This is a genomic window from Bacteroides faecium (genome assembly GCF_012113595.1).
Lineage (GTDB): Bacteria > Bacteroidota > Bacteroidia > Bacteroidales > Bacteroidaceae > Bacteroides > Bacteroides faecium.
In genome coordinates this window covers 6,574,545-6,782,182 of sequence record NZ_CP050831.1, presented here as the reverse complement: position 1 = coordinate 6,782,182, position 207,638 = coordinate 6,574,545, and the positions used below count along the sequence as shown (strand labels likewise).

At 44.7% G+C, this 207,638-nt stretch carries 160 protein-coding genes, 2 tRNA genes, 5 pseudogenes and 3 riboswitches (1 of these 170 only partly in view); of the genes and pseudogenes, 82 read left to right on the top strand and 85 right to left on the bottom strand.

Annotation, left to right across the window (positions count from 1 at the left end; genetic code table 11):
- Nucleotides 1-350: 350 nt before the first annotated feature.
- Both BacF7301_RS25795 and BacF7301_RS25790 read right to left on the bottom strand, forming a co-directional pair.
- The gene (locus BacF7301_RS25795) at nt 351-1,244 is read right to left on the bottom strand and encodes an MlaD family protein (RefSeq protein ID WP_167967054.1); all 894 of its coding nucleotides are present in this window, start codon (nt 1,242-1,244) and stop codon (nt 351-353) included.
- A 9-nt stretch (nt 1,245-1,253) separates the two neighbouring features.
- Nucleotides 1,254-2,510 (bottom strand): N-acetylmuramoyl-L-alanine amidase family protein, encoded by a 1,257-nt coding sequence (locus tag BacF7301_RS25790; RefSeq protein WP_167967053.1) that lies wholly within the window; start codon nt 2,508-2,510, stop codon nt 1,254-1,256.
- A gap of 82 nt (nt 2,511-2,592) precedes the next feature.
- Here BacF7301_RS25790 and BacF7301_RS25785 point away from each other — a divergent pair, with 82 nt between their 5' ends.
- The 8 genes from BacF7301_RS25785 to BacF7301_RS25750 all read left to right on the top strand — a co-directional run bounded on the left by BacF7301_RS25785 (nt 2,593) and on the right by BacF7301_RS25750 (nt 8,593).
- A complete protein-coding gene (locus tag BacF7301_RS25785; protein ID WP_167967052.1) occupies nt 2,593-3,555 on the top strand; it encodes a bile acid:sodium symporter family protein in 963 nt (320 codons plus the stop codon).
- 45 nt (nt 3,556-3,600) lie between these two features.
- Complete coding sequence (locus tag BacF7301_RS25780; RefSeq protein WP_167967051.1) at nt 3,601-4,296, top strand: tetratricopeptide repeat protein; 696 nt, start codon at nt 3,601-3,603, stop codon at nt 4,294-4,296.
- A 46-nt stretch (nt 4,297-4,342) separates the two neighbouring features.
- A complete protein-coding gene (locus BacF7301_RS25775) occupies nt 4,343-4,882 on the top strand; it encodes a tetratricopeptide repeat protein (protein ID WP_167967050.1) in 540 nt (179 codons plus the stop codon).
- Between the two features lie 94 nt (nt 4,883-4,976).
- Nucleotides 4,977-5,444, top strand: coding sequence for a hypothetical protein (locus BacF7301_RS25770; RefSeq protein WP_167967049.1), 468 nt, complete (start codon nt 4,977-4,979; stop codon nt 5,442-5,444).
- Between the two features lie 166 nt (nt 5,445-5,610).
- Nucleotides 5,611-6,594: a hypothetical protein gene (locus BacF7301_RS25765; RefSeq protein WP_167967048.1), complete on the top strand. Its 984-nt coding sequence runs from the start codon at nt 5,611-5,613 to the stop codon at nt 6,592-6,594.
- A complete protein-coding gene (locus BacF7301_RS25760; protein ID WP_167967047.1) occupies nt 6,591-6,908 on the top strand; it encodes a hypothetical protein in 318 nt (105 codons plus the stop codon). The genes BacF7301_RS25765 and BacF7301_RS25760 overlap by 4 nt, the downstream gene beginning before the upstream one ends.
- Before the next feature lie 78 nt (nt 6,909-6,986).
- On the top strand, nt 6,987-8,039 hold the full coding sequence (locus BacF7301_RS25755) for a hypothetical protein (protein WP_167967046.1): 1,053 nt from the start codon (nt 6,987-6,989) through the stop codon (nt 8,037-8,039).
- 68 nt (nt 8,040-8,107) lie between these two features.
- Nucleotides 8,108-8,593, top strand: coding sequence for a hypothetical protein (locus tag BacF7301_RS25750; protein ID WP_167967045.1), 486 nt, complete (start codon nt 8,108-8,110; stop codon nt 8,591-8,593).
- A 13-nt stretch (nt 8,594-8,606) separates the two neighbouring features.
- Here the strand turns inward: BacF7301_RS25750 and BacF7301_RS25745 are convergent, their stop codons facing one another.
- The 7 genes and pseudogenes from BacF7301_RS25745 to BacF7301_RS25715 form a co-directional block, all read right to left on the bottom strand.
- Nucleotides 8,607-8,972, bottom strand: coding sequence for an MmcQ/YjbR family DNA-binding protein (locus BacF7301_RS25745; RefSeq protein WP_167967044.1), 366 nt, complete (start codon nt 8,970-8,972; stop codon nt 8,607-8,609).
- Nucleotides 8,973-9,007: 35 nt separating this feature from the next.
- Entirely contained in the window at nt 9,008-10,312 is a 1,305-nt protein-coding gene (locus BacF7301_RS25740) for a hypothetical protein (protein ID WP_167967043.1), read from the bottom strand.
- Between the two features lie 11 nt (nt 10,313-10,323).
- Complete coding sequence (locus tag BacF7301_RS25735) at nt 10,324-10,833, bottom strand: hypothetical protein (protein ID WP_167967042.1); 510 nt, start codon at nt 10,831-10,833, stop codon at nt 10,324-10,326.
- A 276-nt stretch (nt 10,834-11,109) separates the two neighbouring features.
- Nucleotides 11,110-11,341, bottom strand: a pseudogene (locus BacF7301_RS25730) (transposase domain-containing protein); the annotation flags it as partial.
- 303 nt (nt 11,342-11,644) lie between these two features.
- Nucleotides 11,645-11,743: pseudogene (locus BacF7301_RS25860) on the bottom strand (MmcQ/YjbR family DNA-binding protein); the annotation flags it as partial.
- Nucleotides 11,744-11,885: 142 nt separating this feature from the next.
- The gene (locus tag BacF7301_RS25720; protein WP_167967041.1) at nt 11,886-13,220 is read right to left on the bottom strand and encodes a TPM domain-containing protein; all 1,335 of its coding nucleotides are present in this window, start codon (nt 13,218-13,220) and stop codon (nt 11,886-11,888) included.
- 181 nt (nt 13,221-13,401) lie between these two features.
- Nucleotides 13,402-14,010 (bottom strand): HU family DNA-binding protein, encoded by a 609-nt coding sequence (locus BacF7301_RS25715; RefSeq protein WP_167967040.1) that lies wholly within the window; start codon nt 14,008-14,010, stop codon nt 13,402-13,404.
- Between the two features lie 398 nt (nt 14,011-14,408).
- On the opposite strand from BacF7301_RS25715, the gene BacF7301_RS25710 reads away from it, so the two are divergent.
- Nucleotides 14,409-16,493, top strand: a complete 2,085-nt coding sequence (locus BacF7301_RS25710; RefSeq protein WP_167967039.1) for a BT4734/BF3469 family protein — start codon at nt 14,409-14,411, stop codon at nt 16,491-16,493.
- 42 nt (nt 16,494-16,535) lie between these two features.
- Nucleotides 16,536-17,399: a BRO-N domain-containing protein gene (locus BacF7301_RS25705; protein WP_167967038.1), complete on the top strand. Its 864-nt coding sequence runs from the start codon at nt 16,536-16,538 to the stop codon at nt 17,397-17,399.
- 131 nt (nt 17,400-17,530) lie between these two features.
- Here the strand turns inward: BacF7301_RS25705 and BacF7301_RS25700 are convergent, their stop codons facing one another.
- Nucleotides 17,531-18,697, bottom strand: coding sequence for an exo-beta-N-acetylmuramidase NamZ family protein (locus tag BacF7301_RS25700; protein WP_167967037.1), 1,167 nt, complete (start codon nt 18,695-18,697; stop codon nt 17,531-17,533).
- A gap of 68 nt (nt 18,698-18,765) precedes the next feature.
- Between BacF7301_RS25700 and BacF7301_RS25695 the strand changes: the two genes are divergently transcribed.
- Nucleotides 18,766-19,302, top strand: a complete 537-nt coding sequence (locus BacF7301_RS25695; protein ID WP_167967036.1) for an HDIG domain-containing metalloprotein — start codon at nt 18,766-18,768, stop codon at nt 19,300-19,302.
- 89 nt (nt 19,303-19,391) lie between these two features.
- The gene (locus BacF7301_RS25690) at nt 19,392-22,109 is read left to right on the top strand and encodes a putative LPS assembly protein LptD (RefSeq protein WP_167967035.1); all 2,718 of its coding nucleotides are present in this window, start codon (nt 19,392-19,394) and stop codon (nt 22,107-22,109) included.
- 195 nt (nt 22,110-22,304) lie between these two features.
- Here BacF7301_RS25690 and ung read toward each other — a convergent pair whose 3' ends face one another.
- Nucleotides 22,305-22,967 carry a uracil-DNA glycosylase gene (gene ung / locus BacF7301_RS25685; RefSeq protein ID WP_167967034.1) on the bottom strand — a complete coding sequence of 221 codons (663 nt, stop codon included), beginning with the start codon at nt 22,965-22,967 and terminating at the stop codon, nt 22,305-22,307.
- 5 nt (nt 22,968-22,972) lie between these two features.
- Entirely contained in the window at nt 22,973-24,010 is a 1,038-nt protein-coding gene (asnA, locus tag BacF7301_RS25680; RefSeq protein ID WP_167967033.1) for an aspartate--ammonia ligase, read from the bottom strand.
- 221 nt (nt 24,011-24,231) lie between these two features.
- On the opposite strand from asnA, the gene BacF7301_RS25675 reads away from it, so the two are divergent.
- A tRNA-Arg gene (locus BacF7301_RS25675) sits at nt 24,232-24,304 on the top strand.
- 84 nt (nt 24,305-24,388) lie between these two features.
- Here the strand turns inward: BacF7301_RS25675 and BacF7301_RS25670 are convergent.
- From BacF7301_RS25670 to BacF7301_RS25635, 8 genes are all read right to left on the bottom strand, one after another.
- Complete coding sequence (locus tag BacF7301_RS25670; RefSeq protein WP_167967032.1) at nt 24,389-24,811, bottom strand: hypothetical protein; 423 nt, start codon at nt 24,809-24,811, stop codon at nt 24,389-24,391.
- Nucleotides 24,812-25,411: 600 nt separating this feature from the next.
- Nucleotides 25,412-28,282, bottom strand: a complete 2,871-nt coding sequence (locus BacF7301_RS25665; RefSeq protein WP_256380267.1) for a bifunctional fucokinase/fucose-1-phosphate guanylyltransferase — start codon at nt 28,280-28,282, stop codon at nt 25,412-25,414.
- A gap of 1,133 nt (nt 28,283-29,415) precedes the next feature.
- A complete protein-coding gene (locus BacF7301_RS25660) occupies nt 29,416-29,859 on the bottom strand; it encodes a hypothetical protein (protein WP_167967030.1) in 444 nt (147 codons plus the stop codon).
- A gap of 2 nt (nt 29,860-29,861) precedes the next feature.
- A complete protein-coding gene (locus BacF7301_RS25655) occupies nt 29,862-31,358 on the bottom strand; it encodes a hypothetical protein (protein ID WP_167967029.1) in 1,497 nt (498 codons plus the stop codon).
- A 23-nt stretch (nt 31,359-31,381) separates the two neighbouring features.
- Nucleotides 31,382-33,145, bottom strand: coding sequence for an O-antigen ligase family protein (locus tag BacF7301_RS25650; protein WP_167967028.1), 1,764 nt, complete (start codon nt 33,143-33,145; stop codon nt 31,382-31,384).
- Nucleotides 33,146-33,150: 5 nt separating this feature from the next.
- Nucleotides 33,151-35,193 carry a hypothetical protein gene (locus BacF7301_RS25645; RefSeq protein ID WP_167967027.1) on the bottom strand — a complete coding sequence of 681 codons (2,043 nt, stop codon included), beginning with the start codon at nt 35,191-35,193 and terminating at the stop codon, nt 33,151-33,153.
- A gap of 106 nt (nt 35,194-35,299) precedes the next feature.
- Nucleotides 35,300-35,983, bottom strand: coding sequence for an inorganic diphosphatase (locus tag BacF7301_RS25640; RefSeq protein WP_167967026.1), 684 nt, complete (start codon nt 35,981-35,983; stop codon nt 35,300-35,302).
- 34 nt (nt 35,984-36,017) lie between these two features.
- Nucleotides 36,018-36,827, bottom strand: a complete 810-nt coding sequence (locus BacF7301_RS25635) for a hypothetical protein (protein ID WP_167967025.1) — start codon at nt 36,825-36,827, stop codon at nt 36,018-36,020.
- A 190-nt stretch (nt 36,828-37,017) separates the two neighbouring features.
- On the opposite strand from BacF7301_RS25635, the gene BacF7301_RS25630 reads away from it, so the two are divergent.
- Nucleotides 37,018-37,530: a DUF5035 domain-containing protein gene (locus tag BacF7301_RS25630; protein ID WP_167967024.1), complete on the top strand. Its 513-nt coding sequence runs from the start codon at nt 37,018-37,020 to the stop codon at nt 37,528-37,530.
- A 98-nt stretch (nt 37,531-37,628) separates the two neighbouring features.
- Here the strand turns inward: BacF7301_RS25630 and BacF7301_RS25625 are convergent, their stop codons facing one another.
- Genes BacF7301_RS25625 through lysS form a run of 3 tightly spaced genes read right to left on the bottom strand, consistent with a single transcriptional unit; the run spans nt 37,629 to nt 41,734 of the window.
- A complete protein-coding gene (locus BacF7301_RS25625) occupies nt 37,629-38,966 on the bottom strand; it encodes a glucose-6-phosphate isomerase (RefSeq protein ID WP_167967023.1) in 1,338 nt (445 codons plus the stop codon).
- Nucleotides 38,967-38,984: 18 nt separating this feature from the next.
- A complete protein-coding gene (locus BacF7301_RS25620) occupies nt 38,985-39,980 on the bottom strand; it encodes an NAD(P)H-dependent glycerol-3-phosphate dehydrogenase (protein ID WP_167967022.1) in 996 nt (331 codons plus the stop codon).
- A 23-nt stretch (nt 39,981-40,003) separates the two neighbouring features.
- Nucleotides 40,004-41,734: a lysine--tRNA ligase gene (gene lysS / locus BacF7301_RS25615; RefSeq protein ID WP_167967021.1), complete on the bottom strand. Its 1,731-nt coding sequence runs from the start codon at nt 41,732-41,734 to the stop codon at nt 40,004-40,006.
- Nucleotides 41,735-41,839: 105 nt separating this feature from the next.
- On the opposite strand from lysS, the gene BacF7301_RS25610 reads away from it, so the two are divergent.
- Nucleotides 41,840-43,192, top strand: a complete 1,353-nt coding sequence (locus BacF7301_RS25610) for an MATE family efflux transporter (RefSeq protein ID WP_501986046.1) — start codon at nt 41,840-41,842, stop codon at nt 43,190-43,192.
- 210 nt (nt 43,193-43,402) lie between these two features.
- Here BacF7301_RS25610 and BacF7301_RS25605 read toward each other — a convergent pair whose 3' ends face one another.
- Nucleotides 43,403-43,837 (bottom strand): DUF6078 family protein, encoded by a 435-nt coding sequence (locus BacF7301_RS25605; RefSeq protein ID WP_167967019.1) that lies wholly within the window; start codon nt 43,835-43,837, stop codon nt 43,403-43,405.
- 164 nt (nt 43,838-44,001) lie between these two features.
- Nucleotides 44,002-45,264 carry an ATP-binding protein gene (locus BacF7301_RS25600; RefSeq protein ID WP_167967018.1) on the bottom strand — a complete coding sequence of 421 codons (1,263 nt, stop codon included), beginning with the start codon at nt 45,262-45,264 and terminating at the stop codon, nt 44,002-44,004.
- A 499-nt stretch (nt 45,265-45,763) separates the two neighbouring features.
- Here BacF7301_RS25600 and BacF7301_RS25595 point away from each other — a divergent pair, with 499 nt between their 5' ends.
- Together BacF7301_RS25595 and BacF7301_RS25590 are read left to right on the top strand one after the other, a co-directional pair.
- Nucleotides 45,764-46,537 carry a hypothetical protein gene (locus BacF7301_RS25595; protein ID WP_167967017.1) on the top strand — a complete coding sequence of 258 codons (774 nt, stop codon included), beginning with the start codon at nt 45,764-45,766 and terminating at the stop codon, nt 46,535-46,537.
- A 182-nt stretch (nt 46,538-46,719) separates the two neighbouring features.
- Nucleotides 46,720-49,533, top strand: a complete 2,814-nt coding sequence (locus BacF7301_RS25590; protein ID WP_167967016.1) for an ATP-binding protein — start codon at nt 46,720-46,722, stop codon at nt 49,531-49,533.
- A gap of 12 nt (nt 49,534-49,545) precedes the next feature.
- On the opposite strand, the gene BacF7301_RS25585 is transcribed toward BacF7301_RS25590, so the two are convergent.
- From BacF7301_RS25585 to BacF7301_RS25575, 3 genes are all read right to left on the bottom strand, one after another.
- Entirely contained in the window at nt 49,546-50,076 is a 531-nt protein-coding gene (locus tag BacF7301_RS25585) for a Crp/Fnr family transcriptional regulator (RefSeq protein ID WP_245208504.1), read from the bottom strand.
- Between the two features lie 64 nt (nt 50,077-50,140).
- Complete coding sequence (locus tag BacF7301_RS25580) at nt 50,141-51,493, bottom strand: MATE family efflux transporter (protein WP_167967014.1); 1,353 nt, start codon at nt 51,491-51,493, stop codon at nt 50,141-50,143.
- Nucleotides 51,494-51,579: 86 nt separating this feature from the next.
- On the bottom strand, nt 51,580-51,897 hold the full coding sequence (locus tag BacF7301_RS25575; RefSeq protein ID WP_209319483.1) for a DUF2284 domain-containing protein: 318 nt from the start codon (nt 51,895-51,897) through the stop codon (nt 51,580-51,582).
- Nucleotides 51,898-52,461: 564 nt separating this feature from the next.
- Nucleotides 52,462-52,671: riboswitch (cobalamin riboswitch) on the top strand.
- Between the two features lie 220 nt (nt 52,672-52,891).
- Between BacF7301_RS25575 and BacF7301_RS25570 the strand changes: the two genes are divergently transcribed.
- Complete coding sequence (locus BacF7301_RS25570; RefSeq protein ID WP_245208502.1) at nt 52,892-53,812, top strand: PKD domain-containing protein; 921 nt, start codon at nt 52,892-52,894, stop codon at nt 53,810-53,812.
- Nucleotides 53,813-53,845: 33 nt separating this feature from the next.
- On the top strand, nt 53,846-55,261 hold the full coding sequence (locus BacF7301_RS25565; protein WP_167967012.1) for a DUF5074 domain-containing protein: 1,416 nt from the start codon (nt 53,846-53,848) through the stop codon (nt 55,259-55,261).
- 67 nt (nt 55,262-55,328) lie between these two features.
- Here the strand turns inward: BacF7301_RS25565 and BacF7301_RS25560 are convergent, their stop codons facing one another.
- The 8 genes from BacF7301_RS25560 to BacF7301_RS25525 all read right to left on the bottom strand — a co-directional run bounded on the left by BacF7301_RS25560 (nt 55,329) and on the right by BacF7301_RS25525 (nt 66,346).
- A complete protein-coding gene (locus tag BacF7301_RS25560) occupies nt 55,329-56,084 on the bottom strand; it encodes an ABC transporter ATP-binding protein (protein ID WP_167967011.1) in 756 nt (251 codons plus the stop codon).
- On the bottom strand, nt 56,081-57,097 hold the full coding sequence (locus BacF7301_RS25555) for a FecCD family ABC transporter permease (protein ID WP_167967010.1): 1,017 nt from the start codon (nt 57,095-57,097) through the stop codon (nt 56,081-56,083). The genes BacF7301_RS25560 and BacF7301_RS25555 overlap by 4 nt, the downstream gene beginning before the upstream one ends.
- Complete coding sequence (locus BacF7301_RS25550; RefSeq protein ID WP_167967009.1) at nt 57,094-58,233, bottom strand: ABC transporter substrate-binding protein; 1,140 nt, start codon at nt 58,231-58,233, stop codon at nt 57,094-57,096. The genes BacF7301_RS25555 and BacF7301_RS25550 overlap by 4 nt, the downstream gene beginning before the upstream one ends.
- Before the next feature lie 44 nt (nt 58,234-58,277).
- Nucleotides 58,278-60,302: a TonB-dependent receptor plug domain-containing protein gene (locus tag BacF7301_RS25545; RefSeq protein ID WP_167967008.1), complete on the bottom strand. Its 2,025-nt coding sequence runs from the start codon at nt 60,300-60,302 to the stop codon at nt 58,278-58,280.
- 3 nt (nt 60,303-60,305) lie between these two features.
- The gene (locus BacF7301_RS25540; protein ID WP_167967007.1) at nt 60,306-61,379 is read right to left on the bottom strand and encodes a YncE family protein; all 1,074 of its coding nucleotides are present in this window, start codon (nt 61,377-61,379) and stop codon (nt 60,306-60,308) included.
- Between the two features lie 142 nt (nt 61,380-61,521).
- Nucleotides 61,522-62,649 (bottom strand): YncE family protein, encoded by a 1,128-nt coding sequence (locus BacF7301_RS25535; RefSeq protein WP_167967006.1) that lies wholly within the window; start codon nt 62,647-62,649, stop codon nt 61,522-61,524.
- Nucleotides 62,650-62,668: 19 nt separating this feature from the next.
- Complete coding sequence (locus tag BacF7301_RS25530) at nt 62,669-64,546, bottom strand: DUF5018 domain-containing protein (protein ID WP_167967005.1); 1,878 nt, start codon at nt 64,544-64,546, stop codon at nt 62,669-62,671.
- A 45-nt stretch (nt 64,547-64,591) separates the two neighbouring features.
- A complete protein-coding gene (locus BacF7301_RS25525; RefSeq protein WP_167967004.1) occupies nt 64,592-66,346 on the bottom strand; it encodes a PKD-like domain-containing protein in 1,755 nt (584 codons plus the stop codon).
- A gap of 162 nt (nt 66,347-66,508) precedes the next feature.
- Nucleotides 66,509-66,744: riboswitch (cobalamin riboswitch) on the bottom strand.
- Nucleotides 66,745-67,483: 739 nt separating this feature from the next.
- On the opposite strand from BacF7301_RS25525, the gene BacF7301_RS25520 reads away from it, so the two are divergent.
- A complete protein-coding gene (locus tag BacF7301_RS25520) occupies nt 67,484-70,243 on the top strand; it encodes an outer membrane beta-barrel protein (protein ID WP_167967003.1) in 2,760 nt (919 codons plus the stop codon).
- Nucleotides 70,244-70,295: 52 nt separating this feature from the next.
- Entirely contained in the window at nt 70,296-70,931 is a 636-nt protein-coding gene (locus BacF7301_RS25515; protein WP_167967002.1) for a cytidylate kinase-like family protein, read from the top strand.
- A gap of 104 nt (nt 70,932-71,035) precedes the next feature.
- Here BacF7301_RS25515 and BacF7301_RS25510 read toward each other — a convergent pair whose 3' ends face one another.
- Nucleotides 71,036-72,700, bottom strand: coding sequence for a putative transporter (locus tag BacF7301_RS25510; RefSeq protein WP_167967001.1), 1,665 nt, complete (start codon nt 72,698-72,700; stop codon nt 71,036-71,038).
- Between the two features lie 257 nt (nt 72,701-72,957).
- On the opposite strand from BacF7301_RS25510, the gene mutA reads away from it, so the two are divergent.
- The 9 genes and pseudogenes from mutA to BacF7301_RS25465 all read left to right on the top strand — a co-directional run bounded on the left by mutA (nt 72,958) and on the right by BacF7301_RS25465 (nt 87,843).
- Entirely contained in the window at nt 72,958-74,859 is a 1,902-nt protein-coding gene (mutA, locus tag BacF7301_RS25505) for a methylmalonyl-CoA mutase small subunit (RefSeq protein WP_167967000.1), read from the top strand.
- A gap of 1 nt (nt 74,860) precedes the next feature.
- Nucleotides 74,861-77,008 (top strand): methylmalonyl-CoA mutase, encoded by a 2,148-nt coding sequence (gene scpA / locus BacF7301_RS25500; protein ID WP_167966999.1) that lies wholly within the window; start codon nt 74,861-74,863, stop codon nt 77,006-77,008.
- Nucleotides 77,009-77,153: 145 nt separating this feature from the next.
- Complete coding sequence (locus tag BacF7301_RS25495; protein WP_167966998.1) at nt 77,154-77,705, top strand: RNA polymerase sigma-70 factor; 552 nt, start codon at nt 77,154-77,156, stop codon at nt 77,703-77,705.
- Nucleotides 77,706-77,766: 61 nt separating this feature from the next.
- Nucleotides 77,767-78,750 (top strand): FecR family protein, encoded by a 984-nt coding sequence (locus BacF7301_RS25490; RefSeq protein WP_167966997.1) that lies wholly within the window; start codon nt 77,767-77,769, stop codon nt 78,748-78,750.
- Nucleotides 78,751-78,970: 220 nt separating this feature from the next.
- Nucleotides 78,971-82,333, top strand: coding sequence for a TonB-dependent receptor (locus tag BacF7301_RS25485; protein ID WP_167966996.1), 3,363 nt, complete (start codon nt 78,971-78,973; stop codon nt 82,331-82,333).
- Between the two features lie 5 nt (nt 82,334-82,338).
- Complete coding sequence (locus BacF7301_RS25480; protein WP_167966995.1) at nt 82,339-83,943, top strand: SusD/RagB family nutrient-binding outer membrane lipoprotein; 1,605 nt, start codon at nt 82,339-82,341, stop codon at nt 83,941-83,943.
- A 46-nt stretch (nt 83,944-83,989) separates the two neighbouring features.
- Nucleotides 83,990-84,883: a glycoside hydrolase family 18 gene (locus BacF7301_RS25475; protein WP_167966994.1), complete on the top strand. Its 894-nt coding sequence runs from the start codon at nt 83,990-83,992 to the stop codon at nt 84,881-84,883.
- 12 nt (nt 84,884-84,895) lie between these two features.
- Nucleotides 84,896-86,188: pseudogene (locus tag BacF7301_RS25470) on the top strand (DUF1735 and LamG domain-containing protein).
- A gap of 35 nt (nt 86,189-86,223) precedes the next feature.
- On the top strand, nt 86,224-87,843 hold the full coding sequence (locus BacF7301_RS25465) for a glycoside hydrolase family 18 protein (protein ID WP_245208301.1): 1,620 nt from the start codon (nt 86,224-86,226) through the stop codon (nt 87,841-87,843).
- A gap of 102 nt (nt 87,844-87,945) precedes the next feature.
- On the opposite strand, the gene BacF7301_RS25460 is transcribed toward BacF7301_RS25465, so the two are convergent.
- Nucleotides 87,946-89,508, bottom strand: coding sequence for an ATP-binding protein (locus BacF7301_RS25460; RefSeq protein ID WP_167966993.1), 1,563 nt, complete (start codon nt 89,506-89,508; stop codon nt 87,946-87,948).
- A gap of 123 nt (nt 89,509-89,631) precedes the next feature.
- Here BacF7301_RS25460 and BacF7301_RS25455 point away from each other — a divergent pair, with 123 nt between their 5' ends.
- The gene (locus tag BacF7301_RS25455; RefSeq protein ID WP_167966992.1) at nt 89,632-91,725 is read left to right on the top strand and encodes a DNA topoisomerase 3; all 2,094 of its coding nucleotides are present in this window, start codon (nt 89,632-89,634) and stop codon (nt 91,723-91,725) included.
- 96 nt (nt 91,726-91,821) lie between these two features.
- On the opposite strand, the gene BacF7301_RS25450 is transcribed toward BacF7301_RS25455, so the two are convergent.
- Together BacF7301_RS25450 and BacF7301_RS25445 are read right to left on the bottom strand one after the other, a co-directional pair.
- Complete coding sequence (locus tag BacF7301_RS25450; RefSeq protein ID WP_167966991.1) at nt 91,822-92,022, bottom strand: hypothetical protein; 201 nt, start codon at nt 92,020-92,022, stop codon at nt 91,822-91,824.
- A gap of 338 nt (nt 92,023-92,360) precedes the next feature.
- Nucleotides 92,361-93,281, bottom strand: a complete 921-nt coding sequence (locus BacF7301_RS25445) for a hypothetical protein (RefSeq protein WP_209319482.1) — start codon at nt 93,279-93,281, stop codon at nt 92,361-92,363.
- A 248-nt stretch (nt 93,282-93,529) separates the two neighbouring features.
- Here BacF7301_RS25445 and BacF7301_RS25440 point away from each other — a divergent pair, with 248 nt between their 5' ends.
- Complete coding sequence (locus BacF7301_RS25440; protein WP_167966989.1) at nt 93,530-94,585, top strand: linear amide C-N hydrolase; 1,056 nt, start codon at nt 93,530-93,532, stop codon at nt 94,583-94,585.
- Between the two features lie 106 nt (nt 94,586-94,691).
- Here the strand turns inward: BacF7301_RS25440 and BacF7301_RS25435 are convergent, their stop codons facing one another.
- On the bottom strand, nt 94,692-96,056 hold the full coding sequence (locus BacF7301_RS25435; protein WP_167966988.1) for a dipeptidase: 1,365 nt from the start codon (nt 96,054-96,056) through the stop codon (nt 94,692-94,694).
- A gap of 28 nt (nt 96,057-96,084) precedes the next feature.
- Nucleotides 96,085-97,161: a chorismate synthase gene (aroC, locus tag BacF7301_RS25430; protein ID WP_167966987.1), complete on the bottom strand. Its 1,077-nt coding sequence runs from the start codon at nt 97,159-97,161 to the stop codon at nt 96,085-96,087.
- A gap of 160 nt (nt 97,162-97,321) precedes the next feature.
- Here aroC and BacF7301_RS25425 point away from each other — a divergent pair, with 160 nt between their 5' ends.
- Nucleotides 97,322-97,888, top strand: coding sequence for a calycin-like domain-containing protein (locus tag BacF7301_RS25425; protein ID WP_167966986.1), 567 nt, complete (start codon nt 97,322-97,324; stop codon nt 97,886-97,888).
- An 86-nt stretch (nt 97,889-97,974) separates the two neighbouring features.
- On the opposite strand, the gene BacF7301_RS25420 is transcribed toward BacF7301_RS25425, so the two are convergent.
- On the bottom strand, nt 97,975-98,760 hold the full coding sequence (locus BacF7301_RS25420; protein WP_167966985.1) for a porin family protein: 786 nt from the start codon (nt 98,758-98,760) through the stop codon (nt 97,975-97,977).
- A gap of 19 nt (nt 98,761-98,779) precedes the next feature.
- Nucleotides 98,780-99,865, bottom strand: coding sequence for a PCMD domain-containing protein (locus BacF7301_RS25415; RefSeq protein ID WP_167966984.1), 1,086 nt, complete (start codon nt 99,863-99,865; stop codon nt 98,780-98,782).
- A gap of 143 nt (nt 99,866-100,008) precedes the next feature.
- On the opposite strand from BacF7301_RS25415, the gene BacF7301_RS25410 reads away from it, so the two are divergent.
- Nucleotides 100,009-101,295, top strand: coding sequence for an L-cysteine desulfidase family protein (locus tag BacF7301_RS25410; protein WP_167966983.1), 1,287 nt, complete (start codon nt 100,009-100,011; stop codon nt 101,293-101,295).
- A 95-nt stretch (nt 101,296-101,390) separates the two neighbouring features.
- On the opposite strand, the gene BacF7301_RS25405 is transcribed toward BacF7301_RS25410, so the two are convergent.
- Nucleotides 101,391-101,972, bottom strand: a complete 582-nt coding sequence (locus BacF7301_RS25405; protein WP_167966982.1) for an FKBP-type peptidyl-prolyl cis-trans isomerase — start codon at nt 101,970-101,972, stop codon at nt 101,391-101,393.
- Nucleotides 101,973-102,451: 479 nt separating this feature from the next.
- Here BacF7301_RS25405 and ilvD point away from each other — a divergent pair, with 479 nt between their 5' ends.
- The 5 genes from ilvD (at nt 102,452) to ilvC (ending at nt 108,472) form a co-directional block, all read left to right on the top strand.
- Nucleotides 102,452-104,254: a dihydroxy-acid dehydratase gene (gene ilvD / locus BacF7301_RS25400; protein ID WP_167966981.1), complete on the top strand. Its 1,803-nt coding sequence runs from the start codon at nt 102,452-102,454 to the stop codon at nt 104,252-104,254.
- Between the two features lie 26 nt (nt 104,255-104,280).
- The gene (gene ilvB, locus BacF7301_RS25395) at nt 104,281-105,978 is read left to right on the top strand and encodes a biosynthetic-type acetolactate synthase large subunit (protein WP_167966980.1); all 1,698 of its coding nucleotides are present in this window, start codon (nt 104,281-104,283) and stop codon (nt 105,976-105,978) included.
- Between the two features lie 56 nt (nt 105,979-106,034).
- Nucleotides 106,035-106,598, top strand: coding sequence for an acetolactate synthase small subunit (ilvN, locus tag BacF7301_RS25390; protein ID WP_167966979.1), 564 nt, complete (start codon nt 106,035-106,037; stop codon nt 106,596-106,598).
- Complete coding sequence (locus tag BacF7301_RS25385) at nt 106,598-107,341, top strand: acyl-[acyl-carrier-protein] thioesterase (protein WP_167966978.1); 744 nt, start codon at nt 106,598-106,600, stop codon at nt 107,339-107,341. Before ilvN ends, BacF7301_RS25385 begins: the two co-directional genes overlap by 1 nt.
- Before the next feature lie 87 nt (nt 107,342-107,428).
- Nucleotides 107,429-108,472 carry a ketol-acid reductoisomerase gene (ilvC, locus tag BacF7301_RS25380; protein ID WP_167966977.1) on the top strand — a complete coding sequence of 348 codons (1,044 nt, stop codon included), beginning with the start codon at nt 107,429-107,431 and terminating at the stop codon, nt 108,470-108,472.
- 553 nt (nt 108,473-109,025) lie between these two features.
- Here the strand turns inward: ilvC and BacF7301_RS25375 are convergent.
- A complete protein-coding gene (locus BacF7301_RS25375; protein WP_167966976.1) occupies nt 109,026-110,966 on the bottom strand; it encodes an AAA domain-containing protein in 1,941 nt (646 codons plus the stop codon).
- Between the two features lie 66 nt (nt 110,967-111,032).
- Between BacF7301_RS25375 and BacF7301_RS25370 the strand changes: the two genes are divergently transcribed.
- The 6 genes from BacF7301_RS25370 (at nt 111,033) to BacF7301_RS25345 (ending at nt 119,508) form a co-directional block, all read left to right on the top strand.
- A complete protein-coding gene (locus tag BacF7301_RS25370; protein WP_167966975.1) occupies nt 111,033-113,276 on the top strand; it encodes an aconitate hydratase in 2,244 nt (747 codons plus the stop codon).
- A gap of 2 nt (nt 113,277-113,278) precedes the next feature.
- Nucleotides 113,279-114,469 carry an NADP-dependent isocitrate dehydrogenase gene (gene icd / locus BacF7301_RS25365; RefSeq protein WP_167966974.1) on the top strand — a complete coding sequence of 397 codons (1,191 nt, stop codon included), beginning with the start codon at nt 113,279-113,281 and terminating at the stop codon, nt 114,467-114,469.
- 25 nt (nt 114,470-114,494) lie between these two features.
- Nucleotides 114,495-115,838, top strand: coding sequence for a citrate/2-methylcitrate synthase (locus tag BacF7301_RS25360; protein ID WP_167966973.1), 1,344 nt, complete (start codon nt 114,495-114,497; stop codon nt 115,836-115,838).
- Nucleotides 115,839-116,624: 786 nt separating this feature from the next.
- The gene (locus BacF7301_RS25355; protein ID WP_167966972.1) at nt 116,625-117,386 is read left to right on the top strand and encodes a DUF1295 domain-containing protein; all 762 of its coding nucleotides are present in this window, start codon (nt 116,625-116,627) and stop codon (nt 117,384-117,386) included.
- A gap of 50 nt (nt 117,387-117,436) precedes the next feature.
- Nucleotides 117,437-118,660 carry an NADH:flavin oxidoreductase gene (locus tag BacF7301_RS25350; RefSeq protein WP_167966971.1) on the top strand — a complete coding sequence of 408 codons (1,224 nt, stop codon included), beginning with the start codon at nt 117,437-117,439 and terminating at the stop codon, nt 118,658-118,660.
- Complete coding sequence (locus BacF7301_RS25345; protein WP_167966970.1) at nt 118,657-119,508, top strand: SDR family oxidoreductase; 852 nt, start codon at nt 118,657-118,659, stop codon at nt 119,506-119,508. Before BacF7301_RS25350 ends, BacF7301_RS25345 begins: the two co-directional genes overlap by 4 nt.
- Nucleotides 119,509-119,657: 149 nt before the next feature.
- On the opposite strand, the gene pfkA is transcribed toward BacF7301_RS25345, so the two are convergent.
- From pfkA to cmk, 3 genes are all read right to left on the bottom strand, one after another.
- The gene (gene pfkA, locus BacF7301_RS25340; RefSeq protein ID WP_167966969.1) at nt 119,658-120,638 is read right to left on the bottom strand and encodes a 6-phosphofructokinase; all 981 of its coding nucleotides are present in this window, start codon (nt 120,636-120,638) and stop codon (nt 119,658-119,660) included.
- Nucleotides 120,639-120,794: 156 nt separating this feature from the next.
- Nucleotides 120,795-121,664 carry a 4-hydroxy-3-methylbut-2-enyl diphosphate reductase gene (locus BacF7301_RS25335; RefSeq protein WP_167966968.1) on the bottom strand — a complete coding sequence of 290 codons (870 nt, stop codon included), beginning with the start codon at nt 121,662-121,664 and terminating at the stop codon, nt 120,795-120,797.
- A gap of 52 nt (nt 121,665-121,716) precedes the next feature.
- The gene (cmk, locus tag BacF7301_RS25330) at nt 121,717-122,403 is read right to left on the bottom strand and encodes a (d)CMP kinase (protein WP_167966967.1); all 687 of its coding nucleotides are present in this window, start codon (nt 122,401-122,403) and stop codon (nt 121,717-121,719) included.
- 221 nt (nt 122,404-122,624) lie between these two features.
- On the opposite strand from cmk, the gene BacF7301_RS25325 reads away from it, so the two are divergent.
- From BacF7301_RS25325 to BacF7301_RS25285, 9 genes are all read left to right on the top strand, one after another.
- Nucleotides 122,625-123,308 (top strand): energy transducer TonB, encoded by a 684-nt coding sequence (locus BacF7301_RS25325; RefSeq protein WP_167966966.1) that lies wholly within the window; start codon nt 122,625-122,627, stop codon nt 123,306-123,308.
- Nucleotides 123,309-123,381: 73 nt separating this feature from the next.
- Nucleotides 123,382-124,356 carry a polyprenyl synthetase family protein gene (locus BacF7301_RS25320; RefSeq protein ID WP_167966965.1) on the top strand — a complete coding sequence of 325 codons (975 nt, stop codon included), beginning with the start codon at nt 123,382-123,384 and terminating at the stop codon, nt 124,354-124,356.
- 16 nt (nt 124,357-124,372) lie between these two features.
- Nucleotides 124,373-125,089, top strand: coding sequence for a hypothetical protein (locus BacF7301_RS25315; RefSeq protein WP_167966964.1), 717 nt, complete (start codon nt 124,373-124,375; stop codon nt 125,087-125,089).
- The gene (locus BacF7301_RS25310; RefSeq protein WP_167966963.1) at nt 125,083-125,859 is read left to right on the top strand and encodes a TatD family hydrolase; all 777 of its coding nucleotides are present in this window, start codon (nt 125,083-125,085) and stop codon (nt 125,857-125,859) included. Before BacF7301_RS25315 ends, BacF7301_RS25310 begins: the two co-directional genes overlap by 7 nt.
- Before the next feature lie 120 nt (nt 125,860-125,979).
- Nucleotides 125,980-126,067: transfer RNA gene (locus tag BacF7301_RS25305), tRNA-Ser, on the top strand.
- Nucleotides 126,068-126,141: 74 nt separating this feature from the next.
- Nucleotides 126,142-126,942: a MotA/TolQ/ExbB proton channel family protein gene (locus tag BacF7301_RS25300; RefSeq protein ID WP_167966962.1), complete on the top strand. Its 801-nt coding sequence runs from the start codon at nt 126,142-126,144 to the stop codon at nt 126,940-126,942.
- Nucleotides 126,943-126,947: 5 nt separating this feature from the next.
- Nucleotides 126,948-127,433, top strand: a complete 486-nt coding sequence (locus tag BacF7301_RS25295) for a hypothetical protein (RefSeq protein ID WP_167966961.1) — start codon at nt 126,948-126,950, stop codon at nt 127,431-127,433.
- A 35-nt stretch (nt 127,434-127,468) separates the two neighbouring features.
- Nucleotides 127,469-128,062 carry an ExbD/TolR family protein gene (locus BacF7301_RS25290; RefSeq protein ID WP_167966960.1) on the top strand — a complete coding sequence of 198 codons (594 nt, stop codon included), beginning with the start codon at nt 127,469-127,471 and terminating at the stop codon, nt 128,060-128,062.
- A 3-nt stretch (nt 128,063-128,065) separates the two neighbouring features.
- A complete protein-coding gene (locus BacF7301_RS25285) occupies nt 128,066-128,536 on the top strand; it encodes an ExbD/TolR family protein (protein WP_167966959.1) in 471 nt (156 codons plus the stop codon).
- Between the two features lie 148 nt (nt 128,537-128,684).
- Here the strand turns inward: BacF7301_RS25285 and BacF7301_RS25280 are convergent, their stop codons facing one another.
- Together BacF7301_RS25280 and BacF7301_RS25275 are read right to left on the bottom strand one after the other, a co-directional pair.
- Nucleotides 128,685-129,221 carry a GNAT family N-acetyltransferase gene (locus tag BacF7301_RS25280; RefSeq protein ID WP_167966958.1) on the bottom strand — a complete coding sequence of 179 codons (537 nt, stop codon included), beginning with the start codon at nt 129,219-129,221 and terminating at the stop codon, nt 128,685-128,687.
- A 63-nt stretch (nt 129,222-129,284) separates the two neighbouring features.
- Nucleotides 129,285-130,562, bottom strand: coding sequence for an IgA Peptidase M64 (locus BacF7301_RS25275; protein ID WP_167966957.1), 1,278 nt, complete (start codon nt 130,560-130,562; stop codon nt 129,285-129,287).
- 152 nt (nt 130,563-130,714) lie between these two features.
- Here BacF7301_RS25275 and BacF7301_RS25270 point away from each other — a divergent pair, with 152 nt between their 5' ends.
- The gene (locus tag BacF7301_RS25270) at nt 130,715-131,194 is read left to right on the top strand and encodes an Lrp/AsnC family transcriptional regulator (protein ID WP_167966956.1); all 480 of its coding nucleotides are present in this window, start codon (nt 130,715-130,717) and stop codon (nt 131,192-131,194) included.
- A 6-nt stretch (nt 131,195-131,200) separates the two neighbouring features.
- On the opposite strand, the gene BacF7301_RS25265 is transcribed toward BacF7301_RS25270, so the two are convergent.
- The 6 genes from BacF7301_RS25265 to BacF7301_RS25240 form a co-directional block, all read right to left on the bottom strand.
- Nucleotides 131,201-131,695: a dihydrofolate reductase gene (locus BacF7301_RS25265; protein ID WP_167966955.1), complete on the bottom strand. Its 495-nt coding sequence runs from the start codon at nt 131,693-131,695 to the stop codon at nt 131,201-131,203.
- 40 nt (nt 131,696-131,735) lie between these two features.
- Nucleotides 131,736-132,530, bottom strand: coding sequence for a thymidylate synthase (locus tag BacF7301_RS25260; RefSeq protein ID WP_167966954.1), 795 nt, complete (start codon nt 132,528-132,530; stop codon nt 131,736-131,738).
- Between the two features lie 54 nt (nt 132,531-132,584).
- Nucleotides 132,585-133,856 carry a cardiolipin synthase gene (gene cls, locus BacF7301_RS25255; RefSeq protein ID WP_167966953.1) on the bottom strand — a complete coding sequence of 424 codons (1,272 nt, stop codon included), beginning with the start codon at nt 133,854-133,856 and terminating at the stop codon, nt 132,585-132,587.
- Between the two features lie 432 nt (nt 133,857-134,288).
- Nucleotides 134,289-134,618 carry a DUF5056 domain-containing protein gene (locus BacF7301_RS25250; protein WP_167966952.1) on the bottom strand — a complete coding sequence of 110 codons (330 nt, stop codon included), beginning with the start codon at nt 134,616-134,618 and terminating at the stop codon, nt 134,289-134,291.
- Entirely contained in the window at nt 134,599-135,150 is a 552-nt protein-coding gene (locus BacF7301_RS25245) for an RNA polymerase sigma factor (RefSeq protein ID WP_167966951.1), read from the bottom strand. The genes BacF7301_RS25250 and BacF7301_RS25245 overlap by 20 nt, the downstream gene beginning before the upstream one ends.
- Entirely contained in the window at nt 135,147-135,887 is a 741-nt protein-coding gene (locus BacF7301_RS25240) for a DUF6249 domain-containing protein (RefSeq protein WP_167966950.1), read from the bottom strand. Before BacF7301_RS25240 ends, BacF7301_RS25245 begins: the two co-directional genes overlap by 4 nt.
- 108 nt (nt 135,888-135,995) lie before the next feature.
- On the opposite strand from BacF7301_RS25240, the gene BacF7301_RS25235 reads away from it, so the two are divergent.
- Nucleotides 135,996-137,519 carry a methyltransferase RsmF C-terminal domain-like protein gene (locus tag BacF7301_RS25235; protein WP_167966949.1) on the top strand — a complete coding sequence of 508 codons (1,524 nt, stop codon included), beginning with the start codon at nt 135,996-135,998 and terminating at the stop codon, nt 137,517-137,519.
- On the opposite strand, the gene BacF7301_RS25230 is transcribed toward BacF7301_RS25235, so the two are convergent.
- The 5 genes from BacF7301_RS25230 to BacF7301_RS25210 all read right to left on the bottom strand — a co-directional run bounded on the left by BacF7301_RS25230 (nt 137,514) and on the right by BacF7301_RS25210 (nt 145,815).
- A complete protein-coding gene (locus BacF7301_RS25230; protein WP_167966948.1) occupies nt 137,514-138,707 on the bottom strand; it encodes a TolC family protein in 1,194 nt (397 codons plus the stop codon). The genes BacF7301_RS25235 and BacF7301_RS25230 overlap by 6 nt on opposite strands.
- 161 nt (nt 138,708-138,868) lie before the next feature.
- Nucleotides 138,869-142,000, bottom strand: a complete 3,132-nt coding sequence (locus tag BacF7301_RS25225; protein ID WP_167966947.1) for an efflux RND transporter permease subunit — start codon at nt 141,998-142,000, stop codon at nt 138,869-138,871.
- Between the two features lie 74 nt (nt 142,001-142,074).
- A complete protein-coding gene (locus BacF7301_RS25220; RefSeq protein WP_167966946.1) occupies nt 142,075-143,352 on the bottom strand; it encodes an efflux RND transporter periplasmic adaptor subunit in 1,278 nt (425 codons plus the stop codon).
- 89 nt (nt 143,353-143,441) lie between these two features.
- Nucleotides 143,442-143,867, bottom strand: a complete 426-nt coding sequence (locus BacF7301_RS25215) for a DUF6769 family protein (RefSeq protein ID WP_167966945.1) — start codon at nt 143,865-143,867, stop codon at nt 143,442-143,444.
- 298 nt (nt 143,868-144,165) lie between these two features.
- Entirely contained in the window at nt 144,166-145,815 is a 1,650-nt protein-coding gene (locus BacF7301_RS25210) for an ABC-F family ATP-binding cassette domain-containing protein (RefSeq protein WP_167966944.1), read from the bottom strand.
- A 129-nt stretch (nt 145,816-145,944) separates the two neighbouring features.
- On the opposite strand from BacF7301_RS25210, the gene BacF7301_RS25205 reads away from it, so the two are divergent.
- Complete coding sequence (locus BacF7301_RS25205) at nt 145,945-146,343, top strand: response regulator (protein ID WP_167966943.1); 399 nt, start codon at nt 145,945-145,947, stop codon at nt 146,341-146,343.
- Nucleotides 146,344-146,699: 356 nt separating this feature from the next.
- Here BacF7301_RS25205 and BacF7301_RS25200 read toward each other — a convergent pair whose 3' ends face one another.
- Both BacF7301_RS25200 and BacF7301_RS25195 read right to left on the bottom strand, forming a co-directional pair.
- Nucleotides 146,700-148,265 (bottom strand): SusD/RagB family nutrient-binding outer membrane lipoprotein, encoded by a 1,566-nt coding sequence (locus BacF7301_RS25200; protein WP_167966942.1) that lies wholly within the window; start codon nt 148,263-148,265, stop codon nt 146,700-146,702.
- 20 nt (nt 148,266-148,285) lie between these two features.
- Nucleotides 148,286-151,291, bottom strand: a pseudogene (locus tag BacF7301_RS25195) (SusC/RagA family TonB-linked outer membrane protein); the annotation flags it as partial.
- Nucleotides 151,292-151,624: 333 nt separating this feature from the next.
- Between BacF7301_RS25195 and BacF7301_RS25190 the strand changes: the two are divergent.
- A pseudogene (locus BacF7301_RS25190) lies at nt 151,625-151,840 on the top strand (carboxypeptidase-like regulatory domain-containing protein); the annotation flags it as partial.
- A gap of 730 nt (nt 151,841-152,570) precedes the next feature.
- Here BacF7301_RS25190 and BacF7301_RS25185 read toward each other — a convergent pair.
- Nucleotides 152,571-154,820, bottom strand: a complete 2,250-nt coding sequence (locus tag BacF7301_RS25185) for an inorganic phosphate transporter (RefSeq protein ID WP_167966939.1) — start codon at nt 154,818-154,820, stop codon at nt 152,571-152,573.
- A gap of 414 nt (nt 154,821-155,234) precedes the next feature.
- Here BacF7301_RS25185 and BacF7301_RS25180 point away from each other — a divergent pair, with 414 nt between their 5' ends.
- Nucleotides 155,235-155,474 (top strand): hypothetical protein, encoded by a 240-nt coding sequence (locus BacF7301_RS25180; protein ID WP_073344453.1) that lies wholly within the window; start codon nt 155,235-155,237, stop codon nt 155,472-155,474.
- Nucleotides 155,440-155,865: a putative toxin-antitoxin system toxin component, PIN family gene (locus BacF7301_RS25175; protein WP_044654114.1), complete on the top strand. Its 426-nt coding sequence runs from the start codon at nt 155,440-155,442 to the stop codon at nt 155,863-155,865. Before BacF7301_RS25180 ends, BacF7301_RS25175 begins: the two co-directional genes overlap by 35 nt.
- Before the next feature lie 126 nt (nt 155,866-155,991).
- On the opposite strand, the gene BacF7301_RS25170 is transcribed toward BacF7301_RS25175, so the two are convergent.
- Nucleotides 155,992-158,076 carry an RNA degradosome polyphosphate kinase gene (locus tag BacF7301_RS25170; protein WP_167966938.1) on the bottom strand — a complete coding sequence of 695 codons (2,085 nt, stop codon included), beginning with the start codon at nt 158,074-158,076 and terminating at the stop codon, nt 155,992-155,994.
- 55 nt (nt 158,077-158,131) lie between these two features.
- On the opposite strand from BacF7301_RS25170, the gene BacF7301_RS25165 reads away from it, so the two are divergent.
- The 3 genes from BacF7301_RS25165 to rfbB all read left to right on the top strand — a co-directional run bounded on the left by BacF7301_RS25165 (nt 158,132) and on the right by rfbB (nt 160,803).
- The gene (locus tag BacF7301_RS25165) at nt 158,132-158,626 is read left to right on the top strand and encodes a metallophosphoesterase family protein (RefSeq protein ID WP_167966937.1); all 495 of its coding nucleotides are present in this window, start codon (nt 158,132-158,134) and stop codon (nt 158,624-158,626) included.
- A 149-nt stretch (nt 158,627-158,775) separates the two neighbouring features.
- Nucleotides 158,776-159,645 (top strand): glucose-1-phosphate thymidylyltransferase RfbA, encoded by an 870-nt coding sequence (gene rfbA, locus BacF7301_RS25160; RefSeq protein WP_167966936.1) that lies wholly within the window; start codon nt 158,776-158,778, stop codon nt 159,643-159,645.
- Between the two features lie 21 nt (nt 159,646-159,666).
- Nucleotides 159,667-160,803: a dTDP-glucose 4,6-dehydratase gene (gene rfbB, locus BacF7301_RS25155; RefSeq protein ID WP_167966935.1), complete on the top strand. Its 1,137-nt coding sequence runs from the start codon at nt 159,667-159,669 to the stop codon at nt 160,801-160,803.
- A gap of 2 nt (nt 160,804-160,805) precedes the next feature.
- Here the strand turns inward: rfbB and BacF7301_RS25150 are convergent, their stop codons facing one another.
- A complete protein-coding gene (locus BacF7301_RS25150; RefSeq protein ID WP_167966934.1) occupies nt 160,806-161,696 on the bottom strand; it encodes a 1,4-dihydroxy-2-naphthoate polyprenyltransferase in 891 nt (296 codons plus the stop codon).
- A 211-nt stretch (nt 161,697-161,907) separates the two neighbouring features.
- Here BacF7301_RS25150 and BacF7301_RS25145 point away from each other — a divergent pair, with 211 nt between their 5' ends.
- On the top strand, nt 161,908-162,972 hold the full coding sequence (locus BacF7301_RS25145; RefSeq protein ID WP_167966933.1) for a metallophosphoesterase: 1,065 nt from the start codon (nt 161,908-161,910) through the stop codon (nt 162,970-162,972).
- Nucleotides 162,973-163,130: 158 nt separating this feature from the next.
- On the opposite strand, the gene nadD is transcribed toward BacF7301_RS25145, so the two are convergent.
- The 3 genes from nadD to BacF7301_RS25130 all read right to left on the bottom strand — a co-directional run bounded on the left by nadD (nt 163,131) and on the right by BacF7301_RS25130 (nt 165,253).
- Nucleotides 163,131-163,721, bottom strand: coding sequence for a nicotinate (nicotinamide) nucleotide adenylyltransferase (gene nadD, locus BacF7301_RS25140; protein ID WP_167966932.1), 591 nt, complete (start codon nt 163,719-163,721; stop codon nt 163,131-163,133).
- A 12-nt stretch (nt 163,722-163,733) separates the two neighbouring features.
- Complete coding sequence (gene gmk, locus BacF7301_RS25135) at nt 163,734-164,300, bottom strand: guanylate kinase (RefSeq protein ID WP_167966931.1); 567 nt, start codon at nt 164,298-164,300, stop codon at nt 163,734-163,736.
- A 71-nt stretch (nt 164,301-164,371) separates the two neighbouring features.
- Entirely contained in the window at nt 164,372-165,253 is an 882-nt protein-coding gene (locus tag BacF7301_RS25130; RefSeq protein ID WP_167966930.1) for a YicC/YloC family endoribonuclease, read from the bottom strand.
- Nucleotides 165,254-165,342: 89 nt separating this feature from the next.
- Between BacF7301_RS25130 and tsaB the strand changes: the two genes are divergently transcribed.
- The 7 genes from tsaB (at nt 165,343) to rseP (ending at nt 172,206) form a co-directional block, all read left to right on the top strand.
- A complete protein-coding gene (tsaB, locus tag BacF7301_RS25125) occupies nt 165,343-166,032 on the top strand; it encodes a tRNA (adenosine(37)-N6)-threonylcarbamoyltransferase complex dimerization subunit type 1 TsaB (RefSeq protein ID WP_167966929.1) in 690 nt (229 codons plus the stop codon).
- A gap of 54 nt (nt 166,033-166,086) precedes the next feature.
- Nucleotides 166,087-166,698, top strand: a complete 612-nt coding sequence (locus BacF7301_RS25120; RefSeq protein ID WP_044654931.1) for a DUF4290 domain-containing protein — start codon at nt 166,087-166,089, stop codon at nt 166,696-166,698.
- A gap of 93 nt (nt 166,699-166,791) precedes the next feature.
- Nucleotides 166,792-168,096, top strand: coding sequence for a UDP-N-acetylglucosamine 1-carboxyvinyltransferase (murA, locus tag BacF7301_RS25115; protein ID WP_167966928.1), 1,305 nt, complete (start codon nt 166,792-166,794; stop codon nt 168,094-168,096).
- Nucleotides 168,093-168,641 carry a ribosome maturation factor RimM gene (gene rimM, locus BacF7301_RS25110; protein ID WP_167966927.1) on the top strand — a complete coding sequence of 183 codons (549 nt, stop codon included), beginning with the start codon at nt 168,093-168,095 and terminating at the stop codon, nt 168,639-168,641. Before murA ends, rimM begins: the two co-directional genes overlap by 4 nt.
- A gap of 63 nt (nt 168,642-168,704) precedes the next feature.
- Nucleotides 168,705-169,565 carry a M23 family metallopeptidase gene (locus BacF7301_RS25105; protein WP_167966926.1) on the top strand — a complete coding sequence of 287 codons (861 nt, stop codon included), beginning with the start codon at nt 168,705-168,707 and terminating at the stop codon, nt 169,563-169,565.
- A gap of 55 nt (nt 169,566-169,620) precedes the next feature.
- On the top strand, nt 169,621-170,805 hold the full coding sequence (locus BacF7301_RS25100) for a 1-deoxy-D-xylulose-5-phosphate reductoisomerase (RefSeq protein WP_167966925.1): 1,185 nt from the start codon (nt 169,621-169,623) through the stop codon (nt 170,803-170,805).
- 45 nt (nt 170,806-170,850) lie between these two features.
- The gene (gene rseP, locus BacF7301_RS25095; protein ID WP_167966924.1) at nt 170,851-172,206 is read left to right on the top strand and encodes an RIP metalloprotease RseP; all 1,356 of its coding nucleotides are present in this window, start codon (nt 170,851-170,853) and stop codon (nt 172,204-172,206) included.
- Between the two features lie 148 nt (nt 172,207-172,354).
- Here rseP and BacF7301_RS25090 read toward each other — a convergent pair whose 3' ends face one another.
- Nucleotides 172,355-173,236: a hypothetical protein gene (locus BacF7301_RS25090; RefSeq protein WP_167967306.1), complete on the bottom strand. Its 882-nt coding sequence runs from the start codon at nt 173,234-173,236 to the stop codon at nt 172,355-172,357.
- A gap of 187 nt (nt 173,237-173,423) precedes the next feature.
- On the opposite strand from BacF7301_RS25090, the gene BacF7301_RS25085 reads away from it, so the two are divergent.
- The 3 genes from BacF7301_RS25085 (at nt 173,424) to BacF7301_RS25075 (ending at nt 176,776) form a co-directional block, all read left to right on the top strand.
- Entirely contained in the window at nt 173,424-174,761 is a 1,338-nt protein-coding gene (locus BacF7301_RS25085; RefSeq protein ID WP_167966923.1) for a DUF5690 family protein, read from the top strand.
- Between the two features lie 35 nt (nt 174,762-174,796).
- Nucleotides 174,797-175,582 carry a phosphonoacetaldehyde hydrolase gene (gene phnX, locus BacF7301_RS25080; protein WP_167966922.1) on the top strand — a complete coding sequence of 262 codons (786 nt, stop codon included), beginning with the start codon at nt 174,797-174,799 and terminating at the stop codon, nt 175,580-175,582.
- Between the two features lie 105 nt (nt 175,583-175,687).
- Complete coding sequence (locus BacF7301_RS25075) at nt 175,688-176,776, top strand: 2-aminoethylphosphonate--pyruvate transaminase (RefSeq protein WP_167966921.1); 1,089 nt, start codon at nt 175,688-175,690, stop codon at nt 176,774-176,776.
- A gap of 282 nt (nt 176,777-177,058) precedes the next feature.
- Here the strand turns inward: BacF7301_RS25075 and BacF7301_RS25070 are convergent, their stop codons facing one another.
- From BacF7301_RS25070 to rpiA, 4 genes are all read right to left on the bottom strand, one after another.
- Nucleotides 177,059-178,462: an MFS transporter gene (locus BacF7301_RS25070; protein WP_167966920.1), complete on the bottom strand. Its 1,404-nt coding sequence runs from the start codon at nt 178,460-178,462 to the stop codon at nt 177,059-177,061.
- 197 nt (nt 178,463-178,659) lie between these two features.
- Nucleotides 178,660-179,148, bottom strand: a complete 489-nt coding sequence (gene nrdG / locus BacF7301_RS25065; RefSeq protein ID WP_167966919.1) for an anaerobic ribonucleoside-triphosphate reductase activating protein — start codon at nt 179,146-179,148, stop codon at nt 178,660-178,662.
- A 121-nt stretch (nt 179,149-179,269) separates the two neighbouring features.
- Nucleotides 179,270-181,663 carry an anaerobic ribonucleoside triphosphate reductase gene (locus BacF7301_RS25060; RefSeq protein WP_167966918.1) on the bottom strand — a complete coding sequence of 798 codons (2,394 nt, stop codon included), beginning with the start codon at nt 181,661-181,663 and terminating at the stop codon, nt 179,270-179,272.
- Between the two features lie 130 nt (nt 181,664-181,793).
- Nucleotides 181,794-181,980: riboswitch (cobalamin riboswitch) on the bottom strand.
- Between the two features lie 191 nt (nt 181,981-182,171).
- Nucleotides 182,172-182,873, bottom strand: a complete 702-nt coding sequence (gene rpiA / locus BacF7301_RS25055; protein ID WP_167966917.1) for a ribose 5-phosphate isomerase A — start codon at nt 182,871-182,873, stop codon at nt 182,172-182,174.
- Between the two features lie 210 nt (nt 182,874-183,083).
- On the opposite strand from rpiA, the gene BacF7301_RS25050 reads away from it, so the two are divergent.
- Together BacF7301_RS25050 and BacF7301_RS25045 are read left to right on the top strand one after the other, a co-directional pair.
- Nucleotides 183,084-183,272, top strand: a complete 189-nt coding sequence (locus tag BacF7301_RS25050; protein WP_167959400.1) for a hypothetical protein — start codon at nt 183,084-183,086, stop codon at nt 183,270-183,272.
- On the top strand, nt 183,256-183,843 hold the full coding sequence (locus BacF7301_RS25045; RefSeq protein WP_167966916.1) for a GNAT family N-acetyltransferase: 588 nt from the start codon (nt 183,256-183,258) through the stop codon (nt 183,841-183,843). The genes BacF7301_RS25050 and BacF7301_RS25045 overlap by 17 nt, the downstream gene beginning before the upstream one ends.
- 247 nt (nt 183,844-184,090) lie before the next feature.
- Here the strand turns inward: BacF7301_RS25045 and trhA are convergent, their stop codons facing one another.
- The 4 genes from trhA to BacF7301_RS25025 form a co-directional block, all read right to left on the bottom strand.
- Nucleotides 184,091-184,741: a PAQR family membrane homeostasis protein TrhA gene (trhA, locus tag BacF7301_RS25040; protein ID WP_167966915.1), complete on the bottom strand. Its 651-nt coding sequence runs from the start codon at nt 184,739-184,741 to the stop codon at nt 184,091-184,093.
- Between the two features lie 64 nt (nt 184,742-184,805).
- Complete coding sequence (locus BacF7301_RS25035; protein WP_167966914.1) at nt 184,806-186,728, bottom strand: transglutaminase-like domain-containing protein; 1,923 nt, start codon at nt 186,726-186,728, stop codon at nt 184,806-184,808.
- 193 nt (nt 186,729-186,921) lie between these two features.
- Nucleotides 186,922-188,940, bottom strand: coding sequence for a DUF3858 domain-containing protein (locus BacF7301_RS25030; RefSeq protein ID WP_245208300.1), 2,019 nt, complete (start codon nt 188,938-188,940; stop codon nt 186,922-186,924).
- A gap of 99 nt (nt 188,941-189,039) precedes the next feature.
- A complete protein-coding gene (locus BacF7301_RS25025) occupies nt 189,040-189,939 on the bottom strand; it encodes a diaminopimelate dehydrogenase (protein WP_167966913.1) in 900 nt (299 codons plus the stop codon).
- 233 nt (nt 189,940-190,172) lie between these two features.
- Between BacF7301_RS25025 and ruvA the strand changes: the two genes are divergently transcribed.
- The 4 genes from ruvA to BacF7301_RS26075 are packed head-to-tail and all read left to right on the top strand — an operon-like array spanning nt 190,173 to nt 193,376.
- Nucleotides 190,173-190,781 (top strand): Holliday junction branch migration protein RuvA, encoded by a 609-nt coding sequence (gene ruvA, locus BacF7301_RS25020; protein ID WP_167966912.1) that lies wholly within the window; start codon nt 190,173-190,175, stop codon nt 190,779-190,781.
- Nucleotides 190,782-190,810: 29 nt separating this feature from the next.
- Nucleotides 190,811-191,803 (top strand): DUF3843 family protein, encoded by a 993-nt coding sequence (locus BacF7301_RS25015; protein WP_167966911.1) that lies wholly within the window; start codon nt 190,811-190,813, stop codon nt 191,801-191,803.
- A 2-nt stretch (nt 191,804-191,805) separates the two neighbouring features.
- A complete protein-coding gene (locus tag BacF7301_RS25010) occupies nt 191,806-193,206 on the top strand; it encodes a virulence RhuM family protein (protein WP_245208299.1) in 1,401 nt (466 codons plus the stop codon).
- Nucleotides 193,207-193,241: 35 nt separating this feature from the next.
- Complete coding sequence (locus BacF7301_RS26075; protein ID WP_256380251.1) at nt 193,242-193,376, top strand: hypothetical protein; 135 nt, start codon at nt 193,242-193,244, stop codon at nt 193,374-193,376.
- A gap of 204 nt (nt 193,377-193,580) precedes the next feature.
- Here the strand turns inward: BacF7301_RS26075 and BacF7301_RS25005 are convergent, their stop codons facing one another.
- A complete protein-coding gene (locus tag BacF7301_RS25005; protein ID WP_167966910.1) occupies nt 193,581-194,420 on the bottom strand; it encodes an outer membrane protein assembly factor BamD in 840 nt (279 codons plus the stop codon).
- 151 nt (nt 194,421-194,571) lie between these two features.
- On the opposite strand from BacF7301_RS25005, the gene BacF7301_RS25000 reads away from it, so the two are divergent.
- Nucleotides 194,572-196,008, top strand: coding sequence for a CCA tRNA nucleotidyltransferase (locus tag BacF7301_RS25000; protein ID WP_167966909.1), 1,437 nt, complete (start codon nt 194,572-194,574; stop codon nt 196,006-196,008).
- A gap of 241 nt (nt 196,009-196,249) precedes the next feature.
- Here the strand turns inward: BacF7301_RS25000 and BacF7301_RS24995 are convergent, their stop codons facing one another.
- The 4 genes from BacF7301_RS24995 to BacF7301_RS24980 form a co-directional block, all read right to left on the bottom strand.
- Nucleotides 196,250-197,773, bottom strand: a complete 1,524-nt coding sequence (locus BacF7301_RS24995) for an arylsulfatase (protein ID WP_167966908.1) — start codon at nt 197,771-197,773, stop codon at nt 196,250-196,252.
- A gap of 65 nt (nt 197,774-197,838) precedes the next feature.
- Nucleotides 197,839-199,407, bottom strand: a complete 1,569-nt coding sequence (locus BacF7301_RS24990; RefSeq protein ID WP_167966907.1) for a sulfatase family protein — start codon at nt 199,405-199,407, stop codon at nt 197,839-197,841.
- Nucleotides 199,408-199,560: 153 nt separating this feature from the next.
- Nucleotides 199,561-201,540: a RagB/SusD family nutrient uptake outer membrane protein gene (locus BacF7301_RS24985; RefSeq protein WP_167966906.1), complete on the bottom strand. Its 1,980-nt coding sequence runs from the start codon at nt 201,538-201,540 to the stop codon at nt 199,561-199,563.
- 9 nt (nt 201,541-201,549) lie between these two features.
- Nucleotides 201,550-204,894 (bottom strand): TonB-dependent receptor, encoded by a 3,345-nt coding sequence (locus BacF7301_RS24980; protein ID WP_167966905.1) that lies wholly within the window; start codon nt 204,892-204,894, stop codon nt 201,550-201,552.
- 268 nt (nt 204,895-205,162) lie between these two features.
- On the opposite strand from BacF7301_RS24980, the gene BacF7301_RS24975 reads away from it, so the two are divergent.
- Entirely contained in the window at nt 205,163-205,729 is a 567-nt protein-coding gene (locus tag BacF7301_RS24975) for an RNA polymerase sigma-70 factor (RefSeq protein WP_167967303.1), read from the top strand.
- Between the two features lie 101 nt (nt 205,730-205,830).
- Here BacF7301_RS24975 and BacF7301_RS24970 read toward each other — a convergent pair whose 3' ends face one another.
- Nucleotides 205,831-207,638, bottom strand: partial view of a M60 family metallopeptidase gene (locus BacF7301_RS24970; protein ID WP_167966904.1) — the 3' portion only. Its footprint extends 1,027 nt past the window's final position; only the last 1,808 of its 2,835 coding nucleotides appear in the window; the start codon falls outside the window, past its right edge; it ends in the stop codon at nt 205,831-205,833.

The window sequence follows — 207,638 nt, the reverse complement described above, 5'->3', positions numbered from 1 at the left end:
AGTGACTTTTAATACATTTATTAATTAAGCAAAACTTCTACGTTTGCAAAATTGGGAATCTTATTCCGAAAAAACAAATCTGCTTTTTCTTGTTTTTTTCGTGAGAACAATAATGTGTTTACTTTCAATGACTTATATACATCTGACAGAACACTATATGTTAATCCACTCTTGCAAAATTATAAGTATCTGTATTCTAAACTGTTATGCATGAAATACTGTTCATTTTTCTTCCATTTGTACGTTTGTACGGGAATATTATTTCGGTTTGTAGATAGACATTTGAGAAGCAATGACACGCTTTTCGAAATGCTTCGTTATTTAGATGAAATCTATATAACGGTAAAATGCTACTTATCTTTCTTACCGAATAATGAGAAGTGAACATAGCGTTTCGGATGCTCTTTCAGGTCTTCCAATAAGCTCGCTGCGTTTTCAGTTGTAGCGTTCAAATTATTGTATAAAGTCGGGTCGTTAAAGAGCAGTCCGAGGGTATTATCTTTGCTGTTCAATTTCTCTGTAAGTATTTTTACGTTAGCCAGCGTTTCGTCTATTTTTTTGAAAGTGGCTGCATAGTCCACTTCTTTCAGGTTACCGCTGATAGCTATGAAGTTGTCCCCGATTGTATTCAGCTTGCTGGTGAGCTGCGGAATATCGTTGCTCATAAGTCCTTTCACTTGCGAACTGACTACTGCCAGGTTGGCTGTGGTTGTTTCTATTGAGTGTAAAGTAGCAGGGATGCTCTTGTCTCCTAAGATGTTGTTCAGTGAGATAAGGATGGAGTCCAGTTTCGGAAGCATTTCCTCAACCTTCGGGATGAGTTTCGCCGCACTTTCCATCATTCCGTTATTCAGTTTGCCGGGGATTGTATCGCCTACGGCATATCTTTCGCGCGGGTTATTGGCAAGCAGTATGTTCATGCGCACACCGCCCATCAGTTCGGATACCAGTTCGGCAGTACTTCCTTTCGGGATACGTAGTTCTGTATCCAGTTCGACTTCCACCACTACATTTCCGGGATTGGCATAATCATAATAGATGTCACGTACAATACCTACACGAACACCATCCGCAAACACCGGGCTCGACTTGGTCAGTCCGTTCACGTTCTGAAATTTGGCATAGAAATAGCTGGAAGGTTGAAACATATGTATCCCTTTCAGCCAGTTAATCCCATAAACAAGCACGCATAGTGCAATGATACCTGCAATACCTATTCTGACTTCTTTTGTAATGTACTTCATTTTATCTTTTTATTTATTTCTTCTCTTTTTAAATTCGGCAATCGCTTCGTTGACGTTCATTTTTTCCCCGTTTCGGAAAGCGATGATGAAAGCATCCTTAAATTGTGGCGTAATGGTGCGCTTTGTACGCAGCACTTTGTTATAATCGCCGGAAGCGCCATACGTATATTTGTATATGCCCTTTTCCTTATAGTAATCCACATCTTTCAGGCCTTTCAACCGCTTGTCGTTTTTGGCGAGAGGTTTGGAAGAGGTGAGTATCTGTATCTTAAACGTAATTTCACTGTCATTGGTTGTGCTTTGAGACGCAATCGGACGGTTTGTTGTCGTTTTTGTTACTGAAGCAGGTTTTGTCTTGGCTTCTGCCAACAATTCCTTCTGCTGAGGGGCTGTCACGCTTTCTGTGTCTTTTTGTGCAATTGCCGGAGCATCGTTTTCTTCCCGTTCAGTCGGAATAATCGTCTTGCTGACTCCCGTTAGGCGTATCTCGTGTTCTCTTTTATAATTCAGGAAAGCATGATAAATACCTTTTGCCATAGTTGAGGCTCCTGCTTCGGAACTCAGATAACGCTCTTCCTCAGGGGTAGAGATGAATCCTAGTTCTATCAGTATGCTCGGCATCGCACTTGCTTTCAGGACAAGGAATCCCGCTTGATGCACTCCGCGGTCTGCCCGTTTACAGGTGTGACGGAATTGTTTTTGCATCAGTGACGCAAGATGTACGCTCTGTTCCATATACTTATCCTGCATAAATTCAAATATGATATAAGATTCTGCGGAGTTCGGATTGAAGCCGGCATATCGTGTCTGATAATCGCTTTCATAGAGAATTACGGAGTTCTCCCGTTTCGCAACTTCCAGGTTGGCGTCTGATTTGGCAAGACCCAGTGTCCAGGTAGATGCACCTTTTGCTGTGCGGTTGTTTGCCAATGCGTTGGTGTGGATAGAAATAAAGAGGTCAGCCTTCGCGTTGTTCGCGATTTCTGCCCGTCGTGCCAGTGGGATGAAGACATCTTTGCTGCGGGTGTAAATCACTTTGACGTCGTCGCAGTTTCTTTTTATCAGGTTCCCCACTTTCAGGGCAACGTTCAGATTTATGTTCTTCTCTTTGGCTGTTTTGCCTATGGCTCCGGGGTCATGTCCGCCGTGTCCGGCGTCAATAACTACTACAAAGTCTTTCCCCCATAAATGGCTGGTACATGAGGGTAGAAAAAGTAGCCAGAGGCAAATGCATATATATACTATGTATGGTCTATTCAGTTTCATATTTGTAACACGGTGCAAATGTAGTAGAAATTTGTAGAAAACTCATTATTTGCCATTAAGTTTTGTGTTTTTTTTCGGTATAATGATAGCTTTTTTCCTGAAATCTCCGTTACTTTGCGCTTCGAAGTTAAAATGTACGACGATGCTTAAGTTTTTGAAGAATTGGACATTACCTATTGCCATGTTGGTAGGTGCCGTGGGGTATCCACTGTTCATCAGCCTTTCTTTCCTGACTCCCTATCTTATTTTTACGATGTTGCTATTGACTTTCTGTAAGGTATCTCCACATGACTTGAAGCCGAAACCTCTACATGCGTGGCTGTTGCTGATTCAGATTGGCGGTGCGTTGGCGGCTTATCTGCTGCTTTACCGTTTTGATAAGATTGTAGCGGAAGGTGTGATGGTTTGTATTATTTGCCCGACGGCTACGGCTGCTGCGGTGATAACTTCCAAGTTGGGTGGTAGTGCAGCAAGTCTGACTACTTATACACTACTTGCTAATATCGGGGCAGCCATTGCCGTACCTATTCTTTTTCCTTTGGTGGAAGTGCATCCCGATGTCAGTTTTTGGCAAGCGTTTTTTGTTATTTTGAGCAAAGTATTTCCATTGCTGATTTGTCCGTTCCTGCTTGCGTGGTTGTTGAACAAATGCCTGCCTAAAGTACATCAGAAACTATTAAACTACCATGAACTAGCTTTCTACTTGTGGGCTGTTTCATTAGCCATCGTGACGGCTCAGACATTATATTCATTACTTAATGACCCTGCTGACGGCTTTACTGAAATCATGATTGCCATTGGAGCTTTGGTAGCTTGTTGTTTGCAGTTCTTCTTGGGGAAAACTATCGGCTCTGTCTATAATGACCGTATCAGTGGCGGTCAAGCATTGGGACAGAAGAATACGATTCTGGCTATTTGGATGGCTCATACCTATCTCAATCCGTTATCTGCTGTTGCTCCGGGTTCGTATGTGTTGTGGCAGAATATTATTAATTCGTGGCAGTTGTGGAAAAAGAGAAAGAATGAATTGAAAAATCAAGCGTAAGACGTTAGACAAAGAATCCTTAGGATATAAATCAGGCATCGGATTATGAAAAGATATAAGTGCATAATTATTGTAATAGTATTGATATTTCTATCTTGCTCCAGAACAAATAAATTATTTGATGAAGCAGTAGGTCTTGATAATCAGAAGAAGTATCATGAAGCTATTATAGTCTGGAATAAATTAATCCAAAATAATCCGACGTATCTACCTGCCTATATAAATAGAGGAGCCGATAAATTTGAGTTAAAGCAATATTCTGAGGCTATAAAAGACTATTGTCATGTTATAAGCCAAGATTCTACATATATAACGGCTTGGCTTAATAGAGGAAATGCAAACTTAGAATTGAACAATTACCAAAGTGCAATTGACGACTTTAATGCAGCAGAAAGAATAAAGCAGGAAGTGTATGGATGCGCCCAAGTGATATTTTATGATAAAATGGATTCTAAAGATGTTGCGTTGGAAGAAATTTGCCTACAAAGAGGTATTGCTTATTGGTATGTGGATAGCATTAATAAAGCATATAGTGATTTGAATTATTGCATTGATCAGGAATATGAAATAGTATCTAGTTACTTTTGGCGTGCTTATGTCTATTGGAAAGCCGGCAAAGAGAAAGAGGCATATAAAGACTTTATGACTGTGATTTTACAAGGACGAGCCGATGATGATTATGTAATTCAAGCACAACAAAATCTAAAGTTGTTGGATAAACATAGCATTCTTTTAAAATAGATGATAAAAGGGAGAATAGGCTGATACTTTTACTCAATATTGAATTATGAAATTACTTAATATTACTCTTTTATTTGCTGTAGTCTTACTCTCTTGCAATGGAGGTAAGAATGGATATGCAAAAAAACTTTCAAATAGCTTGATAGAGGATTCTGTATTATTTGAGACGGATCATACATCTAATTCGATTGATAATGAGAACTGGGTTAGTAATAATAGTTTATTGGATGATTATTCTTTGAATAATTTGGAAAGTGAACAATCCCTAAGGCAAATACAGTGGTTTGATATTCCTGAAATTTTTAAAGAATCTCCGTTGGATATGAATAATATATCTATATATAATGATGCCGCTATCTTTTTCTGCAAAAATGAAATGTACAATGAAGCCAGAATTATATTATTAGAGATTACTAAAAAGTATCCAGAGAAAGAAGATGAGTGGCTTACTTTAGGAGATGCCCAATGGGGCAATGGTGATGAAGAAGATGCAAGAGAATCCTATAATATTTATTTGAAATTGATGAAAAGAGGCAATAAGGATTTAGTGCAAATACCTAAAAGAGTATATGAAAGAGTTGATTAAGAGAGATAAATATGTTTCTCGCAAAAGTCACCCCCAAAAATGCGAACCATAATTTCTAAGAATAGCCAGTAATATTGAATGATTTAAAAGGAGTATGAAAAATATAGTAAAGTTATTATTAGTTGCCGTGTGCATAATATCTTGCTCTATACAATCTAAGCAGGAAACGCCTAAAAAAGTTTATGAAACAACCTGGATGGAATTGACTGAAACGGATAGCGGATATGTCGTTTATAATTATCCTGATTTAGAAGATGATAATTTTAAAACTCCTCAAAAAATAGTCCTCAAAGGAGATTCTATAATCTGGATTACTTATAGTGAAATGCCGATTATTGATACATTTAATAGTGTTCAAGAACTGGCTGATGAAGAATATTTCTTTCCAGTCGGAAATCATTATAAATTTGAATGGTCGGATAAGGAAAAACATATTGCCAAATGGACAATATATTATGGAGATGAAAGAATTTTATCGAGTCGTCTCTATATAGATAGTGTTTATAATACATATCCGGTTATAGACTACAAATGGTTTGATGATGAGGTAAACAACAATTGATAACAGTTTACTATAAATACGTATTATGAAAAAGCGAGTTGTTTGACGGTATGCAAATCACAGAACATCAATGCAGCTTGTGTCGCCAAATCGTTACATTTCATTCTGAGGTGTGGGTGTTCAACGATGATTTTAATCATTTAGTCGGAACTAAAAAGAAAAAGCGATGGAGGAAATATTTGAAATAGAAGCCTTAAAAGAGCTGGAAGAATTTTTGCAGACTCAATCGGAGATAGAACAGTTACGCGAACGCTTGTTTGCCGGATTTCTGAAATGTGCGGATTATAAAAATGCGGAAGAGTGGAATAAAGCCGTTCGTCTTTGCGAGAGCCTGGCTATTATCGGTTGGGGAAATCACGAACCTGTCGAAGCATTGCGAGGGCAATTTTTTAATGGAAACCCTGCGACTTGTTTTCAAAATAAATTTGGAGAAACTCGTTTTGTCGATGCCATTTGGTCGAAAAGAGTCAACGGTTTTACTATGGAGCAGGGAAGGACAAGTTATTATTTCAGTCCTGACGACCCGAATCAAAAGCAATCCGTATTTTGGGAATATGAGATAAAGGAAGATATGCAGGATATAAGGCTTGAAAGCCAGAGAAACTGGATTCCTAAAAATCCGGTTTGGATAAAGCGGACAATTGGTAACTGTTATGAAAACTCCAAGGCAGTAATCGAAAGCATTGACAAAGAACTGAAACCGGAGTTGGATAGAAGGATGCGCCCCGAAATGTACGGACGCGCTATTAATCGAATTATAATTAATTGTTCGTATAGTTATTATGACCACGACCATTGTAAAACAAACTATATCATTGCCGATGAAAAGTTGAAATTGAAACAAAAAGATTTCTATCGGACACTGCTCACTATGTTTACCAAGCAAGAAATAGAGAAGAATGGATATTTCCTTCGCAATCGCTTTGAATTTGGACCATTCAGGGCAGATACCGGGAAAATTAGGATCGGACTAAACCTTGAGAAAGAATTCAGTGAATTAAGTCATGCCGAACAGAAATTAAAGTTAAGCGAATATATTCTGCTCGCTCTAAGCTACGCAACCGACAGGCTAAAAAAGAAGAAATTGGATTATGACTTTGACTTGATGCTTGAAGATTTTAATTCAATACTAAACAAGTGGAAAGCATGAAAGATATAATAGAATTATTACAAAACGAAAGGACAAAGACTATTGACGCTTTAAAACAAGGCGAGCGGGATAAATTATCTCATCTTCAACAGATAGACAAGGCTTTAGGTTGGCTGAAAGTCGTTGAAGATAATGAGTTGGCAACTGTAGGGAGCTATAAGATTCATAGATTGCCTGATCCACACTTTGGCTTTTCTTATTATCATTTAATGGTAGACAACGAAAGTGGCGATCCGAAAGATTGGACAGAGTATAAACCCGATAATCAGTCATTGGAACTATGCTTTGATGATATTATAATAACACGAAAGTAATCTTTTACGTCAGTTATATTTTAGAACTGGTTCTGTTTTGTTATCTTTGCGTCGAAACATTGTAACACACAAGAAAACATGAAAAATAAAGCCGTTGTAGTCGTTGTTATTTTAGGAAGTTTGATTATATCGATATTTGCAGGTTGCCGACAATCTCCTTTGAAATACATTCCCCCGACAATAGATTCTGTCAATAGCGACAAAAGCAGGATGGGGTTGAACGGAAAAGTCAAAACGTTGGATATCTATTATTATCGTCCGGAAAATGCATCGTCTTTCTTCTCGGTGAAATTCAAAAAAGGCGAGAAATGGGAAGAGGACGGAATACATCACTACCATTTTCATTTCAATATCGACGGCAATCTTGCTCAATGTAACGAGTACGACAAACAAGAAAATATTATCCGCAAGACCGATTATACCTATGAGACTTGGGGACATACATCTACACTCTGCTTTCCGAAAACTAACAGTACGATTGTCAGTAAGTATAATACTGACGGGAAACTGCTGGAAATTGTGTATAGTGATTCCCATGGGGAGATAAACACTTATGACGACAGAGGAAATCTTATCCGAACCAAACAGATTGACGGCACGATTTACAAACCGGCTATGACCGAATATGATTATAACGAACATGATTTGTTGGTAGAGAAGAGGGAATATTATAATATAGGGGAATTATCGGGAAAAACAGTCTATGAGTATGATACAAACGGCTTGTTGGCGCAGACCCAAGTGTATGATTTGCTGAGTCGTGATAGGCCGGAAACGCATTTCATCTATGAATACAGTGACAGTAACCGCGTTGTGGAAAAATATAGAATTGACGATGAAGGTAATAAAGAGTTAGAGTCCTGGTGTAAACGTAAATATTATCCGAACGGTAAACTGAAAACCGTTGTTCGTAATAGTATCGTGCAAGAGAAATACGATGAACAAGGACGACCGATTGACGAGCGGCTAGGATTTGAAATACTCTACAAAGACTTCCAAGACTACGGCTGTGATGCGAATGGTAACTGGATTGAAACAAAGAATTTCAAAGATTATGTTGATTTTGGCACGGGGCTCGGTCGTATATTAAAACCTTATGTCGAGCGTATCTTTACTTATTACGAAGAATAACATGGCATGCGGTAAGATTCTTAAAATCATAGTGATATTGTTAGTGTATAGCAAAAAAAATGAAAACGATGGGAAAAGTAATGAAAGTATTCAAGACACTGATAAACGAGTTGTTTGGAACTAAGAGAGAGTATAAAGTGGAAGGTTTGGGCATCTTTACCTGTAAGGTTTGTGATTGGTGGCGAGATAAATGCTACCTTTGGAGCGGTGCAGTGCAATTGCCCTTTTACTCGGTAGAAACTCTTGTTCTGATAGAAGGGGATGCTTCTGCTCCGTTCTCCAGGCAATTATTGGAATTACAGGTGTTATTGCAGAACTGGGTACCTATGACAGAACAATTAGATAGCATGCTGTCCAGCAAAAGCCAGCAGAAATATAAAGAAAAAATATACGGATCCTGGCAGGATGAATTTTATCCCTATACGATCGTGCCGGCTGTATTATATAGTGATAGTTGGGAGATTGTGTTTTACAGGAATAGTGGTGTAAATTATAATTTCACTGTTTTTTGGAAAGACAACAGAGTACAGGATTTACGTTTGGGAGGTTTTTGAATCCTTCCTTTATTTATAGTATTTCCCGTTCTTTCTTTGTCAGACTTTTGACTACGATATCGTAGGAGTTGCTTACAAGCTCTTTGATTTTCTCATCAGGTACATCTTGATTGAAATAGACGCTGATCCAATATTTCTTATTCATGTGCCATCCCGGTCTTATACCGGCATATTCGGTTTGCAACTCCCTTGATTCATCAGGGTTGCATTTGATGCAGCAAAAATCGAAAATCTCAATATTAACGAAACAGAACCATTTGTCTGCTACATAAAAGCATAGAATGTCACGGCTATATTTATCGGGTACATTGGGAAACGGCATCTTTTCATGGACTCCCTTAAAAGACAGGCAGTATTCTCTAAATTCTTCTATATTCATTTCTCTTTTATTAGGCTTACATATCATTTACTTGGTTAGTCGGCTTCTTCAGATGAATAGCCGATATTTCTGTAATCGTTTACTAAACCATGTACCATTTCTTTGAAATTCGGCAGATTATAGTAATCATTCTTTATTATCTCTTTCAGAAACTTGGAGTCCCCACCTTCATCATCTCTTTGGTTCCCTTCTTCATCTTCTAGTGCTCCGATTATTCGAAACAACATATCATTTATTATAAGATACTCGTCGCTACCTGAACGCTTGTGGTTTTCTAAATCTATCAGTTTCAGATAATAAGTAATATATGCGGCAATCTTAAAACTTTCATCCCTTGTAAATTTGCGATCCGTTCTTTCTCCTAAACAATAATTCCCATATATATCAAGCATTTTGACATAATCATTAGTTGGATTTTCTTGTATAAACTTTAGTAGATTCTCATGAATCTGTAATTTGCCGTTTAAATCTCTCCCTGCAAAGGCCTGCTCCAGACTTTCAACGGAATACCCGTCATTTGCATTATTAGAGATGCTGTCCAATATTAGTTTATTCAACTTGGCGTCCTTATCATAGCCAAAGCAAAATAGCAAATCTTTCACTTCCATTTCTTTTCCATTGCTTAATAACCAGGTTAGACTAGCCTTATTGTCATTTAGTACATAATTATTCCAATGATAATCAAAAGGGTTTTTATAAACATTAATATGATCCTTGTCCGTGTTTTTATCTATTTCCAGTAATAGGGCAGAAGGCATTTGCACAACACAGATATTGAATTTTTTGAAAAAATACAGATGATTCCTGTATGGATAGAACTCTTTGTCTTGTATGTTGCTTTCACTGTCCATATCAGGATTTGGATTTAGAGCTACAATGTAGTCTTCATGATTTTTTAATTTATTCTTGTCTAAAGCATCAGGAGCATTCAAGTCAATCCCGAAAACATATTTAATACGTTCCGCATATTCCTTGTCCGGTAGAAACCGATAGTCTTGCTCTTTCAATTTATAATATACGATCATTCCTCCCAAAGAAACATCATCAGGCGTTGCTATTCCGGATAAGTTTATATACAGACTACCTTCGTAGTACTCTCCATCCATGATTTCATTCTGAGCCTTCATTAATTTGTCATAACCGGATTTTATCTCCAGCCACTTTTTATCCGTCAATTCCATTGTAGTAAGTCTCAACATTTCATTGTTTGTTTCTCCAGCTTTTTGTATTTCTTCGTTTGAAGGAGCAACATTTGTTGTCGTGTTTTTTGTTGTTGTATTACGGCAACTCACAATAGTGATTGCTATGAACAACAAGCTTAAGAAATTTAGTTTTTTCATCGTCATGTTTTTTATTTTTGTTTTTCTCTGACTAATTTGGATAGGCTGTATATTGATGTTGTTGCAGTATCTGTAAGATGAACTTTATAATTTTCACTAAAGGAATTCGCGCAGACCGTATCTCCTGTAATTCTCCATTCAACTGCCAAAATCAGTTTGTCCATATGATCGAATATGATATCCGAACCATTCGGTTCTTCCCGGTAGTCTTTATTAAGAACGATGCTCCTTCTGAAAAAGCTGCGGTGATAGCCATCAGGATATTTTTTAATCGAATCCAATCGGATTGTCCGGTCATGGAAAGCAATGATACTGTCGATAAGTGTCTGCTTGCTTTTGCACAAATGATTATAGACTACAAAGTTTTCCTCTTTTTGTGTGGAAGTAGGCCCCGACCAAATCTGACGTTCCCATGCATTTATCGGCATTAAGTAAATCTTGATAGGCGCAAAGTAGAATCCTAAATAAATGATTGTACCTATAGCCAACACATAAATCAATATACGTTTTACTTTCTTCATAATTCAGTATGATTGATTGTTTACATAATCCAATTGTGTGTTCTCCGATTCATCACATGATAAGTCTTTTATTTGTATTGCTACAAAAGTAGTGATTAATTTGAAACAACGAATAGCTATCTCGGTAAATAAATTCCTAAGCTACACTAAAGTTTGATATATATTAATCTCTTTTATCGTAAGCATTCGGCCTCGCCCTTATTTCTCTCCAAGCTATAATAAAGTCAAAAGCCAGACGAAGCATGTCTGACTTTTGACTTTATCCATCTTTCTTGTTTATCCTTTCCAATTAAATGGCAGTAAATCAGCGTAGTCGTTTTTTCTCTTCTCTTTCTTTCTCCTGTACCCTAATCAACACGTCCTGCATCCATAGTTTTGGGTTCACCTTATTTTCCCTGCAACATCCCATCAGTGAAAAGAATATTGCCGCTGCATGTGCCGCCTCATGTGAACCGGAGAAAAGAGTGTTTTTTCTGTTCAAAGTCAATGGTCTTATAGAGCGCTCCACCTTTCTCTGAAGTTCTGCATGTTCCTTTTCAAAGGCGTTCACGTTCCTTGCGCAGCTCTTCGTACTCTTCCAAAGTAAGGGTAGATACCAAGGCTGGAAGCCGAAACTTTATAACGACGACCACCATCAAATATGAAAAGAACCGAATCAAAATGGTTAGACTCGGACAAAAGACTACGTAGTTTATCACTTTCGCTAGAAAATACTAATACTGAACACATATATGGATTAAGATTGTAATGAAGACACAAAGGTAGGAAGGAAAAGAAGGGAAACAAACACGCACGAGGCCGAATGCTTACGAACGTCACGGCTATATTTGTCGGGCACATTGGGAAACGGCATCTTCTCATGGACTCCCTTAAAAGACAGGCGGTATTCTCTAAATTCTTCGATATTCATTTCACTTTTTTATGTTCGGTTATCTATGCAAAAATAGTTAGAATAAAGGAGTGGATAACCATCTTTCTATGAAAATATTCAGGTGAGATGTGTTTCCACGTCTTTGTTTGGTTAATCGACTTCTTCAAATGAATAGCCAATCTTAAAAACTACTTGACGCTCCACCGCCACCGCTACGTCCACCCCCAAAACTACCGCTACTACTACTGCTGCTTCTACTACTGCTACTACTGTGACTATTACTAGGACTGTCACTATTTGGGGGTGTCTTGCGGGGAATCTTCTGTGTTGTCTGCTTTTTATCTCCGCACATTAGGCAAAGATAGTCGGCAACCTCCAATCCGGCATCGGAATATGTGGCTTCTTTAACTGTTTTCCACGGACTGATACGCTTGGAAGCAATGGTATGGCATTGATTACACATCTTATATTCGCTTCCGACGACAGATTTATACCGTAATATCCAGCCGCAGGAAGTACATCGATAAATACGGTGGATGGCAGAACCTAGTTTGTGTTCCATTTGCTCGGAAGCAGATAATAAAGGGGTTGCAAGCTCATTGGATAAAAGTTGTAAAGCCACAGCTTTGCAAGAGTCGCAGGTCTTACTCTGCAAAATAACACGTTGTTTTTGGTAGAACTTATACCATAAGGATGCCGCAATAAGTGCAGGCCATACCGGAAAAAACAACACAAGACATCCAAGTGGGCTGTAAAGTGTCAGGACTTTGATTGCTGCTAATGCTGAACCGTCTTTGGGGCGAGCTTTATTTACCTTCATGCGATAAGTGAGAACATTTACCAGTATCAAGAATATCCAAAGCATAGGCGACTGATTTGCTAGAAAATTCCACAATGTATTGCCGGCACTTTTCCAGTGATTATCAGAAGTGCCTTGAGAAACTGGTTCATAGTCGCTTCCATAAAGCACCAATGTTACAGCCCGGACTCCCTCTGTCATTCCTCTGTCAAAGTCGTTTTTTCTAAACCACGGAACCATTTCATTCTGTTGAATGCGAAAGCATAAAGCGTCGGGAAGTACTCCTTCCAAACCGTATCCGGTTGCGAAAGTGACTTTACGTTGATCGAGCACTAAAAGAATCAGTAATCCGTTGTCGTCCGCTTTCTTTCCGATGCCCCAGTGTTCAAAAAGCTTGTGGGCAAACTCTGCCGGAATATCTTCTCCGATAGAAGAGAGCGCAACAACCGCCACTTCAATACTCAATGAATCTTCTAACTGTAATAACATATTATTTATCTCCCACACATAACTTTCATCCAAAATCTGATTCGGATTACTAACCCAATTGGAAGAGCTTTCATTACGCGGATTGGGGACATCTGTTACTTTATAAATTTCTACTGTTTGTTCGTGCTCTAAAGCCAATGCAAAAGCATGGCTACCAAAGGTATAACAGAAAACAAGAAGTAATGTCCGGGCTATTCCCCTGAAGCTTTTTGGTGTTTTATCTTTCATTGTTTTGTTATTAACTGATTGCTCTTAGAGTAGAAAATAACTATCATAACTCTCATTCTTTTTGCTAATATAGTTATTATCTGATGAATAAGTATGATAGATGTTTCTGAAATTTTGTATCTATCATATTTTCTTCATGAAATATGGGTATCTATCATTCTTATTCCACTGTTTTTGCTGTTTAATCTTTCATGGCATTAACCCGCACATAAATTTTATGACTGCCGCTTCCAATGGTGTCTAGTACCCCTTCTTTCACCCAACCGTTCAATTCATTCAGCGCTTTATTCTTCAGCAGTCCTGTCAGTTGCGTATACTCTTTGCGTCGTATCATCGGTCGTTCATCCAGAAACTTCTCCAATCTGCGGCGACGTTCTTCCACCGGAATTTCAGCGGAATGTGCAAATCCCGACCTTGCTTTTTCTACAAATCCGCGAACCTTTTTTCGGAAAGAAGACGATGGACGAAAATTTACATTATCGAAATAGATAGACTGCGCATGTATCTCTTTGGCATCCATTACCGGACGTGCTTTCAACTTGGCGGAAAAATAGCCAAGGTCACCCAACTGAACATGATACCCATTGACTAAATATTCGGATATTTTATTTTCAATAGCCAGTTGGACTCCCTCGATATCTGCCGGTGTAAAACTGGAAGCTTGGGCGATCTCTTTTACAATGTGTTGAAAGTCGATGGTCCCGTTCGATACGATGCGGGGGTACAGTGGCTGTTCGTCTTCGTCTTCTTTCGAAGACGGTTTTTTACGAAAATCATACTTTGCGTACATGTCTTTTTATTTATTGGTTAATATGGCTGTAATGCCTTTCAAAAGGCATTCTAATTATTGTTTTGCAGCAAGATAACCTACATTTGATGCCTGGATAACCTGCTCGAATCAGCTGCTTTTCTTGGGCACGCATTTGTGGGCTGTACAGCCCGCGGATGTAAACTGTACAGCCCGCATTCGTGGGCTGTACGGCACACGTATGCGGGCTGGAGTCTTACTGCCTGCAAAGATACATTATCCTGCCTTTATTTGCAAATTTAGTAAGTATTATTTCTGTAAAATAAAGCCGCATGGCGTGGCAAATAAAGACGGGAAAATTTGTTTGGACGAGGTGCTTGTCGTATCTTTGTATGGCTGTAGTGCAGCTTTCCTCTTATTGGAAATAATAATAAAAAAAGATGAAAATAACATTGCTCAGAGACGATGGCAAGGTAAATACCTTACGGACGTTGAAAATGGAGCTCCTTTTGGAGCTGATGAAAACGGAAGTCAAGGCGCAGCCCGTCTCAAAAATGAGGGAAGCGTTGAGATATACTCTTCCGGGAAATTCGATTGAAGAGGTGCGTAAAGTTCCTAAAGTGCTGCCTGCGGCAGCTTTTGTCCGTAAAGAAGGGGTGATGACCTTGAACGAATATAATGGCGTAGTGATGATGGAAGTCAATAATCTTTCGGGAAGGACGGAAGCCGACGAGATAAAGGAAATGGTCAGAGAACTTCCGCAAACATTCCTTGCCTTCACCGGCTCTTCCGGCAAATCAGTAAAGATATGGGTGCGGTTCACCTATCCGGACGACCACTTGCCGGCTTCGCGCGAGCAGGCGGAGTTTTTCCATGCGCATGCCTATCAAACGGCTGTGAAATATTATCAGCCGCAACTGCCTTTTGATATTGAACTTAAAGAGCCGTCACTCGAACAATATTGCCGGCTGACATACGATCCCGAACTTTATTTCAATCCGGAAGCGATGCCCATTTACATGAAGCAGCCCGTCAGCCTTCCGTCCGAAACGGCTTTTATCAAACGAACGCGGGAAGCCGATTCGCCTTTGCAGCGAATGGCGCCCGGATATGAGAATTATGAAGCGTTGTCGGTGCTTTTCTCCGCTGCATTCAACCGGGCACTCGAAGAATTGGACGGATATCGGGGAGAAGAAGATATGCAACCGTTGCTGGTGTGTCTGGCAGGACATTGTTTTCGGGCGGGTATCCCCGAAGAAGATACCGTGCGGTGGACGAAGGCGCACTACAGGCTCCCTTCGGACGACTTGTTGATTCGCGAAACTGTGAAAAGCGTGTATCGTACCGCCAAAGGGTTCGGCAAGAAGAGCAGTCTGACGACCGAGCAACTTTTCGCCATGCAGATGGACGAATTTATGAAGCGTCGCTATGAATTCCGATATAATACGTTGACTACGGAAGTGGAATATCGCGAACGGAATAGTTTCAATTTCTATTTTCGTCCGGTAGACAAGCGGGTGTTGGCAAGTATCACGATGAATGCCATGTATGAAGGGGTGAAAATGTGGGACAGGGATGTTATCCGTTATCTGGATTCCGATCATGTGCCTGTCTATCAGCCTGTAGAGGAGTTTTTGTATCACTTGCCCCGCTGGGACGGTAAGGACCGGATTTTGGAACTGGCTAACCGGGTTCCCTGTGATAATCCGCATTGGGCGCCGTTGTTCCGGCGATGGTTTCTAAGCATGATTGCCCATTGGAGGGGGATGGACAAGAAGCATGCGAACAGTACTTCGCCTTTGCTGATTGGCCCGCAGGCATACCGGAAATCAACTTTTTGCAGAATGCTTCTTCCGCCTGCTTTGCAGGCTTATTATACGGACAGTATTGATTTCAGCCGGAAGCGGGATGCGGAGTTGTATCTGAATCGCTTTCTGCTTATTAATATGGATGAATTCGATCAGATTAGTCCTACTCAGCAGGCTTTTCTGAAACATATTCTGCAAAAGCCGGTAGTGAACACGCGTCGTCCGAATGCTTCGGCGGTGGAAGAGCTTCGCCGGTATGCTTCGTTCATTGCCACGAGCAATCATCGGGATTTGTTGACGGATACTTCCGGTAGCCGACGTTTCATCGGTATCTATATGACGGGAGTTATAGATGTGTCGCGTCCTATTGATTATGAACAACTGTATGCACAGGCGCTGGAGTTGCTTTATCATAACGAACGTTATTGGTTTGACTCCGAAGAAGAGGCTATCATGACGGAAAACAATCGTGAGTTTGAACAATCACCTGCCATCGAACAACTGTTTATGGTTTATTATCGTGGGGCGGAAGAAGAGGAGGAAGGCGAATGGTTGCTGGCTATCGACATTCTGCGACGGATTCAGAAAGCGAGTAAAATGACATTCTCCGCCAGACAGGCTTCTTATTTCGGACGTATCTTGCAACGGCTTGGGGTGAAATCCAAACGGAAGACGTACGGTACGTATTATCACGTTGTTCCTTTGGAAGTGGAATAGAAATTGTTATTTAGTAATTATTTACATCATATATATAGTGCTATGACTAAAAAAGATGCTATAAAAGTATTTGAAGATAAAAAGATTCGTGCTGTTTGGGATGACCAAAAGGAAGAGTGGTATTTTTCTATTGTTGATGTGATCGAAGTATTAACAGACAGTGACCGCCCGCGCAAGTATTGGGGGGATTTAAAAAAGAAATTGAAAACAGAGGGAAGTCAGTTGTCCGAAGAAATCGGACAACTGAAATTACCCTCTTCCGACGGTAAACTGTATAAGACAGATGTGGCTACCACCCAACAACTTTTTCGTCTTATCCAGTCAATTCCTTCGCCAAAAGCCGAACCGTTTAAAATGTGGATGGCACAAGTTGCCAAAGAACGTTTGGATGAAATGCAGAATCCCGAACTGACCATTAATCGGGCAATGATGGAATATAAATCTTTGGGTTACTCGGACAATTGGATTAATCAACGATTGAAATCAATTGAAGTCCGAAAGGAACTCACTGATGAATGGAAAAGGAATGGAATGCAAGAGGGTGTTCAGTTTGCTGCATTAACGGATATTATTTATCAGACATGGGCTGAAAAGTCTGCGAAAGAATATAAGCAATTTAAAGGATTGAAGAAAGAAAGTCTTCGTGACAATATGACGAACACTGAACTAATCCTTAATATGCTTGCCGAAACGGCTACTACGGATTTATCCAAAGAGAGAAACCCATCCGGTTTCGCCGAGAATGCCGAAGTGGCAAAAGATGGAGGGAATGTAGCAAAAGTTGCTCGCAAGCAACTGGAAAGTCAGTTAAAACGGCCTGTAATATCTCCGCTTAATGCAAAAAGTGTATTGCTAGTTGATGGTGAACGGAAAAAAGATGAGAGTTCGGAAGAGGAGATGAAGTAGTCAAGTATGAGAGATACCCCATTTTTGATGGTCTAAGTATGAGAGATACCGAAAATAACAGGTATCTCTCATACTTATTGTTTTAGTAATAAGTGATTTATGATAATGGATGAGAGTATGATAGTTGTTTTTTACTCATAAAGAAGATATTTCTTTCTATTCTCCTTATAAGCCTGTAATTCCTTTTGCCAGCTATTTCGGATAGCTTCTTCCGAATCCCCTCTGAGGATAGCTTTACGTACACTATCCGTACCCAAAAGCAAATCAAACCACCGGGCACGGGAGAAGAAGGCTGCGCCTTCACCGGACAAACGGTAGAAATGCAGGAAGTAGCAAAGCGTAAATCCGTTCACGTCGTCCGCGTTCCGAAGGTCTTCTCCATAGCAAGCTACATTCTTGTGCATCGGATTTTTGTCAAAGCCGGGGAGAGAGAGGGGAGTAAAAGTAAAATCTCCATATTTCTTGTTGGGTGCTCCCAATACTTGAAAAGGAAATGTAGTTCCCCGGCCTACGCTGACGCGGGTTGCTTCGAAAGGGCAAAGCGAGGCGTACAGACGGATGGACTGGTCATTCGGTAGATTAGGAGAGGGCTTTATGGGAAGTGAATAAGGTTCTCCATGTTTCCATCCGGTCATTGGGATTACCCTTAGTGGACAAGGATTTTTCTTGTTGACAATCCATCCTTCCCCGTTTATCATTTGTGCCAGTTCGCCGATGGTGCATCCGTGAAGCACCGGGATAGGGAGCATACCGACAAAACTTCGATAAGCCGGTTTGAGTATCGGTCCTTCTACGTAATCACATGGATTGGGACGGTCTAGTACAATCATCTCTTTATTATTTTCTGCGCAGGCTTCCATCACATAATACATAGTACTGATATAAGTATAGAAGCGTGCTCCCACATCCTGAATATCAAATAAGATAATGTCGATATCTTTTAGTTGGGCGGCAGTCGGCTTTTTGTTGTTGCCGTAAAGGGAAACGATGGAGACTCCGGTGCGCGAATCTTTTCCGTCTTTCACAGTCTCTCCTGCATCCGCATTTCCCCGGAATCCATGTTCGGGGGCAAATACTTTGACTATGTTGACGTTTTGTTTCAGCAGAGTATCGAGCAAGTGAGTCTGCCCCGCCCCGACGACAGAGGTGTGGTTTACAACCATTCCGACACGTTTTCCCTGGATAAACGGCAGGTATTGTTCGAAGCGTTCGGCACCTGTGGCAACTTTGCCGCTGACGCACTCGGGAAAGAGCGCGACAAATAGAAAACAAAGAATGATGGAAGTTCTATTTCTCATGTCGGTAATTTTTAGTAATATTGCACAAAAATATTAATTTCTCATCAAGAGAGCAAAAAAACAAGCACATGAATCCATACGAAATCATTGACAAGTATTATCCGGAAAATACAGAGCAGCGGCAGATTTTAGTAATACACAGTCTTTCGGTGGCTGGAAAAGCTATGAAAATACTGGATGCACATCACGAACTACGTTTAAACCGGAGCTTTGTGAAAGAAGCTGCCCTCTTGCATGATATTGGTATTTTTCAGACGGATGCCCCGGCTATTCAGTGCTTTGGAGAGAATCCTTATATTGCTCACGGATATTTGGGCGCTGAAATCTTGCGGGCGGAAGGCTTTCCGCAACACGCGCTGGTCTGCGAACGCCATACGGGAGCAGGACTTTCCTTACAAGATATTATCGACCAGCAACTTCCCGTTCCTCATCGTGAGATGTTGCCTGTCACTATGGAAGAGCAACTGATTTGTTTTGCCGATAAATTCTTTTCTAAAACCCGTCTGGACGAAGAGAAGACAGTGGAAAAAGCACGGAAAAGTATTGCAAAATATGGTGAAGAAGGTCTAAGCCGCTTTGACAGATGGTGCTCTCTCTTTTTATAGCACTAAAAAATAATTAAATAACGAAGATTCTAACTCATAATTGGTGAAGTTTGTGTACTTTTGCCACTTCAAGCGTAAACTATTAGTTAATGGCGCCATTGAAAGCAAAAATACTTATATCATTTATACTGCTGATTGTCTTACTGATGCTTCCCGATGAGGCTGTGTCTCAACGTCGAAGACGAGGAATGATAACGTCCAATACTGCACAGAAGGACTCCCTGCAAGGGAATGACTCATTGAAAGCAGATACGGTTACGGTACGCATCGATTCCATCGCACCCGTTCAGAAGAAACAACCGCTCGATGCACCGGTTGTATATGAATCTAACGACTCCACCGTATTTACTTTGGGCGGAGCTGCTACGCTTTATGGTAGCGGAAAGGTCAATTATCAGAATATCGAACTGGCTGCCGAGGTTATTTCGATGAATCTGGACAGCAGTACTGTTCATGCTTACGGTATCAAAGACTCCACCGGAGTGGAAAAAGGTAAACCGGTATTTAAGGAAGGGGATACCTCTTATGATACGGAAACTATCCGTTATAACTTCAAAACCAAGAAAGCGGGAATCACGGATATCGTCACCCAGCAAGGAGAAGGATATGTGACCGGTAGTAAAGCAAAGAAAGGCGCGAATGATGAAATCTTTATGGAGCATGGACGTTATACTACCTGCGACCATCACGATCATCCTCACTTCTATATGCAATTGACACGTGCGAAAGTGCGTCCCAAAAAGAATGTGGTAACAGGACCCGCTTATCTGGTGGTGGAAGATGTTCCCTTGCCGTTGGCTGTTCCGTTCTTCTTCTTCCCTTTCTCCAGCAGCTATTCTTCCGGTTTTATCATGCCTACCTATATGGACGACTCCAGCCGTGGTTTCGGTCTGGCCAACGGAGGATATTATTTCGCTATCAGTGATATTATGGACTTGAAGTTGACGGCGGATATTTTTACGAAAGGCTCATGGAGACTTTCCGGCTTGACAAACTATAATAAACGCTATAAATACTCCGGTACGCTGCAAGCGGACTATCAGGTCACCAAGACGGGTGATAAAGGTATGCCGGACTATACGGTTGCCAAGGACTTCAAGATAGTGTGGAATCACCGCCAGGATGCCAAAGCCAGTCCGAACACGACTTTCTCTGCCAGTGTGAACTTCTCAACCAGTAGTTACGAGCGTTCTAATATCAACAACCTTTATAATTCCCAGTTGTTGACTCAGAATACCAAAACATCAAGTATCAGTTATTCACGCAGTTTCCCCGATATCGGTCTGACACTGTCCGGAACGACCAATATCGCCCAGACAATGCGTGACTCTTCGATTGCGGTGACACTGCCCGACCTTAATATCACATTGAGTCGTCTGTTTCCGTTCAAGCGTAAGAAAGCGGCAGGAGCCGAACGCTGGTATGAAAAGATTTCCGTTGGCTATACCGGACGTCTGACGAACAGTATCCGTACGAAAGATGACCGATTGTTCAAAGCCGGACTGAGCGAATGGGAGAATGCGATGAATCATAATATTCCTATCAGCGCTACTTTTACGCTGTTCAAATATTTGCAGGTTAATCCTTCTGTCAATTATACGGAACGTTGGTATACCCGTAAAATCAATCAACATTACAACGAAGATACTCACAGGCTGGAATCATTGCCGGGCGATTCTCTCAACGGCTTTTATCGTGTATCTAATTACTCGGCTAGTTTGGCTCTGAGTACGAAATTGTATGGTATGTATAAACCGATTTTTGCGAAGAAGAAGGAAATACAGATTCGTCACGTATTCACACCGCAGGTAAGTTTGAGTGGTGCTCCGGGATTCGGCAAGTACTGGGAAGAATATACCGATTATAACGGCAATACGCAATATTATTCTCCTTTCACCGGGCAGCCTTATGGTGTACCTTCTCGTGAAGGCTCGGGAACAGTCAGCTTCTCGATAGCCAATAACTTGGAAATGAAATATTACGATGCAAAAAAAGATACAGTCAAGAAGGTCAGCCTTATTGATGATTTGAGTGCAAATATGTCCTATAATATGGCTGCCAAGGAGCGTCCGTGGAGTGACTTGAGTATGAATCTACGCTTGAAGCTGACTAAGAATTATACTTTCAATATGAATGCATCGTTCGCTACGTATGCTTATACGTTCGATAAGAATGGTAATGTAGTGACCGGTAACCGTACTGAATGGTCGTACGGACGTTTCGGACGTTTCCAGGGCTATGGCTCTTCTTTCAATTATACCTTTAATAATGATACATGGAAGAAATGGTTCGGTCCGAAAGAGGATGCCGAGCAGGGAAAGGATAAGAAGAAAGGAGACAGCGAAGATGACGATTCGGAAGGAACTGACGGAGAAGATGGTACTGTAACCAAAAAAGTCGAAAAGGCTGCTGCTGACGCAGACGGTTATCAAGTGTTCAAGATGCCATGGTCATTGAGTCTTAGTTATTCGTTCAATATTCGCGAAGACAGGACGAAACCTATCAACCGCTACTCTATGAGATATCCTTATACGTATACGCATAATATCAACGCGAACGGAAATGTGAAGATTTCCAATAACTGGTCGTTGTCTTTCAACTCGGGTTATGACTTCCAGGCAAAGGAGATTACGCAGACTTCCTGCACTATCTCTCGTGACTTGCACTGTTTCAATCTGTCTGCCAGTCTTTCGCCTTTCGGACGCTGGAAATATTACAATGTTACGATTCGTGCGAATGCAAGTATTCTGCAAGACTTGAAGTATGAGCAGAGGAGTCAGACACAAAGTAATATTCAGTGGTACTAGGAGAAGTGGAGAGTTGAGAGTTGAGAGTGGAGAGTGGAAATTCGGATGTGTAATTTTGCTACAATATAGAAAAAGAAAAATGGCTGCGCTATCATTCGACGAATAGTGCAGCCATTTTTTTTACTCTTTATTCTTTACTCTTTATTCTTTACTCTTTATTCTCAACTCTCAACTCTCCATTCTCAACTTCTCCAATTACCAAGCGATTTCCGTTTCTCCGTGTGCTTTCAGATAATCGTTTGCCCGGCTGAAATGTTTGTTTCCAAAGAAGCCGTTATAGGCGGAAAGGGGGGATGGATGGGCAGAGGTAAGTACCAGGTGCTTGTTGCGGTCGATAAAGGCTCCTTTCTTTTGAGCGTATGATCCCCACAGGATAAATACCAGGTTTTCTTTTTCTTCTGCTAAAGCGCGGATGGTGGCGTCGGTGAATGTTTCCCAACCACGGTTTTGGTGTGAGCCTGCTTGATGGGCGCGTACGGTCAAGGTGGCGTTGAGTAATAATACTCCTTGTTCCGCCCAGCGTGTCAGGTTTCCCGTTGTAGGGGCATCAGTGCCTATATCTGCTTTGATTTCTTTGAAGATGTTCACCAATGAAGGGGGGAAGGGGACTCCGTCGTTCACAGAAAAACAGAGACCGTGTGCTTGTCCCGGTCCATGGTAAGGATCTTGTCCGATGATTACAACTTTCACTTTGTCGAAAGGGCAAAGATTGAAAGCATTGAATATCAGTTTTCCCGGTGGGAATATCTGATACTGGCTATATTCGCTTTTGACGAAATCGGTCAGTGTGCGAAAGTAGTCTTTGTCAAATTCGGGTTCTAAATGTGCTTTCCAGCTTTCTTCAATCTGTACGTTCATGGTAATTATATAAGGTGTATTTCAAGTTCCTCACATTCTTTGCGCATATCTTCGGGCCAGATGCTGGCTTGTATTTCTCCGATATGGGCTTTGCGAAGGTAGAACATACACAGGCGGGATTGTCCGATACCACCACCAATGGATAAGGGGAGGGTGTCGTTCATCAGTCGCTTGTGGAAATAAAGTTCCAGTCTCTTTTCTTCATTCTCTTCTTTCAACTGGCGTTGCAGGGCTTCTTTGTCTACACGGATACCCATAGACGATAGTTCGATGGAGCGTTGCAATACATCGTCCCATAGTAAAAGGTCACCGTTCAGTCCGGGCAGGTCGTTCAGACCTTTGGTTGTATAGTCATCGTAGTCCGGTGCGCGTCCGTCATGCTTCTTGCCATCACTCAATTTGCAACCTATACCAATGATAAATACAGCTCCGTATTTTTTACAGATAGCATGTTCGCGACATTTAGGTTCCAGGTCGGGATAAAGCTGGCGTAGCTCTTCCGAGTGAATAAAATGTAGCTTTTGTGGCAAGCATGGCTTGATTTGAGGGTACATTTCATATACCATATATTCCGTGCGGATCATGGCCGCATAGATGCGGTTTACGATTTCCTTCAGGAAGTTCACGTTTCTGTCTTCATTGGTGATGACACGTTCCCAGTCCCATTGGTCTACGTAGAGGGAGTGGAGATTACCCAGTTCTTCGTCCGAGCGGATGGCGTTCATATCCGTATAAATGCCATATCCGGGTTCGATACAATAATCAGCTAATGTCAGTCTTTTCCATTTAGCCAATGAATGAACCACTTCTGCTTGTGCGTCGCCCAGGTCTTTGATAGGGAAAGAAACAGGGCGTTCTATTCCATTCAAGTCATCATTGATACCCATTCCTTTCAACACAAACAGGGGGGCAGTCACACGTCGGAGACGCAATTCGGATGATAAGTTTAACTGGAAGAACTCTTTTATTTGCTTGATTCCCAGCTCGGTCTGTTTGAGGTCGAGTAGTGGGTTATAGTTCTTAGGTTTTATCAAGTAACTCATAGGTTTGTTGAATGTTAATTGTCGGCAAAGATAGGAATAAAATTGATATATGTAACGGATATTCTCTAAAAGATTGTCAAATTGATAAAGTAAATGCTCTAAAGCATTTCAAAATAACAGAGTTCGGATGAGGGGAAGTGACATAAGAAGTATAAAAAAAGAAGAAACATTAGGAAAATGAGAAGTTTTTTTATACTTTTGCCATCGCATTTGAAAAGAATGGCTCCGTAGCTTAGTGAATAGAGCGTCAGATTCCGGTTCTGAAGGTCGTGCGTTTGAATCGCACCGGGGTCACATTAGAAAACCGCAATTACTTCATCAGTAAGTAGTTGCGGTTTCTCTTTTATGATAGTTTGATATCTGTGTGATATTATACCTTTATTCTTCTTTAATATTAGAAGTGCAGACAGGGTTTTGTATGTCAACTTTTTCTGGGTCGTATGTCCTGTAATACTTCCATTCTTTTTCAAGTCTTTTGGCTACATCTATTCCTGTTGTATAATAGAGATATTTTTGATTTGCTACATCAAAGATACTATAGGTTAGAATCTCCTGTTTCTTTTTATCTTTATCCTCATATTCACTTTTGGTTAATAGAATCTTGTATTTGCCATCTTCCCGAACACAGTATTCTTTGTTTTTTTCGAGGTTATAAGTACCGGTAACATTTGTGATATCCGTAGCATTAGGATTCATCATTGTTACGACAATTTGTTTTGGTTCTCCCGTTTCCAGACTCTCTGATGAATCGTCATTGCAAGAAAATAACAGAACAACGAATAATAATTTGAGTAATTTCATATTTGTATTTTATAGGTTTTATCTTTTTTCTTTGTCTAGTATATTAAGCTTTACCTTTATTTATAAAGTCTACAAATGTACAACTTTTACATTATATATCAACAGCAATACATAAAATAAAACAGTTTTAGATTGTTGATATATAGCTTAATAATAAAATAGACGATTGGTGGCGTTTTTTTGTATTACATTGTTTGAGTTTCAAGATGCGAGTTCTTATTTTACTTGCATAATTTAGCCTAAATTGAATAAAAAGTTGTTTTGAATGGCTGATTTTCCGTAGAAAATGATAACTTTGTGGGTGAGGGCAGGTGAATGGATGCTGATTGAAAATCTATGTTTATGACCTTGTGGAAGTAGACATTTGATGATAATTATATTAATCCCCTAACTAGAGTCAGTATCATGGAAGAAGCAGGAAAGAAGAAATGGGCTAGTGTCGTGCTAGTTGTTGGCGCTATCGGCTTTATCATTGCTTTGATTTACTTTACAGTAATTTCAAGTATTAACATGTAAAAGAAATCATTATGAAGCTTGAGAATTAGAGCTTGGACATAGACGGAAATCGGATTCTATGCCCAAGCTTGTTTTATGAGGTTCTTAGCTTCTTGAAACTTGGAGCCCTTTTTCAGAAAGCGTCATGTCTACGAAGCGGGCACGAGGATTGGGAGCATGCTCCGTCAGTATCCGGCGGATTTGTCCTGCCGCTTGCGGGTCTTTGGCCACCATGTATAAGTAACCGCCACCACCTGCTCCGGGAAGTTTGTATCCTAATGTATAATCCTTAATCATCTCAATAATAGCCGCTACTGCCGGTGGGTTCGTTCCGCAGTCCAAAGCCTGATTCTGTATCCAGGTCTTACCTACCAAATTGGCGAAACTGCTGAAATTGCTGCGTAGAATAGCTTCACTCATATCCATGGCGTGTGCTTTCATTTCAGCCAACAAGCTCAGATGCATACCTGAATTGAGGAACATGGAGCTGACAATTTCAGCTAATATACCTTTGGCTGTACGGGTGATTCCCGTATAATATAGCAAGTGGCAGTCGCGATAATCAGGATGAACAAAGAGTTGGTCGGGTAACCATCGTACTAACGGGTTTTGTTCAAAGCCAGCTTCGGATTGAAGTAACTTAACGCCCGAGAATACACCACCGTATTGGTCTTGCCAACCGCCGCCGGTAGTCAGAAGCTGTTCCAGTACTAATGTGTAACTGCAAATATCATTCTTGTCCCAAGCTAGTCCGCAGAAGTCATTGATAGCTCCGAGAACGGTAGATGCTAAAATAGAACTGGTACCCAAGCCGGAACCTGCCGGAATAGCAGCCAATAATGTAAGCTCCAGTCCCGAACCGAAAGCTTTTAAGTGATCTTCCAGTGAAGCGTAAGATTCAGCGGAGAATGACGGCGCAAAGCCGGCAAGGGAGAGCGCTGCTTTCGGGATAGAGAACGGAGAACCGACTTTTTTATAGTCTTGCAGTTCCTCGTAGTTTCTGATAATTTCCATAGCGCCCATGTCGATAGAGCGGAGCACGATGTGATATTCTTTGCAGGGCTTCACATATACTTGTAATGGCGGCTGACCATTCAATTCGATAGCGAGATTAACGACACTTCCGCCTGAATAAAGAGAGTAGGGCGGAGTATCCGTCCATCCCCCGGCCACATCAATCCGTACAGGGCTGCGACCCCATACGATTTGGTCGGAAAAGACGCTGAGTACAGGACGATTTTTATGTTCTGCCATAGCTCCCAGCAAACCGTCGCGAAGCAAATGGAAAGCTGCCTGTTCTTCCTTTTGGCAAGCATCCTCTCCGCGTAACTTCATAATCCGTGCACGAAGCATACGGTTATGTATCCGAACCATTGGAGCGGCATCCTCTTTCAGGGCATCGGGAGTCTCTAAGCCCAAACGTGAGAATTCATTAGCCGCATCCTGCAAATCTAATTGATAGAATACACTCTTTTCGTAGTTGGCAGCCAATCCTTTCCAGTTCTCCTTGCGGAAACTGCTGCGCTGTGCATAAAGACGTTTCAGATTAGCACCCGCCGAAATTTCATCAGCAGAAACTTTCTCCGCTTTCAGCCAAAGTTCTTTTCCTTCTTTCAATTGCGGTTCCGATGTCATCCAACGTACTAATATCCCTAATTCCTCTACGGAAGATACTTTTGGGAAAATAGAAGCAGCCTGCAAATCGTCCGTGCGACCTTTTATATCCCCCCACGTAATCCCTCTTTCTTCCATCCATAGTGAGAACGGGAGATTGAGATAAGTAGTCGTAGCTTTTTCTAATGCTCCTTTGAATACATCATCCAAACCATACGGACGAGCTATAAAATCATCTTCGCCGACAGGAATAATATCAACACAGATACCATCCGGCACACAGATGTTCCAATGATTTTCAGGAACTCCTGTTATGATTTGGCGGGAACCCAATTTCCAACCTTTTCCTATATCACTGTTTTCTATCCAAAGATTTGCATTATCGGCAGAAAGAGCCACCTGAGTGATGGAGTTTTGAATAAAAATAGCCGGATTCGGTTTTACTTTCCGGTGCATGATTTTTCTTTGGTCGCGTACCTTGTCTTGTATAGACAGCGTCGAAGAAATCAGTTCATGGCTTGTACCATAATGATAAAATTCTCCACCGGGCAAAGGCAATATAGCTACGAACAATTGGTTGATTTCTTCATCTTTAGTTTTAGGATGCTCTCCCAAAGCCAACCCATAGTCCGAATATAAATCATAATAATTAATATCGTCTGTTCCTTCTTTTAAAGAACGTTTCATCAATACTTCTACGGCACGGTCACTTAAAATCCAAATACCGATGTCCATTAGGAAAAGATGCGTCTTGGATAAACTTTCCAATTCTTCAAGCGAAGGTTTCTGCAACATGAAGTCGAGAACTTCCGGTCTTTTCCGGTCGGACACAAACACACCGTGGTGTGTTGCTAATGAAGGATTCACCCACAAACCGTAGCACACGACGTCTACATTAGGAATATCCTGTAATGGCTTTTCCGAACGGATATACACATCCCCGCTGGCTATCAATGTGTTCAGCCCGGCGGGTGCCTGCTTCATAATTCTTTCGTATAGCGGAAGCTGTAATGACAGCAGATTCTGTCCCAGCTTTTGTCCCCGTTCCCAACTAAAAATAGGAATAGGAGTTAATATCTTACCGGAAGGCCCGTAACTTGGCAGACGGCGGCTTTGTCCGCCCGCATGAAGCAATATTCTCTTCTCGTGCCCTATCCAATTGCTAAAAGTTTCTTGAGGTGCGAATTCCTGATGGCAGGCTTGCAGCAGCCAGGTAGTTCCACCGCCGGAACCCAGCTTGCTTCCAATGGGGTCTGACGTACAAAACCAGTCGGTATGATTCACTTCTTCCAGTTCGTGGAAACACTGGATTAAGTTAGGGGGTAAGGATAATAACTTTTGCATAGTAGAATAAAAAGTAATTAAATGAATCAGATAATTATAGAGCAATCTATTTTATGTTTGATATATTCCCCAAATATTTTATAGAGTATTGCTCTAATGTTGACAAAGGTACAACAAGCGTTTTAGGACGACAAACTTTTTTCAGGATATTTCTGATGTACTTTGTTTGGGATGAGATAATGACCATTCTTAAAAAAAGAATATTTAAACGGTTAAGAAGGGGAGAACTAGCTCCTTCTTAAAGGTGGAAGAGAAAAAACTCAATATCCGGATTTTTTTAAATTTGTTTATTCTGTTTTCGGGGAGAATCTGGTGCTTAAATTATATAGACTTGTCTCTTTCTCTTATTCTATGTAAAGGTAATTGTTGGAAAAGGAATCATTTTGATATATTTGTTATCTCAATGAATTAAGAAGAACTAGAGAAAAAAGAAGCTCAAATAGCCTTTCAATTTGTTCCTCACCGAGGAAGAATAGGTTTCTCGGTGAGGAACGAATCGACGCACACCGAGGAACAACACGTTCGTTTTAAACTTTTGGAGTTTTATTAGGGTAAAGATGTTGTATATTCTATGATACTTTATGCAATATAAGTATGTTTTGCGCATATTATTGCATTTATTTATGCGTTTTTTACTCTGATTCATTATTTCTAGAGAGATTGAATTTTAAGAAAATCTTAAAAATAGCACATTAAGATAGAATTAACATGCGATTATTAATATAAGATATTCAAGTTTCGCAATTAGCCTGAAAAACTTACAATATACAACGTAGGGCATCGCCCTACGTAAAAGTGAACTCTCTATAAGCTCTGAAAGAGCGGAACTGTGTGCCTTTTATGCTCTTTTAGGGCGGAAATTCGGAGGTACCGGATATGTAGGGCGATGCCCTTGCTATATAGTAAGAGGCTTCTAGCCTAATAGCTACTTGCGTAACTTCAGTAAAATATTTTTTGATGTGAAGTCGACTATTTAGGGATAGTAATCAGATTTATTTGGCTTGTTGCTTTATTGGAGCTTTTTAAGTTTGGATTCCTTGATATTCTTAATGAGATATTAGACTTTTATTCTGTAAGCATGATTAAAATAACCTGCCAAAAGAACTTCAAATCAATGGCAGGTTATTTGAGATAACAAGTAAATTCCAGTTTTATTTCCAGTTGTATTCTATTTCTTTCACGTAATGCTCACTCTTATCCGAAGTTTGTCCTATACTATAGCTTTGAACAATAAATCGGATTTTAATTTTTTCTATTTTCTCATTTTTAGGTATCTCAGTTTTTAGAGACTCCAAACTTTTATTGCACGATTTTACTGCTTTTGAATGGATTATAGCAGGAAAGTTATCAATATAGTTTGTTCTTAAGCGTGCCATAATGGAATCCTTTTGGTTGTATGCAAATATTTCAATAACACTACTTCCATCGTATGGTTGTCTTTCTTGGCGAAGAATTATATCATTACTATTCCGATTCTTTAAATTGACAGTTAGTACTTTGTTTTCTTTATTAAATGTATATGATAGAGCTAAACTGTGCTGTCCCATTATTGAAATAGATGAGAAGGCAAATGCTAAAAATATTAAGATCTTCATAATTAGTTGTTTTTATAATTTTGTTCTGATAATTTTAGTAACTCTTTGTTCTTCCAATAGTTATATTCTCTTTCTGCTCTATAATGCTCGCTAACATTTGGACAATTATTTATTTCAGCTTCGTAAGTCGCTATTTCATGTCTATAATGTTCTGGGGGCAATAAAGTGTAAATTGTTAAATAATATTTAATATCTTCGTTGATTAGATTTTCTTTATCATTATTCACTACATCTTTCCATAACCATTCTACATATATGCGAACATCTTGTAATATAGTAGGCGGCGTTGAAGACATTAAATCATAATCAAAATTATATGGTTTTCGTACTAAATTGGGATCATCATTATTAAGATGATATACCTCGTGCCATAAAATTGCAGTTTGATCTTGAGATAAATAATTGAAAAAATTTGAACAAACTTCAATGATACCTCCATTCCCATAAGAAAGAAGTTGTGCATTGGCTGAACATCCTTCTTTGGTAAATCTAATTTGGGTATTACTAATGTCTACGTCCATTTTTTTTAATTCATCAGACAAGTTAGGCAATATTTTTTCTAACTCCTTTTTATAATATTCAGGAGTTCCTTTTTGAGGTTCGTCATTAGATTTAGGCGGCTCATATCCTCCTGGCTGTTCATTTGGTGTCCAAGGTTCAACAGGCTGTTCTGATACCCCATCATCAACAGTTTCACAAACTTCATCATATACAGGGTATGATATGGTTTCACAATTGGAAGAAACTCCCCATCCAAATTCGTCATCGAAATAAGAATCTCCCCAACAGTTAGTATCGTAAACCCAGTAGCTTTCTGTATGACACCGCTGATAAGTACCACGAGTGGTAGACATGCGAAATCCTTCTTCCGTACCTCGGGATATTCTGGCTGTTATTTTTCCGTTTCTATATCTCCAGCCATTAACAAGTCCTTCTCCCGGTTTGAAGAAATATACATCACCATTAAAATCAGGTTGCCGATGGAGATAGCTATTCTTTCCCAATGTTCTAGTCGTTTTTAGATAATCATATGTTCCTACAAATATCATAATAAAATTGCAGACTTTTCCGGTTTTTAAATTTTTTATAACGACCATTCGTGCAATATTGTGCACTCTTTTGGCATCTGTTTTAGGGTTGAATCTGATTTTAGTCTCAGAGTCCATAAACATAGTACTGCCATTTGTCATTAAAGTTGTTTCTACAACTTCGAAATTACTTTGGCGACTCTCCTTTGCTTCTTCCCATTTAGGTTTGGTGAGGATTTCGTTTTCGTCATTATCGACTGAGCGTACTGTGACTACAGGCTTATTATGTTCTTCGTACCATTGCTGTGCTGCGGTCACTGTTAATTCTTTGTTGTTTCCAACGATAACTTTCTCATCTCCTTTGTTGTTGTCCGTTTCCCATTCGTCTTGCAGGCAGGAATAGATAACTGTGCAGAAGATAAAGGACATTCCAACGAACCATAACCGGTTCTTTTTCATGTTTCTTTTCATACATAATGTTTTAAGTGAATGATTTATTTAATTCGATTTTCGAAAATCCGTTCTAATGTCGTGTGTATCCGATAAGTCTCAAAACTGTAGTTTTTTACTTTTTCGGTTAGTATTTCATTAGCTAGCTCTAATGCTTCTTTCATTTTTCCTTGTTTTTTATATAATATGGCCAGTTTGCTACGGGCTTTTTGTCTGGAAGGTACCATGAAATGTGCAAGCCAGTAAAGTTTCTCCGCTTCTTTTTCCTGACCTATACGTTCCAGTGATTCCGCTTTTATTATATAAGTTTCGGGGCTGGGATATAACCTTTCCCAATTTTGGATTTTACTTTGTAATGTCTGGTCATATTTCATTTCATTCAAGGCATCGCAATAGTACATCCAGAAAAATACTTCATTTTTAAAATTGTTTTCCAGTATTGAACAGTTGTAAATAAATGACTCTAAATTAGAGGACTTGGTGCTTTGGTGAATTTTATAGAATGTATGTTGTGCTTTATATTGATTAAATAAAATGATGCTTAGGTAGCAGAAGATAACTGTTAATATGACCTTAAATCCTTTATGAATGTATGCTGTCGAGATGGTGTATAAAAAAGTTTTGTTATGAATTGATAGGCATAAAATGGCAATCAACAGAATAACAAGAATGGAGAAAGCTTCGTTCGGGTAAGAAAAAAGTCCCCATACAGTACCGGTTATCAGTACGGCACGGGCGGATGCGGATGCAATTGTAGTGTGTAGGGGAGCTTTGAATATGATATAAATGAACCAAATGTAGATAATAACACCTAAGAATCCATATTCTACTGTCATTCTGAGAGGCTCGTTGTACGCCAGATGATTATTTCCGGCTATATACCTTTCTTGTTCAGTACCTTTGGTTTTCAGATAAGCAGCTTGATAATGCATATAGTGTTGTTTGAAACCTTCTGCTCCATATCCGATAAGAGGTTTATCTCTTATCATTTGTGCAGTTACTTTCCATATTAATAGTCTGCCGTTGGCTGACATTGGTTTCAGTTGATATAATCCATAAATAAGAAATAAGAGAAGCATTATTCCCGCCAACCAATATTTGAAATTCTTTCGGAAACGGTGTTTCATAGTCTTTTTTTGTTTTCGATAACGGTAGCTCGAAATAGAATATACAATCATTACTATGAATCCTAGCCAAGCGGAGCGGCAATTTGTCATGATGAGTATTGGTATACTAGTAATGAATAATACAAATACAATAATTCTTATTGTTCGGTGATGGCAGGTATGATAATGGGAATAAATAAGCCAAACAGTAAGAATACTCATTAGCAGACTGAGTACTCCTGCACAAATGGCGGGATTTTGGTAAGGGCCTGTAATACGAAAATATGGACTGTTGGAAGGCGTTAGGCCGATATATTGTGAATAACAGGTTATAAGTAACAAAGTTATAGAAACAAGTATAAAATAGAAAATCAGTGAATAATTAAGTTTGCCTGTATATCGGATACACCAGTAAATAAAGAAAAGACTCCCAGTTCCTAGCTCCCGATTGCCTGAAAGTGGTAGATGATAAACAAGATAGCTTATTGTGAGCACAACCATAAATAAGTCTGTACATGTGAATTTGAATACTGTTTTTTGCCGTATAAAAAATGTACAGAGAACTCCTATTCCTATAGCAATGGTTGTAATTGAAAATAAAATGGAGGATGAAGGTATATTATGAATGCCGCCAATCACATTAATGGTGGTGCACATAAAAATAATACCAATCAATGTTGTTGTGGCATAGATAGTTTTCATGCTTTTTACATGTATTCGTTGATGAATATTTGTTTGCCGTCTTTATAAAAGAAAGGAAGTTCTTCTTTTCCTTTGTCTAGGTTTCTTAACCAGTATATGGTGTTTGAAGGGATCGAATCAATAACCAGGAAATGATATTCCGGGCAGATATTCTTAAATTCCATCCATTGGTGGTTATTGTAGTATAATAATTGATAATGATTATCTGGCTCGATAGTGTTCATTGAATTTCTGGGCAGCAATCTAATACTTGATAGCTGTACAGAAGGCTTGAATTCCATTCCAAAAAATCCCCATCTTGCGTAAGTGTCGGGCTTTCCATCAAACAGATTCATATATTGTGAACCGTTTTCTTTGGGAGTACCTTCTATTTTTTTGAATTTATGGTTATTCTTCTTGTTTTTTTCTTCGATGGTAAATATTGGTAATGATGTGGGTAAACTTGATGTATGCATGTTTGCGTCTTCATTTAGGAATTCAAGCTCTGCTATGTCCAAGGGGCGTCCATTGCCTTGTAGCCTGTAAAATCGGTATTTTTTATGATTCTCGAAACGATACTCTTGTAGATATGGTTCAGGCACACTTTTAATTATTAGTAAAGTGTCATAAGGACCATTCCAGTTGTCGCTCCCTAATAAGCAGGTGTTAATGAAGTTTTCTCTATAACTGCGTAGATGTCTTTTACAAGGGTATTTACGAAGCAGATGCATAGATAGTTTTTGAGAAGTATCGCATTTCGTTTCGTTACAGACTATTACTTTAGATATGGAGTCTTGTTGAAGTATAACAGGATTATGGAATGGGGTGATGTTTCCGTCATCTTCTATATAACAAGGGAAAAATAGAATATTAATAGGTACTTTCTGGAATACAGCTACCCCTTTTCTTTTATTTATTTTCCCCCAGCCCACTGGAATAAACTCACCTGACGTATTGAAAAATGCCAAATATGCTATGTTATTATTGGTAGGTGTATTTATAGATAAAGCTAGTTCTGTACATGAATGATATCTGTCAGTAACATCCTTTATAGTGGGGACATCAAACGGAACGGGAATAATTTCATCTTTATTTCTCAAGAAATAAGGAGTGTCTTTCATTGCGGCAAATGTTTTTTGATATACTTTCCCGGCGTATTTCAGGTCCATTGGCCAATCTTCTCTTAAGTTATTGTAGGGCGGTGTATAAGGTTGTAGTATGCCATTTGAATCAGGAGAAACACACCAGTAATGTTTGCTGTCTTTATCCGGCCATTGTGGAGTAAATTCGCAAGCAACAGGAATCCCGCATGCACGGAAAAAATGACAGGTTCTGATGCTTAGATTTTTGCAATCCATTTTAAATGATGGCATAAATAAGTCGAAAGGCCCTATATGATGTTTGGTAGTGATGTACTTATTGAGATCTTTTTGTAAACGGACATATTTTTTAAAATTATCAATGACAGTTCGAATATCATCCATTCCTTTTGATGACAGTTGTGAATAAATAATCGACTTTAATATTCTTTTATTGTCTACTATCGCTTCGTCTGCTACCCGGTAAGGTAATATGTATTCTTTAAATTCTTCGAAAGAAATAGATTTGAGTAAAGGAGAATGTCTCCATTCATAAAATGCCTGTTCAATGTTTTCTATTAAAAAATTAGCGGCAATAATTTGGTTGTCGGGTATTGAATTTGCCTTTTCTGTCAATGGTACAATCAGATGGAATTGTTTACTTAGAACTTGCTTTATAGAATCGTTTGGTATAACAGATGGATTGGCAATGCAGATGGAATCTGTTTTTTTGAAATAACTGAAATATCTGTCTGAAAGAGTATAATTGACTCTACTCTTATGGTAAGGCATATTACCTATTAAAAAACAGGCGGCTTCGAATTTGATGTTGTCGCTATCTTTATAATGCTCCAGAACTTTGATTAGTTCTTGTTTATTGTTACCGGAAAGTGCAAGTGCCTTTTCTACTTCTTTAGGATAAGGTGAACAAGAGAAAAGTAGTAAAAGGCACACTGTAATGAATAAAGTAGCTTTTCTAAGCGATTTCATAATTGCTAAACGTTTTAATTGCTTGCAAATATGTTCGCTTTTATTGGAATATAATGTTCGAAAATTACTACTTTATTTCCAATTTTGACTATAAATGATTATCGGGTCAAAATCTTTCTTGAAAAGTTCTATCCCAGGCTTCGCAAAGCGCTTGCATGGAAGGGAACAATAAATCAGCTCCCGCATCCAGCAATACCTGTCCGTTCAGTGGCCCCGTGTTGACGGCAATAGTGAAGATACCCGCCTTATGTCCGGCTTCCACTCCTAACGGAGCGTTTTCTATGACAACGGCTTCATCCGCTTTCAATCCGCCTTTTTTTAGCGCCATCAGATAAGGTTCAGGATGTGGCTTTCCGTATTTCACATCGAAAGCCGTAACCATCAACTCCTTTTTGAACATTCCCGGAAAGTTGTGCTCCAATCGCTCGAGCAGCGATAACTGTCCCGAACCGGTCACTACCATAGGAACCAGTCCTTCACTCTTTATTTTTTGTAATAACTCCCATGCACCGGGCATACGTTCCGCTTCCGCATACGAATTGAACAGGACACTTTTCTCCTGATAGATACTTTCTATTTCTTTCTGGGTAGCTTCCCTGCCCAGTTCACGTTGGAACACGATGTTGATAGTAGCAGCTCCCGTCCGTCCTTCGTGCATATACGCTTCTTCGCGGCTGAGAGTGAGCCCGTGAGATTTCATTACTTTATGCCAGGCTTCGGAATGGTAGGGCATAGAGTTGAAAAGTACGCCATCCATGTCGAACAGGACGGCTTTCAGTTTCTTTTTCATACTTAGTACGTCGTAGAATCTTTTTTCGTAATACTTATTTTTTTATTATCATTTTCTTCAGTTCGGGCAGGGTGATGACTACATCATAGTGATTGCCCGATTTCGTTCCGATATATCTGTAAGCTACGCTTTTATCATTATTGATGCAGGTTTTCAAGAATACCTGAGTTGCCGGGTCGGACTGTGCTGCCAAGTTGGCAACAATTCCCTTTTTCACCTCTCCCGCATTTGCTTCAATCTGGCTGATGGGGCATGCGTCTTCATCTACTTTGCAGATATAAACAACTGATTCGTCACTGAGTTCAATTTTTTCTATAACGATTTCTTCGCTGGCTTGCATCGGGAATTGCAGATTTGCCATTTTCAGTTGCGCCTCAAGTTTGGCACGTTCGCTTTGTGACGGGTCGGATTCTGCCTTGAGAACTTCTTTCACTTCCTCGGAAGTGAGTTCGCAAACTGCCTCTGCGCCGGAGTCTTTCCCTACAAACTTCATTTGGAGTCCTGCGTTACATTCGGCTACCAGTTTAAGCATCTCTTTGACATCCTTCGCCGGATTCCGGAACATAATCTTTATGGACTCTTTCATGCTTTCGGGATTGTCCTTCAAGATGGCTATATCGGTAATGCTCTCGTTCATGTTGAGCGTGTACACCACATTGCTCCCGTCATAGATGATGCTGGTAATGGTGCCGACTTCTCCCATATCCATTGGGCATTGTTTGTTTGCAATAGCAACTACTGCTTTGAGTTTGCTTTCCTGGCAACTACTGATTGACAACGTCAATAATAACAAGCTACATAGCAACACGAATCCGTAGGATTTCTTTAATAAATTCCGTTCCATTCTATTATTTTTTTAAGTTGAGTCGTTTTAAATCATCCCCATATACGAGGCAAAGATAACGATAAAAAATGAGAGATGAAGTAGAATGGCAAGATAGTTGTAAACAAGGCTGTTATGTGATTAACTACACAAATATTTGCTGTTTAGAAGATTATGTGTATTTTTGTAGCGTTATAAACTCGACGATAGCATGAAAAAGAGAGTATTATTGTTGCTACCATTGTTTTTAGGCGCTTGTTCCAATAGTGGGGAAAGTCCTGTGATTAAAATCGAGAAGCTATACGTGAAGGCTGAATCGAATAGTGATAGTGCAAAAGAAGAAGACTATGCCAATAAGATGGATGAGCTGCCGGCTCTGAAAGTGGGAGACGAGGTAAAGGCTCTTTTACTTTTGGATGGAAACGGCTCTGAATTGAAAACTTTCAAACTTCAGAAAGATAATGATGAGACATTGTCTACCAAACTCGTCTATCAGAAGACCGAAGTGTCTACCGAAGGAAATCTGACGGATGAAGAGAATGGTCAACTTCGTTTTAAAGATGGTGTGACGCAGACCAGAATCATGGTGCGGGCTAGCATTGCACATGTGGATAAGAACGGTGATGTAAGACTGGAATTCTATCTTTCCTCTAAAGCTGAATGTGAAGGTGCGCAAGAGGAAATCGGCTTAAAAACAAAAGTCGATGATGAAAAAGAAGAATAAAGGTAACGAAAAAGTATAAAACGACTTGAGTATAGAATATAAAAAAAGAAGCGATTTACAGAAAATCGCTTCTTTTTTTATATATAGACTTTATTTTATTACAGTTTAGCACGAATCGCTTTAGACTCTTCTTCGTAACCCGGTTTGTCAAGCAAAGCAAACATATTCTTCTTGTATGCTTCTACGCCCGGTTGGTTGAACGGATTCACGCCCAGCAGATAACCGCTGATACCGCAAGCCTTTTCGAAGAAATACAGCAAACCACCGATATTGTACTCGCTCAATGAAGGAAGAACGATACGCATATTAGGTACGCCACCGTCTACGTGAGCTAGCTGAGTACCGAGTTCAGCCATCTTGTTCACTTCGTCCACACGCTTGCCGGCAAGGAAATTCAGACCGTCGAGGTTGGCTTCGTCAGAAGGAACTTCCAGTTTATGGTCTACCTTATCCAGTGAGATGACAGTTTCGAAGATAGAACGTTCGCCTTCCTGAATCCATTGGCCCATAGAGTGAAGGTCGGTAGAGAAGTCTACTGATGCAGGGAAAATACCCTTATTGTCCTTACCTTCAGATTCACCGTAAAGCTGTTTCCACCATTCGCTTACATAATGCAGTTTCGGGCAGAAGTTGACGAGGATTTCGATTTTCTTTCCGTTTCTGTACAGTTCGTTACGGGTAGCAGCGTAGATAGCAGCAGGGTTTTCGGCAAACGGAACGTCTGCGCCACATGCTTTCTCCATGTCGGCAGCACCGGCCACCAATTTATCAATGTCGAATCCGGCAACAGCAATCGGCAGCAAACCAACCGGAGTCAGTACAGAGAAACGTCCGCCTACATTATCAGGGATGATGAATGTTTTGTAACCTTCCTTGTCGGCAGTAACACGTGCAGCACCTTTCTTGGCGTCTGTTACGGCAACGATTACTTGTTTTGCAGTTTCTTTGCCGCGTTGGTCTTCACATTGCTTCTTCAGCAAACGGAAAGCAAGCGCAGTTTCGGTAGTAGTTCCCGATTTAGAGATATTGATAACACCGAATTTCTTATCTTTCAGATATTCAGTGAGCTCATACAGATAATCTTCGCTGATATTGTGTCCGGCATAAATCATGACAGGAGCCGTTTTCTTTTCCTGCAACCAAGTGAAGCTGTTGGACAAAGCCTCGATAACAGCACGTGCACCCAAGTAGCTGCCACCGATACCGGCAACGATTACCACTTCGCAATTATCTCTCAATACTTTTGCGGTAGCGTTCAAATCAGCCAGATGTTCTTTGGTGATGGAAGAAGGCAGGTGTAACCATCCTAAGAAGTCATTTCCTTTGCCCGTTCCTTTTTCAAGCATTTCCTGTGCGGCTTTTACTTCAGCTTCGTAGGCAAAAACCTTTTCTTTGGAGATGAATCCAAATGTTTTTTCAATGTTCAAGCTAATCATATCTTTCTTGTTTAAAGGTTATCTAAAAGAATCAGTTAGTAATTTAATCTCAATCATAGGTGAGATACGTTCATACAGGATGTTGTACACAGCGTCCAGTATCGGCATATTGACATGATGATGCTTGTTGATTTCCTTGATACACTTCGTACCATAGTAACCTTCGGCAATCATCTCCATTTCAATCTGCGCACTCTTTACGGAATATCCTTTCCCTATCATCGTGCCGAATGTCCGGTTACGGCTGAAGTTGGAGTATCCCGTCACCAGCAAGTCACCGAGATAAACAGATTCATCTACGTTTCTGTTCAGCGGGTGCACCGTATTCAGGAAACGGTTCATCTCCTGGATAGCATTGGAAATCAGTACAGCCTGGAAGTTATCGCCATATTTCAGTCCGCTGCAAATGCCGGCGGCGATGGCATACACGTTTTTGAGTACCGAACTATATTCGATACCCGATACGTCGTCACTAACAGAGGTCTTGATAAAACTGCTTCCCAGACGGCGCGCGAAGATACGTGCTTTGTCTTTGTCCGGGCAGGCAATGGTCAGATAAGAAAGGCGTTCCAAGGCAACTTCTTCCGCGTGGCAGGGCCCTGCCAGTACAGCTATGTTTTCGGGTGGTACGCCATATTCCCTGGTGAAGTATTCTGATACAATAATATTATCGTCGGGTACGATTCCTTTGATAGCGGTGATGATGAACTTATCCTTTATCTTCGTTTTCAGCTTTTTCAAGTGAGCCTTCAGATAAGGGGAAGGAGTGACGAAAATCAGCGTATCCGATTCTTTCACAACATCATTGATGTTGGAACTGAAAGAGATACGCTTGGTATCGAATTTCACTCCTGTCAGATAAGCCGGATTGTGCCCCAATCTCTTGAAATCGGCGATGCGGTCGTCGCGTCGCATATACCAATTGATAGAGTCTTCTTGAGCCAGACACATCTTCGCAATAGCTGTGGCCCAACTTCCACCGCCCATTATCGCTATCTTACCGGGTAATTTCATTTGTATGGTTTTGGATGAAGAACTTATTTAATTTTCTGTATCCATTCAGTTACATCGTTTACCGACGGACTGGTCAGCTCTAATTTGTATTTCTTGTTGATGCCGCAGATGTCCTGGTGTAGCTTCTGCGCATTGACATCTTTCATGTCTTCTACGGTGTTGTAGCCGGCTTTCTGAATAACAGGCACCCAGTCTTCAGCTATACCCAGTTCCATGTATTTGGCGGCTGCGTCTTTCTTCACTACCTTTTCCGGGCGCATTTGCGGGAAGAATAACACTTCCTGAATAGTAGTCTGACCTGTCATTAACATAACCAGACGGTCGATACCGATACCGATACCCGATGTAGGAGGCATGCCATATTGTAAAGAACGCAGGAAGTCCTGGTCGATAATCATTGCTTCGTCGTCTCCCTTGTCAGCCAGACGCATCTGTTCCTTGAAACGTTCTTCCTGGTCGAGCGGGTCGTTCAATTCCGAGTAGGCGTTCGCCAACTCCTTACCGTTCACCATCAATTCAAAACGTTCAGTCAGTCCCGGCTTGGAACGGTGCATCTTGGTCAGCGGAGACATTTCCACCGGATAATCGGTGATGAAAGTCGGCTGTATATAAGTACCTTCGCAGAACTCTCCGAAGATTTCATCAATCAGCTTGCCTTTACCCATCGTGTCGTCGATTTCTTCCATCTTCAGTTCCTTGCACACCTGGCGGATTTCTTCTTCGCTCTTGCCGTTCAGGTCGTATCCTGTCTTTTCCTTGATAGCATCGAGGATAGGCAGACGGCGGTAAGGAGCCTTGAAACTGATAGTCTTTCCGTCAACAACGCTTTCCGTACAGCCGTTCACAGCCATACAGATGCGTTCCAACAACTGTTCGGTGAAGTTCATCATCCAGTTGTAATCCTTGTACTGAACATAAAGTTCCATACAGGTAAATTCCGGATTATGGGTTTTGTCCATACCTTCGTTACGGAAGTTCTTACCTATTTCATATACACCTTCAAAACCACCTACAATCAGTCTCTTCAGATAAAGCTCTGTTGCGATACGCAGATAAAGGTCAATATCCAGTGAGTTATGGTGCGTGATGAACGGGCGTGCGCTTGCTCCGCCGGCAATAGATTGAAGGATAGGAGTTTCCACTTCTGTGTATCCGGCTTCATCGAGAACGCTGCGCATTGTTTTCACTACGGTGGCGCGCTTCAGGAATGTTTCTTTTACGCCGTCGTTTACCACCAGGTCAACATAACGTTGGCGATAACGGAGTTCGGGGTCTTCAAAAGAGTCGTAAGCTACGCCGTCCTTATATTTTACGATAGGCAGCGGTTTGAGAGACTTGGCGAGTACAGTCAGCTTCTTTGCATGGATGCTGATTTCACCCATCTGCGTGCGGAACACGAAGCCTTCGATACCTACAAAATCACCTAAGTCGAGCAGGCGTTTGAATACAGCGTTGTACAGTTCCTTGTCTTCTCCCGGACAGATGTCGTCACGGGTGATGTACACCTGGATGCGACCTTTGGAGTCCTGTAATTCGATAAAAGAAGCTTTACCCATTACGCGGCGGCTCATGATACGTCCGGCTACGGAAACCTGGCGCGGCTCGTCCTCGTCTTTGAATTCAGCTTTAATGTCTGTAGAGAAAGCATTGGTTACATACTCTGCTGCAGGGTATGGGTCGATACCCATTGCACGAAGCTCATTCAGGCTGTTGCGTCGAATGATTTCCTGTTCACTTAGTTCTAGTATATTCATTTCGTTACGTATTAACTCAATTTTGTGGGCAAAAATACGAAACTTTTCTCATATATCCCGTAATCTGTCTCTTTTTTGTATCTTTGCGCCCTCAAACTAATAGGTATGACAGGACAAAAGACACCCACTGCGTTGGGAACGGAAAAGATTGGAAAGCTTTTAATGCAGTATGCCATTCCGGCAATTATCGCCATGACGGCGTCTTCTCTTTATAATATGGTAGATAGTATTTTCATCGGTCACGGGGTAGGGGCAATGGCTATCTCCGGATTGGCGCTGACCTTTCCGCTGATGAATCTCGCCGCCGCTTTCGGCTCGCTGGTCGGTGTGGGAGCGGCTACACTGGTTTCGGTGAAGTTGGGACAAAAAGATTATGATACGGCACAGCGGGTACTCGGCAATGTGCTGGTACTGAATATTATCATCGGACTTGCCTTTACGGTCGTCACATTGATATTTCTCGACCCTATTCTTTATTTCTTCGGCGGTAGTGATGCCACGGTAGGGTATGCCCGCGATTATATGGTCGTTATCTTATTGGGTAACGTCGTCACCCACCTTTATTTAGGTCTGAATGCCGTACTTCGTTCGGCGGGGCATCCGCAGAAGGCGATGTATGCCACGATTGCTACGGTGGTGATTAACACGATACTCGACCCTGTTTTTATCTATGGCTTCGGCTGGGGAATACAGGGGGCGGCTATCGCTACCATTACGGCACAGGTCATCGCACTGGCATGGCAGTTCAAGCTATTCTCTAACAAAGAAGAACTGTTGCACTTCCATAAGGGAATTTTCCGGTTGAAGAAGAAAATCGTAGTCGATTCATTGGCTATCGGTATGGCGCCTTTCCTCATGAATCTGGCAGCCTGCTTTATCGTCATTCTGATAAATCAAGGTTTGCAGCATCACGGCGGAGACTTGGCTATCGGAGCGTTCGGTATCGTCAACCGGCTGGTATTTCTCTTTGTCATGATTGTAATGGGACTGAACCAAGGCATGCAGCCGATTGCCGGTTACAACTATGGAGCCAAGCAATATCCGCGTGTGACAAAAGTTTTGAAAATAACGATTTATGCCGCTACTATCGTAACCACAGTCGGGTTTCTGATGGGAATGTTGATTCCCAAACTGGCGGTTTCTATCTTTACGACCCACGAAGAACTGGTGGAAATCTCCGCTAAAGGACTGCGTATCGTCGTAATGTTCTTCCCCATTGTCGGTTTTCAGATGGTGACTTCCAATTTCTTCCAGAGCATCGGTATGGCAAGCAAGGCAATCTTCCTTTCGATATCCCGTCAGGTTCTTATCCTGATTCCCTGCCTGCTGATTCTTCCTCGTTATTATGGACAATTAGGAGTGTGGATAAGCATGCCGATTTCCGATCTGACAGCCAGTCTGGTAGCGGGAACAATGCTTTGGTGGCAGTTCCGGCAATTCCGGAAGAAGCCTGTCTGACGACTGGTTTGCTGCAATACTTTTCGAGAGTACAACAATTTTGTTTATAGAGCAAGTTTTTCTCAACGATACTCATGCTTATGAGAAAAAATACTCATACCTATGAGAATATATTCTCATGCCTATGAGTATTTTTTCTCATAGGCATGAGTATTTCCCCCTGCTAGAATGCCCTGAAACGGCATTTTCTTAGCGTTTATGATAAGGGCTTTACCAGTCGAATAAATTTATGTATTTGTCGAATTCAGGTTTGGTTTCGATGCCATGTTTTAGAAAGACGGCGGCAATCTGTTCTTGTTCGTCAGGATGCAGCATCCGTTCTTTGTTACGGATACGGTAAAACATGCTGCGTCCCATTAAGGAATATAATTCTTTGCGGATGGTCACGGCTGTAGTATATGGAATGTTGTCCAATATATGGTCCATTCCGCAAGCAAAGCGTGAAGTGCAGTAGGGCTTGAAAAAGTTGCAGTTGTTCTCATTTCCTGCTATGTGGTTTGGGTTGACTGTTCGGAAATCAGTAACGTTTTGCGGTATGCAGAGCGTAGCTTGATGGCGTAGGCATTTATTGCGGCGCGGACATTTGCTGTGGGTGCAGTATAAATAATTCTTAGGGATGTCGTTAAAGTCAATTTTTGGGTCCATGATTCTCGATGCTTTTATAGTTTGCTGTTGTTTTCATATTCTGTTTACGGGTGGCAAACTTACACAAAAACGCCGGAATAATCGAATGAACTCGGAAGAATAATGCAACTTAGATTGAACATAAGGTAGTTTATGTAGGGGAGAGGTGCTTTAATAACGGAGTGTCACAATTGTATCTCTGTCAGCCACTTCCATATAGGCACTACTTCTATTGTCAGTTCATTCCTTTGGATAACCCGCTCATCATTGCGGGTGACAACTTGTAGTTTCTGTGCTTTTAAAAAATTAGCAGCTTTAACTAAGGCATTCACTTCACGTTCCATTGTTTGGCTATCTGTGATATTGTAGGATGCTTGAATGAGCCAATCCTTTTCGGGCAAATAAAAATCAACTTCTATATTCTGATGATAGAAATAGACTCCTTCTCCAAATGACCGATGTAGGGTAACAGCTATAAGGTTTTCTAATAACAGGGTTTCCGGCTTGAAAATGAATAGGTTCAGAATTCCATTATCAATAAAATAGTACTTTTGGTTTGTTTCGCGCTCTGCAAATCTGGCGGCATAGTTTTCGATACTGAATATCAGCCACGTCTGTTTCAGGTAACCTACATAATCAATAATCGTTTTCACTCCTATGCTTTCTCCGGCAGAAGAAACGATGTTCTTTAATCGGTTGTAGGATGAAGGCTGCATCACACTTTCTGCCAGTTTCTTTATCAATAAACGCATAGAATCTGTATTGCGCAATGCATACCGGGCTACTAAATCGCCGAAAAATATCTTTTGATATAACCCGCTTAACCACGAACGCTTGTCTTCGAACATCCTTAATTCCGGAAATCCGCCATTATAAAAGTAAGTATCGAAAGTACGTATGACTTCGTTTCGGGCTGACGGGGAATAAAGCCAGTTTGGTTTTAAATATATTTCATGCATTGACAGGAACTCCTCGAAGGAGAATGGATAGACTTGCTGAATTAGAAAGCGTCCGCCAAGTGTTGTCGCTATTTCGTTGCTCAACATTTGTGCATTGCTTCCCGTTACATAGACATGGTATCCTTTGTCGGCAAGCCGGCGAACAAACTTTTCCCAACCCGGCACAATCTGTATTTCGTCAAGAAAGAAAATAGGTTGGTAAGGGAACGTTTCTTCATAGGCTCTCTTTATGTCATCCAGTTCTCCGGACTTTAAGCCTGTAAAACGTTCATCCTCAAAATTGATGTAAAGGAATTCTTCTATTTGATGTCCTGCTGCCAGGAGCTCGTGTATGCGTTGATACATTAAGTATGATTTCCCCGCACGCCGAATACCCAGAAATACATAATTTCCTTTATCTTCGAACTTGAAAGGACGTTGCATATATTTTATATTCTGTACAAACTCCTGATTTTCACCGATAATAAGTTTGATAAGTTCCTTATCCATAACTGTCTTTTATTTTATATGTAGAACACAAATATACTCATTTTGTTTTGTATACGAAACAAAATAAGGCGTATTTTATTTTGTATGCGAAACAAAATCCTTATTGGAACCTATCTTCTTAGATAAATACGTTTTAATTATGCAATCATCATTCGTTTTCTTTCCTAAACATTTATAACTCTCTCTTGTTATTTTCCAAAAAGTATTTGTATCTTTGTCATTGGAACGTAGCATGCCGTTTTATGGTATGCGATTGCGCGTTTCCTCGGCTAGTAGGAAATTGTAGCGAATTTTTTAGTGCATGCCGGGAAGACGCCTGTGCTTCTATGACTTCTCATAGGGTACGGGCTGTCTGCCCGTATGTGCTGGGTGTTCGCTACAACCTCCTACTAGCGGGATTAGATAGCTCCGTACTCTTTTTATAATAAAAAGGTACGGAACAAGTTAATTACTAACTTAGTTCCGTTTTTTTATGTCACACTGGCTCACAACAAAACAAATGTCCGAGAGACATGGCATTCAGGAATCGACCCTTAAAAGCTGGGCGAATCTTGGATATATCACAAGTTCCCGAATCGGAGAACAACTTTTCCTGGATGATGAAAGTCTGGCTGCTTATCTGGAAGCTCACAAAAGGGTAGGATTAGAAATGGATTATCTCTCTAAGATGATAGAAGAAAAGAAGTTGGAGCGCGATTTTATCCTGTCTAAATATGATGATTTGCTTTATGTCCTAAGGACTCAGAAAGCGTGCAAACCTTTGTATGCAATCATTATCCGCGAACTGGCTCAATTAATAATTCATCCCGAAGGTCGTGATATTTTCTATTCCATTTCTATAGGAGAACCCATAGAGAAAGTCGCCTGCCGACATCGAATCACCTACGACCGCGCATTGCAGATTTATAATTCTCACCTTAAAGGCTTGAAACTGAGGAAGAACATGTTGGCTACCTATCGGAAACGTGCCATAGATGCCCGTTTCCTGTCATTGGTCGAAGACAGGAAGAAAGTAAACTTGGAACAGGATGAAGAGATACTTAATTTATCAATTCGGAAAGTAGCTGATACCCGATTGGCTAATGTTTTGCATAATAAAGAGATACGGACAGTAAAGGAGTTGTTTGAAGTAGTATCGCTAGGGGGATGGAAAAGTATATTAGGGATAGAAGGCGTCGGAAAAACTTCATACTACCGGTTGTTGTCCAAACTCCAAATGCTGGGAGTAGTCGATGAAAGTTTGGATAAAATCCTTTCTAACTATTCCGAGTAATGACCTTTTGAATGAAAATAGTGGCTATTCTCATAATTTGAATGTTAATTCAGTTAAAATGAGAGATTTTGTATGAGAAAATAAGTATTTTTAATGGCTACAATTCACTTTGTGAGAATTGTGGACATCAAACAGATACAAACAAGTATAATATATAAGAAGTATATAAATCTACATTTTACATGAAAACACGAATATACATCACACTACTGATTCTTCTGCATGTCACCATGCAAGCCTTGGCAGAAGAACCCCGAAAGATAATAATCCGTGGCGATGAAGCTTTTCCGCCCTATGAATTTATCAATGACAAAGGCGAACCTGACGGCTTTAATATCGATTTGACGAGAGCTGTGATGAAAGAACTGGGATTACCTTATGATTTGCAGTTGGAAGACTGGACGGAAGCTCTTCGGCAATTTGAAAACGGGGAAGTCGACTTGATTACAGGGGTAGCGAAATTGGAAACTCCGGACAAACGTTTTTATCTAAGTAAAGCCCATAGCTATGTGGATTATATTATAGTATGCCGGAAAAATGCTCCTGTCCGGAGTGCAAGGGAGCTGTCGAAGAAAAGCATTATTGTCCAGAGATATTCTTTACCGCACAGAAAGTTGGTAGAAATGGGTTATGAAACCGGACTTATTGTTGTGGATAATATGATGGAAGGCTTGAACCGATTGTCGCAGGGCGAAGGAGACGCAGCGGTTTGTCCCGGCAATATGGCACAAGGCCTTATATATAAAGATGGATTGACCAATTTGATTATTGTCGATTCCGGTTGGCCTCTTCGGGAATATTGTTTTGCCAGTACTGATTACCGGTTACTCGAACAGATTGACGCAGCGGTTCTCAAGTTAAAGAAGGCTGGTGTGTATGACCGGATATATATGAAATGGCTGGGTGAGAAACCGGTATTCACTATCCCGTTGTGGCTCTACTCTCTTTTGGGCGCGCTTCTGCTGACGGCTGTGTTGCTTTTTATTTTTGTCAGTGTCTATAAGAAAAGGGTGAAGAGAGGTGAGAAACTGCTCAAAGAAGAAAATGAGAAACTTAATGCCCTCTTGCTTGAAAACAGAAAGCATGAGAAGATGATGAGGGAACAGGAGACAAGACTGGATTTGGCTATGGAGGCAGGTGATATTGCCGCCTGGATATATCAGCCGGAAACACAGGAAATCAAGACTCTGCGTGGAAATGCGCTTGCCGGAAAAGGGCTTAGTATGGAAGAAAACCTGCAAATACTTCATCCGGCCGACCATGCTATACAAAAGGGACTGTTTGAAACTCTCTTGGGGGGAGAGAAAGATACAGCGGAAGCGATATTCCGTTATATGCACGAAGACGGCACTTACCATTATTATGAAAGTCGTATGATAGTGCGGAGGGAAGAGGGGGAGGACGTCGCCATACTGGGGACTCAGAAAGATATTACCAAAGAGGTGCATAACAACAAAATGTTGAATGACACCGTCGAAAAACTTCGTTTTGCCATTCAGACAGCCCGTATGGCGATGTGGGAATTTGATTGCAAGACGCTGGTATTTACTTCTTATAACGACCCGGTAGCCGACTATAAAGACGGTGCCCCTATTTCGATAAACACTTATGACAGCTATTTCCAAAAGGACGGAACCGAATGGGACTTGCTGGAAGAGGCCACACGGATTATGGCTGAAGGAGAGGAAAAGACATACCGCTTCATTGTGAAGATGAAGACCAAATATGATTCGGACTGGCAATATTGTGTAGTGCGCGGCGTGCCGATGGATAAGGATGCAACCGGCAGGGTGATAAAATATCTGGGCGTCAGGCTGAATATCACCGAACAGATGAACTATCAGAAGCTCCTGGAGCAGGAAAGGGAAGATGCACGGCAGGCTGACAAATTGAAATCTGCTTTCCTGGCGAATATGAGCCACGAAATCCGTACTCCGTTGAACGCCATTGTGGGCTTCTCGGGATTGCTTCAAACGACGGAAGAACCGGAACTTCGGCAAGAGTTTATTAATATTATCAATAATAATAATGACCTGTTGTTAAGGCTGATAGGTGATATTCTGGATTTGTCGAAGATAGAATCCGGGCTTATGGAATTGAAACCGGAACTTTTCGATTTGTCGGAAACATTCAAGGAGACATATGTAACGTTGAAGCAACGATGCACGAACTCCGAAGTCGAGTTTCTCGGATATAATCCGTATAAGAGTTGCAGGGTGAATCTGGACAAGAACCGTTTGGTACAAGTGGGAACGAACTTTATTACCAATGCTATCAAGCATACCCAAAAGGGATATATACGTATGGGATACGAATATGTCGACGAAGGAGTCAGGATATTTGTGGAAGATACAGGGTGCGGCATTCCGAAAGAAAAGCAATGCAAATTGTTCCAGCGTTTCGCCAAACTGGATGATTTTACGCAAGGAACGGGATTGGGACTGGCTATCTGTAAGGCAATTGTCGATGTGCAGGGTGGTAAGGTCGGTGTGGATAGCGACGAAGGAAAAGGCAGCACCTTTTGGGCTTGGTTTCCGTGCGAAGCGGAGATTGAAGAAGCGGATACTGAAGAAGAGACGAAGGCAAAGCCCGCAGACGAAATTTCAGGGTTGTTGATGAATAAGCCGGATGTACCACAGGCAGACGGGGTTCGACGGAAGTCCATATTAGTTGCCGAAGACATCGACAGCAACTTTATGTTGGTAAAAGCCATTCTGAAAAATGTAGAGCTAACCCGTGCCATTACTGGGAAAGAGGCTGTGGAATTAGCCGCTGCTCATCATTATGATGCCATTTTAATGGATATGAAAATGCCTGTTATGAATGGCATTGAAGCCACACGGAAAATACGGGCGTTTGATAAGACTACTCCCATTATCGCGGTGACTGCTAATGCCTTCGATTCTGACAGGGTTGAGGCCATGAAGGCTGGATGCGATGCGTTCGTGACAAAGCCGGTCAAGAAAAAAGAGTTGGAGGATATGTTGAGGGTATAGGAAAACATAAGGTTATTGGACGGAAGAAGCTATTTCCGCCCGAATCCTGCTTAACGATTGTGGCGTTATCCACAAGTAAGATGCGATATGTTTCAGTGGGACATATTGCAGTAATTCCGGAGTCTCTTTGATAAGAGTGAGGTAGCGCTCTTTGGCTCGCGGGCTTCCGGAATTGATAAGCCAATTCTCCTGTAAGAGTAATTGATGATCCATGAGGCGAAGTCCCAGATTGGCGAGTCCGATAGAGGAAGAAAATAACTGGTTCAAAGCGGTACGGGAAATGCGATAAGCTACGCTGTCGCACATCGCTTCAATATTTATCAGGGAATAGGCATTATCGACATATCCCCAGACGGAGAAAGCGGCTTCTCCGTCTGAAGCAAACCAGATAGTAGTATCTACTCCTTCTTTATGGTAATATGCCCGCCAGATTCCTGTTCTTATGAAATAAAGGTTGTTGTTCTTTGTTCCTTCGCGGACTATTAATTCCCTTTTTTTGAAATGTACTTCTTCCATACAGTCCAGTAAAGTCTGTATATCGATTTCTTATACTTTATACTTGCCGCAAAGTTTCTCAATGAATGCATCCATGCAGCAAAGATACTCATCATTGGCGGACAATGAAATGATCTTTTAGATAAATTCCGATAATATAAAGTGTTGTCAGTAACTCGGCTAGCGGAACGGCGAGCCAAATGCCCTTCACGCCAAGAAGCGGTGGTAGAGCAAAGAACCCGATTAGCATAAAGACGATTCCTCGGAGAAGGGTAATGATAGTAGCCCTCTGTCCCCGTTCGATGCTTTGATAATAACCGATTCCTATCATATTCGCTGCAAAGAAAATAAATCCGATGCTGAAATAAGGAATACCGTTCACTGCGATATCAAATGCCGGATAGCTACGGTCGATGAATAATGCGACAATTTCCTGGCGGCATAGAGCGGTGATAACGAGGAAGCTGATTCCGCAGATTAGAGCTGTTCGGAGGGCAAGATGAAAAGCTTTCCTGACACGTCCGGGTTGTCCGGCTCCGAAATTATAGCTGATAATCGGTTGGGCGGATTGCGCAATGGCATTGTAGACCATGAAGATGATAGGGAAGAAGTAGCAGGCAATGCTGAATGCGGCTACTCCGTCTTCTCCGAGATGACGGATGAAAACGTAGTTTCCCAGAAACATCATACAGGCGATAGATGCCTCGCTGATGAAAGCGGAAGTTCCTAACTTTATCATATAGCTGACGTTACGCAATGTCAGCATCAGACTTTTTAGACTTAACTTGATGCGGTACAGACTGATAGTACGGGAGAACCGGGCAAGGTAAACCACTGTCATAAGTCCCCCTACTACTGTTCCCAAGCTGGTGGCAAAGGCGGCTCCCATCATTCCCCAGCCAAACTCGAAAATGAAAATATAGTCTAATATGATATTGAGCATTGCTGCTACGGCATTGCACATCATGGCATAATTGGGCGAACCGTCCAGGCGGATAAAGAACATACCTGTGCTCAATAACTCGTAAAACACAAGGAAAGGCAGATACCATAACATATATTTTATCACAAGCGGCAGCAGTTTTTCCGAACTGCCGAGAAATCGTCCCAAGGGTTCCACAAAGTAGAAGCACAAAGCCGACATAATCAGTATAATGAGTGCGGAGAAAACAAGTGCCTGAGTGATATTAATACTTGCTGCCTTCCGTTTGCCTTGCGATAAATGAATGGAAGCAACTACCGAGCCGCCGATTCCGAACATCAACCCGACACCGGCGGCAATCATAAAAAGTGGTGCTGTGATATTGACGGCTGCCAGTGCGTCACTACCAATCCCTTTTCCCACAAATATCCCGTCCGTAATGACGAATATAGCGGAGAAAACCATTCCGAGGACTGTAGGTATCAGTAATTTACGGAATAACGTGGAGATGTCCATACTGCCGAAATCTATACTATCTTTCATAACTTTCTATCTTTTTTTATTAAAGCGGGTACAAAGGTAGAGGTATGGAAGGAGATAAAAATTACCATTTGGTAAATTCTGCCTGGTCAGTTGGATTCCAATAAAAAATCATCCGTCCGCTTACGTTCCGTTTTCATCCGCCTGTTGCCGTAAGAAATGCTATCCGTGATTTTATCCGGATATAAAGGAGTGATTTTGGTTCCGATAATTAGAGCCAGTTCATGTTGCGAAAGATATTGGTCTACGTCAAAGGCGAAAGGTGGGCATGCCCAACAAGTATTATAACACCCGCACTGCCGGCAAAAGCTAATAAACTTCTCGGCATCCCGAGGGGAATATGATGTCGTTATTCTGGATAACCATTTGAAACACTTTGTTTCTCGGTGTGAAACGAAGTGTTTCACTGCTTGAGACGGAGTGTTCCACACCGAGAAACGAATAGTTTCATTAGAAGGAACATTTTTTGAAACAAATCGCTTACAAGTGAAGTTGTTGTCCTTTATCCGTAAACCCTTTATTCATCGAAGAAATAGCGAAAAGATGGTGGGGAGGATAGCAAGATTGAGAATAAATGTCCAGTGGGGAAATGTATTCGATTTCTGTAAAGATTCAGTATCGTATCGAAATGAGTATGCCCATAGCAGAGGATACGGAAGGTGAAATGGGAATTTTTAGGCACAGATGAGTAAAAACAGTTATTACGATATGGTTGGCAGGTCTTCTGACTTCCTGGTACTTCCCCAACCTTTTTCTATCGCAATCGGTTAGTGGCAAAAGTTAAATACCTAGAAGTTGAATGGAACTTCACGGCTTCGGAACTATCTGGAATTTTCACTTGGTTTCCTTTTAATTCAGACGGTTGATATGATGGCTATCTGAAGCCAATTAGGGGATGAATATAGCGAAATAATGGATAAAGCAAATATTTAGTTTATGTTTTATTTAATACATATGTTATTTTGTATATCTTTGTGCCCGGAAATTTTGGTGTCACTCTTCCGATGCTACGGAAGGAGTGGTGAAAAGGGAATCAGGTGCAAATCTTGAACAGACCCGCTGCTGTAAGCTCCGCTACAGTTTTCCTGCAATACTCAATCCACTGTCTCTATAATGGGGGACGGGAAGGGCGTCAGGAGAATGGAGTAAGTCAGAAGACCTGCCAAAATGGAATTTTTGTGGCTTTCCGGGAGTAAAGTTCCAAAAATGCAATTTATTTCCAGTAGAAATCAGGTATAAAACTGTTAGAGATTGCTATGTCGCTATTTCTATGATATTGCGTGCTGTATCAGCATGTAATCTTTTTGTATTTGAATGAATCAGATTGAGTTTAAAACGAATAAAATGAAAAGAAAGAATGTGAAACTTTTAGTAGCCTTCTCATGGGCTATGATGGGTGGAATGGCGTTGACTGCCTGTTCCGGTAATGACAGGGATTATGAATCTCCGGATGTATATTCTCCGTATGTGACTAAAGTATTGGATTTTTGTCCGGCACCGGGGCAGTTTACTAATTCAATTCCTGTATGGAAAGAAGGAGATACGCAGGAAGCAATGAATCAAAAAGCTCTCCATGCTATTGGAAATAATAAAAAGGGAATGGTGTCATTAGGTAGCTTTGGGGGATATATTGTTGTCGGTTTCGACCATACAATTGAGAATGTATCCGGTCAGCGTGATTTCCGTGTATTGGGTAATGCATTTTATGCAAACGATAATCCCAATCCTAATCCTCCCGGTAAAGGGGGAAGTGCTGAACCTGGGATAGTAATGGTGGCCTACGATGAAAATAAGAATGGGAAACCGGATGATGATGAGTGGTATGAGTTGGCTGGTAGTGAATATTATAAACCGACCACTAAAAAAAAGTATGAGATAACTTATTATAAACCAGACGAAAATACACCAGATAAAGAATATATCCGATGGACAGATAACTACACTGGGAGTGGTTATATAGAACGAATCAGTTATCATGCAGATGCACTCTATTATCCACAATGGACTGAAAGTGAAACTCTGACTTTTAAGGGAACATTATTACCTGATAATGGAGTAAATGAAGGAGAAAAATATAGTGAAGGGAATCCTTATTGGGTGCTTTATGCCTATGAGTGGGGATATGCCGACAATGTCTTGAACACAGAAGAAGGCAGTACATTTGATATTGATTGGGCGGTAGATTCGGATGGAAATAAAGTCGATTTGCCGGGAGTTGATTTTGTGAAAATATATACAGGTGTCAGGCAGACCTGTGGGTGGTTTGGAGATACATCCACTGAAGTCTGTGGGGTAGAAGATTTGCATTTGTTAAATAAATGATTTTATAACTTGAAATAATCAAAAGAGAATTTTATGAAAAAGTATTTCGTGTGGTTGGTAGTCGCCTTGTGTGTCGGTCTCGTTTCATGTTCTGATGAAAATGATAATAATGGAGGTAAAATATTAGAGGATGACACTCCCTCCGCTTTAGTGCCTTCAAATGGATTTTATGTTGCAAATGAAGATTGGTATGGACACGACAATGGGACTGTTAACTATTTTAAGAATGACGGTACGATAGTTTATCGCGCTTATCGTGCAGTAAATGGAGAAAATGAAACTTTTGGAGCAACTACTCAGTTTGCTACTATATGGGGAGATAATGCTTATTTTGTCTCTAAGCAGGGAAATCGTTTGGTGGTTGCCGATGCTAAGACTTTGAAAAAGAAGACTGTGTTTACTAACTTGGGGGGAGATGGACGTTCATTTCTGGGTATCAATGACAAACTGGGATATATTGGCTATAATGGCGGTGTCCGTAAGTTCGACATTGAGAATCTTACATTGGGCGACCCTGTTGAAGGAATCACTGGACAGATAGGGTCGATGTGCTATGCAGGTTCGTATGTATTTGTGTTGTCAGCGCCTTCAGTCTATATTGTAGAACCTGAAACGGGAACAATCAAACAAACACTGAATGGTTCTTTTTGTACATTAGCTCGTAGTAAAGACGGTAATGTATGGATTGCAACTTCTGCCAACCTGATTAAAATAAATCCGGAGACTTTGGAGCAGGAAGAAATTGCTTATCCGGACAATATGACAATCTCTGTTTCGTGGGGTTCATGGAATGCCGGAAGTCTTTGTGCAAGTACCCAGAAGAATGTATTATATTGGACGAAGGGAGCTAATGTTATAAAGTATGATATTGACAGTGGGACTGCTAATACAAGTTTTTATGTATTGGGCAAAGATGATGAAGATAAGCAATTGGCATTTTATGGCGCAGGTGTACGGGTAGACCCTATCTCTGATAATTTAGTACTGACAGTAAAAAGAAGCGGTTGGGGAAATAGCGGAAGTTTTAACTGGGTACATATTGTTAAAGCTGATGGTAATGTTGATAAAGTGATAGTTGTGAAAGGTGATAATGGTAGTGCCGACGGTTATGCCGGTGCAGGAGATGAAAATTATTATTGGTTTCCGGCCATGCCTTTCTTTGAAGATGCCAACTTACCTGAAATCTTAGTGAATCAGATTCGTTTGATCCCGGGAGAAACGAAAGCTGTGGATTTGAATCAGAAGATTGTAGATGCGGATAATATGTCTACAGCTATTATTCGTGAAGTTGAATTTGCGGAAAATGATCTTGTCTCTTACACATATGAAAAAGGAATTCTTACTGTGGCTGCGAAAACTGTAGAAGGAAGCACACTGTGTAAAGTCGTTGCTATATCTAATGGTAAACGCGTAGAAAAGACAGTACGTGTGGATGTTGTAATTGGTTGACTGTAATAAAATTTATTTTCAATAGTTAATGAAAGCTTGTTGGTTCACTAAGAAACCGACAAGCTTTTTATCTTATCCGTACCCTCATCTCCTGAGCATCGAATGTGATAGACTCATTTCTGAATAGTCTTTCTATATGACCGCTGGCTACCATTTCCCGGGCAGGCAGACTATATAATTGCGGATTGTCTATCAGCATGATAAAGTCGCAAAGTGACAAGGCGATATCCAAATCATGTGTAGAGAAGATGATACATTTTCCTTTTTCCTGTGCCAGTCTTTTAAGAAGCAGGCAGAGTTCGTAGCGATTGGGTAAATCCAGAAAAGCAGTCGGTTCGTCAAGCAGAATGACGGGAGTATCTTGTGCGAGTGCGCGGGCTATCATGATGCGCTGACATTCGCCGTCGGACATCTTATCCATTGTCTTCTCTGCATAGTCTGTCATGCCTACCAGCCGCATGGCTTCGGCTACCCGTTCTTTGTCTTCCGTTTGCAGTTGTCCTATCCAGTTTGTATATGGAGCACGTCCCAGTGCGACAACATCTTCGCAACGGAGGTTGGCGATACGCACCTTGTCGGTAGTTACGAAACTGATATTCCGGGCAAGCCTTTCCGGTTTCAGCAAAGCGATGTTCTCTCCTTGAAGGATGATCTCTCCTGTCTGCGTTTTTTCAAGTCCCATTATGGCACGTAGAAGGGTGCTTTTGCCGGTTCCGTTGCGTCCCAGTAAGGCGATGAGTTGTCCACCGGAGACTTGGGCAGAAACCTTATCCAACAATACGCGTTGGCCATATCCTAGTGTTAATTCCTTGAGTTGAATCATTTTATTATACGCAAGTTTTTAGCTATTACCCATAAGATGACCGGAACACCCAGCAAGGCGGTGATACAATTGACCGGCAATGTGAATTTCTTTGCAATGATGTCGCAGAGCAGCATACTGATGAGCCCTGTCAGTATTGTGCCGGGGACTAATAATCGGTGGTCGGCATTATTGAACAGCAGCCGCGTGATGTGTGGCACAGCCAGTCCGATAAAACCTACGGGGCCGCAGAAAGCTGTGACTGTTCCTGTCAGCAGGGCGGTAGAGAGGAAGATAAGCGTGCGTGAACGTTTGATGTTCATTCCCATTGTACGTGCATAGCTTTCACCCAACAGCAATAGGTTCAACGGTTTGATGCAGGCTACCGAGATTAACAGACCTATCAGTAATACCGGTATCATAATCCATAACTGATTTGTTGTGATATGCCCGAGAGAGCCCATTGACCATAGTGTGAACATTTTCAATTGCTCGGCAGAGCTTAAATATTGTAATATCTGGATAATGGCACCTGCCACATAACCAATCATTACTCCCATAATCAGGACACCCAGAATATTTTTCACTTTCCGGCTGATGATAGCTACTCCCAGTAGGATAACGGCGGTTCCTAGCCAGCCGGAACCAACGATGCCCATAGATTGCAGGAAAGGAAAGTCTGACCACCCGAGCAACGGAGCTCCCAGGATGAACAAAGCTACTCCCAGTCCCGCACCGGAACTTACTCCTAGCAGATAAGGGTCTGCCAACGGATTCTGGAAAACGGTCTGCATCTGTAATCCGCTTACGGAAAGGGCTATGCCTATCAGCGAAGCGACCACTACCCGTATGAAACGGATGGAAAGGAGAATGTTACGCGTCATTTCGTCACATTCGCCCCCGGTGAGTACCGCCCATATTTTGGAAATCGGGATATACGTGTCTCCGGTAGCCATATCTGCCAGTAGCAGCAGTATGGCTGCTATTCCTAATATGCTGAATAGTAAAACGGTATGTCTGCGGGACTGTTTCATTCCAGATGACGGTAATAATAAGGTGAATCGGATACTAATTCGGGATGAAAAATATGAATCAGGTCACGCAATACAACGTCGGGGCGTACTACTGCCGATTCCCAATAGTCATTGCCACCGGTAGCAGTCAGCCGCAAATTATTGTTATAGACGGTTTTCTCGCGTACGGCTTTGGCGTCGCTGAATTTGGAATTGATTGTTTTCAATTCATCCAGTGTGGCAGCCGAGCCTACGTTAATCCAATAGTCGGCTTTCTGTATCAGCCCGTAAGCAGTTTCGAGTCCGATAGGGGTAGAGCTGTTGGCGGTATTTTCTTTGTAGATATAGTCGGCTCCGGCGTCGGCAACCAGTTGTGCCATATAACTTTTCGTGGAAGGCATTACCCAACTGTCGTTCCAGGGAGTATTGAACATTACCGTGGGACGTTCTTCCGAGGATTTCGTGAGGGCTTTTAATGCCAGATAGCGTTCCGGTATTTCCCGGAATATTTCGATTCCCTTTTCCCGGCTGTCCGTCAGTTCGGATAATACGACCAGCCATTCCGCTTTGCCCAGTGGCGATTCTTCCAGATATTCGCCCATATATATATAAGGAATAGCGAGCTCTTTCAACTTGTCCGTCACGGCGGTCTGAGCGTCTCCGATACCATACAACAGTACGACGTCCGGTTTCAATCCGAGCAATAGTTCGTAGTTCATTTCGGGACCCATATCCTTGATTGAATCTTTGTGTGAAAGGACATAAGGATTCGACACATAATTAATGCCGGATACTCCGACAATGCGGTCTACCTGTCCCAGTGCGTCGAGCATGGCAATGTAGGAAGAAGACATACATACGATACGCTGTGCTCCGGCAGGAATGACGGGACCGGTAAATCCGGCAGGCGCCTGTTCGCCGTTGCGTGAAACGAAATAGGACATTTCTACATTTTCAGCTCCCTGCCACGGGTTGAAAACACGTATCAGGGTACTGGCTGCGTTGTCTGCTCCCACTATCTTGAATCCGGAAGCATATTCGGGAGTATATACGTCCTGTTTGAATGCTTCCAGAGATGTCTTTTTGTTGGATATGCAACTTGCCAGAAAGAAGAGGCATAGCAGTGAAAGAACCGGAAAAGCAGATTTAATCTTCATAATCATCTATTATTTTAATACTTAATACTTCAATAATTTATATCTTACTTCTTTTTCCCCCAGTGCGGGTTAATCCCGATAGTCAGACTATAATTCCTTCCCGGCATCGGGCGGCTGAGTACCGACACATATTCTTCGTTGAACAAGTTGAAAACGGAAAACTTCACGGACAGAGCCGTCTTTTTCCATTGAAACCGTTTTTCCAGCGATACATCGTTCATGTAGTAAGAATTCAGTTTATCCCTTTGGGTATATAGTTCGTTGCTTGAAGTCGTAAAACGTTCGCTGTAGTAATTATACTTGTATAGAAAGTAGAAATCCTTCCAACTCACTTGTCCCATGAGGGCTGCCGAATACTGGGGGATATAGACAAGCTGCTTTCCGACGGATACGTCTTCAGAGTTGGCAGGTTCACCGTTGTTGATTGCTTTGGTGAGGTTCCAGTTGGCATCGAGCCAGATTGTCCAGTCACCCAGATGCAGAGAGGCTTTTCCTTTCACTTCGAAGCCGTAGCTGTGTACCTGTTTCACGTTGCGCGGGGTCCAGTAACCTTTCGGGTGTGGCACCCAGAGAATCCAATTGTCGATGTGCGAATCGAAAGCCGTCACTTCACCTTTCAGTGAAAAGAGGTCATCCGATTTGATTGTAAATTCAATTCCCGTGTCGTATGTGAATCCCTTCTCCGGTAGCAAATCCGGGTTTCCTCCCGGCAGGAAGTAAAGGTCGTTCAGCGTGGGATAGCGGTAGTTGCGGGCGATAGATGCCTTGAGCATTAATCCGTAACGTGGCCAAAGCGTCACGTCGAGGAAAGCGGCGGGGATAGGCGGCGTAAATTTGTCGTCGTAGAACGTTTCCCGCAAGTCAAACGCCAATCCTATGCGCGAACAAGGCCGGTAGCGTGCGGTGGCAAGGGCTGACACTTCCGGACGGCCTTCAAAATACCCCGTTCCATGTATCGCTTCCCATGTGTCGGCATAATGGTATGCTCCGTTCACTGTTGCTCCGAACATCCACTTTTCAGTAGGTATATATTCCACGTTTCCTGACAGGAAGCCGGAATAAACATAACTGCTTGCGTTCTGCATTTGGTTGGCGGGTGTTTCTTCTGCATGTACATTATACGTGTATAGCATGTGTGTATAGGTATATCCCAGTTTACCGGACGCTTTCAGCTTTTCGGCAGTTTTGTCCCATCCCCCTACGGCACGGAATGTCGTTTCTTCCTGTCTGGTTTTATACTCTCTGTCTTTGTGCTGGTCGGTTGTCAGCATTGGTATTCCCCGGTCGGAGTTCATGAACCAGGCCGCCAATGAAAACTTATTGCCGTCTTTGCGGTCGTAGTAGAGCTCTTGCAGTGCGTGGAAGTCCTGATACTCGCAATTCTTGTTCCTGCTTTTTTCATATTCCTCGTTGTAGCTGCCGTCATCGCCGATGGATGCTTTTTCGTAATTGGTGTACTTGAAGTCATTCTTTGAATGGACGAAGTAGAGACGGGTGGAGCTTTGCCATTTCTCGCCTCCATAGCGGAAGTGCAGGAAATCGTCGAATGTCCGGTAGCTACTGATGCCTTGTATGAATTTGAGGTCGAATCCTTTTTCGTCCATCGGCTTTGTGCCTAGTGTGATGGCGCCACCCAGTCCGCTGCCGGTCACATTGACGGAACTTGCTCCGTGCCACAGGCTCATGTCGTCGATGAAAAAGGACGGAATCAGTGAGAAGTCCACCTGTCCCAACATGGGGGAGTTGATGTTCATGCCGTTCCATAACACTTGCGTATGTGAAGGGGAGCTGCCCCGGAAAGAGGCGGTCGCCATCGTTCCCCGTCCATAGCTTTTGATGAAGATAGACGTGCTTTGTGAAAGAATATCCGCCAGGCTGTTGGTTATGCTTTCCCGTAGTACGAGAGAGTCGAGGACGGTTTTTGTGGTTCCGATGTCACGGAACGGACGCTTGCCCGTAATGGTCACAGTATCTATGCGCAATTGCCATGCCACGCTATTATCCTGTCCTTGTACGGACAAGATACTGCCTAGCAGAATTACAATGCCTATTTTAATTCTTTTCAGCATACGTCAGTTTTCGTTATAGTTGAAACAAAATGCTCCGGGAATGACGCCCACCTTGAAGGTGTCTACGGGCACAGCTTCGGGAGTAAACCGGTAGATAACACCGGGTTGTGTGTAGTCTATGGCATCCGCGACGTACACTTCCGAGGTGTGAGGGTCTATCGCCAGTCCGTAGAAGATACTGTTCCTGCCCGGTGACTTCAGGAACGGGCGTACCGGAACGCGTGAGTCGGTGACATCCATTCGCCAGATGTCTTCACTGATAAAATAAAGCGTATCCCGTTTGCCGTTAAGATTTACTTCCGAAGCTCTTTTCCCTTTCCCGAAAGTATAGAATTGGGTGGCTGTCCGGGTGGCGGCATCTATTTTGTAGAGAGCCGGTGCTTCGTATCCATACGGGCTGCCTTCGTATCCGCCATCGGTTATTGTCCATATTTGGTTATATTTATCAATAACGAGCGAAGTGGGTTGTACGCCTACGGGTATTTCGTCCACCACTTGGTCTGTTTCGGTGTCTATCACTAGAATCTTATTGTCGTAAGACCAGCAATTGGTGAATACATACTTTCCGTATTGCACCATTTGTTCCGTCGATTTGTGTCCTTTGGTGTCGATAGTCCCTGTCTTTTGCAGGGTTTCCGGGTTGAATATGGTGATGATGGGGGCGTACAAGTCAGTAATATAGGCTTTCGTACTGCTAACGAAATGCACGTATCTCGGTGAAGTCAGGTTATTGATACCACCGAGTATTTCAAGAGTTTGCGGATTGACCACAAATACTACTCCCGAATTATTGACGACTATGTATGCTTTTCCGTCATAAATGGTCATGGATTGTGCCACGTCGCCCAGTTTTCTTCCGTTGGCACGATAGAATGCGTCATTTTCCACTTTTTCTGTCTTCATGTCATAGAAGGAAAGGCTGGCGCTGCTATACTGGAAGTTTCCTTCATTGGTGATGAACAGTACGTTGTCCGGCACTAAAGTAGGCGTTTTTAGGGGTGGTTCGTAGTCCATGCACGATGCTACGGCAAGGAATAGGAGAAAGAGGGGAATGATTATTTGAGTCTTTATCTTCATGCGGTTGTACTTATCAACAATATATCTCTTTTTATCGGGAGACAAAAGTAGGAAAAAATAAGAAGATTCACCTCCCTCGCGAAGAAGTTTCGGAGAGAGGTGAATGAGATTGATTGGAACTTTTCAGTTTTGACTGGAAAAGTTATTTAACGAATACTACACTATTAGGATTACCTGTGCCAGTCTTTATAGGGGTATCTACGCGTATAGGTGCTCCGTCAGAATCGTAAACATATAGATCTTCTCCGCTTTGTCCGAAGCAGACATCTCCGTTAAATGGGTTTACAGAAACGCTATAACCAAGCATCAGATCAGGAATATCTGTAGTAAATGGTGTAGCAACTCCACTGAATGATACTTTTTGTAAAGTAGTTGGCATTTCATAGCTTGGGTCATACCAGTCTACGTATGTAGTATAAATAGCGTTATTGCCTATTTTAAATGCATCTACTAGATTTGCTACAGCGGGAAGAGAATAACTTTCTCCTTCTAATTTATACAATGCAGATTTCTCTGTTGTATAGTTACCCAAAGAATTGAAATAGAGAGTTCCGTTCGGAGCTTGTGCTATCAATTTTGGATTGGTGGGGACGGTAATCTGTGTTTCTGACCTAAGGTCAAGTGGAAGCTTTGAGATACTAGTACCTTGTCCGGCATATAAGTCTCCTGCATTACCTGAATTGCAGACATATACAGTATCATAAGCAATGCATATACCTTCGGAATAAGTGGCATCTAATTCTATAGACTTTGTTATTTCATAATCGAGAGTATCAATAGCTATCACAGCTCCTGAATAAAGCGTGATGTATACTTCTCCTCCATAAGCAGCAAGACGACGTGGCATAGCATTGTGTCCATTCTTTGGGTCGTCATATTGTTTCATTGTGGTGGTATATGGTACTCCTGTGGCGGCATTGAGTACCCAGATCCCTCCATTGTCAGCTGTTAAGTCATGGCCGCTGACAGCACAATATAATTTAGAACCATATTGAATGAGATCATTGCCTGTATCTCCGACTTCTAATGTGTCAGTTCCTACCCAGTTGTTATCATACGTTATCAGCTTTCCTGGCAAAGATGGCGGATTCTGTTTCCAGGTACCTTCGCATAACACGTATGCTTTCGTCCAACTCGCATTGCCTACTGCACGTGTGTTTTGTGAAGAAGGTTCATTTACTTGTCCGGCATTGTCGAACATTTCATCACTACAACTGCCCAGCACGAATGTCAATGCAAAGGCTGCATAAAAAAGATACTTCTTTTTCATTTTGTGAATTATTTAATGATTAATTATTGGTGAAATCACCAGTCGGTGAATCTTTCATTTGTTGTAAAGTCGGTTTATAACCACAGTATGTAACCTTCCATGTAGTTATCATGCCATTGTCTATAAATTCTTTGAATGAGCTATAATCATAGAGTTTAGGAAATCCCCAAATATAGACATTGGTTAATTCTTTCAGTTTTGGGAAAATCTCTTTTATGTCTAACTTATTTATTTGAGATTTATTTGAGCTTCTGGCTTTAATATACAATTGTCCCTCAATCTTTTCAATATTTTTCATTTTAATGAATGAAAAATCGGGTTGTTCATTATGGACATTTAAGTAAATGCCACCACTTCCTATGGTTTGTAAATTGGGTGCATCTAATTCGTCTGACACAACATCTACTCCTAAAGAACTTATATCAATGTTTCCGACATATTCCAAAGTTGGTAAATGAATATCATGTAATATATTGGTAGCTGTTCCCATTGAAGGGTATGATACCCATAGCTTTCCATTGATACGTTTTACATCTTTAATGATTAAATTGCTTTCTATATTGGTTCCTAAATTATAATCTTCCACAGTCGTAAATCCTTTCAGTGTGGGTGGATTCATATTCTTCGACGTAAAAGTAATACTGCCGAAGGGCTCATCTCCCGTTATGATAAATTCTTTGGTTGAGTCATCGGCTCCTATCTGTACTTTCCCCACCTTTTTCCCTTGCAGGTTTAAATCAAAAACTCCGGTGCCATTGAGTGCCAATGTTCCTGCGATGCTCTCAATATTGTTGAGGGTGTTTTTGAGACTTTCATCACTAAAAACACTACATCCGCTTAGAGTAAGTCCGGTGGTTAGATTCTTCAATACCGGAATCTTCAGGTTTTCCAGCTTAACGGCATTCTCTATACTAAGTAAGGCACACGTGGTTAACAGAGGTAAATTGATTGTCAGCAGTTCATTCGTACTCTTCTCACCTCTGATATAAAGAGATTTATTCACTACTTCCAATGCTGGTAGCTCTAATTGAGTCATGACACCTCCAATGATCGTAAAGCCATTATCGCCATCTACTCTCTTAAGGGAGTTTACATTAAACTGCTCCATAGCCGAGGCGTTAACGGTAAAGTTTCCGCTTACGGTTTCCAAATGGGGAAAAGCTATCTTTTTATAGTACTTGCTTTCGCTAATTGTAAGATTCTTGCGAACAGAAACTAATGAGGGTAAGGTGATGTCTGTTAGTGTTTCGTTATCGGTATTGCGTGAAGTGATAGTCAGGTTTCCTGCTTTTTTCAGATTGGCAAGACCGTTCAGGTTTTCTCCTTGGTAGTATCCGCCGATATTGATATCGTCCAGTACCTCTGTCAGTGCGGACAGACCGTCCAGATTCTTGACGGGGTCTTCCGCTTTTTGAGCTGTCGCGATGGAGATACTACCTTCTATAATAGTAATGTTACTTTTGGCAAACGCATCCACTTCAGCTTGAGAATTTAAAACGAAACTGGCGGCTTCACTAACGTCAGTATGGCGAACCGTATATTTGTAAGTGCGTGAAGTCCCGTTATAGGAAGTCACCGTCAGTTGCTGTTCTTCGTTCCATGCGCTGATGCCTGCCGGGTCGGGGGTGATACTTGCCTGCTCGCTGATAGTGTAATGTGCGGTTGCACCGTTAAGCTCCGTTCCCTGAGGGGCGGACAGGATGACTTTATCGTCTACTATGGCGGCTTGCCACGTGTTTTCTCCAAGAGACAGCGAGAAAGAAAGAATATTGTTGTCTACGCCGGTAAACGGGTTGTTGTCTACGCCGGTAATCGGGTTATCGTCGTCACCGCACGCAGTCAGGAACCCGACGAAAAATATCGTCAGAAGCATTTTCCAAATTTTGTTCTTTGTCATAATCAAATTCTTTATTGTTATTTAAATTGTGTACTGAAAATAAGTTTAGAGTTGTCCGGGAGCCTTTTCCATTTGTATATCCCGGAAGCCGTAAACTTCGGTAGATACTTCACCGAGAACTCCCGCTTGAGACTGGACGCCTGTCTGTACTTTTATAAAGTCTATATAACGCAGATTGACAGGAGTTCCGTCAGGATATATGGCATTCTTTATCTTGAAACCATTTCCTATGGCATTGGCATCGTGGTTATCTCCGTCAGAGAGGAAGTCTTCACCGTAGTTGTCGGCATATCCCCACTCGTAAGATTCGTTACTCCAGATTCCATTATTATTGAGGAAGGTTCTTTCTTTAATCCGGGTGCCGCGCAGTTCATAAGAGTCTCCCTTCAGCCAACCGGGGAAAGCCGGTCTCAAATCTGTAGTTCCTGTATTGCCACGGTTGTCTATCCACTGTACGGGCATATTGTAGGTAGGGGGGCGGTAGTAGGTGACGGAATAATTCTGCCAAGTGGTAGATTTGCCTGTTTCGCAGCCTTTCAGTTCATACCATGTGTCGTCCGGCAGTCCGTTTCCGTTTTCATCCTGCATCACGTAGACTATCCCCGGCTCGGAACTTCCGTTGAAAGCATTGCCTATGATTGAGAAGTCGTATTGGTTGTTGTCGCTAGCGCTGGCATTATAAACGCTATGATCGAACCCTACAACGATGTATCCACCCCATGCTCCCAATGAGACATAATTGTCTACTTCGTTCATCCGGGTTTCGGCATAACGGCATGCTTCTGCTTCCGTCTTTCCGCTTATTTGTTGTACGAACTGTCCGGGTGCAGGCAGAAGATTATATACCGTTACTTTGCTGCTCGAACTTCCGGCTTGCGGAGCACGGTAACGGGCTGTTTCGTCCGATTGCAGGCATTCTATGGTTTGTGCAGCCTCTGCTGAAACATCGCCGTCTGTTCCCGTTACTTTCACTTTGTATTCTCCTGCTGCCGGTGGTGTAAAAGTAAAGGTTGGTTTTGTTTCGTTCAGGTATGGTTCTCCGTTCACTTCCCATGCGTAAGTGGTATTCTCTGTGTTGTCCGTAATAATAGGAGCTACACAGGCGGCGCGTCCTGCGGGTACAGTTTGACGTTCGTTCTCAAAAGTAATATTGAGCTTTCTTTCGGGTGCTACCCGTATGGTCGTTGTTGCTTTCCCGGGGCCGTCTTCATTCGTTACTGTAAGAGTTATATTAAACGAGCCTTCTTGTGTCGCCACGAATGTGTACTCTTCTTTATCACCTATGATAGCGCCTTCTTCATTCGTCCACTTATAGGTGCTGCCTTCCGTGAAGTTTACGGCTGACTTGATAGTAACACTTTCTCCTACATACGTAGAATAATACTGGATTAACGATACTGACGGAATCATCTTGTCCATAACGTCTATCCGGAGTTCTTCCTGGGCACTTCCGTTTTTCGCGTCTACCCTGAAAGTGAAGAACTTTTCCCCGTCTGCCGGCGATGAATAAGTGAATGAGGCGTCTGTACTGACAATCTTGCCTTTCTCGTCCTTCCATGTATATACGGGATCGGTGGCGTTATCCACAACAGGGGTAATAGTGATATCCTTTAGTATTTTCACAGTATAAATACCGGTACCATTGTCGAAAGTAATGACAGGTGGGTTCTTTCCGTCTCCGCCCGGAGTGATAACTCCTTCGTCTTCTCCGAGATTGCGGTCATTTCCGCAAGAAGCAAGAGCGGCGATGCAGCATAGCATTAGTAACTTAGCGATTGTTCTCCAAAATTCATTCATCATAAGTCTCTTTTTAATTGGGTTATAAACAAGAGTGATAATGAATTTTACATGGAGCGGCAGATATCTCCGGCAAGTGTAGTCATGAAAGGAATCTTCTCAACCGCACACGATATGTGTTGTTGAGAATAAAACTTCGAACTGCTTCCCGTATGCCGCAGGAGTAAAATTCAATCGAAAAAGGTAGGTCTTCTGACTTATTCCCTTTATTTGTAGTGCCTTCCCAGTGAAAAAATCCCAGTGACAAATTACTACAAACTGTACTGCTTTTCAACAGCAGTACGGGAAAATACAGCAGCGGATACTGTTACCGATTCACACGGTATTCCCTTTTAATCTTCTATATCGTGACATCCACAAGGAATGTAATGCATAGAAGAACCAAATTCATGACGACAAAGATAGGCATATTTTTTACATATAATGTCTTTTGTTTGCTGATTTTTTTATTTCAATTTAATATGTGTCAAAGATATTTAGATAGTAACAAAGTGAAAAATGTTCTGTTTTTAAGATTTTCTTGTAGATAACTGAAAGATAAAAGTCTATTTTAGGAAGAAAATTGTATTCTCTTCTGCATGAATATGCGAAATATCTCCTTGAAAGTGTATATGGGAAGAATAAGCATACGTTTTTGAATATTATAAATGTTTGCTTGGTCGGTGAGTATGATGAGTTTCCTTTTAAAGGAAACCAGTGTTTCTTTTAAAGGAACGGGGCGATGCCTTAAAAGGAAGGTTTCGTTGCATGAAAATGAGCCTGTTTTGACTGTCGGATAAGGCTCTTTTATGCTGGTTGCTTTTGCTTTGTTGTTGTTTTATATTTGATAAATTGTATGTAGAATAGTATGTTTGATGTGATGTATGTTTGTGTTTTCTTCTTTTTTTTATTAAACCTGATGGTTTTAGACGTATATCTCTTTCTTTCTGATTCTTTGTAGTTCTTATTCTTTCATCTATTTGCATATTATTCTGTTTATGAGTGGAATTTCCGTAAGAAACAGATATCAGACTGTTCTTTTTTTAATATAGGGATGCTACCATTCTTTTTTTCAGATTTATCATAACATTTCGGGACTCTTTTATTAACTTTGTCCGGTTTTTGAAATAAATTGAATTTAGGACTTAACTACTATATGATATGAATGTTTGTAAGTTGGTGGGATTACTTTTACTGCTGCTTTCTGTGCATACAGTTTCATATGCCCAGCAGGTGAGAACTGTTCGGGGAAAAGTGCAGGCGATGGAAACCGGTGGTAATAAGAAGCAGCCCTTGCCTTCTGCAAGCATCGTTATCCTGGAGAAGAATGACTCTTCGTTTGTGAAAGGTGCGACGAGCGACCGAAATGGTCGGTTTACTCTCAATTATCAGTCGCAGAAGAAAAAGCAATATTTGATGAAGGTTTCTTTTATGGGGATGCAGTCGGTGTATCGTGCGCTGGGTGATTCCGCATCGGTGAATGTCGGCACGGTGGTGCTCAAGGATGAGGATATCCGGATTGATGAAGTGACGATTACGGGGAAATTGAAGGAAGTGGTGATGGAAGGGGATACGACCGTTATCAACGCTGCTGCCTATAAGACTCCCGAAGGGGCTTATCTGGAAGATTTGGTAAAGCGTGTGCCGGGACTGGAGTATAATAAGAAAGATAATTCGTTGACTTACAACGGTCAGCCTATCAGCGAAATCAATGTTAATGGGGAGTCCTTCTTCTCCGGAGATAAAAAGACAGCGCTCGAGAATCTGCCGGCAAACTTGATTAGTAAGCTGAAGGTGTACGACAAGAAATCAAAAGAGGAAGAATTTACGGGCATCAGTTCGGGAGAAAAGAAATATGTGCTCGATCTGCAAACCAAGGATGAACTGAACAAGACTTGGCTGACAAATGCGACAGTAGGGTATGGCAATAATAAGAAAAAGGATTTGGAGGGACAGGTGAACTATTTTAGCAAGGACGGACAGAACCTTTCTTTTATCGCACGTTCTACCAATCGTTATCAGAACAGTACATATAAGGATAATATAAGTAATACCGTCGGGATGAATGCGACGTATAAATTCGGTAAGAAGTTCACACTGAACGGAAATGTGAATTATGATTTCAACCGGAATGGGAATGTTACTTCCATGTATCAGGAACAGTATTTGAAAACAGGTAATCAGTATTCCGCGTCTGCCAATGAGAACAACTCTAAAAGCCGGTCGATAAATTCAAGTCTTATGGGATTTGGAGAATTGGATAAACGTACACAGCTCCATTTCAACGTAAACTTCGGATCCTCTCCTAATCAGAATGAAAGTTCCAGTCAGAGTGCTTCTTTTGACGCTCCGCCCAGTGTGAATCATGAAAGGATGTTCGATGATTTTGAATCTATCCCCGAAGATATAAAGGTGAACCGTAGTGAGAACCGCTCGCTCTCGGATGGGAAATCCAATAATGCCAGTTGGGCGGTAGGGATTATGCGCCGTCTGAATGAGAAAGGAACAACCTTGGGATTGAATATTATGAATTCTGAATCGTGGGGAGATAATGAAAGTTTTTCACTGTCACAGACTACGTATTTCAAGCTGAAGGACAAGCATGGAAATGATTCGGTGCTTTATCGGAATCAGTATCTGGATTCTCCCCAACGGAATAATTCGTGGCGGGTAGGGGTAAGCTTCACCCAGCCTATCGGCAAGAAGATACATTTCCGGGCGGCATATAATTGGAGTACCCGGTATGAACGGGACAATCGTTCTACTTATGATTTGTCTTCATTGCTCCATTCAGATGTTTTCGGTGAATTGCCTTCCGGTTATGAAACCGGATATGTGGATAGTTTGAGCAACCGGAGTCATAGCCGTAGCAACGGACACGACTTGAATGTGGGATTCAATTATTCGGATGATGTCTGGATGTTTAATGCATCGCTGGGTGTCACTCCACAAAAACGTACCATTGACCGGAAAGTAGGGACGCTTCACGCAGATACTGCGATGAATATCATTGACTATCAACCTATGCTCTGGGTGGGGTGGCAGAAAAAGGAGAAAATGCGTGTCAACCTAAGTTATGACGGAAGGACGCGGCAGCCTTCCTTGTCGGACTTGATGCCGCTGACGGATAATAGTAATCCGTTGTACATCACTCGTGGAAACCCGGACTTGAAGCAGATGTTTATTCACAATATCCGTTTGAGCTTTCAGTATCCTTCCAAAGGCATGTCGGCTAATGCGGGATGGCAGATGGAGCAGAACAGTGTGACGCAAGTGATGCTCTATGATGTACAGAGCGGTGGGCGGGAAACGTATCCTATCAATATCAACGGTAATTGGAATACCTATGGAAACGCAAACTGGTGGAAGCGTTGGGGACATTTTTCTTTAAGGCTGAATTCGGGGGGAAGGTATAGCAACCGTGTCAGTATGGTAAACGAGGACAGGAATGTGCAACCGGAGAAGAGTACGACGCGTGATACCGCGCTGGATTGCGAAGTGAGGACGGGTTATCAGCCTGCTTGGGGCGGACTTGAACTTGCCGCTTCCTGGAATTACCAGTATTCGCTTAATTCCTTGAATGATAATGATAACTATACCCGCTATTATAACTTCCGTTTTGACGGGTATGTGGATTTCCCTTTCGGTTTGCAGTTGCGCACGGATGCCGCTTATATGCTGCGTAGCGGCACGAATATTCAGAAAGGGGAAGATGACGAGATTGTATGGAACGCGACTGCTACTTGGCGGTTCCTGAAAGAGAAGAAGGCGGAATTGTCGGCTCATTGGGCGGATATATTGGGGAGAAGGAAAAGTTTTAATCGTATGCCTACTGCCGATGGCTTTTATGAGTTCCGCACGCAGGAAATTAAAGGATATTTCATCGTTACTTTCAAATATAACTTTCGTCTGATGATGTGAGTTTTAGAAAAAAGTCGTATGTTTGCTACCAAACCATAAAACAAAATGTACTATGAGCGGTAATTATGTAATTAACATCGGTCGACAATTGGGTAGCGGCGGCAAGGAAATCGGAGAGAAGTTGGCAGCTCGTTTGGGAATCGACTTCTACGATAAAGAACTGATTAATCTGGCTTCCGAAGAAAGCGGCCTGTGTAAGGAATTCTTTGAGAAAGCGGACGAAAAGGCTTCGCAAGGTATTATCGGGGGATTGTTCGGTATGCGCTTCCCGTTTATCAGTGAAGGGGCGATGCCGTGCACTAATTGTTTGAGCAATGATGCTCTGTTTAAAGTGCAGAGTGATGTCATCCGTCGTTTGGCGGCAGAGAAGTCCTGTGTGTTTGTAGGACGTTGTGCGGATTATATCTTGCGCGAGCATCCCCGTTGCGCGAATATCTTTATTTCGGCTTCGAAGGAAGACCGTATTGAAAGGGTTTGCCGGATTCATCAGGTGAATGAAGAGGCTGCAGAAGAGATTATCGAAAAAGCGGACAAGAGACGTTCGGAATACTATAATTATTATAGTTATAAGACTTGGGGGGCAGCAGCTACTTATCATTTGTGTGTGGACTCTTCTTCACTGGGAGTGGAAGAAACCGTGCGGTTTGTGGAAGAGTTTGTGGTGAAGAAATTGAAGTTGATACTATAAGACGATAGATAGTACAAAACAATACTGATATATGAAATAAATAAAGCCGGCGTAATTCTGTAGAAGAATATAGCCGGCTTTACTGCTTATATGCTAAGCTCGATTTACATCATTGCCAATAATATCATCTGTCCCGTCAGAATACGAAGGAACATAGATAATGGATAAACGGTAGAGTATCCTACTGCGGGAGCATCGCTTGATGTTACCTGATTGGCATAAGCCAATGCGGGCGGGTCGGTGTTGCTACCGGCTATCAATCCCATCAGGGTAAAGTAGTTGACTTTGCAATACAACCTTGCGATAGCACCAATGATAAGCAACGGAATGACTGTGATAAGGAAACCACAGCCTACATATAACAGCCCGTCACCTTCGACCACCGTCTGCACGAAGTTGGCTCCGGCATCTATGCCGACACTGGCAAGGAAGAGTACGATACCAATTTCACGAAGCATCAGATTGGCACTCATTGTAGTATAAGTCACCAGGTGAAGTTTGTGCCCGAAGCGTCCGATAAGAATAGCTACTACCAGAGGACCACCGGCTAATCCCAGTTTCAAAGGAGTCGGCATGCCGGGGAATGCGATAGGAAGGCTACCCAAAAGGATACCTAAGAAAATACCGACGAAGATAGTCACGATGTTCGGTGTATCCAGTCGTTTCAACTGATTACCCAGCACACCTGCGACGCGGTCTACCGCATCTTGCTGACCTACTACCATCACACGGTCACCCACCTGAAGAATCAAGTTCGGGTCGGCGAACAAGTCCATACCGGAACGGTTGATACGAGTTACGTTTACACCATACATACTGCGGAAGTGCATGGAACCCAGCGTCTTTCCGTTAATTTCCGGTTTGGTAACCAGAATACGGCGGGATACCATCGGAAGGTCTTGTTTCTCCCAGTCGAGTTCCACTTCTTTTCCTATAAATACAATGATAGCGGGAGCATCTTCTTCTGAGCAAACAATGAATAACTGGTCGCCTACGTTGAAGATAGTCTCATGGTTGGGAATACTTACATGACCTTCATGACAAATACGGGAACAAACAAACTGGCGTCCCAGGAATTCCTTGATTTCAATCAGCGTCTTTCCGCTGATAGATTCATTGCGCACCTCAAGGCTCAACATATGTGGCTTATGGTGTGCATCTCCGCTTTGCGTTTTCAAGCTTTCTTCTTCCTTCGCCATGTTGACACGGAAGATGTAGCGGATAGCGATGATAGAACCGATAATACCTACCACGCCGAGCGGATAAGCACAGGCATAACCCAGCGCAATTTGCGGGCCGTTGTAGCTCAACTGGTTCAGAGCTTCATTGGCGGCACCAAGTCCCGGAGTGTTTGTCACAGCTCCGTAGAGGATACCTACCATCATCGGCAGTTCTACACGACCGTTCCACAGGTAATAAAGCCCCAGTGCAACGGCAATATTTAACACAACGATGCCTACAGCCAACAGGTTCAATGTCATTCCCCCTTTTTTGAAAGAAGAGAAGAAAGACGGCCCCACCTGAAGACCGATACAGAATACGAACAAAATCAATCCGAATTCACGGATGAAATGTAGGATGTGTGTATCGGCTGTGAAGCCGAAATGTCCCATCAGGATGCCGGCAAACAAAACAAATGTGACGCCCAAAGATACTCCGAATATCTTTATCTTGCCGAGATACACGCCTGCTGCCACTACAAATGCGTAGAGGAACACGATGTGTGCCACGGAACTGGGGTCCCACAATAAACTTTGTAACCAATCCATAATATAGCAGTTTTTATAATGTCTTTTTCAAAACGGGTGCAAAATTACTTATAACATTCATGTAAATCAAGTATTTCTCCTCTTTTATTTTACTTATCAAATGTCCGACATTCTGCAAGCGGACTGTGCGAATTTTCTATAAAAAAGAGCTTTGTTTTAACTTATTAGTTATATTTGCAAGTCGAACAACAGACATTTGGAAAGAGACAGATAAAAATAAAGACAATATTAATTCTTGTTTTAATTTTAGATAAACTATGGCAGACAAAAAAGAAAAACTCTTCTCAGACTTTTCTCCTGTCTCCACCGAGCAATGGATGGAGAAGGTTACAGCCGACTTGAAAGGTGCTGATTTTGAGAAGAAGCTCGTTTGGAAGACAAACGAAGGGTTCAAAGTGAAACCTTTCTACCGGATGGAAGATTTGGAAGGTTTAAAAACTACTGATGCGCTTCCCGGAGAATTCCCGTATCTGAGAGGAACTAAAAAAGACAACAACGAGTGGCTGGTTCGCCAGGAAATCAGAGTGGAATGTCCTAAAGAGGCCAATGCGAAAGCACTGGATATCCTGAACAAAGGTGTCGATTCACTTTCTTTCCATGTAAAGGCAAAAGAACTCAATGCGGAATATCTTGAGACTCTGTTGAATGATATTCAGGCTGAGTGTGTTGAACTGAACTTCTCTACTTGTCAGGGACACGTTGTAGAACTGGCTAATCTGCTGGTAGCTTATTTCCAGAAGAAGGATTATGATGTGAAGAAGCTGAAAGGCTCCATCAACTATGATTTCTTCAACAAGATGCTGACCCGCGGCAAGGAAAAGGGGGATATGGTACAGACTGCCAAAGCACTGATTGAAGCTATCCAACCGCTTCCTTTCTACCGCGTACTGAATGTGAACGCATTATCGCTGAACAATGCCGGAGCTTATATTTCTCAGGAATTAGGTTATGCACTGGCTTGGGGTAATGAATACATGAGCCAACTGACCGATGCCGGTGTTCCTGCTGCCATAGTAGCTAAGAAAATCAAATTTAACTTCGGTATCAGCTCCAACTATTTCCTTGAAATTGCTAAATTCCGTGCCGCACGTCTGTTGTGGGCGAATATCGTTGCTTCTTACAATCCTGAATGCCTGCGTGACTGTGATAATAAAGGTGCTAACGGTGAATGCCGTTGCGCGGCAAAAATGGCGGTTCATGCGGAAACTTCCACTTTCAATCTTACCTTGTTTGATGCACACGTGAACCTGCTTCGTACACAAACTGAAGCGATGAGTGCCGCATTGGGCGGTGTGGATTCAATGACTGTCACTCCGTTCGACAAGACTTACGAAACTCCGGATGACTTCTCAGAACGTCTGGCGCGCAATCAACAACTGTTGTTGAAGGAAGAATCTCATTTCGATAAAGTAATTGACCCGGCTGCCGGTTCTTACTATATTGAAAACCTGACAATATCTATTGCACAACAAGCATGGAACCTGTTCTTGTCTGTAGAAGAAGCCGGTGGTTTCTATGCTGCATTGAAGGCGGGGACTGTTCAGGCTGCTGTCAACGAAAGTAATAAAGCCCGTCATAAAGCGGTGGCTCAACGTCGTGAAGTATTGTTGGGTACTAACCAATTCCCGAACTTCAATGAAAAGGCCGGAGATAAGCAACCGGTTGAAGCAAAATGCTGCTGTGGCGGTGATGCTCATACTTGTGAGAAAGATGTGGATACATTGGTATTCGACCGTGCTGCCAGCGAGTTTGAAGCATTGCGTCTTGAAACGGAAGCATCTGGCAAACGTCCGAAAGCATTCATGCTGACTATCGGTAACCTGGCTATGCGTCAGGCACGTGCGCAATACTCTTGCAACTTCCTGGCTTGTGCCGGTTATGAAGTGGTTGATAACCTCGGATTTGAAACGGTGGAAGCCGGAGTAGAAGCAGCTATGGCTGCCAAAGCCGACATTGTCGTAATCTGTTCAAGTGATGATGAATATGCGGAATATGCAGTTCCTGCATTCAAGGCATTGAACGGTCGCGCTATGTTTATCGTTGCCGGTGCTCCTGCTTGTATGGACGAATTGAAAGCGGCAGGTATCGAGAACTTCATCCATGTCCGTGTCAACGTACTGGATACCTTGAAAGAGTTTAACGCCAAACTATTGAAGTAAGATGAGAAAAGATTTTAAAAACTTAGATATATATGCCGCATTTCAGCCTGCTAACGGTGCTGAATGGCAAAAGGCTAACGGTATCTCCGCTGACTGGAAAACGCCGGAACACATTGAAGTGAAGCCTGTTTATACAAAAGAAGACCTCGAAGGAATGGAACACCTCGGTTATGCTGCCGGACTTCCACCTTATCTGCGTGGTCCGTATTCAGTAATGTACACGCTCCGTCCCTGGACTATCCGCCAGTATGCCGGATTCTCCACTGCCGAAGAATCAAATGCTTTCTATCGCCGTAATCTTGCTTCCGGTCAGAAAGGTCTGTCGGTAGCATTCGACTTGGCTACTCACCGCGGTTATGACCCCGACCACGAACGTGTTGTGGGTGACGTAGGTAAGGCAGGTGTGTCTATCTGTTCCTTAGAGAACATGAAAGTCCTGTTTGACGGTATTCCTTTGAACAAGATGTCCGTGTCTATGACAATGAACGGTGCAGTGCTTCCGATTATGGCATTCTATATCAATGCCGGACTGGAACAAGGTGCCAAACTGGAAGAAATGGCTGGTACTATCCAGAATGATATTCTGAAAGAATTCATGGTGCGTAATACCTATATTTATCCGCCTGCATTCTCTATGAAGATTATTTCTGATATCTTCGAATATACTTCACAGAAGATGCCGAAGTTCAACTCTATTTCTATCTCCGGTTATCACATGCAGGAAGCAGGTGCTACTGCAGATATCGAGTTGGCTTATACATTGGCTGACGGTTTGGAATATCTTCGTGCCGGAACTGCCGCAGGTATTGATATTGACGCGTTTGCTCCCCGTCTGTCTTTCTTCTGGGCGATTGGTACAAACCACTTTATGGAAATCGCCAAGATGCGTGCCGCACGTATGTTGTGGGCAAAGATTGTGAAACAGTTCAATCCGAAGAACCCGAAATCACTGGCATTGCGTACTCACTCCCAGACTTCCGGTTGGTCACTGACCGAACAAGACCCGTTCAACAACGTGGGACGTACTTGTATCGAAGCTATGGCTGCCGCTTTGGGACATACTCAGTCTCTGCATACCAATGCATTGGATGAGGCTATCGCTCTTCCGACAGATTTCTCCGCACGTATTGCACGTAATACTCAGATTTATATCCAGGAAGAAACTTACATTTGTAAGAACGTTGACCCGTGGGGCGGTTCTTATTATGTAGAATCTTTGACTAACGAACTGGCACACAAGGCTTGGGAACTTATCGAGGAAGTAGAAAAACTGGGTGGTATGGCGAAAGCTATCGAAACCGGTATTCCTAAGATGCGTATCGAAGAGGCTGCCGCACGTACGCAGGCTCGTATCGACAGCGGTCAGCAGACTATTGTCGGCGTGAACAAGTATCGTTTGGAAAAAGAAGCCCCGATTGATATTCTTGAAATTGATAATACAGCGGTTCGTCTTGAACAGATTGACAACCTGAATCGTTTGAAAGAAGGACGCAACCAGGCAGAGGTGGACAAGGCATTGGCTGCTATTACCGAATGTGTGAAGACTGGCAAGGGTAACTTGTTGGAGCTGGCTGTGGAAGCAGCACATGTTCGCGCTACATTGGGTGAGATCTCATCTGCTTGCGAACAGATAGTAGGACGTTATAAAGCAATAATTAGAACTATATCAGGCGTGTATTCATCAGAAAGTAAAAACGACAGCGACTTCAAACGTGCTTGTGAACTGGCTGAGAAGTTTGCGAAGAAAGAGGGACGTCAACCTCGTATCATGGTTGCCAAAATGGGACAGGACGGTCACGACCGTGGTGCCAAAGTGGTAGCAACAGGTTATGCGGACTGTGGTTTCGACGTGGATATGGGACCTCTGTTCCAGACTCCTGCGGAAGCAGCTCGCGAAGCAGTAGAAAACGACGTTCACGTAGTAGGTGTTTCTTCACTGGCTGCCGGACACAAGACACTGGTTCCGCAGATTATTGAAGAGTTGAAGAAACTGGGTCGTGAAGACATTGTAGTGATTGCCGGTGGTGTTATTCCTGCACAGGATTATGACTTCTTGTATAAGGCAGGTGTAGCCGCTATCTTCGGTCCGGGTACTCCGGTTGCGAAAGCTGCTTGTCAGATTTTGGAAATCCTGATGGATGAAGAATAATCACTGAAAGTTCTCTTTTAGTATAATTTATCCCGCTTTTTGGACTACTCCGGTCTGGAAGAGCGGGATATTTTTTGTTTATATTCTTTGTCTTCTCCTAATTTTGTCTATATTTGTCCAACTTTCATTGTAAAAGCCTTAACAAATGAATGGAAAGAGAGACGACATAGATGCCCGTTTTGAGCAGTTTTATGCCGCCAACTTCCCACGAGTCAAGAATTTTGCGCGGTTGTTGACCAAGTCGGAGGAGGATGCAGAGGATATTGCCCAGAATATATTTCTTAAGTTATGGACTCGTCCCGAATTATGGGAGGGGCAGGAAAGCATGACGGGTTATCTGTACACCGTTACCCGAAATGAAATATTCAACCTGTTCAAGCATCAGAAGATAGAACAGGAATACGAGAGTAAGGTAATCAAGTCGCAGTTAATCGGTGAACTGTGCGATGAAGACACTTCCTTACTGGAAAATTTGTATCATAAAGAAATGCTGATGCTCATTGAACTGGCGTTGAACCAATTGCCGCCCCGCCGGAAAGAAGTGTTTGAAATGAGCCGTTTCGACGGGTTCTCTCATAAAGAAATAGCTGAAAAGCTGCAAATCCCCCTACGTACGGTAGAAGACCACATCTATAAGACACTGACTGAACTTCGTAAAGTGTTAATGTTTGTTATTACCTTCCATATTCTTCCGTAGTTTCTTTTTCTGAATAGTGGTATTTATGTAAGCGTTTTAAAAGAACTAAATAAATACCTTTATGAAGAATTATATTCACGACATTATCAGCCGCTACATCAAACACGACTATCCGAAAGAAGTCGACTGGGATTTTCGTACCTGGTTGATGGATAAAGAACATGAAGAGGAGAAAGAACAAACATTGAGTGAACTGTGGGAGAATACCGAATCGAAGACAGTCCCCGGTTATCAACATTCCTTGGAACGAATGCATGCATTTACAGGAATAGGGACAAGACGCCGGATTCACTCTTTACATACCCGTTTGATTGTCTGGCGGATAGCAGCCGCCTTGCTGATAGCCGTATCTGCTGCTTCCGTTTATTGGGCGTTGCAGAACCGCCAGGCACCGGATTTGTTACAGGCTTACATTCCTACTGCCGAAATACGGAATATCACTTTGCCGGACGGTACACAAGTGATGATAAACTCACAGAGTACGCTGTTATATCCACAGCAATTTACGGGTGACACACGTTGCGTCTATTTGGTAGGCGAAGCCGATTTCAAAGTGAAGCAGGACGAGAAACATCCGTTCATCGTGAAAACTTCCGACTTTCAAGTCACTGCCTTAGGAACGGAATTTAATGTGACAGCCTATCCGAATGAGGAAGAAGTGACGGCAACACTGATTTCAGGGAGCGTATTGGTAGAATATAATAACCGGCAGGAACAAAAAATACTGGAACCGAACGAACAGTTGGCTTACAATAAAAGTACCTGTTCCGGCAACGTGCTTCGTCCGGATATGCAGGATGTGACAGCCTGGCAACGGGGAGAAACAGTGTTCCGTAGTATGACAATGGAAGAGATATTCACCCGGCTCGAACGAAAATATCCATATACATTCGTTTACAGTTTCCGTAGCCTGAAGAAAGACCGTTTCAATCTTAGCTTCGACCCTAATGCTTCGATAGAAGAAATAATGGATATCATTGCCCGTGTGACGGGAACGATAGATTATAAAATCGTGGAAGATAAATGTTATCTGACCCATCGGTGAAAAGAAGAAATCTCTCGTTTACGCTCAAGATGACAGCGTAATAAATAGAACTGTATATAAGTACTTAACCTTGAAAACCGAAAAGCCTATGTAGAAAAAATATCCGGAAGAAGGTTGCAGCTTCTCCCGGATGTGAAATCCAAATTCTTACTATTAGCGTTAACCAGACGCTACTAAATTCGAGAATCTAACTTTATCTGTATAAACTAATACTAAGAAGATGCAGCAAATTTATGAAAATCTAGCCAATAAGCAGGCAATGAGCCGAGTATTTATGCTTTTTTTGTGCTGCCTGCTTGTTTCTATCCCCGCTTTTTCTCAAAGCAGCAATGCCCGGATTACGATTCATAAGAAAAACATATCGGTCATTGAGGCACTGAAAGAAGTAGAAAAGCAGACAAAATTGTCCGTCGGCTACAATGAGTCACAGTTGGTAAACAAACCTTCCATTGACCTTGCCCTCGAAAAGGCAACGTTGGAAACCTCTCTGAAAGAAATCCTGAAAGGTACGGACTACACCTACCAGTTGAAAGGAAAATATGTAATCATCGTTCCGCAGGAAAAGAAAGAAGCGGAACAATCTCCTGTCAAACGTATCACCGGACGTGTGCTCGACGAACAGGGAGAACCTCTGATTGGTGTAAACGTTCTTGTGAAAGGAACGACTATCGGTTCTATCACTGATATGGATGGTAACTTCGCGCTTGAAGCCCCCGCCGGCAGTACGTTGAGTATCACCTATGTGGGCTATACCCCGCAAACGGTAAAGGTGGGTGCGCAAAATACGTATAACGTACAATTGGCTTCGGACGCGAAACTGCTGAGTGAAGTCGTGGTAACGGCACTCGGCATCAAGCGTGAGCAGAAAGCGTTGAGCTACAATGTTCAGCAAGTAAAATCAGACGAACTGACTCAGATAAAAGACGCCAACTTTGTAAATAGTCTGAGTGGCAAGGTAGCGGGTGTTACCATCAATACCAGTTCTTCCGGAGTAGGTGGAGCGAGTAGGGTAGTGATGCGCGGTACGAAATCCATTGAGCAGAGCAGCAACGCCTTGTACGTTATCGACGGTATACCGATGTATAACTCCGGTGGTGGAGGTGATACGGAATTTGGTTCGAAAGGTGCGACCGAAGGGATTGCCGACATCAATCCGGAAGATATTGAAAGTATTTCCGTGCTGACGGGAGCGGCTGCGGCTGCCCTTTACGGTAGCAACGCTGCGAATGGAGCAATTGTCATCACTACTAAAAAAGGAGCAATCGGCAAACTGCAAGTCGGAGTATCAAGTGGCTTCGAATGGCTGAAACCTTTCAAGATGCCCGATTTCCAAGGTCGCTACGGAACGGGTAGTAATGGAAAAACAGGAAATTCCAGCATTTACAGTTGGGGGCCGAAGCTGAATCCTGCCGCCCAAACAGGTTACGAACCTACCGTTTTCTTTGATACAGGTGCGGTATATACCAATTCGGTTACTTTATCCACCGGTACGGACAAGAACCAGACATTCTTCTCGGCTGCCGCCGTTAATTCGGCAGGAATGGTTCCGAACAATAGATACAACCGGTATAACTTCACTTTCCGCAATACGACCAGTTTTCTCAATGATAAAATGAAGCTGGATGTCAGTGCCAGCTATATCCTTCAAAACGACCGGAACATGACCAATCAGGGGCAATATTCCAATCCGTTGGTTTCCGCTTACCTCTTTCCAAGGGGAGACGATTTTTCCTTGGTGAAGAACTTCGAGCGTTGGGATGAGGCGCGTAAGATTAGTGTACAGTTCTGGCCGCAGGGTGAGGGTGACCTTCGTATGCAGAATCCTTACTGGATAGCCTATCGTAATCTCCGTCTCAACACCAAGAAGCGTTATATGGCATCGGCAGGTTTGAGCTATCAAATCCTCGACTGGCTGAATGTGGCAGGGCGTGTCCGTATTGACAATACGCACAGTGAGTATGAAGGAAAACTTTATGCAAGCACCAGTACGACACTGACCGACGGTAGTTCGCAGGGACATTACACCGTAAACAACGGACAGTTCTCGCAGACCTATGCAGATGTCCTCGTCAATATCAACAAGCGTATTCAGGACTTTACGATTGTAGCCAATATCGGTGCCAGTTATAGCGGAGTCACTAGCAAGGAACTCGGTTATGCCGGACCGATACGTGATACGGGTATCCCTAACCTGTTCAATGTCTATGACTTGGATAATGCCAAGAAACGAGCTACACAAGTAGGTTGGCGCGAAGCCACAGAATCCATTTTCGCCAGCGCCGAAGTGGGTTGGAAGAGCATGCTCTACCTTACCTTGACCGGACGTAACGACTGGGCATCCCAGTTGACGCACTCTCCGCAGGCTTCCTTCTTCTATCCGTCTGTCGGACTTTCGGCAGTCATCTCAGAAATGGTGACACTTCCGGAATGGGTGGATTATCTCAAAGTGCGCGGCTCGTTCAGTTCGGTGGGTACGCCTTATCCGCGTTTCCTTACCTATCCCACTTATGCTTATGACGCGAACAAGCAGGACTGGAAATCTCAGACACATTATCCTATCGGAAAACTTTATCCGGAGCGTACCGACTCTTGGGAAATCGGTCTGGACGCCACTCTGTTCAAAGACTTGAAGTTTAGCGGCTCATTTTATTATGCCAACACCTATAATCAGACATTCGACCCCCAGCTCCCCGTATCGTCGGGATATGACAAGCTCTATGTACAGACCGGCTACGTACGTAACTACGGTTTTGAAGCCATGTTATCCTACGGACATCGCTGGGGAGATTTCGGCTGGGACAGCAGTTTCACTTTCTCCACCAATAAGAATGAAATCGTCGAACTGGTGAAAGACTATATCCATCCGGAAAGCGGAAAAACCTACAATGTCGATAAGCTGGAACTGAAAACCGACGAAGGACGCGGCTTCGGAAAAGCGAAATTCATCTTGAAAGAAGGCGGTACCTTGGGCGACCTCTATACCCATACTGACTTGAAACGTGACATCAACGGCAATATCCTGATAGACAATGACGGCAATGTTACCGCAATAGACAACGCCGGTGACATCAAACTGGGAAGCGTACTCCCCAAAGCAAATCTTGCCTGGAACAACAGCTTCTCTTACAAAGGCATCAATGCCGGCTTCTTGCTTACCGCCCGTCTGGGAGGTATCGTTTATTCGGCCACGCAAGCCTATCTCGACCTCTACGGAGTATCCGAGACTTCTGCCGTCGCACGTGACGCCGGAGGTGTATGGGTGAATGACCGCAGCCGGGTAAACCCGCAAAGTTTCTACTCCGTGGTAGCTTCGCAGAGCGGACTTCCCACCTATTATACGTACAGTGCCACCAATCTGCGTTTGCAGGAAGCACATATCGGTTACACCATTCCCCGCCGCTGGTTGGGCAACGTCTGTGATGTGAACATTTCCCTTGTCGGGAAAAATCTCTGGATGATTTACTGCAAAGCTCCGTTCGACCCGGAGGCAGTGGCTACTACGAACAACTATTATCAGGGAATCGACTACTTCATGATGCCGAGTTCCCGGAATATAGGATTCAACATAAAGATTAATTTCTAAATACTATGATTGGCATGAAACGAATATATTACCTTCAAATACTAATCCTTTCCGTATGTATGCTGCCATTGAACGGCTGTTTCGACAGTGACATCAACCGTAGCATGTACGAAGCGGATTCGGAAGAGATGCAACGTGAGAACCATATTATCGGTGCGACGTTGAGAGGAATGCAGGGACTGGTTATCCCGACACGGGAACACCTTTACCAGTTCATGGACGCAATGGCGGGCGGAGCCTACGGAGGTTATCTGGAAGGCATTGTAGACACTTGGGTGATGAAGTTCTCCACATTCAATCCCGAACAGGGGTGGCTCAAATCTCCTTTTGCCGACCCTATCACGGAGATGTATCCGCAGTACCGCGATATGTTGAACAAGACCGATGAACCGGTGGCGCTGGCTCTCGGAAAGATTCTCCGCGTATGCATCATGCATCGTGTGACGGATATGTACGGCCCGATTCCTTACTCCAAAATGATGAGCAGCGACAACACCGGCGAAGACTTGGCTGTGCCTTACGATTCGCAGGAACAAGTGTACACGCAAATGCTGAAAGAACTGGAAGAAGCCGACCTCATACTGGAAGAAAACAAAGACCTCTCCTCAGAAGCCTTCCGCAAACTGGAAGACCTTTATTACGGAAATATCTCCAAGTGGCGTAAATTCGTCCATTCCATGCGTCTGCGTATCGCCATGCGAATGAGTTATGTGAATCCTGCCGAAGCAAAGCGTGTCGCCGAAGCTGCCGTAGCCGCCGGAGTCATCGAATCGAACGAGGACAATGCCTTGCTGCACGTCGCGGAAAATCGCTCCGAACTGCTGTTCAACAACTGGAGCGACTATCGGATCAGTGCCGACCTTGTCTCTATTATGAAGGGGTATGACGACCCTCGCTTGGATAAAATGCTTGTCAAGGGAGTGCAGACAGTAGACCAGGAAGGTGAGAAAGTGGACGTATATGATTACTACGGAGTACGCATCGGCATCTTCACCAAGAAGAAAGACGACATGATTAACCTTTACTCCAAACAGGTAATCAGCAGCACCGACCCTTACCTTTGGATGAATGCCGCCGAAGTGACTTTCCTTCGTGCCGAAGGCGCATTGCGTGGCTGGACAATGGGCGGAGACGCACAGGCATTGTATGAAAAAGCAATCTTCTTATCTTTCGACGAACGCAAAGCGTCCGGAGCCGACGCATACGCAAAGGATAGCGAAAAAATTCCTGCCGACTATGTAGACCCGATGGGGGAATACAGCCATCCTGCCGTCAGTACCATTACTATTGCTTGGGAACCGGGCGCCGAAAATTTTGAAAAGAATCTTGAACGTATTATCACGCAGAAGTGGATTGCTATTTTCCCGTTGGGCGTGGAAGCATGGGCGGAGCACCGCCGCACAGGTTATCCGAAGCTGCTGCCCGCGGTGGAAAATAAAGACCCGGACAACAGTGTCGACGTAACCATCGGCCCCCGCCGCCTGCCTTTCCCTGCTGATGAGTATAACTCGAACCCTGCCTATATCGGACAGGCCGTGCAAATGCTGAATGGCCCCGACGCTGCCGGAACCCGGCTCTGGTGGGACACAAAGAACCATTCGGGGAATTAGGGAATAAAAAAATGAACTCAATAGAACATCTTAAATCAATAAGAGTATGAACTATAAATCAATATTCAATCTATGTTTGGCTATCTTTCTGGTATTCGTCCCTATCGGCTGCGATGATTGGACAGAACTGGAAATTCACGATAGTCAAATAAATGGATTCAAAGAACAGAATCCGGAGCAATACGCTGCCTACACCCAAAAACTACGGGCGTATAAAGCATCGAAACACGCTTTGGTCTACGCAAGACTGGACAATGCACCGGAAGTATCTTCGAGCGAAAAAGATTTTCTGCGCTCTCTGCCTGATAGCATAGATATAGTAACTATGCGTAATGCAAACCGCCTTTCCGACTATGACCGTGAAGACATGAAACTGGTACGTGCGGACTATGGCACACGGGTACTATACTATATAGACGCCTCGGCTAAGGAAGAACTGAATAATTCCATTTCCGCAGCCACCGACGCTGTCCGTAAAGGAATATTTGACGGAATAACGCTGGGCTCCTCTTCATCCGTAGATGCGTCCACAATAAAAAACATGACCGACGCCTTGGGACAAACCGACTGCCTGTTGGTTTTTGAAGGAACCCCGTCCATGCTTCCCGAATCGTCCCGCAGCCTTTTCGATTACTTCGTATTGGACATCTCGTCTGCCGCAGACGAGTATGATGTGGAAGTGGTCGTCCGCCTTGCTACGGACCACGGGAAAACGGCTGCCGACCGCTTGCTGCTGGCAGTTGTCCCCGGCGCCACGCTGACCGATTATAACGGAGTGACGCGGAACTCCATTACCGGTGCTGCATCTAGCGCCCTCACTATGGGACCGTTGGGAGGTATTGCCATATTTAACATATCTGCCGACTACTACGACGCTGATATTATTTATAAACAGACCCGTGGCGGTATTCAGTTTCTGAATCCTGCACCGGTTCATTAAATCCGTCAAGCTATGCGAAGACACTATTTTTACTACTGCATCGTAGCTGCGACCCTGTTACTTGCGGCTGCATGTGATAATACGGATTACAGCAACCGTTCTCCATTCGATAACTCTGCCTACCTGAATGTGGCATCCGTGAAGAATGCTGAAACCTTCACCTTTAACCGCAAGGTGACGGAACAGACCAAAACCTTTGCGGCGAAGCTGTCCTATCCGGCAGGAAGTGACGTCACCGTTCATTTCAATATAGACAAAGCATTAGTCAACAGTTATAATGCGAAGAACGGCACTCAATACGAGGCGCTGTCCGAGAAGTATTTTCAATTGTCGAAACCTTCCGTAGTCATTCCTGCAGGAAAGACCACTTCCGAAGACGTGAATCTCCACTTCTCCAAATTGGACGAACTGGAAATTGATGTCACCTATCTTTGCCCGCTTACCATAGGCGGAGCCGAAGGAATCGGCCTTATGGACGGTTCGCGTACCATGTATTATCTGGTACGTCGCTCAAGTGCCATTACCACGGCGATGAATCTGAAGAATGTCTATGTCACCGTGCCGGGATTCGACCTGGGCAGTCCTACGGCAGATGTCGTGAATAACCTGCCGGCTATCACGATGGAAGTGATTGTACGGGTGAGCCAGTTCGAGAAAGAAATCTCTTCTTTGATGGGCATCGAGCAATATCTCTGCCTGCGAATCGGAGATGCGAGCTACCCGCGCCAGCAGTTGCAGGTACAGACCTCTTTCGGGAAATTCCCCGAAGCCAGCAACTCGAAACTCTTGCAGGCAGGCGAATGGTACCACATTGCTATGACATGGGACTTGGCGACGAAGACAATTGCCTTCTATGTAAACGGCAAGTTGCAAAGCATAGACACCAACCATGGTACTACCGATTTGACTACCGTCAGCTTGGGTGATAAGAAACCGGACAACGAGTAAGGAAACGGTGGCGACTTCAACTTCTATTTCGGACGTTCTTACGGAGAGTCGCACGACCCCAGCCGCCAGTTTGACGGAGAAATCTGCGAAGCGCGTATCTGGAGCGTGGCACGTACCGCAGAGCAAATATGGGAGAATATGTACGACATCCCCGAGCCGCAGGGACAACCGGACTTGCGTGCCTACTGGAAATTTGATGAGGGCACGGGAACAGTTGTTGTCGACCGCACGGGAAATGGTAATGACGCAAAAGTAGTCAATTACTGGACAGGCAGCGACTATACATCTGTTTATCCGAAAACGGATGCCGAACTATGGCCTTCGGGCATTGAAGTTCCTAAAGTGAATCAGGAATAGGAGAGTAGCGAATGAACTTAAAAATAGATAGACATATGAAACGAATAATAAAATACGCCTGGATATGGACCGTATTCCTTTTATTGGGAACTGCCTGCCAGGAAGATGCCATGATAATTGACCCGGACGTGTCGCACGGTAAATCTACGGAAGCCGGTGAGACATTGGAAAGTGTAGGAGCTTTGAATAGCGTCGAACAGCCGAAGTCGAATATTATCAACCTGTATATCGGCAACACCAATGAAGCGGAAAACCCTGACGCCGAACTGGAAGACGAAATTTATTTCGAACTGGCAAAACCGGCTGAAAAGAATCTGACATTAACTGTTGCTGTCGATGAAGGATTCAGGGAAGATGATGACCAATATAAGAGTGATTATTGTGAACTTTTTAAGAAAGAGCATAATATGATGGTCACTTCTATTCTTTCCTGGCAAGGAGGGGTGTATAGATATATGAAAGTAAACGGTGCAACGGAGGGAACTATCACCATTCCTGCCGGGCAGCGAAAGTCATCGAAGATAAAACTTACTTTCATACGGGACGCAGAACTGATGGGTGGACAGGCTTTTATATATCCTCTTACTGCCATTGATACGGAAACGGGCGAGGAATATGGACGGCTAGATTATATCATCCATACCTTTGACAAAGGGGCACGTGGAGAACGGGATGTTACAATTGTTGCTTACGTAAATACGGAAGTGATGAATCCGTTGATAGCCGACCAGCTTACAAGGAAAGTCGAAAAGATGATTTGGGATCCTTATGAGATTGTCCCTGTCGTTCCGTTATCTCCGGTTGTCGATATCCTGAATGTCCGTACTGCTATGTTGAAAAATGAACAGGGGCGTGCTATGTTGGGATATACCACGGATATGGAATATGTATTAAAGCATAATGATAAATACATTCAACCGATGCGGCAAGGTGGCATGAAAGTTTGTCTCACAATCAAGGGAGGGGGCACAGGACTTGGTTTCTGTAACTTGACCGACGAACAAGTGGCAGACTTTGCCGCGCAGGTCAAAGTGGCTGTCGATATCTATGGACTGGACGGAGTGAACCTTTGGGATGAAGGTTCCGACTATGGCAAGGCAGGAATGCCGCCAATGAACGACGCGTCCTACGCCAAACTAATCAAAACCCTGAAAGAAACCATGCCCGGTAAACTTGTCACACTGACGGACACGCCGGAAACCACTTCTTCACTCCGCAGTGTGCAGGGAGGTATTTCTGCCGGACAATACCTTGACTACGCATGGAGTCCTATCAGTGCTTTCCTCAACCCTTATGCCGACGGAGCGGAATTGAAACCGATAGCCGGGTTGGAGCTGGCAAAATATGGTTCGATTTCTGTACCGATGATGTCTAGTAAAATGTCCTATGACGAAATGGAAGTGATAGAAAACAACCTGTTTCTTTTGGTAGACGAAACTACGGTTATTAATGATAAGATATTTGTATTTGATGATTTGACGTATATAGATTATGGTGATGAGGGTATTTTAACCGGAACATTTTCGATGACTTTGGGGATATTGTATGATATGAATCCCCTACTGGAATCGCCGGATTACTCTTATGCTTACATGACGATGATTGAAACGTCCGGTTCGCTGGCCGATTATTATGCATTCAGAAAAGACTGGTAGATTTCAATAGTTTTCCAGTCAGATACAACAGAAAAAGAAGTGATTGTCTCTTCATATAAAGGCAATCACTTCTTTCTTCTTTGGAAACTGTGGATGTTTCTCTTATTCTTCGGGCAGCCATCGACTGACGTTCCGTGTGTCGGTACTGAATTCTACTCCCACCTTTTTTACTTCCCGTTCATCTGCCTGATAAGGGATAAGATACCCTTTGTCTTCGATTTGCTGTAATGCTTGTTCGGCTGTGCCGTTCAGCTTGAATTCGAATACATAAATATACTTTGGTGTTTTGACAACTGCATCGGCCCGTCCTTTTGCACTGCGTACTTCTGCTTGTGTGAACTGTCCCATGAGCTTGAATATCAGATAGAAAACAGTCTGATAATGCCGCTCTGTCTGGTCATTCAGTTCGTAAGGTATATCGGCGAAGAAGGCTTGGAGACGGGTTAGAAAGGCGTTGATATTGCCACTTTCCAACTCATGGACAAATTTGCCAATATAGAAATCTTGTTCATTATCGGGAATATTAGAGTAAAATGGCAGAAGGAAATTCATAAAGCCATATCTCACTTCATCATTGGGAAAAGCGAGTTGATAAGTCTTGAAACGAGGGTCGTATTCTTTAATCGTCAAATACCCGCTTTGATAAATCAGCGGAATAGGATTCCTGCTTTCTGCCCGGTATTCGTTGAACGACGCTGCGTTAGCTTCCACTCCGTCAATGAGCGTCCGCAAATCATAGTTACTATCCATCAGCATTTTGACAAGGAAAGTAGGAGTTCCTGTCTGAAACCAGTAATTCTCAAATTTATATCCGTCGAACACATTCAATACACTGAACGGATTGAACACACCTTCTGCATATTCACAGAAATGATACCCGTCGTAAAGTGCAGTCATCTTATGGATTGTATCTTCCGGTGTCATCCGGTTGTATGAGGCCAGCTTATCCAGTTCCGGAGTAAATGTATCTATCAGTTCCTGTTTGGTGATGCCGCAAATGGTAGCATAAGGCGGTTTCATGCTGATGTCATTCAGTTGATTCAAATCACTGAATACACTGACTTGTGAGAATTTGGTAACACCTGTCAGAAAGACGAAACGCAAATAGCGGTCAGCACTTTTCAATACTCCATAGAATGCTTTTAGCATTTTACGGTATTCTTCAAACAAAGGCAGATTGTCCAGAGCCTGCAAGAGAGGCTTGTCGTATTCGTCTACTAATACGACTACTTGCTTTCCGGTTTGTACGCATGCGCGTTCTATAATATAGGCGAATCGTTCTTCCGGTTGCCGGTCTTGCTTTTCAGTTCCGTAGATTGCTTCCCATTTCTCCAGGTGTTGGTTGAGCATCGCTGTCAAATCTGCCGGAGAATCATACTTGCGTGCATTCAGGTCAATATGAAAAACCGGATAGACTTGCCAGTCAACTTCCATTTGTGAGATGGCTAGTCCTTCGAACAAGTCCTTGCGTCCCAAAAAGTAAGCCTCGAAAGTGGAAATCAACAGGCTTTTTCCGAAACGTCGGGGACGGCTAAGGAAATAAGGAACGCTTGTGGACACCATTTTCCCGACAAGAGCAGTTTTATCTACATACAGATAATTTCCTTTGCGAATTTTCTCGAAAGTTTGTATTCCGATGGGCAATTTGCGGTTTAAATCAATCATACCTGTTCTTTTTTATAAGAATTCTACTCTTGCAAAGGTAACATATTTTGTGGGATATTGTTCTTTTAGACAAATATTCGTGTAACTTTGCAAATTGATAGTCTAAAACAAGAAGAGAAAAAAATGATAGTTTGCATAGCCGAAAAACCATCTGTAGCACGCGATATAGCCGAAGTACTCGGCGCTCATACCAGAAAAGAAGGATATATAGAAGGAAACGGATACCAGGTGACCTGGACATTCGGGCATCTTTGTACCCTGAAAGAACCGCATGAATACACCCCTAACTGGAAATCATGGAGTCTGAGCAGTCTGCCGATGATTCCGCCACGTTTCGGTATCAAGCTGATAGAGAACCCTACCTACGAAAGGCAATTCCATGTAATCGAAGGGCTGATGCAGAACGCGGATGAAATCATCAACTGCGGTGATGCCGGGCAAGAGGGAGAATTGATTCAGCGCTGGGTGATGCAGAAAGCGGGTGCCCGTTGTCCGGTGAAGCGTCTGTGGATTTCTTCGTTGACAGAAGAAGCCATTCGCGAAGGTTTCTCCAAGTTGAAAGACCAGACGGATTTTCAGTCATTATACGAAGCGGGACTTTCCCGTGCCATGGGCGACTGGCTGCTGGGAATGAATGCTACCCGTCTTTATACGATTAAGTACGGTCAAAACAAGCAAGTGCTCTCTATCGGTCGTGTACAAACGCCTACTCTGGCATTGATTGTCAACCGCCAATTGGAAATCGCCAATTTCCAACCCAAGCAATATTGGGAGTTGAAGACAAACTATCGCGACACTACCTTCTCTGCCCTTATCCGCAAGAGTGATGAAGAAATAGCGGCGGAAGAAGAGAAGAACGGTGGAAAAAAGAAAATAGACAATCCGGGCATCGACCCCATCGCCAATCGTGAAGAAGGCGAAGCCTTGGTAGAGCGAATCAAAGACCTGCCGTTTGTGGTCACCAGTGTCGGCAAGAAGGACGGAAAGGAATATGCTCCGCGCTTGTTCGACTTGACTTCCCTTCAGGTGGAGTGCAACAAGAAATTCGCCTATTCTGCTGATGAGACGCTGAAACTTATCCAGTCTCTTTATGAGAAGAAAGTGGCTACCTATCCGCGTGTCGATACCACTTTCCTTAGTGACGATATATATCCGAAATGCCCCGGCATTCTGAAAGGACTTCGTGATTACGAAGTGTTGACTGCCCCGTTGAACGGTTCTACATTACCTAAATCGAAAAAGGTATTTGACAACTCGAAAGTGACGGACCACCACGCCATTATCCCTACCGGGGTTTATGCTCAAAACCTTACCGATATGGAACGTCGTGTCTATGACTTGATAGCCCGTCGTTTTATAGCGGTGTTTTATCCCGATTGTAAGATTTCGACTACTACCGTAATGGGTGAAGTGGATAAGATAGAATTTAAAGTCACCGGAAAACAGATTATTGAACCGGGCTGGCGTGTCGTATTCGCCAAAGACGTGAAGGACTCCGCCGAAGAGAAAGAAGACGAGGACGAAAATGTTCTTCCTGCCTTTGTGAAAGGGGAGAGCGGCCCTCACATCCCTGACTTGAACGAGAAATGGACACAGCCGCCAAGACCTTTTACGGAAGCGACCTTGCTCCGTGCAATGGAAACAGCCGGAAAGCTGGTGGATAATGACGAACTTCGAGATGCCTTGAAAGAGAACGGTATCGGCCGTCCGTCTACCCGTGCCGCTATTATAGAAACCCTGTTCAAACGGAATTATATCCGCAAAGAGAGAAAGAACCTGATTGCTACCCCGACAGGAGTGGAACTGGTGCAACTAATCCACGAAGAACTCTTGAAATCGGCGGAACTGACAGGTATTTGGGAAAAGAAGCTGCGCGAGATTGAAAAGAAAACATACGATGCCCGCCAATTCCTCGAAGAATTGAAACAAATGGTTTCGGAAGTCGTGATGAGTGTACTGTCTGATAATACGAATCGTCGTATCACTATTCAGGACGCAGTAGCCGCCAAAGCCGAAGAGAAAGCGAAGAAAGAACCCAAAAAGCGTGAACGGAAAGCGGCAAGTGTTCCTAAAGAGAAGAAAACGGTCAATAACCCGGATTCATTAGTCGGACAACCTTGTCCGGTTTGTGGCAAGGGAACGGTTATAAAAGGGAAAACAGCCTACGGATGCTCCGAATGGAGAAACGGATGTACGTACCGAAAGAACTTTGAGTAGTGCAAGTATCCGGACAACTGATATTTTTTCCCGAATCCTTTTTACTATGGTGGGAGTGTTATCTTGTCTGATGAGTATAACCCAGTCAATACCCTCTTACTGAATATTCACACTATTATCCGGTTTCAGCCGTTTCAGTCTTGTCTGCAAACGCCTTGATAGAAGGGGATAGCGGCTGAAAGCGGAAAAAATCATCCCCTGCAGGAATATGCTGTAAGCAAGGGGTAGTGCATTCAGTGCTTTCAGCCTTGCCGGTGAATCTATATACTCAGCGTGGTAGGCATATATATCCACCACGGTGAATCTATATATCCATCATGCTGAATCTATATGTCCACCAAGCGGGGTATATATATTCTGCATTCAGGTTCGCTTTCAGCCAAAACCTTCGATGAAAAGGGGCTTTTTTGAAGAACTGAAAGCTGAAAGCGTTTTTTTATTTTTATTATTCAGTAGTAGAATTGCCCCGAACAAGTACTACACTTAATGAAATGATGTAGGAGACTTGAGCAAGTCTAGTACATGATTCTGCTTACTTCAGTACTGGTTTGAATAAGTTCATCTACACATCTTTTTGTTCCTAATCAGTCTGTTGACTGACTGTTTCATATAATTCAAGAAAAAAGCGCGATTGATTATCTCGGTCGAATAGGCAAGAATGTACGGGGTGGTCCAATCGTAGGACCGCCGCCATAATCGCCACCCCCGCGTTTGTCAAAAACAACATCACGGAGAATCTCGTACAGGATTCCGCCTACATCCAATCCCAGGTTGAACTTATTATTAAAACGATAAGAAGGAATAACGACAGGAACTGTCTCCCAACGTCCCCGCATAGCATCGTAATAGCGCTGTACACCCATTTCCATATTAAAACGGTCGGACATATCGACAGACATGGTAGCACCATAACTATGAGTGCTCATTCCATACGAATTGCCAATGTCATAGGAACCGAATACTTTGAAAGCGACACGGTCGGAAGCGTGATAAAGCAAAGCTCCCGAAGTGCTGAATACCTGTCCGGTAGAGTGCATCATATTTATTTTCATAGCGTCTGCCTGGAGACGTAATTCAAACCTGTCATTGAAAATGTGCTGATAGCCTAACGAAGCGTTGTTGAAAAGCCCGATGCCCGGCACGCTTGTTTGTGAACCGGAACCGAACATAGCCCCGTGAGGAAATTGCCATAATATGCCGCTTGTACTATAATCACCTTTGAAGAGTGGAGAAGGATTAATCTGATAAGGCAGATAGATTTCTCCTTTATGTGAAAAATCAGGTGGAAAGTAAAATAGCTGCTTGGATAAATTCGGAGAAGGAGTATCCTTGAACTTTGAAGGCGGGAACAAATCAGGCATGGCATACTGAAATAAATCAGATGTAGAATGTTGAAACAATGTACCTTCCGGTTGTTTCAGCAAATCATTACGCATAATGCGGGTACTGTCATTACCTTCCTGTGCAGAGAGCAACTGCGGAGTGGAAGTCAGCAGAAGGAGCAAACCCAGGCAAGCTGGAAACCGTGAAATGCTAATTTTTTGTTTCATACGCATTTGTCCTCTCCTTTAGTTTAGTAAATTCTTCTGTCCACAAAAATAACGAAATGAGAGTGGAATAACAAATAGTAAACAGCATTTCCTTCCAACGACAAGTTTTTTTAACTAGGTCGATACTGAAAAGGGCAGAGAAATGCTCGGATAAATCCTTTATTTTCATTAAATTCGTCTTTCTTTCAAATAATAACCATCCTATGGTTGTTGTTATATAAATAAGAGTATCAATTATTTAAACCAAAAAGAAAATGAAGAAGAAGCTAGCAGGAGTTGCATTATTATTGGCTGCCATCTCTCTAGGGAGCACGCAGCCTGTAGAAGCGTGTACGCGCGCAGTATATATAGGGCCGGAGCAAATGGTGATAACCGGCCGTACGATGGACTGGAAGGAAGACCTTCACTCAAACCTTTACGTGTTTCCACGTGGCATCCAGCGTACGGGACATAATAAGGAAAAAACGTTGAATTGGACATCCAAATATGGAAGTATCGTTGCCACAGGCTATGATATAGGTACTTGCGACGGGATGAATGAAAAAGGACTGGTAGCGAGCCTGCTCTTCCTGCCGGAGACAATTTATTCATTGCCGGGAGATACCCGTCCGGTGATGGGGATAAGCATCTGGACGCAATACGTGCTGGATAATTTTGCCACCGTGCGTGAAGCGGTAAATGAACTGAAGAAAGAGACATTCCGCATCGACGCCCCTCGTCTGCCGAATGGTTCGGAATCGACGCTGCATCTCGCTATAACCGATGAAACGGGAAATACGGCGATATTGGAATACTTGGACGGGAAACTGAGCATCCATGAAGGAAAACAATATCAGGTGATGACAAACTCTCCCCGTTACGAATACCAGTTGGCTATCAACGATTACTGGAAAGAAGTGGGTGGTCTGCAAATGCTTCCGGGCACAAACCGTTCGAGTGACCGTTTTGTACGCGCCTCTTTCTATATCCATGCCATTCCTCAGACTTCCGATGCTAAAATCGCAGTACCCAGTGTGTTGAGCGTAATGCGTAATGTTTCCGTTCCGTTCGGAATTACAACTCCCGACAAACCTTATATCTCCTCTACCCGTTGGCGTACCGTTTCTGACCAAAAGAACAAGGTCTATTATTTTGAATCGACTTTAACTCCGAATTTGTTTTGGCTGGATTTGAAGAAGATTGATTTCAGTCCGAAAGCAAGCATCAAGAAATTGTCTTTGGCGAATGGTGAGATATATGCCGGTGACGCAGTGAAGGATTTGAAAGACAGCAAATCATTTACATTCCTTTTCCAGACTCCGGTGATGTAAAGACTCGTTATCTATAAATAAAAAAGAACGGTGGACAGACTTGTATCCAAGCATTTGTCCACCGTTCTCTTTTTTATCTTTCTATCGGGTGTGGTATTTCACTCTTTTAGAGTCTTGCATATTCCTTATGAAACTCGACCACCGCTTCGATACCTTTACGGAAAATATCCAGTGAAAAGTTCTCATTCGGCGAATGAATAGCATCCGATTCAAGTCCGAATCCCATCAATACAGTTTTGATTCCCAACACTTGCTCGAAAGTGGAAATGATAGGAATACTGCCACCGCGACGCACTGCCAACGGTTTCTTTCCGAAAGCTATTTCGAAACCTTTCTCTGCCGCCTGATAAGCGGGAAGAGAGATAGGGCATACATATCCCTGTCCGCCGTGCATCGGGGTAACTTTCACCTGCACCGTATCGGGAGCGATGCTGCGGATATAATCAGCAAACATTTGAGAAATCTTATGGTGGTCCTGATGCGGAACCAATCGGCAGGAGACTTTGGCGTAAGCCTTGGAAGGAAGTACGGTCTTCGAACCTTCTCCCGTATATCCGCCCCATATACCGCACACGTCAAAAGACGGACGGCAACTGTTGCGTTCCAGCGTGCTGTATCCTTTCTCCCCGAACACTTCCTTCACGCCGATTGCCTCTTTATATTTCTTTTCATCGAAAGGAATATGCGCAATCATTTCCCGTTCGGCTTGCGGAACTTCTTCCACGTCGTCATAGAATCCGGGAACGGTAATCCGTCCGTCGGCATCCGTCACTTTGCTGATAATCTGGCAAAGCGTGTTGATGGGATTAGCCACCGCACCACCGAAATGTCCGGAATGTAAGTCCCGGTTCGGTCCGGTGACTTCTATCTCCCAGTAAGCCAGTCCGCGCAGACCAGTAGTCAGCGAGGGAAGTTCTGCTCCCAGCATACTCGTATCCGAGACGAGGATTACATCTGCTTTCAACAGTTCTTTGTGTTCTTCGCAGAAGGATTCCAAACTCGGAGAACCGATTTCCTCTTCTCCTTCGAAGATGAACTTCACATTATTTTTTAATAACTCGTTTTTAAGCAGATATTCGAAAGCCTTCACTTGAATGAAAGATTGTCCTTTATCATCATCCGCGCCACGTGCCCAAATATGTCCGTCCCGTATTTCCGGTTCGAATGGCTGGCTTTTCCAAAGTTCCAATGGTTCGGCAGGCATTACGTCATAATGGGCGTAGATTAAAACAGTCTTGGCATCCGGGTCTACTATTTTCTGTGCAAAGACAATCGGATTGCCTTTGGAAGGCATTACCAATGCTTCATCCGCTCCGGCTTCCAGTAATAGTTGTGCCCAACGCTCTGCACATGCCAACATATCGTCATGGTGTTCGGGCAGTGCGCTGATACTTGGAATACGGATAAGACTGAACAAGTCCTCCATTATCTTTGGCTCGTTCGCTGCAATATATTTCTGAATTTCGTTCATATTGAATAATTAGCACATTGGAAAATTATTAAAGCTGCGTGGTCTTATCCAGCAGGTAATAATCAAGTATCGTCATGGCAGCCATCGCTTCTACGATAGGCACGGCACGTGGCAGTACACAGGCGTCATGACGTCCGCGGGCTTTCAACGTCGTGTCCACTCCGTCGATGTTGACTGTTTCCTGCTCCATCAATATGGTGGCAATCGGTTTGAAAACTACCCGGAAATAAATATCCTGTCCGTTGCTCAGCCCGCCTTGGATGCCACCGGAGTGGTTGGTATGCGTTTCGATTCGTCCGTTGTTGTTGAAGAAAACATCGTTCTGTTCCGAACCTTTCATCTTCAGTCCCTTGAATCCTTCGCCATATTCGAATGCTTTGGCAGCGTTGATACTTAGCATGGCATTGCCCAGGGCAGCATGAAGTTTGCCGAAAACCGGTTGCCCCAGTCCGATGGGGCATCCTTTGATGACACAGGTCAGCGTGCCGCCGATGGTGTCGCCTTCCCCTTTCACCTTATAGATAAGGTCTGCCATTTCCTTCGCCTTTTCCGGGTCGGGACAGCGTACGTCGTTGCTTTCTATCAGGTCGAGGTCATAATCAGAATACGTACCTTCCAGTTTTATGGCGCCTACCTGCGAGGTATAAGCGGTGATGCTGACTCCCAACTGGCGGAGCGCCAACTTGGCCAAAGCACCGGCTACAACGCGCGAAATCGTTTCGCGTGCCGAAGAGCGTCCGCCGCCGCGGTGGTCACGGATTCCATACTTCACGGTGTAAGTATAGTCAGCGTGTGAAGGACGATATACATTTTTCAGATTATTGTAGTCACTAGAGTGCTGATTCTCGTTCCATACGATAAAACCGATAGGGCATCCGGTGGATTTGCCTTCGAAAATACCGGAGAGAAACTCAACTTTATCAGCTTCTTTACGTGGTGTGGTAAGGATAGACTGTCCCGGACGGCGGCGATTCAGTTCTTGCTGTACAAATTCTTCGTCGATGGTGATTCCTGCAGGAAAACCGTCAATCACTCCCCCAACTCCTTTTCCATGAGACTCACCGAAACTTGTGAGTCGAAAGATATTGCCAAATGAATTAAACATAGTCGTGGCTTTTTTAAAATTACTGTATGCAAATATAACAAAGTTTTTGGTAAGATTGTTGTGAACTCAAAATATCTTCAAAAAAGGAAGCATATTGAACCTTTTTTCTTCAATTCGGTTTATAAATGGCGATTTTATATAATAACTTAACTGAAGACGTATGAAAAAGAATCTATTGTATTTATTGGCATTTGTATGTTCCGTCACTCTCTTTTCTGCTTGTAGCAGCGATGACGATGACGATAGCAAGAAGAACAACGGTAACGAACCCGGTGAGGAAGCGGTGATAACAGCTCCCGATGTAGTAGGGACTTACTGGGGAAACCTGAATATTTCCATGATAGCGGATGGTTCCGACCAGGAGATTGTCATAGCTGACGGACTGCCTAAGTTTATCACATTCTCGCAGGTCAGCGATACGGAAATAAAAATAGAACTGAAGGACTTTGAACTGTTCCTGAACGGACAGATATTGAAATTCGGGGATATTGTGATAGATAAATGTGCGGTGAAGAAGGAAGAGGGCGTTTCCAGTTATACGGGGCAGCAAGACCTTACCTTCCAGGGAGATGCCGCTGCTCTGGGAACTTGCAACGTTATCGTAGCGGGAACGGTGGAAGATATGGATGCGAATATGACTATCAACGTGAAAGTGCCTGCATTGCAACAGACAGTGAAAGTTTCTTTCCTGGGAGTGAAACAGGTGGAGAACCCTGATAAAAACTAATCTTGTAGAAATAAAAAGCGGGGCTGCCTGACGAGGAAATATCGTTCAGGCAGCCCCGCTTTCTAATTTAAAACATATACCTTTCTTTAGAATGCATATCCGAAACCAATATTCAAATATATAGGATACATGGCGAAAGTAATCGTGTGAAAATCATCTTTGAAAATATTATTCAGTCCCCAGGTGAGGTCTGCATACACATTGAGATGTTTGAATGCTCTCCATCCGGCTCCTACCTGCAATCCCCACTGGAAATGTCGCAAGTCGTCGGAGAAATCATAAGTCGCAATCTTTCCATCCGTAAATTCTACTTTAGGTCCGGTAGGGTCGTCCTCACGCAAATACCCTTCGTACACATGTCCCGAAAATTCCCTTGAAAGAATATAGGAGAAGTAGGGGCCTGCCTTTATATTCCATCGGTTAGTCAGTTTGTAAGTTGCCATTAAAGGAATAGTCAGCCCCGCGGTATGTACTTTGGTTTTCACTCCACCCGTCCATACGCCGCTGATTCTTTCACCGCCTTGCCCGAGAATCTCCATATTGTAATTCTTTACGGTAGCTTCGGTCGTCATCGCTTTGTTCTCGAGGCGCAACCCGACGATGATGCCCAGTTTGTTTTGAACAGCCACCCATTTGGTGACTTCGCCGCCGATAGTAATGGCAAGTGTCGGATTATAACCGTCGATTGAACGGATTTCCACCGGCAAGGGAAGCGGCGCCGTACCGCCGATACTGATTCCTGCTTTTACTTCATATTCCAGCCCGCGCAGGGCGGAGCGGATAAGTGTCTCATTTCTGTCCACTTGTGAATACCCCGGCAAGGCTATTCCCATACAAGCGAGAAAACTGAATATATAAGGATAAATTTTCATCTTTCTGTCTATTATAAAATTAATTCTCCGAGTGATAGATTAATTCGACTTCATCAATCAGTAAAGTACTTCCGATAGCTCCGTTGAAGTATGCCCCTTCCAGGCTTGATGTAAATACGATGGCAACATTATATTTTCCATTCTTCAGTTTCTCCTTATCAATAAACTTACCGGGCAGGGTAGTGAAGGGAAGTTTGAAATATGTCCATTCATCTGTCTCCTTAGCGTTGTCAATACGAGCTATCGAAACCAGATTCGGACTGGTGAACGCGTTGCTTCCGTCAAGGGTAGGGACAGATTCAGTCGTTTCGTACATGATAGCATATATATCGCATATGTCACGTTTTCCATCTACTTCCTTACCTCCTTCCGTGAATTTATTTCCTGCCTTGTACTTATAGTATCCTGCCAGGTAAGTTGGCACATACCGGAAAGGAAGCCCGAACTTCGTAGCTTGCAAGGGATTGCTCATTGCATTGCCCACGTCGAAAGAACCGATAAACAAATTCCCGGCAGCAATAGGCATACCCATCAAACTTCCGAAGAATCCCGTACTGCGCGTCACCAAAGAAAGGCATTTTCCTTCTTTACCTTCCGTCACCTGGAAAGTTGGGTAGTCATCAGCCGTCTTGGGTACTCCGGTCATGGCATAGCCGGCATTTCCGCTTGCCCATTCCATTACTACTTTATCTCCCTCACGTTCCACGAAGATATAGTACTTCTTTCCGCCCAAAGTATCCTCGAATTGATAGTTTGTAGCAAGCTCCGTATCTATGACGGACACCGTATAAGTTTTTTTCCAAACGCCATCGGCGGCTGTGACGATATATTTCTGCGGAGAATTAAAATCATGTACTGTTCCGCTTTGCGGACTGATTGTCGCCCCCGGCGTCAGAATAAACTCCGGCGCAAGTGCCGAAACATCCGTTCCCGGACCGACAAAGAGAGTTACTGAGTTATTATTGATGATGGGACTGGTAGTCATTGCTACTTCCGGCAATTTGCAACTGAGGATATCTGCCTCTGCATTGGGAGCTTCGTCGCGAATACAAGAAGACGAAATAATAGCTAATAGCAAATAGAAAATCACGTGTTTTGCTTTCATTTTTCTTTATTCTTGCTGTTAAAGTTGGGTTATCACAAGAATTTATAACAAAATGCGATTTTATTTGTTCACTAAGTTGTGTAGGATAGAAAAGAATTTTCTATTTTTGTGGAAACATTCATAGAAACAAAACTTATATGTTCATGACTGAGTCAGAAAGAAAGCAAATTATAGAGCTGGTTAAAAGAGAGGTGATTCCTGCCATCGGATGCACGGAGCCTATTGCAGTGGCACTTTGTGTTGCGAAAGCAGCCGAAACATTGGGCGAGAAACCGGAGAAAATCGAAGTATTGTTGAGCGCCAATATACTAAAGAATGCTATGGGAGTAGGAATCCCCGGCACAGGTATGGTAGGACTTCCGATAGCCGTTGCCTTGGGCGCGTTAATCGGTAAGTCTGATTATCAACTGGAAGTATTGAGAGACTGCACACCCGAAGCTGTAGCACAAGGTGAACAGTTCATTGCTGAAAAGAGAATCTGCATCTCCCTGAAAGACGATATCACCGAAAAGCTCTACATCGAAGTCATTTGCAAGGCTGCGGGCAAAACCGCCAAAACCATCATTGCCGGCGGACACACTACCTTTATATATATAGCCAAAGACGAACAGGTATTGCTTGACAAGCAACATACAGCCAGTGAAGAGAAAGAAGACGCTTCTCCCGAACTGAACCTGCGTAAAGTCTACGACTTCGCCCTGACCGCTCCACTGGATGAAATCCGTTTCATCCTCGACACCGCCCGCCTGAACAAAGCCGCCGCCGAACAAGCCTTCAAAGGCAACTACGGACATTGCTTGGGTAAAATGCTCCGCGGCACTTACGAACATAAAGTGATGGGCGATAGCGTATTCTGCCATATCCTCTCTTATACTTCAGCCGCCTGTGACGCCCGAATGGCAGGAGCCATGATTCCGGTCATGAGCAACTCCGGCAGTGGTAATCAGGGAATATCCGCTACGCTTCCGGTAGTAGTCTTTGCCGAAGAAAACAATAAGAGCGAAGAAGAACTGATCCGTGCCCTGATGTTGAGCCATCTTACAGTTATCTATATCAAACAAAGCCTGGGACGATTGTCCGCCTTGTGCGGTTGTGTGGTAGCCGCCACGGGTTCCAGTTGCGGAATAACCTGGTTGATGGGTGGCAACTACGACCAAGTCGCCTTTGCCGTTCAAAATATGATTGCGAACCTGACGGGAATGATTTGTGACGGTGCCAAACCGAGTTGTGCCCTAAAAGTAACGACCGGAGTATCAACAGCCGTCCTGTCTGCCATGATGGCGATGGAAGACCGCTGCGTGACTTCCGTAGAAGGAATTATTGATGAAGACGTAGACCAAAGCATCCGTAACCTGACAAGAATCGGCTCACAAGCCATGAACGAGACAGATAAAATGGTACTCGATATAATGACACACAAAGGATGCTGAAATAATATAAAAAAAGGCACGGATTACACGGAGAACACGGTTTAAGATAATTGAAAAAACCGTGAAATCCGTGTAATCCGTGCCTAAATTATTTATTAATGGCAGTGTCCGCCTTCGCAACCGCAATCGTCGCCGCATTCACCGTCGCCACAACTGTCGCATCCGCAACCGCAGCCACCTTCGCCACTCATCATTTTTACTAATTCTTGAATTTCTTCGTTAGTAGCAGGACGGCTTTCGATCACTTCGCCTTCAAAGATAAGGTCAGCGCCTGCCAACGGGTGGTTGAGGTCAACTACTACCACGTCCGGTTTGATTTCCACTACGCTTGCGTTCACGCGCTGGCCGTCACCGGTCATCAAAGGAACGATATTTCCTTCTTTGATACGTTCGCTGTCGAACTTACCGTCGATCTCGAAAATATTTTTCGGAAGGTCAATCACGTGTTGTTCGTCATATTGACCGTATGCTTTATCTGCTTCGATGGTAAACTCAAATTTATCACCTTTAGAAAGAGCGGTCATTTGATTTTCGAAATCCTCGAGTGTTGTTCCTAAACCTGAAATGAATTGAAAAGGGTGTTCAGCTTTTGCTTCTTCGAACAACTCTTTTTTACCATCTTCCATTGTATATAGTTTGTATGCAACGGTAATGTACTTGTTTTCTACTGTTTCCATCTGATATTTTATATTTCTAAATTAATAAATCCCGGGATACGGGTTGACAAAGATACGAATTATTTGCTTGTACACGGACATAGGGAATGTAAATTTCAGATTATTAAGTGCTTTTGTTAGAAAGGTTCTGTGGAATGCATACTTGTATAATAGTTGTAAATTCAACCTTTAAGTGATAAAATAGAGAAATAATACCGCTGTTATCTTACAATTATTAGTTTTTATGTGATTTTTTTCTTCGATTTGTTTGGAGATAATAAAAAAGCCCTTACCTTTGCAGCACGAAAATAAAGAAAAGAAGATATGAATATGCTACATACATCTCTAAACCTGGCAGTCCTGCATATTATTCGCGTCGTGGTGATTCCATCAAGAGCGTGAGGAAGGTTTTTGTGTTGTATGTGTTCGTACCATAAAAGATAAAATTTAGAGCCTTTCTCACTTGTGAGAGAGGCTCTTTAATTAAAAGACAGATTGAAATGAAAAAGCAATTACGCAGTTCGTTTAGTACACAAGGCCGTCGGATGGCGGGAGCCCGTGCATTGTGGGCAGCCAACGGCATGAAGAAAGAACAGATGGGCAAGCCCATTATCGCTATCGTCAATTCGTTTACGCAGTTTGTGCCGGGGCATGTACACCTACATGAAATCGGTCAACTGGTGAAGGCGGAGATTGAAAAGCTGGGATGCTTCGCTGCGGAATTCAACACCATAGCCATCGACGACGGTATAGCCATGGGACATGACGGAATGCTCTACTCGCTTCCATCCCGTGACATCATTGCCGACAGTGTAGAATACATGGTCAACGCCCACAAGGCAGATGCAATGGTATGTATCAGCAACTGCGATAAAATCACGCCGGGAATGTTGATGGCATCCATGCGTTTGAATATCCCTACCGTATTCGTATCGGGCGGACCGATGGAAGCCGGAGAGTGGAACGGGCAGCACCTCGACCTGATCGACGCAATGATTAAGTCTGCCGACCAAAGCGTAAGCGACGAAGAAGTTGCCAATATCGAGCAGAACGCTTGTCCTACCTGCGGATGCTGCTCCGGTATGTTTACAGCCAACTCTATGAACTGCCTGAACGAAGCTATCGGACTGGCTCTTCCCGGAAACGGAACCATCGTGGCTACCCACGAAAACCGTACGCAACTCTTCAAGGACGCTGCTAAACTGATTGTCGAGAATGCCATGAAATATTACAACGAAGGAGACGAAAGCGTGTTGCCGCGCAGCATCGCTACCCGCGAAGCCTTCCTGAACGCAATGACACTCGATATTGCAATGGGTGGTTCTACCAATACGGTGCTCCATTTGCTGGCTGTTGCCCACGAAGCGGAAGTCGATTTCAAGATGGACGACATCGACCTGCTTTCCCGCAAAGCTCCCTGTCTCTGCAAAGTTGCCCCGAATACACAGAAATATCATATACAGGACGTAAACCGTGCCGGCGGTATCATCGCCATCATGGACGAACTGGCAAAAGCCGGACTGATAGACACCACCGTACGTCGCGTGGACGGAATGTCACTTGCGGAAGCAATCAACGAATATTCAATCACCAGCCCGAATGTCAGCGAGAAAGCTATCAAGAAATATTCCAGTGCAGCCGCCAACCGTTTCAATCTCGTACTCGGTTCACAAGGCATGTATTATAAAGAACTGGACAAAGACCGTGCCACCGGATGTATCCGTGATTTTGAACACGCATATAGTAAGGACGGCGGACTGGCCGTACTGAAAGGTAACATCGCCCAGGACGGTTGTGTTGTAAAAACGGCAGGTGTAGACGAAAGTATCTGGAAATTTACCGGGCCTGCTAAAGTGTTTGATTCGCAAGAAGCAGCCTGTGAAGGTATCCTCGGTGGTCGAGTCGTCAGTGGCGATGTCGTCGTCATCACGCACGAAGGTCCGAAGGGTGGTCCCGGTATGCAGGAAATGCTTTATCCGACCTCTTATATAAAATCCCGTCATCTCGGAAAAGAATGTGCTTTGATCACCGACGGACGTTTCAGTGGTGGAACTTCCGGCTTGAGTATCGGACACGTGTCTCCCGAAGCGGCAGCAGGAGGTAATATTGGGAAAATTGTTGATGGAGATATTATCGAAATCGATATTCCGGCCCGGACGATTAACGTGCGACTAACGGATGAAGAACTGGCTGCCCGCCCGATGACACCCGTCACCCGTGACCGTTACGTGCCGAAGAGTCTGAAGGCATACGCCAGCATGGTAAGCTCCGCCGATAAGGGAGCAGTGAGAATAATCGATTGATACACATCTTTCAATACTAAAAAAGAATGAGTAAAGACTTAATAACAGGTGGAGAGGCGTTGATGCGCGCTTTGGAACATCAGGGAGTAAATACCATCTTCGGATACCCCGGCGGTTCTATTATGCCGGTATTTGATGCCTTATTCGACCATCAAGATACATTGAACCACATCTTGGTTCGCCACGAACAGGGAGCTGCCCATGCAGCGCAAGGGTATGCCCGCGTATCGGGTGAAGTCGGTGTTTGTCTGGTGACAAGCGGCCCCGGTGCTACAAACACGATTACCGGTATCGCCGATGCCATGATAGACAGTACGCCTATCGTTGTGATTGCCGGACAGGTAGGAACGGCTTTCCTTGGAACAGATGCTTTTCAGGAAGTTGACCTGGTGGGCATCACCCAGCCAATCGCCAAATGGAGTTATCAGATTCGTCGTGCCGAAGATGTAGCCTGGGCGGTAGCACGCGCTTTCTATATTGCCCGTAGCGGTCGTCCCGGCCCGGTAGTACTGGACTTTGCCAAGAATGCTCAAGTAGAGAAAACGAAATACGAACCGACAAAAGTCGATTTCATACGCAGCTATGTTCCCGTACCCGATACGGACGCGGACTCTGTAAAAGCGGCTGCCGAACTGATTAACAATGCCGAACGTCCGCTTGTATTGGTAGGGCAGGGCGTTGAATTGGGGAATGCGCAAAGCGAACTGCGTACCTTCATCGAAAAGGCGGATATGCCGGCCGGCTGTACGTTGCTCGGACTTTCGGCTTTGCCGACGGAACACCCGTTGAATAAAGGTATGTTGGGTATGCACGGCAACTTAGGCCCGAATATCAACACCAACAAATGCGATGTCCTGATTGCTGTCGGCATGCGTTTCGACGACCGTGTGACAGGCAACCTCGCCACTTACGCCAAGCAAGCGAAAGTAATCCACTTCGACATCGACCCTGCTGAAGTAAACAAAAATGTGAAAGTAGATATCGCTGTCTTGGGCGATTGCAAGCATACACTGGCATCTGTTACGGAACTTCTGAAAAAGAACACGCATACCGAATGGATAGACAGCTTCAAGGAATACGAAAAGGTAGAGGAAGAAAAGGTAATCCGCCCCGAACTTCATCCCGCTACGAACTCATTGAGCATGGGCGAAGTAGCACGTGCGGTAAGCGACGCTACCCATCACGAAGCAGTTTTGGTGACAGACGTAGGACAGAATCAGATGATTTCCGCCCGCTACTTTAAATATTCGAAAGAACGCAGCATCATCACTTCCGGCGGACTCGGAACGATGGGCTTCGGACTTCCCGCCGCTATCGGCGCCACTTTCGGCGCACCGGAACGTACCGTATGTGCTTTTATGGGCGACGGCGGACTCCAAATGAACATCCAGGAGCTGGGAACCATCATGGAACAGAAAGCTCCGGTGAAAATCATCTGCCTGAACAACAATTACCTCGGCAACGTGCGCCAATGGCAAGCTATGTTCTTCAATCGCCGCTACTCATTCACGCCGATGCTGAACCCGGACTACATGAAAATAGCTTCGGCCTATGAAATTCCTTCCAAACGCGTCTTCACCCGTGAAGAACTGAAGGAAGCCATCAAGGAGATGCTAGCTACGGACGGCCCGTTCCTGCTCGAAGCCTGTGTAGTGGAAGAGGGCAATGTCTTGCCGATGACTCCCCCGGGCGGCTCGGTAAATCAAATGTTGCTGGAGTGCTAGGAGAAGTTGAGAGTTGAGAATGGAGAGTTGAGAGTTCACAATTTAAAATTAGAATTATGAGTGATAAGACATTATATACTATCATTGTTCATTCGGAGAATATTGCCGGATTGCTGAACCAGGTAACGGCTGTATTTACCCGTCGGCAGATAAATATTGAAAGCCTGAATGTATCCGCGTCGTCAATCAAAGGCGTACACAAATATACTATCACGGCTTGGACGGATAAAAATACGATTGAAAAGGTAGTGAAGCAGATTGAAAAGAAGATTGACGTCATTCAGGCGCACTACTTCACGGAAGATGAAATCTACTTCCATGAGATTGCATTATATAAGGTATCTACTCCTGAGTTTCAGGAGACACCGGAAGCGTCTAAAGTGATACGCAGATATAACGCCCGCGTGGTAGAGGTGAATCCTGTATTCTCCATTGTCGAGAAGAACGGTATGAGTGAGGATATAACTTCGCTCTACGGTGAACTGAAGGCTTTGAATTGTGTTTTGCAATTTGTCCGTTCGGGACGTGTAGCTATCACTACCAGTTGTTTTGAACGGGTGAACGAGTTTCTCGACGGACGGGAAGCCAGCTATAACCAAAGTAAAAACCTGCAAGAATAATGAGTGAATCAAATAAAATAGGAACTTACAAGTTTGTGGCAGAACCCTTTCACGTGGACTTCAATGGACGTCTGACAATGGGAGTACTGGGCAACCATCTGCTGAATTGCGCAGGTTTCCATGCCAGTGACCGTGGTTTCGGCATCGCAACGCTCAACGAGGACAATTACACCTGGGTACTTTCCCGACTGGCTATCGAACTGGACGAAATGCCCTACCAATACGAGGACTTCTCGGTTCAGACATGGGTGGAAAATGTATATCGCCTGTTCACTGACCGTAACTTTGCTGTTATCAATAAAGATGGCAAGAAGATAGGTTACGCCCGTTCGGTATGGGCTATGATTAACCTGAACACCCGCAAGCCTGCCGACCTCTTGACGCTGCATGGCGGCAGCATCGTAGACTATGTGTGCGATGAACCCTGCCCGATAGAAAAGCCCTCACGCATCAAGGTGACCAGCGACCAGCCATTGGCTACGCTGACGGCCAAGTATAGTGACATTGACATCAACGGTCATGTGAACAGCATCCGCTACATAGAACATATCCTTGATTTGTTTCCGATAGAGTTGTACAAGACCAAACGTATCCGCCGTTTCGAAATGGCATACGTGGCGGAAAGTTATTTTGGAGATGAACTCTCGTTCTTCTGTGACGAAGTCAATGATAACGAATTCCATGTCGAAGTGAAGAAGAACAGCAGCGAAGTAGTCTGCCGCTCGAAGGTGGTATTTGAATAACTCAGGAATAGTATTTGAATAATATAGAATATAAAATCAATTAATAACGGATGGCGTAAGCCATCAAAACTAAAAACAAAAAAGAAAATGGCACAGTTGAATTTTGGCGGAACTGTTGAAACAGTAGTAATCCGTGACGAATTTCCATTAGAAAAAGCTCGTGAAGTATTGAAGAATGAAACCATTGCTGTAATCGGTTATGGCGTGCAGGGTCCGGGACAGGCATTGAACTTGCGTGATAACGGTTTCAATGTAATCGTTGGCCAGCGTGAAGGAAAAACATACGATAAAGCAGTAGCAGACGGATGGGTTCCGGGTGAAACGTTGTTCGGAATCGAAGAAGCTTGCGAGAAAGGTACTATCATTATGTGCCTTTTGTCTGACGCGGCAGTAATGTCTGTATGGCCTACTATCAAGCCTTACCTGACTGCCGGAAAAGCTCTTTATTTCTCTCACGGTTTTGCTATCACCTGGAACGACCGTACAGGCGTAGTTCCCCCTGCTGATATCGACGTAATCATGGTTGCCCCTAAAGGCTCGGGTACTTCTTTGCGTACCATGTTCCTCGAAGGCCGCGGCTTGAACTCTTCTTACGCTATCTACCAGGATGCTACGGGCAAGGCTTACGAAAAAACAATCGCACTGGGTATCGGTATCGGTTCTGGTTATCTGTTCGAAACGACTTTCCAACGTGAAGCTACTTCCGACCTGACAGGCGAACGCGGTTCATTGATGGGTGCTATCCAAGGTCTGCTGCTGGCACAATACGAAGTATTGCGTGAAAACGGTCATACTCCTTCCGAAGCATTCAACGAAACAGTAGAAGAATTGACTCAGTCACTGATGCCGTTGTTTGCAAAGAACGGTATGGACTGGATGTATGCAAACTGCTCTACTACTGCCCAACGTGGTGCTCTTGACTGGATGGGCCCCTTCCACGACGCTATCAAGCCGGTAGTTGAAAAGTTGTACCACAGCGTTAAGACAGGTAACGAAGCTCAGATTTCTATCGACAGCAACTCTAAAGTGGATTATCGTGAGAAACTGGAAGAAGAACTGAAGGCATTGCGCGAAAGCGAAATGTGGCAGACTGCTGTGACAGTACGCAAACTTCGTCCGGAAAATAACTAATCCGACCGGATGATGTAAGTTTTATAGGAAGGGAGAACTTTGGGGTTCTCCCTTTTCTTTTACCCGATAATAAGCTGTTAATCTGTATTCTAGGAAAATGAAAGTTTTTTTAGAAAATATATGGCGGTTATAGGCGAAAAATGTAAGTTTATGTTTATCTTTGCGACATCAAACTGGAACAAATGATACCGTATGAGAAGTATTTTGTTTATTTTTAAATTTTAGTCTGTATTCGCAGCTTGTTTTTTGGAAGTTGTGTGATGATAAGTTTTGTTGATTAAAGATACTGATTATTCCAAGCCGGTAGTTGGTTGTATTATTCCCCTTTTTAGTTTGATGCTTTTTCGGAACTCCATTGAAGAAAGATTCATGTGGATACTGATGATGAACTCTTTTGATATATATCTATTTTTAATTTGCTGTAGCGGTAAATTGATGAGATAGAAATAATAGTACCTAAAATAATAAAATATTGTTTGTTTTGTTTGTGTTAATAAGGAGTTTGGTTTCGTGAGAAAGTGAATTCTTGACAACTAAAAAGAGGATTAATAAGTTAATCCTCTTTTTTAATGAACGACATCAACTTCTTGTAGAAAGAATGTTTGGTCAGGGTGGCTGCATCTCCCAGTATGACGAGCTTCATTCGTGCCCGGGTGATAGCCACGTTCATTCTTCGCAAATCATTTAAGAATCCTATCTGCCCATCTTCGTTGGCGCGGACAAGACTGATAAAGATAACATCTCGTTCCTGGCCTTGAAAGCCGTCTACCGTATTCACGGTGATGAGGCTGCGGAAAGGGCGCAGGAAACTGTTTCCTTTGATTTTGCTTCTCAGATATTGCACCTGTGCCTTATAAGGTGAAATCAGCCCGAAATCAATCCGCTCTTCCAATATTCGTTCCTTGCCGATTCGGTTGATATATGCTTCCAGTTCCTGTAAGAGCAGGTTCGCTTCCTCTTTGTTGATACGTCCGAAGCTCTCGCCCACAAACTCTTCGTGAAAATCCATTTCCGAGGTATCTATCCAGTTCATCGGCGTGTCGAAATCGAGGATTCCCCGGTAACGCACTTCGGGAGCAGCTTCCAGTTCACCGTGGTAGAACCAGTCGGAAGGAAACTGCATGATGGCTTCGTGCATTCTGTACTGCACTTTCAATAATGAGACGGCCGACGGTTTTTGTTGAACTATCTTTTCCATTAATGTGCGTTCCAGTCCACCGCGGGCAGCTTCTATGCATTTAATGGTAGGCGGAAGCTGGCAATGGTCGCCGGCGAGGATGACCCGGTCTGCCTTGCGGATGGCAATCCAGCAGGCGGCTTCGAGTGCTTGGGCGGCTTCGTCTATAAATAAGGTGGGAAACCGTCGCCCGTTGAGCAGGCGGTGGTTGCTGCTCACCAAAGTAGAGGCAATCACACGGGCACTGTCGAAAAGGTCGGCATTGATGGCTATCTCCAGTTCCGTGGCGCGGTCGCGCAGGCGGCTCATGCGGCTGCGCATACCCTCCCGTTCGGCGTAACTTCCCCGGCGCATTCGTCCGTTCATTTCGCGGATAGACTTGCGGATACCCCATAGCTCCGGATAGGCCGGATGACTCTCGAACCGTCGTTCGTAAGTGGAAGACAACATTTTGTCGTTTACTCGCGTAGGATTTCCGATGCGCAGCACCGCTACACCCCGGTCTACCAGTTTCTCACAAATCCAGTCGACAGCCGTATTACTCTGCGCACAGACAAGCACCTGCGGTTCCCGATGCAACGTTTCATAAATGGCTTCGACAAGCGTAGTCGTTTTTCCCGTTCCCGGCGGACCGTGGACGATAGAGACATCACGAGTGCAGAGCACCTTGTTGACAGCCGTCTCCTGCGTACTGTTCAGCCACGGAAAGCGTACCGGATACAACTCACGAAATCCCGGCTTTAGCGTTCCGAGCAGCGTGTCGCGCAATTCTGCCAACCGGTTGCCTTTGGCGCGGATTACATCTTCCAACGCTTCGAACATAGCCCGATAAGACGTCTCGTCGAAATAAAGCTGCACGCCAAGCAGTATATTGGGAGTTTGCAACTCCACCAAAGCCCCCGCTCCGGGCAATACGACCACCATTCGCTCTTCATCCGCGTAACTGACGGTAGCGATGAAATTCATGTACTTCATCTTCCCCTCAAGCGACTGGTGGAAGAAGCAGACGGGACGCCCGAACTCAAAAGAGTGCTCTATTTCTTTATTTTCGGTACGTGTAATATCTATTACAAGCTGATTCAGAGAATTGTAGTAACTTCGACCGAGAGAGACGGGATGCCAGCACAGACCGCGTTTCACTTTCCGGGCAACGCCCATCGTTTCGGTCTGCCGCTTGAACTCCTCTTTTTCGTATTCGTACTCCATCCGTAGAAGGAGCTGTTGTTGCTGAAGATCGGCTGTCGGACTTTTCGGATTATTATTCATAATAGATGCAAAGGTAACAATTCTTCTCCCCGGGTCGAAAAAATATTTCATTTTGTTAAACATTACTCGAACGTCGTTCGTTATTTTTATAGATAGACTAAAAAAACAAAAAGCGATATGGTATACGATGTGACTATGTTAGAAGCCTTCTACGCTGCTTATAAAGGAAAGCTGGAACACGTGCGGGCTGTATTGAAACGTCCTTTGACGTTGGCCGAGAAAATCTTGTATGCTCATCTTTATGATGCAGCTGATGTGAAAGACTACAAACGGGGAGAGGACTATGTGAATTTCCGTCCCGACCGGGTGGCTATGCAGGACGCTACCGCCCAGATGGCTCTGCTCCAATTCATGAACTCCGGCAAGGACCGGGTGGCCGTGCCATCCACGGTGCATTGCGACCACTTGATACAAGCCTACAAAGGGGCGAAGGAAGACATTGCCACGGCAAGAATGACCAACGAAGAAGTGTACGACTTCCTTCGCGACGTCTCTTCCCGCTACGGTATCGGCTTCTGGAAACCGGGTGCAGGCATCATCCACCAGGTGGTACTCGAAAACTATGCATTCCCCGGTGGAATGATGGTGGGAACGGACTCTCACACTCCGAACGCAGGTGGTCTTGGCATGGTGGCTATCGGTGTCGGTGGCGCGGATGCCGTGGACGTAATGACCGGCATGGAGTGGGAACTGAAAATGCCGAAGATTATCGGTGTCCGCCTGACCGGAAAACTGAACGGTTGGGCATCTCCGAAAGATGTCATCCTCAAACTCGCCGGCATCCTCACCGTAAAAGGCGGAACGAACGCTATCATCGAATACTTCGGTCCCGGCACCGAATCTCTGTCCGCCACAGGAAAAGCGACCATCTGCAATATGGGCGCCGAAGTAGGAGCTACCACCTCGCTTTTCCCGTTCGACAGGCGTATGGCTACTTACTTGAGAGCCACGGGAAGAGAATGTGTTGTCGATTTGGCTGAATCTGTTGGTGCTGACCTTCGGGCCGACGAAGTAGTGACGGATGAACCTACGAAATATTACGACCGTGTCATTGAAATAGATCTGTCGGAACTCGAACCTTATATAAACGGCCCTTTCACGCCGGATGCCGCCACACCTATCTCTGAGTTTGCGGAGAAAGTATTATTGAACGGTTATCCCCGCAAGATGGAAGTCGGACTCATCGGTTCGTGCACTAACTCTTCTTATCAGGACTTGAGCCGTGCCGCTTCTTTGGCGAAGCAGGTAGCCGAAAAGAATTTGAGCGTAGCCGCCCCGCTGATTGTGAATCCGGGTTCGGAACAGATTCGCGCCACTGCCGAGAGAGACGGAATGATTGGTGCTTTCGAGCAAATCGGAGCTACCATTATGGCGAACGCCTGCGGCCCTTGTATCGGTCAGTGGAAACGTGAGACGGATGACCCGACACGGAAGAACTCCATCGTCACCTCTTTCAACCGTAACTTTGCGAAGCGTGCCGACGGCAACCCCAATACCTATGCTTTTGTCGCTTCTCCCGAACTGACTATGGCACTAACTATCGCGGGCGACCTCTGCTTCAACCCATTGAAAGACAGATTAGTGAACCACGACGGCGAAAAGGTAAAATTGGCTGAACCTGTCGGCGACGAACTTCCTTTGAAGGGCTTTACGCAGGGCAACGAAGGCTATATCGCTCCGCACGGAGCAAAAACGGAAATCAAAGTGAAACCGGATTCCCAACGCCTGCAACTACTGATTCCTTTCCCTGCCTGGGACGGTCAAGACTTGCTGAATATGCCCTTGTTAATCAAGGCACAAGGCAAATGTACCACCGACCACATCTCTATGGCAGGCCCATGGCTCCGCTTCCGCGGGCATTTGGAGAATATCTCCGACAATATGCTGATGGGAGCTGTCAATGCCTTCAACGGGGAAACGAACAAGGTTTGGAACCGTTCGACAAATACCTACGGAACTGTTTCCGGTACAGCAAAGTTGTATAAGACACAGGGTATCTCCTCTATCGTCGTTGCCGAGGAAAATTACGGCGAGGGCTCCAGCCGCGAGCACGCAGCTATGGAACCCCGTTTCCTGAATGTCCGTGTGATTCTCGCCAAGAGTTTTGCCCGCATCCATGAAACGAATTTGAAGAAACAAGGCATGCTTGCCCTGACATTTGTCGATAAAGCCGACTACGATAAGATTCGTGAACACGATGTCCTTTCCGTACTTGGTTTGGTGCATTTCGCGCCGGGACGTAATCTCACCATCGTTCTCCACCACGAAGACGGAACGAAAGAGAGCTTTGAAGTACAGCACACATACAATGAACAGCAGATTGCCTGGTTCCGTGCCGGCTCTGCCTTAAATGCAAGATAACCATGAATAAAATAACCATGAAAGCAGATGGTACGCTGCTGGTGCCCGATGTGCCTACCGTACCTTATATTACCGGAGACGGAGTGGGAGCCGAAGTGACTCCTTCCATGCAGGCCGTAGTGAATGCGGCCGTTCAGAAAGCCTATGGCGGCAAACGCCGCATCGAATGGAAAGAAGTGCTGGCGGGTGAACGAGCCTTCAACGAGACAGGTTCGTGGTTGCCGGACGAAACGATGAAAACCTTCCAGGAATATCTGATAGGAATCAAAGGTCCGTTGACAACTCCTGTCGGTGGCGGCATCCGTTCGTTGAATGTAGCCTTGCGCCAGACGCTTGACTTATATGTATGCCTTCGTCCCGTCCGCTGGTATCAGGGAGTGCAGTCGCCGGTGAAAGCACCCGAAAAGGTGAACATGTGCGTATTCCGTGAAAATACGGAAGATATTTATGCCGGAATCGAGTGGGAAGCCGGCACTCCGGAAGCTGAGAAGTTCTACAAATTCCTGAAAGACGAGATGGGAGTGACGAAAGTCCGTTTCCCGGAAACATCTTCTTTCGGCGTGAAACCCGTCTCCCGTGAAGGTACGGAACGTCTGGTACGTGCCGCCTGCCAGTACGCGCTCGACCATCATCTGCCTTCCGTGACGTTGGTACACAAAGGAAATATCATGAAATTCACCGAAGGCGGTTTCAAGAAGTGGGGGTACGAACTGGCGCAGCGTGAATTTGCCGATGCCCTGGCGGATGGCAGGCTGGTGATAAAGGATTGTATCGCCGACGCTTTCCTGCAAAACACCTTACTGATTCCCGAAGAATATTCCGTAATAGCCACCCTGAACCTGAACGGTGACTACGTTTCCGACCAACTGGCGGCTATGGTAGGCGGCATCGGTATTGCTCCGGGGGCGAACATCAACTACAATACAGGTCACGCCATCTTTGAAGCCACCCACGGAACTGCCCCGAACATTGCGGGAAAAGACGTGGTGAACCCTTGCTCCATTATACTTTCGGCAGTGATGATGCTCGAATATTTTGACTGGAAAGAAGCGGCGACTCTGATTGAGAAAGCCTTGGAACAAAGTTTCCTTGAAGCCCGCGCTACACATGATTTGGCTCGTTTTATGCCGAATGGAACCTCTCTCTCAACTTCTGCTTTCACACGTGAGATAGTGGAACGAATTGAAAAGTAAAAGCAACGAATAAATACCAAGAAAAATGAAGAAAGAATATTTGATTTACAAGCTCTCCGAAGACATGAAGGAAGCTACCCGGATTGACAATGAATTGTTCCCCAAGTTTGACGTGAAACGCGGATTGCGTAATGAAGACGGCACAGGTGTATTGGTCGGTTTGACCAAAATCGGTAATGTAGTTGGTTACGAACGTATTCCGGGCGGCGGACTGAAGCCCATACCGGGCAAATTGTTCTATCGTGGCTATGACGTGGAAGATATTTCGCACGCCATCATCAAGGAGAAGCGTTTCGGCTTCGAAGAAGTGGCTTACTTGCTGCTCTCCGGTCGCCTGCCGGATAAAGAAGAGTTGATTTCTTTCCGTGACCTGATTAACGACAACATGCCGTTGGAGCAGAAGACGAAAATGAATATTATCGAATTGGAAGGAAACAACATTATGAATATTCTTTCGCGCAGCGTACTCGAAATGTATCGTTTTGATGCCAACGCGGATGATACTTCCCGTGATAACCTGATGCGTCAGAGCATCGAACTTATCTCGAAGTTCCCGACCATCATCGCCTATGCTTATAATATGCTTCGTCATGCCACTTTCGGCCGCTCCCTGCATATCCGCCACCCGCAGGAAAAACTGTCTATCGCCGAAAACTTCCTGTATATGCTGAAAAGAAACTACACCGAACTGGATGCGCGTACTCTCGACCTGCTTCTGATTCTTCAGGCAGAACACGGTGGTGGTAACAACTCCACGTTCACCGTCCGCGTTACTTCTTCTACCGGAACGGATACATATTCGGCCATCGCCGCAGGTATCGGTTCGCTGAAAGGCCCGCTTCATGGTGGTGCGAATATCCAGGTTGCCGACATGTTCCAGCACTTGAAAGAAAATATCAAGGACTGGACTAGTGTAGACGAAATAGACACTTACTTCACCCGTATGCTCAACAAGGAAGTGTACAATAAAACAGGATTGATTTATGGTATCGGTCATGCCGTTTACACCATCTCCGACCCTCGTGCGCTCTTGTTGAAAGAACTTGCCCGCGACCTTGCCCGTGAAAAAGGCAGAGAAAGCGAATTTGCCTTCCTCGAACTGTTGGAAGAACGTGCCATCACTACCTTCGGGCGTATTAAGAACAACGGAAAGACCGTTTCCAGCAACATCGACTTCTATTCGGGGTTCGTTTATGAAATGATTGGATTACCGCAGGAAATTTTCACTCCTCTGTTTGCCATGGCACGTATTGTAGGCTGGTGTGCACACCGCAATGAGGAACTGACTTTCGAAGGCAAGCGTATCATCCGTCCCGCTTACAAGAATGTTCTCGAAGATTTGGCTTATGTGCCTATCAAAAAGCGTTGACAAAGACAAATCCTTTTGTTGAATATATAAAAGTACTCCCCGAACGAAGATTGAATTTCAACTTTGTTCGGGGAGTTGTGATGAATGAAAACAGTTCAACCCGATGCGGTATTGATTCTTTACAGGAAACAACTACATTTTCCCACAGGATATTTATTCTCAATCTTTCTATCTCCCCATCACCTTTTTCCTGTTTCTCCGATGAATAAAGGGTTTGCGGGTAAAGAGCAACAACTTCACCTGTATGCGGTTAGTTTCAAAAATTGTTTCTCCCAGTGAAACTATTCGTTTCTCGGTGTGAAACACTTCGTTTCAAGCAGTGAAACACTTCGTTTCACACCGAGAAACAAAGTGTTTCAAACAGGGTTGAAACTAATTATGAAATAGCTTTACTAATCATGCTCAATTGTGAAAGCAGGAAGCATCAATTAATTATTCATTTTCGTACGTGAAATGAACTAAATTATAAATAAAGGATTAGGCACGGATTACACGGATTAACACGGTTTCTTTGCGTAAACATTACACTAAAACCGTGAAATCCGTGTAATCCGTGCCTAAAAAATATTCCTTTCTGTACCGTTATGAGTTAATCTCAATGGGTATTTATTGCGTTCAATGAATTTATCTCTAGTGCTGCATAATTCATTCGTCAGACAACTGTTTCTTCTTGGAACTTGTAATGAAAAAATATTCGGCTCGTGGTGAGTTTTTTATTTAAAGGGAATTTAGTGTTGTTATTCCTTTCATTTTTGTTATTTTTGCGCATTACAAAAGACATTAAATATGAGTTTAGCAGCTTTTAATCTGTTCCTGGGTGTGATGAGTTTAATTGCCCTGGTGGTTTTTATTGCGCTCTATTTTGTGAAAGCCGGATATGGCATTTTTCGCACGGCGTCGTGGGGAATAGCTATATCCAATAAAATAGCCTGGGTACTGATGGAAGCTCCGGTCTTTTTGGTGATGTGTGGTATGTGGATGTATTCCGAACGTCGTTTTGAGCCGGTAATATTGACTTTCTTTTTGTTTTTTCAAATTCATTATTTTCAGCGTGCCTTCATTTTCCCCCTGTTATTGACTGGGAAAAGTAAAATGCCGCTGGCAATTATGTCAATGGGGATTCTTTTTAATCTACTGAATGGCTATATGCAAGGCGAATGGATATTTTACCTTGCTCCCGAGACGATGTATCATCCCGACTGGTTTACGTCTCCGTGGTTTATAGTGGGCACTCTGTTGTTTTTCACGGGAATGTTGATAAATTGGCATTCGGATTATATCATCCGCCACCTGCGTAAACCGGGAGATACACGCCATTATCTGCCGCAAAAGGGAATGTATCGCTATGTCACGTCAGCCAATTATTTCGGTGAGATAATAGAATGGGCAGGTTGGGCAATACTCACTTGTTCGCTTTCCGGATTTGTCTTTCTTTGGTGGACGATTGCCAATCTTGTTCCGCGTGCCCATGCATTGTGGTGCCGTTATCGCGAAGAATTCGGTGACGCAGTAGGAGAGAAGAAACGGGTATTTCCTTTCCTTTATTAGGAATGATTATTATCACAAATTAAATAAGACTTGAATAATTTTCAACTACTATGAAATCTAAGCTTTTTACTCCGGTCACTTTCGGGCCTCTGACGCTGAGGAATCGGACGATTCGTTCGGCGGCTTTCGAGAGTATGTGTCCGGAGAATACTCCTTCACAAATGCTATTGGATTATCATCGCTCGGTAGCTGCGGGCGGGGTAGGCATGACGACAGTGGCCTACGCTGCCGTGACACAAAGCGGACTTTCTTTCGACCGCCAGTTGTGGCTGCGTCCATCCATCATTCCCCGTTTGCATGAATTGACCAAAGCAGTGCACGACGAAGGTGCTGCCGTAGGTATTCAAATAGGACATTGCGGAAATATGTCCCATAAAAATATTTGTGGTGTCACCCCTGTGTCCGCTTCTTCGGGATTCAATCTCTATTCTCCTACAATCGTCCGTGGACTGGAAAAAGAAGAGCTTCCGGAACTGGCACAAGCCTATGGAAATGCAGTCAACCTGGCAAGAGAAGCCGGATTTGACGCTGTGGAAGTCCATGCCGGACATGGCTATCTGATTAGCCAGTTCCTGTCCCCCTACACAAATCGTCGGAAAGATGAATTTGGTGGTTCACTGGAAAACCGGATGAGATTTATGGAGTTGGTGATGGAAGAAGTCATGAAAGCGGCAGGCAGTGACATGGCTGTTTTTGTGAAAATGAATATGCGTGACGGCTTCAAGGGCGGAATGGAAATAGACGAATCCATACAGGTAGCCAAACGTTTGTTGGAACTTGGCGCTCATGGATTGGTATTGAGCGGCGGTTTCGTAAGCAAAGCGCCGATGTATGTGATGCGGGGCGCGATGCCTGTCCGTTCGATGTCTTACTATATGAATTGCTGGTGGCTGAAGTATGGAGTGAGGATGTTTGGAAAATGGATGATTCCGTCAGTCCCTTTCAAAGAAGCTTATTTTCTCGAAGATGCGTTGAAGTTTCGGGAAGCTCTTCCGGGAGCTCCGTTGATTTATGTCGGTGGTCTTGTCGCCCGTCAGAAGATAGATGAAGTGTTGGATGCAGGTTTTGACGCTGTGCAGATGGCGCGCGCTTTGCTCAACGAACCGGGATTCGTCAACCGGATGGCACAGGAAGAGCAGGCACGTTGTAACTGCGGACACAGTAATTATTGCATCGGACGTATGTACACAATAGAAATGGCTTGTCATCAACATTTGAAAGAACCATTGCCTTCTTGTTTGCAGAAGGAGATTGAAAAACTTGAAAAGCGATGAATGAAGTGAAATGGGCAATCATCACCGGTGCCGACGGAGGAATGGGACGGGAAATAACACGTGCCGTAGCCAAGGCCGGTTATCAGATAATAATGGCCTGTTATAATCCGTCAAAAGCAGAAATTGTCCGTCAGCGTTTAATCGGAGAAACCGGAAATCCGAACCTGGAAGTGATGGCTATTGATTTATCTTCTATGCGCTCGGTAGCTTCTTTTGCCGGACAGATTTTGGAACGTAATATTCCGGTTTCCTTGTTGATGAATAATGCAGGAACGATGGAAACAGGGTTTCATGTTACCGCCGACGGATTTGAACGGACGGTGAGTGTGAATTACGTAGGACCTTATCTGCTTACACGGAAATTGATTCCCGCAATGGTGCGGGGGGCGCGTATTGTGAATATGGTTTCTTGTACTTACACAATCGGGCACATCGACCTGCCTGACTTTTTTCACCGGGGAAAGATGGGAAAGTTTTGGAGAATCCCTGTCTACAGTAATACGAAACTGGCCTTATTATTGTTTACCCTCGAATTGGCTGAACAACTCCGTGACAAGGGCATCACTGTCAATGCGGCTGACCCGGGAATTGTTTCTACAAATATTATTACGATGCATCAATGGTTTGACCCATTGACCGATCTTTTTTTCCGTCCTTTTATCCGCAAGCCGAAGAAAGGGGCTTCTACAGCTATTGGCCTGCTGCTGGGTGAAAAAGAGGCAGGAGTGACGGGGCAGCTATATGCAAGCAATCGCCGGAAAAAACTGTCTGACAAGTATGCTCACCATGTGCAACAGGAGCAGCTTTGGGAAAGTACAGAGCGAACGATAGCGCAGTGGCTGGAATAAAAATAAGAAATGAAGGCGTATCAAAGCCTTTATAAATAGAAAAACACCCGCGCTACATCTATCTGTAGCGCGGGTGATTTTGTTAAAAAGGGAGTTTTGATGTTCCCCCGTTATTTCATTTTTCTATGATTGGATGAAACTTCTTTTGTTTAGATAGAAAGTTCTTTCAATACATTCACAAGGTCTCTTTTTACTGGCTTGTCATTCTTGATAGCCTTGCTGAACGGTACATAGACGATTTCGTCATGTTCGATACCAATCATTACGTTACGTTGGTCTTCCATGATAGCGTCGATAGCGGCAGCGCCCAGACGACTTGCCAAGATACGGTCATGTGCAGTAGGGCTGCCGCCGCGCTGCAAGTGTCCGAGGATAGTTACACGCACATCGTACTGTGGATACTCGTTTTTCACACGTTCTGCGTAATGCATGGCCCCGCCGGTCAGTTCACTTTCGGCTACCAGCACGATACTGCTATTCTTTGACTTGCGGAATCCATTCTTGATGAATTCTTCCAGTTGGTCGACTTCCGTGCTGAATTCCGGGATAATGGCTGCTTCAGCTCCCGAAGCAATTGCTCCGTTCAGCGCAAGGAAACCGGCATCACGTCCCATAACTTCCACAAAAAACAAACGTTCGTGTGAAGTGGCTGTGTCGCGAATCTTGTCCACTGCATCCAGAATGGTATTCAACGCTGTGTCGTAGCCGATAGTTGTATCGGTTCCGTAGAGGTCGTTGTCGATAGTTCCCGGCAGTCCGACACATGGCACATCAAATTCCTGTGCGAAAATACGTGCACCTGTCAGCGAGCCGTCACCACCGATGATAACCAAGGCATCGATGCCTTCTTTCTTCATGTTATCATAAGCTAGTTGGCGTCCTTCGGGAGTAGTGAACTCCTTACAGCGGGCTGTTTTCAGGATTGTTCCACCCAGTTGGATGATATTACTTACGTTCTGGCTTTTGAATTCCTTGATTTCGCCTGTCACCAAGCCTTTGTATCCTCTATATATACCTTTAACTTGTAATCCGTTATAGATGGCTGCACGTGTCACCGCACGTATAGCTGCATTCATTCCCGGAGCATCACCTCCGGAAGTCAAAATTCCGATACATTTCACTGTTCCCATATCACAATCTTTTCATTAATTAGTTTGATGTGGCAAATGTACAATAAAAAGTTGAAAGCAATGTTTACGAAGTTTTTTTTCACTTGATGAAAACATTAAAAAAGTGCAAATGACCACTTTTTACTTTCTTTTTATTCTTACTCTGTTACTTTGCTGTTACTTTTTTATAAGCGTCTGAATGTGATTGTATATCTTTTCCATCAGCCATTTAGGGGTGGAAGTAGCCCCGCATACACCAATCGACTGTACGTTTTGGAGCAAAGAGGTATCTATCTCCTTTTCGTTGTCTATCAAATGTGAGTTAGGATTCACTTTCAGGCATTCTTCAAACAGCATTTTCCCGTTCGAACTCTTTTTCCCGCTGACGAAAAATATCAAATCATGCGTAGCCGCAAACTCCCTTAACTTAGGCATGCGATTGGCAACCTGACGGCAAATCGTATCGTAATACTCGAAAGTCGCGTCCGGCGAAATATGATGCTTGATATACTCTACAATTTCCTGAAATTCATCGAGCGACTTCGTTGTCTGCGAGAAAAGACGGATGTCCTTGCTTAAATCCAGCTTCTTCGCTTCTTCGGCTTTTTCGATTACAATCGCTTTCCCGTCTGTCTGTCCCACCAGCCCCAACACTTCTGCGTGACCGGTTTTGCCGTAAATGATAATTTGCTTTTCTTTATTTCCGTCTTGCAGAAACTCCTGCTTGATGCGCTTCTGAAGGCGCAATACCACCGGACAAGTCGCATCTATGATTTCAATATTATTCTCGCGGGCAATCATGTAAGTTTCCGGCGGCTCCCCGTGTGCCCGCAGCAGTACCTTTGCATTTCGCAACTGTTTGAACTCTTCGCGGTTGATGGTGATTAATCCCATCGTTTTCAGCCTGTCCACTTCCCGGCTATTGTGCACGATATCTCCGAGACAATAAAGCGTTTCTCCCTTTGCTAACTCTTCTTCCGCCTTGTGGATGGCTGTCACTACCCCAAAGCAGAAGCCTGACCCTTCATCTATCTCTACTTTAATCATAAAGAAAACTCCTCAAATTAGATAAGAAACTCCTTAAAACCATACAGAAAAACTACTTATTTACCTTATTAAAATGCTCGAACAGCCATCCTTTCTGTTGCTCGATTGTTAAGTCCGTATTGTCCAGCAATAAAGCATCGTCAGCTTTACGCAACGGACTTACATCCCGGTTTTGGTCAATATAATCCCGTTGCTTCACATTCTCCAGAATTTCGTCGAAACTCGCTTCCTGTCCTTTCGCTTTCAGTTCGTCGTAACGACGTTGAGCACGGATTTCGGGCGTGGCAGTTACAAAAATCTTCAATTCGGCATCCGGGAAAACCGTAGTTCCGATGTCCCTTCCGTCCATCACAATGCCTTTTTCTTTTCCCATCGCCTGCTGTTGAGCCACCATTGCCTCACGCACAAAGTCGAGCGCGCTGATAGGACTTACTTTGGACGAGACTTCCATCGTACGGATTCTGTTCTCCACATTTACCCCGTTGAGATAAGTGTCCGGACGCCCCGTTTCAGGGTTCAGACGGAAAGAAATATGGATGTTTTTGATTTCGTTTCTCAGTTTCTCCGTGTCGATAACGTCTCCGTTGAAAATTCCGTTCTCCATACTATATAAGGTGACCGCCCGATACATGGCTCCGCTGTCAATGTAAATATACCCCACTTCACGGGCAAGGTCCTTGGCCATAGTGCTTTTTCCGCAAGAGGAAAAACCGTCGATTGCTATTACTATCTTTTTCATATTCAGTTCATCTGATTTGTCCGCCAAAGATACGCTTATTTTGAAAATCAGCCATATGTTTGCCGTTAAAAGGAACCGGGCAAGTACGAAAGAATTAAAAAAGTTAAAAAGCCGGATAAAAAGACCGGAAGAAACAGACGGTTAACTGAAAATGTACTATATTTGCCCGGAGACACATAGGAAGACACTTTTTTTTATTAATCTATTATATTAATTATTTTATGGAAGTTAAAAAATCACCCAAAGCAGACCTGGAAGGCAAGAAGTCTACATGGCTGCTCGTTGGTTACGTGGTAGTGTTGGCTTTCATGTTCGTGGCGTTCGAATGGACCCAGCGTGACGTGAAAATTGATACAAGCCAGGCAGTAGCTGACGTTGTATTTGAGGAGGAAATCATTCCTATTACCGAAACCCCTGAACAACAAGCTCCACCACCACCCGAAGCCCCGAAAGTGGCCGAATTGTTGGAGATTGTCGACGATAAGGCCGAAATTGATGAAACAACAACCATTATCAATGAAGATAATGCTGCTCCGGTAGAAGTAAAATACGTGCCGGTACAAGTTGTTGAAGAAGAGCCGGAAGAACAAACCATTTTTGAAGTTGTAGAAAACATGCCGGACTTCCCGGGCGGACAAGCAGCTTTGATGCAGTATCTGGCTAAGAATATCAAATACCCGACTATCGCTCAGGAAAACGGAACTCAAGGACGTGTTATCGTACAGTTCGTTGTCAACAGGGATGGTACAATCGTAGATGCGAAAGTAGTACGTAGCGTTGACCCGTATCTGGATAAAGAAGCTCTCCGCGTGATAAACACCATGCCGAAGTGGAAACCGGGTATGCAGCGCGGTAAACCGGTACGTGTTAAATTTACGGTTCCTGTAATGTTTAGACTGCAGTAATTTGTAACACAATAATTTAAGAGGCTGCTTCACGGCAGCCTCTTTTTTCATTCATTCATATTTTTAATCCATCATGTTCACAGCTTCTCAATTACTTGATAAAATAAACAATCATATTTCTGAAATTCAGTTTACCCGGACACCGAAAGGACTCTATGAACCGATTGAATATATCCTTTCTTTAGGGGGGAAGCGGATACGTCCCGTATTAATGTTGATGGCGTATAACTTGTATCGCGAGGATGTCGCGTCTATCTACGACCCTGCCACCGCTATCGAAGTTTACCACAACCATACGTTACTGCATGATGATTTGATGGACCGTTCCGATATGCGTAGAGGAAAGCCGACCGTACACAAAGTTTGGAATGACAACACTGCCGTACTCTCGGGAGACGCTATGCTGATTCTGGCGTTTCAGTACATGACAGCGTGCCCGTCGGAGCATCTCAAAGAAGTGATGGAACTGTTCAGTCTGACTACACTTGAAATTTGTGAAGGACAGCAATTGGATATGGAATTTGAATCCCGCTGTGATGTCACAGAGGATGAATATATTGAAATGATTCGCCTGAAAACAGCCGTATTGCTGGCAGGCAGTCTCAAAATCGGCGCTATTCTGGCAGGAGCGACTGCTGAGGACGCTGATAATCTCTATAATTTCGGAATGCAGATAGGAGTCGCATTCCAGTTGCAGGATGATTTGTTGGATGTCTATGGTGACCCGGAAGTGTTCGGTAAGAAAATAGGCGGTGACATTCTTTGCAACAAAAAAACATATATGCTTATCAAGGCACTGCATCGTGCGGACGAGAAGCAGAGAGAAGAACTGGACCGTTGGCTGAACGCTGATACTTATCAGCCTGCCGAAAAAATAACGGCAGTGACGGAACTGTACAATCAACTGAATATTCGGATTGTCTGTGAAAACAAGATGCGCGAATATTATACACTCGCCATGGAAAGCCTTTCGGCAGTAGCAGTGGCAGAGGATAGAAAAAAAGAACTGAAGAATCTGGTGAAATTACTGATGTATCGTGAAATGTAACTAAGTTCTTGATAATATGCCATACAGACGACTACCAAATACAGACCAGGCAAGGGTTCGGGCGTTGAAAACAGCGGTCGAAAAGGGTGAACTGTATAATGTGCGCGACTTGGCAATTACACTAAAGACATTGTTCGAAGCGCGCAATTTCCTGCAAAGGTTTGAAGCGGCACAAATTTATTATACGCAATGTTATGAAAATCAGTCGCGGGCAAGCAGGAAGCATCAGGCAAATGTGAAAACTGCCCGGCTGTATATTTCCCATTTCATCCAGGTGCTCAACTTGGCAGTGCTCCGTGATGAAATAAAAGTAGCCCACAAAGAATTATATGGTCTGCCCGACGCGAATACCGTGCCGGATTTGTTGAGCGAAGCCGCATTGGTGGAGTGGGGGAAGAAGATTATTGAAGGTGAGCAACGGAGAACGTCACAGGGCGGCATACCGATTTATAATCCTACGATTGCACGTGTGAAAGTGCACTATGATATTTTTCTTGACAGTTACGAACGGCAGAAGAATTATCAGGCATTGACCAGCCGGAGCCTTGACGAACTGGCTTCCATGCGTGACCGTGCCGATGAGTTGATACTGGATATATGGAACCAGGTGGAAGCCAAGTTTCAGGACGTCACTCCCAATGAAGTTCGCTTGGAAAAATGCCGTGACTACGGCTTGATATATTATTATCGCTCTAATGAAAAAGTAAAAGAAGAAAACGAAATATCATGTTGATAGACACTCATTCCCATCTTTTTTTAGAAGAATTTTCCGAAGATTTGCCACAAGTGATGGAGCGCGCACGCGAAGCCGGCGTTTCCTATATTTTTATGCCGAACATCGACAGCACGACAATTGATTCGATGTTGTCCGTATGTGCTGATTACCCGGGCTTTTGCTATCCGATGATAGGGTTGCATCCTACCTCGGTCAATGAAACATATGAACAAGAACTGGCGGTGGTACGCGAGCAACTGGCAGGGGATAATCAGTTTGTCGCCATCGGTGAAATCGGACTTGACCTTTACTGGGACAAGACTTTCCTGAAAGAGCAGTTGCTGGTCTTTGAAAAGCAGATTGAATGGGCGCTCGAATATCGGTTGCCGATAGTCATCCATTCAAGGGATGCGTTCGAGTATATATATAAGGTAATGTCAGCCTATAAAAATACCCCTCTCACCGGGATTTTTCATAGTTTCACCGGAACGCCGGAAGAAGCGGCGAAATTGTTGGAGTTTGAGGGCTTTATGCTAGGCATTAACGGGGTTGTCACTTTTAAGAAATCAACTCTGCCGGAGACATTGCTCACAGTCCCTTTGGAACGTATCGTGCTCGAAACCGACTCACCGTATTTAACTCCGGTGCCGAACCGTGGCAAACGGAATGAAAGTGCCAATGTGAAAGATACCCTCGTGAAAGTGGCGGAAATTTATCGAATGCCCTCTGAATACGTGTCTCAGGTCACTTCAGGAAATGCACTAAAAGTGTTTGGAATCCGCAAATAATGTTCGCAAGGTTTTAAAATATATTAATTTGCAGTATTTATTCAAGATAAAAAAGGGATAATGCTTCACGAAAAGAAAAAAAAGGATACATTTGTAGCTGAAAATGCGGAAAACTCATAAGGAGAGATGCTCGAGTGGTTGAAGAGGCACGCCTGGAAAGCGTGTATACGCCTAAAGCGTATCCGGGGTTCGAATCCCCGTCTCTCCGCAGAATTGAAAAGAGAACGAGAAGTAAAAACAATAATAATAATCAATTAATTAATCTTAAAAATTAGACACACAATGAAAAAGTTATTCGCAATTGTTGCTGTGATTGGTGCCTTTACATTTGGCTCTATTCAACTTGCTCAGGCTCAAGATGCTCCTGCAGCAGAACAAACTGAACAACAAGCTGTTGCTCCTGCTGCTGAAACTACCGCTGCTGCTCCTGCTGCAGAAGAAGGTGGTATTCACAAGGAAATCAAAGTTAAATTCATTGAAGGTACTGCATCTTTCATGAGTTTGGTAGCTATCGCTTTGGTGATCGGTTTGGCTTTCTGTATCGAACGTATCATCTATTTGAGCTTGGCTGAAATCAACACAAAGAAATTCATGGCATCTATCGAAGCTGCTTTGGAAAAAGGTGATGTTGAAGCTGCTAAAGACATCGCTCGTAACACGAGAGGTCCTGTTGCTTCTATCTACTACCAAGGTTTGATGAGAATTGACCAGGGTATCGACGTAGTTGAAAAATCAGTTGTTTCTTACGGTGGTGTACAGGCCGGTTACCTTGAAAAAGGATGTTCTTGGATTACACTGTTTATCGCAATGGCTCCGTCACTCGGATTCTTGGGTACTGTAATCGGTATGGTGCAGGCATTTGACAAAATCCAACAGGTAGGTGATATCTCTCCGACGGTTGTTGCTGGTGGTATGAAAGTAGCCTTGATTACAACTATCTTCGGTTTGATCGTTGCTTTGATTCTTCAGGTATTCTACAACTACGTACTTGCTAAAATTGAAGCTCTTACAAGCGAAATGGAAGATTCTTCTATCTCTTTGCTTGACATGGTAATCAAATATAACTTGAAATACAAAAAATAATAAAGATGAGTAAGTTAACATATAGAGCATCGTATTACGCACTTTATGCGATGTTTGCCATCATCCTGATCGTATTGGGGATCTTCTTCTTAGGGGGAGATGCTACAGGCGATGCAGTGATACCGGGAGTTGATCCCGAAATGTGGCAACCTGCCCAAACAAATTCCTTACTCTATTTGATGTATGCTTTGTTTGGTCTTGCTGTTGCTGCTACAATTATTGCTGCTATATTCCAATTTGGTGCAGCTTTGAAAGATAATCCGGCAAATGCAATTAAGTCTTTGCTTGGCTTGGTTCTTTTGGCTATTGTTTTAGTTGTAGCTTGGGCTATGGGTGACGGTACACCGATGCAAATCCCGGGTTATAGTGGTACGGACAATGTTCCTTTCTGGCTGAAGATAACTGATATGTTCCTTTATGCTATTTACATCCTGTTGTTTGTGACTGTTGTTGCAATCATTGCGAGTGGTATAAAGAAAAAATTATCGTAATCAATTGGGGAAACTCAATTAAATAAGTAATTACAATGGCAAAAGGAAAAAGAAAAGTTCCTGATATAAATTCAAGTTCTACGGCGGATATCGCTTTCTTGTTGCTGATCTTCTTCTTGATTACGACATCAATGGATACGGACCGTGGTTTGGCAAGACTTTTGCCACCGCCACCCGAAGATCAAGATCAACAGAATACTGATAAAATCAAAGAACGTAACGTTTTGCAGGTTTACCTGAATAAGGATGATGCATTGATGTGCGGTAATGATTATATCAGCGTTGATCAGTTGAGAGATAAAGCTAAAGAATTTATTGCTAATGTCAATAATGCAGAGAATATGCCTGAGAAGACACAAGAAAATGTGGAATTCTTCGGTACATATATGGTTAACAACAAGCATGTAATTTCTTTGCAGAATGACCGTGGATCTTCTTATCAGGCATACATCAGCGTGCAGAACGAATTGGTTGCTGCATATAATGAATTGAGAGATGAGTTGGCTCAGGAAAAATTCGGAGTTACATATGCGGAGTTGAACGACGCGCAGCAGAAAGCTGTTCGTGAAATCTATCCGCAACGAATTTCTGAGGCAGAACCTAAAAAATACGGAGAAAAAAAGAAGTAAGTAATGGGAAAATTTAATAAGACTGGTAAACGTGAAATGCCGGCATTGAATACTTCTTCGTTGCCTGACCTTATCTTTACTTTGTTGTTCTTCTTTATGATTGTAACAACAATGCGTGAGGTAACATTAAAGGTGCAGTTTACACTTCCGCAAGGTACTGAACTCGAAAAACTGGAGAAGAAATCACTGGTGACATTCATTTATGTAGGTGAACCTACTCAGGAATTCCGCGCGAAAATGGGTACTGAAAGTCGTATTCAGCTTAACGACAGCTACGCTGAAGTTGGTGAAGTACAAGACTTCATTTTCCAGGAACGTGCTAGTATGAATGAGGGTGATGCAGCTAAAATGACTGTGTCTCTGAAAGTAGACCAAAAGACTAAGATGGGTATTATTACTGACGTAAAAAATGCTCTTAGAAAATCTTATGCTTTGAAGATTAACTATTCTGCTACTAAACGTGGTGAGAAATAATTAGTTAATTCAATATATTAAAGAAAGGGCTTCCAAATCATTTTGGAAGCCCTTTCTTTATTTAGGAATATCCCTATTTTTAGCTGTTTCTACTACTAATAAGACTTTTACTGCTGCTGCTCCTATTAATAATATCCCTTATTTTCTTTTATTCTTTTACTCCGTAAACGATTGTGTGAAGTTGCTTCCTTATCATTTCGTATTCTTTGTCCGGGTTGAGATTACCGTGTACCATCAGATACATAGGCAGGAAATCGTCTCCCGGTTTGTAAGGTGGCTGGTAATAGTCTTTTTCCCACAGAACGAAGCCTTGGCGTTGATAGAATCCGATACGGCGTTTTGCCATCTCCTCTACAGGGCGTTCCACTTCGAGTACAATCGGTTGCTTCAAGTAGGTGCACAAGTATTCGAGAGTACGTTTTCCATATCCACCGTTTCGCAAGGCAGGGTTGGTTGCGAAGTGCTCTACGTAGTAGAAGCTGTCAAAGTCCCAGTAAGTGATAAATCCGATGGGCAGGTCATCATCAAAGATGATATTATTGTAAAAGTTACCTGTGCGGTCAGTGTACTCACGTAGCTGGTCTAACTCACGGTATTCTTCCGGTGGAAACGCATCGATAAGTAATTCTTCCATGAACTTGTAATGTTGGAAATCCGATGTACTAATCGGCTGAAATCTAATCATACGGTTTGGGTTTTAAGTTTGTACTTTTAAATAATCTATTTTTGTATCTATCGTATAACCCCTTTAAGGGATATAAAATTCAATCACGCGGCGGATGGCGCGTTGGCAAACCGGACAGAATTCCGGGTAACCGTTTGTTTTCATGCGGCAGTCATAGGCAGGGCGATAGATGCCTTTGGCTGAGTATCCGGCTCCTTCATAGACTCCTATCGGGTATTTTTTCCTTTCGGCGGTAGGGGTGGGGATGGGAGTACCTTCGGTGAGCATGTTTTCCCACTTGGAAGCGAAGTCCACCCGTGTCGAGATGTTCTGCTCCCACGGTTCAATATCCAGTGGATAGGTATCCGTCATTGTATCGTCCTCGTAGAAATATTCGTCGGCTAATCCCGCAAAGCTGTGTCCGAACTCATGTACCACTACGGGCTTGAACATCGGATGATGAGCGGTAGTCAGCGTGTACGAATTATAGATACCGCCGCCACCATATACGTCAGTGTTGGCGAGAATAATAATGTGTTCGTAAGGGATGCCGGCTAAGGCGTTATGGATAGATTTTACCCGGCTGGTAGTCAGGTAACGTTCCGAATAGAAAGTGTCGAAATGAGAGTGGACGGCCGTTTGCTTCCACTGGTTATTCCGGGGTACACTGACGCCGCTGTCCGTAGACGGACTGGCAACGGCGATGATATTGAACTTATCTTTCATGGAGCGGAACGGTTCGTGCGAAAACAGGCTTTCACAGGTGCTTTGCGCGTCCTGATAGAACAAGTCCATCTCCTGCTCGGTATATCCTTCAGCAAGGATGGCGACGTCGATACATTCTTTCTCGTTGCCACTTTGAAGCATATAGCGATGCGGGGTGACGTGTGACACTCCCCGTTTATGAATCAGGATATCGTCAGGGCGGACGATATGCTTGTAGTTGGCCATCAATTCCCTGCGCGGAGAATACAGGATGATTTCCACTTCTACCGGTTGTTTGGGATAAGGCAGAAGAAAACTGTTTTCAAATCCCTTTGCCGTTTCTTTGGCTTCGTCCGTGGTGAGCCATTCCTGAAACAGAGAAGAGAAGGAAGTCTTGTAGATACACTGTTTGGTGGCAAGGTCTTTCACGATGATTTGACCGTTGCCTTCCAGTGGAAGTTCGGATAAATGATGCTGGCGGCCTGCCCAGGAAGGGAGTTGTGACAGTTCGTCGAGATAGATGGCCTGTTGCCCGGCATCTCCGGTGAAGATGTAGTCCACTCGCAATGTTTTGTCCTGAAAATAATCGGCAAAGTTCTGTGCATAACCTTCCACAAAAGTGAAGAAAAATAGAACAATACAGCAAATTTGTCTCATATAAATGGTATATTTATGTTTTTACAAAGATACAAACTATTGTTGATTTATCTGCTTCGTATAAATAAAAGTAATAGTTTATAGCATTTGTTGCCGGAAAATCGCTAACTTTGCACAAAAGATTCACTGATTAAAACAATTTGATTTAAGAAATGGGACATCATCAATTAGATACGCTGGATGAACAAATACTGAAACTGATTGCCGGCAATGCACGTATTCCTTTTTTGGAAGTGGCGAGAGCTTGTAATGTTTCCGGTGCCGCGATTCATCAACGTATTCAAAAACTAACTAACTTAGGGATACTCAAAGGTTCAGAATATGTCATTGACCCCGAAAAAATAGGTTATGAGACTTGTGCTTACATCGGTATCTATCTGAAAGACCCCGAATCCTTTGATTCGGTGACAAAGGCTTTGGAAGCTATTCCCGAAGTAGTGGAATGTCATTTCACTACCGGAAAATATGACATGTTCATCAAGATTTACGCAAAGAATAACCACCATTTGTTGAGTGTTATCCATGATAAATTGCAACCACTGGGATTGGCGCGTACAGAAACGTTAATCTCCTTCCACGAAGCCATTAAGAGGCAGATGCCTATCATGGTCGAGGTGGGCGAGGAAGATTAATTTATTTCATTTTCTTACGTAATCTACAAAGGCATAGGAGCAGAGATGTTTCTCATCCGCAGGATGAGCTTCTCTGCTTTTTTCTTGCCACATCTCCGGAGAAACATCAGGGAAATATACGTCGGCTTCGGGAGCAGTGCTGTCTATCTCTGTCAGGCAGAGTTCGTCAGCAAAAGGAAGTGCTTGCCGATAAATGCTTGCACCGCCGATTATATATACATGTTCCTCTTCTTTGCAGCTTTGCAAAGCCGCTTCAAGCGACGGGAACACTTCTGCACCGGGACATTCCGTAGCCGGATTAGAAGACAGTACAACGTTTCTGCGATTGGGCAACGCGCCTTTCGGAAGAGATTCGAAAGTCTTGCGCCCCATTATAATGGTGTTTCCGGTAGTCAACGCCTTGAAACGCTTCAAGTCGTTGGGCAGCCAGAAAAGAAGTTTATTCTGAAAGCCTATTGCCATACGCTGGTCTATGGCGGCGATAATGGATACTTTACTCATAAGAATTATATGACTCATGTGAATTTACGACACATGGAAATTACACGGCTACTGCTCCTGCGATATGCGGATGCGGGTCGTAATTTACTAATTCAAAGTCCTCAAATTTGAAATCGAAGATACTTTTCACATCCGGATTGATTTTCATTTGTGGCAGCGGGCGAGGTTCACGCGACAGTTGCAGTTTCACCTGTTCCAGGTGGTTCAGGTAGATATGAGCGTCACCGAACGTATGAACAAAGTCACCGGCTTTCAATCCTGTTACTTGCGCCATCATCTGCAATAACAATGCATAAGAAGCGATGTTGAAAGGAACGCCGAGGAAGATATCGGCACTGCGTTGGTAAAGTTGCAGGCTCAATCGTCCGTCTGCTACGTAGAACTGAAAGAAAGCATGGCAGGGCGGGAGATTCATATTGTTCAGATCTGCCACGTTCCAGGCACTCACGATGATACGGCGTGAATCCGGGTTATGCTTGATTGTTTCTACCACTTCGCTGATTTGGTCGATGAAGCCACCGTTGTAGTCAGGCCACGAACGCCACTGGTAACCGTAGATGTGGCCTAAGTCACCGTTCTCGTCAGCCCATTCATTCCAGATACGGACTCCGTGCTCTTGCAGATATTTTACGTTAGTGTCTCCTTGCAGAAACCAAAGCAACTCGTATATGATTGATTTCAGATGCAGCTTCTTCGTCGTCAGACAGGGAAAACCGTCTTCGAGGTTAAAACGCATTTGATGGCCGAAAACGCTGATGGTTCCCGTTCCGGTGCGGTCACTTTTTTCCGTGCCTTCAGTCAGTACACGGTTGAGCAAATCCAGGTATTGTTTCATAATGAATAAATTTTCAAATCATTGGTGTATTCACAACTACACGCTTGTGCAAAATTACAAAAATGGCGTGAATAAATTAGCAAACCATCCGACGAACTTCTTCCAGGGTGAACGCTTTTTCCAAAATTCAGGTGTCAGTTGGGTGCAGTGTTCTATATCTTCATGGAACATGGTATTCAGTTCGGCTGTTATTTTTTTGTCAAAGATGAAAGCGTTCGTCTCGTAGTCGTATCGGAGACTCCGGCTGTTCAGGTTGGCGGTGCCGACTGTGCAGAACAGGTCGTCGACCATCATAATTTTCGAGTGATGAAATCCCCCGTTGTACATGTAGACGGTAGCTCCCCTTTTCATCAACTTATGCAGCTTATAGAGCGCAGCATCCGGCGTAAACGGAATATCAGAAGCGGAAGAAACCATAATCGTCACGTCCACTCCCCGGTCAATGGAGCGGTTCAGTGCTTTCTTGATTGAAGAAGTCGGTACGAAGTAAGGATTGACGATGTGTACATTCTTTTGCGCCGAATAAATACTCATCGCATATGCGTGGCTCAACATACGACTGTTTTTCTTCGGAGTGCGGTCTACGATGGCGACTACAATATTGGTGCTGTCCGTCTGTCCCGCATGTTGCGGAAAATAGGCTTCCCCGCCTATATTCTGCTTCGTCTCTTTGTTCCAAATCGTGAGGAAAATTTCTTGCAGGTCGTTGACGGCATCCCCTTCGATACGCGTGTGCATATCCCGCCAAGTTCCGATTTTGGGCAAACCGTTGATGTAATAATCGGCGATATTCATTCCGCCCGTATAAGCCACTTTTCCGTCGATAACGGCAATCTTCCGGTGGTCGCGGTGGGCGGCGTGGTTGATGTAAGGAAAGGTAAACGGATCGAACTTGACAATTTCGATGCCCCGTTCGCGTATTTTCTTGAGATGTTTCTTTTTGAGCGGCTTGTTATTCGACCAGTTGCCGAAGGCGTCGAACATAGCCCGCACTTCAACGCCTTCTTTTACCTTTTCGGCCAAGAGGTCGAATAAAGCATTGGCGATGGAGTCATTGCGGAAATTGAAATATTCAAGGTGAACATGGTGTTTGGCTTCCCTTATGGCTTCAAATAAATCGATAAACTTCTCCCGTCCGCTTTTCAGCAGCTTGACTTTATTATTATCGGAAATGGGAATACCTGATTCTTTCAGGAAATGTAATACTAGAGAATCACTTGTTAGTCCGATAGAGTCCCGTGGATGCGTCATCAAACTGTCGATGACATCCGCCTGGGCACGCAATAAAGACAAAAACAGAAATAAAATAAATATACGTAGTTTCAAAACTTTTCTCTCTATTTTAGTTTACAGAACAACAAAGATACAACATCTAAGTTTGGGGCGACTTGGAATAAAGGGTAGATTTATCATTGTTTAACAGTAGGAGAGGTTTATTAGTAAGAGACGTTTCTTAGTAAGAGAATTTTATTTGTGGGACGTAACTTGTCAGATTCGTAATTATATAAATATCCAATCATTGGCGGAAGCATGGATGAAAACACGGATATTGTGACGTATCGTGTTGATAATGAGTAAGAAGGAGATAATAATTGTCTGTTATGAAAAGGGCGGTTTAACATTATGTTAAACCGCCCTTTTCTGCGTATGGGAATTGTCCTTGTCTGTCTGCCAATGTCTGCCAAGAACGGCGTTTTCTCTTTCCGCCTCTCTTCCTTGTCAACAGGGACTGTTAAATATTAACTTTTTCGTACTACTTTATGCCAACGAAGCCACTTTACGCGTCGCCATAAACAGCAGGACGACGGTAGCGATAATAATTGATTTCGGGTCAAGGCTTGTAGCACCATGATTAATCATACCGATAAACACTTCCCTGATTGTTCCCCAAGCAGCTTCCAAACCGCCCAGCCAAACGAAAAGTACAGTTGCAATCGCCATTACGAAAGCACTCCAAAGACGTGCCAACCGATAGCTGCGGTCGGGCAAGTGGTGCATGACACGGCGACTGAATCCGTTGTCCGCTATTTCCTGCCTGTTTTCTGCGAAGAAATCGCGCAAGAGCTTATCATTGTCTACTTCTTTCATAACCGTTTTGTTTTAAATACGTTGCTAATTTCTCTTTACCACGCGACAGATGGCTTTTCACCGTCCCTGTCGGTATTCCTGTTATCCCCGCAATCTTGTCGATGCTTACATCTTCCATGTAGAACAACGTGATGCAGGTTCTTTCCACTTCTTTGAGCGTCTTGAGCGACTGGTAGACATCCATTTTCTGACCGACATTCTCCTGCTCGGTACTGTTGATGGCGTCTATTTCCCTTGTATCCAAGTCAGCCGTCTCTTTCCGGCTGCGAATATAGTCATAAAAAACATTGTATGCAATACGGTACAGCCACGTAGAGAAACTTGATAAGTTTCGGAAAGAAGCAATATTCGTATATGCCTTGATGAATGTATCTTGTGCCAAGTCGTCACTCAATTCGTTGTCGCCGCAAGTCAGATTCAGGAAGAACCGCCGGACAGGCGACTGGTACTTTCCCACCAACTGGTCGAAGGCCCTGGTGTTCTTGAACACCACGACCTGCGCGACTAGCGATATATCGTTGAGTTGGCTCATTTTTCTTCTTCGGGCTTTTCTTCTTCGTTCTTTCCTTTATTCAGCCCATTGCCTTTCTCTTTGGAACCGATATTGCGCATCCAAGCGTCGGATGCTTCCGAATTTTGCTTCTGTTTGTTACCAATAATCCATTGTCCGACTCCCATAAATGCAACTAACAGTCCGATAGTTCCTATTCCGAATTCTCCTGTGATTGCCCATAAGAAGATGAAAAGTCCGATACCGGTAAACGTGTTTTTGATACCTTGTGAACACTGGTCGACTGTCCTGTTTTCCCGGATAAAGTCTTCCGGTAAGGGTTGTCCTGCTGCAAGCGCTTGTTCGGCGAGACGATAACGTGCTTTCCGGTTCTTGTAGCGGAAGAAGAAGACAACGAACAGGATGAACACCGGCAATCCGAATACGGCAATAATAGCGATGATGGATACGAGAATGCCACCGCTAATGGCATCTCCCATCTTATTGAATGGAAAGTCATCGTCATCCGTATTGATTGAGAAACTGGCACTACCGTGACTCGCACTGCTTGAATCAGCATCAATGTCGGTAGAATCGGCATCCGTAGTGTCTACGCCAACCACTGTTACAGCAGTGTTATTTGCGTTTGCTTTATTACTTTTCTTTACGCTGATTTTTACGTTCCCGACTGAATCTTGTATAACCGTCGTATTATTTTGGGCGATAGCCAATGTGCAAGTGGTCAATACAACCATCAATGCAAGTAGAAAATTTTTCATATAAATAGTTTTTTAATTTGTTTCTTTGTCTGTTAGACGTAGTTAATATCCAAGAAAGTTGCAAAGAGACGAAATATTTTTGATATTTGCGAAAATTAAGATACGAAAATGAATTTACCCGCTTCTTTCATAGATTACACCCGCTCTTTATTGGGTGACGAAGAATACGACAAACTGGCTGCTGCCTTGCAACAGGAACCACCTGTCAGCATAAGGTTGAACTTTAATAAGTTGAGAATGGAGAGTGGAGAGTTGAGAGTGGCTATGCAGGACAATGCGGTTCACTCTCAACTCTCAATTCTCAATTCTCAACTTCTCCCAGTTCCCTGGTCATCCGAGGGATTTTATCTCGATGAGCGTCTTACTTTTACGTTCGACCCTTTGTTTCATGCAGGCTGCTATTATGTTCAGGAAGCATCTTCCATGTTTGTAGAACAGGTGCTCCGGCAATACGTCACAGAACCGGTGGTGATGTTGGACTTATGTGCTGCTCCCGGTGGAAAATCGACTCATGCCCGCAGTGTGCTTCCTGAAGGAAGTCTGCTGGTTGCCAATGAAGTTATCAGAAACCGTTCTCAGATTTTGGCGGAGAACCTGACCAAGTGGGGGCAGCCGGATGTCGTTGTAACCAATAATGACCCTGCTGACTTTTCATCTTTGCCCTCTTTCTTTGACGTGATTCTGACTGATGTTCCCTGTTCGGGCGAAGGTATGTTCCGCAAAGACCCGGTGGCGGTTGAAGAATGGAGTCCGGAAAATGTAGCGATATGCTGGCAACGGCAACGGAGAATTATCGCAGATATTTGGCCTAGCTTGAAGCCCGGTGGAATCCTTATATATAGTACATGTACGTATAATACAAAAGAAGATGAAGAAAACGTTCGTTGGATTCAGCAAGAATTCGGGGCGGAACCGTTGGTCTTGGAAGTTCGGAAAGACTGGAATATTACAGGAAATCTTTTACGGGATGAGTCTGACAGTTCCGGGCACTCTGCGCTAGAAACACCAGTCTATCACTTCTTCCCTCATAAAACCAAAGGCGAGGGCTTTTTCTTAGCCGCCCTTCGCAAACCGGAAACGGAAGAAGACAACACACTCGTCTTTTCTTTTGCTAAAGGCAAAACTTCAAAGAAAAAGGATAAGAAAGGCGGAGCAACGCCGTCACTTGTCACCAAAGAACATCTGAATATAGCCAAGAACTGGTTGAATGAAGAGGAGTCCGCCAGTTATCTATTATCCGCAGAAGGAACAACCATTCAAATCTTCCCGCAACGATATGCTGACGAACTGGCAGCCATGAAGCAAAGCCTGAGAATCGTGTCGGCCGGTGTCGGAGTGGGAGAGGTGAAAGGAAAAGATTTAATCCCCGGCCATGCTTTGGCAATGAGTTCCGCACTGTTGCGCCGCGAAGCTTTTGCGACCGAAGAAGTAACTTACGAACAAGCGATTGCCTACTTACGGAAAGAGGCCATTACCTTATCGGCAACAGCCCCTCGCGGTTATGTTTTACTTACCTATCGGAATATCCCTCTCGGCTTCGTAAAGAATATCGGCAACCGTGCAAATAATCTTTACCCGCAAGAGTGGCGTATCCGCAGCGGATATTTACCGGATGAGATAAAAACGTTATAGTTTACTCTTGTAAATCCGTGCCATTGCCTTCTGATACTGATTTTCCAGTTGCAGATAGTTCTGGTGGCTTTGGTAGATTACAGATACTTCTACGAAGTACTCAATCATGCTTATTTGTCCGCCGGTCAACGCCTGCTTCAGCAATGCCAGGTCTTGTTGTGACTGGAAAGTCTTGCTGTATTCTTCCATCGAAGCGTGCAGTGCTTTGGCTTCGCGGTAAAGCTGTGCCAGTTCGGATTCCACCTGCAATGTTGCGTTATCCTTTTGTAAGTCGATATTCAGCGCCTGCGCTTTGGCAATCTTCACTTTATTCCGGTTCTCGAAGAGCGGGAAAGAAAAACCGACTACCACGCCATTGAACGGTACTCCCGTTTCCGTATTCCGTCGATAACCCAGCTCCAGTTTCGGCAACCACTGCGACTTATTGACGGCAATCTGTTTGCGGGCAACCAAACTTTCGTTGCCGAGAGCCATCAACGTGCGGTCTGCGGACATTATTTCGGATTTCAGAATCTGATAGTCGGACGGGAAAGGCACAGACGGGTATTGATTTTCCTCGAAAACCACCGGAATATTCCCGTTCAGCGTGTTCAGTTCCTGCAACTTATTGCGAAGTGCCGTTTCGTTCAGCGACGTTTCCGTCTTGACGTTCAACAATTCCAGATTAATCTTATTCGTCTCGAGCGCGTTCGCATCCCCCGTTTGCAGACGTTTGGCATACATCTTCGAGAGTTCTTCCGCATTACGCAGACGCTCTTCCAGGATATTCTTCTGCTGACGAAGCATAATAATATCCAAGCAAAGCTCCTTCGCCAGCAATAACTTCTCCTGGCGGAAAACATCCGCCTGACTGTCATAAGCCCCCGCTTTCAAGCGGTTCAACTTATTACGTGTCACATATAAACTCGGAAAATCGAAGCTCTGCGAAACAACCAGCTCGCCGATTGTTTCACTCTTATCCTTCGAACCCCAAAGATGCGCATAAGAAAGTGTAGGGTCCGGCAGATTATTATCCGTTTTAGCTTCCAGTTTTTGCGACTGAATCAGTTGCCCGTTCGCCTGCAACTCCTTATTATTTGTTTCTATATTTTTTAAAACCTGGTCTATGCTGCTCTGCGCCTGCATACTGCCCGTCAGGGCAAAGAACGCAGTGGCAGCTAAGGAACCTATCATGATAATTCGTTTCATACTTTCTTGTTTTTTATTATATATCACTTTAAATGATAATTTTTAGGCACGGATTACACGGATTACGCTGTTATTTTATAAACCGCATTTCCCAAAACCGTGAAATCCGCGTAATCCGTGCCTAAAATATCTTCATGCCGCAAGGAAACCTTGCCGGAGCGCTACGCCCCTAAGTTCTCATTTATCAAATGACTATTGTTGTTATTCGCTTTGTTTTTCCGGTGCATTAGTAGATAAACAATCGGAACGATGAAACCGTTCAAAAAAGTAGACGTTAACAGTCCGCCCAAGATAACCTTGGCCATCGGACTCTGTATTTCGTTACCCGGCAAGTCGCCGCCCAAAGCCAGCGGAATCAATGCCAGCGCAGAAGACAAAGCCGTCATCAAAATCGGATTCAAACGGTCGAGAGAGCCTTGAATCACACTGTCGTAGACATTCAGACCTTCTTCCTGTTGCAGATGGTTGTAATGACTAATCAGCAACATACCGTTACGGGTCGCGATACCAAACAGAGAGATAAAACCGATGATGGCGGGGATGCTGACCTCGCCTGTCGTAATCACCAGTGCGAAAACACCGCCAATCAACGCAAGCGGCAGATTCAGCAAAATAACGCCCGACTCCTTGACACTGCGGAACTCATTGTAAAGTAATAAGAAAATGACAGCAATACTGATAAACGAAGTCAGCGCCAACGTCCGGCTGGCCGCCTGCTCACTCTCGAACTGTCCGCCATACTCAATATGATACCCTTCGGGCAACTGTACCGACGAATCAATCTCCTTCTGAATATCATTCACCACACTGCGTAAGTCACGGTCGGCCACATTGGCAGAAATCACGATTTTCCGTTTCACATTCTCGCGGTTGATGGTGTTCGGGCCCATGGCCGACACCACTTCCGCCACATAACTCAAAGGAACTTTGCGGCCGTCATTTGTATCCACCATCAGATTACGAATCTTTTCCATCTCGTCGCGGGCATCATCCTTCACTTTCACAATCAAATCGAAACTCTTCCCCTGCTCGTAAACTTGCGAAATCACCTTTCCCGCCAAAGCCACATTGACATATTCCGAAAACTCCGGTAGCGTAATTCCGAACTTGGCCAACATCTCCCGTTTCGGCTGAATCTTCAACTGCGGACGCTCAATCTGCTGTTCCACATTCAAATCCGCCACACCGGGAATGTCGCTGATAGCCCCTTTAATCTGATTGCCCAACGAGAACATCCTGTTCAAATCATCCCCGAACAGCTTAATCGCGATATTCGCCTTCGTCCCGGACAACATAGCGTCGATACGGTGGCTGATGGGCTGACCGATTTCAATATTCGCGCCCGTAATCGTCCCCAATTTCTCGCGCACCTCTGCCACCAATTCACCGCGCGGACGGTCCTTCAATTCAAACGGAGCCTCTATCTCCGACACATTCACGCCCAGCGCATGCTCATCCAACTCGGCACGCCCCGTTTTGCGGGCCACTGTCTGTATTTCCGGAATCGTCATCAACAACTCTTCCGCACGCTGCCCCATTTTATTACTCTCTTCCAGAGAAATGCCCGGCAGAGAACTGATATTAATTGTAAACGAACCCTCATTAAAAGAAGGAAGGAAACTGCGTCCCAGCGTAAAGAATACACCTAACGCAACGAGAAAGAGCGCAATCGTTCCGCCCAATGTCACCCGCTTGTGTGCCAACACCCAAGTCAACGCCTTCCCATAAACCCCTTTCATCCAACGCGCTACAAAAGACTCTTTCATCTCCTTGTTCGTCTTGTTGCTTCCCAACAGATAAGAACAAAGCACCGGAGTCAACGTCAGCGCAACCACCGTAGAAGCAAACAGCGCCACGATAAAAGCAATCCCCAGCGGTACGAGCATCCTGCCTTCCATGCCACTCAGGAAAAACAATGGAACGAAGCTGACCACAATAATCAGCGTCGAATTGAGAATCGGCATACGCACCTCTTTCGAAGCATTGAAAACCACCTCGAGCGTACTCAGCCTTTCCGCTTCCGCTTTCAGCCGGTTTTCCCGTAGCCGCTTGTACACGTTTTCCACATCGACAATCGCGTCATCTACCAGCGAACCGATAGCTATCGCCATACCACCGAGACTCATCGTGTTGATAGTCAGTCCCATGTAATGCAACGTCAATATGGAAACCAGCAATGAAAGCGGCAATGTCACCAACGAAATCAGCGTAGTCCGCACATTCGCCAGGAACAGGAACAGGACGATAACGACAAAAATACCGCCTTCCAAAAGCGACTTCTTCACATTGCCGATAGAACTCTCGATAAAACGGCTCTGACGGAAAATATCCGTTGACACCTTCACGTCCGGCGGCAGATTTTTTTGAAGGTCTTTCAAAGAAGTCTCCAGTTTGTCCGTCAACTCCAGCGTACTGGTGGCAGGCTGCTTGGTAACGGTCATCAACACTGCCGGTTTGCCACGTTCCGAAGCCGTACCCAGTTTCGGAGCTTTCGGGCCGATGGTCACATTCGCAATATCTTCCAGCGTGACAGGGAAACTGTTCACCGTCTTTACCACCGCCTTGCCGAGCTGTCCGGTCTGCGTGGTAGACAGTACGCCACGTACAATATATTCATTTCCAAACTCATAGAGCACACCACCGTTCGCGTTCAGGTTCATGTCCTGCGTCACGGCCATGACTTCGCCCATCGAGATGCCATAGTGGCGCATCCGTTCCGGGTCTAGCTGAATCTGGTATTCTTTGATATCTCCACCGAGCACAGCTACCTGCGCCACACCACCGGTAGACAGCAGACGGGGGCGAATCGTCCAGTCGGCAATCGTCCGAAGGTCGAGCATAGAAGTCGAATCGGCAGTCAATCCGACGATAAGCATCTCGCCCAAGATAGAAGATTGTGGGCCGAGAGTCGGTTTGCCGACATTGACAGGCAGCGATTCGCTGACCACCGCCAGCTTTTCGCTCACAATCTGGCGGGCAAGATAAATATCTGTCCCCCAGTCGAACTCCACCCACACAACAGAAAAACCATTGGTGGAAGAAGAACGCACGCGGCGTACACCGGTAGCGCCGTTTACGGCAGTTTCAACAGGGAAAGTGACGAGCTGTTCAACTTCCTCGGCAGCCATGCCGTTCGCTTCGGTCATGATAACTACCGTAGGTGCGTTGAGGTCGGGGAATACGTCTACTTCCGTATGCATGGCGGTGTATGTCCCCGCGATGAGCAGGAGAATAGCCGCACAGAGCACAACCAACCGGTTATGCAGGGAGTAATGTATAATTTTATTAAGCATGATAATTCATTAGTTGAGTTATAAAAAAAAGGATAGATGCGCCGCAAGAAAATCCGGCTGCGGCACCTTGCCGCTTAATGTTCGTGGCTGTGTGCGGGAATTGCATTGCTTGCGCTTGCCAGTCTCACCTGATAAGCCCCTTCGGTCACCACACGGTCACCGGACTTCACACCTGTAAGAATTTGCACACTCTTGCCATTGTCGGCACCAATCGTAACTTCTTGTTTTTTATAACCTTCCTCATCCAGTTGCAGATATACGAAATAAATGCCCTGCTCCTCTGTCAGCGCAGTGCGCGGAAGTGAAATTACATTCTCCATCGGCGAAGAAAGCAGGAATACCTCTACAAAAGAACCGGGAATCACCTCACCTTTATTGTCAAACTCGAACGTGACAGGCACATAAAAGGAATTGTCTCCGGCAGCCTTGCCGAATGAAAGCAGTCTGCCGTTCAATGCCTTCAGTTCGTACACCTGGTTGTTATACGGTGTCTGAAAGTTTGCCGAATTAATCGTACGAAGGTATGTGTAATACTTCTCCGATACTTCCGCGCGAAGGAACAGGCGACGGTTCTGCGTCACGCTAACCAACGGTTGACCGATAGTCACATAATCTCCTTCTTTCACAAGGATACTTTTCACGTATCCGGCAATAGGAGCCGTGATATTCTGTCCGATAGCCGAATGGTTCTTGGAGAGGGCTTCGTAGCTGATGCGTGCGTTTTCGTAACTCTGTTCAGCCTGCGCAAAATCCTTGTCGGATACAATCTTGTTTTGGACAAGCGCCTTCATGCGTTCGTACTCTTTCTTCGACACTTCGTAGGCGATACGTGCACGCTGCACCGGGTCGCCGTCGGCAATGTTGTGCGAAGAAATCGTGATGAGAGGAGTGCCGTTGCCGACGCTCATTCCTTCCGTCACCTTTCCACGGAAAGAAACAACGCCGGCTACTGTAGCTACGGCAACCGATTCGTCTCCCTGCGCAGCCAGCACTTGTCCGCTGGTCTTAATCACCTGCTGGAAAGGAGCAGGCTCAACGGTGCTCACTTTCACTCCGGCTGCGTCGGCTTTCGCTTTCGGAAGAATAATTTCATCACTGTGGGCTTCTGCGCTTTCCTTCTGGCTGTCGGTTGCTTCGTGGCTGTGGTCGCCGCTACATTCGCCGCCGTGGGCGCTGTGGTCGTGACTTTCAGCTTCGTGGTCGTGACCTTCTGCCGCATGATTGTGACCTTCTGCCGCATGGTTATGTCCTTCCGCTTCGTGGTCATGCTCGTTGTGTGTGTGTGTGACGGTACTATTACAAGCCCCCAAGACGAACAGTCCCAGGACTCCGATAAAAATAAATTTCTTCATAAATGATATTTTCCTACTAAATTTTACTGTTTTTGATTTACGCTACAAAGATAAAGTAACGCGGATGCAACAGATTTGCATTCACGTTTTTACGCAAAAACAGAGTAGGGGGGAGCGCGAAGAGAAGTGGCACGGGGAGTATCCGTACCATGTAGAGAGTCTCGGTAGACGTAGTAGTTCTTGACCCGTCTCTCTTGCGGTCGCAGTAAATGTTCTATGATTACATCCGTGAACAGCGTAGCGATGAATACGTAATCCGGGCCGCTGTCAGTGTGTATGGATGGGATAGGCGATTGAAACCTTGTCAGGCATTCGCTGTTGCAGCAGGAATCGCTTCCGGGCTGATGTTGGTGGTGATGGTGATTATGCATGGGACACTGCTGTTCTACCGGCAAGTCCTGCTTCATGCAAATCATTCCGTTGGGATGGTGATGATGGGGAATAACTGCCGCCACCAACATGATAATGTTGATAAAAAACAGCAGAGTTACTATAATTCGTTTCTTCCCTTTCATCCTTTCTTTTAGAGAAACTATTTTTTTTAGTGGTTCTTTTTCTTATTAATGTGCACAAATATACAAATACTTTTCTTTCCTCTTCTAGCCATCACCCTCTTTTTATTATTTATTAGGTTGTTATAAGTTGATGAGTTTATGGCATATACAAGAAAATGAGTATTATAAATAAGAATTTTTAGGCACGGATTACACGGATTACGCTGTTGCTTTATGCAATCATATTTCTAAAAACCGTGAAATCCGTGTAATCCGTGCCTAAAATGTCAACACACCGCAAGGAAACCTTGCCGGGGCGCTACGCCCCCGCGCCCGGCCCTTCCAGCTCCTGCAACGAATCCATTTTCTTCTTTTCGAGGAACTCGTAGATGCCGCAAAGGTGCTCCGTCACCTTCTGATTGCCAAACTCATACACCTTTGTCACCAGTCCGTCGAGGAAGTCACGGTCGTGCGAAACGACAATCAGCGTACCGTCAAAATCGAGCAGCGCCTGCTTCAGAATATCCTTCGTCTTCATGTCGAGATGATTCGTCGGCTCATCGAGAATCAGGAGATTGACCGGCTCCAGCAGGAGTTTTATCATCGCCAACCGCGTGCGCTCACCACCGGACAACACTTTCACCTTCTTCATCGACTCTTCCGGCCCGCCAAACATGAAAGCACCCAGCAAATCCCGAATCTTGTTCCGAATCTCGCCCTTCGCCACATCATCAATCGTCTGAAACACTGTCAGATTTTCATCCATCAGCGAAGCCTGGTTCTGCGCGAAATACCCAATCTGCACATTATGTCCCAGTGTCAGCGTACCGTCATGTTCAATTTCCCGCATGATACACTTTACGAGCGTAGACTTACCTTCACCGTTCTTGCCTACAAAAGCCACCTTATCCCCGCGCTCAATCGTCAGATTCGCGTTGCGGAACACCGTCTTGTCACCATACGTCTTCCCGACACCATCCATTATCACCGGATAACTGCCCGAACGAGGTGAGGGTGGAAATTTCAACCGCAATGCTGAAGTATCCTCCTCGTCCACTTCCAGCAACTCCAGTTTCTCCAGCATCTTCACACGGCTCTGCACCTGCAACGTCTTCGAGTACGTACCCTTGAACCGTTCGATAAACTCCGTCGTCTCGGCGATAAACTTCTGCTGCTCGTCATACGCCTTCTGCTGCTGCACCCGGCGTTCCTTGCGCAGTTGCAGATACTGCGAGTAATTTACTTTATAGTCATAGATGCGCCCCATCGTCACCTCGATGGTACGCGTCGTGATATTATCCACAAACTTGCGGTCGTGACTAATCACAATCACCGCCTTACCGTTATTAATCAGAAAATCTTCCAACCACTGGATAGACTCAATATCCAAGTGATTCGTCGGCTCATCGAGCAACAACACGTCCGGTTTCTGCAACAGCAACTTCGCCAGCTCGATACGCATCCTCCATCCGCCGCTGAAATCACTCGTTTGACGATGGAAATCCGCCCGCTTGAACCCCAGTCCGAGCAAAGACTTCTCCACATCTTCCTCATAATTCGTGGCATCAATCGAGTAAAACTTCTCGCTCAAAGTAGAAACTTCCTCAATCAGCGACATATAACTGTCGCTCTCGTAATCCGTCCGCGTCTCCAGTTCCTTGTTCAACCTCTCGATTTGTGCTTCCATCTCGTGCAGATGCGCGAACGCCTGTGCCGTTTCTTCAAACACCGTCCGTCCGTCTTCCGTCATCAAGTGCTGCGGCAGGTAAGCCACCACGCAATCTTTAGGAGCCGAAACCCTGCCGCGGGTAGGCTGCCGCACACCCGCCAAAATCTTCAGCAGTGTACTTTTACCAGCCCCGTTCTTGCCCATCAGGGCGATGCGGTCTTTCTCATTAATTACGAAGGAAATGTCACTAAATAAAGCAGCGCCGCCAAACTCTACGGCCAATCCGTCAACAGAAATCATACTATTCTTTTAATTTGAAGCGCAAAGATAGCGAAATATATGAATATTTTTTATACCTTGCGGGCTGAAAAGGGAGACTACCCTTAAAAAACAGATAAAATAACAATAGTAAAACATAGTAAAAACAATATGGAAGGCGTACAAACCAATGAATTTCGTCCACTGATTCTGGTGGCTGAGGATGATGACAGCAACTTCAAGTTGATAAAGGCTATCATAGGTAAAAAATGTGATATCGAATGGGCTAGAAACGGCGAAGAAATGGTGCAGTTGTTCCAGCAACACCACGAAAAAGTCAAAGCGATGCTGATGGATATCAAAATGCCCGTGATGAACGGACTGGAAGCGACGAAGATAATCCGTGAGTCCAATACGGAAATCCCCATTATCATGCAGACTGCTTATGCTTTCAGCTCCGATAAGGAGAACGCGATGAACGCGGGAGCGACGGAAGTGCTGGTGAAACCGATTACTTTGGGAATTCTCCGCACTACGCTAAGTAAATACTTACCCGACTTGAAATGGTAGAATAGATACTTAAAAAAAATAAATAGGGTAGACGGACGGAAATGGTATCACCCAGTAGAAAAACGGTATCACAACGTATGCCGGATTTCCACTTTTCCGGTTTGTCTGTCTGCTGGATTTAATGATAAGTGCTTCATCACAATTAAATGATAATCTTTAGGCACGGATAACACGGATTTCACGGTTTTTTGAAATAGGGTTGCATAGAGCAACAGCGCAATTCGTGTAATCCGTGTCTGATAAAAAATAAAATAGGCGAACCTCACGGTTGGCCTATTTTTGTTCGCTTCTGTTAATTTGTTAGAGTCAGAAACGACGCTATGTAAAGTCTCTCCTTTGAGAGATGTAAAGTACGGTTATCGGCTTCCGCCAGCCCACCAGACAGGTTCGCTATATACATAGTCACCGTTGCCGTAGGCAGCCTTCACTTCCGGGTTGGCAGTGGTGTCACTGTTGCCGTAAGAGTAGCGCAGCGGGAATTTAGTCGCGTTGAGAGGGTTGGACAGCGTAATGAAATTCTCGTTCATACCTTTCATACGACGGATATCGTTGTACGTTTCCGTAGCTTCTCCCGAAGTTCCCCACAGGGCAAAATACTTCTGAATCATCGTTTCCTGCAACGAATTGGCATTGTATCTCCCTTCCACTTCATTGTCGAAATATGCTTCGGCATTGGTTTTGTCGAACGGTGCGGAACCATTCGTGTTCAATGCAGTTCCCAACTCCCTGATAGCGATGGCGATACTGTTTTCAGCATTGAGCAAGCCGGCAGTTACCGCAGCTTTCAAAGCATCTTTTGCGGTAGGGTCGCCCAAGCGCACCAGTGCTTCCGCTTTCAGAAACAACAATTCGTGGTAGCTCAACAGCAGTGTAGGCGCAGTCTTGGCATACATAAACGCGGAAATTCCATATTTGGAAGTACTCTGGTCGGGCGTACCGTTGGGCGCGGGTATTAAGGTAGCGTCGTTGGCAGCCACTTGCGTACGCTTCTGGCTCGCAACCGGCGTGAAGAACGCACGTCCCGCACGCGGGTCGTTGCTGGTAATCAGTTTATTGCACAAACTTTGGCTGGCTCCTAGCGCGGCGCGGGCAACATAAAATCCGTAGAGCGGGTTGATGTTCGTTGCGTCGTAGAGACTGAACGCAGCCTGCTCGTCTGCCGATGTGAAAGACTTGCTGACGTATTCGAGCACCTTGTACAAATCAGCATCCCGGTTGCTTGAACGGCTGAGAAGCCGCATCGTATAGCGCGCTTTCAAACCGTAAGCGAATTTCAGCCACTTCGCTGCATCCCCGTCGTAGAGAAAGTCCTGACCGGATACGTCCGCCAAGTCGCTCTTCTGAAGATTCACGATAGCATCGTTCAGATACGCCATGATTTGCGTATAAATCTCCTGCTGGGTATCCATTTTCGGAGTCAGGTAGACCGGCGAACCGTATTCGTCTACCAGCGCAGCCTGGCTGCAAGGAGCGTCACCGAAGAAATCCGTCAGCAGTGCGCAGTTGTAGGCAGCCATCACCTCGCCCATCCCTTGGGTGAGGTAGTTGCCGTGGTCCCTTCCGCCTTCGCCGCACTGCTTCACGATGATGCGCGCGTTTTTCAGCGTAGAGTAGATGCCGTTCCATACATTATTATAGGTGGACGAAGACGACGGTTCGCTTTCGCGCGTTTCGGCGTAAAAAAGCTGGTTGTCAACGCCTACTTCATATTCCACGTAGGCGGAAGCATACGTGTTGAGGTCACCGCTGGAGTTGGAGAAAGCGGTGGAAGTGATTACATCTGCCAGGATAAATCTCGCGGCAACGCTGGTGGTGTGGTCGTTGTCCTTGTTGATTCTGTCCATAGCGTCCTCGGAGCAAGCGGAGAACAGAGACAGCGTGGCAACTGCCAGCACACCTGTTATTTTATTGTATCTTTTCATAATTTCTTTCGTTTAGCTAATTAGAATTTCACATTTACACCAAAACCATAGCTGGCAGTTCCCGGCAGGGAGAAACGCTCGAAAGCTCCACCCATGTTGTCGTTACCTTGTGATGCTTCGGGGTCGAATCCTTTGAGTTCAGACCATACGATGAGGTTACGTGCAAACACGTTCACGTCTACGTTCAGCCATTTGCTGTTGTACACCGGATAGCTCACCGAGAGTTCGCGCAGCTTGATGAATGACGAGTTGTAGATGTAAGACTCGTTGATGGAGCGCAGACGCGTATAGTAAGATTGCGCGTCGGTCACGGCGATGTCGTTGGTTGCATATGTCGGGTTGCCTTTCGCGTCCGTACCCGTTTCCTTCACGGAGTTGGGGACTACGAAACTGCCGCCGTTACGCTTGTCAGCCGTCTCTTTGGTGACACCGTAGAAGTTCATTTCGCCTGCCGTACCGCAGTACATCTGTCCGCCCTGTTTCCAGTCGAAAACGGCAGAGATGCGGAATTTGTACAGTTCGATATTCGTGTTGAATCCCAGACGGAAATCCGGAGAAACACGGCCGATAACATCGTCCTCGCCCACCTGCGGAAGCCCGTTGGCGTCTACTACGATTTGTCCGGCGCTGTTGCGCTTGTACGTGCTGCCATATACGACGGGGAATTTCTCACCGATACCGGCACGCACCTGCGGAGTGACGAAACCACCCAGGTAGATGCTTTCCACGCCCGGAGCCAGTTCGTCCACGTAGTTGTCAATCTTCGAGAAGTTGAACGCCAGGTCGAGCTTGAAGTTGCGGTTGTTCACCGGCGATACGCCCAGCGTGATTTCGTGAGCGTTGGTGTGAATCTTACCGCCGTTCATAATCATGCTGTCATAACCCGTAGAACCGCCCAAGGGCACTTCAAATATCTGGTCTTTCACGTTCTGGCGAGAATAGGTATAGTTCAGGGTGAACAAGCCGTTGAAGAACGTCAGGTCGGCACCGATTTCGTAAGATTTCGTGTTCTGCGGTTTCAAGTTGGGGTCGTACACCTTATAATAAGGTATATACGCCATCGTACCGTTGAGCGGATAAGTAATCGGCGTGCCGTTGAAGAATCCGCCGCCGTAGCTCGGAGTGTAGTAGTAACTTTCCATGTAGTCGCCCGCCATACCTACTTCGGCATACGAAGCACGCAGTTTACCGAAGGTGAGGATATTGTTTTTCAACGGTTCCAGTTCGGTGAATACAAAGCCCAGTGACACGGACGGATACGTGAACGAACGGTTGCCGCGCGGCATGTTCGAAACGACGTCGTTACGGATGGTTCCGTTCAGGTAAACCATGTTCTTCCAGGCGATGGAGAGGTTGGCGAAGTTACCTACGGTACGTTTCTTCTTGTACGATTTCTCGCTGAGGTAGCTCGATGCGTTGTTCAGGTTGTTCCAGCCGGGGAAGTTGAAGTTTGCGCCGTACGAGTAGTTGTGCTGCGTCTTCTTCTCTACAAGCTCGTTACCTATCAGGGCGTCCAGCACCCAGTCCTGCGTGATGTCCCAGCGGTAAGAAGCCGTGAGCAGGGAGTTCAGTTCGTTGATGGTGTAGGAGTATTCGATGTCCTCGCCGTAGTCAGCCATCGTACTGCCGTATCCGTAGATTTCGCTGTAATTGCTCGTGTAGGCGTCGTCACCGATTTGGTATTTCACGTCCAGCTTGTGGTTGTCCGTACCGAATTTGGTGGTGAACTTCACGAACGCGTTTCCGAAGAAACGTTGCGAACGTTCGGTGAACACGTTGTTGTCTACCGCCCAGTAAGCATCGTCAATCCATGCCTGGCGGTAAGTATTCTGCGTGTAAGGGTCGCCTTCGATGTGCGAGGGGATGCCTTTCATGTCGTAGCTCACGGGAGCGTTGTAGATGGTAGCCGTCACGCCGGAGTTGGCGGTAGACTGCTTCTTGATTTTGGAAGTCACGAAGTTACCGTTGAAACCGGTCGACCAGTTGGGACTGAGCTGCACTTCGGCAGACAGTTTGGCGTTGTATCTGTCCATACCTGTGGTGGGGATGATACCTTCCTGATGCGTGTTACCCAAGGAGAAAGAGTAGCTGCCCTTTTCCATATTTTGGGAAACGTTGATATTGTTGCTCCACGTGACACCCGTTTCAAAGAAGTCCTTCATGTTGTTGTAAGCCTTCGGGGTAGCCCACGGGTCGAGTCCGGCTTCGGCACGTTGGGGAACGTAATATTGTCCCTGGTGCTTGCCGAGGCTTTGCGTGAAAGCATTGTCCGTGTTACCACCGTAAACGGGGTCGTTGGCGAGTTCCGAGATTTTCGGGCCCCAACTGTGTCCTGAGTACGGAGAGTACTCGCCGCCGCTGCCCTGCGCGAATTCCTTTTGCAGTTCGGGCAACGTAGATACCACGTCGAAAGAGACATTGCTGCGGAAGTTAATCACCGGCTTGCCTTTGGCAACGCCTTTACCGCTCTTGGTGGTGATAAGAATCACACCGTTCGAAGCACGCATACCGTACAGGGCGGACGCTGCCTGGCCTTTCAGGATGTTGATGCTTTCGATGTCGTTGGGGTCAATGTCCACCGAACGGTTCGCATAGTCGGTACCGTAAGCACCGCCGTTGGCGTAATCCGTAGTAGACACGTCGGCTGCCGAGGCGATGGGCATGCCGTCGATTACATATAAAGGTGTGTTGTCACCCGTGAACGAGCGTGAGCCGCGGATGGTAATTTTGGACGATGCGCCCGGCATACCGGAAGACGGAGCGATGTCCACACCCGATACTTTACCTTGCAAAGCTCCGGCAAGGTCGGTGTTTGCTGCGCGTGTCAGGTCGTCGGACTTCACATCTTGAACAGCATAACCCAGCGCTTTCTTTTCGCGTGAGATACCCATCGCCGTGACTACCACCTCATCCAAAGCCTTGGCATCACTTTTTAATACTACTTTGATAACTCCGGGCTTGATAGCCACCTCTTGCGAAACCATTCCTACATAGGAAACGCGCAAAGTCTTAGAAGAACTTGGTAGCCGGACTTTCCGCTTTCACTATCGTTAATAGTCCTTTAGTACATTTATAGGTGAAAAATGACGAAAAGTTATCCGAATGAGTGGATTCACGATGTTTTTGTATTCAAAACCTCCGTTTTTAACACTTTCTTTCTGCTAGTGATGATGTTTTAAAAGTTGCTAAATCAAAAACGTTTTGTTTTAAACTCTTGTTTTACGATGCTCTCGTGCTTACAGTATGATAGTTTTTAGTTAAAAGTGTAACACATTTTTCGCTTTTTCATAATTTGTGTTATCTTTGCAACCTGTTAGAGACAAAAAATCTGTTTATAGGTTAAATTTAAGAGAGAATTTATGAAAAGAAAATTGATGTTCTTTATGACCTTCCTTTTTATAGGTATAGGTCTGATGACAGCGCAAACGTCCGGAGTTACCGGTTTGGTAACCTCTGAAGAAGATGGGCAACCTGTCGTAGGTGCTTCAGTATTGGTGAATGGCACTTCCCTTGGTACTATCACTGATATTGACGGTAAGTTTACAATCAACAATGTACCAAGTTCTTCTAAGACTTAATCCCCTTTTTTCTCCCTTTTCCTCTTTCCTTTTTCTTCTATCTTATTGCTAATCAGCTTTTCTGTTTCGTATTTCGCAATTTAACATTTTACTTTGTTTTCGGTTACTGAAACTACCCTTACACGCTTTTGTGGATTTAGTGTTCTTGGCTGTTTTCCCGTTTTGGGCGGCGGATGCTGGGGTTCTACCCGATTAGTGGGGGATAATTTCTGTTTTTCATCATAATCTCTTTCTTCGTTATTTTTATCAGTATTTCGTTGTATGTACTCTCAGACTCTGCAAGGAGTAAGGTAGATAAGCCCTTTTGCAATTTAGGTGAGATGTTCATTATTGTACGGTAATGAACTGTTTCAGCCTATTCTGACAAGGGTATATTCTCACTGCAATGAGAAAAAGTTCTCATAGCAATGAGTATTTATTCTCATTACTATGAGTATTTTTTCTCATAGGGATAAGTACAGTTGAGAATATTTACGGAAGTTTTTTTGAATTATAATTGTATGAGTTTACCTCATTTTCGTACCATAATGAACATTTCAACTAAATTGCAAAAGAACCAATAATAAGGTAAAAGGACAGAGAAACAAATGTTTCCCTGTCCTTCTGTTGGATTATTCCCATGCAAATTTGATTCCCCAATCAAATTATTCTTTTATCCTTGCAAACGAATACATAATCGTTTGCATGGACTTTTTGTTATTTATCGATTGGCGGGTAGCCGGTTGTTTTATGGCATTTCGCTTTCCATTTGGAATTTGCGGCTTACTTTCATCAGGTTGATGGTATAAGTCACTACGTTCTGCGCTTCCTGAACCATTGTCAGGTAGACCATGCTCACGCGGATGCTTCCCGGTTGGCTCTGGATACGTTGGAGTTCCTTGCGTTTCAATAGGGAAAGTTGGCCGTTGAGGTCGTTGGCACGGCGGACTTCTTCTTCCAGGTTGTTGTACTCGTTGTTTTCCAACTTCTTGCGGCATTGTTGAATCAGGTAGGTGATGTCTTCGGTGGCATCGCTGAATTCGCCTTTCTGAATAGCGTCCAAGGGGTTGAAGTTGTTGTCGATATGTTCCAGACACGGTTCGCAGAGACGGGAGATGCTGTACACCAGTTCGCTGGCGAAGTCATTGCCTTGGTAGTAATAGAGTCCTTTATCGAGTACGGTGTTGTTGTCGAGACGGCACATGGCTACGGTTCCTGTGCGCTTCATCTGTTTGATGAGTTGCTTCTCGAACTTCGTGGAACCCATGGCACGCCGCAGTCCGCGGAGGTTCTCGTGCAGGAAGGAAGTGACGGTGAGTTCGAAGTTCGTTTCTGCGTATTCCAGTACTTTGGAGAGTTCTTCGCGGGTGTGCTGGCGCATCAGTTGAAGAGCTTCTTCGGAGTTGGAGGTCTGCATAAGTTGTTTCAGGGTTTCGTTGCCTTGGGCTTTCGCTTTGCGTTTCTTGTACATCACTTGGCTGCGTATCAGGATGAATACAGCGAGGGCGATAAGTGCGATAATGGAGATGTTGCCACCGTAGTGGAGCACGAGGGCGACGAAGAAACAGATGGTGAAGGCTGCTCCGGCGGTGATGAACCAGCCACCGATGACACTAAGTACGCCGGTGATACGGTAGACGGCGGAGTCGCGTCCCCAGGCACGGTCGGCAAGCGAGGTACCCATGGCTACCATGAAGGTGACGTAGGTAGTGGAGAGGGGAAGTTTCAGTGAAGTTCCCAGGGCGATGAGCAGACCTGCCAGTACGAGGTTGACCGATGCGCGGACAAGGTCAAAGGCTGCTCCGTCGGCGATGATGGCTTCGTCTTTGCGGAAGCGGGAGTTGAACCATTCTTTTGTGCCTGAAGACATGATGCGGGAGATACTGTTGGCCATTGTCATGCTGATGCGCACTACGGTGCGGGCTATCGGGGTGCTTCCGAAGGTTTCTTCGCCTTCATCCTGGCGGGAGAGGTCGACGGATGTCTTGATGACGGCGTGGGCTTTCTTGGAAGTGCAGAGGGCGTAGACCATGACGGCTCCGGCGCCGATGAGGAAGTACCACGGAGTTTTGGCGGGGCCTAGCAGGGAGGTCATCAGGAAGCCGTTGGCGTTGCCTGCCCCGTTGGCGGTGTAGTCCATGAAGGAGGAGAAGCCTGCGAGGGGGACGCCGATGAAGTTGACGAGGTCATTGCCGGCGAAGGCGAGGGCAAGGGCGAACGTACCCATGAGGACGACGACTTTGAAGACGTTGACTTTGAGCCAGTGGAGCACTTGCATCAGTATGGTGAAGAATACGAAGAACGTGGCAATGAGAAGCCAGGTGTTTTCTTGTATCCAGAGTTTGTTGTCGGGGGTCATGAAGGAGCTGTCTTTCAGCCCTTTGATGAGCATGAAGTAGATGATGGATGTGGCAGCGATTCCGCCGAAAAGGGCGATGCTGTATTTCATCTTTTTCTTATAGTTAAAGGTGAAGATGACGCGGGCTATCCACTGAACGAGCATTCCGAAGAAGAAGGCGATGGCTACGGACACGAAGATGGCCATGATGACGGAGAGGGCTTTGTCGGTATTGATGAGGTCGCCTAAGCCGAGGGTGTCGCTGTTGTGTACTTTGATGAGGGAGAGGGCGAATGTTCCGCCAAGAAGCTCGAAGACGAGGGAGACGGTGGTAGAGGTGGGCATGCCCATGGAGTTGAATACGTCGAGCAGCACTACGTCGGTCAGCATGACGGCGAGCAGGATGCACATGATTTCGGCAAAGTAGAAGTGCTCGGGTTGGTAGATACCGTGACGGGCGATGTCCATCATTCCGTTGGACAGGGCGGCGCCGATGAAAATACCGATGCCGGCTATGAACAGGATGGTTTTGAACGAGGCGGCTTTGGCGCCCACCGCGGAGTTCAGGAAGTTGACTGCGTCATTGCTTACGCCGACGATGAGGTCGAAGACGGCAAGGACGAAGAGGAAGATGATAATGCATAAATAAATTGTCTCCATAAAATAAATATAGGTGTGTGTATGTTACTTTTTCGGGTACAAAGGACGGGATTTCAGGTTGCAGGGAGGTGTCATATGTGTTACATTTGTGTTACAATGGGGGAATGTTCTTTCTTTTGTCTTGAAACAAAAGAAAGAACCAAAGAAAAATTCAAGGCTTACTTTTTTCTCCTACTCGCTTCCTTCACTACGCTAAAGGGCAGAAACTCGCTTCGCTCAAACAGTCTGCCCTTCTTGACGCTCCGTTACGGGCACTCGCTTGACGGAGAAAAAAGTAGGCCGGGGGAGCCATGCGGGGGGGCTTGTTGCGGAAGGGATTATATGGTGGGATAGGTGGGGAAAGTATTTATTCCGTTCTGTTTGTTTGGATGATGGAAAAGTGTATCTTTGTAAAAAAGAAAAGGAGGATAGCATATGGATGCGATGTTAAATTTGAGTTATAATCAGATATTGAATCTGGTTCAACAACTTCCGCCACGTTCTAAGTTGAAATTAGGACGGACACTTACCCAACAGGCAACAAGGGCGGAATTGAAACATTTTCTGGATACTTTCCGTACGGACGAAATAACTGAGGATGATATATTAGCTGAAGTGAAACAGGTTAGAAAAGAAAGATATGAGCGTCGCAAGAAAGAAACGGGTAATCGTTGATACGAATTGCTGGATTAGTTTTTTGATTGGACGACGGTTGGGAAAACTTGTGACATTGTTGTCTGACGAGAGAATAGAGCTCGTGTTATGTTCGGAATTGTTAGAAGAATTGCTTGAAGTAACCCAACGACCTAAATTTACCCGTTATTTTCCGTTAGAGGAAGTTGAGTCTTTATTGGAGTTCTTACGTTTACGTTGCTCTTTTTTTACTCCGACGGAAAATATAAAACTTTGTCGGGATATAGAAGATGATTATTTATTGAATTTGGCACATGTGGCTAAAGCACACTATTTAGTAACGGGTGACAAGGACTTATTGGTTCTAAAACGCATAGAACGTTGTAAAATAGTTGATGTAAAAGAGTTTGAAGAAGTATTCCGTGAGAAATGATATTTTTTTATGGAGTGATGATGCGGCTCTCGCTTTATTGTTCACTAATACTGGTACACATTCGGATTTGTTTTTAAGGAAATACTAATATATGTATGGAAGAAAATGAGGGTGCTCGAAGCGCCCTCATTTTTTATTCAGCCAGTCATAGAAGCTGTATTGCGCCCGGACGCTTGGTGTGCCGGGTGTTCTTTTTTTGAATATGTTTTGCAGGCGGTCGTCCACCCAGCAGGCTTTTTGGTTGTCGGCGAGTTGGATGTTGAGCATTTCAATCAGGCTGTCGCGCAGGTCGGGGGCGAGGATGGGGGTGATGGCTTCGATGCGGCGGTAGAGGTTGCGACGCATCCAGTCGGGAGAACCCATGAAAACTTTGGGGCTGCCGTTGTTGCCGAAGTACCAGATGCGGGCGTGCTCAAGGAAACTGTCTACAATACGGGTGACACGGATGTTACGACTGTATGACTGACCGGGGATGAGGCAGCAGATGCCGCGGACGATGAGGTCGATTTGTACGCCGTGTTCGGATGCTTCGTAGAGGCGGTCTATCATAGTGGGGTCTTGAAGGGCGTTCATTTTGAGGATGATACGTCCTTGTTTGCCTTGGTCGGCGAGGGCTATTTCGCGGTCGATGAGGCGGTTCAACTCGGGGATGAGGTTGAAACGGGCGACGAGCAGGGTGCTGAACTTCGGGCTTTCCTTACCTTGGAGAGTGCGGAAGAGGTTGTAGAGGTCGTTCACTATCTCTTTGCGGCAGGTGAAAAGTCCGCAGTCGGCGTAGAGGGTGGCGGTCTTCTCGTTGAAGTTGCCGGTGCTGATGTAGGCGTAGCTGGGGAGCTTTTCGCCGTTCAGTCCGCGGCGGCGGATGAGGGCTACCTTGGCGTGGACTTTCAGGCCGGGGATGCTGTATATTATTTTGATGCCGGCGGCTTGCATCATTTCGGCGGTGGCGAGGTTGTTCTCTTCGTCGAAACGGGCTTTCAGTTCTACGAATACGGTGACTTTCTTGCCGTTTTGGGCGGCGGCTATCAGGGTGTTGATGACGGCGGAGTTTTCGGCTACGCGGTATTGTGTCACCATGATTTCACGGGTTTCCGGGTTGTGCACGGCTTCGTAGAGGAAGTGGATGAAGTGCTCGAAAGAGTGGTAAGGGTAATATAAGAGTAAATCCTTTTGGGCGACGTAGTTGAAGATGGATTCCTTTTCGTCAAGGATGGTGAGCTTCATCGGCTTCGGCTTCTCAACCGTGTGCAGGGATTTGTTCGGGTTGGGGAGATGGCGCAGGTCTTCCAGGTTCAGGTGCTTGTCGCCGGTGACGAGTTCGTCACGGTGAATGTGGAAGGCGTCTACAAGGAAATCCAGGAAGTCTTGCGGCATGGCACGGTCATAAACAAAACGGCAGACGTCGCCTATCTTGCGTTTCTTTACTTTTTTCTTCAGTTGGGCTACGAGGTCGGCGCTGCTGGCGGTGTCGTCAATCAGAATGTCAGCGTCGCGGGAGATTTTGATACAGTAGCTCGAATCAATGTCGTAGCCGGGGAAGATAAGGTTGAGATTCGCTTTGATGATGTCTTCGGTGAACATCAAGTAGTGGTTCTTCTCGTGAGACGGGAGTTCGATGAAGCGGGGGACTTTGGCGTACGGTTGCTTCATGACGAAGTAGTAGGGGATGCGCTGGTCGTCTTTTTTTGAGGCGTCTGCCTTGGCGGCATCGTTTTTCAGGTAGACACGGATGGCAAGATAAAGCCGGTTGTCTCGCAGGAAGGAGACGATTTTATCTTTGGATACGGGTACCGGTTGCAGGTAGGGGAAGATTTCTTCTTTGAAGAAGTCTTTGATAAATTTCTGGTGGAACGGTTCTACGTGTCTGTCCTGATAGAATATGATATGGTTTTTGCGCAGGGCGGGCAGTATCTTTTGTTCGTAGATGCGCACACGGTCGTCCAGTTGCCGGTTGACTTCCCGGTTGATTTCTTCTACGAGTTCGCGGGCGGATTGTACGGTTTCTTCGTCGCTTTCCGTAGCTCCCGAAGCGACCGCTTTATGGTCGGCCACACGGATTTTGTAAAATTCTTCGAGGTTGGAAGAGTAGATGGAAATGAAATTAATGCGCTCGTAGAGCGGGAGATGCTCGTCCAAAGCTTCCATCAATACGCGGTAGTTGAATGATAACCAACTGATATCTCGCTTAAAATAATTATATTTGCTTTCCATGTGCTTTAAGATTTTTCCAAATATAGTATCTTTGTGGGATTAAACAAAGAATTTTATGACAAGAATTGGATTATTATCAGATACTCACGCTTGCTGGGACGAGAAATACCTGGAATATTTCGAGCCGTGTGACGAGATTTGGCATGCCGGAGACATTGGTTCAGTGGAAGTTGCGGAGAAGTTGGCGGCGTTCCGGCCGTTCAGGGCGGTCTATGGAAATATAGACGGGCAGGAAATCAGGAAGCTGTTTCCACAGGTGAACCGCTTTACGGTGGATGGTGCGGAGGTGCTGATAAAGCATATCGGCGGTTATCCGGGGAAGTATGACCCTTCGATAATCGGCAGTCTCATGGCGCGTCCGCCAAAACTTTTTATCAGCGGACATTCGCATATACTAAAGGTGAAGTATGACAAAACGCTCGATATGCTACATATCAATCCGGGGGCGGCAGGGATGTCGGGCTTTCATAAGGTGCGGACATTGGTGCGGTTTGTAATCGACCAAGGGGCGTTCAGTGACCTGGAAGTTGTCGAGCTGGCAGATAAATAATGTGTTGATTCGCCAATGTGATGTTGTCCGATTAAACGATAGGGCAGCAAATAGGCAGGTCGGCAGATTGAAATATTGGCTCATTATTTTTGTCATTTCAGATTTCTTTCCGACCTTTGCACACAGTTAATGATTTAACTTAGACGAACATGAAAGGAATTATTCTCGCCGGGGGAAGTGCCACCCGTCTTTATCCGCTTTCTAAAGCGATTTCCAAACAGATTATGCCTGTGTATGACAAACCGATGATTTATTATCCATTGTCTACGTTGATGTTGGCGGGAATACGTGAGGTGTTGATAATCTCGACTCCGCGTGACTTGCCGATGTTCCGCGACTTGCTGGGAACGGGTGAAGAGTTGGGAATGTCTTTCTCTTATAAGATTCAGGAGCAGCCCAACGGATTGGCACAGGCTTTCGTCCTGGGTGCCGACTTTCTGAACGGCGAACCGGGATGTTTGATTCTTGGTGATAATATGTTCTACGGACAGGGATTTTCCGCTATGCTTCGTCGGGCTGCCAGTACGGAGAAAGGGGCTTGTATCTTCGGTTATTACGTGAAAGACCCGCGCGCTTATGGTGTCGTGGAATTTGACGAACAGGGAAATGTGATTTCTTTGGAAGAAAAGCCGAAAGTGCCGAAAAGCAATTATGCCGTGCCCGGACTCTACTTTTATGATGCCAGCGTGACGGAAAAAGCGGCGGCTCTTCGCCCTTCGGCACGTGGGGAATATGAAATAACGGATTTGAACCGCCTTTATCTGGAAGAAGGTACGTTGAAAGTGGAGCTGTTCGGACGCGGATTCGCTTGGCTGGATACGGGAAATTGCGACAGTCTGCTGGAAGCTTCCAATTTTGTAGCTACCATTCAGAATCGTCAGGGCTTCTACGTGAGTTGTATCGAAGAAATAGCCTGGCGTCAGGGATGGATTCCGACGGAGCAGTTGCTTCTGTTGGGACAGCGACTCGAAAAGACCGAGTATGGCAAATACCTCATCGAACTGGCGAAACAACCCTAAAATCAACATAATAAATAAAATATGAAAACTTATCTAGTGACTGGTGCCGCAGGTTTTATCGGTGCGAATTACATTAAGTACATCTTGGGCAAGTATAGCGATGTCAAAGTCGTGATACTGGACGCTCTGACGTATGCAGGTAACTTGGGAACGATTGCCAAAGACATCGACAACGAACGCTGCTTTTTTATCAAGGGAGATATTTGTAGCCGCGATGTGGTAGACGGTCTTTTTGCTGAGTATCGTTTTGACTATGTGGTGAATTTTGCTGCCGAAAGTCACGTAGACCGCAGCATCGAAAATCCGCAACTGTTCCTGATTACGAACATTCTCGGGACACAGAACTTGTTGGATTGCGCACGTCGTGCATGGGTGATGGGTAAAGACGAACATGGTTACCCGACCTGGAGAAAGGGTGTACGTTATCATCAGGTATCTACCGATGAGGTGTACGGCTCGCTCGGAGCCGAAGGGTATTTCACCGAGACTACCCCGCTTTGTCCTCACAGCCCGTACAGTGCTTCCAAAACGAGCGCGGATATGTTCGTAATGGCTTATCACGACACGTATAAGATGCCGGTTACAATTACCCGCTGTTCAAATAACTATGGTCCGTATCATTTCCCTGAGAAGTTGATTCCGTTGATAATCAAGAATATCCTCGAAGGAAAGCATCTGCCTGTCTATGGTGACGGCAGCAACGTGCGCGACTGGCTTTATGTGGAAGACCACTGCAAAGCGATTGACGTCGTAGTGCGTGAAGGCAAGGAAGGTGAAGTGTACAACGTAGGCGGACACAATGAGAAGACAAATCTCGAAATTGTGAAGCTGACTATTTCTACCATTCGCCGTCTGATGACGGAGAACCCCGAATATCGCAAGATTCTCAAGAAGAAAGTGAAAGATGCCAACGGTGAGATTTCTATCGATTGGATTAACGAAGACCTGATTACTTTCGTCAAAGACCGTTTGGGACACGACCAGCGTTACGCTATCGACCCGACGAAGATAACAGATGCTTTGGGCTGGTATCCCGAAACAAAATTCGAAGTCGGAATTGTGAAGACTATCGAATGGTACTTGGAAAACCAGGCTTGGGTGGAAGAAGTTACCAGCGGCGATTATCAAGGTTATTACGAAAAGATGTACGGGAAATAAATTCAAAGGATCATTCCGATAGATAAAAGAATACCCATAAGCAGCATATTACGCGAAGTCTCGCCTAATATGCTGTTTAATTTTTTACCACTGTAGATTTTCACCATCCGTTTCCAGGTGAGGAAATGAGGAATCAGGTAAAGCTGTGGGAGAAGGGCGGCATAGATATGTCCTTCAAAAAGGAAAAACAGGCAGAGGAGAGAAGCCGCAATCCCCAATGTCAGATAGAAGTAGCGCCCGAACTTCTCGCCGAAACGGACGATAACCGTTCGTTTTCCGCTCCGTGCGTCCGCTTCGCGGTCGCGGTAGTTGTTCACTACCAGCAAAGTGTCGATAAGCAGTCCGCAGACAAGGGAAGCGACGGTGACGTCCGGTGTCCATGTCAATGCTTGCACATAGTAAGTTCCACCTACGGGTACGAATCCGAAAAAGACAATGACCAGTATATCTCCCCAACCATTGTAGGAGAGGGGATAAGGCCCCGTAGTATAAAGAAAAGCAAACAATACGCAAAGTACTCCAACAATAATAAGCTCCCATCCGGCAAAGAAAAGCAATGTGCAACCGATAAGACAGGCAAGGGCAACGGTCACAATAATTCCTGTTTTCATCGCTTGTGGAGAAATCCATCCTTGCGCACAGGCGCGTTCAGGACCCAGGCGGTCTTCGCGGTCGGTTCCTTTGAGAAAGTCGAAAAGGTCATTGATGAAATTGGCGGCAATCTGCATCAAACTCGCAAACAGGCAGCAGACGAGTGCGGGCAGCCAATGAAAATGTCCGTCCATCGTGGCAAGTGCCGTACCTATCAAGACAGGTGTAATGGCTCCTGTGAGTGTCTTGGGACGTGCTGCTAATATCCATGCTTGTAATGAGTTACGCTTTACTGCTTCCATACTTTTATATATTATAAAGAGTTTTGACGGACAAAGATACATGATTTTTCGTATCTTTACGCCCCAAAAAACTTCAAACTATAGAGAATCTATGGAGAAGATTGAGGAAATATGTAAAGAAGATTAAGAAAGTATGCAGAGAAAACTAAGAGCAATAGAAAAATAACTAAGAGAAAAATAGAGAGAATATTAAGAGATAAATAAATAGAAGATGAAGAAAACAATATACCCTTTTATCCTGTTGACGTTACTTTTGTTGGTTTCTTGCAAATCGAAAAAGAACCTGGTAGCAACCTTGCCGCGCCCTGTTTTGAATATCGACTCCGTCTCTACGGATATAACAGATACTACCGGTACCATTGCCGAAATGTTCACCCCCGACCATTCGCAACTCAAAGACTTGGACGTCTCAAAAAACAAGAAACGTAAACCTAAGAAACAAGAAACCCTTGCCGACGACAAACACTCTGACTGGGTGCTTCGTGGCACAAAGATAACCTCTTCGGCAGTCAAACTCTCTTCTGCCTATGCGGGCATAGACCGTGTCGTGAACTACGACTTTACCCACCGTGACGTTCCCGAAGCATTCGAGGGTTTCCGCATCGCTTTCATTTCCGATTTGCACTATAAGAGCTTATTCAAAGAACAAGGCTTGAACAGCCTTGTCAATCTCTTGATTGCTCAAAAGGCGGACGTTCTCTTGATGGGCGGTGATTACCAGGAAGGCTGCGAATACGTAGAACCTCTATTTGCCGCACTTTCGCGCGTAAAGACACCGATGGGAACTTATGGAGTGATGGGGAATAACGACTATGAACGCTGCCACGACGATATTGTACGCACGATGGAACATTACGGAATGCGTGTGCTGGAACATAAAGTGGATACACTTCGCAAAGACGGCCAGCAGATTCTTATCGCCGGAGTGCGCAACCCTTTCGACCTTGCCCGCAATGGCGTGTCACCGTCTTTGGCACTTTCTCCCAAAGACTTCGTAATCCTGCTCGTGCACACACCGGATTATATAGAAGACGTTTCGATAGCCAACACCGACCTCGCCTTGGCGGGACATACACATGGCGGACAAGTCCGTATATTTGGAGTTGCTCCGATACTGCCCTCACATTACGGCAATCGTTTCGTGACCGGACTGGCTTATAACTCGGCAAAGATTCCCTTAATTGTCACCAATGGTATCGGCACCTCACAAATGCCAATCCGTATCGGTGCTCCGGCAGAAATAATAATGATAACGCTCCACCGGCTGACGGAGTAAGTACACTTTCTTGCATCACTTTCTGTAGAATCTCACACTTTTCTGCACGACTTTTTGCATGTTTACTACACTTTTCTGCACCACTTTGTGTGAGTTTTCCTTATATTCATTCAGGATTGGATGACAAATTCCCCGTTATATTCCGTCGGGTATGTGCTTTAAGTATTTCGCAAGGCTTTTATAGCTTCCCAAACCTTCGGATGCAGAAAATATCGGATATCCTTTCCTGCGTCCAAGGCCTTACGGATAAACGTAGAACTGATTTCGAACACAGGGGAGTGAACGAGACGTACCGTTTCCGGCAATTCCTCTTCATTCACGGGAAAGCCCGGGCGGGGGTAAATGATGATTTGGTTCTCCTTGATGATACGTTCCGACTGATACCAACGGTCGAAGCGTGTCCAATTATCCGAACCGATAATAAAATGAAACTCACGTTCGGGATAGGCTTCGCGCAACTTCTCCAATGTGTGTACGCTGTAAGAAGGGCGTGGCAGATGACATTCAAAATCCGAGACTTGAAAGCGAGGATAATCACTGATAGATAACCCGACTAATTGAAGACGAAGCTCGTCACTCCATAACTCAGCCTGCGTTTTTAAAGGATTTTGCGGGCTGACCATAAACCAAATTTCGTCCAATCCCTCGTACTCACAAAGATAATTGGCTAAAGCGAGATGCCCGATATGAATCGGATTGAATGACCCGCTAAAGATTCCGGTTTTTGGCTTGCTGACTTTTTCCGCCATCCCTCTACTTCGTTATTTTTCCAAGAACTCCCTGATAACTTTCAAAGCTTCCACCTTAGCTATTTCCAGATTATCATTCACGATGACACAATCAAACTGCGGAGCAAAACCTAATTCATACTCCGCCTTCGCAATGCGGCTTTCAATCACCTCAGGCGCATCCGTTCCGCGACCTTCCAACCGGCAGCGCAGTTCCTCTACCGAAGGCGGCTGTACGAACACCGACAAAGCCCGGTCGCCATAAAACTTCTTGATATTGCACCCGCCTACCACATCGACGTCGAATACCACATTCTGTCCGGCTTCCAGTTGCTTCTCCACTTGTGCTTTCAGCGTGCCGTAATAGCGGTCTTTGTATACTTCTTCGTATTCAAGAAATTCATTGTTCTCTATGCGGCAGCGAAACTCTTCGGGAGTAAGAAAGAAATATTCAATCCCGTGCTGCTCTGTTCCACGCGGCGGACGACTGGTGGCAGAGATAGAAAACGCAAGATTCAAGTTCTGCGTCAGCAGATAATTGATGATAGTAGATTTGCCTGACCCTGACGGAGCAGAGAAAATAATTAATTTGCCTGTCATTAGTGAAATGATTTGAATTACACTCAAGATTTAAATAATGTTCAAGACTTAAATAACGTTCAAGACTTGAATTACATAACGTTCAACACCTGCTCCTTAATCTGTTCCAACTCATCCTTCATCTGAACGACGATTTTCTGCATCTCTGCGTGATTGGACTTGCTGCCCAGCGTATTGATTTCACGCCCCATCTCCTGAGCGATAAATCCGAGTTTCTTGCCCTGTCCGTTACCACTTTCCATCGTACTGATAAAATATTTCAGATGATTGCCCAAGCGTTGCTTCTCTTCGTTCACGTCTAGCTTCTCGATATAATAAATCAACTCCTGTTCCAGGCGGTTCTTGTCGTAATCCACGCTCAAAGTCTTTTCAAGAGCATCCGTGATACGTTCTTTCACCTTCTCCACACGTTCCTTCTCGTACGGAGTGATTTTTTCGAGCAAGCTGTTGATATTCGCAATCTTCTCACGGAATTTCTTTTCCAGTGCGGCACCTTCCTGCTTGCGGAAATCCATCAGATGGCCGACCGCTTCGAGCACAGTGGCATGAACCGTATTCCATTCCTCTACCGAAAGTTCCTGAATTTCCGTTTTCGACATCACGTCCGGCATGCGGAGCAATACCTGAAGCCAGTCTCCCGGTTCCGGACGAGGAATACCCAGTTCGTTGCAGATTGAATCCAGTTGAAGATAGTAATTTTCAAGAATTGCTTTATTGACGGGGATAGCGTCCGCACCCTCTTTCTTCTCAATCCACAGGCTGAAGTCAACCTTTCCACGTTCCAGCACTTTCGAAATCTCGTTGCGGATTTCAATCTCTTTTTCACGGTAAGCCGGAGCAATACGGGTGGACAAGTCCATCGCTTTGCTGTTGAGCGACTTGATTTCTACATTTATTTTTTTATCGGGGAGTTCGGCCGTAGCTTTGCCGTATCCTGTCATAGACTGTATCATAAACTTAAAGTTTTGTGCAAAAGTACACGAATATTTTAAGAATTGGAAATAATCACGTAAATTTGCGACAATTTAATAAGTTGATTTTTATGTCGTGTATACTGAATATTGAAACCTCTACCTCTGTTTGCTCGGTAGCGGTCAGTCAAGACGGACAGACGATTTTTGTGAAAGAAGACTTGAAAGGCCCTTCACACGCCGTGTCTCTGGGAGTATTTGTAGATGAAGCGTTGTCGTTCATTGACAGTCATGCCATCCCGTTGGATGCGGTCGCGGTGAGTTGCGGCCCGGGTTCTTATACAGGGCTTCGGATAGGAGTTTCGATGGCGAAAGGAGTTTGTTACGGACGCAATGTCCCCTTGATAGGAGTACAGACGCTCGAAGTATTGAGTGTCCCCGTATTGTTGTATCACGACCTGCCCGAAGACGCGTTGCTCTGCCCGATGATAGATGCACGCCGCATGGAAGTCTATGCAGCCATCTACGACCGGGGCTTGAACGTGAAACGTGCCATCGCCGCCGACATCGTGGACGAAACGTCCTATCTGGAATATCTCGACCGCCATCCGGTCTACTTCTACGGCAACGGAGCTGCCAAATGCCGCGAAAAGCTAACGCATCCCAACGCGCATTTCATCGACGACATCCACCCGCTGGCAAAAATGATGTTCCCCCTGGCAGAGAAGGCAATAGCCAACGAAGACTATAAAGACGTAGCTTATTTCGAACCTTTCTACCTGAAAGAATTCGTAGCTTCCATGCCTAAAAAACTTTTATAAGACTTGCTTGTTATGAATTATCCATCATCTATTGTAGAATTATCCATTAAAGATATGCAATATAACACTCAACAGAAAAGAATGCCGCTTCCTGAATACGGACGCAGTATCCAGAACATGGTCGATTATGCATTGACTATCCAGGACCGTGCAGAACGTCAGCGTTGTGCCAACACTATCATCAACATCATGGGAAATATGTTCCCTCATCTGCGTGATGTGCCCGATTTCAAGCATAAACTGTGGGACCACCTCGCCATCATGTCCGGCTTCGAACTGGATATCGACTATCCTTATGAAATTATCCGTGAAGATAACCTGGTGACACGTCCCGACCACATTCCTTATTACACTTCCCGTATGCGTTACCGTCACTACGGACGCACATTGGAAATCCTGATAAAGAAAGCCATCGAATTTCCCGAAGGAAACGAAAAGAGAAACCTCGTAGCCCTCATCTGCAACCACATGAAGAAGGACTACATGGCATGGAACAAGGATACGGTAGACGACAAGAAGATTGCCGAAGACCTCTACGAGCTTTCCGACGGCAAACTTCAGATGACGGATGATATCGTCCGCCTGATGGCAGAACGTTTGAACCAGAACTATCGTCCGAAGACGAACTATACCAATAACCGTCAGAACACTAAGAGAAGATATTAGAAAAAAGTATTAGGGATTAAGTAAATACCTGATATTTAATGCCTTCTATTTTGATACATGACGCTAATACTTAATACTTAAAACTAAATATCAATGGCTTCATTTGTAATTGAAGGGGGACATCGGCTCTGCGGGGAAATTCATCCGCAAGGTGCCAAAAACGAAGTTTTGCAGATAATCTGTGCCACGTTGCTGACCGGTGAGGAAGTGACGGTGAACAATATACCTGACATTTTGGATGTCAACAACCTGATACAGCTCCTGCGCGAGATGGGTGTCACAGTTGCAAAAAAAAGCATTGACTCTTATAGCTTTAAGGCTGAAAACGTAGACCTCGCTTATCTCGAAAGCGACGAATTTCTGAAGAAATGCTCCAGTCTGCGTGGGTCTGTGATGCTAATCGGGCCGATGGTTGCACGCTTCGGCAAAGCATTGATATCCAAACCGGGGGGAGACAAAATCGGTCGCCGTCGTCTGGATACTCACTTTGTCGGCATTCAAGCTCTGGGCGCGGATTTCCGCTACGACGAGGAACGTGGAATCTACGAAATCACCGCCGACAAACTTCGCGGTAACTATATGTTGCTCGACGAAGCATCCGTCACCGGAACCGCCAATATCGTGATGGCCGCCGTGCTTGCCAAAGGTACTACCACCATCTATAACGCTGCCTGCGAACCGTACTTGCAACAGCTCTGCCGCCTGCTCAACCGCATGGGAGCCAAAATCAGCGGCATCGCATCCAACCTGCTCACCATCGAAGGCGTGGAAGCACTGCATGGCGCACAACACACCGTTCTGCCCGATATGATTGAAGTCGGCAGTTTCATCGGCATGGCCGCCATGACAAAAAGCGAAATAACCATAAAGAATGTCTCTTACGAAAACCTGGGCATCATCCCCGAGAACTTCCGCCGCCTGGGCATCAAGCTCGAACAAAGAGGGGACGACATTTACGTTCCCGCACAAGAGACATACGAGATAGAATCCTTTATCGACGGCTCCATCATGACCATAGCCGACGCCACCTGGCCGGGACTGACCCCCGACTTGCTGAGTGTGATGCTCGTAGTAGCCACCCAAGCCAAAGGAAGCGTACTCATCCATCAGAAAATGTTTGAAAGCCGTCTCTTCTTTGTGGACAAGCTCATAGACATGGGCGCGCAAATCATTCTCTGTGACCCCCACCGCGCCGTAGTCATCGGTCACAACCACGGCTTCAAGCTGCGCGGTGCCCGCCTGACGTCTCCGGACATACGTGCCGGTATCGCCCTTCTGATTGCCGCCATGAGCGCCGAAGGAACCAGCACCATTAGTAATATTGAACAAATAGACCGCGGCTATCAGGACATCGAAGGACGTCTGAACGCCATCGGAGCCCGAATCACCCGAATATGATAAAGAAAGAAGAAGTATATAAAATAGGATTATTCAACAAACCGCATGGCATCCACGGCGAGTTACAGTTCACCTTCACGGACGACATCTTCGACCGGGTGGACTGCGATTATCTGGTCTGCCTGCTCGACGGCATCTTCGTGCCCTTCTTCATCGAAGAATACCGCTTCCGTTCTGACTCCACCGCCCTGGTGAAACTGGAAGGAATAGATACCGCCGAACGCGCCCGCATGTTCACCAACATAGAAGTCTACTTCCCCGTGAAGCACGCTGAAGAAGCCGAAGACGGCGAATTGTCCTGGAACTTCTTTATCGGTTTCCGCATGGAAGACATCCACCACGGGCCTTTGGGCGAAGTGGTCGATGTAGATACAACCACCGTCAATACCCTCTTCATAGTCGAAAAAGACGATGAAGAATTATTAGTTCCCGCCCAGGAAGAATTTATCTTAGGCATAGACCAGGAACAAAAACTCATCACCGTAGAGCTTCCCGAAGGGTTGTTGAACCTGGATGAACTGGAGAATGGCGATGATGACGAATAAACGATGCGTAGTTCATCAACCCGAAATAGTAAGTAGTAAATCGTAAAATAGTAAATACCCGAGATGCCAAAGAAAAGACGAAGTAAAGCTTTCTGGAAAAATTTCAAGTTCAAGTATAAACTGACGATTGTCAATGAGAATACGCTTGAAGAGATTGTAGGGCTTCGTGTATCCAAACTCAATGGTCTTTCGGTATTACTCTGCGTGCTGGCAGTGCTTTTTCTGATTGCTGCCTGCATCATTACCTTTACTCCTTTGCGTAACTACCTTCCGGGCTACATGAATAGTGAAGTCCGTTCCCAAATCGTAGGCAACGCCCTGCGTGTGGACTCTCTGCAAGCGGTTCTCAACCGACAGAACCTCTACATCATGAATATCCAGGATATTTTCAGCGGTAAAGTCCCTATTGACAGCGTGCAGACGCTCGACTCATTGACCGCCGTTCGCGAAGACACATTGATGGAACGTACCAAGCGCGAAGAAGAATTCCGCCGGCAGTACGAGGAAAACGAGAAATACAATCTGACATCCATCACTTCCCAACCGGACGTAACGGGACTCATCCTTTACCGTCCCACCCGTGGAATGGTTTCCGGCCACTTCAACGCAGAAAAGAAACATTTCGGCACGGACATTGCCGCCAACCCCAACGAGAGTGTGCTGGCTACGATGGACGGAACCGTTATCCTCAGCACATACACCGCCGAAACAGGTTATCTGATTGGCGTACAGCATAATCAGGATTTAATCTCGATTTATAAACACTGCGGTTCCCTGCTCAAAAAAGAAGGAGAACGTGTGAAGGGTGGTGAAGCCATCGCCCTGGTAGGAAACAGCGGAACCCTTAGCACAGGCCCGCACCTGCATTTCGAACTTTGGTACAAAGGTCATCCGGTGAACCCGGAAAAATATATCGTTTTCTGATACCCGTCCGGACAATGAAAACAATTATCAAGAGTGAAAGAGCATTTAGATAAAAATGAATATAGAAAAGAATAAAAAGAAGAAACAAATAGCCATCCTGGGCTCCACAGGCTCTATCGGTACACAGGCTTTGCAGGTTATCGAGGAACATCCCGACCTGTACGAAGCCTATGCACTGACAGCCAACAACCGCGTGGAACTACTGATTGCTCAGGCGCGAAAGTTCCAACCGGAAGTAGTCGTGATAGCCAACGAGGAAAAATATTCCGAACTGAAAGAAGCATTGAGCGACCTGCCCATCAAGGTATATGCAGGAACCGACGCCATCTGTCAGATTGTGGAAGCCGGCCCCATCGACATGGTACTGACAGCCATGGTTGGTTACGCCGGACTGAAACCGACTATTAACGCCATCCGTGCCAAGAAAGCTATCGCGCTGGCAAACAAAGAAACGCTCGTCGTAGCCGGCGAACTGATTAATCAATTAGCGCAGCAATACCGCACACCGATTTTGCCCGTAGATTCCGAACACTCGGCAGTTTTCCAGTGTTTGGCAGGAGAAGTAGGCAACCCGATAGAGAAAGTAATACTCACCGCTTCAGGCGGCCCTTTCCGCACCTGTACCCTGGAACAACTGAAATCTGTAACCAAAGCGCAAGCCCTGAAGCATCCCAACTGGGAGATGGGAGCGAAGATAACCATCGACTCCGCATCCATGATGAATAAAGGCTTTGAGGTGATAGAAGCCAAATGGCTGTTTGGCGTCCAGCCCAGCCAGATTGAAGTAGTGGTACATCCACAATCCGTCATCCACTCGATGGTGCAGTTTGAGGATGGCGCGGTGAAAGCACAACTAGGCATGCCCGATATGCGCCTGCCCATCCAGTACGCTTTTTCTTATCCCGACCGTGTCAGCTCCACTTTCGACCGTCTCGACTTTGCCAAGTGCACCAACCTGACGTTCGAGCAACCGGATACAAAACGATTCCGCAACCTCGCCCTGGCCTATGAAGCCATGTATCGGGGTGGCAATATGCCTTGTATCGTCAATGCCGCCAACGAAGTGGTGGTAGCCTCTTTCCTCAAAGACGGTATCAGCTTCCTCGGCATGAGCCACGTGATAGAAAAGACAATGGAACAAGCTATGTTTATAGCCAACCCCACATACGACGACTATGTAGCCACCGACGCAGAAGCACGGAGAATCGCTTCCGAACTGGTGAGTCGGCAAAGTCTCTGAGCAATGATTAGTAATTTGTAAATAGTAAAATAGTAAATAATAGACATGGAAACATTTTTGATTCGTGCCCTGCAATTGATAATGAGCCTTTCGCTGCTCGTCATCATTCATGAAGGCGGGCATTTTCTCTTTGCCCGTTTGTTTAAGGTACGCGTAGAAAAATTCTGCTTATTCTTTGACCCTTGGTTCACCCTATTTAAGTTCAAACCGAAGAAAAGTGATACAGAATATGCCGTAGGCTGGCTGCCACTAGGCGGCTACGTAAAGATAGCCGGTATGATTGACGAGTCGATGGATACCGAACAGATGAAACAACCCGAACAACCGTGGGAGTTCCGCTCCAAACCGGCGTGGCAACGCCTGCTAATCATGGTAGGCGGCGTACTGTTCAACTTCCTGCTGGCGCTGTTCATCTACTCGATGATTCTTTTCGCCTGGGGCGACCAATATATAAAGGTACAGGAAGCCCCTCTCGGTATGGACTTCAACGAGACAGCCAAGGCAGTCGGCTTCCAGGACGGTGACATATTGCTCTCTGCCGACGGCGTTCCTTTCGAACGTTATGACGGCGATATGCTAAGCCAAATAGCCGATGCCCGCGAAGTAAGCGTTCTCCGCAACGGCGCGAAAGCATCCGTTTATATTCCCGAAGACCTGATGCAACGCCTTTTGGCAGACAGCGTCCGCTTCGCGTCCTACCGTTTCCCGTATGTTGTAGACAGCGTAATGGTAAACTCTCCTGCCGCACAAGCTGGCATCTTGCCGGGAGACAGCATCATCGCCCTGAACGGAACACCGATTTCTTTCTCCGACTTCAAGCAAACGATGGCGGAACGTAAGAAAAACGAAGCAACTATGCTCAAAGACAGCATCGACCCACGTCTCATCAGCCTGACCTATGTACGTGGCGGCGCAACGGACACCTTGACTATGCGTGTCGACTCTGCCTACATGATGGGAGTTACCGCCTGCCTGGTGACAGACCGCTTGCTGCCAATGGTGAAGAAACAATATGCTTTCCTCGAATCCTTCCCCGCAGGCGTTTCCCTCGGCGTGAAGACTTTGAAAGGCTACGTCGGCAACATGAAATATCTCTTCTCCAAAGAAGGAGCCAAACAACTGGGCGGCTTCGGAACTATCGGAAGCATCTTCCCCGCAACATGGGACTGGCATCAGTTCTGGTACATGACAGCCTTCCTTTCTATTATCCTGGCTTTCATGAACATTCTGCCTATCCCTGCCTTGGACGGCGGTCACGTGCTCTTCCTCTTCTACGAGATGATAGCCCGTCGCAAACCGAGCGACAAATTCATGGAATATGCCCAGATGACCGGTATGGTTTTACTTTTCGGTCTATTGATTTGGGCAAACTTCAATGATATATTGAGGTTCTTCTTCTAACTTCCGGCACTGTGTGCTAGTTGTTGGAATAGAAACGGCGTATTAACACAATGTTAGTACGCCGTTTTTGTATCCAAGAAATGCCCCGGTCTGCCTGTGAGAAAGGGCGTTTCCTCGGTTTGTCCGTATATCCGGTCAGAAATGATAGTTAAATCATTAACAGTTTCTTCTCCCGTTCCAAATCCGTCTCGTCCAGCTTTGGCGAAGGCACAGTGCAAGTCTTGATATAGTCCCCTTCCTGGCAAGTATAATTGTAATATGCTTCCAGTTCCGGTGTCAACTCCGCCTTCGGAACCAGTCTCCCTTCCATCTTCAGAAACTCATTCATATCTATGCTGTCCGACTGCTTCACCATCACAATACGCCGTGCAATCGGGTTGTGATTATAGTCCAGACACAGATAAAGCCCTTTCAGCATATTGGGAAATTCATAATGCGGCAGTTGCAGGTAAATAGTCACCAGGGCGAACTGCGGCAAATCCCGCTCGTTAAACATCAGATACGAATTCTGATGGTTGCTGATAATCCCGCTTCCCCAGTGCATAGACTTGTACGCATTAATCACGCCCACCTTCACATATTCACTGTTTTCCGAAGCGCAAATCATATAAGGCTCGATTTTCAGACTGTCCGTAGAAGAAGACAGGCTGTAACTAAGATAAATCCCGCTGTAATTAAAAACGTCCCGCACGGATTCCTTCATCTCCTTTCCCAACAGTTTGATGAATGAGTTCCCGCTCTCCGCTTCACTCTGCTGCTCCGGTTCCATCTCCTGAAGCAGCAGTTTTATCGAAGCTATATTATTTAACAGGCGCTTCTTCGAGACATTGTTCACCAAAGCCAGCGAGTCGTCCAACGCTTCGTCCGGCGTGCGCGTCCTCAGTAAGTCGATATAGGCAGGAAGCACGCTGGAGTACAGGGCAGACAAAACACTCGGCGCCATATCAATCCGGTCGGCGATTTCTTTCATCTTCACGCCGTTGTTTCTCAGATACTCAATTCTTTTATAAATCTCTGTCAGTTCGTCCATGATTTTGAGTTGGCTAATTTGATTCCGTTGCAAAGGAATGACTAAAGTATTATGATTCTGTTGCATGAATATTACATTAATATTTCAGTACATTCAAAAGCCGATATACACGATATGATTCATCAAAATTCATTTTTTCACTCGTCCCGACGCCCTAATTTTGCACCGGAAACAAAAAAATAGAATTATGAATTTCAAAGAAAAACTGTCGCCTTCGGCTCAAAAGAAACTTTCCGATTTACTGTTTATTCTCTATGCGGGCGGAACGGCACTGCTGTCTTACTCATTGGTCTACGCGCTTCGCAAACCTTTCACGGCTGCTACTTTCGACGGCATGGAACTGTTCGGTATGGACTATAAGATAGCGACCAGCATCATCCAAATCTTCGGATATATGGTGTCCAAGTTTATTGGAATCAAACTTATTTCTGAACTGAAGAGAGAAGGCCGCCTGAAATTCATTCTTGTTTCTATTGTGGTTGCCGAACTCTCTTTGGTTCTCTTCGGATGCCTGCCCCGTCCGTTCAATGTGATGGCGTTGTTCTTCAACGGGCTTTCGCTGGGCTGTATGTGGGGTGTCATTTTCAGCTTCCTCGAAGGACGGCGGGTGACGGACTTGCTCGCTTCTCTCTTCGGGCTCAGTATTGCGGTCAGTAGCGGCACTGCCAAGTCTATCGGGCTTTTCGTAGTCGATACCTTACACGTCAGTGAATTTTGGATGCCTGCACTGATTGGGGCAGTCGCACTTCCCCTGCTCGCAGGACTCGGCTATGTCCTCGACCATCTTCCCAAGCCGACCGCCGAAGACAAGGCATTGCGTGTGGAACGTGTCACCCTCGACAAGCAGCAACGCTGGGAACTTTTCCGCAACTTCGCCCCCATATTAACACTGCTTTTCTTCGCCAACCTCTTCCTCACTGTCCTGCAAGACGTAAAAGAAGATTTCCTGGTGAAAATCATAGACGTGAATGCCGCAGGGCTTTCTTCATGGGTGTTTGCCAAAGTAGACGGTGTGGTCACTCTGATTATATTAGCGGTATTCGCCACATTGGCGCTAGTGAAAAGCCATATAAAAGTGTTGTCCGTCCTGCTGACCCTTGTCATCGCCGGAGCAATCACTCTCAGCTTTGTGGCTTTCAATTATCATAGCCTTCAATTATCCCCATTATTGTGGTTGTTTATCCAAAGCCTGTGTCTGTATTTTTCGTACCTCAGTTTTCAGACAATTTTCTTCGACCGCTTTATCGCCTGTTTCCGTATCAAGGGAAATGTCGGTTTTTTTATAGCAATGGTGGACTCTATCGGCTATACGGGCACTGTTCTCGTGTTAGTCTTCAAAGAGTGTTTCAACCCCGATTTGGACTGGCTGGAATTTTATAATACGATGGCGGGAACAGTGGGTATTGTCTGTTGCACGGCATTCACTATCTCTATGTTCTACCTGATGCAACGGTACAAAAAAGGAAAACAGAAAGAGATGCGTGCCGGCGAATCCTGTCCGCTTCCTTCTCTCGCTTCCTACTGACATAACAATGAACTAATAATTATATAGAAACAAGAATGAAAAAGATTGAATGTATTATCATGGACTGGGCTGGTACAGCCGTAGATTACGGATGCTTTGCTCCCGTAGCCGCTTTTATCGAAGCCTTTGCAGAAAAAGGACTGGCGATTGATGTCGTGCAGACCCGTCGACCGATGGGTTTGCCTAAAATCCAGCATATCCGCGAACTGCTCTCCATGCCCGAAGTGAACGCTCAGTTCACCGCCCGCTATCAGCGTGCATGGACGGAAGAAGATGTCGTAGAGTTGAACCGCCTGTTCGAAAAGCATCTCTTTGCTTCTCTCGAAAATTATACAGACCCAATCCCCGGCGTAATCCCCACCTTGGAGAAACTGCGTGCCGAAGGTCTTAAAATCGGCTCTACTACGGGTTATACCCGCGAAATGATGGAAGTTGTTCTTCCCGCCGCACAGGCAAAAGGCTACCGTGTGGACTACTGTGCCACTCCGAACCTGCTCCCTGCCGGACGTCCTGCTCCTTACATGATTTTCGAGAACTTGATAAAACTGTCTGTCCCCAGTCTTGACGCGGTAGTGAAAATAGGCGATACGATAGCAGATATCAAAGAAGGAGTGAACGCGAAAGTTTGCAGTGTAGGCGTTGTCCTCGGCAGTAACGAAATGGCGCTTACCGAAGAAGAATCCAAAGCCATGTCCGCCGCCGAACTGGAAGCCCGCATCGCAGAGGTCAGCGAACGTATGCTTGCCGCAGGCGCTTCTTACGTGATACGCAGCATTGAAGAGCTTCCCGCATTGATTGAAACGCTTAATGCTGGGAAATGACATTCCTTTATATAATCGCCTATATAAGTGCTTATATAGCTTTTATATAACCTCTTTATATATAACTTCTGAAAATTAATATCCATTTTAAAAGAATACATGATTATGAAACCATATTTATTATTAACTCCCGGCCCCCTCACCACCTCAGAAACCGTAAAAGAAGCCATGATGACCGACTGGTGCACATGGGACGAAGACTATAACCTCGGCATCGTTCAGGAACTTCGCAAAGACCTGGTAGGCATCGCCACTAAAAACACAGAAGAATACACCTCTGTCCTTCTGCAAGGAAGCGGCACATACTGCGTAGAAGCCGTTCTGGGCGCAACCATCACCCCGAAAGACAAACTTTTGATTTGTAGCAACGGAGCCTACGGCGACCGCATGGGCAATATCGCCGAATATTATCACCTCGACTATGATATGCTCGCCTTTGAAGAAACAGAGCAAGTATCCGTAGAATACGTTGACGACTACTTGAGCAACAATTCCGATGTCACCCACGTTGCCTTTGTGCATTGTGAAACCACTACCGGGATTCTGAACCCCATCAAAGAACTCGCTCACATCGTCAAAATGCATGGCAAAAAACTGATAGTTGACTGTATGAGCAGCTTCGGCGGCATCCCCCTGGACGTGAACGAACTTGGCATCGACTTTTTGATTAGTAGCTCTAACAAATGTATCCAAGGCGTGCCGGGCTTCGGATTTATCATCGCTCGCCGTTCGGAACTGATGCGTTGCAAAGGCGTTGCCCGTTCTCTTTCCCTGGACATCTACGACCAATGGGAAACGATGGAAAAAGGGCATGGCAAATGGCGTTTCACTTCGCCTACTCACGTTGTCCGTGCTTTCAAACAGGCATTGACGGAACTGCTCGAAGAGGGTGGAGTAGAAGCGCGTAGCCGCCGTTATTGCGAAAATCACCGCGTACTGGTAGAAGGTATGCGTTCCCTCGGATTCGAGACGTTGCTCGAAGATGGCATCCAATCGCCCATCATAACTTCTTTCCTCTATCCGCATAAAGAATTTGACTTCAGGGCTTTCTATTATGCATTGAAGAGCAAAGGATTCGTTATCTATCCGGGAAAGATTTCGAAGGCAGATACCTTCCGCATTGGAAATATCGGCGATGTGCATCCCGAAGATTTCCGTCGCCTGGTAGAGGTAATCCGTGAAACGGAATATTAAAAAGCTGAGATGGAATAGAAAGCTGACTGAATGAAACAGAATCAAATGAAACAAATCAAATGAAGTTGATTGAAAGGAATTGATAGAATAAAGTCAGTTGAATGAAGTCAGTTGAATGAAACAGATGGAATAAAGCAGATGGAATGAAGTAAATTGAATGAAGTAAATTGAATAAAATAGACGGAATAAAGTAATTCCCCTGTCAAATAATAATGTGTAGTATGTTTTTAAGCCCTGAAAGATAAGGAATACGAGTTACTCCAGTCTTTCGGGGCTTCCTCTTTATTTACTTTTGAGCGTAGAAGGCTGTGACAACCTCAAGCTGCTGACAATAGCCGCCACAACTGCAAACCCGCTTCCCACCATCAGACAGACAGCCGTACTCCGGTCGTGCGTGACAAAACTGAAAAGCAAAGCCACCAACGTCGTTCCCGTAGTCTGCCCCAAGAGACGTGCCATCCCTAACATTCCGCTTGCTCCGCCCGAACGTTGTGTCGGGGCTGACGAGATAATTGTACTGTTATTCGGTGTTTGAAACAACCCGAATCCCGCCCCGCATAACATCAACCTCAGAATAATACTAATATCGGACGACTCGGCAGTCAAGCTCGAAAGCGAGAAAAGCCCGACGGCAAACAGCACCATTCCGATACTGCCTAATATCCCCGGATGGATACGCTCGACGAGATACCCCGCCAGCGGTGCCGTGACAAGCGTAGCCAACGGCCACGGAGTAAGCAGTAACCCGGTCATCACCTCACTGTGCCCCAACGTATTCTGAAGGAAAAACGGCAGAGACACCATCGCCGACATTTGCGCAATAAACGAACAAATAGAAGTCAGAATAGACAACCGGAAAATCGGTATCCGCAGCAAGTCGAGCGGCAGGAGCGGAGTTGTCTGAGTCAATTGCCGGCGTACATAGTACGTCCCGACTACCGCCAACACCACCAACTGAACGACAAGAAAATCCATCTTCTCATGATGCGCGAATCCGTCCAATGTATAAATCAGTAACCCGAAAGTTATCGCATTCGCTATGGCACTAATATAGTCGAATTTCCGTTTCGACAATTCTTCCTGCTTTGGTAAATGCTTGATACCCAAAACTAATGCCGTGATTCCTAACGGAACGTTAATGGCAAACAACCAATGCCAACTGGCAATGGAAAGAATACCACTAGCCACGGAAGGCCCGGCTGCCGCCGATATGGCCACCACCATCGCATTAATCCCCATCCCCCGTCCAATCTGGCTTTTCGGATAGATATACCTCAACTGCGCCGTATTCACACTCGTAATGGCAGAAGCGCTGAACCCTTGGAAAATACGTGCCACCGTCAGCGTCCAAAACGAATCGGACAGCGCGCAAATCAGCGAAGTGATACAAAACAACCCGATGCCCGAAAGAAAGACTTTCCGATAACCTATTATTTCGCCCAAAGCGGAAAAGGACAACAGAGAAATGACAATTGCCAACTGATACCCATTGATAATCCACGTAGTCACGGCAGGCGTCGTTCCGAAGTCGTGCGAAAGCGTAGGCAATACGATATTAACTATATTGATGTCCAGCACCGACATGCAAAGAGCGAATCCGACGGATACCACCGCCCAAATTCGTTTGGGCATCGGCAATCCGTCGGATTCGTCAGATATATGAGCAGTATTTATTGTTTGTACCATAAAAACTTATTCTTGTAGAATTTTCCTTCTTGTGAATTTTTTCTTTTTATAGAATTTATATTTTCTTGCAGAACTATCTTCTTTCTGTAAAAGTAAACAAAACAATCGTACAGGTGTTTTTGTTTCCTTTGAAAAATAAGTTTTTTTAGTGCTGGGGGATATCCTTACCTCAGCTCAGATTTACCTCAACTTCGGAATTACTTTAATTTCAGAATCCGCTGATTGCTGCTGCCACGAAATTCCAGATAAGGAGAAAAGAGCGACTGCTCGAAACGTCCGTCCACCAACACATCAATGTAAGGAAGAACAGCCTTCAACCGCGGTTCCGCCTGAATCTCCTCATACGTATAACCGGTGTAGCACCACACGTTCATCCCCGTCTCTTCTTTCACCCGCTTGGCGAGCAACAGAAACGCTTCCGGATGAAAAAAAGGGTCCCCACCGGAGAAAGTCACCCCATCCAGCAACGGATTCGCCTGAATCTCCCTAATGATAGATGAAACCTTCTCTTCCGTCAACGGTTCCCCCGCCTTCGGATTCCAACTTTCCGGGTTGTGGCAACCGTGGCAGTGATGAGAGCATCCGGCAAGGTAAATAGAATACCGAATACCTGCACCGTCCACTATCGTTTCGGGATAAGTCCCTAATAAGTTGAGAGTTGAGAGTTGAGAGTTGAGAGTTGTCATTGCAAATTAGAATAAGAAACTATAAATTAAAAAAGAGAAGGAAGAGTTGAAGCTCGAAATAGGGTACCATCATCTCTGATTCTACCTTAACTCTCAACTCTCCCTTCTCCACTCTCAACTTCTACAAGTGCTTTACGCGGTCTTTCTCTTCTGCCCGTTTGGCAGAGTTCCAAGAGCTCAGGTCGCCCGTCAGATAACCGGTGATGCGGCGCATACGGAGAATGCTTTCACTTTGGCAGACAGGGCATTTGTCGAAAATCACCCCTTTGTAACCGCAGTTGTGACAAGTATCTACCGGATGGTTGATAGAGCCGTAGCCGATTCCCTCGTCATGCATCACTTTCACGATTTTGGCGATGGCACGCACATTCTTCTGCGCTTCCCCGTCCAGTTCCACATACGTGATATGTCCGCCACGGGTGATGGCGTGGAAAGGAGCTTCCCGCTTGATTTTCTCGACGATGCTGATAGGCTCTTTCACGTCTACGTGGAATGAGTTCACATAATAATCACGGTCTGTCACTCCGGGGATTTTTCCATATTTCCGGCGGTCCATCTTCGTGAAACGTCCAGAAAGTCCCTCGGCAGGAGTAGCCAGTACCGAATAATTCAAGTTATATTTCTCCTTGTATTCGTCCACTACCTTATTCATTTCCATCACGGCTTCATACAGCGTGTCCCATGCCTTCTGGCTGTGACCGTGCCCTTTACCGTAAAGAGCTACCATTGCATTGTGTCCGCCGATAAACCCGATACCCAACGTACCGCTGCGCAATACATCGCCTACCTGCTCGTTCGGATTCAGCTCTGCACCGCCTTTCCACACGTTGTTTGCCATCATGAATGGGAACTGGCGTGCCAGTGCCGTGCGTTGGTATTGGTAACGTTCGTAAAGCTGGTCGGCTACCAAAGCAGCCATATTGTGTACGGATTCGATGAAAATCTCTTTTGCTTTCTGCTCGATAGCATCCGTGTTGCGTTCGTCTTCTATCAGGTTCTCCGCCTTGATACGGGCTTCGATAGCCAGTCTCGGCATGTTCAGCGTGGTGAAAGAAAGATTACCGCGTCCCAAAGACGATTTTTCTCCCGCCACATTTTCAAACACACGTGTACGGCAGCCCATTGTTGCCAATTCGTAGATATAACGTTTCGGGTCGTCCGCTTTCCATTTCTCGTTCGTGTTGAAAGGCGTATCGAGGAACATGAAGTTCGGGAACAACGCTTTTGCAGTAGTCTGGCAAGCCTTCAGCAACAAGTCAAAGTTCAGAGCTTCGTAACTGTCTTTCATCGCGTCCTCTATATTCTCCGCTTTCATCGCTTTCTCAAAATCCTTTTCCGAGTAAGACACCCCGTCTTTCACCTTGAAAATCTGAATCGGGAATACAGGAACCTCGCCCCGGGTACCCAAGCCCTCGATGGTAGCTTTCAGCAATTCTTCAATCACCATACGGCCTTCGGCAGAAGTGTCCGTACCGTAATTGATAGAACTGAACACCACCTGGTTACCGCCGCGTGAGTGCATAGTGTTCAGGTTGTGGATAAATCCTTCCATCGCCTGGTGTGTGTCCTTGCGGGTCTGCTGGTATGCCTTCTCCGTGATGCGTGCCAGGTGTTCCTTATCTATAATGATTTGCAGGGCTATCAACGCGATGCGCAGCGTTTCGCGTTCCGCTTCGGTAGACTTGATAGACGGCAGATACTCCTTAATCAACGTGCGGATTGCCTTCTCATCCGCCTGACTGCCGTTCTCCATCGCCACATAGAAATTGATGAACGAAGCCAGGTGCTTACGGAAAGACTTAGCCACCCCTTTCGCCATGAAGAAGTCGAAAGCAGGAATCGCTTGTCCGCCGTGCTGCTCGTTCTGGTTGGTCTGGAAAATGATAGTCGCCAACGTTGCGTAGCTCTGAATACTTTGCGGGGTACGGATGCTGCCGTTCTTTGTGCGGAAGCCGCGTTCAAAGAGGTCGTCCATGTCATATTGGATGCAAGTCGTCGTCTTGGTCGGATAATAATCCAAGTCATGGATATGAATGTCGCCCAACTGGTGCGCTTCGGCAAAACGCTTCGGCAACAGATATTTATAAGTATAATCTTTGGTTACTTCAGATGCGAAAGTCATCATCTGTCCGGCAGGGGTGTGACTGCTCATGTTAGCGTTGCTCAGGTTGACGTCGTTCTTGTCAATGGCAACGATACCGTCCATCACGTGCTTCATCTGGGTTTTCTTGTCCCGTTCCGTATTCCGCCATTCGCGATAGATGATGTACTTCTTCGCTACTTCCGGCCGCACCTTCATCAATGCCTTTTCCACTAAATCCTGAATCTCCTCTACGGTAATCGTAGGAGTGGCAAACTGGCTGATTACATTCATCGTGATGTCAGCCACCAACTGCTGTTCATCCTGAATCCCCGTTGCACTGAATGCCTTGCTGATTGCATTCTTAATCTTACTGATAGAGAAATCTTCTCTTTTACCATCACGTTTGATGATACAAATTTCCGCGTAGTTCATAACTTTAACTCCCGAAAGCTTTAATAAATTAATAATTGAAAATTAAAAATTGAAAAATGAAGAAAGAGAATCCAATAATCATGCAGGCGTTTAGTATAACCAGTCTTTATTTTTTTAATTCTCAATTCTCAGTTTTCAATTCTTTCCGGCAGGTCTTCTGACTTATCTCTCCCTCGCAGCGCCTTCCCACACCTACCGGTGCAGTGACATAGTGTGCGGATTCACAGAGAATTACAGCAGCGGGTACTGTCGCCGATTTGCACAGCGTTCCCTCATTGACTAAACCTCTTTTTAGCTCCGAAAACGGGTACAAAGATAGAAGATAATCCAATACCCCGGTTAGCTTTTAACATTAAATTTTGGGAAACTTTTCTTTCTCTCTGATACAGAAAGTTTTCCAAAACGGAAAACTTTTAAGAAAATACTTTTGTGGGAAGTTCTCTATTTTGCTCTTAAGGAAAGGACTAAAAAAACTCTGTTTTTTAGATGGGTGGCTGGTAGGCGATTTTTATTTCGCCACGATAACCTCAATGTCATAACCTATGAACAGTCCGCTTTCTATGACGCCGGTGATTTTCTTCAGCCGTTCTTCGAGGGAATCGTCAATGGAGCTGAAGCGGGTGTCGAGGATGAAGTTTCCGTTTTCTGTAAAGATTGGCCCGTCCTTTCCGTGGGCGGGACGGAGAATGATTTCCGATGCGCCTAAGCGTTGCAGTTCGCTTTCTGCATAAGCCAGTGAATCGGGAAAGATTTCCACGGGAACGGGGAATTTGCTTCCCAGCCGGTCGACCCGTTTGCCGGGGTCGATGATGATGAATGTCTTACGGCTGCTCCGGATGAGCAGTTTCTCTTTGAACATGGCTCCGCCACGACCTTTTATCAGGTTCTGCTGCGGGTCTACTTCGTCCGCTCCGTCGAAAGTCCAGTCGGGACGTTTGTTCCAGAGGGTGGTTTGGGGGATACCTAGCTGTATGCAGGTCATGGAGATTTCTTTGGAAGCGGGGATAACTTCGATATGCAGGTGCTCTTCGCGAATCCGCCGTGCCAGTTCGAACAGTGTCAGGTAGACGGTGGAGCCGGAACCGGCTCCGATGGTTTCCCCGTTTTTGGCTATTGCGGCAATCTCGCGGGCTACGTGTTCTTTCGCTTCACGGTTGATAATGGTGTCCGACCATTGAAGCTGCTTTATCAGATAATTTTCCCAGTCCATAGGTTTGCGTTTTATATTTCTCTAATATATATAACGGTTGAACGGATAGGTTTGTTTATTTGTTAATGTGTTAACTAATTAACGGATTAATGGTCTGATTCGTTAAATAGTTATAGCTTAAGGTGGATTTAATGATGCTCTGTTTGTATGTGTGATTGTATGTGTGTATATTTGTAGCATCAATAAGATAAATATACTGATAATCAAATAATGGCACGTCCGATTCAAAATACTCCTACTATAAAAGGTGAGGATGCTAAAAGATTTAGAAAAGAACTTTTGGAATCTCTTACCAAGAAGCTTACGCCCGAAGAAAAGGCTGCAAAGAAAAAGGAAATCAGAGAGATGGAAAAAAGTTATAATTTGTTAGTATCGATTTCTGGTGGAACATTCTATTGACTTTTGGGAGTTGCTGAAACAGGGAAAAGTAACAGTAACCCACTTAAATACAGATTATGAGTTTAAGTCGTTCAATTGCGGGAATACCGATTTGAACGATTTTTTATTTGCTGATTCGAAAATATACTTAAAGTATCTTCGCTATACGACAACGTTGCTGGAAACTGAAAATCGGATAATAGCTTATTACAGCCTTGCCAATGATTTGTTAAAGATATCAGATCGCCAGGATTTTGCTGATGAGATGGAAGGTTGTAGAGATAAAATTGAGTTTGATTTTTGGGAACGATTTTTAAACCAAAAGATGTATCCAGCAGCAAAAATAGGAAGACTTGCCGTGGATAAAGATTTTCAAGATCAAGGTATTGGTACTTTTCTTATCAGGTCATTAGTACAAAGTTTTATTAGGAAAAACAAGACTGGCTGTCAGTTTATAACTGTAGATGCTATTAATGATAATACTCAACGAACTATAAAATTCTATGAAAATAATGGTTTTAAGTATCTCACAATGAATGACGTGAATAGAGAGTCGAGACAAATGTATAAATCGTTATTGGAGTATATCTAGGAGTAAACAGATTTCTATCTCAAATATTATTTTAGTGGTTAGTTAATTTTTAACCTAACAGCGTTAAATGTTAACGAGTCTCTGTATTCTATTAAACCGTGTTATAAATCATCCTGCTTTGCCCCGAAAATTTGGAGATAAGCCGAAAGTCCGTATCTTTGTACTGTGTTTTTCATAGTATTAGATTTAAGGTTAACAAAGATTGGCTGTCTGGGATAGATAGCCTTTTTTTTGTCCCTACGTTTCGTTACAGAATCAGCCAGATTGCAATGATATGTCCTATGCTCCCGCCCAGGCAGAACAGGTGGAACGTGGCATGCATATAAGGCTTGCGCAATGAGTAGAATACAGCTCCCACAATATAAGAAACTCCACCGCCTATCAGCCACCAGAAAGCGGGAGCGGCTCCTGCCATCTCCAACTGGTCCAGTAAAGGTTTCAAGGCGACCAGTATCGAAGCGCCCATCCCCACATAACAGACCGTTTCGAGATTGCTGTGTTCTTTCAGCTTTTTAAAGCTGAGAATGAAACCGACAACAGCCGACAGCCATACAAAAGAGAAAATCCCCCATCCCCATCCGCCTGCATGCCGTAGTATGAGCAGTGTGAAAGGCGTATAAGTACCTGCAATATGGAGATAGATAGCACCGTGGTCGAACTTGCGGAGCAACTCTTTCACTCTCCCCGGACGACTGCCGTGATACCACGTGGAACTGACATAAGACGAAAGCATCCCTGCCAGATAGACAATGACGCAAGGCACTGCCCATTGCGCTTCGACATTCACGGAAGCCTTTTCTAGCAAGAAATATCCGGCTACGACTCCCAACAGGATGCCTACCCCATGACTGAGCGTATTCGCCCATTCTTCTATATTATTGTATCTTTTGTTTTCCAACGTTCTCTTTTTTTGAAATATTGAGTCGCAAAGATACTTTATTTTCCGTAACGAATTATCCCACTTATTCCTTTTTTAGAATGATTTTGCCACCATATTGCCCTGCCACCAGTTTACGGAAGCCGATGAATGTCTCGTATTCATCGGGAGCATAAATTCCTTTCGGCATGAATAAACGATGAACGATATGTATCTCCTTGTCCTTCACCTCGACACTGGAGTGGAAACTCCCGAATTTGCTCGTCACGTCAATCGGTTTCGGAAGACCTTCGATGGCATATCCTTCCGGTAGGCGGATGCGGATACTGTCCGTGTCCGAATAGCCGTAGTTGATATGGATAGGATACGTGCGCTTCGTGACGGAAGGGACGCTGAATCCCTTTCTGAAAATGTTGGCGGGGACGAACAGGCGGTTTCCCGTCTTATGTCCGTATTGGTTGCTGTTGACGGAATAGTCGAAGGTGATGGACGGGGCTGTCTCTTTGCACTCCTTTATTTGAAGGTTCAGAATATCAGCTTGAGACAGGTTGATGTCCGCACGGATGCGGTCTTTCTGCTTGTTGGGCTGAAGGTACACGATGCCCGCTTCGTCTTCGTATTGGAACAGGCGGGACACTTCGTTGACCGATATTTTCGCTTCCGCCGTGGGGGAGAGGGTGACGTCGGCGACGATGCATTGCGTATTCAGCGAATCGGGATAAGTGGGCAGACGGTGTATCCTGCCGCCTTCCGGTTCTATCAATAGGGCGTCGTGTCCGGCAATGCTCTGATGGACGTAGCCGAAAGGAAGCTGCGGATTGGTACATTCCAGCCAGAGCGTATCCTGCGGAAGCGGGACTTGCAGAATGACATGGTTCATCTGGTTGGCGCTCGAATAGTCGGGGAGCAGCCGTTCGTTGGTGGTGCTGATGACTGTATAAGTAGAGGGAATACCCAGCTCTTTCAGCATGGCACGGGTGTAGTTGGACAAGCCTTTGCAGTCGCCGAACCCCGTGCGGCAGACGTCCGCGGCGGCGATAGGCTGCAAGCCGCCGATGCCTAACTGGATACTGACGTAGCGGGTAGTCTTGGCGAGATAGTTGTAGACGGCTTTCACTTTCTCCCGGTCGGTGGAACAGTGGGCGGTCAGCTCGTGCAGTTTGGCGCGGAAAGGGTCGGTGAGCTGGTCGCGTCCGTCGAGCAGTTGGTACTGCCATTCTCCGTATTTTTGCCAGGTGCTCAAGTCTCCTTCGGATTTGTCGTACTTGAAAGCGGAAGGGGCGAAATAGACGCGGGGGAATAATTCGGCGGAGCTTGGGCCGAAAGGTTCCCTGAGGATGGGAGACAGTTGGTGTGCGGTGACTTCTATCACTTGCTGACCTTCGGGGCCGGTGGATTCTTTCGCTTCTATTCCTTTTCCCTGTGTGTTCAGTTCGCGGTATCGGCATCCCTGTCCGGCGGGAAGTTCAATCCGGTAGGCGGCTTTCTCTACGCCTTGGTTGAAGCTCGTTTGCGGGACGAAGGTGGAGTAACCGATTAGCCCGTTGTTGCATTTCATTTCCCATTCGTACTTCACCGTGAAGGGGAAGGAAGGGTAGTTGCACTCGTAATAATAGAAATAATCGTCTGTGGTGAGCGAGGAACTGTATTCGCTCTTTTGAAGGTCGGATTTCTTTATCTTGCGTACGGTCTGTCCCGAAGCGTTGATAATTTCTCCGGAGAATTTCTGCAGAGAGCGGAACATGTCGCATCCGCAATAGAAGGCGGCGTCTTCCAGACCTTTGCGGTTGAGTATGGTGATAGTCCGGCTTTCCTTTTCTAAGGATTGAGTCATTGACTTGCAGAGGATTTCTGTCCGGGCGTCCGTGACGACGGAGTTGGCATCCTTCATCGTGTCTTGTGCGCGGGCGGGCGTTGCCAGAAGGCTCAGGCAAAAAACGACATAAGACAGGGCGGGTACTTTCTTTATGAAGTGCTTTATAGAGTTGGATTGATTGGGATGTTTCATAATATATAAAGATTGAGCATTGTGAGTGCTATGTCACATGAATGATAATTTTAAATTAGGCACGGATTACACGGATTTCACGGTTTTAAGAAATATGATTATATAAAGCAACAGCGTAATCCGTGTAATCCGTGCCTAAAATACTAATATACCGAATGGAAACCTTGCTCCGGCGCTACGCCGGCTACGGCGGTTATATTTTCTTGAGTACTAATATTTCGTTGTTTTTTTCGGCAATCAGTTCCCAGAACGATTTCACCAACTTGTATTCGCTGATGGGATAAATCAGTTTGTTGGAACTGAACGAGTAGGTGATGATAAGCTGGTTGCCGTTCTGATGTACGAGGTAGCGGCAGAATCCCTGTTTGTCTTCCGTAAACGCATTCAAGGGAGCCGGCAGCTCGTCGACGGTATATCCTTCGGGGATGGTGAGGTTGGTCACTTGAATGATTTGTTCGGCATAAGGCATTTCCAGCGGCAGTTGGCGTTCGGCCTGGGTGAACGGACATTTGCTGACATGCAGGAAAATCATCGGGTTGATGTAAATCAGATTGTCGTTCACGTTCGCTTGCTTTTCAAATTCGAGACTCTCCTTTACGATGGAAGAGAAAGCGTCCACGCCTGTGGTTGAGAATGTTTGCACTTTGATGTTTTCTTCCGTTTCCAGTTTGGTGATAAATTCCGCGCTGTCCTTGGCGGTATGATAGTTTCTGCGGAAGTTGGCGGCGTGCTGTCCGGTGTATCCGGTCTGGCGGGTTCCCGTTATTCGTCCGTCGGGATGAATCTGCGCTTTGATGGACGAGCGGATTTGGTTCTTGCCGAGTTGGCTGAGGTCTATCCAGTTGCCCCCGTCCGCTTTGCTGAGGAGACGGGCGCGGTCTACCATCAATGCGGGTGGCAGCGTGTTTATATATCCGTTGGTGACGGAGCCGTCGAGGAATACGAAGGTGCTGTCCGTATCCGCTATGCCGACTACGAACGTGTTCAGCTTCTGGATGGAAGGGTGCGAGAGTGGAAGAATCCCCAACGTCTTGCGGCTCATTACGGCCGGATAGCAGGGAATCTGCGCGTCATGCAGCATGCTCATGAGTACGAAGTTGATGTCCGCGTTGTTGCCGGTTCCGTTCTTTATCGCTTTTCTCACTTCGCTGCCGTAAAGTCTGTATTGACCGTTCCATGACATTTTCTTTTTGAGGAAGGTGTAGATGGCGGCAATCTTGTCCTGCCTGTCGGTCAGTTTGTCGAGCGCCAGTGCAGCCATTTCGTCGCGGTAGGGATTACGCATTTTGAGCAGGGAGCCGAAGTCCTCGTCTTCGAGCAGCATCTTGTCGATAGTCTCCCAGGTGTTGGTGAACGATTTGTAGAGTGAGCCGGGGAAGTTGATTCCACGCAGTTCGAAGCCGACACCACTCATGTAATCGTCCGCGCACCATACGTATTTGTCGGGGCGGAGAGCGGGCAGTTGCTTGCCGGTAAAGCTCAGGTGGCGTCCGCTGCAGAGGAGCTGTTCCACTTGGCCGTTTTGGTAGTGGAGCGTGTAGGAAAGGCTTTCCGACTGGTCTTTCATGTTCAGTGAATGTGAGCCTCTCATGTCGAGGTTGAACAGGAAATATTCGGGGATGGTGATGTCATATTGCGTGTGGATGACGGGGATGCTTCTCTGCGCTTCCCAGTGGTTGATGCTGTAATAGAAGTCGGAGTTGAGTTGGTATTTGTACTCGAATACGGTTCCCTCACGGACGGCGGGGATGGAGAACTTTATCTGCATATAGTTCTTGTTGAGCCTTTCTTCGAAGACGAGGTCGCGCTTCATCTTGGTGCGTATTATCTTGCCGTCTTCGAGGTTGTAGGCGGAAGCGTCGAGCTGGGTGATGTTTTCTTTCATGTTGCCGCCTGCTCTTTCTTTAGAGTAATAAGGTATGATGATGTCCGCATAGGACGTGCCTTCGGATTTCAGTACCTTTATTTTTATCTCGTAGGTGTACACGAGCCGGAAGTCATTGTTCAGCAGGTCGTAGCGGGCGTTGTTTTTGGCGTACAGTACGACGGCGGTTGCCGCAGTGTCCGGTGCGTAGGTGGTCATCTTCAGCTCTTCCATAGTGGGTTTGCCGTATTTCATACTGGGGTTGATGACGTCTGTGTCTGTTTGTTGCGAGTAAACGGGCGACAGGGCTTGGAATAGTAATGCGCAGAGAATGAATAGTTTTCCCATTGTTAGTGTGTTTTTTTAGTACTATTCCCACAAAGATAAAAAAAATAGAGAAAGGCAGTACTCCTTTCTCTATTTTTTATTTATCGGATGGATAAAATATTATACTAAGTGTCCGATCCATTCTTCACGGTCGCCCGGAAGAAGGTCGATGACCGGAACTTCCACCATAGTGTAGCATCCCGGCTGTTGTTTCATCGAAGCGCGTGCCACGCATACCAATACCTGTGCGGTCAGTGCGGGATTGTTGATGCGCATATTAAATTCGAACAACTGGTTCTGCGTTTTTCCCGATACGCCTTTGCGAGTGAGATTTACACCGTGTCCCATATCGAGCAGCGCGTCTACGCTCGGAACGAGTTTCACGTGCGTCTCGTCATTCACGAAGTAAGGGTCTGCCTTGATGGCGGCGGCCACTTCCTCAAACTTGTATCCGTCTTTCAGTTCGATGTACACCATGCGGCGGTGGATTCCCGTACCGGTGGGGATGGTCATGGAAAGGGCGGCTTTCACTCCGTCGACGGCTTTCACGGCTACGGTGTGTCCCATGCTCATGCCCGGACCGAAGTTGGTGTAGGTGATGCCTTTCGGGGCAATCGCTTCGAGCATCGTACGCACGATGGAGTCACTTCCCGGGTCCCAGCCTGCGGAGATGATGGATACGGCTTTGTGTTCCTTGGCTGCTGCGTCCAGTGTGCGGCGCAAGTCGACGATGCCGGTGTGGATATCGAAACTGTCTACGGTATTGATGCCCATAGCCAGGTATTCTTTTGCATATTTCTCAACGCTGCGGGTGGGCGTGCAAAGGATTGCCACGTCTACGCCTTCCAGCTCTTTAATGTCCTTTACTACTGCGTAGTTTGCCAACTCTTCCGGTTTGTTCTCTGCTCCTGCGCGACGAACGACTCCGGCTATTTCGAAATCAGGCGCTGCTTGTAGCGCTTCAAGTACGTAGTGTCCAATGTTGCCATAACCGACGATGGCGGCTCTTACTTTTTTCATTCTTTTCTTGGTTTTATATGAACATTTTTCTTTATTTCTGCCACAAAAGTAAACAAATTATTAGGAAGGATTGTTTACGGGCTGCATTATTTTTATTTTTTTTTAGATTCGCTATGGATTGCATGGAATACACCTCGTTCGTGCGTCAGATTTTAACTGCCGGACTCTTAAAACGAATAATCTGTAGAAAACGGGATAATCTGTGGCGGGAAAGTTTTATCTTTGTTCCCATTATGATAGAATATATTAGAGGCGAGCTTGCCGAACTCAGTCCGGCAACCGCGGTAATCGACTGTAACGGGGTGGGGTATGCCGCCAATATATCCTTGAATACCTATTCGGCTATTCAGGGAAAGAAAACTTGTAAGTTGTATATTTATGAGGCGATTCGTGAGGATGCGTATGTGTTGTATGGCTTTGCCGAGAAGCAGGAGCGGGAGATTTTCCTGTTGCTGATTTCTGTTTCGGGCATCGGCGGGAATACGGCACGTATGATTCTTTCCGCCCTTTCGCCTGCCGAACTGGTGAATGTAATCAGCACCGAAAACGCGAATATGCTGAAAACGGTGAAAGGTATCGGTCTGAAGACTGCGCAGCGTGTGATTGTCGACCTGAAAGACAAGATTAAGACGATGGGAATGTCTGCCGCGGGCGGCGTTGCCGGTGCGGGTGGCATGTTGCTGCAAGCCGCCAACGCGGAAGTGATGGAAGAGGCTGTGGCTGCATTGACAATGCTCGGTTTTGCCACTGCGCCTTCGCAGAAGGTGGTGTTGGCTATCATGAAGGAAGAGCCGGATGCTCCAGTGGAAAAGGTTATTAAACTGGCTTTGAAACGATTGTAACGATTGAAATGATTAAAACGACTGTAACGATGAAGGAACAGAAGATTTATATGCGGGCATGGACTGAGATGCATGGTCGTGCCAAGGTGACGGCTACGGATGAGTGGTATCTTAATTTGGCTAACGAACTGTTGCCGTTGGTGGCGAACTCTTATATGTATCAAGGTAGGGAAATGGTGGAAGACCAGCGACAGGTGGCTTTATCGTGTGCCCTGTATCTGGAAGATTGCGTGGCGGACGCGGGAAACTGGCGGGAGTTCATTCATTGGCATAAGGAGAATTACGGTCGTTACCTGCCGTTCTATCCATTGTCTGAGGACTACTTGCCGGATGAAATCAACCGTGAGGACATCGCTTTTCTGCTGTGGGCTATCAATTCACCGGTCGGTGATGATTTCGACTGGGTGGAGAATCCGATGGACAAGGATTTGCTGGAGTTTGCGGACGTACTTTATGAACGCTTGGACGCTGTTTTCGAATCGGCTCCTATCAGCGAATACCTTGCTCCGGGCTGGATGATGGAAACGGAGTTGATGTGGAAGAAACGTGAACCTCTGCCGGTGGCTTTGCCGGGGGAGAAGATGCCGACGAATGTGGAACGTTTCTTAGAGGCAAGTAATGGAGAGCCGCTCATGTTCTTTGGTTCATACAATGCGCTGAAATTCTTCTTTGTAAATTCGTTGAAGTGGGAAGATGAGGAAGATGCTTTGTTGCCGGATTTGGCGGAGTTCGATAATTTCGTTGTTTACGGCAATCCGAAAGGGTTGTTGATAGGCCCTGATGTGGCTCAGTTTTTTGCTGATAAGAATAATCCGTTTTATAGTGTCGAAGAGGCTGAGGAAGGGGCGTATGAAATGTTCTGTGAAGAAGGGCTGTGCCCGTTCGACTTGCTGAAGTATGGAATGGAACACAATCTGTTGCCGGACGCACAGTTCCCGTTCGAGAACGGAAAGGCGCTGTTGCAGGAAAATTGGGATTTTGTGGCTCGCTGGTTCTTGGGTGAGTTTTATGAAGGAGAATAAGAATGGATGATGAACTAAATGATATGACACATGTACCTGACATGAAATCTCCTTTTGATGAGATAAAGCGGGTGGATGAGAAGGGTATTTTGTTTTGGAGTTCTCGTGATTTGGCTCGTGCGATGGGGTATAGTGATTATCGGAACTTTGAGAGAGTGATTGGAAAGGCTATTAAAGTTTGCAATCAAAAAGGTTACCATTTCGGTGATAATTTTAGTTTGTTCACCGAAATGGTCCAATTAGGTTCAGGAGCATTTCGTCAGGTCGATACTTATCGTTTGTCAAGTTTAGCATGTTTGATTATATCGAAAAATGCAGATAAGAAGAAACCTTTGGTGAAATTGGCGGAGCAGTATTATTCAGATGTTAGCAGTGCTAGAGATATTGTAAGCTCCTTAGAATCAAATATATTCCTTTATCATTCATCAGCAGGAAAAGTCTCAGTATCGGTTATTTTTAATAGTGAGACGTTTTGGCTTTCGCAGAAGCGCATGGCTGAATTATTTGGGGTAGATACTCGCACTGTCAATTATCATCTGCAGCAAATATATGATACGGGAGAATTGAAAGAGCGGGCAACTATCCGAAAAATTGAGATAGTTCAACAAGAAGGTGACAGGTCGGTCAGTAGAACAATTGCTGTGTATAATTTAGATGCTGTTATTGCTGTAGGGTATAGGGTGAATAGCTATGAAGCTACTCAGTTCCGGATGTGGTGTGCTTCCATATTAAAGGAGTTCATGTTAAAAGGTTTTGTTCTGGATGATGAACGTCTGAAAAATACCAATGTATTTGGGAAAGATTACTTTGATGAACTATTGGAACGTATTCGTGAAATACGGACATCTGAACGTCGTTATTATCAGAAGATAACGGATATATATGCAGAATGTAGTGCGGATTATGATTCTCAATCAGAAGCAACCAAACGATTCTATAAAATAGTACAGAATATGATGCATTGGGCGGTGACGCACAAAACAGCGGCCGAAATAATCTATGAACGTGTTGATGCTGATAAGCCACACATGGGATTGATGAGTTGGAAGCATGCTCCTGACGGGCGTATTATAAAGTCAGATGTTGCAGTAGCGAAGAACTATTTGTCAGAAGTAGAGGTCGATAGTCTGAATCTATTATCTAATGCTTTTTTAGATTTTGCGGAGAGTATGGCACGTCGTCATATCTTATTAACTATGGCGGACTGGATGAAAAAACTCGATGATTTTCTGCGAATAAGTGACTATGATGTATTGAAGGACGCAGGAAAAGTTTCTCATGAAGCTGCTTTGGAAAAAGCATTGGGTGAATATGAGAAGTTTAGATTAGTACAAGACCGTGATTATCTTTCGGATTTTGATAAAGAAATTAAAGGATTGTTTGATTCTTTGGGAGAGAAATAAACAATCTATTGCTATTATGAATATTTAATAAATCAATGATTAAAAAAAGTAACAATCCTTTTGCCGGAAAGGCAAAGCCCGGAGTGGGGAAAAAGAAGAGTTCCGGAAAACGGGTGGGTAAGTCGAAACAGGAAAAGGCTAATAATCAGTTGAATAGACGGGTGAAATAAGGCTGTGGCAGGCTACGCCCTTTTGGGTTGAGAGGCCACGCCGTTTTATGATGGCAGAGTATGCCGTTTCTCTATATGAGGAAACGCCGTTTCTTCGGAACAGGGAATAGGGAACGTTATGATAAAGTTGACGGGAACAGTTGTTGATATGAAAAATCACAACTGTTCCCGTCTGTCTTTTATCTTTAGCCGAGGATGCTCACTTTATTTGTCGGTTGCTGCTTCCTGCGCTTTCCGTTCTTTTTTCTTATTGATAAATTCGATTTTCAGATTGGCTTCTTCTTGTTCTTTCTTAATCTGCTGCATGGCGGAAAGAATTTGTGCCAACTCGTAGACAGATGCCGCAGCCTGGCGGTCGGTCGGGCTCATGGTTGTTTTGTAGGCACGGTCGCCGAGGTATTCTACGCGTAGATTCTTGTCTTTGTTGAGGTTGATGAAGCCGATAACGTTTCCATCCTCTCCCAGTTTGTAGTCCGCTTTCTCTATTTTTTCATTCATGTCGGTCGTTTCGTAGCTGTCTTTGGAAGCCGGAGTTTCGGCAAAGCTGCCGTCGGGGGCAATCACTTTGACACCTACATGATGGATATTGCCTGCGCCGCAATAGATGGAAGTCATGCTCATGTTGCCCTGTTCGTCCACCTGGAAGCGGAGAAAGGAGCGGTGCATGTTCTTTTCTATGGTTTGTGCAGGGTGGAGATAATTGCCTACCTGCTGGTATTCAGCGTCCTTTTCGAGGATGAATTTGTCTTTGATGGCGTTGAACGCTTCGGTCTTTGCCTGGAAGGCGCTGTCGAGGTAAGTGAGTGTTTTCTGCTGTGCCTTTGTCTCTACATCAAGCATCAGTGCCTGTCCCGCTTTGCGTGCTTCGAAGGCTTTGGGGTAGAGGATTTTGATACTGTCGATTTGCGACTTGGCTTCTTCGTAGTCGCCACGTTCGTAGGCAGCCTTGGCAACCGCCAGTTTCTCATTGGCTTTTTTTTCAAGCCCGTTGCCGCAGGCAGCCAGTGCCAGCGTGCCGCAAAAGAGGATAATCAGTTTTTTCATCACAAGTCTTATTTACTATTTTATTGTTTACAGTTTACTGTTCAGGACAGACAGGCTGTTTCTGATTCATTGTTCACTTATTAACGGCAAAAGTACAAATATATCCCTTATTTTTGTAATTTTGCACCCTCAAAACGTATAACTAAAAGGAATGATAGAGTTGACTCAAGAGGAATTGAAGCAGCAGTTCAGCGAACCCATCTTTGGACAGATAGCCGAAACGGCGGATGCGCTCGGTTTGGAGTGCTATGTGGTAGGCGGTTATGTTCGCGATATTTTTCTGCAACGTCCCTCTAAAGATATAGATGTAGTAGTTGTAGGCAGTGGAATTGCAATGGCGGAAGCACTCGGCAAACGTCTGGGACGGGGTGCGCACGTTTCTGTTTTCAAGAATTTCGGAACGGCACAGGTAAAATATAAAGGTACGGAAGTGGAGTTTGTCGGTGCCCGCAGGGAATCGTACCAACGGGATTCGCGCAAACCGATTGTTGAGGACGGTACGCTAGAAGACGACCAGAACCGTCGGGATTTCACCATCAACGCCCTTGCGGTTTGTCTCAATAAGGCGCGTTTCGGCGAACTGGTAGACCCGTTCGGCGGTTTGGATGATATGAAGGAGAAGACGATTCGTACTCCTCTCGACCCGGATATTACTTTTAGTGACGACCCGTTGCGCATGATGCGCTGCATCCGTTTTGCTACGCAGTTGGGTTTTTATATTGACGATGATACTTTCGACTCGCTTTGCCGCAACAAGGAACGGATTGAGATTATTTCCCGTGAGCGCATTGCGGACGAACTGAACAAGATTATTCTTTCGCCGATTCCCTCGAAAGGGTTTATCGACCTCGACCGTAGCGGATTGCTGCCGTTGATTTTCCCGGAATTTGCAGCGTTGCAAGGGGTGGAGACACGGAACGGGCGTTCGCACAAGGATAATTTTTATCATACGCTCGAAGTGTTGGATAATATCAGTAAGAAGACTGATAATCTGTGGTTGCGCTGGGCAGCGTTGCTGCACGATATTGCCAAGCCTGCCACGAAACGGTGGGAGCCGAAGGCGGGATGGACGTTCCATAATCATAATTTCATCGGTGAGAAGATGATTCCGGGGATTTTCCGGAAGATGAAGTTGCCGATGAATGAGAAGATGAAATATGTGCAGAAGCTGGTCAGCCTGCATATGCGCCCTATTGTTATTGCGGATGATGTGGTGACGGATTCGGCGGTGCGTCGTTTGCTCTTTGAGGCGGGCGATGATATTGATGATTTGATGATGCTTTGCGAAGCGGATATTACTTCCAAGAATATAGAACGCAAGCAGCGTTTCCTGAATAACTTCCAGTTGGTGCGCCAGAAGTTGAAAGACTTGGAAGAAAAAGACCGGGTACGTAATTTCCAACCGCCTGTGAGTGGAGAGGAGATTATGGAAATCTTCGGTTTGCAACCCTGCCGGGAAGTAGGGGTGCTGAAAAGCGCGATAAAGGATGCTATCCTGGACGGCGTGATTCCCAATGAATATGAGGCTGCCCATGCTTATCTGATGGAGCGGGCGAAGAAGATGGGGTTGATGCCGGTTGATAAATAGATATTCTTTATAAGAACAGGAAGTTTATCAATAAATAGGAAGTATATTAGTAATAGGAAACTTATTAATACGTAGAAAGTGTATTAGTAATAGAAAACTTATTAATAGTGAGTGTGTCAATAATAAGATACCTTATTGGGTAATATTACTCAGGCTCGGATTACACAGATTAAAGTAATTTAAATCCGTGTAATCCGAGCCTGAAATATAATAATCACTTATTTCTTTATCAGTGCAGTTGTTATTTAGGCAATGTCACAGAGAAATATGGATTCGGAGTATGCTGCTCAAAGATGATGGCTTTCATCTTTTCTACGATGTCCGGATGTTGGAGTGCTATGTCGTTATCTTCGTGAATATCAGTCTTCAGATTATAAAGTGAAGGTTTTCCCTTCTTGACGATTAGCTTCCAGTCTCCCATGCGCACGGCTATCTGGTTTGTTTCGTTGAATTCCCAGTAGAGGAAGTCATGCTGTTTCTGTTTCTTCTTGCCCAGCAATGTCGGAGCGAAAGAGATTCCGTCGAAATAATCCACGTCTTTCTCCTTGTTGCGGTATTTCTTCTCATAGTTCTTGACGCCGGCTATGTCGCAGAAAGTAGGCATTAAATCATAGAAAGCACAGATATGGTCGTTTACTTCACCGGCAGGTACACGTCCCGGCCAACGGGCGATGAATGGTATACGTATGCCGCCTTCGTGGCATTGGCGTTTCAGTCCGCGCAGCTTTCCGTCTCTGCCGAAGAAAGTGGGGTCGGCTCCGCCTTCCTCGTGAGGGCCGTTGTCACTGGAGAAGATGACTAATGTGTTCTCGTCCAGTCCTTTCTCTTTCAGTTTCTTCAAGACTTCGCCTACGTAATAGTCGAGGCGGGTAATCATGGCGGCAAATTGGGCGTGGGTATGTGTGATGGCGTTGTAGCGTGAACCTTCACTGCCTTTGAATACTTTGTCCGGGTCGAATTTTGCTTTATATTCGTTCAGGATAGAATCTTCCGGCTGAACCAGTTCCGCATGGGGCAATGTGTAAGTGAATACACCGAAGAAAGGCTGTTTGGAGTCTTGTTGGTCGAGCCATTCCATTGCTTTCTCGTGAATCATGTCGGCGGAGTATTGCGGGCGTTTCTGGTATTCGGGACCGTACATCGGATATTTGATGTTCTCGTCCATTACGACACGTACTACGCCCGTATCACCCAGCGCTTTGCTGTAACGGTTGAGGAAGTTGGGATAGTAGAGGTGAGCCTGGAACTGGCAGATATAGCCGTAATATTCGTCTACGCCACGTTTGTCGGGGGTGGAGCAGGAGCCTTCGTAACCACCCGCCCATTTGCCGAACATACCTGTGGCATAGCCGTTGTCTTTCATGATTTCCGGCAGGATGACGTGGTCGGGGTCGTAAGGATGCTGTCCCACTACGGAATATTCTTTGTTGTTTCCGTACATGATGATGGGAGAATTTCCCCAATATTCCTTGTTGCCGCGTACTTCGCAGTGCCCGCTGTGTTGTCCTGTCATGAATGAAGCCCTCGAAGGAGCGCTGACGGGGCTGCCTGCATACGCTTGTGTGAAACGTATGCCTTCGCTTGCCATAGCGTCGATATGGGGAGTGCGTATGAACGGCTGACCGTAGCATCCCAAATCTCCGTATCCCATGTCATCACAAAGGATAAATATAATATTAGGTTGGGCATTCTTTTTCTGTGCATTGGCGGACAGGGCGGATAAGAGCAGTGTGCCACCAACTAGTGAGATTGATTTATAATCCATTATGTTGTTTGATTTTTAAAAGTTGAATGTCTGTTTTTTAAGGTTGAATGTATGAGTGTCCGGAATTATTTGCCTATAATATCCTTTCCGTCGCGTACACTTTGGAGAATATTTTGCAATTCAGTCACTTTTTCAGGCATTTGGGAAGCGTAGTTGGTCACCTCTTTTACTTCCTGCATTTTGTAGAGTTGTGGCTCTTTGGAGTTTCCGGTTTCTATTTTCGGTCCCCATTGAATCATTTTCGGGCCGTTGCTCGGTTCGATGTATTTCCAGTCTTTGGTGCGGACGGATAAAGTGTGGTTGGAAGCCTGCTCGATAACCCACGGGCGGTCTTTCTTGTCTTTGCCCAACCAGCTTCCGAGGAAGTTGTAGCTGTCCGGTGCTGTGTTCTTGGGCATAATGGCTCCGGTCAGTGAAGCGAGGGAAGCCAACCAGTCGATTTGTGAAACCAATAAGTCCGAAGTTATGCCTTTTTTCACTCCGGCAGGCCAACTGACAATGGCGGGGATACGGGTTCCACCTTCGAACGCGCTGTATTTGTTACCTCTCAGCGGTCCGGCAGGGCTGTGTCCGTTGAGGAGTTCTTCCGCTTTATCGTCATATCCGTCGTCTACTACCGGTCCGTTATCGCTTGAAAGGATGATAAGGGTATTTTCTCTCAGTCCCAGTTTCTCCAGTGTGTTCATGATTTCGCCGACGCAATAGTCGAACTGTACGATGGCGTCACCTCTCAGTCCCATCGGGTTCTTGCCTCTGAAACGGTCGTGGGGGAAGCGGGGAACGTGTACGTCGTTCGTTGCGAAATAAAGGAAGAAAGGTTTGTCCTTGTTTTCTTCGATGAACTGGATGGCGTGGGTAGTCAGTGAGTCTGCTATATTCTCGTCTTTCCAGAGTGCCTTGCCGCCGCCTTTCATGTAGCCGATACGGGAAATTCCGTTGACGATGGACATGTCGTGACCGTGGCTGGGTTTCAGGTTATACAGCATTTCAGGGTTGCTTTTTCCGGTAGGTTCGCCTTCGAAGTTCTTCTGGTAGCTTACTTCGATAGGTGCGCTGGGGTCGTAGTTGGCTACTTTCCCGTTTTCGATGTACACGCAGGGAACGCGGTCGGCTGTGGCAGCCATGATGTAATGGTAGTCGAAGCCTAAATCGCCCAGTGCGCAGGGCAGGGGAGCGTTCCAGTCTTGTGTGCCCGCCTTATCGCCGAGTCCCAGATGCCATTTGCCGACGGCAGCGGTAGTATAGCCCGTACTTTTGAACATATCCGCCATCGTGTATTGTTCGGGACGGATAATCATTCCGGCATTTCCGGCAGCTACGTCCGTTCCTTTTTTGCGCCATGCGTATTCGCCTGTCAGCATGGAGTAGCGGGAAGGGGTGCTGGTTGCGGCGGTGGCGTGGGCATTTGTGAAAAGAATGCCTGATTTCGCCAGTCGGTTGACGTTGGGCGTTTCTACGTTTTTGGCTCCGTAGCATTGCAAGTCTCCGTAGCCGAGGTCGTCGGCGTAGATGAATACGACGTTAGGGGCTTTTGACTTTGTCGGTGCTGTGTTTTCCGGCGTTTTGTTCGTTGCGTTTACTGTAGTAATACAGACTGTAGAGGATAAAACGGTGAATAATAGGGGGTGTTTCATTCTATAGGTTTTATTAAAGGGTTAATAGAATTGCAAATGTATTACTCTATTTTATTAAAAACAACTTTATTATCCATAAATATGATTGCTGCATAGCTTTATGGATAATAAAGTTGTTTTGTTATAGTTCGAGTAATAAGGATAAATATTCTCTTAATAGCCCGGGTTCTGAATAACTTGAGGAACTTTGTCTGTTTCGCTTGCAGGAATAGGCATCAAGTAATTCTTTTGTGCAAAGTTGCGGAGCACATTCAGTTTTTTGATTGTGCCGAGGAATAGTTCGTCGGTTGCTCCGCTGATATTCATACCTTCCGGTATTTCTCCCAGACTTTCCGCATTTTTCCAGCGACGTAAATCCCAAAAACGGTGGTTCTCCATATAAAATTCAATCTGGCGTTCTTGGCGAACGATGGCTTGCAGACCTTTGTAAGAGTTTGCATATGCCGCGCCTGATTTGGAGTTTTTCCATGCTTCATCTACTCCCTTTATACCTGCACGCTCGCGAACAAAGTTTATATATTTCTTTGCTTCAGCGAAGTTTGTCTCATCTTGTGTCTCGATTAGAGCTTCTGCATAGTTCAAATACATTTCTGCCATTCTGAATACCGGATATGGATAATTATCAGCTCCGGGGCCTTTCGCATAAAGTGGGCTGACACACTTTTTATTCAAATATCCGCTTATCGAATAGTTGGTGGAACGGCCGTCCCAACCTTGTTCTTGATTATATTTGAGATCTAATTTGACCATTCGATTCGCTTGATTGCCCGTAATGGCGACCCCATAGAAGTTACTGATTTCATAAGGGCCGTTATGGAAACCGATCCATGCATAGAAACGAGGTTCACGTCCGAGATTCAGGTTTAACACGGTATCATTCAGTAAAGGTGCTCCCGCAGCATATTTTTTAAGGCCGGCAGCAGGACAACCAGCCAGATAGTCCGGGTCGTGAGAGTAATTTTTTGCTGTCAGCAGGCTGGTTTCACTCCAATTGTTAGAATATTCCCAATCCGGATCTTCATCGATTGGTAATCCATTCTTGGTATAGAATCGTTTCACAGTCTCCATAGTCGGAGCAATCAGACTCCAGGCATTTTTGAATCCATTGTCATTTTTCTGCTGATAAGGCGCCGATTGATTGGAAATCATATAGGCTGTTTCCGGACGTGTATCTCCCCATATCACTTCATTGTTATTTCCATCATTATCTATAAATGCCCAACGTACAGCGCGTTCATATAGGTCATTCATCCCCGGTCTGGCAGCTACAGCTTTTCCTGCGTCATCCTTATTATATAATCTGAAGCCGGCCGCCGTCATCTGATCGATTGCGTCTTTGGTAACTTCCGCCGCTTTTTTCCATTTCTCAACGCTATATTCTTGAGAAATCATATGTTCGCCTTTGCTGTTTTTAAAGTTGCTGTAAAACTCGCTGTTTCCGTTGAACAAGGGAGAGGCGGCATATAAGTACATACGTGAACGTAGTGCCAGGGCGCACCATTTCGTGAGACGTCCATAGTCGGTAGTCTCAAAAAACTGTCCGTCATTTTTCAAGCCCCCATCTATTGCTAATTGAATTTGTTTGTCTATGAATGTCACACACTCGTCATAAGTGGAACGTTCGGGATATTCAATGTAAGGTGTCGTTTCGGGATACGCATGGTCTATAATGATAGCCGGACCAAATGCCCGCAATATCAGCCAGTGATAATATGCAATCAACAGATGTGCTTCTGCTTTATAATAAGTCAGATCTTCTTCCGGAAGCTTGGGCGTTTTATCTACGACAGACAAGAATTGCCAGCAAGTACGAATCCCATTATAGCATGATTCCCAATATGTCTTTGCCAAGCTGGGAGCAGCCGGTGAATAATATCCTCTGGCAAATGTAGACCAGGCATTCTTTTCTTCATTGGCGACGGCTATTTCTCCTCCTGTCATTTTATCAAGGGCTTCAGAAGCACGTGCGTTGGGGATGTATCCATAGCAAGCGTTCAAATAATTCTTTGCTTTTGTCGGAGTGTCGTACATGTTGTATTCGGTTGTTTGTTCATCCGGAACGACATCCAGATAGTCACAACCGGTCAATGATACAACAGACAATGCTATTAATATGTTTTTAAATTTTTTCATAATAACTGATTATTTAAAGGTAAATTGAAAACCGATGTTGAAAGTGCGTGCGGTAGGATAGCTCATGCCGGAACCACCGCCCATTTCAGGATCCCAATATTTGAATGGGGAGAATGTCAACAGATTGCTTCCGGATAGGTATACGCGGAAGAATTTATGTGTATAACCGATTTCTGCATTTTTCAGTTTCAGGAAAGCGCCATTGCGCAACCAATAGGTTGAATTTACATTGTTATTGGAATTGTCGGTCACACTCAAGCGAGGGTAGGTGGCGTTCGTATTCGGATTATCTTCAGTCCAATGATCTTCGGCAATGAAGTCCATTACCCCTCTATTGGCATTGCTGCCGAAAGGATGGAAACCGTTCATCATCAATGAACGTCTGGCTGCTCCCTGGAAGAGGAAAGACATATCCCATTTCTTATATTTGACAGAACTGCCGAAACCATAGATGATTTCCGGGGTGGTCGTATTTCCTATATAAGTTTGGTCGTCTGTATTTATCTGTCCGTCTCCGTTGAGGTCTTTGTATTTGATATCACCTGCTCGCGGGATATATCCCAACGTTTGTTCGGGAGTATCCGGGCTGTCTATTTCTTCTTGTGTGAAAAGTCCTTCAGCTACATACATTTTTAACTGGTCAATGGAATGTCCCACTCTTGACAGTTGGGGTGAGCTTTGGTAAGGTGGATCGTCATACGATATAATTTCATTGTGAGCGTAGGTGAATGTTCCTTTTACAGATACAAACAGGTTTTTATTGATTTGCTTGTTGTAATCTACTGTGAAGTCAAATCCTCTGTTATCAACTTCTCCTACATTGCCGTAAATACTAGTCGAACCTGTGCCGATAAAAGCCGGGGTACTGTTAGAGCGTGACAGATAAATCTTTTCACGTCGTTCTTTGAATACGTCCAATGAAATATTTACATCATGGAACAAACTCATATCGAATCCCATATTCAATTTTTTTCCTACTTCCCATTGGAGATCCGGATTGTAATATCGGGTCCATACCGGACCGGCAGTGCCTTGGTTCATCTTGTCTCCAAAAGTGTATTTGGGAGCTCCATTCAGAGCAATCGTTTCCAAATAAGCAAAACGTAATGAACTATAGTCGTTACCGACAAGTCCGTAAGAAGCTTTCAATTTCAAATGATTCACTATGTTTGACAGTGGTTTCCAGAATTTTTCTTCTGAAATGTTGTAACCTACGGCAATGGAAGGGAAAAATCCGAAGCGATGTCCTTTGGCAAAGTTTTCAGAACCGTTGTAACCGAAGTTTCCTTCAATCAGATATCTATTATCATAGCCATAGGAGAGACGGCCTGCAATACCTTGTTTTCTTTGAGGTAAGGATTCAAACAATGTTGTCGGTTTGTTATTCGATGTTTCATCTTGATTATACAAGAACATGGCGTTGACATCATGTTTGCCGAAAGTGCGGGTATAATCCAAATACGCTTGAAGGTACAGTTTGCGAGTACCGGTAGATTCTTTTATGCCTTCAATACCTAGGTTAGTAGACTGTTCACTACCGACCATTTCCAAATTATCGCTATTCGTCGCGTATTGAAACTGGTTGTAGCTGGCAGTACGTGATACCACAGTCGTTGAATAATTTTTGAAAGAAACAAGAGCCTTGACCTTTAATCCTTTAGTAATAAATTTTAAGTCTTGCTCCAGACGCAAATTGGCTTGGAATGTGCTGGATTCATTGGATTTATATCCTTTTACGTATTCGGCAACAGGGTTGTTATACCCGCCATTACCGTTGCTACCTCCACTCATACCACCCCAACGGATATAGGTATCGCCTTCCTGTGCAGGAAATAGAACAGGGAAATCAACGGGAGATGTAGTACGTGTTAAATTGAAAATATTATTGGCATCTTGTGTAGGGCCGTTCCAGTTACGAATGCTGGCATTCAATCCCATAGATACTTTAGTCGTTTTGGTTACGTCAATATCCAAGTTATTGACGAAGTCATAGCGAATAACGGAGATGCTGTTATTGTAGGAGAAATAGTCCTTGCTCAATGACTTCATGTTACCGCCATCCCTCTTGATCGCTGCACTCATAAAGTAATGAACTGCCTTTTTACCACCACGTATATTCAGGTTTGCCCGTTCTGAAAAAGCCAGTTTGTTGAACATTTCGTCATACCAATTGACATTCGGATATTTCAGCGGATCGGTTCCGGCGATTGTTCCCGCAATTTTCTCTTCAGAATATAAACCTTCATTGTCACCGCGTGTCAACTTGGCTTCGTTGTAGAGTTTCATATATTCTACACCATCTACAAATTCTGGTACGTTAGTCAATTGACGGACAGAGCCTTCCAAGCGAATGTTAATAATGGGTTTCAATACGTCTTCGCCTCGTTTGGTTGTCACGATCATGACACCGTTAGCTCCACGAGTACCATATAATGCCGTAGCGGTAGCGTCCTTCAAAACTGAAAATCCTTCGATTACTTCAGGATCCAATGCATTCAAATCGCTGGAGCTGATTTCTACACCATCCAATACAATCAAAGCACTATTGCTGTTGAGACTGGATTTACCACGAATCCAGAAATTTGCTCCGTCAGCACCTGGTTCACTACTGGACTGTACGGAGATAACGCCTGCCAGACGGCCGGCAAAACTACTGCTTAAACTGGAAGATGGAACTTGTAATTCGGTTGGCTTGATCTGCTGTACGGAACCTACCATACTGGCTTTTTTCTGTCCCACACCAAAAGCGGTGATGACTACTTCGTCCAAGGCCTTGCTGTCTTCTCTCAATTCTATATTGATTAACTTTTGTTTGCCGACTTTTCTTTCCATTGTCTGGTAACCGATATAAGATATCGTCAGGATATCTTCGGGAGAAGCATTGACTTTAAACTTACCATCAATGTCAGTGATGACTCCGGTTCCCGCACCTTTTATCTGAACGGTAGCTCCTATGACCGGATCGCTTGTTGCATAGTCTATAACCACACCGATAATTTCTTCTTTTTTCTTGCTTTGCTGTGGAGCGACGCTTTTCGATTCGTTTACCGATAAGATAACGTCTTTGCCTTTGATGACATACTTCAGGTTAGTACCCTTTAAGACTTCGCTCAATACTTTATCAAGGTTACCTTCGCAATTAATGTCTTTTCTACTTTTATTATCTAAATCCGTAGATTTAAAAAAGAAAGAATATGCACTATTTTTCTCAATAATGTTAATTGCTTCTTTTACGGTGATAGCTTTTCCTTTTACAGACACTTTCTCTTGTGCTGCACTGACGGATAATGGAATGATGAATAGGAATAAAATGGTAATTCGCATATACCAATTCCTGGATTGTATTTTTTTCATGTTTTAAAAATTGATTAATACAAGATTAGATTAATATCATGACAGAGTGAAGGTGTCATTCCTTCTATCTGTTTTCTAAGGGTAGTTCTTTTTTTCCATGTGTTTTTCTTAATTATGATTTTACTTAACTGTTCTATTTAAAAAAGGCCTCTGTTATAAATACAGTTGACTTGTCCTTGTCCCGTACACGACTTCCATCTTTTTTTGTTCTTATTCTTTTTTTATTGCGTTTTTTTTGTACTTTAGCCGCATCTTATAAATACTAATGATGACTGAAGAGCAAGCTGTAACATTGTTGAGTAAGGAAGATAGTCATGAAGCATACTCTTACCTGTATGAGATGTACTGGAGTAAAGTGTATAATTTTGCCAGGCTCTATATCTCTTCCATAGATGATGCAAAAGAAATCGTTCAGATTGTTTTTGTAAAGTTATGGGAAACCCGTACTTTTCTGAAAGAAAATGAGAGTTTGAAAGGTTATCTTTTTATTATTACCCGCAATATCATATTCAATCAGAAGAGAAGGAATTTCAATGAGGATTTTTATAAATCGTCCATATTAGACGCATATACGGAAGACAATATCAATGATTCCTGCGAGGCTGAAGAGAAGATGTATGCTTTGGAACTAAGCAGATTTATAGATGCTTTGATTCAGAGCTTGCCGGAAAGACAACGAGAATGTTTTTTGATGAGCAGGGTTGAGAAAATGACTTATCGTGAGATTGGAGAACGTATGGGGATTAGTGATCGTACTGTAGAAGTACATATAATGCGTGCTCTGAAATACTTGAAGAAGAATATAATTTTGTTCCTCATCTTTTTAGCCCAATAATATAGCGTATAAAAAAGGCCTGTTACCACTTCCGTTGGGGGGATGCGATAACAGGCAGGGTGTTTTGTGCTTATGTTGCTTTTCTACTAGTGTCTTGTTACCTAAAATGTTACTTCTACTTTGTTGTTTCCTTTAGCCGGTATGGCATATACTTTTGTCGTTCCGTCCAGAGTCACAAGGTCTGTGCTGATTGTGAATGACTGCATGGGGGAAACAAATACAAGTTTGTCTCCTTTGTAGACTTCGTAGGCTACCACATTCTGCCAGCCTGTCATTGTGATTTTATTGCCTGCACGTGTTGCTGTTCCTCTCTGGATAGCAGCATCTTTTTTGTAAATATCGACATTCTGTTCGCATATATATTCAAAGTTGTGTGTCGGCTTGGAATATACACTTGTCTTGGTACGGATGGCGTCAGCATCTTCCTTAGTTATGACCATCTGACCTTTTGCATAATCTTCCACCAGTTGGTTCACCGGATTCAAGAATCCCCATTTGGTGAAGAACTCTGCCAAGTCCAACTTGGCTACTTGGGACGCACGCCTTACAAATTCAATCTGATTACCGCCAATGGATGTGATATCGTCTTCTGTACGAAGCAGTTCGTAAAGGTCTTTATAATAATCTTCTTGACCTAACACCTTGTTAATATAGAGTTCCAATTGCCAGAAAGGAACAAGGCGGCAGAATGGGTCGGATTCTGTAACTAACGCCTGCGAGGTGGTGAAGGTACTTGTCATGGCCTTTTCGTAACGGTTGGTAAAACCTTTGCCGGCAAGACTTTCATCGCGAAGACGTATCTCGGAACCATATTTCTCGCTGAACAATGTTTGTACGTGCATTGCACAGATATTATTGGTTACTTCTGTTGTACTCAGCCATTTCAGTCCGGGGCGTGTCTGGTTGCAATGTCCTATTTCGTGCGCAGGCCCCCAAACATTCAATTTGAGGGAGTTTGCCGAAGCTATTGTTCCCATCGTATTGTTATTATAGGCTGTATGGTAACTGGTTGCATACATATATGCTTTGTACATGACATTTAAGTACATTCTGTTCTTGAACATGCGATCGTATTTTTCCAGTCCCATAAATTTCATTTCTTCATAAACTACTTCATCATAAAGGTCAATGAGTTCTTTGGTTGTAGTTTTGAAATGTTGGGTTTCAAATGTCAGGTGGGCGTATCTTCCTAATACATCAAAATGCTTGTTAGTGGCTGCATTTACCAATCTATACCAATCATTTTCTGTGTGTTTGCTCGAATCGAAGTAGCCGTTTACTTTTCCCGATGCAAAGTGTATCTTGATAGGTTGGGCTGTTTCGGCTTCCTCTAATGTCGAAGTGTGATACATTACATATATCAAACCTTTGTTGCTGATTTTTAGTTTATTATATCCATTAACTAATGGGTAGATATCTCCACCGAATCCGTCTTTTCCTTCTCCGTCAACGCCTTCCTGATCTAAGTTCTGCACCTTCAAACTTATCTCTTGACCGTGCATATCTCCTACAAACACAACTAGGGATTCTTTGTCATCCACTGCAATTCCCGTAGGGTTGTCAAGCAGGCTGTAAGGGTTGGTCTTATTAGTTGCCGCTTGAATGTCGGGGTGGGGATAAGCTTTATAAGTTTGTATGCGGAATTCAGAATCATAAGTTTTATTTAATAAATGGAGCGCCAAGTTTTTGTAGAAGTCGAACGGACAATTGTTCTTGATGTATTCTTCTGATTGCGCTTCGGGCTTTAGTTTCGAACAAGTTTCGTCTGTGAATAAGATTCTCCAGTCGAATACGTTCGTGTCTTTTTGGAAGAATTCCATTTCTTCACAGGCTACCAGATTGTTTTCAAATCCGCCACCGGAGCCTTTTCCTGTTTTAATGATAAATTTAACAGCATATGCTGTCACTG

What these genes read in the sequence shown, in the direction of transcription:
- BacF7301_RS25280 (WP_167966958.1), bottom strand. Translation starts at nt 129,221, where the DNA reads ATGATTAGATTTCAGCCGATTAGTACATCGGATTTCCAACATTACAAG.
- asnA (WP_167967033.1), bottom strand. Translation starts at nt 24,010, where the DNA reads ATGAGTTACTTGATAAAACCTAAGAACTATAACCCACTACTCGACCTC.
- BacF7301_RS25005 (WP_167966910.1), bottom strand. Translation starts at nt 194,420, where the DNA reads ATGAAAAAACTGATTATCCTCTTTTGCGGCACGCTGGCACTGGCTGCC.
- BacF7301_RS24990 (WP_167966907.1), bottom strand. Translation starts at nt 199,407, where the DNA reads ATGAAACACCCCCTATTATTCACCGTTTTATCCTCTACAGTCTGTATT.
- BacF7301_RS25510 (WP_167967001.1), bottom strand. Translation starts at nt 72,700, where the DNA reads ATGGATTGGTTACAAAGTTTATTGTGGGACCCCAGTTCCGTGGCACAC.
- BacF7301_RS25750 (WP_167967045.1), top strand. Translation starts at nt 8,108, where the DNA reads ATGGGAAAAGTAATGAAAGTATTCAAGACACTGATAAACGAGTTGTTT.
- ung (WP_167967034.1), bottom strand. Translation starts at nt 22,967, where the DNA reads ATGAACGTACAGATTGAAGAAAGCTGGAAAGCACATTTAGAACCCGAA.
- BacF7301_RS25425 (WP_167966986.1), top strand. Translation starts at nt 97,322, where the DNA reads ATGAAAAAGAATCTATTGTATTTATTGGCATTTGTATGTTCCGTCACT.
- BacF7301_RS25070 (WP_167966920.1), bottom strand. Translation starts at nt 178,462, where the DNA reads ATGGTACAAACAATAAATACTGCTCATATATCTGACGAATCCGACGGA.
- BacF7301_RS25545 (WP_167967008.1), bottom strand. Translation starts at nt 60,302, where the DNA reads ATGCTGAAAAGAATTAAAATAGGCATTGTAATTCTGCTAGGCAGTATC.
- BacF7301_RS25565 (WP_167967012.1), top strand. Translation starts at nt 53,846, where the DNA reads ATGAAAAAGTATTTCGTGTGGTTGGTAGTCGCCTTGTGTGTCGGTCTC.
- BacF7301_RS25700 (WP_167967037.1), bottom strand. Translation starts at nt 18,697, where the DNA reads ATGAGAAATAGAACTTCCATCATTCTTTGTTTTCTATTTGTCGCGCTC.
- BacF7301_RS25440 (WP_167966989.1), top strand. Translation starts at nt 93,530, where the DNA reads ATGAAGAAGAAGCTAGCAGGAGTTGCATTATTATTGGCTGCCATCTCT.
- BacF7301_RS25165 (WP_167966937.1), top strand. Translation starts at nt 158,132, where the DNA reads ATGACAAGAATTGGATTATTATCAGATACTCACGCTTGCTGGGACGAG.
- BacF7301_RS25670 (WP_167967032.1), bottom strand. Translation starts at nt 24,811, where the DNA reads ATGAAATTACTCAAATTATTATTCGTTGTTCTGTTATTTTCTTGCAAT.
- BacF7301_RS25765 (WP_167967048.1), top strand. Translation starts at nt 5,611, where the DNA reads ATGGAGGAAATATTTGAAATAGAAGCCTTAAAAGAGCTGGAAGAATTT.
- BacF7301_RS25220 (WP_167966946.1), bottom strand. Translation starts at nt 143,352, where the DNA reads ATGAAGAAATTTATTTTTATCGGAGTCCTGGGACTGTTCGTCTTGGGG.
- BacF7301_RS25265 (WP_167966955.1), bottom strand. Translation starts at nt 131,695, where the DNA reads ATGAGTAAAGTATCCATTATCGCCGCCATAGACCAGCGTATGGCAATA.
- BacF7301_RS25290 (WP_167966960.1), top strand. Translation starts at nt 127,469, where the DNA reads ATGGCAAAAGGAAAAAGAAAAGTTCCTGATATAAATTCAAGTTCTACG.
- BacF7301_RS25085 (WP_167966923.1), top strand. Translation starts at nt 173,424, where the DNA reads ATGAATTTCAAAGAAAAACTGTCGCCTTCGGCTCAAAAGAAACTTTCC.
- BacF7301_RS25490 (WP_167966997.1), top strand. Translation starts at nt 77,767, where the DNA reads ATGAAGAATTATATTCACGACATTATCAGCCGCTACATCAAACACGAC.
- BacF7301_RS25405 (WP_167966982.1), bottom strand. Translation starts at nt 101,972, where the DNA reads ATGGAAACAGTAGAAAACAAGTACATTACCGTTGCATACAAACTATAT.
- ilvN (WP_167966979.1), top strand. Translation starts at nt 106,035, where the DNA reads ATGAGTGATAAGACATTATATACTATCATTGTTCATTCGGAGAATATT.
- tsaB (WP_167966929.1), top strand. Translation starts at nt 165,343, where the DNA reads ATGTCGTGTATACTGAATATTGAAACCTCTACCTCTGTTTGCTCGGTA.
- scpA (WP_167966999.1), top strand. Translation starts at nt 74,861, where the DNA reads ATGAGAAAAGATTTTAAAAACTTAGATATATATGCCGCATTTCAGCCT.
- BacF7301_RS25650 (WP_167967028.1), bottom strand. Translation starts at nt 33,145, where the DNA reads ATGAAAACTATCTATGCCACAACAACATTGATTGGTATTATTTTTATG.
- BacF7301_RS25520 (WP_167967003.1), top strand. Translation starts at nt 67,484, where the DNA reads ATGAATGTTTGTAAGTTGGTGGGATTACTTTTACTGCTGCTTTCTGTG.
- BacF7301_RS25415 (WP_167966984.1), bottom strand. Translation starts at nt 99,865, where the DNA reads ATGAAAGCAAAACACGTGATTTTCTATTTGCTATTAGCTATTATTTCG.
- BacF7301_RS25435 (WP_167966988.1), bottom strand. Translation starts at nt 96,056, where the DNA reads ATGAACGAAATTCAGAAATATATTGCAGCGAACGAGCCAAAGATAATG.
- BacF7301_RS25050 (WP_167959400.1), top strand. Translation starts at nt 183,084, where the DNA reads ATGGCACGTCCGATTCAAAATACTCCTACTATAAAAGGTGAGGATGCT.
- BacF7301_RS25465 (WP_245208301.1), top strand. Translation starts at nt 86,224, where the DNA reads ATGAAACGAATAATAAAATACGCCTGGATATGGACCGTATTCCTTTTA.
- BacF7301_RS24980 (WP_167966905.1), bottom strand. Translation starts at nt 204,894, where the DNA reads ATGAAAAAAATACAATCCAGGAATTGGTATATGCGAATTACCATTTTA.
- BacF7301_RS25755 (WP_167967046.1), top strand. Translation starts at nt 6,987, where the DNA reads ATGAAAAATAAAGCCGTTGTAGTCGTTGTTATTTTAGGAAGTTTGATT.
- BacF7301_RS25620 (WP_167967022.1), bottom strand. Translation starts at nt 39,980, where the DNA reads ATGAAATTACCCGGTAAGATAGCGATAATGGGCGGTGGAAGTTGGGCC.
- BacF7301_RS25710 (WP_167967039.1), top strand. Translation starts at nt 14,409, where the DNA reads ATGAAAATAACATTGCTCAGAGACGATGGCAAGGTAAATACCTTACGG.
- BacF7301_RS25185 (WP_167966939.1), bottom strand. Translation starts at nt 154,820, where the DNA reads ATGGAGACAATTTATTTATGCATTATCATCTTCCTCTTCGTCCTTGCC.
- BacF7301_RS25385 (WP_167966978.1), top strand. Translation starts at nt 106,598, where the DNA reads ATGAGTGAATCAAATAAAATAGGAACTTACAAGTTTGTGGCAGAACCC.
- BacF7301_RS25300 (WP_167966962.1), top strand. Translation starts at nt 126,142, where the DNA reads ATGAAAAAGTTATTCGCAATTGTTGCTGTGATTGGTGCCTTTACATTT.
- BacF7301_RS25600 (WP_167967018.1), bottom strand. Translation starts at nt 45,264, where the DNA reads ATGGATAAGGAACTTATCAAACTTATTATCGGTGAAAATCAGGAGTTT.
- aroC (WP_167966987.1), bottom strand. Translation starts at nt 97,161, where the DNA reads ATGTTTAATTCATTTGGCAATATCTTTCGACTCACAAGTTTCGGTGAG.
- BacF7301_RS25580 (WP_167967014.1), bottom strand. Translation starts at nt 51,493, where the DNA reads ATGAAAGATAGTATAGATTTCGGCAGTATGGACATCTCCACGTTATTC.
- BacF7301_RS25715 (WP_167967040.1), bottom strand. Translation starts at nt 14,010, where the DNA reads ATGTACGCAAAGTATGATTTTCGTAAAAAACCGTCTTCGAAAGAAGAC.
- BacF7301_RS25525 (WP_167967004.1), bottom strand. Translation starts at nt 66,346, where the DNA reads ATGATGAATGAATTTTGGAGAACAATCGCTAAGTTACTAATGCTATGC.
- BacF7301_RS25480 (WP_167966995.1), top strand. Translation starts at nt 82,339, where the DNA reads ATGATTGGCATGAAACGAATATATTACCTTCAAATACTAATCCTTTCC.
- BacF7301_RS25495 (WP_167966998.1), top strand. Translation starts at nt 77,154, where the DNA reads ATGAATGGAAAGAGAGACGACATAGATGCCCGTTTTGAGCAGTTTTAT.
- rfbA (WP_167966936.1), top strand. Translation starts at nt 158,776, where the DNA reads ATGAAAGGAATTATTCTCGCCGGGGGAAGTGCCACCCGTCTTTATCCG.
- BacF7301_RS25720 (WP_167967041.1), bottom strand. Translation starts at nt 13,220, where the DNA reads ATGAAAGATAAAACACCAAAAAGCTTCAGGGGAATAGCCCGGACATTA.
- BacF7301_RS24995 (WP_167966908.1), bottom strand. Translation starts at nt 197,773, where the DNA reads ATGGATTATAAATCAATCTCACTAGTTGGTGGCACACTGCTCTTATCC.
- BacF7301_RS25475 (WP_167966994.1), top strand. Translation starts at nt 83,990, where the DNA reads ATGAACTATAAATCAATATTCAATCTATGTTTGGCTATCTTTCTGGTA.
- BacF7301_RS25560 (WP_167967011.1), bottom strand. Translation starts at nt 56,084, where the DNA reads ATGATTCAACTCAAGGAATTAACACTAGGATATGGCCAACGCGTATTG.
- BacF7301_RS25775 (WP_167967050.1), top strand. Translation starts at nt 4,343, where the DNA reads ATGAAATTACTTAATATTACTCTTTTATTTGCTGTAGTCTTACTCTCT.
- BacF7301_RS25060 (WP_167966918.1), bottom strand. Translation starts at nt 181,663, where the DNA reads ATGAACTACGCGGAAATTTGTATCATCAAACGTGATGGTAAAAGAGAA.
- BacF7301_RS25705 (WP_167967038.1), top strand. Translation starts at nt 16,536, where the DNA reads ATGACTAAAAAAGATGCTATAAAAGTATTTGAAGATAAAAAGATTCGT.
- BacF7301_RS25350 (WP_167966971.1), top strand. Translation starts at nt 117,437, where the DNA reads ATGAAATCTAAGCTTTTTACTCCGGTCACTTTCGGGCCTCTGACGCTG.
- icd (WP_167966974.1), top strand. Translation starts at nt 113,279, where the DNA reads ATGAATAAAATAACCATGAAAGCAGATGGTACGCTGCTGGTGCCCGAT.
- rpiA (WP_167966917.1), bottom strand. Translation starts at nt 182,873, where the DNA reads ATGGACTGGGAAAATTATCTGATAAAGCAGCTTCAATGGTCGGACACC.
- BacF7301_RS25240 (WP_167966950.1), bottom strand. Translation starts at nt 135,887, where the DNA reads ATGAAAAATTTTCTACTTGCATTGATGGTTGTATTGACCACTTGCACA.
- BacF7301_RS25660 (WP_167967030.1), bottom strand. Translation starts at nt 29,859, where the DNA reads ATGAAGATCTTAATATTTTTAGCATTTGCCTTCTCATCTATTTCAATA.
- BacF7301_RS25270 (WP_167966956.1), top strand. Translation starts at nt 130,715, where the DNA reads ATGGGACATCATCAATTAGATACGCTGGATGAACAAATACTGAAACTG.
- BacF7301_RS25785 (WP_167967052.1), top strand. Translation starts at nt 2,593, where the DNA reads ATGATAGCTTTTTTCCTGAAATCTCCGTTACTTTGCGCTTCGAAGTTA.
- BacF7301_RS25770 (WP_167967049.1), top strand. Translation starts at nt 4,977, where the DNA reads ATGAAAAATATAGTAAAGTTATTATTAGTTGCCGTGTGCATAATATCT.
- BacF7301_RS25590 (WP_167967016.1), top strand. Translation starts at nt 46,720, where the DNA reads ATGAAAACACGAATATACATCACACTACTGATTCTTCTGCATGTCACC.
- BacF7301_RS25090 (WP_167967306.1), bottom strand. Translation starts at nt 173,236, where the DNA reads ATGGACGAACTGACAGAGATTTATAAAAGAATTGAGTATCTGAGAAAC.
- BacF7301_RS25655 (WP_167967029.1), bottom strand. Translation starts at nt 31,358, where the DNA reads ATGAAAAGAAACATGAAAAAGAACCGGTTATGGTTCGTTGGAATGTCC.
- BacF7301_RS25745 (WP_167967044.1), bottom strand. Translation starts at nt 8,972, where the DNA reads ATGAATATAGAAGAATTTAGAGAATACTGCCTGTCTTTTAAGGGAGTC.
- ruvA (WP_167966912.1), top strand. Translation starts at nt 190,173, where the DNA reads ATGATAGAATATATTAGAGGCGAGCTTGCCGAACTCAGTCCGGCAACC.
- BacF7301_RS25410 (WP_167966983.1), top strand. Translation starts at nt 100,009, where the DNA reads ATGACTGAGTCAGAAAGAAAGCAAATTATAGAGCTGGTTAAAAGAGAG.
- BacF7301_RS25325 (WP_167966966.1), top strand. Translation starts at nt 122,625, where the DNA reads ATGGAAGTTAAAAAATCACCCAAAGCAGACCTGGAAGGCAAGAAGTCT.
- BacF7301_RS25570 (WP_245208502.1), top strand. Translation starts at nt 52,892, where the DNA reads ATGGCGTTGACTGCCTGTTCCGGTAATGACAGGGATTATGAATCTCCG.
- BacF7301_RS25555 (WP_167967010.1), bottom strand. Translation starts at nt 57,097, where the DNA reads ATGAAACAGTCCCGCAGACATACCGTTTTACTATTCAGCATATTAGGA.
- lysS (WP_167967021.1), bottom strand. Translation starts at nt 41,734, where the DNA reads ATGAATATACTAGAACTAAGTGAACAGGAAATCATTCGACGCAACAGC.
- BacF7301_RS25205 (WP_167966943.1), top strand. Translation starts at nt 145,945, where the DNA reads ATGGAAGGCGTACAAACCAATGAATTTCGTCCACTGATTCTGGTGGCT.
- murA (WP_167966928.1), top strand. Translation starts at nt 166,792, where the DNA reads ATGGCTTCATTTGTAATTGAAGGGGGACATCGGCTCTGCGGGGAAATT.
- ilvB (WP_167966980.1), top strand. Translation starts at nt 104,281, where the DNA reads ATGAGTAAAGACTTAATAACAGGTGGAGAGGCGTTGATGCGCGCTTTG.
- gmk (WP_167966931.1), bottom strand. Translation starts at nt 164,300, where the DNA reads ATGACAGGCAAATTAATTATTTTCTCTGCTCCGTCAGGGTCAGGCAAA.
- ilvD (WP_167966981.1), top strand. Translation starts at nt 102,452, where the DNA reads ATGAAAAAGCAATTACGCAGTTCGTTTAGTACACAAGGCCGTCGGATG.
- BacF7301_RS25375 (WP_167966976.1), bottom strand. Translation starts at nt 110,966, where the DNA reads ATGAAATATTTTTTCGACCCGGGGAGAAGAATTGTTACCTTTGCATCT.
- BacF7301_RS25315 (WP_167966964.1), top strand. Translation starts at nt 124,373, where the DNA reads ATGCCATACAGACGACTACCAAATACAGACCAGGCAAGGGTTCGGGCG.
- mutA (WP_167967000.1), top strand. Translation starts at nt 72,958, where the DNA reads ATGGCAGACAAAAAAGAAAAACTCTTCTCAGACTTTTCTCCTGTCTCC.
- BacF7301_RS25015 (WP_167966911.1), top strand. Translation starts at nt 190,811, where the DNA reads ATGAAGGAACAGAAGATTTATATGCGGGCATGGACTGAGATGCATGGT.
- BacF7301_RS25225 (WP_167966947.1), bottom strand. Translation starts at nt 142,000, where the DNA reads ATGCTTAATAAAATTATACATTACTCCCTGCATAACCGGTTGGTTGTG.
- BacF7301_RS25245 (WP_167966951.1), bottom strand. Translation starts at nt 135,150, where the DNA reads ATGAGCCAACTCAACGATATATCGCTAGTCGCGCAGGTCGTGGTGTTC.
- rseP (WP_167966924.1), top strand. Translation starts at nt 170,851, where the DNA reads ATGGAAACATTTTTGATTCGTGCCCTGCAATTGATAATGAGCCTTTCG.
- BacF7301_RS25695 (WP_167967036.1), top strand. Translation starts at nt 18,766, where the DNA reads ATGAATCCATACGAAATCATTGACAAGTATTATCCGGAAAATACAGAG.
- BacF7301_RS25025 (WP_167966913.1), bottom strand. Translation starts at nt 189,939, where the DNA reads ATGAAAAAAGTAAGAGCCGCCATCGTCGGTTATGGCAACATTGGACAC.
- BacF7301_RS25310 (WP_167966963.1), top strand. Translation starts at nt 125,083, where the DNA reads ATGTTGATAGACACTCATTCCCATCTTTTTTTAGAAGAATTTTCCGAA.
- BacF7301_RS25105 (WP_167966926.1), top strand. Translation starts at nt 168,705, where the DNA reads ATGCCAAAGAAAAGACGAAGTAAAGCTTTCTGGAAAAATTTCAAGTTC.
- BacF7301_RS25335 (WP_167966968.1), bottom strand. Translation starts at nt 121,664, where the DNA reads ATGATTAAAGTAGAGATAGATGAAGGGTCAGGCTTCTGCTTTGGGGTA.
- BacF7301_RS25215 (WP_167966945.1), bottom strand. Translation starts at nt 143,867, where the DNA reads ATGAAAGGGAAGAAACGAATTATAGTAACTCTGCTGTTTTTTATCAAC.
- BacF7301_RS25640 (WP_167967026.1), bottom strand. Translation starts at nt 35,983, where the DNA reads ATGAAAAAGAAACTGAAAGCCGTCCTGTTCGACATGGATGGCGTACTT.
- BacF7301_RS24975 (WP_167967303.1), top strand. Translation starts at nt 205,163, where the DNA reads ATGACTGAAGAGCAAGCTGTAACATTGTTGAGTAAGGAAGATAGTCAT.
- BacF7301_RS25550 (WP_167967009.1), bottom strand. Translation starts at nt 58,233, where the DNA reads ATGAAGATTAAATCTGCTTTTCCGGTTCTTTCACTGCTATGCCTCTTC.
- BacF7301_RS25075 (WP_167966921.1), top strand. Translation starts at nt 175,688, where the DNA reads ATGAAACCATATTTATTATTAACTCCCGGCCCCCTCACCACCTCAGAA.
- BacF7301_RS25235 (WP_167966949.1), top strand. Translation starts at nt 135,996, where the DNA reads ATGAATTTACCCGCTTCTTTCATAGATTACACCCGCTCTTTATTGGGT.
- BacF7301_RS25420 (WP_167966985.1), bottom strand. Translation starts at nt 98,760, where the DNA reads ATGAAAATTTATCCTTATATATTCAGTTTTCTCGCTTGTATGGGAATA.
- pfkA (WP_167966969.1), bottom strand. Translation starts at nt 120,638, where the DNA reads ATGGGAACAGTGAAATGTATCGGAATTTTGACTTCCGGAGGTGATGCT.
- ilvC (WP_167966977.1), top strand. Translation starts at nt 107,429, where the DNA reads ATGGCACAGTTGAATTTTGGCGGAACTGTTGAAACAGTAGTAATCCGT.
- nadD (WP_167966932.1), bottom strand. Translation starts at nt 163,721, where the DNA reads ATGGCGGAAAAAGTCAGCAAGCCAAAAACCGGAATCTTTAGCGGGTCA.
- BacF7301_RS25150 (WP_167966934.1), bottom strand. Translation starts at nt 161,696, where the DNA reads ATGGAAGCAGTAAAGCGTAACTCATTACAAGCATGGATATTAGCAGCA.
- BacF7301_RS25515 (WP_167967002.1), top strand. Translation starts at nt 70,296, where the DNA reads ATGAGCGGTAATTATGTAATTAACATCGGTCGACAATTGGGTAGCGGC.
- BacF7301_RS25145 (WP_167966933.1), top strand. Translation starts at nt 161,908, where the DNA reads ATGAAGAAAACAATATACCCTTTTATCCTGTTGACGTTACTTTTGTTG.
- BacF7301_RS25795 (WP_167967054.1), bottom strand. Translation starts at nt 1,244, where the DNA reads ATGAAGTACATTACAAAAGAAGTCAGAATAGGTATTGCAGGTATCATT.
- BacF7301_RS25120 (WP_044654931.1), top strand. Translation starts at nt 166,087, where the DNA reads ATGCAATATAACACTCAACAGAAAAGAATGCCGCTTCCTGAATACGGA.
- cmk (WP_167966967.1), bottom strand. Translation starts at nt 122,403, where the DNA reads ATGAAAAAGATAGTAATAGCAATCGACGGTTTTTCCTCTTGCGGAAAA.
- BacF7301_RS25535 (WP_167967006.1), bottom strand. Translation starts at nt 62,649, where the DNA reads ATGAAAAAGAAGTATCTTTTTTATGCAGCCTTTGCATTGACATTCGTG.
- BacF7301_RS25370 (WP_167966975.1), top strand. Translation starts at nt 111,033, where the DNA reads ATGGTATACGATGTGACTATGTTAGAAGCCTTCTACGCTGCTTATAAA.
- BacF7301_RS25485 (WP_167966996.1), top strand. Translation starts at nt 78,971, where the DNA reads ATGCAGCAAATTTATGAAAATCTAGCCAATAAGCAGGCAATGAGCCGA.
- BacF7301_RS25260 (WP_167966954.1), bottom strand. Translation starts at nt 132,530, where the DNA reads ATGAAACAATACCTGGATTTGCTCAACCGTGTACTGACTGAAGGCACG.
- BacF7301_RS25100 (WP_167966925.1), top strand. Translation starts at nt 169,621, where the DNA reads ATGAATATAGAAAAGAATAAAAAGAAGAAACAAATAGCCATCCTGGGC.
- BacF7301_RS25275 (WP_167966957.1), bottom strand. Translation starts at nt 130,562, where the DNA reads ATGAGACAAATTTGCTGTATTGTTCTATTTTTCTTCACTTTTGTGGAA.
- BacF7301_RS25540 (WP_167967007.1), bottom strand. Translation starts at nt 61,379, where the DNA reads ATGAAGATAAAGACTCAAATAATCATTCCCCTCTTTCTCCTATTCCTT.
- BacF7301_RS25000 (WP_167966909.1), top strand. Translation starts at nt 194,572, where the DNA reads ATGATAGAGTTGACTCAAGAGGAATTGAAGCAGCAGTTCAGCGAACCC.
- BacF7301_RS25605 (WP_167967019.1), bottom strand. Translation starts at nt 43,837, where the DNA reads ATGGACCCAAAAATTGACTTTAACGACATCCCTAAGAATTATTTATAC.
- phnX (WP_167966922.1), top strand. Translation starts at nt 174,797, where the DNA reads ATGAAAAAGATTGAATGTATTATCATGGACTGGGCTGGTACAGCCGTA.
- BacF7301_RS25200 (WP_167966942.1), bottom strand. Translation starts at nt 148,265, where the DNA reads ATGAAAAGATACAATAAAATAACAGGTGTGCTGGCAGTTGCCACGCTG.
- BacF7301_RS25210 (WP_167966944.1), bottom strand. Translation starts at nt 145,815, where the DNA reads ATGATTTCTGTTGACGGATTGGCCGTAGAGTTTGGCGGCGCTGCTTTA.
- BacF7301_RS25030 (WP_245208300.1), bottom strand. Translation starts at nt 188,940, where the DNA reads ATGGGAAAACTATTCATTCTCTGCGCATTACTATTCCAAGCCCTGTCG.
- BacF7301_RS25635 (WP_167967025.1), bottom strand. Translation starts at nt 36,827, where the DNA reads ATGGAACGGAATTTATTAAAGAAATCCTACGGATTCGTGTTGCTATGT.
- BacF7301_RS25170 (WP_167966938.1), bottom strand. Translation starts at nt 158,076, where the DNA reads ATGGAAAGCAAATATAATTATTTTAAGCGAGATATCAGTTGGTTATCA.
- BacF7301_RS25610 (WP_501986046.1), top strand. Translation starts at nt 41,840, where the DNA reads ATGACAGGACAAAAGACACCCACTGCGTTGGGAACGGAAAAGATTGGA.
- rimM (WP_167966927.1), top strand. Translation starts at nt 168,093, where the DNA reads ATGATAAAGAAAGAAGAAGTATATAAAATAGGATTATTCAACAAACCG.
- BacF7301_RS24985 (WP_167966906.1), bottom strand. Translation starts at nt 201,540, where the DNA reads ATGAAAAAATTTAAAAACATATTAATAGCATTGTCTGTTGTATCATTG.
- BacF7301_RS25595 (WP_167967017.1), top strand. Translation starts at nt 45,764, where the DNA reads ATGTCCGAGAGACATGGCATTCAGGAATCGACCCTTAAAAGCTGGGCG.
- BacF7301_RS25460 (WP_167966993.1), bottom strand. Translation starts at nt 89,508, where the DNA reads ATGATTGATTTAAACCGCAAATTGCCCATCGGAATACAAACTTTCGAG.
- rfbB (WP_167966935.1), top strand. Translation starts at nt 159,667, where the DNA reads ATGAAAACTTATCTAGTGACTGGTGCCGCAGGTTTTATCGGTGCGAAT.
- BacF7301_RS25740 (WP_167967043.1), bottom strand. Translation starts at nt 10,312, where the DNA reads ATGAAAAAACTAAATTTCTTAAGCTTGTTGTTCATAGCAATCACTATT.
- BacF7301_RS25735 (WP_167967042.1), bottom strand. Translation starts at nt 10,833, where the DNA reads ATGAAGAAAGTAAAACGTATATTGATTTATGTGTTGGCTATAGGTACA.
- BacF7301_RS25645 (WP_167967027.1), bottom strand. Translation starts at nt 35,193, where the DNA reads ATGAAATCGCTTAGAAAAGCTACTTTATTCATTACAGTGTGCCTTTTA.
- BacF7301_RS25180 (WP_073344453.1), top strand. Translation starts at nt 155,235, where the DNA reads ATGGATGCGATGTTAAATTTGAGTTATAATCAGATATTGAATCTGGTT.
- BacF7301_RS25760 (WP_167967047.1), top strand. Translation starts at nt 6,591, where the DNA reads ATGAAAGATATAATAGAATTATTACAAAACGAAAGGACAAAGACTATT.
- nrdG (WP_167966919.1), bottom strand. Translation starts at nt 179,148, where the DNA reads ATGACAACTCTCAACTCTCAACTCTCAACTCTCAACTTATTAGGGACT.
- BacF7301_RS25230 (WP_167966948.1), bottom strand. Translation starts at nt 138,707, where the DNA reads ATGAAACGAATTATCATGATAGGTTCCTTAGCTGCCACTGCGTTCTTT.
- BacF7301_RS25035 (WP_167966914.1), bottom strand. Translation starts at nt 186,728, where the DNA reads ATGAAACATCCCAATCAATCCAACTCTATAAAGCACTTCATAAAGAAA.
- BacF7301_RS25360 (WP_167966973.1), top strand. Translation starts at nt 114,495, where the DNA reads ATGAAGAAAGAATATTTGATTTACAAGCTCTCCGAAGACATGAAGGAA.
- BacF7301_RS25285 (WP_167966959.1), top strand. Translation starts at nt 128,066, where the DNA reads ATGGGAAAATTTAATAAGACTGGTAAACGTGAAATGCCGGCATTGAAT.
- BacF7301_RS25690 (WP_167967035.1), top strand. Translation starts at nt 19,392, where the DNA reads ATGGCGCCATTGAAAGCAAAAATACTTATATCATTTATACTGCTGATT.
- BacF7301_RS25320 (WP_167966965.1), top strand. Translation starts at nt 123,382, where the DNA reads ATGTTCACAGCTTCTCAATTACTTGATAAAATAAACAATCATATTTCT.
- BacF7301_RS25455 (WP_167966992.1), top strand. Translation starts at nt 89,632, where the DNA reads ATGATAGTTTGCATAGCCGAAAAACCATCTGTAGCACGCGATATAGCC.
- BacF7301_RS25625 (WP_167967023.1), bottom strand. Translation starts at nt 38,966, where the DNA reads ATGATTAGCTTGAACATTGAAAAAACATTTGGATTCATCTCCAAAGAA.
- BacF7301_RS25295 (WP_167966961.1), top strand. Translation starts at nt 126,948, where the DNA reads ATGAGTAAGTTAACATATAGAGCATCGTATTACGCACTTTATGCGATG.
- BacF7301_RS25175 (WP_044654114.1), top strand. Translation starts at nt 155,440, where the DNA reads ATGAGCGTCGCAAGAAAGAAACGGGTAATCGTTGATACGAATTGCTGG.
- BacF7301_RS25130 (WP_167966930.1), bottom strand. Translation starts at nt 165,253, where the DNA reads ATGATACAGTCTATGACAGGATACGGCAAAGCTACGGCCGAACTCCCC.
- BacF7301_RS25010 (WP_245208299.1), top strand. Translation starts at nt 191,806, where the DNA reads ATGGATGATGAACTAAATGATATGACACATGTACCTGACATGAAATCT.
- BacF7301_RS25250 (WP_167966952.1), bottom strand. Translation starts at nt 134,618, where the DNA reads ATGAAAGAAGTAGACAATGATAAGCTCTTGCGCGATTTCTTCGCAGAA.
- BacF7301_RS25445 (WP_209319482.1), bottom strand. Translation starts at nt 93,281, where the DNA reads ATGCGTATGAAACAAAAAATTAGCATTTCACGGTTTCCAGCTTGCCTG.
- BacF7301_RS25790 (WP_167967053.1), bottom strand. Translation starts at nt 2,510, where the DNA reads ATGAAACTGAATAGACCATACATAGTATATATATGCATTTGCCTCTGG.
- BacF7301_RS25780 (WP_167967051.1), top strand. Translation starts at nt 3,601, where the DNA reads ATGAAAAGATATAAGTGCATAATTATTGTAATAGTATTGATATTTCTA.
- BacF7301_RS25355 (WP_167966972.1), top strand. Translation starts at nt 116,625, where the DNA reads ATGAGTTTAGCAGCTTTTAATCTGTTCCTGGGTGTGATGAGTTTAATT.
- BacF7301_RS26075 (WP_256380251.1), top strand. Translation starts at nt 193,242, where the DNA reads ATGATTAAAAAAAGTAACAATCCTTTTGCCGGAAAGGCAAAGCCCGGA.
- BacF7301_RS25345 (WP_167966970.1), top strand. Translation starts at nt 118,657, where the DNA reads ATGAATGAAGTGAAATGGGCAATCATCACCGGTGCCGACGGAGGAATG.
- BacF7301_RS25630 (WP_167967024.1), top strand. Translation starts at nt 37,018, where the DNA reads ATGAAAAAGAGAGTATTATTGTTGCTACCATTGTTTTTAGGCGCTTGT.
- BacF7301_RS25530 (WP_167967005.1), bottom strand. Translation starts at nt 64,546, where the DNA reads ATGACAAAGAACAAAATTTGGAAAATGCTTCTGACGATATTTTTCGTC.